This window comes from Aestuariivirga sp., assembly GCF_020252395.1.
Classification (GTDB): domain Bacteria; phylum Pseudomonadota; class Alphaproteobacteria; order Rhizobiales; family Aestuariivirgaceae; genus Aestuariivirga.
The window spans coordinates 171,182-355,926 of record NZ_JADCDB010000002.1; the positions used below are offsets into that span (position 1 = coordinate 171,182).

Annotated in this window: 198 protein-coding genes, 4 tRNA genes and 1 pseudogene (1 of these 203 cut by a window edge); 120 read left to right on the plus strand and 83 right to left on the minus strand. The window is 64.5% G+C overall.

Annotated features, from left to right (window positions below; genetic code table 11):
* The 3 genes from IOC82_RS02075 to IOC82_RS02085 all read left to right on the plus strand — a co-directional run.
* Positions 1–247 carry the 3' portion of a class II histone deacetylase gene (locus tag IOC82_RS02075; protein ID WP_290544511.1) on the plus strand. It extends 863 nt beyond the left edge of the window, so only the last 247 of its 1,110 coding nucleotides appear in the window; the start codon falls outside the window, past its left edge; the stop codon is at positions 245–247.
* Between the two features lie 13 nt (positions 248–260).
* Complete coding sequence (locus IOC82_RS02080; RefSeq protein ID WP_290544512.1) at positions 261–938, plus strand: DUF1028 domain-containing protein; 678 nt, start codon at positions 261–263, stop codon at positions 936–938.
* Between the two features lie 141 nt (positions 939–1,079).
* Positions 1,080–1,442 carry a GFA family protein gene (locus IOC82_RS02085; RefSeq protein WP_290544513.1) on the plus strand — a complete coding sequence of 121 codons (363 nt, stop codon included), beginning with the start codon at positions 1,080–1,082 and terminating at the stop codon, positions 1,440–1,442.
* A 43-nt stretch (positions 1,443–1,485) separates the two neighbouring features.
* On the opposite strand, the gene argE is transcribed toward IOC82_RS02085, so the two are convergent.
* The 3 genes from argE to IOC82_RS02100 all read right to left on the minus strand — a co-directional run bounded on the left by argE (position 1,486) and on the right by IOC82_RS02100 (position 5,005).
* Positions 1,486–2,637, minus strand: a complete 1,152-nt coding sequence (gene argE, locus IOC82_RS02090) for an acetylornithine deacetylase (RefSeq protein WP_290544514.1) — start codon at positions 2,635–2,637, stop codon at positions 1,486–1,488.
* A 228-nt stretch (positions 2,638–2,865) separates the two neighbouring features.
* Complete coding sequence (locus IOC82_RS02095; protein ID WP_290544515.1) at positions 2,866–3,801, minus strand: SMP-30/gluconolactonase/LRE family protein; 936 nt, start codon at positions 3,799–3,801, stop codon at positions 2,866–2,868.
* 4 nt (positions 3,802–3,805) lie between these two features.
* The gene (locus tag IOC82_RS02100) at positions 3,806–5,005 is read right to left on the minus strand and encodes an amidohydrolase family protein (protein ID WP_290544516.1); all 1,200 of its coding nucleotides are present in this window, start codon (positions 5,003–5,005) and stop codon (positions 3,806–3,808) included.
* Positions 5,006–5,096: 91 nt separating this feature from the next.
* Here IOC82_RS02100 and IOC82_RS02105 point away from each other — a divergent pair, with 91 nt between their 5' ends.
* From IOC82_RS02105 to IOC82_RS02120, 4 genes are all read left to right on the plus strand, one after another.
* On the plus strand, positions 5,097–5,645 hold the full coding sequence (locus IOC82_RS02105; protein WP_290544517.1) for a HutD family protein: 549 nt from the start codon (positions 5,097–5,099) through the stop codon (positions 5,643–5,645).
* Positions 5,646–5,702: 57 nt separating this feature from the next.
* Positions 5,703–6,128, plus strand: coding sequence for an OsmC family protein (locus IOC82_RS02110; protein ID WP_290544518.1), 426 nt, complete (start codon positions 5,703–5,705; stop codon positions 6,126–6,128).
* A gap of 385 nt (positions 6,129–6,513) precedes the next feature.
* Positions 6,514–7,092, plus strand: a complete 579-nt coding sequence (locus IOC82_RS02115) for an HdeD family acid-resistance protein (protein WP_290544519.1) — start codon at positions 6,514–6,516, stop codon at positions 7,090–7,092.
* 159 nt (positions 7,093–7,251) lie between these two features.
* Entirely contained in the window at positions 7,252–7,641 is a 390-nt protein-coding gene (locus tag IOC82_RS02120) for an META domain-containing protein (protein ID WP_290544520.1), read from the plus strand.
* 244 nt (positions 7,642–7,885) lie between these two features.
* Here IOC82_RS02120 and ilvD read toward each other — a convergent pair whose 3' ends face one another.
* From ilvD to cysQ, 7 genes are all read right to left on the minus strand, one after another.
* The gene (ilvD, locus tag IOC82_RS02125) at positions 7,886–9,610 is read right to left on the minus strand and encodes a dihydroxy-acid dehydratase (protein WP_290544521.1); all 1,725 of its coding nucleotides are present in this window, start codon (positions 9,608–9,610) and stop codon (positions 7,886–7,888) included.
* A 61-nt stretch (positions 9,611–9,671) separates the two neighbouring features.
* Positions 9,672–10,277, minus strand: a complete 606-nt coding sequence (locus tag IOC82_RS02130) for a hypothetical protein (RefSeq protein ID WP_290544522.1) — start codon at positions 10,275–10,277, stop codon at positions 9,672–9,674.
* Positions 10,267–11,085 (minus strand): hypothetical protein, encoded by an 819-nt coding sequence (locus tag IOC82_RS02135; protein WP_290544523.1) that lies wholly within the window; start codon positions 11,083–11,085, stop codon positions 10,267–10,269. Before IOC82_RS02135 ends, IOC82_RS02130 begins: the two co-directional genes overlap by 11 nt.
* 186 nt (positions 11,086–11,271) lie before the next feature.
* Positions 11,272–12,165: an IS1595 family transposase gene (locus tag IOC82_RS02140; RefSeq protein ID WP_290544524.1), complete on the minus strand. Its 894-nt coding sequence runs from the start codon at positions 12,163–12,165 to the stop codon at positions 11,272–11,274.
* A 433-nt stretch (positions 12,166–12,598) separates the two neighbouring features.
* Positions 12,599–13,384: a hypothetical protein gene (locus IOC82_RS02145; RefSeq protein WP_290544525.1), complete on the minus strand. Its 786-nt coding sequence runs from the start codon at positions 13,382–13,384 to the stop codon at positions 12,599–12,601.
* A 124-nt stretch (positions 13,385–13,508) separates the two neighbouring features.
* Positions 13,509–14,105 (minus strand): DUF1134 domain-containing protein, encoded by a 597-nt coding sequence (locus tag IOC82_RS02150; protein WP_290544526.1) that lies wholly within the window; start codon positions 14,103–14,105, stop codon positions 13,509–13,511.
* 138 nt (positions 14,106–14,243) lie between these two features.
* On the minus strand, positions 14,244–15,023 hold the full coding sequence (gene cysQ, locus IOC82_RS02155) for a 3'(2'),5'-bisphosphate nucleotidase CysQ (RefSeq protein WP_290544527.1): 780 nt from the start codon (positions 15,021–15,023) through the stop codon (positions 14,244–14,246).
* Between the two features lie 125 nt (positions 15,024–15,148).
* On the opposite strand from cysQ, the gene chpT reads away from it, so the two are divergent.
* Together chpT and IOC82_RS02165 are read left to right on the plus strand one after the other, a co-directional pair.
* The gene (chpT, locus tag IOC82_RS02160; RefSeq protein ID WP_290544528.1) at positions 15,149–15,790 is read left to right on the plus strand and encodes a histidine phosphotransferase ChpT; all 642 of its coding nucleotides are present in this window, start codon (positions 15,149–15,151) and stop codon (positions 15,788–15,790) included.
* Between the two features lie 17 nt (positions 15,791–15,807).
* Entirely contained in the window at positions 15,808–16,143 is a 336-nt protein-coding gene (locus IOC82_RS02165) for an SMR family transporter (protein ID WP_290544529.1), read from the plus strand.
* Positions 16,144–16,305: 162 nt separating this feature from the next.
* On the opposite strand, the gene ctrA is transcribed toward IOC82_RS02165, so the two are convergent.
* Complete coding sequence (gene ctrA, locus IOC82_RS02170; RefSeq protein WP_290544530.1) at positions 16,306–17,016, minus strand: response regulator transcription factor CtrA; 711 nt, start codon at positions 17,014–17,016, stop codon at positions 16,306–16,308.
* Positions 17,017–17,410: 394 nt separating this feature from the next.
* Between ctrA and IOC82_RS02175 the strand changes: the two genes are divergently transcribed.
* Positions 17,411–17,791, plus strand: a complete 381-nt coding sequence (locus IOC82_RS02175) for a flagellar export protein FliJ (protein ID WP_290544531.1) — start codon at positions 17,411–17,413, stop codon at positions 17,789–17,791.
* Positions 17,792–18,018: 227 nt separating this feature from the next.
* Here IOC82_RS02175 and IOC82_RS02180 read toward each other — a convergent pair whose 3' ends face one another.
* Positions 18,019–18,735, minus strand: a complete 717-nt coding sequence (locus IOC82_RS02180; RefSeq protein ID WP_290544532.1) for a hypothetical protein — start codon at positions 18,733–18,735, stop codon at positions 18,019–18,021.
* The gene (locus IOC82_RS02185) at positions 18,732–19,679 is read right to left on the minus strand and encodes an aminotransferase class IV (RefSeq protein WP_290544533.1); all 948 of its coding nucleotides are present in this window, start codon (positions 19,677–19,679) and stop codon (positions 18,732–18,734) included. Before IOC82_RS02185 ends, IOC82_RS02180 begins: the two co-directional genes overlap by 4 nt.
* A 246-nt stretch (positions 19,680–19,925) precedes the next feature.
* Here IOC82_RS02185 and IOC82_RS02190 point away from each other — a divergent pair, with 246 nt between their 5' ends.
* Together IOC82_RS02190 and IOC82_RS02195 are read left to right on the plus strand one after the other, a co-directional pair.
* Positions 19,926–20,060 (plus strand): hypothetical protein, encoded by a 135-nt coding sequence (locus tag IOC82_RS02190; protein WP_290544534.1) that lies wholly within the window; start codon positions 19,926–19,928, stop codon positions 20,058–20,060.
* An 82-nt stretch (positions 20,061–20,142) separates the two neighbouring features.
* A complete protein-coding gene (locus IOC82_RS02195) occupies positions 20,143–20,406 on the plus strand; it encodes a hypothetical protein (RefSeq protein ID WP_290544535.1) in 264 nt (87 codons plus the stop codon).
* 148 nt (positions 20,407–20,554) lie between these two features.
* Here IOC82_RS02195 and IOC82_RS02200 read toward each other — a convergent pair whose 3' ends face one another.
* The 3 genes from IOC82_RS02200 to IOC82_RS02210 all read right to left on the minus strand — a co-directional run bounded on the left by IOC82_RS02200 (position 20,555) and on the right by IOC82_RS02210 (position 23,399).
* Positions 20,555–22,420, minus strand: coding sequence for a monovalent cation:proton antiporter-2 (CPA2) family protein (locus IOC82_RS02200; RefSeq protein WP_290544536.1), 1,866 nt, complete (start codon positions 22,418–22,420; stop codon positions 20,555–20,557).
* The gene (locus IOC82_RS02205; protein WP_290544537.1) at positions 22,417–23,019 is read right to left on the minus strand and encodes an NAD(P)H-dependent oxidoreductase; all 603 of its coding nucleotides are present in this window, start codon (positions 23,017–23,019) and stop codon (positions 22,417–22,419) included. Before IOC82_RS02205 ends, IOC82_RS02200 begins: the two co-directional genes overlap by 4 nt.
* Positions 23,020–23,120: 101 nt before the next feature.
* A complete protein-coding gene (locus IOC82_RS02210; RefSeq protein ID WP_290544703.1) occupies positions 23,121–23,399 on the minus strand; it encodes a DUF1153 domain-containing protein in 279 nt (92 codons plus the stop codon).
* A gap of 184 nt (positions 23,400–23,583) precedes the next feature.
* Here IOC82_RS02210 and mnmA point away from each other — a divergent pair, with 184 nt between their 5' ends.
* The 3 genes from mnmA (at position 23,584) to IOC82_RS02225 (ending at position 25,777) form a co-directional block, all read left to right on the plus strand.
* The gene (mnmA, locus tag IOC82_RS02215) at positions 23,584–24,732 is read left to right on the plus strand and encodes a tRNA 2-thiouridine(34) synthase MnmA (protein ID WP_290544538.1); all 1,149 of its coding nucleotides are present in this window, start codon (positions 23,584–23,586) and stop codon (positions 24,730–24,732) included.
* A 120-nt stretch (positions 24,733–24,852) separates the two neighbouring features.
* Complete coding sequence (locus tag IOC82_RS02220; protein ID WP_290544539.1) at positions 24,853–25,662, plus strand: CDP-alcohol phosphatidyltransferase family protein; 810 nt, start codon at positions 24,853–24,855, stop codon at positions 25,660–25,662.
* A gap of 38 nt (positions 25,663–25,700) precedes the next feature.
* A tRNA-Met gene (locus IOC82_RS02225) sits at positions 25,701–25,777 on the plus strand.
* A gap of 141 nt (positions 25,778–25,918) precedes the next feature.
* Here the strand turns inward: IOC82_RS02225 and modA are convergent.
* Together modA and IOC82_RS02235 are read right to left on the minus strand one after the other, a co-directional pair.
* Entirely contained in the window at positions 25,919–26,671 is a 753-nt protein-coding gene (gene modA, locus IOC82_RS02230) for a molybdate ABC transporter substrate-binding protein (RefSeq protein WP_290544704.1), read from the minus strand.
* A gap of 127 nt (positions 26,672–26,798) precedes the next feature.
* Entirely contained in the window at positions 26,799–27,152 is a 354-nt protein-coding gene (locus IOC82_RS02235; RefSeq protein WP_290544540.1) for a hypothetical protein, read from the minus strand.
* A gap of 163 nt (positions 27,153–27,315) precedes the next feature.
* Between IOC82_RS02235 and IOC82_RS17100 the strand changes: the two are divergent.
* Both IOC82_RS17100 and IOC82_RS02245 read left to right on the plus strand, forming a co-directional pair.
* Positions 27,316–27,543, plus strand: a pseudogene (locus IOC82_RS17100) (phosphomannose isomerase type II C-terminal cupin domain); the annotation flags it as partial.
* A 20-nt stretch (positions 27,544–27,563) separates the two neighbouring features.
* The gene (locus tag IOC82_RS02245) at positions 27,564–29,027 is read left to right on the plus strand and encodes a phosphomannomutase (protein WP_290544541.1); all 1,464 of its coding nucleotides are present in this window, start codon (positions 27,564–27,566) and stop codon (positions 29,025–29,027) included.
* Here IOC82_RS02245 and IOC82_RS02250 read toward each other — a convergent pair.
* The 5 genes from IOC82_RS02250 to IOC82_RS02270 form a co-directional block, all read right to left on the minus strand.
* Positions 29,017–30,831 (minus strand): PKD domain-containing protein, encoded by a 1,815-nt coding sequence (locus IOC82_RS02250; RefSeq protein WP_290544542.1) that lies wholly within the window; start codon positions 30,829–30,831, stop codon positions 29,017–29,019. The genes IOC82_RS02245 and IOC82_RS02250 overlap by 11 nt on opposite strands.
* Positions 30,832–31,132: 301 nt before the next feature.
* On the minus strand, positions 31,133–31,489 hold the full coding sequence (locus tag IOC82_RS02255) for a metalloregulator ArsR/SmtB family transcription factor (RefSeq protein WP_290544543.1): 357 nt from the start codon (positions 31,487–31,489) through the stop codon (positions 31,133–31,135).
* A 145-nt stretch (positions 31,490–31,634) separates the two neighbouring features.
* On the minus strand, positions 31,635–32,198 hold the full coding sequence (locus IOC82_RS02260) for a BA14K family protein (RefSeq protein ID WP_290544544.1): 564 nt from the start codon (positions 32,196–32,198) through the stop codon (positions 31,635–31,637).
* A 239-nt stretch (positions 32,199–32,437) separates the two neighbouring features.
* Entirely contained in the window at positions 32,438–35,098 is a 2,661-nt protein-coding gene (locus tag IOC82_RS02265; protein ID WP_290544545.1) for an AAA family ATPase, read from the minus strand.
* A complete protein-coding gene (locus IOC82_RS02270) occupies positions 35,095–36,219 on the minus strand; it encodes a DNA repair exonuclease (RefSeq protein ID WP_290544546.1) in 1,125 nt (374 codons plus the stop codon). Before IOC82_RS02270 ends, IOC82_RS02265 begins: the two co-directional genes overlap by 4 nt.
* Positions 36,220–36,376: 157 nt before the next feature.
* Between IOC82_RS02270 and IOC82_RS02275 the strand changes: the two genes are divergently transcribed.
* Positions 36,377–36,805, plus strand: coding sequence for a YccF domain-containing protein (locus IOC82_RS02275; protein WP_290544547.1), 429 nt, complete (start codon positions 36,377–36,379; stop codon positions 36,803–36,805).
* A 370-nt stretch (positions 36,806–37,175) separates the two neighbouring features.
* Here IOC82_RS02275 and IOC82_RS02280 read toward each other — a convergent pair whose 3' ends face one another.
* From IOC82_RS02280 to IOC82_RS02300, 5 genes are all read right to left on the minus strand, one after another.
* Positions 37,176–38,051 (minus strand): ABC transporter permease, encoded by an 876-nt coding sequence (locus tag IOC82_RS02280; RefSeq protein ID WP_290544548.1) that lies wholly within the window; start codon positions 38,049–38,051, stop codon positions 37,176–37,178.
* Positions 38,052–38,057: 6 nt separating this feature from the next.
* Positions 38,058–39,005 (minus strand): ABC transporter permease, encoded by a 948-nt coding sequence (locus IOC82_RS02285; protein WP_290544549.1) that lies wholly within the window; start codon positions 39,003–39,005, stop codon positions 38,058–38,060.
* Positions 39,002–40,105: an ABC transporter ATP-binding protein gene (locus tag IOC82_RS02290; protein WP_290544550.1), complete on the minus strand. Its 1,104-nt coding sequence runs from the start codon at positions 40,103–40,105 to the stop codon at positions 39,002–39,004. Before IOC82_RS02290 ends, IOC82_RS02285 begins: the two co-directional genes overlap by 4 nt.
* Before the next feature lie 102 nt (positions 40,106–40,207).
* Positions 40,208–41,368 (minus strand): extracellular solute-binding protein, encoded by a 1,161-nt coding sequence (locus IOC82_RS02295; protein ID WP_290544551.1) that lies wholly within the window; start codon positions 41,366–41,368, stop codon positions 40,208–40,210.
* A 314-nt stretch (positions 41,369–41,682) separates the two neighbouring features.
* Positions 41,683–42,690 (minus strand): diguanylate cyclase, encoded by a 1,008-nt coding sequence (locus IOC82_RS02300; RefSeq protein ID WP_290544552.1) that lies wholly within the window; start codon positions 42,688–42,690, stop codon positions 41,683–41,685.
* 152 nt (positions 42,691–42,842) lie between these two features.
* On the opposite strand from IOC82_RS02300, the gene IOC82_RS02305 reads away from it, so the two are divergent.
* The 10 genes from IOC82_RS02305 (at position 42,843) to IOC82_RS02350 (ending at position 52,674) form a co-directional block, all read left to right on the plus strand.
* Positions 42,843–43,778 (plus strand): 3-keto-5-aminohexanoate cleavage protein, encoded by a 936-nt coding sequence (locus IOC82_RS02305; protein ID WP_290544553.1) that lies wholly within the window; start codon positions 42,843–42,845, stop codon positions 43,776–43,778.
* A gap of 2 nt (positions 43,779–43,780) precedes the next feature.
* Positions 43,781–44,854, plus strand: a complete 1,074-nt coding sequence (locus IOC82_RS02310; protein ID WP_366935632.1) for an FAD-binding oxidoreductase — start codon at positions 43,781–43,783, stop codon at positions 44,852–44,854.
* Positions 44,851–45,657 carry an HAD-IIB family hydrolase gene (locus IOC82_RS02315; RefSeq protein ID WP_366935633.1) on the plus strand — a complete coding sequence of 269 codons (807 nt, stop codon included), beginning with the start codon at positions 44,851–44,853 and terminating at the stop codon, positions 45,655–45,657. The genes IOC82_RS02310 and IOC82_RS02315 overlap by 4 nt, the downstream gene beginning before the upstream one ends.
* Positions 45,650–46,693: an AbrB family transcriptional regulator gene (locus IOC82_RS02320; RefSeq protein WP_290544554.1), complete on the plus strand. Its 1,044-nt coding sequence runs from the start codon at positions 45,650–45,652 to the stop codon at positions 46,691–46,693. The genes IOC82_RS02315 and IOC82_RS02320 overlap by 8 nt, the downstream gene beginning before the upstream one ends.
* Positions 46,693–47,457, plus strand: coding sequence for a sterol desaturase family protein (locus tag IOC82_RS02325; protein ID WP_290544555.1), 765 nt, complete (start codon positions 46,693–46,695; stop codon positions 47,455–47,457). The genes IOC82_RS02320 and IOC82_RS02325 overlap by 1 nt, the downstream gene beginning before the upstream one ends.
* Before the next feature lie 270 nt (positions 47,458–47,727).
* Positions 47,728–48,258 (plus strand): hypothetical protein, encoded by a 531-nt coding sequence (locus IOC82_RS02330; RefSeq protein ID WP_290544556.1) that lies wholly within the window; start codon positions 47,728–47,730, stop codon positions 48,256–48,258.
* 168 nt (positions 48,259–48,426) lie between these two features.
* Positions 48,427–50,226, plus strand: a complete 1,800-nt coding sequence (locus IOC82_RS02335) for a fatty acyl-AMP ligase (RefSeq protein WP_290544557.1) — start codon at positions 48,427–48,429, stop codon at positions 50,224–50,226.
* Between the two features lie 28 nt (positions 50,227–50,254).
* Positions 50,255–51,223: an NAD(P)-dependent oxidoreductase gene (locus tag IOC82_RS02340; RefSeq protein ID WP_290544558.1), complete on the plus strand. Its 969-nt coding sequence runs from the start codon at positions 50,255–50,257 to the stop codon at positions 51,221–51,223.
* Positions 51,223–51,462 (plus strand): acyl carrier protein, encoded by a 240-nt coding sequence (locus IOC82_RS02345; RefSeq protein ID WP_290544559.1) that lies wholly within the window; start codon positions 51,223–51,225, stop codon positions 51,460–51,462. The genes IOC82_RS02340 and IOC82_RS02345 overlap by 1 nt, the downstream gene beginning before the upstream one ends.
* Positions 51,463–51,465: 3 nt before the next feature.
* Positions 51,466–52,674 carry an aminotransferase class I/II-fold pyridoxal phosphate-dependent enzyme gene (locus tag IOC82_RS02350; protein ID WP_290544560.1) on the plus strand — a complete coding sequence of 403 codons (1,209 nt, stop codon included), beginning with the start codon at positions 51,466–51,468 and terminating at the stop codon, positions 52,672–52,674.
* Positions 52,675–52,680: 6 nt separating this feature from the next.
* Here the strand turns inward: IOC82_RS02350 and IOC82_RS02355 are convergent, their stop codons facing one another.
* The 5 genes from IOC82_RS02355 to IOC82_RS02375 all read right to left on the minus strand — a co-directional run bounded on the left by IOC82_RS02355 (position 52,681) and on the right by IOC82_RS02375 (position 58,136).
* Positions 52,681–53,649 (minus strand): diacylglycerol kinase family protein, encoded by a 969-nt coding sequence (locus tag IOC82_RS02355; RefSeq protein WP_290544561.1) that lies wholly within the window; start codon positions 53,647–53,649, stop codon positions 52,681–52,683.
* A complete protein-coding gene (locus IOC82_RS02360) occupies positions 53,646–54,722 on the minus strand; it encodes an LptF/LptG family permease (protein WP_290544562.1) in 1,077 nt (358 codons plus the stop codon). The genes IOC82_RS02355 and IOC82_RS02360 overlap by 4 nt, the downstream gene beginning before the upstream one ends.
* Complete coding sequence (locus tag IOC82_RS02365; protein WP_290544563.1) at positions 54,719–55,939, minus strand: LptF/LptG family permease; 1,221 nt, start codon at positions 55,937–55,939, stop codon at positions 54,719–54,721. The genes IOC82_RS02360 and IOC82_RS02365 overlap by 4 nt, the downstream gene beginning before the upstream one ends.
* A gap of 65 nt (positions 55,940–56,004) precedes the next feature.
* On the minus strand, positions 56,005–56,928 hold the full coding sequence (locus tag IOC82_RS02370) for a metallophosphoesterase (protein ID WP_290544564.1): 924 nt from the start codon (positions 56,926–56,928) through the stop codon (positions 56,005–56,007).
* Between the two features lie 65 nt (positions 56,929–56,993).
* Positions 56,994–58,136, minus strand: a complete 1,143-nt coding sequence (locus IOC82_RS02375; RefSeq protein WP_290544565.1) for a dATP pyrophosphohydrolase — start codon at positions 58,134–58,136, stop codon at positions 56,994–56,996.
* Between the two features lie 73 nt (positions 58,137–58,209).
* Here IOC82_RS02375 and IOC82_RS02380 point away from each other — a divergent pair, with 73 nt between their 5' ends.
* Both IOC82_RS02380 and IOC82_RS02385 read left to right on the plus strand, forming a co-directional pair.
* Positions 58,210–58,689, plus strand: coding sequence for an NUDIX domain-containing protein (locus IOC82_RS02380; RefSeq protein ID WP_290544566.1), 480 nt, complete (start codon positions 58,210–58,212; stop codon positions 58,687–58,689).
* Between the two features lie 229 nt (positions 58,690–58,918).
* The gene (locus IOC82_RS02385; RefSeq protein ID WP_290544567.1) at positions 58,919–59,482 is read left to right on the plus strand and encodes a GNAT family N-acetyltransferase; all 564 of its coding nucleotides are present in this window, start codon (positions 58,919–58,921) and stop codon (positions 59,480–59,482) included.
* On the opposite strand, the gene IOC82_RS02390 is transcribed toward IOC82_RS02385, so the two are convergent.
* Genes IOC82_RS02390 through IOC82_RS02405 form a run of 4 tightly spaced genes read right to left on the minus strand, consistent with a single transcriptional unit; the run spans position 59,423 to position 66,147 of the window.
* Complete coding sequence (locus IOC82_RS02390; RefSeq protein WP_290544568.1) at positions 59,423–61,483, minus strand: hypothetical protein; 2,061 nt, start codon at positions 61,481–61,483, stop codon at positions 59,423–59,425. The genes IOC82_RS02385 and IOC82_RS02390 overlap by 60 nt on opposite strands.
* On the minus strand, positions 61,483–64,269 hold the full coding sequence (locus IOC82_RS02395) for a DUF4159 domain-containing protein (RefSeq protein WP_290544569.1): 2,787 nt from the start codon (positions 64,267–64,269) through the stop codon (positions 61,483–61,485). Before IOC82_RS02395 ends, IOC82_RS02390 begins: the two co-directional genes overlap by 1 nt.
* Complete coding sequence (locus IOC82_RS02400; RefSeq protein WP_290544570.1) at positions 64,266–65,144, minus strand: DUF58 domain-containing protein; 879 nt, start codon at positions 65,142–65,144, stop codon at positions 64,266–64,268. The genes IOC82_RS02395 and IOC82_RS02400 overlap by 4 nt, the downstream gene beginning before the upstream one ends.
* 4 nt (positions 65,145–65,148) lie before the next feature.
* Positions 65,149–66,147, minus strand: coding sequence for a MoxR family ATPase (locus IOC82_RS02405; RefSeq protein WP_290544571.1), 999 nt, complete (start codon positions 66,145–66,147; stop codon positions 65,149–65,151).
* Positions 66,148–66,269: 122 nt separating this feature from the next.
* Between IOC82_RS02405 and IOC82_RS02410 the strand changes: the two genes are divergently transcribed.
* From IOC82_RS02410 to IOC82_RS02455, 10 genes are read left to right on the plus strand one after another with little or no spacing between them, the layout of a single operon-like run.
* Complete coding sequence (locus tag IOC82_RS02410) at positions 66,270–66,851, plus strand: DUF1285 domain-containing protein (protein ID WP_366935634.1); 582 nt, start codon at positions 66,270–66,272, stop codon at positions 66,849–66,851.
* Entirely contained in the window at positions 66,848–67,477 is a 630-nt protein-coding gene (locus IOC82_RS02415) for a CoA pyrophosphatase (protein ID WP_290544572.1), read from the plus strand. The genes IOC82_RS02410 and IOC82_RS02415 overlap by 4 nt, the downstream gene beginning before the upstream one ends.
* The gene (locus IOC82_RS02420; RefSeq protein WP_290544573.1) at positions 67,474–68,655 is read left to right on the plus strand and encodes a CCA tRNA nucleotidyltransferase; all 1,182 of its coding nucleotides are present in this window, start codon (positions 67,474–67,476) and stop codon (positions 68,653–68,655) included. The genes IOC82_RS02415 and IOC82_RS02420 overlap by 4 nt, the downstream gene beginning before the upstream one ends.
* An 11-nt stretch (positions 68,656–68,666) precedes the next feature.
* Positions 68,667–69,038, plus strand: coding sequence for a cupin domain-containing protein (locus IOC82_RS02425; RefSeq protein WP_290544574.1), 372 nt, complete (start codon positions 68,667–68,669; stop codon positions 69,036–69,038).
* Positions 69,035–69,790 (plus strand): SDR family oxidoreductase, encoded by a 756-nt coding sequence (locus IOC82_RS02430; protein ID WP_290544575.1) that lies wholly within the window; start codon positions 69,035–69,037, stop codon positions 69,788–69,790. The genes IOC82_RS02425 and IOC82_RS02430 overlap by 4 nt, the downstream gene beginning before the upstream one ends.
* Positions 69,787–70,185, plus strand: a complete 399-nt coding sequence (gene folB / locus IOC82_RS02435) for a dihydroneopterin aldolase (RefSeq protein ID WP_290544576.1) — start codon at positions 69,787–69,789, stop codon at positions 70,183–70,185. Before IOC82_RS02430 ends, folB begins: the two co-directional genes overlap by 4 nt.
* A gap of 43 nt (positions 70,186–70,228) precedes the next feature.
* Positions 70,229–72,139 carry an excinuclease ABC subunit UvrC gene (uvrC, locus tag IOC82_RS02440; protein WP_290544577.1) on the plus strand — a complete coding sequence of 637 codons (1,911 nt, stop codon included), beginning with the start codon at positions 70,229–70,231 and terminating at the stop codon, positions 72,137–72,139.
* An 8-nt stretch (positions 72,140–72,147) separates the two neighbouring features.
* On the plus strand, positions 72,148–72,744 hold the full coding sequence (gene pgsA, locus IOC82_RS02445) for a CDP-diacylglycerol--glycerol-3-phosphate 3-phosphatidyltransferase (RefSeq protein ID WP_290544578.1): 597 nt from the start codon (positions 72,148–72,150) through the stop codon (positions 72,742–72,744).
* Positions 72,744–72,995 carry a molybdopterin converting factor subunit 1 gene (gene moaD, locus IOC82_RS02450; protein WP_290544579.1) on the plus strand — a complete coding sequence of 84 codons (252 nt, stop codon included), beginning with the start codon at positions 72,744–72,746 and terminating at the stop codon, positions 72,993–72,995. The genes pgsA and moaD overlap by 1 nt, the downstream gene beginning before the upstream one ends.
* Positions 72,995–73,753, plus strand: a complete 759-nt coding sequence (locus IOC82_RS02455) for a pseudouridine synthase (protein ID WP_290544580.1) — start codon at positions 72,995–72,997, stop codon at positions 73,751–73,753. Before moaD ends, IOC82_RS02455 begins: the two co-directional genes overlap by 1 nt.
* A gap of 81 nt (positions 73,754–73,834) precedes the next feature.
* Here IOC82_RS02455 and IOC82_RS02460 read toward each other — a convergent pair whose 3' ends face one another.
* Complete coding sequence (locus IOC82_RS02460; RefSeq protein ID WP_290544581.1) at positions 73,835–74,353, minus strand: hypothetical protein; 519 nt, start codon at positions 74,351–74,353, stop codon at positions 73,835–73,837.
* A gap of 156 nt (positions 74,354–74,509) precedes the next feature.
* On the opposite strand from IOC82_RS02460, the gene arsB reads away from it, so the two are divergent.
* On the plus strand, positions 74,510–75,556 hold the full coding sequence (arsB, locus tag IOC82_RS02465) for an ACR3 family arsenite efflux transporter (protein WP_290544582.1): 1,047 nt from the start codon (positions 74,510–74,512) through the stop codon (positions 75,554–75,556).
* Positions 75,553–75,972: an arsenate reductase family protein gene (locus IOC82_RS02470; RefSeq protein WP_290544583.1), complete on the plus strand. Its 420-nt coding sequence runs from the start codon at positions 75,553–75,555 to the stop codon at positions 75,970–75,972. Before arsB ends, IOC82_RS02470 begins: the two co-directional genes overlap by 4 nt.
* A 51-nt stretch (positions 75,973–76,023) precedes the next feature.
* On the opposite strand, the gene IOC82_RS02475 is transcribed toward IOC82_RS02470, so the two are convergent.
* Positions 76,024–76,515: a CreA family protein gene (locus IOC82_RS02475; protein ID WP_290544708.1), complete on the minus strand. Its 492-nt coding sequence runs from the start codon at positions 76,513–76,515 to the stop codon at positions 76,024–76,026.
* Between the two features lie 74 nt (positions 76,516–76,589).
* The gene (metC, locus tag IOC82_RS02480) at positions 76,590–77,768 is read right to left on the minus strand and encodes a cystathionine beta-lyase (protein WP_366935635.1); all 1,179 of its coding nucleotides are present in this window, start codon (positions 77,766–77,768) and stop codon (positions 76,590–76,592) included.
* 75 nt (positions 77,769–77,843) lie between these two features.
* On the opposite strand from metC, the gene IOC82_RS02485 reads away from it, so the two are divergent.
* The 4 genes from IOC82_RS02485 to IOC82_RS02500 all read left to right on the plus strand — a co-directional run bounded on the left by IOC82_RS02485 (position 77,844) and on the right by IOC82_RS02500 (position 81,706).
* Positions 77,844–78,062 (plus strand): hypothetical protein, encoded by a 219-nt coding sequence (locus IOC82_RS02485; RefSeq protein WP_290544584.1) that lies wholly within the window; start codon positions 77,844–77,846, stop codon positions 78,060–78,062.
* A gap of 47 nt (positions 78,063–78,109) precedes the next feature.
* Positions 78,110–79,588: an Asp-tRNA(Asn)/Glu-tRNA(Gln) amidotransferase subunit GatB gene (gene gatB / locus IOC82_RS02490; protein WP_290544585.1), complete on the plus strand. Its 1,479-nt coding sequence runs from the start codon at positions 78,110–78,112 to the stop codon at positions 79,586–79,588.
* 271 nt (positions 79,589–79,859) lie between these two features.
* Positions 79,860–80,681, plus strand: a complete 822-nt coding sequence (locus IOC82_RS02495; protein WP_290544586.1) for a glutathione S-transferase family protein — start codon at positions 79,860–79,862, stop codon at positions 80,679–80,681.
* A 20-nt stretch (positions 80,682–80,701) separates the two neighbouring features.
* On the plus strand, positions 80,702–81,706 hold the full coding sequence (locus tag IOC82_RS02500) for an endonuclease/exonuclease/phosphatase family protein (protein ID WP_290544587.1): 1,005 nt from the start codon (positions 80,702–80,704) through the stop codon (positions 81,704–81,706).
* Between the two features lie 61 nt (positions 81,707–81,767).
* Here IOC82_RS02500 and IOC82_RS02505 read toward each other — a convergent pair whose 3' ends face one another.
* Positions 81,768–82,052, minus strand: a complete 285-nt coding sequence (locus IOC82_RS02505; protein WP_290544588.1) for a hypothetical protein — start codon at positions 82,050–82,052, stop codon at positions 81,768–81,770.
* A gap of 212 nt (positions 82,053–82,264) precedes the next feature.
* Positions 82,265–83,299, minus strand: a complete 1,035-nt coding sequence (locus tag IOC82_RS02510; RefSeq protein ID WP_290544589.1) for a Fe(3+) ABC transporter substrate-binding protein — start codon at positions 83,297–83,299, stop codon at positions 82,265–82,267.
* Between the two features lie 169 nt (positions 83,300–83,468).
* Between IOC82_RS02510 and IOC82_RS02515 the strand changes: the two genes are divergently transcribed.
* The 3 genes from IOC82_RS02515 (at position 83,469) to IOC82_RS02525 (ending at position 85,239) form a co-directional block, all read left to right on the plus strand.
* A complete protein-coding gene (locus IOC82_RS02515; RefSeq protein WP_290544590.1) occupies positions 83,469–83,675 on the plus strand; it encodes a hypothetical protein in 207 nt (68 codons plus the stop codon).
* A gap of 56 nt (positions 83,676–83,731) precedes the next feature.
* Positions 83,732–83,824 (plus strand) — tRNA-Ser (locus tag IOC82_RS02520).
* Positions 83,825–84,771: 947 nt separating this feature from the next.
* A complete protein-coding gene (locus tag IOC82_RS02525) occupies positions 84,772–85,239 on the plus strand; it encodes a copper uptake system-associated protein (RefSeq protein WP_290544591.1) in 468 nt (155 codons plus the stop codon).
* Positions 85,240–85,262: 23 nt separating this feature from the next.
* Here IOC82_RS02525 and IOC82_RS02530 read toward each other — a convergent pair whose 3' ends face one another.
* The 5 genes from IOC82_RS02530 to IOC82_RS02550 form a co-directional block, all read right to left on the minus strand.
* A complete protein-coding gene (locus IOC82_RS02530) occupies positions 85,263–85,508 on the minus strand; it encodes a hypothetical protein (RefSeq protein WP_290544592.1) in 246 nt (81 codons plus the stop codon).
* Between the two features lie 124 nt (positions 85,509–85,632).
* Positions 85,633–87,543 (minus strand): PhoX family phosphatase, encoded by a 1,911-nt coding sequence (locus IOC82_RS02535; protein WP_290544593.1) that lies wholly within the window; start codon positions 87,541–87,543, stop codon positions 85,633–85,635.
* A 131-nt stretch (positions 87,544–87,674) separates the two neighbouring features.
* Positions 87,675–88,076 (minus strand): hypothetical protein, encoded by a 402-nt coding sequence (locus IOC82_RS02540; protein ID WP_290544594.1) that lies wholly within the window; start codon positions 88,074–88,076, stop codon positions 87,675–87,677.
* Complete coding sequence (locus IOC82_RS02545) at positions 88,073–89,392, minus strand: recombinase family protein (protein WP_290544595.1); 1,320 nt, start codon at positions 89,390–89,392, stop codon at positions 88,073–88,075. Before IOC82_RS02545 ends, IOC82_RS02540 begins: the two co-directional genes overlap by 4 nt.
* Complete coding sequence (locus IOC82_RS02550; RefSeq protein ID WP_290544596.1) at positions 89,392–89,898, minus strand: DUF2924 domain-containing protein; 507 nt, start codon at positions 89,896–89,898, stop codon at positions 89,392–89,394. Before IOC82_RS02550 ends, IOC82_RS02545 begins: the two co-directional genes overlap by 1 nt.
* Before the next feature lie 541 nt (positions 89,899–90,439).
* On the opposite strand from IOC82_RS02550, the gene IOC82_RS02555 reads away from it, so the two are divergent.
* The 16 genes from IOC82_RS02555 to IOC82_RS02630 all read left to right on the plus strand — a co-directional run bounded on the left by IOC82_RS02555 (position 90,440) and on the right by IOC82_RS02630 (position 104,330).
* Positions 90,440–91,651, plus strand: a complete 1,212-nt coding sequence (locus IOC82_RS02555; protein ID WP_290544597.1) for a hypothetical protein — start codon at positions 90,440–90,442, stop codon at positions 91,649–91,651.
* The gene (locus IOC82_RS02560) at positions 91,632–92,567 is read left to right on the plus strand and encodes a hypothetical protein (protein ID WP_290544598.1); all 936 of its coding nucleotides are present in this window, start codon (positions 91,632–91,634) and stop codon (positions 92,565–92,567) included. The genes IOC82_RS02555 and IOC82_RS02560 overlap by 20 nt, the downstream gene beginning before the upstream one ends.
* 170 nt (positions 92,568–92,737) lie before the next feature.
* Positions 92,738–92,944: a DNA-binding protein gene (locus tag IOC82_RS02565; RefSeq protein ID WP_290544599.1), complete on the plus strand. Its 207-nt coding sequence runs from the start codon at positions 92,738–92,740 to the stop codon at positions 92,942–92,944.
* A complete protein-coding gene (locus IOC82_RS02570) occupies positions 92,941–93,426 on the plus strand; it encodes a hypothetical protein (protein WP_290544600.1) in 486 nt (161 codons plus the stop codon). Before IOC82_RS02565 ends, IOC82_RS02570 begins: the two co-directional genes overlap by 4 nt.
* A complete protein-coding gene (locus IOC82_RS02575) occupies positions 93,426–94,307 on the plus strand; it encodes an ATP-binding protein (RefSeq protein WP_290544601.1) in 882 nt (293 codons plus the stop codon). Before IOC82_RS02570 ends, IOC82_RS02575 begins: the two co-directional genes overlap by 1 nt.
* A gap of 15 nt (positions 94,308–94,322) precedes the next feature.
* Positions 94,323–94,985, plus strand: coding sequence for a hypothetical protein (locus IOC82_RS02580; RefSeq protein ID WP_290544602.1), 663 nt, complete (start codon positions 94,323–94,325; stop codon positions 94,983–94,985).
* Positions 94,986–94,994: 9 nt separating this feature from the next.
* Complete coding sequence (locus IOC82_RS02585; protein WP_290544603.1) at positions 94,995–96,677, plus strand: DEAD/DEAH box helicase; 1,683 nt, start codon at positions 94,995–94,997, stop codon at positions 96,675–96,677.
* A gap of 213 nt (positions 96,678–96,890) precedes the next feature.
* Positions 96,891–97,085 carry a DUF6511 domain-containing protein gene (locus IOC82_RS02590; RefSeq protein WP_290544604.1) on the plus strand — a complete coding sequence of 65 codons (195 nt, stop codon included), beginning with the start codon at positions 96,891–96,893 and terminating at the stop codon, positions 97,083–97,085.
* A 17-nt stretch (positions 97,086–97,102) separates the two neighbouring features.
* Positions 97,103–97,873 carry a hypothetical protein gene (locus IOC82_RS02595; RefSeq protein ID WP_290544605.1) on the plus strand — a complete coding sequence of 257 codons (771 nt, stop codon included), beginning with the start codon at positions 97,103–97,105 and terminating at the stop codon, positions 97,871–97,873.
* Positions 97,870–100,194, plus strand: coding sequence for an AAA family ATPase (locus IOC82_RS02600; RefSeq protein ID WP_290544606.1), 2,325 nt, complete (start codon positions 97,870–97,872; stop codon positions 100,192–100,194). The genes IOC82_RS02595 and IOC82_RS02600 overlap by 4 nt, the downstream gene beginning before the upstream one ends.
* Positions 100,195–100,600: 406 nt before the next feature.
* A complete protein-coding gene (locus tag IOC82_RS02605; RefSeq protein ID WP_290544607.1) occupies positions 100,601–101,113 on the plus strand; it encodes a hypothetical protein in 513 nt (170 codons plus the stop codon).
* Positions 101,113–101,391, plus strand: a complete 279-nt coding sequence (locus IOC82_RS02610) for a DUF6378 domain-containing protein (RefSeq protein WP_290544608.1) — start codon at positions 101,113–101,115, stop codon at positions 101,389–101,391. Before IOC82_RS02605 ends, IOC82_RS02610 begins: the two co-directional genes overlap by 1 nt.
* 84 nt (positions 101,392–101,475) lie before the next feature.
* Positions 101,476–101,955 carry a hypothetical protein gene (locus IOC82_RS02615; protein WP_290544609.1) on the plus strand — a complete coding sequence of 160 codons (480 nt, stop codon included), beginning with the start codon at positions 101,476–101,478 and terminating at the stop codon, positions 101,953–101,955.
* A gap of 185 nt (positions 101,956–102,140) precedes the next feature.
* Complete coding sequence (locus IOC82_RS02620; RefSeq protein ID WP_290544610.1) at positions 102,141–102,713, plus strand: hypothetical protein; 573 nt, start codon at positions 102,141–102,143, stop codon at positions 102,711–102,713.
* Positions 102,714–102,873: 160 nt separating this feature from the next.
* Positions 102,874–104,115 carry a DNA modification methylase gene (locus IOC82_RS02625; protein WP_290544611.1) on the plus strand — a complete coding sequence of 414 codons (1,242 nt, stop codon included), beginning with the start codon at positions 102,874–102,876 and terminating at the stop codon, positions 104,113–104,115.
* A complete protein-coding gene (locus IOC82_RS02630; RefSeq protein ID WP_290544612.1) occupies positions 104,115–104,330 on the plus strand; it encodes a hypothetical protein in 216 nt (71 codons plus the stop codon). Before IOC82_RS02625 ends, IOC82_RS02630 begins: the two co-directional genes overlap by 1 nt.
* A 45-nt stretch (positions 104,331–104,375) precedes the next feature.
* Here the strand turns inward: IOC82_RS02630 and IOC82_RS02635 are convergent, their stop codons facing one another.
* Entirely contained in the window at positions 104,376–104,849 is a 474-nt protein-coding gene (locus IOC82_RS02635) for a DUF3489 domain-containing protein (RefSeq protein ID WP_290544613.1), read from the minus strand.
* Positions 104,850–104,951: 102 nt separating this feature from the next.
* Entirely contained in the window at positions 104,952–105,179 is a 228-nt protein-coding gene (locus tag IOC82_RS02640) for a hypothetical protein (RefSeq protein WP_290544614.1), read from the minus strand.
* A gap of 105 nt (positions 105,180–105,284) precedes the next feature.
* Between IOC82_RS02640 and IOC82_RS02645 the strand changes: the two genes are divergently transcribed.
* The 31 genes from IOC82_RS02645 (at position 105,285) to IOC82_RS02795 (ending at position 130,704) form a co-directional block, all read left to right on the plus strand.
* Positions 105,285–105,842, plus strand: a complete 558-nt coding sequence (locus tag IOC82_RS02645) for a hypothetical protein (RefSeq protein WP_290544615.1) — start codon at positions 105,285–105,287, stop codon at positions 105,840–105,842.
* Complete coding sequence (locus IOC82_RS02650; protein WP_290544710.1) at positions 105,739–107,706, plus strand: terminase gpA endonuclease subunit; 1,968 nt, start codon at positions 105,739–105,741, stop codon at positions 107,704–107,706. The genes IOC82_RS02645 and IOC82_RS02650 overlap by 104 nt, the downstream gene beginning before the upstream one ends.
* A 9-nt stretch (positions 107,707–107,715) precedes the next feature.
* Positions 107,716–109,311 (plus strand): phage portal protein, encoded by a 1,596-nt coding sequence (locus IOC82_RS02655; protein ID WP_290544616.1) that lies wholly within the window; start codon positions 107,716–107,718, stop codon positions 109,309–109,311.
* Entirely contained in the window at positions 109,308–109,559 is a 252-nt protein-coding gene (locus IOC82_RS02660) for a hypothetical protein (RefSeq protein WP_290544617.1), read from the plus strand. Before IOC82_RS02655 ends, IOC82_RS02660 begins: the two co-directional genes overlap by 4 nt.
* Positions 109,559–110,842 carry a S49 family peptidase gene (locus IOC82_RS02665; protein WP_290544618.1) on the plus strand — a complete coding sequence of 428 codons (1,284 nt, stop codon included), beginning with the start codon at positions 109,559–109,561 and terminating at the stop codon, positions 110,840–110,842. Before IOC82_RS02660 ends, IOC82_RS02665 begins: the two co-directional genes overlap by 1 nt.
* Before the next feature lie 25 nt (positions 110,843–110,867).
* Entirely contained in the window at positions 110,868–111,245 is a 378-nt protein-coding gene (locus tag IOC82_RS02670) for a head decoration protein (RefSeq protein WP_290544619.1), read from the plus strand.
* Between the two features lie 30 nt (positions 111,246–111,275).
* Positions 111,276–112,307 carry a major capsid protein gene (locus IOC82_RS02675; RefSeq protein ID WP_290544620.1) on the plus strand — a complete coding sequence of 344 codons (1,032 nt, stop codon included), beginning with the start codon at positions 111,276–111,278 and terminating at the stop codon, positions 112,305–112,307.
* Positions 112,308–112,321: 14 nt separating this feature from the next.
* Positions 112,322–112,738 (plus strand): hypothetical protein, encoded by a 417-nt coding sequence (locus tag IOC82_RS02680; protein WP_290544621.1) that lies wholly within the window; start codon positions 112,322–112,324, stop codon positions 112,736–112,738.
* Positions 112,735–113,538, plus strand: coding sequence for a hypothetical protein (locus IOC82_RS02685; RefSeq protein WP_290544622.1), 804 nt, complete (start codon positions 112,735–112,737; stop codon positions 113,536–113,538). Before IOC82_RS02680 ends, IOC82_RS02685 begins: the two co-directional genes overlap by 4 nt.
* On the plus strand, positions 113,525–114,109 hold the full coding sequence (locus IOC82_RS02690) for a phage baseplate assembly protein V (RefSeq protein WP_290544623.1): 585 nt from the start codon (positions 113,525–113,527) through the stop codon (positions 114,107–114,109). The genes IOC82_RS02685 and IOC82_RS02690 overlap by 14 nt, the downstream gene beginning before the upstream one ends.
* 11 nt (positions 114,110–114,120) lie before the next feature.
* Entirely contained in the window at positions 114,121–114,369 is a 249-nt protein-coding gene (locus IOC82_RS02695) for a hypothetical protein (protein WP_290544624.1), read from the plus strand.
* 5 nt (positions 114,370–114,374) lie between these two features.
* The gene (locus IOC82_RS02700) at positions 114,375–114,794 is read left to right on the plus strand and encodes a GPW/gp25 family protein (RefSeq protein WP_290544625.1); all 420 of its coding nucleotides are present in this window, start codon (positions 114,375–114,377) and stop codon (positions 114,792–114,794) included.
* Positions 114,791–115,648: a baseplate J/gp47 family protein gene (locus tag IOC82_RS02705; protein ID WP_290544626.1), complete on the plus strand. Its 858-nt coding sequence runs from the start codon at positions 114,791–114,793 to the stop codon at positions 115,646–115,648. The genes IOC82_RS02700 and IOC82_RS02705 overlap by 4 nt, the downstream gene beginning before the upstream one ends.
* A 4-nt stretch (positions 115,649–115,652) precedes the next feature.
* On the plus strand, positions 115,653–116,774 hold the full coding sequence (locus IOC82_RS02710) for a phage tail protein (protein ID WP_290544627.1): 1,122 nt from the start codon (positions 115,653–115,655) through the stop codon (positions 116,772–116,774).
* Positions 116,775–116,782: 8 nt separating this feature from the next.
* Positions 116,783–120,064, plus strand: coding sequence for a DUF4815 domain-containing protein (locus IOC82_RS02715; protein ID WP_290544628.1), 3,282 nt, complete (start codon positions 116,783–116,785; stop codon positions 120,062–120,064).
* Between the two features lie 9 nt (positions 120,065–120,073).
* Positions 120,074–120,997 (plus strand): hypothetical protein, encoded by a 924-nt coding sequence (locus IOC82_RS02720; protein WP_290544629.1) that lies wholly within the window; start codon positions 120,074–120,076, stop codon positions 120,995–120,997.
* Positions 120,998–121,000: 3 nt separating this feature from the next.
* On the plus strand, positions 121,001–121,309 hold the full coding sequence (locus tag IOC82_RS02725; RefSeq protein ID WP_290544630.1) for a hypothetical protein: 309 nt from the start codon (positions 121,001–121,003) through the stop codon (positions 121,307–121,309).
* A 1-nt stretch (position 121,310) separates the two neighbouring features.
* Positions 121,311–121,556: a hypothetical protein gene (locus IOC82_RS02730; RefSeq protein ID WP_290544631.1), complete on the plus strand. Its 246-nt coding sequence runs from the start codon at positions 121,311–121,313 to the stop codon at positions 121,554–121,556.
* Positions 121,553–121,810, plus strand: a complete 258-nt coding sequence (locus IOC82_RS02735; RefSeq protein WP_290544632.1) for a hypothetical protein — start codon at positions 121,553–121,555, stop codon at positions 121,808–121,810. Before IOC82_RS02730 ends, IOC82_RS02735 begins: the two co-directional genes overlap by 4 nt.
* 91 nt (positions 121,811–121,901) lie before the next feature.
* Positions 121,902–123,614, plus strand: coding sequence for a phage tail protein (locus IOC82_RS02740; protein WP_290544633.1), 1,713 nt, complete (start codon positions 121,902–121,904; stop codon positions 123,612–123,614).
* A gap of 26 nt (positions 123,615–123,640) precedes the next feature.
* Positions 123,641–124,171 (plus strand): phage major tail tube protein, encoded by a 531-nt coding sequence (locus IOC82_RS02745; RefSeq protein WP_290544634.1) that lies wholly within the window; start codon positions 123,641–123,643, stop codon positions 124,169–124,171.
* A gap of 22 nt (positions 124,172–124,193) precedes the next feature.
* Positions 124,194–124,463, plus strand: coding sequence for a phage tail assembly protein (locus IOC82_RS02750; protein WP_290544635.1), 270 nt, complete (start codon positions 124,194–124,196; stop codon positions 124,461–124,463).
* Entirely contained in the window at positions 124,460–124,603 is a 144-nt protein-coding gene (locus IOC82_RS02755) for a hypothetical protein (RefSeq protein ID WP_290544636.1), read from the plus strand. Before IOC82_RS02750 ends, IOC82_RS02755 begins: the two co-directional genes overlap by 4 nt.
* A complete protein-coding gene (locus tag IOC82_RS02760; protein ID WP_290544637.1) occupies positions 124,604–126,934 on the plus strand; it encodes a phage tail tape measure protein in 2,331 nt (776 codons plus the stop codon).
* Positions 126,934–127,356, plus strand: coding sequence for a phage tail protein (locus IOC82_RS02765; RefSeq protein ID WP_290544638.1), 423 nt, complete (start codon positions 126,934–126,936; stop codon positions 127,354–127,356). The genes IOC82_RS02760 and IOC82_RS02765 overlap by 1 nt, the downstream gene beginning before the upstream one ends.
* Positions 127,353–127,574 carry a tail protein X gene (locus tag IOC82_RS02770; protein ID WP_290544639.1) on the plus strand — a complete coding sequence of 74 codons (222 nt, stop codon included), beginning with the start codon at positions 127,353–127,355 and terminating at the stop codon, positions 127,572–127,574. The genes IOC82_RS02765 and IOC82_RS02770 overlap by 4 nt, the downstream gene beginning before the upstream one ends.
* Positions 127,575–127,580: 6 nt before the next feature.
* A complete protein-coding gene (locus IOC82_RS02775) occupies positions 127,581–128,588 on the plus strand; it encodes a late control protein (protein WP_290544640.1) in 1,008 nt (335 codons plus the stop codon).
* 34 nt (positions 128,589–128,622) lie between these two features.
* On the plus strand, positions 128,623–128,940 hold the full coding sequence (locus IOC82_RS02780) for a hypothetical protein (RefSeq protein ID WP_290544641.1): 318 nt from the start codon (positions 128,623–128,625) through the stop codon (positions 128,938–128,940).
* 94 nt (positions 128,941–129,034) lie between these two features.
* Positions 129,035–129,970, plus strand: a complete 936-nt coding sequence (locus IOC82_RS02785; protein WP_290544642.1) for a TIGR02594 family protein — start codon at positions 129,035–129,037, stop codon at positions 129,968–129,970.
* A gap of 189 nt (positions 129,971–130,159) precedes the next feature.
* Complete coding sequence (locus IOC82_RS02790; RefSeq protein WP_290544643.1) at positions 130,160–130,360, plus strand: hypothetical protein; 201 nt, start codon at positions 130,160–130,162, stop codon at positions 130,358–130,360.
* Positions 130,357–130,704: a hypothetical protein gene (locus IOC82_RS02795; RefSeq protein WP_290544644.1), complete on the plus strand. Its 348-nt coding sequence runs from the start codon at positions 130,357–130,359 to the stop codon at positions 130,702–130,704. Before IOC82_RS02790 ends, IOC82_RS02795 begins: the two co-directional genes overlap by 4 nt.
* A gap of 361 nt (positions 130,705–131,065) precedes the next feature.
* On the opposite strand, the gene IOC82_RS02800 is transcribed toward IOC82_RS02795, so the two are convergent.
* The 8 genes from IOC82_RS02800 to zigA all read right to left on the minus strand — a co-directional run bounded on the left by IOC82_RS02800 (position 131,066) and on the right by zigA (position 139,979).
* Positions 131,066–132,007, minus strand: coding sequence for a GIY-YIG nuclease family protein (locus IOC82_RS02800; RefSeq protein WP_290544645.1), 942 nt, complete (start codon positions 132,005–132,007; stop codon positions 131,066–131,068).
* A gap of 598 nt (positions 132,008–132,605) precedes the next feature.
* A complete protein-coding gene (locus IOC82_RS02805) occupies positions 132,606–134,033 on the minus strand; it encodes an ATP-binding cassette domain-containing protein (protein WP_290544646.1) in 1,428 nt (475 codons plus the stop codon).
* Complete coding sequence (locus IOC82_RS02810) at positions 134,030–134,854, minus strand: ABC transporter permease (protein WP_290544647.1); 825 nt, start codon at positions 134,852–134,854, stop codon at positions 134,030–134,032. The genes IOC82_RS02805 and IOC82_RS02810 overlap by 4 nt, the downstream gene beginning before the upstream one ends.
* A complete protein-coding gene (locus tag IOC82_RS02815) occupies positions 134,851–135,804 on the minus strand; it encodes an ABC transporter permease (protein ID WP_290544648.1) in 954 nt (317 codons plus the stop codon). Before IOC82_RS02815 ends, IOC82_RS02810 begins: the two co-directional genes overlap by 4 nt.
* A complete protein-coding gene (locus tag IOC82_RS02820) occupies positions 135,801–136,670 on the minus strand; it encodes a DMT family transporter (RefSeq protein WP_290544649.1) in 870 nt (289 codons plus the stop codon). The genes IOC82_RS02815 and IOC82_RS02820 overlap by 4 nt, the downstream gene beginning before the upstream one ends.
* Before the next feature lie 73 nt (positions 136,671–136,743).
* Entirely contained in the window at positions 136,744–138,291 is a 1,548-nt protein-coding gene (locus IOC82_RS02825; RefSeq protein WP_290544650.1) for an ABC transporter substrate-binding protein, read from the minus strand.
* A gap of 30 nt (positions 138,292–138,321) precedes the next feature.
* Positions 138,322–138,759: a DUF1636 domain-containing protein gene (locus tag IOC82_RS02830; RefSeq protein WP_290544651.1), complete on the minus strand. Its 438-nt coding sequence runs from the start codon at positions 138,757–138,759 to the stop codon at positions 138,322–138,324.
* Positions 138,756–139,979, minus strand: a complete 1,224-nt coding sequence (gene zigA / locus IOC82_RS02835) for a zinc metallochaperone GTPase ZigA (RefSeq protein ID WP_290544652.1) — start codon at positions 139,977–139,979, stop codon at positions 138,756–138,758. Before zigA ends, IOC82_RS02830 begins: the two co-directional genes overlap by 4 nt.
* A gap of 82 nt (positions 139,980–140,061) precedes the next feature.
* On the opposite strand from zigA, the gene IOC82_RS02840 reads away from it, so the two are divergent.
* Entirely contained in the window at positions 140,062–140,571 is a 510-nt protein-coding gene (locus IOC82_RS02840; RefSeq protein ID WP_290544653.1) for a transcriptional repressor, read from the plus strand.
* A gap of 500 nt (positions 140,572–141,071) precedes the next feature.
* Here the strand turns inward: IOC82_RS02840 and IOC82_RS02845 are convergent, their stop codons facing one another.
* The 5 genes from IOC82_RS02845 to IOC82_RS02865 all read right to left on the minus strand — a co-directional run bounded on the left by IOC82_RS02845 (position 141,072) and on the right by IOC82_RS02865 (position 146,913).
* Positions 141,072–142,313, minus strand: a complete 1,242-nt coding sequence (locus IOC82_RS02845; protein ID WP_290544654.1) for a three-Cys-motif partner protein TcmP — start codon at positions 142,311–142,313, stop codon at positions 141,072–141,074.
* A 53-nt stretch (positions 142,314–142,366) separates the two neighbouring features.
* Entirely contained in the window at positions 142,367–143,125 is a 759-nt protein-coding gene (locus IOC82_RS02850; protein ID WP_290544655.1) for a DUF5131 family protein, read from the minus strand.
* A gap of 835 nt (positions 143,126–143,960) precedes the next feature.
* Positions 143,961–145,415, minus strand: a complete 1,455-nt coding sequence (locus IOC82_RS02855; RefSeq protein WP_290544656.1) for a GMC oxidoreductase — start codon at positions 145,413–145,415, stop codon at positions 143,961–143,963.
* 63 nt (positions 145,416–145,478) lie between these two features.
* Entirely contained in the window at positions 145,479–145,892 is a 414-nt protein-coding gene (locus IOC82_RS02860; protein WP_290544657.1) for a hypothetical protein, read from the minus strand.
* A gap of 133 nt (positions 145,893–146,025) precedes the next feature.
* The gene (locus IOC82_RS02865; protein ID WP_290544658.1) at positions 146,026–146,913 is read right to left on the minus strand and encodes a branched-chain amino acid aminotransferase; all 888 of its coding nucleotides are present in this window, start codon (positions 146,911–146,913) and stop codon (positions 146,026–146,028) included.
* Between the two features lie 143 nt (positions 146,914–147,056).
* Here IOC82_RS02865 and IOC82_RS02870 point away from each other — a divergent pair, with 143 nt between their 5' ends.
* Genes IOC82_RS02870 through IOC82_RS02885 form a run of 4 tightly spaced genes read left to right on the plus strand, consistent with a single transcriptional unit; the run spans position 147,057 to position 150,067 of the window.
* Entirely contained in the window at positions 147,057–147,560 is a 504-nt protein-coding gene (locus tag IOC82_RS02870; RefSeq protein WP_290544711.1) for a MarR family transcriptional regulator, read from the plus strand.
* Positions 147,550–148,233 (plus strand): response regulator, encoded by a 684-nt coding sequence (locus IOC82_RS02875; RefSeq protein WP_290544712.1) that lies wholly within the window; start codon positions 147,550–147,552, stop codon positions 148,231–148,233. The genes IOC82_RS02870 and IOC82_RS02875 overlap by 11 nt, the downstream gene beginning before the upstream one ends.
* A 15-nt stretch (positions 148,234–148,248) precedes the next feature.
* Positions 148,249–149,589 (plus strand): ATP-binding protein, encoded by a 1,341-nt coding sequence (locus IOC82_RS02880; protein ID WP_290544659.1) that lies wholly within the window; start codon positions 148,249–148,251, stop codon positions 149,587–149,589.
* A gap of 10 nt (positions 149,590–149,599) precedes the next feature.
* On the plus strand, positions 149,600–150,067 hold the full coding sequence (locus tag IOC82_RS02885) for a hypothetical protein (RefSeq protein ID WP_290544660.1): 468 nt from the start codon (positions 149,600–149,602) through the stop codon (positions 150,065–150,067).
* A 302-nt stretch (positions 150,068–150,369) separates the two neighbouring features.
* Here IOC82_RS02885 and IOC82_RS02890 read toward each other — a convergent pair whose 3' ends face one another.
* From IOC82_RS02890 to IOC82_RS02905, 4 genes are all read right to left on the minus strand, one after another.
* Positions 150,370–150,705, minus strand: a complete 336-nt coding sequence (locus tag IOC82_RS02890; protein ID WP_290544661.1) for a tRNA-binding protein — start codon at positions 150,703–150,705, stop codon at positions 150,370–150,372.
* A gap of 8 nt (positions 150,706–150,713) precedes the next feature.
* Positions 150,714–151,535 (minus strand): pyrroline-5-carboxylate reductase, encoded by an 822-nt coding sequence (gene proC, locus IOC82_RS02895; RefSeq protein ID WP_290544662.1) that lies wholly within the window; start codon positions 151,533–151,535, stop codon positions 150,714–150,716.
* Positions 151,535–152,038, minus strand: a complete 504-nt coding sequence (locus IOC82_RS02900) for a YbjN domain-containing protein (protein WP_290544663.1) — start codon at positions 152,036–152,038, stop codon at positions 151,535–151,537. The genes proC and IOC82_RS02900 overlap by 1 nt, the downstream gene beginning before the upstream one ends.
* 189 nt (positions 152,039–152,227) lie before the next feature.
* On the minus strand, positions 152,228–152,506 hold the full coding sequence (locus tag IOC82_RS02905) for an accessory factor UbiK family protein (RefSeq protein WP_290544664.1): 279 nt from the start codon (positions 152,504–152,506) through the stop codon (positions 152,228–152,230).
* 120 nt (positions 152,507–152,626) lie between these two features.
* Between IOC82_RS02905 and lgt the strand changes: the two genes are divergently transcribed.
* The 11 genes from lgt to IOC82_RS02960 all read left to right on the plus strand — a co-directional run bounded on the left by lgt (position 152,627) and on the right by IOC82_RS02960 (position 162,313).
* Positions 152,627–153,460 (plus strand): prolipoprotein diacylglyceryl transferase, encoded by an 834-nt coding sequence (lgt, locus tag IOC82_RS02910; protein ID WP_290544665.1) that lies wholly within the window; start codon positions 152,627–152,629, stop codon positions 153,458–153,460.
* Positions 153,447–154,496 (plus strand): SAM-dependent methyltransferase, encoded by a 1,050-nt coding sequence (locus IOC82_RS02915; RefSeq protein WP_290544666.1) that lies wholly within the window; start codon positions 153,447–153,449, stop codon positions 154,494–154,496. Before lgt ends, IOC82_RS02915 begins: the two co-directional genes overlap by 14 nt.
* 3 nt (positions 154,497–154,499) lie before the next feature.
* Positions 154,500–155,261: a peptidoglycan editing factor PgeF gene (gene pgeF / locus IOC82_RS02920; protein WP_290544667.1), complete on the plus strand. Its 762-nt coding sequence runs from the start codon at positions 154,500–154,502 to the stop codon at positions 155,259–155,261.
* Positions 155,262–155,271: 10 nt separating this feature from the next.
* Entirely contained in the window at positions 155,272–156,423 is a 1,152-nt protein-coding gene (locus IOC82_RS02925) for a Xaa-Pro peptidase family protein (protein WP_290544668.1), read from the plus strand.
* 39 nt (positions 156,424–156,462) lie between these two features.
* Positions 156,463–157,686: a hypothetical protein gene (locus IOC82_RS02930; protein ID WP_290544669.1), complete on the plus strand. Its 1,224-nt coding sequence runs from the start codon at positions 156,463–156,465 to the stop codon at positions 157,684–157,686.
* 119 nt (positions 157,687–157,805) lie between these two features.
* Complete coding sequence (locus tag IOC82_RS02935; protein ID WP_290544713.1) at positions 157,806–158,738, plus strand: ribose-phosphate pyrophosphokinase; 933 nt, start codon at positions 157,806–157,808, stop codon at positions 158,736–158,738.
* Positions 158,739–158,893: 155 nt separating this feature from the next.
* Entirely contained in the window at positions 158,894–159,628 is a 735-nt protein-coding gene (locus IOC82_RS02940) for a 50S ribosomal protein L25/general stress protein Ctc (protein ID WP_290544670.1), read from the plus strand.
* A gap of 21 nt (positions 159,629–159,649) precedes the next feature.
* The gene (gene pth / locus IOC82_RS02945) at positions 159,650–160,252 is read left to right on the plus strand and encodes an aminoacyl-tRNA hydrolase (RefSeq protein ID WP_290544671.1); all 603 of its coding nucleotides are present in this window, start codon (positions 159,650–159,652) and stop codon (positions 160,250–160,252) included.
* Complete coding sequence (gene ychF / locus IOC82_RS02950) at positions 160,252–161,349, plus strand: redox-regulated ATPase YchF (protein WP_290544672.1); 1,098 nt, start codon at positions 160,252–160,254, stop codon at positions 161,347–161,349. Before pth ends, ychF begins: the two co-directional genes overlap by 1 nt.
* A gap of 32 nt (positions 161,350–161,381) precedes the next feature.
* On the plus strand, positions 161,382–161,837 hold the full coding sequence (locus IOC82_RS02955) for a MaoC family dehydratase (protein ID WP_290544673.1): 456 nt from the start codon (positions 161,382–161,384) through the stop codon (positions 161,835–161,837).
* Complete coding sequence (locus IOC82_RS02960; RefSeq protein WP_290544674.1) at positions 161,834–162,313, plus strand: MaoC family dehydratase; 480 nt, start codon at positions 161,834–161,836, stop codon at positions 162,311–162,313. Before IOC82_RS02955 ends, IOC82_RS02960 begins: the two co-directional genes overlap by 4 nt.
* Before the next feature lie 19 nt (positions 162,314–162,332).
* Here IOC82_RS02960 and IOC82_RS02965 read toward each other — a convergent pair whose 3' ends face one another.
* Positions 162,333–162,878 (minus strand): adenine phosphoribosyltransferase, encoded by a 546-nt coding sequence (locus IOC82_RS02965; RefSeq protein WP_290544675.1) that lies wholly within the window; start codon positions 162,876–162,878, stop codon positions 162,333–162,335.
* A 14-nt stretch (positions 162,879–162,892) separates the two neighbouring features.
* Entirely contained in the window at positions 162,893–163,729 is an 837-nt protein-coding gene (gene hemF, locus IOC82_RS02970) for an oxygen-dependent coproporphyrinogen oxidase (RefSeq protein WP_290544676.1), read from the minus strand.
* Positions 163,730–163,914: 185 nt separating this feature from the next.
* On the opposite strand from hemF, the gene IOC82_RS02975 reads away from it, so the two are divergent.
* The 5 genes from IOC82_RS02975 to IOC82_RS02995 all read left to right on the plus strand — a co-directional run bounded on the left by IOC82_RS02975 (position 163,915) and on the right by IOC82_RS02995 (position 169,952).
* Entirely contained in the window at positions 163,915–165,618 is a 1,704-nt protein-coding gene (locus tag IOC82_RS02975; protein ID WP_290544677.1) for a pilus assembly protein, read from the plus strand.
* A 610-nt stretch (positions 165,619–166,228) separates the two neighbouring features.
* Positions 166,229–166,816 (plus strand): ubiquinol-cytochrome c reductase iron-sulfur subunit, encoded by a 588-nt coding sequence (gene petA / locus IOC82_RS02980; RefSeq protein WP_290544678.1) that lies wholly within the window; start codon positions 166,229–166,231, stop codon positions 166,814–166,816.
* Positions 166,817–166,831: 15 nt separating this feature from the next.
* Positions 166,832–168,133: a cytochrome b/b6 gene (locus IOC82_RS02985; protein ID WP_290544679.1), complete on the plus strand. Its 1,302-nt coding sequence runs from the start codon at positions 166,832–166,834 to the stop codon at positions 168,131–168,133.
* 16 nt (positions 168,134–168,149) lie between these two features.
* Positions 168,150–168,980 carry a cytochrome c1 gene (locus tag IOC82_RS02990; RefSeq protein ID WP_290544680.1) on the plus strand — a complete coding sequence of 277 codons (831 nt, stop codon included), beginning with the start codon at positions 168,150–168,152 and terminating at the stop codon, positions 168,978–168,980.
* Positions 168,981–169,076: 96 nt separating this feature from the next.
* On the plus strand, positions 169,077–169,952 hold the full coding sequence (locus tag IOC82_RS02995) for an S-methyl-5'-thioadenosine phosphorylase (RefSeq protein ID WP_290544681.1): 876 nt from the start codon (positions 169,077–169,079) through the stop codon (positions 169,950–169,952).
* 13 nt (positions 169,953–169,965) lie between these two features.
* On the opposite strand, the gene IOC82_RS03000 is transcribed toward IOC82_RS02995, so the two are convergent.
* Entirely contained in the window at positions 169,966–170,559 is a 594-nt protein-coding gene (locus tag IOC82_RS03000) for a DUF922 domain-containing protein (RefSeq protein WP_290544682.1), read from the minus strand.
* 258 nt (positions 170,560–170,817) lie between these two features.
* On the opposite strand from IOC82_RS03000, the gene IOC82_RS03005 reads away from it, so the two are divergent.
* Together IOC82_RS03005 and IOC82_RS03010 are read left to right on the plus strand one after the other, a co-directional pair.
* On the plus strand, positions 170,818–171,030 hold the full coding sequence (locus IOC82_RS03005) for a cold-shock protein (protein WP_111195722.1): 213 nt from the start codon (positions 170,818–170,820) through the stop codon (positions 171,028–171,030).
* A gap of 169 nt (positions 171,031–171,199) precedes the next feature.
* Positions 171,200–171,925 (plus strand): type 1 glutamine amidotransferase, encoded by a 726-nt coding sequence (locus tag IOC82_RS03010; protein ID WP_290544683.1) that lies wholly within the window; start codon positions 171,200–171,202, stop codon positions 171,923–171,925.
* Here the strand turns inward: IOC82_RS03010 and prmB are convergent, their stop codons facing one another.
* From prmB to IOC82_RS03025, 3 genes are all read right to left on the minus strand, one after another.
* Positions 171,926–172,861 (minus strand): 50S ribosomal protein L3 N(5)-glutamine methyltransferase, encoded by a 936-nt coding sequence (gene prmB / locus IOC82_RS03015; RefSeq protein ID WP_290544684.1) that lies wholly within the window; start codon positions 172,859–172,861, stop codon positions 171,926–171,928.
* Between the two features lie 89 nt (positions 172,862–172,950).
* Positions 172,951–174,099, minus strand: a complete 1,149-nt coding sequence (locus tag IOC82_RS03020; RefSeq protein WP_290544685.1) for an MFS transporter — start codon at positions 174,097–174,099, stop codon at positions 172,951–172,953.
* Positions 174,092–175,258, minus strand: coding sequence for an MFS transporter (locus IOC82_RS03025; protein ID WP_290544686.1), 1,167 nt, complete (start codon positions 175,256–175,258; stop codon positions 174,092–174,094). The genes IOC82_RS03020 and IOC82_RS03025 overlap by 8 nt, the downstream gene beginning before the upstream one ends.
* 105 nt (positions 175,259–175,363) lie before the next feature.
* Between IOC82_RS03025 and IOC82_RS03030 the strand changes: the two genes are divergently transcribed.
* A complete protein-coding gene (locus tag IOC82_RS03030) occupies positions 175,364–176,002 on the plus strand; it encodes an MBL fold metallo-hydrolase (RefSeq protein WP_290544687.1) in 639 nt (212 codons plus the stop codon).
* Positions 176,003–176,011: 9 nt separating this feature from the next.
* On the opposite strand, the gene IOC82_RS03035 is transcribed toward IOC82_RS03030, so the two are convergent.
* The 11 genes from IOC82_RS03035 to IOC82_RS03085 all read right to left on the minus strand — a co-directional run bounded on the left by IOC82_RS03035 (position 176,012) and on the right by IOC82_RS03085 (position 184,522).
* Positions 176,012–176,419 (minus strand): hypothetical protein, encoded by a 408-nt coding sequence (locus IOC82_RS03035; protein ID WP_290544688.1) that lies wholly within the window; start codon positions 176,417–176,419, stop codon positions 176,012–176,014.
* Positions 176,420–176,472: 53 nt separating this feature from the next.
* Positions 176,473–177,171, minus strand: a complete 699-nt coding sequence (locus tag IOC82_RS03040) for an HAD family hydrolase (RefSeq protein WP_290544689.1) — start codon at positions 177,169–177,171, stop codon at positions 176,473–176,475.
* Positions 177,172–177,174: 3 nt separating this feature from the next.
* The gene (locus IOC82_RS03045; RefSeq protein ID WP_290544690.1) at positions 177,175–177,867 is read right to left on the minus strand and encodes a L,D-transpeptidase; all 693 of its coding nucleotides are present in this window, start codon (positions 177,865–177,867) and stop codon (positions 177,175–177,177) included.
* Between the two features lie 100 nt (positions 177,868–177,967).
* A complete protein-coding gene (locus IOC82_RS03050; RefSeq protein WP_290544691.1) occupies positions 177,968–178,345 on the minus strand; it encodes a hypothetical protein in 378 nt (125 codons plus the stop codon).
* A 276-nt stretch (positions 178,346–178,621) separates the two neighbouring features.
* Positions 178,622–179,467, minus strand: a complete 846-nt coding sequence (sseA, locus tag IOC82_RS03055) for a 3-mercaptopyruvate sulfurtransferase (RefSeq protein WP_290544692.1) — start codon at positions 179,465–179,467, stop codon at positions 178,622–178,624.
* Complete coding sequence (locus IOC82_RS03060) at positions 179,464–180,183, minus strand: alanyl-tRNA editing protein (protein ID WP_290544693.1); 720 nt, start codon at positions 180,181–180,183, stop codon at positions 179,464–179,466. Before IOC82_RS03060 ends, sseA begins: the two co-directional genes overlap by 4 nt.
* On the minus strand, positions 180,180–181,205 hold the full coding sequence (locus IOC82_RS03065) for a cysteine synthase A (RefSeq protein ID WP_290544694.1): 1,026 nt from the start codon (positions 181,203–181,205) through the stop codon (positions 180,180–180,182). The genes IOC82_RS03060 and IOC82_RS03065 overlap by 4 nt, the downstream gene beginning before the upstream one ends.
* Before the next feature lie 148 nt (positions 181,206–181,353).
* Entirely contained in the window at positions 181,354–182,049 is a 696-nt protein-coding gene (locus IOC82_RS03070; protein ID WP_290544695.1) for a hypothetical protein, read from the minus strand.
* A 317-nt stretch (positions 182,050–182,366) separates the two neighbouring features.
* A tRNA-Asn gene (locus IOC82_RS03075) sits at positions 182,367–182,442 on the minus strand.
* 94 nt (positions 182,443–182,536) lie between these two features.
* Positions 182,537–184,315, minus strand: a complete 1,779-nt coding sequence (locus tag IOC82_RS03080) for a 1-deoxy-D-xylulose-5-phosphate synthase (RefSeq protein WP_290544696.1) — start codon at positions 184,313–184,315, stop codon at positions 182,537–182,539.
* Between the two features lie 133 nt (positions 184,316–184,448).
* Positions 184,449–184,522: transfer RNA gene (locus tag IOC82_RS03085), tRNA-Cys, on the minus strand.
* Between the last annotated feature and the right edge of the window lie 223 nt (positions 184,523–184,745).

Consider the following 184,745-nt stretch of genomic DNA (forward strand, 5'->3'; position numbering starts at 1 on the left):
TTACCTGATGCAGGCGACGCTCGATGCGGCGGCAGACCTGTGCAATGGCCGCGTGGTGGCGATGCATGAGGGTGGCTATTCCGAGGCCTATGTGCCGTTCTGCGGCCAGGCGCTGATGGAGGCGCTCTCGGGCCACCGCACTGACGTCGTCGACCCCAATCTCGAAGCCGCCATCCAGCAGCAGCCGGGCGAGGCCTTCATCCAGCTGCAGCGCCGCCTGCTCGAGGAGCAGGCGCAAGAGTTATGACGGAGTTTCACGCATGACCTTTTCCATCGCCGGCCGCTGCGCCAGGTCGGGCGCCTTCGGTGTGGCCATCGCCACGTCCTCGATCGCGGTGGGCGCGCGCTGCCCGCATGCCCGCGCCAGGGTGGGCGCGGTGGCGACGCAGAACGTGACGGACCCGAACCTGGGCCCCCTGCTGCTCGACCTCATGGAGAAGGGACTGAGCGCGGCCGATGCCATCGCCGCGGTGAAGAAGGACCGGCCCTTCATCGACTATCGCCAGCTCACCGCGGTCGACAACCAGGGCCGCTCCGCCGCCTGGTCCGGCAGGAACATCCTCGGCACGCATGGTGTCTCCGAGCAGCGCGACTGCGTGGCGGCCGGAAATCTGCTGAAGCGCGCGAGCCTGCCGCGGACCATGACGGATGCCTTTGCCGCCAATGCCGGCCAGCACCTCGCCGAACGCCTGTTGCGGTCGCTCGAAGCCGGTCTCGATTCCGGCGGCGAGGAGGGGCCGGTGCATTCCGCGGCCCTGATCGTCTATCACGAGCAGGACTTCCCGCTGGTCTCTCTGCGCGTCGACTGGGACGGCGAGAACCCGATCAGGGTGCTGCGCCGCCTGTGGGAAGACTACAAGCCGCAGATGGGCGCCTATCTCCAGCGCGCCGTGGACCCCACCCAGGCGCCGAGCTACGGCGTGCCGGGAGATCCGTAGGCCGCTCCCCTGTAACGTCACCCAGCTTCCGCTGGGGTGACGGACTGAGAGGGCGACGCGCATGAAGTGATGAAATTCCCGTGAGGCCCTTCACAACCGCGAATTGTTTTCTCATCTTCCCCCCTGCGACGGGAGAACATCATGGCGAGGACCTATACAGGCGGCTGCCTGTGCGGCCACATCCGGTTCGCGGCAGAGGGGCCGCCGCTGAAGCCGCACACCTGCTCCTGCACCATGTGCCAGCGCCACTCCGGCGCGCTGACGCTGCAATGGGTGGAGTTCCCGGCGGAGAAGGTGACCTGGAGCACGAAGCCTTCCGTCTGGCGTTCGTCGGATTATTCGAGCCGCAGCTTCTGCCCGAAGTGCGGGTCGACGCTGGGCGCCATCGACGATAAGCCGGTGGTGGCGCTGGTGCTGGGGAGCTTCGACAGCGCCAACCGCAAGGAGCTGGCGCCGGAGTATCATTCCTATGTGGGCAAACGGCCGGCGTGGATGAAAGCCTGACGGCCACGCGAGCACACAGCGGACTCATGGCGCCCGCGCGCGCTCAGGCGCTGAGCTTCTCCACCAGCCGTTCCAGCATCCGGTCGCACTGGCCCAACTGCGCTTCGCTCACGTGCTCGTCGGGCTTGTGGGCGGCCGCGATGTTGCCGGGGCCGCAGATCACCGCTGGCGTGCCGAGCGCCTGCTGGAACAACCCGCCCTCGGTGCCGAAGGTGATCTTGCCCGTCGAGTTGCCGCCGGTGAGGGAATGCACGAACTTCACCGCCTCGCTGTCGACGGGCGTGTTCATCGCGGGATAGCTCTGCAGGTCCGCGAACTCGAAGCGGGACTTTTCGAAGACGTTCGCGTAACCCTCGGCGATCTTCTCGGCCGCGGCCTTGATGCGGGTGACGATGGCGCGCCTGTCGTCCTCCGGCAGGTAGCGGATCTCGAAGTCGAAGGTGCAGCGGTTGGGCACGATGTTCATCACCTCGCCGCCCTGCATCTTGCCGACATGCAGCGTGGTGTAGGCCACCTCGTAATCGCCGTCGCGCAGACCGGTGTCCGCGATGTCCTTCTGGATGGCGCGAATTGCGCCGATCAGGTCGCTCGCCATGTAGATGGCGTTGGCGCCGGTGGGGGCGAGGCTCGAATGCGCCTCGAGACCATGCGCGGTGACGCGGAAGCCGAGCTTGCCCTTGTGCGCGGTGACGGCCTGCATCAGCGTCGGCTCGCCGACGATGCAGAGTCGCGGTTTCACCGGCGCATCCTTCAAGATCTCGAGCAGGCGCCTGACGCCCACGCAGCCGATCTCCTCGTCATAGGATAAGGCGAGGTTGATCGGCGTGTGCAGCCGGCGCGCCGCGCCGAGCTCGGCGGCGCGCAGGCAGCAGGCGATGAAGCCTTTCATGTCCGCCGTGCCGCGGCCGAAATAATTGCCGTTGCGCTTTTCCAGCTTGAAGGGATCGGATGACCAAGCCTGACCCTCGACCGGCACCACGTCGGTGTGGCCGGAGAGCACAATGCCCGGCACGTGCTTCGGACCGATGGTGGCCCAGAGATTGGCCTTGCGCCCATCCTCATCGTGGACCAGCAGCGATTCAATGCCGAAGCTGCCGAGGAAATCCCGCACATAGGCGATGAGGTCGAGGTTCGAGTCCCGGCTCACGCTCGGGAAGGCGATCAGTTTTTCAAGATGGTCGAGCGAGGTTTTCATCGGGGTCCATGGTCGCGGATGGAATTGCCGTTCCTGCCCCCAAATTTGACGCATGTCAAAGAAGCGGGGCGGAAGCTGGCTTATTGTCGATAACCATGGTGGTGATCGCCACCGTTGGCGGGGTAGGTCTCCTGAGAAAGTCAGCTGTCGCTTCGTTCCCCCCCTTTCCTGGAGTCCCCCCGCCTCCTCCCTTCGCCTGGGTCCTGCGAAAAGCGGGACCCTTTCTTTTTATGGGGCCTGCGCGCCCACCCGCGCGGTTTCTATTGCATAGAGCGATGACGTGGCGGTGATGAACATGCGTGACTTGCCGAAGCCGCCGAAGGTGAGGTTCGCCACCGTCTCCGGCACCAGGATACGGCCGAGGCGCTCACCCTCTTTCGTGTAGCAATGGATGCCGTCACCGGCCGAGATCCACAGCAGGCCCCCGGTGTCGACGCGCAAGCCATCGGGAACCTTCTCGTTGATGACGGCGATGACGCGGCTGTCCTGAAGCCGCTTGCCATCCACCACCGTGAAGCCCCTCACATGGCGCGGGCGGCCTTCCTCGAAGCCGAAGCCATGGCCGCGGGCAAACCCCGAGTCGGCGATGTAGAGTTCGGACTCGTCAGCCGAGAAGGCCAGGCCATTGGGCCGGTCGAAATCATCGGCCACCACGCTCAATTCGCCCGAGGCGGGGTCGAAGCGGTAGACCTGGTTCTTGCCGATGGCGCTCTCGGCCTGGATGCCCTCATGGTCGGAGATGATGCCGTAGGGCGGATCGGTGAACCAGATGGCGCCGTCCGATTTCACGACGACGTCGTTGGGTGAGTTGAAGCGCTTGCCGTTCCAGTGCGTCACTAGCACCTCGTAGCGGCCATCCATGTAAGTGCGGCTCACGCAGCGGCCGCCATGCTCGCAGGAGATCATGTTGCCCTCGCGGTCCCGCGTGTGGCCGTTGGTGCGCTGCGAGGGCTGGCGGAACACCGAGAGGCCGGAAACGGGCGACCAGCGCATCATGCGGTTGTTGGGAATGTCGGAGAAGCGCAGCTCGTTCAGCTCCGAGAACCACACTGGGCCTTCCGCCCAGATGAAGCCGGTGGCGAGCTTGGTGAGTGCCGCGCCCGCCGGGAAGAAGTCGAGGAAGCGGGGCGAATCCGGTGCAAGGCAGGCGGCGTGCGTGCTCATGGTGTCAACCCTTGATGATGGTGGGGATGCGGGTGGCGGGCGGCGTGTTGCGGCTTCTTTGGCACTTCACCTGTCCGTCGATTACCACCATGCCGATGCCGGGCAGGTCGCCGAGCTGGATGGAATGCAGCAGGTTTTCGCCCGCCGAATGCTGCGCGGTATCCATGAAGACGAAATCAGCCGCGCGGCCCAGCTCGATCAGCCCGCAATCGAGCTTCCGCATGCGCGCCGTGTTGCCGGTGGCGAGGCAGATCGCCTGCTCGGCGGGAAGCTCGCCCAGCGAGGAGAGCATCGACACCATGCGCGCGATGCCGAGCGGCTGCACGCCCGAACCCGCCGGCGCATCGGTGCCGAGGATCACGCGGTGCAACTCCTTCATCTCCCTGGCAAGGCGCAGCGTGTAGAGCGCGGCGCGCTCATTGCCATTGTGCACGATCTCGAGGCCGCGCTTGCAGCCCTCGCAGATGCAGCGGATTTGGCTGTCGGGCAGAGCCGTGTGCCCGCCATTGATGTGGCCCACCACGTCGGTGTCGGCATCGAGCACCACGCCGGCGTCGATGAGGCCCGAGCCGGGGATGGACGGGCCGCCGGTGTGGATGGTGCTCTGGATGCCGTATTTGCGCGCCCACGCCACCATGCGTTTCGCGGTTGGACCGTCCTTCACGCCGCCAAGGCCCACTTCGCCCAGCAATGTCACACCCGCATCGGCCAAATCCTTGAAGTCCTGCTCAACCATCTCGGGCTCGATGCAGGGGGCGCCCGCGTGGACCTTCACGCCCGAGGGGCGGAAATTGGCGAATTGCCGCTGGGCGGAAATGGCGAGCGCCTTGAGGCCGATGACATCGCGCGGGCGGCCCGGCGTGTGCACCTCGCCCGCCGAGATCATGGTGGTGACGCCTCCATTGAGATTGCTATCGATCCAGCCGATCTGGTTCTGGCGCGGCGTCCAGTCGCCCGCCACGGGGTGGACGTGGCTGTCGATCAGCCCCGGCGTAAGTGCTGAGCCATTGGCGTCGATGATGAGGGTGGCATGCTCCTGGTCCACGTCCCTGGCGCGGCCGACGCCCGTGATGCGGCCATTCTCCGCCACCACCGTGTCGGCATCGAGGATGGGGTTTTCGAGAGCGCCTGACAGCAGCAGGCCAATGTTGCGGATCACGAGCTTCTGCGGACCCGCGTTCGAGCTCTGGGCGTCATGCGCCATGATGGCCTCCTGGCAAACGCGCTGCTTCTGGGGCAGCGTCGGTGGTGGCATACTGCGACAGGACCGGATGGCTGTCGAGGGCAGGGGAAGCATGCGGATCATTCGCAAATCGGAGTTCATCGAGGGCCGCTGGCGCAATGGCATGGGCGTGTCCTGGGACATTGCCTCCGGGCCTGCGTCTTCGGAGGGCTTCGGCTGGCGCTTCGCCACGGCGCTCATCGAACGGGATGTGCCCTTTTCGCGCTACCCCGGAGCCGACCGCATCTTCACGCTGTTCGAAGGAGAAGGCGTCGACCTCGATCTCACGCCGGAAGCGGGCGCTCCGCTGTCGCTCGCCGTTCCACGCCTGTTTGTGCCTTGCCTCTTCGCCAGCGATGTTCCGGCTTTCTGCCGTCTCCGCCAGGGCGCCTGCCGCGCCCTCAACCTGTTCACCCGGCGGGAGCGATGGTCGGCCGCTGCGGATGTGTTGTCGAGCGGGGCGGAGATCGCGCATCCGGGGCCGATCCTGCTCTTCGCGCTCAAAGGTGCTGCGGATGTGGATGGCCATGCGCTGGTCGAAGGCGATGCGGCGATCGCGGCGGAGCACGTGACTGCCGATACGGAGGGCTTCCTTTTTGCCGCACGGCTCTTCGCGCCGTGATTGGCCTCGTGGCGGTTTCCCGCTAGAAGTCCTGTCAGAAAGAGCGGAGACAGCACCATGAAAGCGCGTGTTCAATGGCTCGACGGCCGGGCCTTCGTCGGGGAATCAGGTTCGGGCCATGCGGTGGTGATGGACGGGGCGCCCGACGCCGGGGGCCGCAACATCGGTGTGCGTCCCATGGAGATGCTGCTTTTGGGGCTGGGCGGATGCACCGCCTTCGACGTCGTCATGATTCTTGAGCGCATGCGCGAGATAGTGACGGGGCTGGACGTCGGCCTTGAGGCCGAGCGTGCGGCGGAGGACCCCAAGGTCTTCACCCATGTGAAGATCGTTTACAAGCTGACGGGCCGCGGCCTGAGGCCCGCCAATGTCGAGCGCGCGATCAATCTGTCGGCCGAGAAATACTGCTCAGCCTCCATCATGTTCGGCAAGACGGCCAGCATCGAGCATGCGTTCGAGATCCACGAGGACGCGGCGGGCTGAAACATCGAAATCATCCGCGAAAGTTGTGCGCCGGAAGTGCGCGCAACCATCACTTTTGCCGCTGGCCCGGGCGGGCCGACCGAGCCGGCTGCAAATTGAATGCGAGGCTTTCGCAAAACGCATGGCTGCCCTGATGGTCTCTGCGAAAACCATTGAAAACGGGGGATGGCGGTTTTTCCGGCCGGCCGGGCGACTCCGGGGGCACTGGCCTCGCTTGGCCAAATCAGCCTATCATTCCTCCACTGCCGGGCCGCCGCTTGGCAGCTTCTTTGCAGAAACTTGCCCGCCCCCGCCGTTTCGGCGCGCCGGCGGGCATTTTTGTTTTCTGGAAGCCGCGGAAATGAACTAATCTCTCCACGGGTTTAATCGGAGAAGGGACGACGACATGACAAATACAAACACCCAAAGCCTGGGGCCGGGCGCCATCCTCGCCCATGCCCTCGCCAAGAACTGGTGGATGCTCGCGTTGCGCGGTCTTGCCGCCATCGTTTTCGGCATCCTGGCTTTTGCCTGGCCGGGCATCACGATCTTGAGCCTCGTCATGCTCTATGGCGCTTATGCGTTCGTGGATGGCGTATTCTCGATTGTCGCCGCCATTGGCGGCGGCACGCCGACGCCGCGCTGGTGGCTGGCCGTCGTCGGCGTGCTCGGCATTCTCGCCGGCATCATCTCTTTTGCCAACCCCGTGCTGGTCGGCCTCTACCTGCTGTGGTTCATCGGCGCCTGGGCGATTGTCAGCGGCGTCATGGAAATCATCGGCGCGGTCCGCCTGCGCAAAGAGATCGACAATGAATGGTGGCTGATCCTGCACGGTGTGCTCTCGGTGCTGTTCGGCATCTTCCTGTTCGCCGAGCCGCTGACCAGCGCGCTCGCCCTGATCTGGGTGATCGGCGCCTACGCCATCGCCGCGGGCGTGATCATGATCGCGCTGGCCTTCCGCCTCAAGGGCCACGCCAAGGGCTGATCGCCAGTATCTGCGCAAACGGCAGGGAGCGGTCCTCTGGGGCCGCTCTTTCATTTGCGGGGTCTGCGCGGCTGACCGCCAGTGCGGAGGCAGCACGCGGACCCGTGGCGCTGGGAGCACATCTGGGCTAGCTTTGCCGGACACTGCGTGGAGGATATCTTGCGCCAGCTTCTTGCCGTTTCCGGACTGATACTCGCCTTGCTCGCGGAGCCTGCCCTGGCGCACCAGGAAAAACTGGCCGGGGCCGACTGGGTGCTGGCCGGCCAGACCGGTCAGCGCGCGCCTTTCCTGCGCTTCGAGGCCGGCCGGGTGGCGGGGCTCGGCGGCTGCAACCGGTTCGGCGCCGGGTATGAACTGAAGGGTGGCAGGCTGAGCTTCTCCCCCATCTCCGCGACGCGGATGGCCTGTGCCGGGAGAATGGAGGCGGAACAGGCGTTCTTCGCCATGCTCGGCAAGGTGAAGGCCATGAAGCTGGATGGCGACACGCTGCAGCTGCTCGATGGCGAGGGCAAGGTGCTGGCGGCATTCGCCCGCCGGGTTGCGGAGTAGGGCGCCTGCAAGGGCAGGGGAAAAGTCCGTCGGAGTTCTGCTCCTAAATATTTGATCTAATCATAGTATATGCCTCATGGCGGGCCCGTGCTCGCCGCTGATTGACATTGTGAAAAATTTTAGAGCATGATCCGCAAAAGTGGAACCGCTTTTGCGATAAGATCATGCTCAAACTATTGATTTGGCGCCGGAGGCGGGCGCCTTCTTGCCCATGGCGTGCCGCAGTGGGACAAGGACCCGTAGCTTAGACATCCGCGTAGCACATGGTCTCCGCGCCGCCGCCGGGGTGGGTGACGGCGCCATTGACGGCGGGGCCGACCTGTTGGGCGTATTTCCAGATGGCGCCGGAATTATAGCCATGGGGATGCGGGGCCCATGATTTGCGGCGTGCGGCGAATTCCGCCTCGCTGACGTTGCAGGAGAGGGTGCCTTCGACGGCATCGATGGTGATGATGTCACCGTCCTTGAGCAACCCGATCGGGCCGCCGAGCTGCGCCTCGGGGCCGACATGGCCGATGCAGAAGCCGCGCGTGGCGCCGGAGAAACGTCCATCTGTGATGAGCGCCACCTTGTCGCCCATGCCCTGGCCATAGAGCGCTGCGGTGGTGGACAGCATTTCGCGCATGCCGGGGCCGCCGCGCGGGCCCTCGTAGCGGATGACCAGCACCTCGCCTTCCTTGTACTGCTTCTTGGAGACGGCCTCGAAACAGGCTTCCTCGTTGTCGAAGCAGCGGGCGGGGCCGGAGAACTTGAGGTTCTTCATGCCCGCCACCTTCACGATGGCGCCTTCGGGGGCGAGGTTGCCTTTGAGGCCCACGACGCCGCCCGTGGCGGTGAAGGGATTGTTGGCAGGGCGGATTACGTCCTGGTCCGGGTTCCACTTCACGCTCGCCATGTTCTCGGCCATGGTGCGGCCTGTGACCGTCAGGCAGTCGCCATGGAGGAAGCCGTGGTCGAGCAGCGTCTTCATGAGGAGCGGGATGCCGCCCACCTCGAAGAGGTCCTTCGCCACGTAGCGGCCGCCGGGCTTCAAGTCGGCGATATAGGGTGTGCGCTTGAATATCTCGGCGACGTCGAAAAGGTCGAACGTGATGCCAGCCTCATGCGCCATGGCGGGAAGATGGAGCGCGGCATTGGTGGAGCCGCCGGAGGCTGCGACGACGGTTGCGGCATTCTCCAGCGCCTTGCGGGTAACGATGTCGCGCGGGCGGATGTTCTTGGCGATCAGCTCCATCACCTTTTCACCCGCGGTGAAGCAGAAGGTGTCGCGGATCTCGTAGGGCGCGGGTGCGCCGCAGGAATAGGGCAATGCGAGGCCGATCGCCTCCGCCACGGTGGCCATGGTGTTCGCCGTGAACTGCGCGCCGCATGAGCCGGCGGAGGGGCAGGCCTTCTGCTCGAGTTCCAGAAGGTCCTCGTCCGACATGGCGCCGACGGAATGCTTGCCCACCGCCTCGAACACGTCCTGCACGGTGACGGGGCGGCCCTTGAAGGTGCCGGGCAGGATGGAGCCGCCATAGATGAAGACCGAGGGCACGTTGAGGCGAAGCATGGCCATCATCATGCCGGGCAGCGACTTGTCGCAGCCGGCGAGGCCGACGAGCGCATCATAGCAATGGCCGCGCATGGTGAGCTCGACCGAATCCGCGATCGCCTCGCGCGAAACGAGCGACGCCTTCATGCCCTGGTGGCCCATGGCGATGCCGTCCGTCACGGTGATGGTGCAGAACTCGCGCGGGGTACCGTGGGCGGCGGAAACGCCCTTCTTCACGGCTTGCGCCTGGCGCATCAGCGCGATGTTGCAGGGGGCGGCCTCGTTCCAGCAGGAGGCGACGCCGATGAAGGGCTGGGCGATCTGCTCCGGCGTCATGCCCATGGCGTAATAATAGGACCGGTGCGGCGCACGCGACGGTCCGACGGAGACGTGGCGGCTGGGCAGTTTGGATTTGTCGAAGGTGGGTTTGTCCAAAGGTCGTTCCTCCCGTAAGCCGCACGATCATAAGGCAAGGGGATTATCCCCTTGACGCAAGTTACACGAAAGACTGTTGAAGCGAAAGAATTGGCTTGATCCGGCGCAGCATGACCGCTGCCCTTACGTCGGCGTTTCCAGCCATTCCGTCTGTGTAATCTTCAAGTCTCAATAGAGACAGCGACTTGCTTTCTGGGTCCAACTCATCACTGTCGGATTTCCCGTCATCAAACGTAAGGAACTCCAAATCCTTTACGCCGACTACTTCCTTTACCCATATGGCCGACGCAATATGAATGGCGTCTCCCAATGTCATTTGCCGAGCCTTTTCGCCAGCCTGAGAATTTGGCCGACACCATTTCAAATCCCGCAGTCTGGCCACTCTCATCATTGTTGCAAAGTCTGGCGTAACAACGGTGGCAACAGAACGAATGTAAGCCCCAAGATCATCGACCGATTCAAACTTCCCAGGCACAAAATTTGATGGGCGCAACTCCGCCAGAAGCACTGAGCTAATCCATATATTGCGCTTCTTGCCAGGGCCGACAGACTCGCGGAGTATCTTGTCTATGTCTTGAGCTTCGTGGCCTGAATCATCGTTGGCGTGCCGCAAGAGGACGTTGGTATCAAAGAAATGATTTAGGCTTGTGGAAAGCTTAGTCGCCAAGGTCAAATCCACCATAACTCTTGCCCGTGAGTGAACCCCGAATATCTCGGAACTCCGCGGCAGCGGTCACCGTCTCAATGTCTACGACTTCGATTCTCTCGGGTAGTTGGCTATCCCCAGTATAGATCGCCCGCCCCGTAACCGAAACTCTCTTATTGCCGTGTTTGTTGATCGCGTCTTCGCCTTTAGATTTGTCGAACACGCATTCAATCTCGATGTTGCTACCATGCAGAACGAGGTGCCCGATCCATGCCGCTCCTCGGTAATCGATATTACCGAGCCGTCCGTCAAAAGCGCCATATGCGCTGCCAGCGAAGTATTCTGGATTGCTCTTGACTTCGCCTTTAGTTTCCATGAGGCGTCGGGTTTGTCCTGAGAAGAAGGTATCGAATGGAACCTCCTCACCGTCCCAGAATTGGACAGTGATGGCATATTTGCCATCGATCTTCTTCCCGATCTCAGCAATCTTCTTCTTCAGATTTGGGTGTTCATCGGCTGCTGCGAACTCGCTGCGATAAACCGACTGGGTCGCCCGCTTGAATATCTCGACAGGCGTAGGACCTGTAAAATGCTGCTGGCATTCAATTAGCCCAAACTCTCCCGATCCCACACGAAGATGAGAGACAAGAAACTCTGTTGCCTTCTTCTTCCCTCGAAGGTCTTTGTCAGCCGCTTTCAGAGCCGCCAGAACCGTGTTAAACATGTCTTTGAAGACGCTGGCGGAAACAGGCTCCCCATCGCTATCCCTAATGGCGGAGGGATGGCGTATGACAATACGAACTTCCTCTGGTTTGATCGGGTTATCCATTGGGCAACTCTTTCGAAGACTTTAACATGTATCCCGTAGCCGTAAAGAGAGGGTTATTGATGACGGATTTGACCCTAAAAAGGGCAAGAGAACTGGGAAGATTGGGCGATTTCGCGTCTGAAGCGGAAGCATCTGGAATTGGACCAATCCATGCCGAAGCGTTCAACGTGGTGGTAAAGCGCGCGGTCACAGCGCCGCAATTACCAGATCAAACATCAGGTTCCCGCGCTCCCGGTGGTTCGACCGGAAAGAAAACTCGTTGAGGTAGCGCTGCATATGCTTGGATGACACATGGATATGTGTTGACCGCACCGACGCCTTAAACAGTTTCCAGAAGCTCTCTACGGAATTGACGTGATGGGTGATGCCGGTACGCTCATCGTGGAACGCATACTCTTTCTGCCCATGCTTCACGGTTCCATGCGTGAAGCCTTCATCGGTGAGTAAGCCATAGCTCATCAGTTCATCGGTTGAGACGATAGAGCCGGGTTCAACATTGGCGGTGACAGCGGCGCGAAGCGTGGGCTTGCGAACGTCGGGGATCACCTCAGTCTGCATCCGGCCACCACGTTCCTTCATACCCATGACAATGGTTTTGCCAGCAGCGCCACGGCCACGTTTGCCCTTGCGAGCGCCGCCCACGTAAGCCTCATCCGCTTCCACATGACCCTTGAGCATCTGGAAGCCATCCGCCTTCGCCATCAGGTCGCGGATTTGCTGGCCGATGCGCCAAGCGGTTTTGTAGGTCACGCCAAGGGTGCGCTGGAGTTCTTTGCCGCTCACGCCGTGGCGCGTGGCAATGAACAGGTAAATGGCATAGTACCAAGTCTGGAGCGGTGTGCGGCTGTCTTGAAAGATCGTTCCGGCTTGCGGATAAACGTGGTGGCCGCAATCGGCACCAGCGAACGCCTTGCGGCCTGCAATCCGATGGAAAGTCGTCTCGACGCCGCAAGATGGGCAGAAGCCCTTGAGCCCGTAGCGCTGTTCCATCAGATGCTCAAGGCAAGCATCGTCATCCGGGAAGCGCTTGAAGAAGTCGCGGACGGAGAAGTCAGGCTTGGATGAAGGGCTCTTGCTCATGCCCTTCTATATCCCACATCATCGTACTTGCGTCAAGGGGATAATCCCCTAAGGCAAAGATCGGCAGCGGCAAGATGGGCGAGGGTGCGGGGGCATTCACACGGATGCCCGGTAAGAGCCGCTTCATTTACCGTCTTGTTCTCGATCGCGTCCAAGGCCTCCGCGAGGCGGATGACCGCGTTGGGGGCGATCCGGCCCATGCGGGCCGCCTGCTTCAGCGCGCCCGCCAGACAGGCGACCCAGGCGGGGGCCAGTTGCCCGCGATTTCAGCGCCGCCGGAGTGGTAATTTGGGTGGAGCAGAAGGATGCGCATGGCCGGTCTCCCCGTATCAGATCTCCGAGAGGCCATACGTCAGAGCACGCTGACACTTCGACCCGGGTCAAACTTCGGCATGTCACCCTCCCGCTGAAGGAGCGGGAGAGGACGTGAAGATCACGATGCCTGGCCGAGGTTTTTCTTGAGCTCGCGGATGCGGTTCGAGAGGGTGATGACGTTGGCGTCCGCCTCGGATTCCGCGATGTTCGCTTCCGCCAGGCGCTGCCGCCACTCGGCATCGAGCCTTTCGAGATCGCGCGTCAGGTCCTCCGTCTGGCGTTCGGCTTCGGCCATCCTGTGGGCCAGTTCCAGGTCGTCCGCCGCGATGGGCTGGGGGGCGTCGAAAACGAAATCCCCAGGCGGCTGCGCTTTAGCGACTTCCGTGAGCCGGCCGATGCGCTGGCGCAGACGGGTTTCGGCATCGGCTACACGCGGCGCGGCGTGATGTGGCGTTCGGGCGCGGACGGCACGGGCCAGCTCCTCGTCCTTTGCGGCGAGGTCGCGGCGCAGCGCCTCTTCCTGGGCGCGGGCCTCGGTCAGGGCGCGTTCCAGCTCATGCATGCGGGCGGCGAGGCGGCGGGTCTCTATGCCGCGGTTCTGTTCCAGCGATTCGAGATGGTGAAGGCGATTGCGATGGCGGCTGACCTCGGCCATCTGCTCGGCCAACTGCAGCTTGGCGGTTTCGAGGCGGGCGCCCAGCCGCTGCGAGAGCATGGCATATTCGGCGCGCAGCCGGTTACGCTCGGTCTGCAGCCCGACGAGGGAGGAGGGGACCTGGCGCTGCATGCGCCTGGCGCCGGCCCTGACGGCCGCCGCCCACAGCCCGCGCGCCATGAACAAGGCAATCAGCGTCGCCACCGAGAAGCCCAGCACGATCAGCAATATCGTCTCTGTCCGAGACATCGCCACCTCCGGCAGTCACACTAAAGTAGCCAATCGCCGGGGCGAATGCCAGCCTGCGGCGAACCCGCGCGCTCTCACTCTGAAATCGTGACGGCAGCATGGCCCGGCGGCAAGCGCCGCTGCGTCAGAAGGGGTTCCAGGTGGGCCGCCCGGAGTACTTCAAATAGCCGACATTGGCGCCGAGCCTCGCGCCCACGCCGGTGCGGATGGGCGCCAGCACGATGTCGCCCTGCTGCTGGAAGTTGACCCCGAAGCCGCCGATGAAATAGGCCGAACCCTCGACGCCGCCGAAGCGGGTGTAAAGGTCCGAAGGGCTGTACGAGTTGTAGACCAGCACCAGGCTGCGCGAACCGTTGCCGCCGAAATCGAAGCCGACCGACGGCCCCTGCCAGTAAATGCGCTGCTTCTCGCCCGTCTTGTAGTAGATGGTGCCCTCGCCATAACGCAGGCCGCCCACAAATGAGCCGGCCATTTCCTCGCCCACGATATAGGCGGTGGGCTGGCCCTGCTTGTCGAACACCGATTCCACCGCGCGGGCGAGACCGCGCGAGGCCTTGCCGAAGAACTGGTGGCCGGCGGTGACGATTTCATCGGGGGTGAAGGTTTCGCTTGAGGTCTGTTGTGCCTTGGAGACCGAGCCCGTGGTCTGGGCCGAGGCGGCAAGCGGGGCAGCGGCCATGAGGCTGAGCGCCAGCGAAATGATCAGGGACTTCTTCAGCATGGGATTCCTCGACGCAAATGACCGGGGTCATCTGCCACCCGCCCGTGGCGGAGCCGTGGCAGAACCCCTCTGGCCGGGAAGATTAACAGCAGCGGCTTGCGCGTTGGTTAACGCTTCCTCAAATTGCGGATGAGCTTCTTACGCGCTGGCGATGAAGCCCGGATTGTCATAGCCGCGCGCGCGCTTGCCATAGGTGAGCGCCGGGCCATCCACGGTGACCACCTTGCCGCCCGCCGCCAGCAGCACGGCGTGGCCCGCCGCCGTGTCCCACTCCATGGTGCGGCCGAAGCGCGGATAGAGGTCGGCCTCGGCGGCGGCCACCAGGCAGAACTTGAGCGAGGAGCCGGCCTGGCGCAGCGACTTTACCTTGACCGTTTTCAGCCAGTCCTCGGTGGCCTGGTCACGGTGGGAGCGGCTCGCCACGACCGTTGCGCCATCGGCCGGAAGTGCCCGCACGGCGAGCGGATGCCAGTGGCCCGCCGCCCCGTTCTCGACCTTGCCGTGCTCCGCCCCCACACCCGCCTCGCCCCAGAAGATGCGCTTCAGGGCCGGGGCATAGACAACGCCCGCCACCGGCACGCCATTCTCCACCAGCGCGATGTTGACGGTGAACTCGCCGTTCCTGGAGATGAATTCCTTGGTGCCGTCCAGCGGATCGACGAGGAAGAACCTCGCCGCAACCTCCGGAATCCTGCCGGCGGACGCCGCTTCCTCGGAGATCACCGGGATGGAGCCGTCGATCCGCGGCAGGCCGGTGAGGATAATCTTTTCCGCCGCCTCGTCAGCCTCGGTCACCGGCGTCAGGTCGCCCTTTTCCCTGGCGGAGAAACCGGTGGCGTAAACAGCCATGATCCCTGACCCGGCGCGGATCGACAAATCGATCAGCTGCTGCATGAGGCGGGAGGGGAGGGCGGTCATTCGGCAGGGGTGCTCCGGCGCGTCGTCCGGGCGCTTCATGATCGCGAAATGGCGGGCCGTCAATGCGGAAAAATTTAAGGTCAGGTGGTACAACAGACTCACGAATCACTGCCCAGGAAACACCCATGTCCGACCTTGCACCCGTGGACGCGAAACTCTCCGACCTCGATCTGGCGGCACTGCTGTGCAGCCGCGTCTGCCATGACGTGATCTCGCCCGTTGGCGCCATCGCCAACGGTCTCGAACTGATCGACGACCCGGAGATGGACGCGGAGACCAAGGGAACCGCACTTGACATGGTGCGGAGTTCCGCCAAGACGGCGTCCGCCAAGCTCAAGTTCTGCCGCATCGCCTTTGGCGCGGCGGGCTCTGCCGGGGCGGTGGTCGACATGGGCGAGGCGGGCGAGATCGCCAGGGCCTTCGTCGGTGACGAGAAAGTGAAGCTCGAATGGAACGCCCCGCGCGAGAACCGGCCGAAGCAGCAGGTGAAGCTGGTGCTGAACATGATGCTGATGGCGATGGCGGGAATCCCGCGCGGCGGGCTCGTCACTGTCACCGTCGAGGGTGACACCCTCACCGCGCGCGCCGCGGGCGACCGCGCCAAGGTGCCGGAGCCGGTGGCCGGCGTGCTGGCCGGCACGGTGGAGATGACGGCGCTCGACGCCCGCTTGGTGCAGCCTTACTACGCCCAGCAGCTGGCGCGCTCGGCTGGCTTCACGCTCAGTATGGACATGGACGGCGCGGACGTCGTGGTGAAGGCGGCCTGAGGCCGCCCCCTACGCCGATGTTCAAATCCTATCTGCTGCTGGCGCTGGCGATCGTCTGCGAGGTGATTGCCACCACCGCGCTGGCGAGGTCCGGCAGCTTCACGCGGCTGGCGCCCAGCATCGTGGTGATCGCCGGTTATGGCGCGGCCTTCTGGCTGCTGTCCTTCCCGATCCGCACCATTCCCGTGGGTATCGTCTATGCCGTCTGGTCCGGCATGGGCATCGTGCTGATCACGCTGGTGTCGTGGCTGTGGTTCCGCCAGGCGCTGGACGCAGCCGCCGTGTTTGGGCTGGCGCTGATCCTTGCGGGCGTGCTGGTGATCAACCTGTTCTCGAGCTCGGTCAGCCACTGACCATCGGACGGGAACCGCCTACCACCGCAGGACCCTTTGGCCCGCAACGGCCCCTCGCGTGCGCCGGCCGTTATTGCCTCCCCTCATCTCCCCGTTGCGCCAGAAGAGAAGAAAGAAAAAAGGCCGCCCGGCGGGCAGCCTTTTGCATCAGGACCGTAATCCTTATGCGCTTTCGCGGATGTCTTCGCCCATCGAGGGAGCGTTCTCGCGCAGCACGTAGCCGCGGCCCCAGACGGTTTCGATGAAGTTCTTGCCGCCCGCCGCGTTGGCGAGCTTCTTCCTGAGCTTGCAGATGAACACGTCGATAATCTTGAGTTCGGGCTCGTCCATGCCGCCATAGAGGTGGTTGAGGAACATTTCCTTCGTCAGCGTGGTGCCCTTCCGGAGCGAAAGCAGCTCCAGCATCTGGTATTCCTTGCCGGTGAGGTGGAGGCGGGCGCCGCCCACTTCGACGGTCTTGGTGTCGAGGTTGACGCACAGATCGCCCGTCACGATCACCGACTGGGCATGGCCCTTGGAGCGGCGCACCACGGCGTGAATTCGCGCCACCAGCTCGTCCTTGTGGAACGGCTTTGTCATATAGTCGTCGGCGCCGAAGCCCAGGCCCCGCACCTTGTCCTCGATGCCGGCGAGACCGGAGAGGATGAGGATCGGCGTGTTGACCTTCGCCACGCGCAGCGTCCTCAGCACTTCATAACCCGACATGTCCGGCAGGTTGAGGTCCAGCAGGATGATGTCGTAGTCGTAGAGCTTGCCGAGGTCGACGCCTTCTTCGCCCAGATCGGTCGTGTAAACGTTGAAGCCTTCAGACTTGAGCATCAGTTCGATGCTCTGGGCCGTCGCGGTGTCATCCTCGATCAGCAATACCCTCATCTCGAATCCCCTATGGTCCCCAGCCCTTCGCAGGGCAATCCGGCTGGAGCAGCGCAGGCCATGGCGCGGAACCAACCGTTAACGATGACGCTTAAGATAGGACGGGAAAGGTTAACAAACCCTAATGCTGCAGCAGATTCCTGTTGACTCGTTAATCGGCATGTTATGACCGATTCCTCCCCGCCCGCTACTACTCGACGCCAACCTTGGCACGACTGCGCAAGAACCCCTGTGGACCGGCGCGACTGGCCGGTAACTGCTCCTTAAGCCTACCCGGCTAATCATGCGAGTTGCGCGGCTGCCGGAATCTCTTGCGTAATTGATTCGGCGAATCGTGGGAAGGGGGCGCCTTAGGCGCCGTCCAAAGTGTTGTGAGTAGAGTAAGGGGTCCACTATGCGTTCACGCGAGACGCTCCTCCGGTTGCACAGATTCCGCACCGAGGAAAAGCGGCGCCAGGTTGCCGACATCGAGTTCATGATCCAGGATTTCACCAGGAAGTTCGACGACCTCGATGCCCAGGTGAAGTTCGAGGAAAGCCGCACCGGCGTCTCCGACCCCGCCCATTTCAACTATTCGCTGACCGCCAAGTCTGCCCGCGCCCGGCGCGACAACTTGATGCGCTCCATCGGCGAATTGAAGGACCAGAGCAACGAGGCGCAGCTGCTGCTGGCGCATGAAGAGCAGGAACTGCGACGCGCCGAAATGCTGGCGGAAAAGGAAGCCACGGGTTTCGGCGGCGCCGCGCCGCTGCAGGCAGCCGCTTCGATGCGGTGAAGGCTGGAGCATGATCTGGCGCAGGTTCTTATCGATAGGGTGATTCCACCTGATCGGAACATGCGCCAAGGGTTCAGTGCTGAGAGACATGATCGCCGGGTTCGCCCCGGCGATTATTCTTTGCACTTCCCAAATCGTCACCCCGGCGAATGCCGGGCCCGGCTTTGGTTCAGCATGCGCGGCGAGGAAACGGGGTCACGTCTTTTGCCGGGATGACGGACTGAAACTCAAAGTTTGTATCGTCTCAACCGCTCATAAAGCGGCCGCGCCTCGTCCGCGATCTTCCGGAGATGCGCCGCCAGTGGCGGCGGTTCCGGCGGTGTGGCGCCGAAGCCTGTCGAGGCCCAGGCGGCATTGTACCAGTGCGGCGCCCAGACTCCGTCGAAGGGCTTGGGTCCCTGGGGCCATGACAGCATTGCCCCGTCGAAGGCAATGCCGCAGGCGTTGCACAGCCGCGTGAGCGTAGCGCGCGGGTCCTTGAGAATATCCTCGGCGTCGACCACGGGCGGGGCGTGGCCCAGGTGATCGGCCACCATGTCGAAGATCTCCGCCTGCTCGGCGAAGCCAATGTCGCGCAGCGCGACGTCCGGCCACTTCTTGGTGTAGCTCGACAGCACGCGCTCCGGTGCGCGGATGAGGAAGGCATTGGAGAGACCCTTGATCCACGCCCTGTCCCAGCCCTTCAGCATGTGGTGCGTCATGTGCTTCTGGTAGAAGACGGGCTTTGCCGCGGGGGCAAGGCACCGGGCCACGAGGCTGTCCCAGCCGGAGCCGTCCGCCGCGATGATCTCGTCGCGCATCGGGTGGCTGTTGCCGTGGTGGACGAGCGAGAAGGCGTAGAAGGGCTCGTCCCAGGCCACGCAGTCCGGCCGGTTGCCGAAAGAATACATCATGGCGGTCGAGATGTTGCGCGGGCCCGACCACATGGCGATGTTGACGCTCATGTCCGGAGGCTCCTCCGCGCGTCCTTCACGCAGAGCTCCTTGTAGGCGGCGGAGAGGCGCTGGGAGATGGGGCCGGCGCCCGGCCAGTCCTCCGTGGACAGAGGATTGCGCACCGGGCGGCCGTCGATGACGCGCACCGGGACGAGGCCCGCGAAAGTGCCGGTGACGAAGGCCTCGTCTGCGCCATAGACGTCATAGAGCGAGAAGGGCTTCTCGAAGACGGGGATACCCAGCTCCTTCGCCAGCCCGATCATGTTGCCGCGCGTGATTCCGGGAATGCAGTATTGCCCGGTCGATGTCCACAGCTCGCCCCTTCGCACGATGAAGAAATGCGTCGAGTTGCAGGTGGCGACGAAGCCGTGCGGATCGAGCATCAGCGCTTCGTCCGCCCCGGCATTGGCGGCCTGGATGCAGGCGGCGATGCAGTTGAGCTTCGAATGCGAGTTGAGCTTCTGGTCCTGCACGTCCGGATAGCCGCGGCGGACGTTGACGGTGTGGAGCGACAGGCCCTTTTCCATTTTTTCCGGATTGGGCGTCTTGTATTCGGGGATGATGACGACGGTGGGCTTGCCGATCGTCACGCGCGGGTCCTGGTAGGGCGTGGACTTGACTCCGCGGGTGACCATGAGGCGGATGTGGACGCCATCTTCCATCCGGTTGGCGTCGAGGCAGTCGAAGAGGCGCTTCACCAACTCGTCCGGTGTGAGCCCGATGTCCATGAAGATGGCTTTGGCGCCTTCGTAGAGCCGCTCGATGTGCGCGAGCAGGAAGGGCACGCCGCCCTTCACCATGCGCAGGCCCTCCCACACGCCGTCACCCAGGATGAAGCCCGAGTCGAAGACGGAGACCATGGCTTCAGCCCGCGGCGTGAGCGTACCGTTGACGGAAACAAGGATATCGAGATTGCGGGGGTCGATCCGGACGTCGTGGATGTTGTCTGCCATCGGGCTCTCACAGGACTTGCGCGAGGCTGTTTAGCGCGCGGGCGGCCCCAATGCATCCCCCTTATCTTCACCCGGCGCGAATTTGCTTGCCGTTCGGCCAGGGCATACCCATATCATTTGCACAGTTCCGACATTCTGATGTTTCTCATGGCCGGCGGGAGCAATCTTGCCGAAGCGCGGGCGGCAACGCGCGTGTCGATCTGCCGGCCATCCGGCCGGCAGCGGTTTCAGACAAGGACAATTTCAATGACCAAGATGACCAATATGATGAGCGCTCCCGAAGTGACCAAGCCGGCCGTTGCCCAGCCGAAGCCGGAGACGCCCGTTCCCAAGACGGACGAGGCGAAGCCCGCCGTGCACGCGCCTTCCACCAAGGCATAGTCACGCCGCAGAGCCGGTCTGTTCTCGCTCTCCGGCTCTGCGACTTTCCGCCTGAATTGCAACGCGAGTGAAGGAGGCACATATGCGCGCAACCCGTGACATGATCACGTTCGAACATCCCTTCACGCTCGGCGGCCTTGATGGGCTGCAACCCCCTGGCACCTATATGGTGATCACCGAGGAGGAGGAGATCACCGGCCTGTCGTTCCTCGCCTGGCGGCGCGTGTCCTCGCAGATCTACCTGCCCGCAATCGGCGCGCAGTCCGGCCGGGAGCAGGTCGCCACCATTGACCCCAAGGACCTCGCCAAGGCGCAGGCCCGCGACTGTGAGGAACAATTCCCATGACCCCGCTTCTGTTCTTCGCGCTGCTCTGCCTGTCCGGGGTGGGCTATCTGTTCTGGCTCCTCACGTCGCCGGATAAGGCCTGAGGCCGCGCTCCCGCCGCCAGCGGGGCTTTCCATGATACGGTATTTCACGCAAGGACCTGGTGGCTTCACCCGGGCCTGCGCGGCGGCGTGTCCGGCGGCTCCCAGCCGTGGTCAGGCGCAAGCGGCGTGCCGCCCGCATCGGTGGCCAGCACGCGTTCGATTTCCTCGCTGCCCTGGCGGGCGAGGTCGATCAGGCGCTGCGTGTCACCCACGTGCTTTGCGGCGCTGCGGATGAGCTTCTCGTCATGCGCTTTGAAGCGTTGTGCCGCGCGGTGGGCCTCGAAGGGGTGGACTCCCAGCCGCACGAGCAGCTGCTCGCCCATGTCGACCGAGGAGGCGAAGACCTCGCGATAGACATCTTCTACGCCAGCGTTGAACAGGCGATAGGCATGCACGCGGTCGAAGGCGCGGGCGAGGATGCGGAGCCTGGGGAAGTGGCGGCGCGCGGTCTCGACGATCTTGAGGGCCTTCTCGCGGTCGTCGATGGCGATGACGAGGGCCAGGGCCTCGGCGGCCCCCGCCGCTTCGAGCAGGTCGGGCCGCGACGCGTCGCCATAATAGACCTTGTAGCCGAATTTGCGCAGCGCATCGATCTGCTCGGCGTCATGGTCGAGCACCACCGCACGTATGCCGCTGGCTTGCAGCAGGCGGCCCACCGTCATGCCATAGCGGCCGTGGCCGGCGATGATGACCCTGGCGCCGGACTCCTCGATCCTGTCATCTTCGCGGCGTTCGCCCCCGCCATCGAAGCGGGGCTGGATGACGCGCGCGTCGAAGATCATCAGCAACGGTGCGGCCGCCATGGACAAGGCGACCACGGCGACGAGCAGGCCTGCCTGTCCGGCGTTGAGCAGCGCAAGGCCCGCGGCGAAGGAGATGAGCACGAAGGCGAATTCGCCGCCCTGGGCCAGCGCGAATGCGAAGCGCGAGGCATCGGGCGTGGCCATGCCGAAGAGGCGGGCGAGCACGAAGAGCACCGAGAGCTTCACCGCGATGAAGCCGAGGACGAGGCCGAGGACCAGGAGCGGCTGGCTCATCAGCAGCGCGAAATTGATGCCGGCGCCCACAGCGATGAAAAACACCGCAAGCAGCAGGCCCTTGAAGGGCTCCAAATCCATCTCGAGTTCGTGGCGGTATTCGCTCTCGGCCAGCACCACGCCGGCGAGGAATGTGCCCAATGCGGCGGATAAGCCGACAAGCTGCATGAGCAGCGCGATGCCCACCACCATGACGAGGGCGAGGCCGACGAAGACCTCGCGGATGCCGGTTTCGGCGACGAGGCGGAAGAGGGGCCGCGTGAGGAAGCGGCCCGCCAGCACGATGATGGCGACCGCGCCCAGCACCGCGACCGTCTGGACCCAGCCGGGAAGGTCGCCGATCAGCGTCGCGCCATGCGCATAATGGGCCTGGGTGGCTGCCAACAGCGGCAGGAAGGCCAGGATGGGGATGACGGAGATGTCCTGAAACAGGAGGACCGAGAAGCAGGACTGGCCGGCCGTGGTCTTGAGAAGGCCGCGCTCGTTGAGGCTCTGCAGCACGATGGCCGTCGAGGACATCGCGAGGATGAGGCCGGTGGCGAGTGCCGCCTTCCCGTCGAAGCCCAACAGCAGCGCGCCGCCGCCGATCGCCGCGGCGGTGACCACCACCTGCAGCCCGCCCAGCCCGATGATGGGGTGGCGCAGCTCCCACAGCTTCGAGGGCTGAAGTTCGAGGCCGACGAGGAAGAGCATGACGACGACGCCGAACTCGGCGAAGTGCATGACATTCTCGCCCTCCTGCCCGATGAGGCCCAGCACCGACGGGCCGACGATCATGCCGGCGATGAGATAACCCAGCACCGAACCCAGCCCGAGCCGGGTGGCCAGCGGGGCCGCGATGACGGCGGCGGCAAGATAGATGAAGGCGCCGTGGAGCAGGTCCTGCGGGTTCATCGGACGATTCCTTCCGCGAAATGCGGCGGCAGCGTGTAGCCAGGCGCCAGCCGCGACAGCGGGTCGATGCTGCCATCGCGCAGGCCGACAATGAGGTCGCGGTAGCTTTCGGTGGCGGCCGACAGCTGCGCCGGAGCCATGGCGCGCCCGGCATGGATCACGAAGGGGCTGAGCCAGGCCATGGAGCAGAGCCAGGCCGTCTGGTTGAAGGGGCTCAAGAGTTCGCCGATCTCGAAGCGGTTGCGGCCGCCATGCTGGTAGGCGGCCTCGGCGCCGCCGGTCGAGATCGCCGACATCAGGAAGCGGCCCGCCAGTTTCGTGCCGCCCGGGCCGTAGGCCCAGCCGTTTTCCAGCACCAGGTCCTGCCATTCCTTGATGATGGCGGGGGAGGAGTACCAATAGAGGGGGTGCTGCAGGATGATGACGTCATGCGCCAGCAGGCGCCGTTGCTCGCGCGCCACGTCGATGTCGAGGGCCGGGTATTCGGCATAGAGGTCCACGAGGCTGACCCCCTCGAGGCCGGAGAGAGCGTGCAGCATGGCGCGCTGGACGACGGAACTGGAGAGGCGCGGATGGGCGTGGAGAACGAGCAGCTTCATGGCCGCACTGTGCCACATTGGCGCACAATAGAAAGGGGCACTCAACAAGAACGGGGCCGGAGATCGCCTCCGGCCCCGCGACTCGACCTTTTTGCAGGGGCTTAGTTCGCCCGGTAATCCTGGATGCGGGTGGTCCGCAGGCCAGCGAGCCCGTGGCGGTCGATCGACCGCTGCCAACTGAGATATTCTTCCACCGTCAGGACGTAGCGGTCGCAAGCTTCTTCCAAACTCAACAAACCACCCCGGACAGCCGCAACAACCTCCGCCTTGCGGCGGATCACCCAGCGCTGATTTCCGGGGGGCGGCAGATCGGCAACCGTCAGCGGGCTGCCATCGGGGCCGATCACGTAATTGACGCGGGAACGCAACTGACCGTTCATGAACGTTTCAACCAACTCGATACGCACCTTACTCACTGCCTCCAAGCCTATGCGCCGCCACTTAAAAAACGCCTAAGTAGGTCTGAAGATTTCCCAAACGCCGGGTCGCCGCCGGTGCCATTTCGCTACAACCTGATGCCCCAGGCCGTTTACTTTCGGCGCGCCGTCCCCCATTTAGGCCGCCATGATCGGACAGTCCCTCATCGATGGTGTGCGCGAAACGGTTGGCCTCCCGGGCGATCCGTCGGGTGTCCGCGTGGTCTGCGCCATGTCGGGGGGTGTCGATTCCACCGTCACGGCGGCCCTTCTGAAGCAGGCCGGGTTCGACGTCGTCGGCATCACGCTGCAGCTTTACGACCATGGCGAGGCGATCAGGCGCAAGGGCGCGTGCTGTGCCGGCCAGGACATTCATGACGCGCGCCGGGCGGCCTCCGCCATCGGCATTCCGCATTACGTGCTCGACTTCGAATCCCGCTTCAAGGAAGCGGTGATCGACGATTTCGTGGAGAGCTATCTGGGGGGCGAGACGCCGATCCCCTGTGTCACCTGCAACCAGACGGTCAAGTTCGCCGATCTGCTGGCGAGGGCCAAGGATCTCGACGCGGCGGCGCTGGCCACCGGGCATTATGTGGAGAGCAGGCCGCGCGGCGATGGCTCGCCCAGGCGCGACATGTTCACACCCGCCGACCTTTCCCGCGATCAGAGCTATTTCCTGTTCGCCACCACGCAGGACCAGCTGGACTATCTGCGCTTTCCGCTGGGCACGCTCACCAAAGCGGAGACGCGGGCGATTGCGGCTGAGCTTGGCCTCGCGGTGGCGGACAAGCCGGACAGCCAGGACATCTGCTTCGTGCCCGACGGCGATTATGCCGCACTCATCCGAAAGCTCAGGCCCGAGGGCGTGGAACCCGGTGACATCGTGGACCTTGCGGGCCGCCTGCTGGGCCGGCACGAGGGCATCATCCATTACACGATCGGCCAGCGCCGGGGACTGGGCCTCGCCGGGGGTGAGCCGCTCTATGTGGTGAAGATCGACGCAAAGGCGAAGCGCGTGGTGGTGGGGCCGCGCGAGGCGCTGCGGCAGGAGAATATTCGCGTGACCGGCCTTAACTGGCTGGGCGAGCCGCTCGACAGCAATCCACGATCGGTCTTCGCCAAGATCCGCTCGGCCCGGCCGCCGGTGCCGGCCGATATCAGGCGCTGCGGGCAGGGGCCTGTCATCACCATCCGCGGCGGGGAATATGGCGTGTCGCCCGGCCAGGCCTGCGTGCTTTACGCGGGCGAGGGGCCCGGCCAGCGTGTGCTGGGCGGCGGTTTCATCGCACGCGCCTGAAGCCCGCCACGCGCGTGGCGCATTGCGCCAGCCGAAGCGCCGATCCACAAGCAAGGCGAGACATTTGCCACCGGCATCCGGCTTTCCTATAGTCGGGCCTCACACGGGAGAATCCGCGCCTTGGCCAAGATCAACCTGCACCCCAACCTCGACCGCGAGGTAAAGAAGGGTGTCGCATGGGCGGTCCATGCCTTCACCACTTGCGGCATCGTGCTTGGTTTCCTCGCCCTCGTTTCGGTGCTGAAGAACGATCCCGTGGCGGCCTTCATGTGGCTGGGCCTCGCCCTCTTCGTCGACGGTGTGGACGGCACGCTGGCGAGGAAGGCGCGCGTGCTCGAATACACCCCCAACGTCGACGGCCGGACGCTCGACAACGTCATCGACTTCTTCACCTACGTGGCGGTGCCGGCGCTGATGGTTTACTGGTTCGACATGACGCCGGTGGACTTCCTCTTTTCCGGCCAGACCTGGAGCCTGATCTCGGCGGCGGCGATCATGGCGGTGTCGTGCTACACCTTCGCCAATGTGGGCATGAAGTCGGACGATTATTATTTCGTCGGCTTCCCGGCGATCTGGAACGTGGTCGTTCTCTATTTCTTCATCCTGCAGACGGGGCCGCTCGCCAACATCATCACCATCGCCTTCCTCTGCGTGCTCACCTTCATCCCCATCAAGTTCGTGCACCCCTTGCGCGTGGCGCACTGGCGCGAAATCACCATTCCGATGACTGTGCTGTGGGCGGCCATGTCGCTCTCACTGATCATCCAGGCCAAGGACCGGGCAAGCTGGGGCAAGGTCGAGACCATCCAGCTCTGGGTGTGGATCGCCGCGAGCCTCTATTTCCTGTTCATATCGCTCTACCGCACCTTCATCCAGAAGGACCGGGGCCAGGATCACGACCACGATCACGAGGGCGAACACACGGCTTGACTTGCCGCCCGCCGCCGCCCTATACCCCGCGCCACCTTGGCGGGGTAGCTCAGTTGGTTAGAGCACGGGAATCATAATCCTGGGGTCGGGGGTTCAACTCCCTCTCCCGCTACCAAGTTCCCAAAGCCGCCTGGCCGAAGGCCGGGCGGCGTTTTCGGTGGCGGCGCACGCTCCTTGGTTCTGCAAAACATCCGCTGAACGGAATGCCTGCTGCACCTTTGCGTCCAGCTGCCTTTGGCCGGAAAAGGGGCCGTCCTCACCTGACGAGGATGATGAAGCCGTGCGCCCTGAAGATGTCGTGCGCCTTGTCCGACTGGAGGAAAGCCAGGAATTCCGCCGCATCCGGAGACTTCGAGGCCGCCACAAGCGCTGCCGGATAGACGATCTCCGGATGCGTGTCCGGGGGGAAGGCGCCGAGCACCTTGACCTTCTTCTCCTCGTTGGCATCGGTCCGGTAGACGATGCCGGCCGGGGCCTCGCCGGCCGATACCAGTTTCAGCGCGGCGCGCACGTTTTCCGCCTGGGCTAGGCTGCCTTCCACCTTGTCCCACACGCCGAGCTTTTCCAGCGCGGCCTTGCCGTATTTGCCGGCCGGCACAGCCTTCACGTCGCAGATGGCGAGCTTGCCGCCCTTCAGCACGCCGGCGAGATCGAAGCCCGGCGCGATGGTGACGGCGGCCCTGGAACCGGCGGGGGCGACGAGGACCAGCGTGTTGCCGAGCAGCTTCACCATGCTGCTCTCGGCGATGAGCTTCTTGCCGGAGAGGTATTTCATCCAGTCGAGATCGGCGGAAATGAAGATGTCGGCCGGCGCGCCAGCCTCAATCTGCCTGGCCAGCGCCGAACTCGCGGCGAAGGTGTTGGCGGTTTCCTTGGACGAAGCGGCCTTCCAGGCGGCGCTCACCTCGTCCAGCGCATTCTTGAGGCTGGCGGCGGCGAAGACGTTCACCTTCCCTGCGGCCGAGACTGGAACAGGCAGAATCGCGGCAGCAGCGGACATAAGCCCCATGACGCATGCGCGGCGTGCGATCACCCCCGTCCTCCTTCCCACATCGTTATATCTGGCCAGATATAACGACTTCGTGCCGGAGTTCAAGCCTCAAGGACGGCCGGCTGGCATCGCCGGAGAAGAGAGGTCAGTCCCGCTTGGCCGCCACCAGCTTCTGGGCTTCGCTGGACATTTTCGCATAGGTGCGGCGGGCAAGCGGGGTGAGCTGAACCTGCTTGGCGCGGCCGTCCCGCGGATCGGGCGCGTACTTGATCCAGCCCGCCTTTTCCAGCACCGACAGACGGGAATAAACCGTGGGCGCCGTGCCGAAGCCCGGTCCCTTCACGACGTCCGAGACATTCAGCGTACGTTGCTCGGCTTCGGCTTCGCCGATGAAACTGAGAATGCTGCGCGCCGAAATGTCGAGCTCGCCAAGCCCCGAGGTTGCCTCGATCGCGCGAACCGCGCGGTTGATGCGAAATATGAGCTGGTTCTTGTCCACGGTGACGTTTTTCCTCCCTTGCGAATCCGGCAGTCTGCCGCCTGGGCCATCGATTACCGGAGGCCCGCGAACAATACCACTTAATATTGCCCGCACAATATAGATAAGGAAATTTGGGTGGAAACTTGTATTCGCTCTGGCGGGGTTGTAAGCTCGTGCGGCGCTCTCCCTGCAGTCGCACCGCTGGCGCGCCGGGCACTGGATCTTGGTGGAGGGGATCTTGGTGGAGGGCACGGCACGGGTCACGCTGGGCGGCAACGTGAACCTTGTGAACGGGAACCAGTCCGTCTACATCCCGATGGGCGAGAAGCACCGGCTGGAGAATCCCGGTCAAAGCAAAGTGGTGCTGACCGAGGCGCAGACCGGCAGTGATTTCGGCGAGGACGACATTGATCCGCTACAAGGACATCCATGCCCGCCGGTAGGCGCCTTGGCGATATTGCCGCCGGGGCGGGGGCTGGCTTCGGCACCAGCGGCGTGCGCGGCCTCGTCACCAGCCTCACGCCCGGCCTGTGCCGGGCCTATACCGGAGCCTTTCTCGCCATGCCCGGCAGTCTGCCGCTGGCGCTGCTGATCGGATACGACCTGCGTCCCAGCAGCCCGGCGATCGCGGCGGCCTGCCATGACGCCGCGCGGCGGCTCGGCATTCCCACGGTCAATGCCGGGGTGCTGCCCACGCCGGCGCTTGCCTTCGCGGCGGAAAAGCTCGGCGTTCCGGCCATCATGGTGACGGGCAGCCACATTCCCTTCGACCGCAACGGCCTGAAGTTCTACCGTGCCGAGGGCGAGATCTCGAAGCAGGACGAGGGGCTGATCCTAGCGGCGGAGGCGCCCTGGCCGCTCGACGACAGTTCACCGGCAGCCTTGCCGCCCGCCGACCCGGCACCACTGTCCCTTTATGCCGCGCGCTACCGGAGCGCCTTCGCGCCCGATGCGCTGTCCGGGATGCGCATCGGCATCTATGAGCATTCCTCGGCGGCGCGCGACCTGCTGCATGAGCTGTTCCGCGCACTCGGCGCCGAGACGCTGCCGCTGGCCCGCAGCGAGGGTTTCGTGGCCATCGATACCGAAGCGGTGCGCGATGAGGACAGGGCACTCGCCCTTGCCTGGGCCGCGGCCCACCGGCTTGACGCCATCGTCACCACCGATGGCGATGCCGACCGGCCGCTGATTGCCGACGAGACGGGGCGATGGCTGCGCGGCGACACCCTTGGCCTGCTCTGCGCCCGCGAGTTGAGGGCCGGAACGGTGGTGACGCCAGTCAACAGCACCACGGCGCTCGAATCCTGCGGGCTGTTTGCGGAGGTCAGGCGCACGCGCATCGGCTCGCCCCATGTGATTGCCGGCATGCAGGGCGCGCGCCACCACCCGGTCGTGGGTTTCGAGGCGAATGGCGGCTTCCTGCTCGCCAGCCCCGCCAGCCTGGGGGCCGGCGTGCTGGATCCGCTGCCGACGCGCGATGCCGTGCTGCCCATGCTGCTGGTGCTGCAGGCCGCGCGCCGCCTGCATGTGCCACTGTCGCAGCTGCTGTCCGGACTGCCGGCCCGCTTCACCTTCAGCGGCCGGCTGCAGGACGTCGACCCCTCCGCCTGCCAGGCGCTGCTGGCCGCCGCCGAGGCCTCGGCTGCCGGCATGGAAAGGCTGTTCGGCGGAACGCCTGCCGCCATCGACCGCAGCGATGGCCTGCGCGCCACCCTCGCCAGCGGCGACATTCTGCATATCAGGCTGTCGGGCAATGCACCCGAGCTGCGCTGCTATGCCGAGGCGGCATCCGCCGAAGCGGCTGAGCGGCTGTGCGGCTCGTGCCTGCAGCGGCTCGCCGGCCTGCTCAGCGGCACGCCGTCATCGCTGGCCTCGCCGCGCCTTACCGGCTGACCGCGTCCACCATGGCCCTGGCGCGCACTGCCCCCGTGGCGCTGACGATCCGCGTCACGCCGTCCAGCCGGACCTGAGGCGTCCTCGAGGCGCTTGCCGCGGTAACCGAGATCTGCTTGGTGACGCCGGACCGGAGGCCGCTGTTGTCCACCACCGTCAGGCGGGCCGTGTAGAGGCCGGGATTCGCATAGGTCTTGGTGGGGGTCTGCAGCGTGCCGGAATTGTCCACCGTGCCGTCGCCGAAGTCCCAGTAGTAGAAGCGGACGGCGCCATCCTTGTCGGTCGATTGTCTGGCGTCGAAGCGGATGGCGGCGGGTGCGATGCCGGCGGTGTCGCTGGCGGCGAGCACCGCAGCCGGCGGCGCGCCGGCCGCGGCGGCATAGCGGGCGGTGAGGCGGAAATTGCCGGCCGACCCATAGTCGGAATAGCCGGTGGCCGCCGGGTCACCCTGGCCCGTGCCGCGCACCGCGATGAAATAGTTGCCTGACGCCGGAAGCTGGAAGCTCAGCGTGGCGCCGAGGGTGTTCTGCGGGCTGGCGGCGGCCAGCACCTCGCCCGCACCGTTGAGCAACGAGAGCGCGAGATCGGCGTTGCCGGAGCGGGTTGCCGGGGCGAGCGTTGCGCTGAACGCGCCGGCTCTGGCCGTGATCGCGAACATGTCCACGTCGCCAGCCCGCTCGATAACGCCATCCTGCAGGCCGCCGCTGAAGGGCGCCGCTGAGTACACGGTGCCGCCAAAGTCATCCGCGCGCAGCGGCAGGCCGAAGCTCTGCGCCACCGCGAAGTCATCTTCCTTGTTATTGGCGCCGGCGTATTCGCCCTTGCTGAACTGGACGAGCGGCTTGTAGTAGCCCACGCCCATGATCGGGGCCCAGGCCGTCAGCGGATCGGCGCCGTGGCCGCTGTAATAGCCCGCGCTGGCAGTGCCGTCGTGGCTCAGGCCCATGTTGTGGCCGGCTTCGTGCGAGATGGCTTCCGCCACCGGCTTCTCGTCGCCCCTGTTCAGCATGTTGTGGAAAACCAGTGCCGGCTTGAACCTTTCGGTCGTGCTGTTGAACACGCCGACATAGGCGATGCCGCCGCAGGTGCAGGTGTAGACTCCAGCGCTGTTGGTGATCAGCACGGTTGTGCCGAACACGGTGTCGGCGCTGTTGCTGCGCGCCAGCCGGTCGGGCGGGGGCGCTTGCGTCGTCACGTCGACGTCGAAGGGCGCATAGTCCTCGGCGACCCGCTGCCAGATGTACTGGATGCGCTGCAGCTCCGCCGCGGAGAAGGCGGTGTTCACCGCGCCATCGATGTCGAAGGGCTTGGCGGTGATGGTCTTGCCGGCGGTGTTCCAGGCCGTTCCGGTCAGGGTGGCGCCGTCGAAGTCGAGGTAGATCGTGCGGTTGGAGCCGGGCTTCGAGTGGAGCCGGAAGGTCTGGGCGAGGGGCGCAAGCTGGCCGTCGCCTGTGCCGCGCTGCGCGCCCGGCGCCGCGGCCTGCAGCGGCGCATCGAGTTCCTCGACGACGAACATGCGGCCTTCCTTGTCGAGGCGGACGCGGCGGTCGGTCAGCAGCAGGTTGCGCAGCTGATCGGCCGACTTGCCGTACCAGCTCGCCACCTCCGGCAGGCGGGCTCCGAGACGGTCGACCGCGGTTCGGCCGGAGACATTATTTTCGGCGAATTTCAGGACTGGGAAGCTGGGGCGCAGCCGCTCGCGCTGGATCTCCTGCGCTTCAACGCCTGGGACGGCGGAAAACAGAGCGCCCGCCGCAAGTGTTGCCGTCAAAAGGCGCGTGGCGCGCCCGATACCCATGAACATGTTCGCACCGGCCTTTCTTCACGAGCAGCTTCGGCGCCCGGAGGGCTGCCGCAATCGGCGTTACGTTACGAATTCCGCACAGAACGAAACGCCGCCGGGTTGCCCGCCCCGCCGCATTCCGGAAGAACTTACTCTGCGAAGTTCCGCGTGCTTACATATGGCACGCATTTCCGCGCCGGACAGCGGAAGCCGGAACCAGGGTTATTGCGGGCCGTTCGGATTCGATAAGAATTGAGCGAGTGCCGATGCCGCGCGAAACGTGTTCCAGCGCCGATGCGCTGAATCCTTGTGCGGCCAGGGTTCAGGGGCGGCGGCGCGGCATGGGGTGGGCCTCGCCTTTCAGCATGTCGTGCAGGGTGGAGATCAGGCGCGAGGCATCTTTGCTGGCGATCGAATAGAAGATGCTGCGGCCCTCGCGCCGCGCGGTCACCAGCCCGTCGAGGCGCAGCCGCGCCAGCTGCTGCGACACGGCGGCCTGCGGCATGTCCATCAATTCCTCGATTTCGGAAACCGACTTCTCGCCGCCGGACAGCATGCACAGGATCAGCAGCCGTCCCTCGTGCGACAGCGATTTGAGGATGCCGGTGGCGCGGCGGGCCTTGGCGAGCAAGAGCTTGCGCTCTTTGCGCGTGACGCTTGGGAAATCGAGGATGCTCATCTATTCTCACTCGCTGGTTGGACACGTCGATCAGCAACGGCAGGGCCGCCCTGCCGGCACAAGCCGGGCGGCAGCATGGTTGCCGCAAAGGCAATTGCGGAGGCTGGGGTTTGGCCAAACAGCCTCTCCGCCCGGTTTTGTCACGTCAATCGTAGGGGCTGTTGCAGCGGTGCTTGCGCCCGTCATAACCCATATAGGTGTTGGTCCGGACGTTGTAGCTGCGGTAGCGGCCTTGGCACCAGGCGACATGGCGCGCACGCGCGCCGCCGCCGGAGTAGCCGCCATAATAACCGTAATTGTCTCCGGCCGCCGGGTTCCAGCCGGTGCTCCACCACGGCCAAGGATACCAGAAGCCGCCATAGAAGTAATTGTAACCGGAATAACGGTAAGCATAACGCGGGCCATACCACCGGCCGTTGCGGTACCAGTTCGGGTTCCAGCCGCCGTTCCAGCGGCCATTGTTCCAGCGGCCGTTGTAGGGTGGCCGTCCATTCCACCCGTGGCCGGGGCCTCCCTGCCAGCCGCCGCCGTGCCAGGCGCCGCCCATGTCGCCGAGGCCGTCGCGCATGCCGCCGCCTCCGATGCTGCCGTCCATCGGCGGAATCCAAATCGTCCCGCCGCCGCTGCGCGCTTGCGCGGGCAGGCTGGTCAGCAAGGTTGCGGCCGCAAGCATGGCCGCTGCCAGCAGGCCAAAGCCGAATTTTTTCATGCCGGTCGATCTCCCAGAAGGCGCCGCATCTGATCCAACAGGTTGCCGGAAACCCAAGCGTGCGGACGGCGGTGACACCGCCTCCCCGTCAAACGCGGACCACGCACGGAACAAGTTTTCCGGACTTCGGTTTCGGGTGAGAACGTGGCAGAATCGTGTTGAGCGAAGAACAATCGTGCCGCATCCGCCGCCCAAAGCGGCGCCACCGGCCGGTGGAGACGCCGGGCCTTCCGCTTACGTCAGAGGATCTGCAGCTGCCTTCCGCCCAGCGAGGCGAAGGAGCGGGCGCGGCAAGTGAGCACAATGACCTGCTGGTTCTTGCCGGCGCGGTTGAGCGCATCGAACATCTGCTCGATGCGGCCGTCATCCGAAAACACCAGCGCATCGTCGAGGATCACCGGCACGTCCGAGCCCCGCTCGCAGATCATGGCGCCCATGGCCAGCCGCACCAGCACCGCGATCTGCTCCTGCGTGCCGAGCGACAGGCGGCCGAAGAGTTCCGCCGCGGGGCCCGACCGGCTGAGGCCCGCGATGGCGAAGTTCTCGCCGAGCGCGATCTCGGCGCGCGGAAAGACGTCGTTGAGGAAAGGCTTGAGGTGGCGGCGCAGCGGCGCGTTCAGCTGCTCGCGGCGCTCGGCGTAGCTTTCGTCCACGGTCTTGCGCAGCAGCTTCAGCACCTCGACGCGCTCGGCGATGCGCGCCTCTTCGGCGAGCGTCATCTCCTGCTGCAGCTTCAGCGTGGCGGCGCGCTCGCCAAGCCCGTCGCCGCCCGCGACCTGCACCTCGCCCTCCAGCCTGGCCATGCGCTCGCGCAGCTGGTCGGCCTTGTCCTGCTGGCCCTTCAGCGCGGACTCGAGGCGTTCGGCGCGTGCCTTCAGGCGTTCGGCCTCGCCCTCCTCCGGCGCCTGCAGCTGCTTCTCCGCCAGCAGTGCGGCCTTGATGCGGTGGGCATCGCGGCGTTGGGCGAGCTCCGCCTCCTGCGCGGCGAGCAGCGCCTCACGCCTGTCGTCGGGAAGAAGCGCCAACTCCGAGGCGAGCTGCGCGTGGATCGCCTCCGTCTGGCCCTGCAGCGTAGCGCGCGACTGGACGAGGCGCGTCTCCGCCTCCTTCTGTGCATTCGCCTGCGCGTCGATGCCGCTGCGTTGGGCGCGCAGCTCGCCGCGGCGGCTGGCGGCCCGCTGCGTGCGAGCCTCGATCTCTGAGACCGCTGGCAGGGGTTGCGCCTCGTGCGCGCCGTGCTTCGCCTCGGCGTCGATCTCGCCTGCCGCCGCCTGCAGGCGCTCGATCTCGGCCGTGACGCTCTCTTTCACCGCAAGTGCGTTGCGCTCCGCCCGCAGTTCGCGGGCCTGCTCCTCCAGCACCACGCGTTCGGCGCGCAGCCGGCGGAGGTCCGCGGCATCCCGAGCACCGCAGGCCGAGAGCAGGGCCTTCAGCTTTTCGCGCTGGCCGGCCAGCGCCTTCTCCGCCGCATCGCGCGTCGCTTGCGGGGGTGTGATGGTAATTGACACGTCGCTGCCGACGGCGATGACCACTGCCTCCGTCACCGAGCGCGCCGAGACGCCGGCGACGCTCTTGCCGTCAATGCGCACATCCGCGCCGGGTCTCGCCTCGACGCTGATGCGCGGCGCGCCTGCCTCGAGGCGGGCGCGGAGCTTCGCTTCCTCCTGCTCCAGGGCTTCGAGGGATTTGAGCGCTGTCTCGTCGGCGCGCGCGGCCTTTAGCGCCGCGTCATTGGCAGCGGTCCGGCTGCGCAACTCGTCCAATTGTTTCAGCCGCGCGGCGAGCGTGGCGCGCTGGGCGAGTTTGGCGCTGAGCCCGGCCAAGCGGGCGAGTTCGCGTTCCTCGGCGTCAAGCGCATCGGCCTCCGCCTCGATCGCCACCTTGCGCAGGCGGAGCTCCTTCAGGGCCGCGGCGACGGCGGCCAACTGCTGGTCGATGGGCGAAAGCCGCGCCAGCAATTCGTCGAGCCGCGCCCGCTGGCCGTCGATGGCCGCCGCGCGGCGCTTCATCTCGTCCCGCTTTTCTTCCTGCGACCGGACGAGCTCGTGGGCCTGGCGCTCATCGTCGCGCAGCCGCTTCAGCTCCTCGCCCGCCTTCTCGGCGGCGGCGAGCTTCTGGCGCGCGCCGTCGAGATCGGCCTTCATCGCCTGCGCGGCGGCGGGGTCGCTGGCCAGGCGATAGTCGGCCCGCAGCCGCGCCAGCTCGTCAAGCTTGACGTCGAGGGCCGCAAGCCGTGCTTCGACGTCGAGGCGCTCTGCGGCGAGCCTGGCGTTGTCCTCGATCGCCGCATGGAGCGGGCCGCCGGTTCTGGCCTTGCCGCTGTCGGTCAAGTAGCGCGAGAGTTCATCCTTCACCGCGCCCAGCAGCTGGCGGGCGCGCTCGCCGCCCACAAGGGCGCCCACCTCCTGCTGGATCACCGCATTGAGCTGGCTCGCCGCCGCTTCCGATGGCTCAGGCAGCGCGAAGGAGTGGCCCTGCTGCACCCAGAGCAGGCCATAGCTCGCCTCGTCCAGCGCGCGCGCCGATTTGGGCGCGATTCCGAGCAGGTCCCACACCTGCTCGTCGGCTTCCGCATTGCGCGCGATCTCCACGCCATCGCGCGTGAGGCTCGCCGACTTGCTTTTGAGGAAGGACTTGGCGATCTCGTAGCGCCTGCCACCATGTTCGAAGCCAACCCTGATTACAACAGGAAGTGACAGGCCGTCGGTGGCCAGGGTCGCTATGTCTTTCGTCACCGAGGAGTGGCGCTCGAACAGGCAGGTACGGATGGCGCGGAACAGGGTGGACTTGCCGGCTTCATTGCGCGCCGCGAGAATGTTCACGCCCGGGCCGAAGCCCTCGATCCTCGCCGATGTGCCGAAGCGGCCGCAGCCTTCGACGGACACATGGAGAAGCTTCATGCCGCCTCTCCCCGCCCGTCCCGCGTGAGGAGATAGAGCTGCACCAGCGCCTCTTCGGCGCGGCGGCGCTCCACCGGACTCGCGGCCTCATTCTCCGCCTGCTGCCGCAGTTTTTCGGCGGCCTCGCGCAGCACGCCGTCGAAATCGATCGTCTCGAGGTCGGCCAGGGTGGGGCGCACATGCAACGCCGCCAGATCGGGCTCGCACCAGAACATGGCGGCCTCAAGCGACGCAAGGCGGCGCGCGAGTCCGGCGCGCGCCGTCAGATCCAGCGTGCCGGCGAGGTGAAGCCGCAACACGAGGCTCGAGAGATCGGGGAGCGCGCGCAACCGCGCCTCGAGGCCGTCCAGACCGGCGGCGTCCGACAGATGCTCCGTCTGAGTGAGCCAGCGATAGACGCCGGTGCGATGCGGCGTTACCTTGGCGGGAGCGCCAGGGCCTGCGATGTCCACCAGCAGGACCTGCCCCATTTCCTGGCTGTTGAAGCGGTCGGCCTCGGGTGTTCCGGCATACCAGGTGGTGGGACTGATCTGCAGCGTGCCGTGCCAGTCGCCCAGTGCGAGGTATTCGAGGCGCGCGCGCTTCGCCCGGTCCGCGGCGATCGGGTTGTTCGCTTCGCCCGGGTCGAAGCCATGGACCGAGCCATGGGCGAGGCCGATGCGGATCTTGCCGGCAGCACTTTCCGCCCGGTCCATCCATTCGGTGAGGTCGTTCACCTCGCTCTTGCGGCGCAAGGGGGCGGGAAGCAGCACGGCATCATCGCCCAGTGGCGCAACCTCCGGCGTGAGGTGAAGCAGGACGTTCTCCGGCAGGCCGAGCGCGCGGGCGCGGTCCCACAGACCGTTGCCGCGGTGATAGTCGTGGTTGCCGGAAATCACGTGCCAGAAAACGGCGGGGAAATTGCGCATGCGCTCCAGGGGTTCCAGCAGGGTCTTCGGCGCCGGAGCCTCGTTGTCATAGAGGTCGCCCGCCACCAGAACATGGGCGGCGCCCTCGGCCAGCGCCAGGCGGCCGATCGTTTCGATAGCGGAAAGCCGCGCCTGGCGCAGCACGCTCTCCTTCTCGCCGAAGTTCCGGAAGGGCTTGCCGATCTGCCAGTCCGCCGTGTGGATGAATCGCATTGGGTCAGCATGGAAGCCCCGGCGCCGGGGGTCAACCGCCACTCTCCGGCGCATGTTCCGGCCAGGTGATTCAACCTGACCGGCACAGGCGCGAGATTCCGCTGGCGAAACGACGCGCAACTCCCCATATCGCTGACCGGGATCTAAGGAGGTTGCCATGTCCCTGCTGTTGAACATCGTCTGGATCCTGCTGGGCGGCGCCTGGATGGCGCTGGGCTGGCTGGTCGCCGCTGTGATCATGACGGTGACGATCGTGGGAATCCCGTGGGCGCGGGCCGCCGTCAACATCGCGCTCTATACGCTGATGCCCTTCGGCTACACCGCCGTGCCGCGAGACCGGCACACGGGGCAGGAAGACATCGGCACCGGCGCGCTTGGCGCCATCGGCAATATCCTGTGGTTGGTTTTCGCCGGATGGTGGCTGGCGCTGATGCACCTGTTCTGGGCTGTGCTCTATGCCGTCACCATCATCGGCATTCCTTTTGCCTGGGCGCACCTGAAGCTCGCCGGCATTGCGTTGTGGCCGATCGGCAAGATGATCGTGCCGAAGGACGAGGCGGGCACGCCACTGCGCCCACGCATCTGATCAGGACACACGCTTCCCGCGGAACGCGTCCACCGCGCGCATCACGCCATGCCGGCTCAAGCCCGCCGGACGTCCTGCCGAAACCCATCGAAGGAAGAAAGTCCTTGACAGCGCGCGCTCGATGTGCTAGAAAGGCGCATACTCCAGAAATAGGCAACGATGTCGAACGCCCGGGGCTTCATTGCCTGACGGGCCGGAGGTTTTGGTGGAGATGGGCGCGCTTTTCCGGATGTTGTGGGCCGCGGTGCTGTTCGCAGGTGTGCGCAGCCGGATGCCAGCTTTCGCCGGCATGACGGCGGAGTGGGTGATGGAAAGGAAAATGCCCGGGACAATTCCGGGCATTTTGCTGTTCGAGAGGTGGCTTTGCCGCCTATTGCGTGGGCGGGAAGGCGGCCTGGGGTTGGTCGCGGCCGGCGGCTTCGGCCTTGGCCACCTGCTCCTTGGTTCCGGCGCGCGCGGCGAGGGCCTTTTCCTTGCGGCGGCGGGCGAACTCGACATAGAGCATGATGACCAGCGTCACCACGATGAGGATCAAAGCGAGCGCGTTGATGGTGGGCGTGATGCCGCTTCTGACCTTCGAGAAGACATAGACCGTCAGCGTGTCATAGGTGCCGCGGGTGAAGAGCGTGGTGTTGAAGTTCTCGATCGACTGGAAGAAGGCAATGGCCGCGCCCGCGCCGAGCGCCGGATAGAGGTGCGGCAGCAGGATGCGGCGGACCACCTGGCTGTAGTTGGCGCCGAGGTCGAGGGCGGCTTCCTCAAGCCCGCGGTCGAAGCTCTGCAGGCGGGCGAGCACCATCAGCATGACGAAGGCCGAGATGTAGGACGCCTGGCCGAGTGCCGAAAGGTGGAGGCCGGCGCTGACGCCGAACTCGTTCCAGAACAGCAGCGTCGAGATGCCAATGACCGCACCCGGCGTAAGGATGGGCGCCACCATGAGGGCGTAGAGCACGGTGCGCGTCTTTCCGGCGAGGCTGTTGATGAGGATCGCCGCCGCGGTGCCGATGGGCACCGAGATGATGACCACCGCAATTGCCACCAGGATGGTGTTGCGGAAAGCTTCCCACATCCGCTTGTCCTGGAACAGTTCGATGAACCAGCGGCCGGTGAGGCCGGCCCACGGGTAGACCGAGGGGAAGGCGGAATCGTTGAGCGCCGCACCACCCATGACCGCCAGCGGCAGCAGCATGTAGAGCAGGAAGATGAAGATGTAGAGGTTGAACAGCCAGTTGGACTTCGCGTTCATGGACCCTTACCTCGCAATGTCCGAGAGCTTGACGCGGAACACCCGCATCATGCCGATGACGAAGACCGTGCAGGTGACGAGCAGCATGAAGGCGTAAGCCGAGCCCGTGTTCCAGTCCTGCGACTCGAACATGGCCTGCTGGATGATTTCCGTGAACCAGCGCGACTGGGTGGAGGCCAGGAGCGTGGGCACCAGGATGGAGCCGGCGGCCAGCATGAACACCATGACGCAGCCCGACGCGATGCCGGGCTTGGAATGCGGGATAATGACGCGCCAGTGGGTGCGCCAGCTCGATGCGCCAAGGTCCTTGGCCGCCTCTATCTGGTTGGTGTCAAGCGACTGGATGGCATTGTAGATCGGCAGCAGCATGAACAGCAGGTAGACGTAGATGAGGCCGAAGGTGACGCTGTTGAAGCCGGTGATCCAGCGGATGGGCGTGTCGATGATGCCCATGTTCACGAGGGCCATGTTCAGCGGGCCCTTGAAGGCGAGAATGATGAACCATGCGAAGGCGCGCAGGATTTCCGACACCCACATCGGCACCAGCAGTCCGACGAAGAGCAGCGGCACGTTGCGGGGGTTGGCCACCTTGGCCAGATAGAAGGCGACCGGATAGCAGAGAATGAGGGTGATGACGGTTGTGACCGTGCTGTAGACCAGGGTGTGGACGAAGACCTGAATGCGGATCGGCGCCTCGAAAGGCAGGATGACCGGCTTCCACGCGAAGGGCAGCCAGAACTTCCATTCGGTGGGCTGCTCGAAGGCGGAACGGTAGTTGGCGAGCGTGTAGACGTCCTTCGGACCGCCGATGTCGGCGAGCGGCAGGTAGAGGCGGAAGCTCTCCTCCAGCAGGTAGAGCTGCGGCAGGATCACCAGCAAGAGCAGCCAGAAGGCGGTGAGGGCCACGAAGGTCCAGGTGAGGGTGTGGCCGTAGCGGCGGAAGAGCTCGCTCATTCGTCGATGCCCGGGTCTTTCATGCCCTGGTCGGCGAGGACGCGGGCCGTGGCGGCCTCGAAGCACAGATATTGCGCGCTGCCGATGGCGGGCAGCGTGACCGAACCGTCGTTGCGGGTCTCGACTGTCAGGTGACGGCCGGTCTTGTCGGCGGCGTGGACGTGGATGAAATTGCCCTCGAAGCTGATGTCGGTCACCGTCACGGGAATGCTGTTGGCCCCTTCGGCGGGCGCCGCCTGCAGCTTCGAATATTCGGGGCGGACATAGAGGCGGGCGATAGTCGAGGCATCGACGGCAGGGCCGAGCGTGGCGGTGAAGGCGCCGGCGTCCGTCTCGAAGCTGCACTTCGATCCGTCGACCTGCTTCACCTTGCCCTTGAAGATGTTGTTCTCGCCCACGAAGGAGGCGACGAAGCCGTTGACCGGCGTGTTGTAAATCTCCTGCGGGGTGGAGATCTGCTGGATCTTGCCTTGGCTCATGACGGCGACGCGGTCCGACATGGCGAGCGCCTCGCCCTGGTCATGGGTGATGTAGATGAAGGTGACGTTGGTGCGCTTCTGGATGGCGCGCAACTCGGCGCGCATGTGCTGGCGGAGCTTGAGATCGAGCGCCGAAAGCGGCTCGTCGAGCAGCATGACAGAAGGTTCGACGGCAAGCGCGCGGGCAATCGCCACGCGCTGCTTCTGGCCGCCCGAGAGCTGCGAGATCGCCTTGTCGGCCGAGTCATGCAGATCGACGAGCTTCAAGAGCTCTTCCGCCTTGGCGCGGCGGACGTCCTTCGAGGCGCCGCGCACCTCGAGGCCGAAGGAAATATTTTCCCACACCGGCATCAAGGGGAAGAGGGCGAGGTTCTGGAAGATCAGCGCGGTGGGGCGCTTGTTGGGGCGGATGCCGGCCATGTCCTGGCCGCCGATCTTGATCTGGCCCTCGGAGGGATCGATGAAGCCGGACACCATGCGAAGGATCGTGGTCTTGCCGCAGCCCGAAGGACCGAGGAAGGAGAAGAACTCGCCGGGCTTAATGGAGACATTGGCCTTGTCGACGGCGCGGAACTTGCCGAAGTCGCAGGACACATTTTGCAAGTCGACGCCAGCACTCATCGGCGCGTTACTCCCCGGGACGGATTTTCTTGGTTAGGCACATCTTAAAGCGAACCGCCGGGTTTATTCAACCCGGCGGCCCAGAGATCGCTGGAAAGTGGCTTATGCCGCCTTCCACTTGTCGGCATATTCGCCGCGCAGCTTGATGAACCAGCCTGCCTGGGCCGGCCACCACCACAGCTTCGACAGCGCGTCGCCCGGATAGGCAGCGTTGTAGAAGGCCTTGACGGCCTCGTCGGCGAGCTCCGGCCCGCCCTTGCCCACGGCGTTTGCCTTGAAGGCCGAGGCCCAGGCAGCCGAGCCCTTGGCCGTCGACACCCACTTGGCGAATTCGGTCGCCTGCTCGGTGTTCTTGGCGTTGGACATGAGCACGAAGCCCTGGTTCCAGGCGAAGGCGCCTTCCTTGGGCGCCACGAAGCCGAAGCCGTCCGGCGCGAGGTTGAAGCCGGTCGAATCCCAGTTCAGGCCGAGGATCGCGCCATTGGTGCGGAAAGCGGCCTGCGCCTCGTTCTCGCCCGACCAGAACTGCACGACATTGGCCTTGTGCTTGATGGCTTCCGCGAGAGCGATGTCCCACAGCTGCTTCATCGTGGCTTCGTCCTTGTAGCTGTCGAGCCAGGGCTTCGGCAGCTTGCCTTCAGAGTCCAGCCAGCGGCCCATGGCGGCGAGCGAGGAGTGGGCGCGGATGCAGATCTTGCCATCGAGGTTGTCACCCCAGAGGTCGCCCAGCGAGGCCTTGCCGTATTCGGTCGGGAAGTCCTTCTTGGAATAGACGATGGCTTCGGTGCCCCAAACGGACGGAACGATCATGCGCTTGCCGTCGACGGTGGCCATTTCCCCGGCCTTGCCGTCGGCGAGACCCGGGAGATAGTTGTCCATGGCGAGCTTGTTGGTATCCCAACCCTGCACGAGGCCGTCAGCGGCCCAGCCGCCGACGCGGTCGCCCGTGGGCTCCACCACGTCATAGGCAGCGGTCTGCAGCGACAGCTTGGCCTGCGCGTACATATCGTCCTGGCTGGCCTGCTCGGTGAAGTTCACCTTGATGCCGGTGTCCGCGGTGAAGGCCGGGAACACCTTGGCGGCGAGATCGGGATAACCGGCCCAGCCCATGAAGTTCACTTCGCCGGACGAGGCGAGCGACGACTTCACATAAAGCGGACCAGCGAGGCCCACCGCGCCCAGGGCGGCGGCGGACTTGAGCAGGGTGCGGCGCGACAGCGCGGCGGCGCGCATGGTTTCCTGCGAGGATATAAACTTCTTCATTCGGTAACGTCCTCCGTGTTCGCACCAGCGCCAGTGCCGGTGCTTGATTGTGTGACCGGTCCGGTTTCAATTCCGGCTTCTAAAGTCTTTTCAAGACAATATGACGATCATGCAACAGCGTGCAACGGGATTGTGGGAACAGCCGATTGAGTTCGTTTTGCAGGTGGTTTTAGTTTGGGCCGGACGCCCGCGGGGGGCAGCCGCCTTTGCCCTAAGGGCAGTTTCCGGCGGCTTCCTTGCAGGGGCGGACTGAGAATAGGAATTGGCCCATGTCACGCGCGCCGCCATGAAAGCGGCCGCATCCGCCTGACGGGCTACGCCGCCACGCGGTTGCGGCCGCCCTGTTTGGCCTCGTAGAGCTTGGCGTCGGCCCTCGAGACCAGCGCCGAGGTGCCTTCGGAGCCCTCAAGCTGGGCGACGCCGAAGCTGGCTGTTACCCGGAGCAAGGTGTTGGGTGCGCCGGGTTTCTGCCAGAACTGCGCCTCAAGCTGGGCCTTGATCTGGGAGGCGATCTTGAAGGCGTTGTCGACGGGCGTCGCCGGCAGCACGATGGCGAACTCCTCGCCGCCGTAGCGCGCCACCGTGTCGCGGCCCTTGACGTTGCTCGACAGGATGCGGCCGAACCATTTCAGAACGTCGTCGCCCGCGGGGTGGCCGTAGCGGTCGTTGATCGCTTTGAAGTGGTCGATGTCGGCGATGATGAGGGAGAGCGGCTGGCCGCCATTCCGGGCGGTGGCGAGATGGGAGGCCAGAACCACGTCGAAGCCTCTCCGGTTCTTGAGGCCGGTCAGAGGATCGCTCAGCCCCTGCGCCTCCGCATTGGCGAGGTTGGTCTTGAGCTTCTCGATCTGGCGCTGCGAGTTTTCGAGGCTTGCCTGCAGGTTGGAGGTGCGGGCCTTCATGTTGTCGTTCTCGATCATCAGGTAGGAGATGATGATGCGCACCTGCTCGGTCTTCAGGCTTTCGTGCAGCTCCTCCTTGGCGCGCTCCAGCACGGTGGAGAAGTTCTCGTTCGCCTCGGCATGCTGGCGCAACAGCGAGAGGAGCTTGGCGACCTCCGTCTGCACGGGGTCGGCGGCGGCGGAGGAGGAGTCCGGAGCGTCAGGCTCCGCCGGCGCGGCGGCCGCCCCGGGCGGGGATTTCTGGGCGCGCAGCGTGTCCCACACGGTGCTGAGCAGCGTTGCGGCGATGAGGACAACAACCGCGCCCAGCTCCCAGGCCTTGGCATTGGGGATGCTGCCGGGACTGCGGATCAGATACAGCGCCAAGAGCCCTGCGGCGGCGGAAACGGCGGCAAGCACGATGCGCGGGATCGAGGTCATGGTGCGTGTCCTCCGCCAGGTTGGTTTGCGTGGAAGGCTAGACCCTGCCGCTTGCGGCAAACTTGCATGGCCCGCCTGCCCAAACTTACGCGTGACGGATAGGGTGAGGCCCGGTAGCCTTGGGCCAAATCCAGCGCCCCAGGGAGGCCCTTTTGCGCAAGAAGAACAAGACTATCATCACCTGTGCCATCACCGGCTCGATCCACACGCCGTCAATGTCGCCGCACCTCCCCGTCACGCCGGACGAAATCGCCACCCAGGCGGTGGAGGCCGCGGAGGCGGGTGCGGCGATCCTGCATCTTCATGCGCGCGACCCGGAGAACGGCAAGCCGTCGGGCGATCCCGGCACCTACAACCAGTTCCTGCCGCGCATCAAGCAGGGTTGCGACGCCATCGTGAACATCACCACCGGCGGCGGCCAGGGTATGAGCATCGACGAGCGCATCAAGGCGGCGGAGGCCTTCTCGCCCGAGATGACGTCCCTCAACATGGGCTCGATGAACTTCGGCCTCTACCCGATGCTCAACCGCTATTCCGCCTTCGAGCATGAGTGGGAGCGGGCACACCTCGAGAATTCCAGGGACTTCATCTTCCGCAATACATTCGGCGACATCGAGAAGATCCTGGAACGCCTGGGCAGGGGCCATGGCGTGAAGTTCGAGTTCGAATGCTACGACGTGGGCCACCTCTATACGCTCGCCCATTTCCTCGACCGCAAGCTGGTGACGCCACCGCTCTTCGTGCAGACGATCTTCGGCATTTTGGGCGGCATCGGGCCGGACCCGCAGAACGTCATGGTCATGCGCGAGACGGCGGAGCGGCTGTTCGGCGAGCAGTATTACTGGTCGGTGCTGGCGGCGGGCCGCTTCCAGCTGCCCTTCACCACCATGGCGGCGACGATGGGGGCGAACGTCCGCGTCGGGCTGGAGGACAATCTCTATCTCGGTAAAGGCCAGCTGGCGCCGTCCAACGCGGCGCTGGTGGCGAAGATCCGGCATATTCTGGAAGAGCTGTCGATTGACATCGCGAGCGCCGATGAAGCGCGCGCCATGCTGGAGACCAAGGGTGCGGCGGGCGTGAAGTTCTGAACATGCCAAAACGGATCATCGTCATCGGGTCGGGAATCATCGGGGCGTCCATCGCCTGGCACCTGGCGAAGGCTGGGGCGGAGGTGACGGTGATCGAGGCGGGCGGCACGGGTGGCCTCGCCACGCGGGCGAGCTGGGCCTGGATCAACGCGAGCTGGGGGAACCCCGAGCCCTATTTCCGCCTGCGCATCCGCTCCATCGAGCACTGGCACAAGATGCAATCCGAGATCCGTGAGCTCGCCATCGACTGGTGTGGCGGGTTGATCTGGGATCTGCCGCCCGCCGAACTCGACGCCTATGCCGCCGAACGGGCGGCGTGGGGTCAGCCGCTGAGGAAGGTGGGGCGGGAGGAAATCCATGCCATCGAGCCGAACCTCAGGCAGCTTCCCGATTACGGCTACTTCGCGCCGGGCGAGGGCATGCTGGAGCCGCTGGCCACCGCCGAGGTTCTGCTCAGCGCCGCCAGGGCGCGGGGGGCGGAGGTTCTGGCCGGGACGCCGGTCAAGTGGCTGGCAGAGGAGCATGGCAGGGTCGTCGGCGTGATGACGGACGAGGGCGTGATCCATGCCGACGAAACGGTGGTGGCGGCGGGCGCCAATACCGCGCAGCTGCTCGACAGTGTGGGGCTCACCCTGAAGATGAATGCGCCGGCCGGCCTCCTTTCCCATTCCAAACCCGCGCCCAAACTGCTGAACGGCCTCGTCATGACTCCTGGCCTCCACCTCCGCCAGACGGCGGAGGGGCGAATCGTGGCGGGCGCCGATTTCGCCGGAGCCGACCCCGAGGGCGATGCGGAAGAACTCGCCGCCGAACTCCAGGCCAAGGTGGAGGCGATGGTCGAGGGGGCGGAGGGGCTGGGCCTCGACTTCTTCACCGCCGGCTACCGGCCTACGCCGGCGGATGGCTTCTCGGCCATCGGCCGGCCGCACAGCAAGAACGGGCTCTATCTCGTCGTCACTCATTCGGGCGTGACGCTGGCCGCGGCCCTCGGACTGTTCGCGGCGCAGGAGCTTGCCACCGGCCAGCGCGACCCGCTGCTTGCCACCTTCTCGCCCGACCGGCCCAGCCTCGCATGACCATGCAGCCCCTCGCACAGGCCCCGCGCGCCCTTCTCGCTGGCGTGAAGGCGGTGCTCACCGACATCGACGACACGCTCACTCTTCATGGCAGACTTCCGGCGGAAGCCTATGACGCGCTGTGGAAATTGCGCCGCGCCGGCATCAAGGCCGTGCCCATCACGGGAAGGCCCGCCGGATGGTGCGACCTGATCGCGCGGCAATGGCCGGTCGATGGCGTGGTGGGCGAAAACGGCGCCTTCTACTTCCGTTATGACGAGGCGGCCAAGAAGATGATCCGCGTCTATGCCCAGACAGCCGAGGTGCGGCGTGCCAATACCGAGAGGCTATGGAAGATCGCGCGTCGGGTGCTGAGGGATTTCCCCGGCACGGCGATCGCCTCCGACCAGGCCTATCGCGAGATCGATGTCGCCATCGACTTCTGCGAAGACGTGCCGCCGCTGCCGCTGGCCACCGCGCAGAAGATTGCCGGGGCGTTCCACGCCGAAGGTGCCGCGGCGAAGGTATCGTCGATCCATGTGAACGCCTGGTTCGGCGATCATGACAAGCTCACGATGAGCAAGAGGTTCCTGGCCGAATCGTTCGATATCAGAATCCAAACGGAATTAGATCGAATCGCCTATTGCGGCGACTCGCCCAATGATGCGCCGATGTTTGCGGTGTTCCCGCTGGGGATCGGTGTCGCCAATATCCGTCCCTATGCGAAACTGATGGCGCATCTGCCGAATTATGTGACGGCGGGCGAGTGCGGCCATGGCTTCGCCGAATTCGTGGACGCGGTGCTGATGGCGCGCCATGCGTGACACCGCCGCCGGTCTGCTGATCGGCGCCGCCGGCGGACTGGCCTTCTGGCTGCTGGGAATCCCCGCGCCGTGGCTGGCGGGCAGCATGATGGCGGCCATCGCCGCGGTCTTCTCGCACGTGAAGATCGGCATGCCGGACTGGCTGCGCGCCGTGGCCTTCATCTTTCTCGGCATCCAGACCGGCACGGCCGTTTCTTGGGAGACGGTCGACCGGGCGATCCACTGGCCGGTCTCCATTGCCTTCCTGTGCCTGACCGTCGTCGCCGTCACCTGGGCCTGCATGGCTTATTACATCCGGCGGCATGACTGGGACGTGCCGACCGCACTCTTCGCCAGCCTGCCGGGCGCGCTGTCGCTCACGCTGCTGCTGGCCAGCAGCACCACGGCCGATATGCGGCGGGTGACCATCGCGCAATGCATCAGGCTGTTCTTCCTCGTGGCGGCGCTGCCCACCGTCATCACTTGGCTGAAGCCGCCGCAGGACCACCTGACGATGACGCTCGCCCAGATCGGCGGGGTGTGGGACATCCTCCTGGTGGTCGCCGTGTCGGCGGCGGCGGGCTATGCGCTGGAATGGCTGAAGGCGCCGGCCGGGCTGATGCTGGGGCCGATGCTGGCGAGCGCGGGGCTGGAGCTTTCGGGCTGGATCGCCGGGGCCGCGCCGATGTCGATCCTGATTCCGGCCAATGTCGTATTGGGCGTCATGATCGGGTGCCGCTTCTCGCATTTCACGTTTGCCGAGTTCCGCGCGGCCCTTGCCGAAGGCTTCTCGGGCTTCATCATCGCGCTGGCGATCGCCATGGCAGGGGCGGCGCTGGCGGCCTGGTTCTCCAAGCTGCCCTTTGCGCTCACCCTGCTGGCCTTCTCGCCGGGAGGCCTCGACGCCATGACCATCATGGCCTTTTCGCTGAACCTCGACCCCGCCTATGTCGGCGCCCACCAGATGGCGCGTTACATCGGGCTTGCCCTGCTGATGCCGGCGGCGACGGCCTATGTGCTGAAGCGCATGGGGGCTTATGGCGGGAGCCGGGCGTGATGGACCAGCTCTCGGCCCTTCTCGCCTACAAGATCCTCGCTGTGCTCGGCTGGCTGGTGCTGTTGCTCGGGCTGGAGCGCCTGTTTCCGCTGGCCAAGGTGGTGGGGGGCTTTAAGCGGGTGGCGAAGAACCTCTCGCTCGCCGGTGTCAATGCGCTGCTGTCGCCCCTGATCGTGGTGCCGGTTTCGGCCTTCGCCGCGTCGCATGCGCTGGGCTGGCGGCCTGACTGGTGGGCCGGCTGGACGGGGCTGGTGCTGGACATTCTGGTGCTCGACCTATGGATCTACTGGTGGCACCGGGCGAACCATGAATGGCCGCTCCTGTGGCGCTTCCACGAGGTGCATCACCTCGACGAGTTCCTCGATGCGAGTTCGGCGCTGCGCTTCCATTTCGGCGAGGTGCTGATCTCCTCGCTGGTGCGGGCCGCAGTGATCCTGCTGCTCGGCGTGCCGCTGCTGAGTGTGGTGGTGTTCGAGACGCTGCTCGCCTTCAACACCATGTTCCACCATTCGGACGTTAAGCTGCCGCCGAGGCTGGAGCGTGCGCTGTCATGGATCATCGTCACGCCGTCGATCCACTGGGTGCACCACCATGCGATCCGGCGCGACACGGATTCGAACTATGCCTCGCTGCTTTCCGTTTGGGACCGGCTCTTCGGCAGCCGCAGCGGAACGGTGCGCACGCCGGGGATGGAGATCGGCGCCGAGGGGCTGAAGGACCGCAGCTTTGCGGAATTGCTCGCAAGACCCTTCGAAGAGCGGTAGCGCAACGGACCTCAGGCGCCCCGCGCTTGAGGGCGGAAAGCTGCGCCAGCTTCGACTCCGGAGCGTCCTTGGCATCGCAAGCGAGTTCACGCGCGCGCGCGATGCTCTGACGGTCCTCTTGCCTCTTGCGTCCGACTGCAGGGCGGGGAATGCTTGGAGTGCGTCCATCAGACACTGGCATGGGGCATGCAAGGGCTGCCCGGATGGGACCAGCCCCGGTTCCGCCGTGCCGCCCTGGCACAGGCGAGGGAAGGTGAGGAGTGTGCTGGCGTGGCGAAGCCCGCGGCGAGACAGGATTGGCATGGCCTTGCGGAAGCCCTCCGCGAGGCACGGCTCGCCGAGGCGGCGCATTTGGAGGCGGCCCTCGACCTGCGCGACTCCAAGACGCTGCGCCTGCAGATACTGAAGGACGCGCTGCTGCCCGCGGTGCAGTCGACGCCGGAAGCACGCGATCTGTTCGACCTCGCGCTGCTACCGGGGGACCCGCCCAGGCTGTGGCTTGACCTGACCGCCTATGTCGTCATGGAGCCGGACCACCGCACCTACCGCGTGCTGCAGGACCGGCAGGACAGCCGCGACATTCTGTTCGAGGGCGCGGGCGCTGAGCAGGCGGCCGCCGCAATCCGCCGTCACATGGCGCACCGCCTGGTGGCGCGCGAACGCCGCGGTGCCCTGTCTGGGCCCGTCCCGCAGCTGGGATATAGCTCGGCCACGCTCATCCTGGCGTGGGTTTCGGGCGTTGCCTTCGGGCCCCTGGCGCTGGTCGCCGCTGCGCTCTATATGGGTCTTCTAAAATATTGATTCGTATCGATTATTTTTGATTATCCACCGGCCGTTACAAACTGAAACAACAATTGATTTCCACGGACTCGTCACCGCTGTTACGAAAAAATTATCTGAAGCTGCCGGTTACTGTGTGGTTTGAACGGCTTCGCGGCAAGAAATTGGGATTTGCAGGGTAGCGATTGCATGCAGAGCGCTTTGAAGCGGAGCACTGAAGCCGGAACGGCCGGATCGGTTACGCCGACCTCAAACCGCAGCCTCGCCCAGAATCTGGGCGGCTTCGGCACGCTCGCCGAAGGCCTGGATTATGCAGCCAAGGGCGTCACCGGTTTCAATTTCTATTCTCCGCGCGGCCAGTTGCAAAGTGTGCTGTCCTATGCCGAGCTGCGCCGGCAGTCGATGTCCACGGCGCGCAAGCTGCTCTCGCTCGGCCTCAAGCGCGGCGACCGTGTTGCCGTGGTCGCCGAGACGGGGCCCGAATTCATGGCAGTGTTCTTCGGCTGCCAGTATGCCGGTCTCATTGCCTGCCCGATGCCCTACACCATGTATATCGGCGGCAAGGATTCCTACATCGGCCGCGTGGCCGGCATGATTGCCGCGGCCAAGGCGCAGACCGTGGTGACGGGCGAAGACCTGCTCGGCCACATCAGCGAGGGTGCGGCCCGTGCGGGCGCCGGCCGCGTTCTGACCCATGCCGAGCTGCAGGCGCTGCCCGAGGCCGCTGCCAAGCTCGAGCCCTTCAGGGCGAATGAAGACGCCTATATCCAGTATTCCTCGGGCTCGACGTCGAGCCCCAAGGGCGTGCTGATCTCGCAGAAGGCGATCATGTCCAACACGCGCGGCATTCTGCGCGACGGCATGCGCATCACCCCCGAGGATCGCGCCTTCTCCTGGCTGCCGCTCTACCATGACATGGGTCTCGTCGGCCTCTGCCTGTCGGCCGCGATGGGGCAGGTGAGCGTCGATTTCCTGGCAACTGCGTCCTTCGCACGCCGCCCGGCCCTGTGGCTGAAGCTGATGTCGGACAACAAGTCAACGATCACCTATTCGCCGAGCTTCGGCTATGACCTCGCCGCCCGCCGCATCAATGGCGAGGCGGTGACGCTCGATCTTTCGCGCCTGCGCATTGCCGGCATCGGCGGTGACATGGTGCGCGCCGACGTGCTGGAAGGCTTCGCGGCGCATCTCTCCGTCGCCGGCTTCCGCTCGGACGCCTTCCTGCCGAGCTATGGCATGGCCGAGACGACACTGGCCATTTCCTTCATCGACCCGGACAAGCCGATCCGCGTCGATACAATCGACCGCCATGCGCTGAAGCATGAGGGCCGCGCCGTTCCCGCGCGGGGGTCCCATGCGCGCAGCTTCGTGGTGTGCGGCCGCCCGATGGAAGGATCGACCGTCGAAATCCGTGACGAGCACGGCGCCGTTCTCGGCCCCCGCGCCGTTGGCCGCATCTTCGTCAACACGCCGAGCCTGATGACCGGCTACTACAACAATGATGAGGCGACCGCCGCCGTCGTCGGCCAGGACGGATTCCTCGATACCGGCGACATGGGCTATTGGCTCGACGGCGAGATCGTGATCACCGGCCGCGCCAAGGACCTGATTCTGCATAATGGCCGCAACATCTGGCCTCAGGACATCGAATGGGCGGCCGAGCAGATCGAGCCGCTGCGCGATGGCGATGTCGCCGCATTCGCCGTCGAGAATGACGCGGGCGAAGACGAGGTGACCGTGCTGGTGCAGTGCCGCGCGCGGGACCTGGCCACGGTCGAGGCGCTGCGGCATGAGGTGTCCGCCGCCGTGCACCGCTCGGCGGGTGTCGAATGCAGGGTTGTCATGGTGCCGCCGAAGAGCCTGCCCTTCACCTCCTCCGGCAAGCTGTCGCGCGCCGCCGCCAAGCAGAAATTCCTGTCGGGCGAGATCGCCGAATTGTCCCTGCTGACGCTGGCCGCCGGTTCGGACAGCCTCGAAGCCGTCCACTGAGGCGGGTGCGCCCGCCGCAGCGGAATTCATGAGCAAGACCATCGCCATCACCGGCGCCTCCGGATTCGCCGGACGGCACGCCGTTGCCGAACTTCTGCCGCGCGGCCACCGCCTGCGCGCGCTGCTGCGCAGCCCGGAAACGGCGGGGCTGCCCTCCGCCGTCGAGACGGTGAAGGGCGATCTTGCCGACGCAGGCGCACTGGCGCGGCTGACGGCGGGGGCGGATGCGGTTGTCCATCTTGCCGGTGCGCTCGCCGCGCTGACCCGCGCGGACTATTTCAAGGTCAACGAACAGGGCACGCGGGCGCTGGCCGATGCGGCTCGGGAGGCGGGCGTGCCCCGCTTCGTGCACATCTCCTCGCTCGCCGCGCGCGAGCCGCAGCTTTCGGGCTATGCCGACAGCAAACGAGCCGGGGAAGAGATCGTGCTTTCCCGCATGGATGTGCTCAACGCCATCCTCATCCGCCCGCCAGCCGTTTATGGCCCTGGCGACAGGGGCACACTGCCGCTGATCAAGGAATTGACCCGGCCCGTGGCCGCCATTCCGGGGCTGGCCGCCGCGCGCTTCTCGCTGATCCACGGGCGCGACCTGGCCCGCCTGATCGCGCAGGCGGTGGAGGGCGATGCGCAGGGCGTGCACGAGGTGAGCGACGGCAAGCAGGGCGGTTATGGCTGGCCGGATTTGATCCGCACGGCGTCCGCCTTCCGTGGCGGCCCGGTGCGGGCCATCTTCCTGCCGCGGGCCGTGCCAGCCGCGGTGGCCACAGTGGCGGAAGGGCTGGCGCGCCTCTCCGGCAGGGCCTCCATGATCAACCGCGGCAAGATCGCCGAACTCTACCACACTGACTGGGTGGCGCGGCTGGGCGGCCTCGCGCTTCCCGATCCCACCCCGTTCGACACAGGATTTGCCGAAACCGTGACTTGGTACCGCAAGGCCGGGTGGTTGCCTCCGGGGCGCGGCGCCGATAGAAGAACCGCTAGTTCAAGGACGCCGTAATGACCGATACCGTCTCCCAGCTGTGCACGCTGCTCGAACCGTTCAACACCAACGGCACGGCGCTGTCAGCCGCGACCGACATCTCGGCCGACCTCAACATCGACTCCGTCACCGTCATGGACTTCGTGATGGAGGTGGAGGATCATTTCGACATCGAGATTCCGCTCAACGTGCTGTCGGAAACGCGGACCGTCGCTGACCTCGCAAAGGTCGTCGAGGCGCGAACCAGGAAGGGTTAAGGCATGGACCTGCTCGCCAAGCTCGAAGCGATTGCCCAACGTCATGCCCGCATGAAGGCGCTGGGCGGCGACGCCGTGGGCGTGGTGAACGAGAAGATCCTCTCGCCCACCCGCGCCATCATCGATGGCCGCGAGACGATCCTCGCCGGCACCAACAACTACATGGGCATCACCTTCGATGCCGAGTGCATCGCGGCGGGGCAGAAGGCGCTGGCCGAGTTCGGCACCGGCACCACCGGCTCGCGCATCGCCAACGGGTCCTATGCGCTGCACACGGAACTGGAGCGGGAATTCGCCCGCTTCCTCGGCCGCAAGCACTGCATCGTCTTCAGCACCGGCTATCAGGCGAATCTCGGCATGATGTCGGGTCTCGCGGGCCCGCGCGACACGATCTACCTCGACGCGGACTCGCACAGCTCGATCTATGACGGCTGCACGCTGTCGGGCGCCAAGCTGGTGCGCTTCCGCCACAATGACGCGGCCGATCTCGACAAGCGTCTGTCGCGGGCCGAGGAGGATGGCGGCGGCAAGCTGGTGGTGCTGGAAGGCATCTATTCGATGATGGGCGACCGCGCCCCGCTGGCCGATTTCATCGCGGTGAAGAAGAAGCACGGCTTCCAGCTGCTCGTCGACGAGGCGCACAGCTTCGGCGTGCTGGGCCCCCACGGCCGCGGCCTGGCGGATGAGGCGGGCCTCGAGGACGACGTCGACTTCGTGGTCGGCACCTTCTCCAAAAGCGTGGGCGCCATCGGCGGTTTCGGCGCGGGCGACCATCCCTATTTCGAATATCTGCGCTTCGCAATGCGGCCATACATGTTCACCGCCTCGTCTTCGCCGGCCTCGATCGCCACCTCGATCGCGGCAATCCGCAAGCTCGCCGCCGAGCCGCAGCGGCGCAGGAAACTGGCGGAGAATTCGGCGCGGCTGTTTGAGGGCTTCAAGGCGCTGGGCCTCGAACTGGGTTGCGCCGAGGCGAGCCCGGTCGTCGCGGTGCGCTGCCCGGACGAGCCCTCGACCATTGCCATGTGGAATGCGCTGCTGAAAGCGGGCGTCTATGTCAACATCGCGCTGCCGCCCGGCACGCCCAACAAGCTCTGCCTGCTGCGCTGCTCGGTGTCCGCCGCGCACTCCGGCGCCGACCTCGACCGCATCATCGAACTTTTCGGCGCCGTAGTGGCGCAGGGCCATGGCAAGAAGGTGGTGAACGGCTGACGCCCGTCAGCCGCGGATGAAGGTGAAGAGCGGACCCTTCTCCAGCCTGAGCGGTTCGCCCGCCGGCGGCGGAAAGAACTCGCCGTCAATGACGAACATCACGTCAGAGGCGACCTCCAGCGCCTCGGCGCAGAAGCTCACCGTGCCCGGAGGCTTGGCGCCGGTTTCCCCGCCATACATCACCGGCAGGATCCAGCGCAGCACCGGGGGCACGGGGTAGGGAATGACCGTTGTCCGGATCGGCCCGGTCTTGCCGCCCCAGAAGGGGCTGCAGTTGAGCAGCAGCGTGTCGAGCGTCGTCGACATCTGGAGCAGTTGGGCGCCTTCCGTCATGCGGCGCCCGCCGGCAGCGACGGCAATCGCATAGGGGCGGTCGAAGCGTTCCGGGTCATCTGCGTCTGGCGCCGCGAAGTGATACTTGCCCACCGCGGTCAGCAGCGTCTTGGCTACTGCCCACTGGCCCTTCACGCCGCGGTCGTTGAGCGCCTGCTGACAGTGCTGCGTGGCCACCGCAATGGCGCCGGTGCCCACGAACATGCCGTGCCGCACCTTGCCGTCTCCGGGATTGGCGCAGCGGATGGTGTGGCGCGTGACCAGCGCGGAGGCATTGAGGCTACGTACAAAATCCGACTGCGCGGCAATTGAGTGGCTGCGGAAGCCCAGGTCGTTGGCGCTGAGGTTGGTGGTGCCATGCGGCAGGAGGCAGATGCGGGGCAGCGCCCGGAATCCGCCGCCCTCGGCGATCAGCGTCAGGATTTCCTGCGCCGTCCCGTCGCCGGAGCTGATGAACAGGTCCGTCACGCCGTCCCGCGCCATGCGCCCGATCACGTCTTCAAGGTGCTCGAAGCGATCGAGCAGGCAGAGCGATACGCCGGCGCAGCCGCGCAGCCTCTCGGCCAGCACCTGGCCTTTCCCGTTGCCCCGGCCGGACAGCGGATTGACGATCACCCCCGCATGGCGCGGACCCGCCGTCACACCGTCTCCGACCGGAGCGTCATGACCACGGCCAGCGAGCCGAAGGCGAGGATCGGCAGCCACGCGGCCAGCCAAGGCTTGACGAAGCCGAGTTCGCCCATGGTGAGCGCTATTCCGTCGACGATGAAATAGACGAAGCCGAGGCCCACCCCCACCGCGAAGAGTGCGCCCAGCCCGCCGCCGCGGCGGAAGCGCGTGGCGAGCGGAATGCACAGCCCCATCATCAGGAGGCTGGAAAAGAACAGCGAAATGCGTTTGTTGGCCCATGTCTGGTAAACCCAAACGGGACGGATGCCGAATCCCTGATTGTCGATGAAGTAGAGGAGCTCCGTCAGCGCCATGTCCTCCGGCGCGCCGGAGCGTGCACCGGCCTGCGCCGGTTTCATGTTGCCGGAATAGACGAGGGCCGCCAGCCGCGACGGCTGAAGATTGTCGCGGTAGTAGACGAGCACGCCGGTCAGCGTCCAGCGGCCGTCCGCGAGTTCGGCGCTCCTGGCGTAGATCTGTTCGTGCAGCAGACCCTGACCGTCGCGCCGGAAAATGATGACGTTGTCGAGTTTGGTCGAGTCGGCATTGGCGCCGGCGGCGCGCAGAATGTCCGGACCGGCGCGCATCCAGATCGGGTCCTTCTCGCCCATCTTCAGTTTCTCCACGCCATAATCGCCGATGCCCCAGTCGCGCAGCTGCGGCGTGGTTGCGGGAATGGCGGAGTCCGACAACACAAAGTTGATGCCGCCCGCCAGGAAGGCCAGCGGCAGCAGCATGGCGATGAGGCGCCCCGGCGACACGCCCGCCGCCCACATTGCCGCCATCTCGTTGCGGTAGCTCAGTTCGGTAAGGCTGAGCAGCATGGCGAGCAGCATGGAAATGCCCATGTAGTTCACCAGCACGCCGGGCGCGCGGTAGAGCATGTACTTCAGCAGGATCGTCATGTCGCCAGGGCGCAGCGCCTGCAGGTCCTTGGCGTTGGTGAGCACGTCCAGCGACAGCACGAAGAACGAGATGCCGAGCAGGATGCCGAAGAAGCGGATCGCCACCATGCGGTTAAGCATCCAGCCGAGGATTTTCATCATGTCGAGGCTCCCCATCCGAGGCGGCGCACCAAGAAATGGCGCAGGCTCCCGAGGAAGTCTCCCGTCCGGTCGATGACGGCGCCCACCGGGTCGTTGCGCAGCGTGAAGCAGGCGTCAAAGTAGCGCCACGCGGCAAACAGCGCCAGCAGCAGGCACGGCAGCCACATGGTGATCAGCGGCGATGCAACGCCTTGGTTGGCGAGCGACGCGCCGTGGTGGATGATCTCGTTGTAGACGACGATCAACACCAGCGCGACGCCGGTGCGGAAGCCGCGCGCGCTGCGCCGGTTGCCCACCGCGAAGGGAATGGCGAGATAGGGCAGGATGAGGATGCTCACAGCCATCACCAGCCGCTCGCTGAGCTCCGATCTGACATTCTCGCGGTTGGCCTTGGGCGGCGGATTGTCGAGCGCGGAGACGAGTTCGGTCAGCGTCAGCTCGCGCTCGTCCTCGCCGCGCGGGCGGAAGATGTCCTTCGAGATGCGGCCGAGCGGCGTGTCGGCGAGCGCGAACTCGGTCGCCTCGCCGATGGCCGGATCGGCCGCGCCGGCATCGGGCGCCGTCTTGAAGGTGAGGCGGTGGCCATCCTCAAGGTGGAGCGTGGGGCGCTGGCCCGCCGGGCTCTCGAGCAGGCGGCCGCGTGAGGCGGTGACAGTGTCGGAGCCGTTGTCGCCCTTGTTCTCGTAGATGAAGACGTGTTCGAAGGAGTTGGCGGCGCGGTCGAGTTTGTCGATGATGAATGTGCGGCCGCCCGCCTGCATGAACACGCCTTCCTCGGCGAGGTAGAAGACCTCGACGTTCTGCACGTCGAAGACCACCGAGCGGTAGGCATAGCGGGCATAGGGCTGGAGCCAGCCCATGACGACGAGCGAAATCAGGCTGATGGCCACGCCCATCAGGATCACCGGCCTTGCCATGCGGTTCAGGCCGATGCCGGAGGCCATGAAGGCGTCGGTCTCGGAATTGGCTGACATCTTGCCGAAGCCCAGCAGCAGGCCGAGGAAAAGCGCGGCGGGCAGTGCGGTGCCGAGATAGTGCGGCACCAGGTAGGCCAGCATCTCGAAAACCACGGAAAAGGAGTTCTTCTTGCCCAGCGTAGTGTCGAGCAGGCGCACCATGCGGTCGGCCAGCAGCATCAGCAAGCCGATCACCAGTGCCCCGGCGAGGGGCAGCGACACTTGCCGCATGACGTGCCTGTCGACGATGGGGAGCAGCAAGATGTTTTCAGCTTCCGGAGGGGAGGTTACGCATCAAAGTCTGCAACTTAGCCACCCCCCGCTCACTAAGAAAGGGCGAATTCGGCGAGCGGCGCCACCTCCCGGCTGGCCGGGTCATAGCCGCGGATCGAGACGTCGATCTGCCATTTTCCCGCCTGGCGCTGGATGCGGTAGAGATTCCAGGCGGCCAGCGGGTGGCGCCGGTTCTGAGCCGCCGAGGCCGAGGGCACGCCCAGCACATGCACCACGCCGAAACGGGAAAGGAAGCTATTTGCCATGTGCTGGTGGTTGTGGCCGTGAAGCACCAGCTCCGCACCTTGGTCCTCCAGCACGGCGCGCAGGAGGCTTGAGTCGATCAGCGCCTTGCGCGGTTGGGCGAGGCCGGGGAGCGGCGGGTGGTGGATCATCACCACCCGGGCATAACCGCGTTCGCGCAGGTCCCGCAGCAGTTGAGAAAGCGAATTCAGCTGCGTGCCGCCAAGCTGGCCCGCAGCGCGGTGCAGCGGCTGCGGCACGCCGGTCGACAGGCCGATCAGCGCCACGTTGCGCCGGAGACGCACATAGGGGAAGGGTGTCAGGATCTGCGGCGTCTCCTGGGTGAGGTTCACCCGCATGTCGCCCTGCATATAGGGCTCGAGGTGCGAGAGACCGTGTTCCCAGGCCATACGCACGTAGCAATCATGGTTGCCCGGCACGAAGCTGATCCAGTCGGCCGCGCCGAAGGTCTTCATCCAGCGCGCCGCGGCGGCGAACTCCGCGCGCGCAGCGACGTTCACGAGATCGCCCGTGACAGCAACGTGGTCGGGCGCACTGCGCACGATGTCGGCGGCGATGGCGAGCGCCACGGCGGGGCTGTGCACGCGGTGGCGCCTGAGCCGCCAGTTCATCACGCCGATGGCGCGCTTGAAGGCAAAATGACGGTGCGCCGCGCCCGCCGGCAGGGGCCCAAGATGCAGGTCGGAGAGATGGGCGAGGGAAAACACGGACACGGCGGACTTCCGGCTGACGGACAAATGTTAAGGCGCAGCGCCCCGCTGCCTGATGCGGGTAGCGCCTAACCGATTAACTTCTCATAAATCCGGTAGGTCTTGTAGGGCCGGCCGCCAAAGCTCTCGATCATGCGGCGCATCGGCATGTTGTCCTCGAGGATCCACGAGGCCTCGCCACGCCTGGTGCCGCGGCCGGCGTGATAGGACCAGACCCGCGCGATCGCCGCCATGCCGAGCACCGCCCCCAGCGCCGTGCCGTGATACTTCCGGCGCAGCCCCATCAGCGGCATGCGAACAGACCGGGGCGGCCTGGCGAACAGCTGCCAGGCCAGCTTGGCCCAGCCGAAGGGCAGCAGCCGGCCATTGAGGCCGGCGATCCAGTCGTTGATGTTGGGCAGCGTGATGGCCATGGCCGCCGGCTCACCCTTGTATTCGGCGATCGCAATGTAGTCGCCCGTCACCAGCATCTTGAGATTGTTGGCGAGCGCCGTCATCTCCTCCCTGGTCCAGGGCACGAAGCCCCAGTTGCCGGACCACGCGTCGTTGGCGATGGAGACGACGATCTCCAGCTCCTTCATGAGCTGCTTCTTGTCGAGCGGGCGCAGCACCACGTCGGGGTCAGCCATCGCCTTGTCATGGGCCGACGCGAGGGCGCGCGGCATGCCGCCCTGGCCGATGAAGTCGTAGGCGATTATGTCCTTCGCCTTGACGAAGCCCGTCTCCTCGAGGCGCGGGCCGTAATAGGGCAGGGCGTGGCTCATCATCACCGAGGGTGGCGTATCGAAGCCTTCGATCAGCAGGCCCGTCTCGTCGTTGATCGAGAAGCTGAACGGGCCCTGGATAGCCGTGGCGCCGCGCTGCTTCAGCCAGGCCTCCGCCGCATCGAATAGCGCGGCGAACACCGCCGGATCGTCCTCCGCTTCGAGAAAGCCGAACTGCCCGACGCCATCCCTGTAGCGTTCGCTGCGCAGGCGGCTCAGCTGCGCCGAGATGCGGCCCACCGGCCTGCCGCCGCGCAGCGCGAGGAAGAGCTCAACCTCGGCATGGCGGAAATAGGGATTCTTCTTTGGGTCGAGATGCTCAAGGCGCTCCAGGTGGAGTGGCGCAACCCAGTTCGGGTCACCGGCGTAGAGCGCGAACGGCAAGCCAAGGAAGGCCTTGAGGTCTTCCTTGCCGCGGGCCGGGCGCACGGTGACGGATGAATCCATGTCACAAGGCTTAACAAGCGCCACCATGGAACTCAAGCTTGGCGGGAGGCGCGCCAGGCGCTAACCACATGCTATGGCCGAGAGACTGAAGCGCGTGGCGTTCCGCGCGTTGAAACCTGTCCTGCGCGCCGTCTACCGCCAGACGCGGGGGATGACGCTGGGAACGCGCGTTGTGGTGCTGAAGGAACAGGCAGGCGAGGTGCTGCTGGTGCGTCACGGCTATGCGCCGGGCTGGCTGCTGCCGGGCGGTGGCGTGGAGCGCGGCGAGGCGCTGGCCCAGTCGGCGGTGCGCGAGGTGCGCGAGGAGGCAGGGATCGTGGCCGAGGAGGAGCCCGTGCTGCATGGCATCTTCCTGAACGATGCCCAGTTCAAGGGCGATCACGTGGCCTGCTACGTGCTCCGCCGGTTCCGGGCGGAGGGCTTCACGCCCAACGGCGAAATCGCCGAGGCGCGCTTTTTTCCGCTCACGGCGCTGCCCGATGGTACGACGCCGGGCACCCGCCGACGCCTGTGCGAGGTGCTGGAGGGGGCGCCGGTTCCGGCCATATGGTGAGGCTAACCCAGCGTGAAACGTTTAGGTCATCTTGACGTACCGTCCGTCACCCGCTATGCCGCAACCTATGACTATACCGCGCATTATCGGACTGCGACGACGGGTCCACGCCGCGCGCGGCAGCGCACGCGCCTGAACGCGTCCGGCCATCCCTTCCACGCGACGCGAGAGTCCAGCGTTCCGGGGGTCCGGGCGCCCTTTGCAGCTCTGATTGCCCGAGAGACCAGCCATGCGTGGCCCCATCGCCCTTCACGACACCACCTCCGCGGACCATGATACGATTGAACTCCTGCTCGACCTCGCTTTCGGCTCCGGCCGGCGCGGCAAAACAACCTATCGCCTGCGCGAGGCGAACAGCCCGGTCCCCGGCCTGTCACTGGTGACGCGGGACAAGGGCGTGGACGTCTCCGGCACCATCAGCTTCTGGCCGCTGGCGATCGGCGACAAGCGGTCGCCCGCCCTGCTGCTGGGGCCGCTTGCCGTGCACCCAGACCGGCAGGGGCTGGGCATCGGACTCAGCCTGATGCAGGAGGGGCTCGCCCGCGCGAGGGCCCAGGGCCATGGCCTCGTGCTGCTGGTGGGTGATGAGCCCTATTATGCCAAGGTGGGCTTCGCAAAGCTGCCGGAGGGGCTGATCAGCCTGCCGGGGCCGGTCGATCCGGCACGATTTCTCTATCTGGAGCTCACGCCCGGTGCGCTTCGGGGCGTCCAGGGCCTGGCGCAGGCGCCGGGCTTAGCGGCCCTCGCGGTACCACATGCCGCCCAGAGCCAGCAGCAGCGCTGCGAGGCTTAGCAGCGTCGCGAAGAGCGGCGTGTCAGACACGGCGAGCACCCGAAAGCTATTATTGGCGCGCAGCCCGATCCAGCCGGAGCCCGCCATCTGGCGGGCCGCCTCCACCTTGACAAGCTGCGGCATGCCGTCCTCAAGCCACGCGGTGCTGCCGCCGGTCGCCTTCGCCACGGGGGCCAGAACCGCAGTGGTTGCAAGCAGGTTCCCCATCTCACGCGCATCGCCGTTGCCGGTGGCGGCCACCGAGACGAGCTCGCCGTCGGTCAAGCGATGGAGCCCCGCTTCGGTCACCGGCAGCGCGCCCTGGAAACGGCCGGGGGACACCTGGTTCAGCGTCACCGTCGCGGTCTTGCCCGAGGGCAGCGTCACCTCGACGGGCTCCGCGCTGTCGGCCATGGTGCGGCGTTCGATCGTCAGGTTGTTGCCCTGCTGCTTCGCCGTCAGTGCCTCTTCCTCGAGGTCGGGCTCCTCCATCAGCCAGTGGGCGAGACGGCGCAGGAGTTCGGTCTGCGGCCCTCCGCCTTCGAAGCCTCGCGCCCACAGCCAGCCCTGGTCGGAGAGGAGCTGCGCCACACGGCCCTTGTCCTGGCGCGAGAGCACGAGCAGCGGCTTGCCCGCCGGACCCGACATCAAGGTCTCGCCCGATTGGGTGGTGATGGTATCGACCAGACGGAACCAGCGGCCCCATGTCGGGCTGCTGCCGGCAGAGTCGGGCAGGTCCTTGGTGACGGGGTGTTTCTGGCCCTGTCCGGTGAGCTCCGGCCTGAAGGGACTCTCCACCACGTTGCCCGTCGGGATCGCCGCCATGATGTCGGAGAGCGGTGTCGAATAGAGCCCGTCATCGGCCGCGAGGTCGGGCCCCGAGGCGATCAGCACCGCGCCGCCGTTCCTCACATATTGCGCGATGTTGAACATATAGGCTTCGGGCAGCACCGACTGGCGGCGATAGCGGTCGAAGATCACGAGATCGAACTGGTCGAGCTTGTCGACGAACAGCTCGCGCGTCGGGAAGGCGATGAGCGCCAGTTCCTTGGTCGGCGTCCCGTCCTGCTTTTCTGGAGGGCGGAGAATGGTGAAGTGCACGAGATCAACAGAGGCATCGGCTTTCAGCAGATTGCGCCAGGTGCGCTCGCCCGGGTGCGGCTCGCCCGAGACAAGCAATACGCGCAGCCGGTCGCGCACGCCCTCGATGACGGCGACGGCGCGGTTGTTCTGGAACGAGATCTCGCCATCGAGCGGGGGTGCTGCGATCTCCACGATGTTCTGTCCGGCATGATCGACATTGACGGGCACATCGATGGTTTCGCCGGGCGAGACGTCGACTGTCACCGGCGCTCCGCCGCCTGCCGAGATGGCAACGGGCACTGGCTGGCCCGGTCCATTCGTTTCGTCGAGGCGGAAGGAGATCGTCTGCTGCTGGCCCACCATGCCGAAGCGCGGCGCCTTTTCGATGACAATTCGGCGGTCCTTCTCGGACTTCGAGCCGGTGATCAGCGCATGAAGCGGTCCGCCGATGCCGCTCTTGGAGGGAACCTGCGGCACGTCATGCACTTCGCCGTCGGTGATCATGATGGCGCCGGCAAAGCGGTTGGGCGCAATGTCGGCGAGCGCGCGGTTCAGCACGTCGAAGGCGCGCGTGCCCTCATCCCCGCTGCTGGCGCTCGACGTCACCTCGACGGTTCGGATCTCGGTGTTTGGCAGCCGCCCGATGGCCTGGTTCAGCGCCGCGAGGGCCTCATCGGTGCGCCTGGTCCGGGCTTCGCTCCCCTGGCTTAATGAGCGGTCGACGACCGCCACGGCGATGTCGGGAAGCGGTTGGCGCTCCTCGCTGCGGATCACCGGGTTGGCGAGCGCCGCCAGCAGCAGCGCGAAGGACAGCGCGCGCAGAAGCGTGCCCCGGGCGCGCGCCGCCGCGAGCGCCGCGATCAGCGCGCAGCCCAGCATGGCGGCGGCCGCGATCACCGCCGAGGGCAGCACGGGTTCTAAGGCGAGGCTCCAGTCCATTACTGCCCAAGCCTTTCGAGAAGGTCGGGCACATGCACCTGGTCGGCCTTGTAGTTGCCGGTCAGCGCATACATCACGATGTTGATGCCGGTGCGGAAAGCGAACTCACGTTGCCGGTCGGTTCCGGGAACCGCAGCGTAGAGCGGGTCGCCGTTCACGTCCATCGCCCAGGCGGCGGCATAGTCGTTGTAGCCGATGATGATGCCGCTCACGCCATCGGTGTTGCCGGTGGCCGCACCCTCACTGTCGGACCTTTCGACCCACAGCTTGCCGCCGTCATAGCGGCCGGGGAAGCGATCCAGCAGGTAGAAGCTCTTGGTCAGCACGTGTGAGGGCGGCACGGGCTCGAGCGGCGGAATGTCGAGCTTGTCGAGGATGCGGCGCAGCGCCTCCGAGGCCGCGGTGGCGCCCCCCGACAGCGCGTCGCTGCTGGCGCCATCATCGCGCAGGTCGAAGAAGATGGTGCCGCCGCCTTTCATGTACGCGTCCATCTTGGCCAGCGCCGCATCGGATGGCACGGTGGCCTCAGCGCGCACCGGCCAATAGAGCAACGGGAAAAAGACGAGTTCATCCTTCTCGATATTGATTCCGGTGGGATCGCCGACATTGACCGAGGTGCGCTCGCGCAGCATTTCGCCCAGGCCCTTTAGGCCTTCCTCGCTGATGCCGTCGATCCCGGCATCGCCGGTCTTCACATAGGCAAGGTGCGTCTCCAGCGCGCCCCGCATGGCGAAATCGTCGCTTGCCTGCGCGCGCAGCGGCTGCCAGCTGGCGGCAAGGGCAAGCGCCATGAGCGCGGCGGTGGCCGCGCGGCGCTGGCGGAGCCGCGCCAGGCCGCCGCCAAGCAACAGTGCGGCACAGCAGTCGGCGAGGAAGGCCAGCATGGCCAGCGCGAAGGCATAAGGCGCAAGCGGCAGGGCGGGCAGCGGTTCCAGCGCGCGCTGCGCGATGCCCGCGGGCAGTGCGGAGATGGCGGCAAGCCCCGTTCCCTCCTGCGTCAGGTTGATGGCGCGTTCCTGTTCGCCGCGGCGGTAAAGGCCGGGCGGTGTTGCCGGCGACGGGTTCAGCTTGTCGATCTGTGCTGCCGGGATCGGCCGGGTGTCGGGCGAGGGGCTGATGAGTTCGCCGAAGCCATCGAGCGCTTGGAAGGGCGCAAAGGCCTGTGCATCGGAACTGGCCTCGGTCTTGATGCCGCTTCCTGCCGCGGGTGCGAGGTCCAGCACCCGGCGCAGCATTTCGACGAAGAGGCCGGAGACCGGCAAGTTCGACCAGTCGGCATTGGCGGTAACGTGGAACAGCACAACAAGCCCCTTGCCATCCCTCCTGGCGGTGACCAGGGGCGTGCCGTCGCCGAGGCTCGCCCACACCCTGCCGGGAAGGTCCGAGTCGGGTTCGGCCAGGACCTGCCGGACCACCTTCACCGAGGGATCGGATGCGAGGCCCGCGAAGGGCCCCTTCCCGGGGAAGGGCTGCATGGGCTGCGGCGTTTCCCAGCTCAGCGCGCTGCCGAGCGAGCGGTCGCCCGCGCGTAGCGTCACCGGCACGAGCGAATCTTGCGCGCCTGCAAAGCGCGGACCGGCGAAGCGAAGGAGCACGCCGCCCTTCCCGACCCAGCGCGCGATCATCTCCTGCTGCTCGCCCGGCAGCACGCCGATGTCGGCGAGCACCAGCATGGACAGGCCCTGATCGAGCAGGCTCTTCAGCGCCGCCGTGTCCTTCGGCTGGCTCAGTTCGGCATAGGGTTCTAGCGCGCGCGAGACATAGTAAAGAGGAGCCAGCAGCGGCTCCGCCCCCTCGGCGGTAGTGCCGGACATGAGGCCCACGGTCTTCCGCCGCCAGCGGTCATCCATGAGGAATGTGGTTGCGGCATTGTGTTCGTCCTTCACGCTGATGCGGCTCACCTCATTGCGCAGTTCGGTCGGCAGTTCGATCATGCCCCCGGCGGAAGTGGCGCCCGCGGCAAAATTCACTGTCACGTCGCCGAAGCTGCGGCCATTGCCGGCGGTTGCGGCGACCGGCACGGACCGGGCGGCCCCACCAGGCGCCCGCAGCACGGTGACCTTGATGCTGCCGCCCTCGAAGCGCGGCGCGGCGAGCGCCATGGGAAGCTGCGCCATTGACGGCATGATCGCCTCAACGGTGGCGGAGCCTTTGGCGAGTTTCTTGAGCCCCGCCGCGAAATCCTGCGCCTTGCCGTCATCGATGCCGTCGGCGATCCACACCACGTGCAGCGCGTCCTGCTGGCCGAAGGCCTGGTCGAGCCGCTGCAGCAGGCCCGTGCGATCGGGGCCGAAGGCACGCGGCTGCAGAGCTGCGGCGCGGCTCTGAAGGTCGGCCGCGGACTTGGGCTCCAGCGCCTGCGGCCGGAGTTCGGGGGTGGAGGTGGCGAGCGTTACCGTGGCGCCGCCCGCGGCGGCATCGTCCAGCACTTCGGCCATCACCGCGAGACGCTGGTCCCAGTCCTTCGCGGCCGCCCAGCTGTCATCGACCACGAGCAGCACCGGCGTCCTGGTGAGCGCGCCTGTGCGGCCTGGCGCATAGAGCGGATGCGACACGCCGATGATAACGAGAGCGGCCAGCGCAAGCCGCAGCAGCAGCAGCCACCACGGCGTCTTGTCCGGCTGTTCCTCGCGGTTCCTGAGGCCCAGCAGCAGGCGGATCGCCGGGAAGCGCACCGTCTCTGGCCTGGGCGGCGTGAAGCGCAAAAGCCACCAGATCACCGGCAGCAGCAGCAGAGCGGCAAGTGCCAGTGGCGTGCCGAAGGTTATGGCGCTGAGCATGCTCATCGGCCGGCCTCGCCGGAGATCAGCGCATGCAGCGCGAGCAGCGTGGCTGTAGGCGGCTCATCCGTGCGGTGGATGACGAAGCTCCAGCCGATGCGCTGGCAGAGTTCCTTCAGCGCCGCGCGATGCCCGGCGAGCTCTTGCATATAGGCCTCGCGCAGCGTCTCGGCCTTGGACGAGAGGAACTTGAGCGGCCCCGTCATCTCGTGGAACTCGACGCGGCCGGCATAGGGCAGCGTTTCTTCCGCGGGGTCCACCACCTGCACGAGATGGCCCCTGACGCCGGTCTCCGCGAGCGGCGTGATGGCGCGTGCAATGTCATCGATCGTCTCGAAGAAGTCGCTGACCAGCACCGCGCCTGAGAAGCGCGGCATGCGGGTGAAGCTCGGAAGCGTGGAGCCCTCCGCCTTCATGAACCACTGCGCGAGCTTGACCAGCTGAGCCCGTGTGTGGTCGGGCGCGTGGGGAGACCCCAGCGCACTCACCCGCTCATTCGCCCGCACCGCGAGCGAGGCGATTGCGAGTGCCAGGAGCTGCGCGCGCTCGCGCTTCGTCACCTGGGCGAGGTGCGACTTAAAGGTCATGGAGATCGACGGCGATGACCAGACCCACAGCGTGTTTGCCGCTTCCCACTCGTTTTCGCGGATATAGACATGGCTCGATCGCGCCGACTTGTGCCAGTCGATGCGCTGGGTCGAGTCTCCGAAGCTGTAATGGCGGTATTGCCAGAAGCTCTCGCCAGGGCCTGCGCGCTTGCGGCCGTGCTCGCCCAGGATCACCGTCGCGGCGATACGCTCCGCTTCGACCAGAAGCGGCGGCAGCGCGCGGGAGACTGCCGCAGCGCGGTCGGCGAGGGTGAGGGCCGGGGCGGTGGACATCAGATCAGGCGATGAGGCCGGAGAGACGCTCGATCGTGCCGTCGATGGTGTGGCCATCGGCGCGCGCCGTGAAGTTCAGCGCCATGCGGTGGCGGAACACCGGGCCCATCAGCGCCTGCACGTCATCGAGCGACGGGGAGAGGCGGCCCTGCAGCATGGCCCGCGCGCGCGCGCCCACCATAAGCGCCTGTGATGCGCGCGGCGAGGGCCCCCAGGCGACGTTGCGGTTCACGTAGTCGTCGGCCTCGGGGCCGGGGCGCGCGGCGCGGACCACGCGGAGGATGACTTCCGCCACCTGTTCGCCCACCGGGATCAGGCGGGTCAAACGCTGGGCATTCAGCAGTTCAGTGGTGGAGAGCACCGTCTCGGCCTCGGCGTCGGTAGCGCCGGTGGTGGCAAACAGCATGCGGCGCTCGGCGTCGAGCGAAGGATAGGGCACGTCGATCTGCACCAGGAAGCGGTCAAGCTGCGCTTCGGGCAGCGGATAGGTGCCTTCCTGCTCGATCGGGTTCTGTGTGGCGAGCACGTGGAAGGGCCGCGGCAGGTCATGGCGTTGGCCGGCCACCGTCACATGGTGCTCCTGCATCGCCTGCAGCAGGGCCGACTGGGTGCGCGGCGAGGCGCGGTTGATCTCGTCCGCCATCATCAGCTGGCAGAAGACGGGGCCCTGCAGGAAACGGAACTGGCGGCGGCCCGTCTCGTCCTCGTCGAGGACCTCGGAGCCCACGATATCCGCCGGCATCAGGTCAGGCGTGAACTGCACGCGCTTTTCGTCGAGGCCGAGAACGCGGCCCAGCGTGGTGGCAAGCTTGGTCTTGGCAAGGCCGGGGGCACCCACCAGCAGGGCATGGCCACCGCCGAGGATGGCGATCAGCACCTGCTCGATCACCTCGTCCTGCCCGAAGATGACCCGGCCTATGGCGGCCCTAGCCTTGCCCAGCCGCTCCGTGGCCCCCTCGATGTCTGAAACGATCTGGCGGTCTGCTTCGTTGATGCTGGCCATGGCACTCACTAGAGTAAGATTCGGCCCCCGGCGGGCCCGTTCAATTGATTTGATCCTTGCCGGGCGAGAATGGCCTAAAAGAGGCGCGAAGGACAGTCCGACTCAACTGTAATGACGCGAAAATGAACACGGATCCGCGCGATGCCAGCAACCCCCTCAAGGGGCTTGGAGAGGTGTCAAAGGCCAAGGGGCCGCCGCCCCTCCACCTGTGGAATCCGCCCTTCTGCGGCGACATCGACATGCGCATCGCCCAGGACGGCACCTGGTTTTACATGAATTCGCCGATCGGGCGGAAACCGCTGGTCCAGCTTTTCGCCTCGGTGCTGCGGCTGGATGCGGACGGGAAGTACTATCTCGTCACCCCTGTGGAAAAGGTGGGGATCCAGGTCGATGACGCACCCTTCACCGCGATCCGCATGCGGGTGGAGGGCGAAGGGAAGAGCCAGATCCTGCATTTCGAGACCAATGTGGATGAGGAGGTCGCGATCGATGACGCACATCCCTTACGCTTTGCCGAGGAGCAGGGCACGGGTGGCCTCAAGCCCTATGTGCTGGTCAGGGTCAATCTCGAGGCGCTGGTGAGCCGCGCCCTGTTCTATGAGCTGGCTTCGGCGGGCGTGGTGGAGGAGGGCTGGTTCGGCGTCTGGTCGTCTGGCCGCTTCTACCCCATGCAGAAGGCCACCGAGATCGGGCTCGCCTCTTGAGCGCTATTGACGAGGCGGCGTTCCGGGTGCTGGCGGCCCGGCGGCTTCATGCCGAAGCACCGCCCCAGCACAGCTTCAGCGACGACGACCTGAACCCCACCGCGCGGATGATCCCCGCCACCGAGCAGCCGAAGCCCGCCGCCGTACTGGTGCCGCTGGTGCAGCGCGAGGACGGCCTCAACCTGCTCCTAACCGAGCGTCAGCCCCACCTGCGCCGCCATGCCGGGCAGATCGCCTTTCCCGGCGGGCGCATTGACGAAAAGGATGCCAATGCCGTCGCCGCAGCACTCCGCGAGACGGAGGAGGAGACGGGTATCGCGCCCAGCTTCGTGGAACCCATCGGCTTCCTCGACGCCTATCTGACCTCAACGAACTACCGCGTCGTGCCAGTGGTGGCCGTGCTGCACCCCGGCTTCACCGTGGCGCCGCAAGAGGCGGAGGTGAAGGACGTCTTCGAGGTGCCGCTCGCCTTCCTCATGGACCCAGCCCATCACGTGCTCCATTCGCGCGACTGGCAGGGCCAGACCCGCTATTACTATGCCATGCCGTGGCAGGAGCGTTATATCTGGGGCGCAACCGCCGGCATGATCCGCAATCTCTACCGCCTGATGTATGAAACGCCATGAGCAAGCTTCCCTCCCTCGCCGCTGAAGCGTGGCTCCAGGAGCCCGCGCTGCAGCGCCTGTTCGCGGTGCTGGCCACGGCAGGCGGCGAGGGCCGCGTGGCGGGAGGCGCCGTGCGCAACGCGCTGCTGGGCGAGCAGGTGACGGAGGTCGACGTCGCCACCAACCTCTCGCCCGAGCAGGTGACGGCGGCCTGCTCGGCTGCCGGTATGGCCGTCCATCCCACCGGCATCGACCACGGCACGGTCACTGCCGTTGTCGACCATCACCCTTACGAAGTGACCACACTGCGCCATGATCTTGAGACCGACGGCCGCCGCGCCAAGGTGAAGTTTACCGGCGACTGGGAGACGGACGCCCAGCGGCGCGACTTCACGATGAACGCGCTCTACTGCGATGCGCAGGGCAGGATCTATGATTACGTCAATGGCTGGGCGGACGTGCAGGCACGCCGCGTCATCTTTGTGGGCGATGCGGAGCAGCGCATCACGGAGGACTATCTCCGCATCCTGCGCTTCTTCCGCTTCCATGCGCGCTATGGCCACGGCGCGCCTGATGCCGCGGGTCTTCAAGCCTGCATGCGCCTCAAGTCAGGCCTCGATAGCCTCTCGGCGGAGCGTATCCGTCAGGAGGTGTTCAAGCTCATGGCCGCCCCCGGCGCCGTCGCCACGCTGCAGCTGATGGCGGCGCAAGGCATTCTCGCCCATCTTCTTCCGTATACGGAAGACTGGTCTGTGCTCGAGCGCTTGCCGCCCGATGCGGTGCTGAGGCTCGCCGCCTTGGCCAGCAATCCGCTGGCCATGACGTCGCGCTGGCGTCTCTCCAACGAGGAGGGCGCGAGGCTCCGCAACATGGTTTCGCATGTGCCGCCTTCGCCCACGCTGCGCCCGGCCGAGCAGCGCATCATTCTCTACCAGTTGGGCGCTGGCGCGTGGCGCGATCTCGTCCTGCTCGCCTGGGCGCGGTCCGCTGCGCCGATGGAGGATGCTGGCTGGCAGGCGCTTCTGGACCTGCCGCTGCGCTGGACCATTCCCGCGCTGCCCGTCACCGGGCACGATCTTCTTGCCGCGGGCATGAAGCCCGGACCGGACATCGGCATCGTGCTGAAGAAGCTTGAAGACTGGTGGGCCGCCTCCGATTTCGAGCCAACGCGCGACGAGCTGCTGAAACGACTGACATAGAGGAACGAGACATGGCCGATATTCTGGTGATGAAGAGCAAGGGCAAGCATGCCCCAGAGCCCGAGAAGGGCAAGCCCGGCGCCGAAAAGCTGGTCAGGGGCAAGTACCGCACCACGACCTGGAACCATTTCACCGGCGAGGATGACCGCCTCTACTGCGGCATCTGGGAATCGACGCCCGGCAAGGTGAAGATCGACTATTCCGAGTGGGAGTTCTGCCATTTCATCGAGGGCAAGGCGATCCTCACCAATGAGGACGGCAAGACCTGGACGCTGAAGAAGGGCGATGCCTTCATCATTCCCGCGGGCTTCAAGGGCACGTGGGAGACGGTGAAGAAGGTGAGGAAGCATTACGTCATCCTGCTGCCGAAGCCATCGGCATGAAGAGGTCGGTTCTTGTCACGGGATCGGCCAGGCGCATCGGGCGCCGGCTGGCGCTCGATCTTGCCCAGGACGGTTGGGATGTGGCCGTCCACTGCAACGCCTCGATCGCCGAAGCCGGGGAGGTGGCGGGCTTGATCCGCGCCATGGGCCGCAACACGGTGATCGTGCGCGGCAACCTGTCGGAGGCCGACGTGCCGGACCGGCTGATCGCCGAAGCCTCCGCGGCGCTGGGCGGCCTCACCTGCCTCATCAACAATGCCTCGCTGTTCGAGCCCGACGAGGTGGGCGCCATCACCAAGGCGAGCTGGGCCGACCATCTCGACACCAACCTGCGGGCACCCGTCTTCCTCTCCCAGGCCTTCGCCCGGCAACTGCCGGAGGGCGAAGAGGGCAACATTATCTCCATCATCGACCAGCGCGTGTGGAAGTTGAACCCGAAGTTCTTCTCCTATACCACCTCTAAGTCGGGCCTGTGGACGGCCACCCGCACGCTGGCCCAGGCGCTGGCGCCCAATATCCGCGTCAATGCCATCGGCCCTGGTCCCGCCCTTCCGTCAGCGCGCATGGACCAGGCGGAGTTCGACAAGCAGGCGAAACTGACGCTTCTGGGCCGCGGCACGTCGCCGGAGGAGATTTCCGCCGCCGTCAAATTCATATTGTCACAACCGTCACTGACGGGGCAGATGATCGCGCTGGACGGTGGCCAGCATCTTGTCTGGCAGACGCCGGACGTCGTCGAGGTCAATGAATGAAGAAGCCGATGATCAGCCATCACGTGGCGAGCGCCACATCGGGCCTCCGCCACGTTTTCGTGCGCGACCTGGACCTGATGGCGCTGATCGGCATCTACGCGCATGAAAAGACCGATCCGCAGCGCATCATCGTCAACATCGACCTTTCGGTTCAGGAAGGCGAGGGCCCGCAGGACGACGACATCGGCCACGTCGTGTCCTACGAGATCGTGGTGAAAAAGGTGGAACAGATCATCGCCGGGGGCCACATCAATCTGGTCGAGACGCTGTGCGAGAAAATCGCCGCCGCCTGTCTGCGCGACAAGCGCGTGGTGGCCGCGCGCGTGCGGGTCGAGAAGCCTGACATTATCAAGAATGCCCGCAGCGTGGGCGTGGAGATCGAGCGCCAGAGATAGCAGGGCGCTTTGCCGCACCGCGCTGCGGATGTAGAAAGCCGTCATGACGTCCGAGCCCGCCCAAGCGCCCGATGAGTCGCCCATCCCTGACGCAAGGGGAACAGACCTCATCCGCGATTTCGTCACCAGGCTGCCGCCCAAGCCCGGTGTCTACCGCATGTATGACGCCAAGGGCGATGTCATCTATGTGGGCAAGGCGCGCAACCTGAAGAACCGCGTCTCGAACTACACCCGCGCCTGGGGCCACACGGCGCGGATTGCCACCATGATCTCGCTCACCGCCAACATGGAGTTCGTGACGACGGCGACCGAGGCGGAGGCGCTACTGCTCGAAGCCAACCTCATCAAGAAGCTGAAGCCGCGCTTCAACGTGATCCTCAGGGACGACAAGTCCTTCCCCTATATCCTCATCGCCAGGGATCATAACGTGGCGCAACTGGTGAAGCACCGTGGTGCGCGCAACCGCAAGGGAAGCTATTTCGGCCCCTTCGCCTCGGCGGGCGCTGTGAACCGCGCCATCAACACGCTGCAAAAGGCGTTTCTTCTGCGCACCTGCACCGACAGCGTCTATGCCAACCGCACCAGGCCGTGCTTGCTCTACCAGATCAAGCGGTGTTCGGCTCCTTGCGTCAACTACATCACGCCCGAGGCCTATGCCGAGCTCGCCAAGGAGGCGGAGGCCTTCCTTAATGGCAAGAGCCAGACGGTGAAGGCCGAGCTCGCCAAGCAGATGGAGGAAGCCGCCGAGAACCTCGATTTCGAGCGCGCCGCCACCTACCGCGACCGCATCCAGGCCATGAGTTTCGTCACCCAGATGCAGGGCATCAACCCGCAGGGCGTGGAGGAGGCGGATGTTTTCGGCTTGAGCCAAGAGGGCGGGCAGACCTGCATCCAGGTGTTCTTCTTCCGCTCCTTCCAGAACTGGGGCAACCGCGCCTATTACCCGAAGGCCGACAAGAGCCACGAAGCGCCGGAGATCATGGCCTCCTTTCTCGCCCAGTTCTATGACGACAAGCCCATTCCCGGCCTCGTGCTGCTGTCGCATGACGTGGAGGAGCGTGAGCTGCTCGAGGAAGCCCTCTCCACCCATGCCGGCCGCAAGATCGAAGTCGCGGCGCCGCAGCGCGGCGAGAAGAAGACCCTCGTCGAGCATGCCGTCACCAATGCCCGCGAGGCGCTGGGCCGCCGCATGGCCGAAACCTCGTCGCAGACGAAGCTGCTCGAAGGCGTGCAGAAGGTGTTTGACCTTCCGGAAGTGCCGCGCCGCATCGAGGTCTATGACAACTCGCATATCCAGGGCGCGAACCCGGTGGGTGGCATGATCGTGGCGGGGCCGGACGGCTTCATCAAGCCGCAGTACCGCAAGTTCAATATCCGGTCCGAGGAGATCGGATCGGACGACTTCGCCATGATGCGTGAGGTGCTGACCCGGCGCTTCAGCCGCCTTCTCAAGGAGGAGGCGGAAACCCGCGGGGAGGAACAGGCGAAAGACGTGCAGGCCTGGCCGGACCTCGTCCTGATCGACGGCGGCCAGGGCCAGCTTTCCGCCGCCAAGGCCGTGCTGGACGAGCTGGGCCTCTCCGACCTGCCCGTGGCGGGCGTCGCCAAAGGGCCGGACCGCGACGCGGGGCGCGAGCATTTCTATGTGCCGGGCCGGGCCTCGTTTATGCTCGAGGCTAGGGACCCGGTGCTTTACTACATCCAGCGCCTGCGGGATGAGGCGCACAGGTTTGCCATCGGCTCGCACCGGGCCCGGCGCTCCCGGGCCATCGGGGTCAACCCGCTGGACGAGGTTCCGGGCATAGGGCCCTTGCGTAAGAAAGCCTTGCTGCAGGCCTTCGGTTCGGCCAAAGCGGTGTCAAGGGCGAGCGTCACCGGCCTTGCCGCGGTGGAAGGGGTGAGCCACGCCCTCGCGCAGGCTATTTACGACCACTTCCACGACAGTGCAGAATGAGCGCCGGAATGAATCAGTCGGAGACAGGCAAGGCAGCGGCTTTTTCGAAGGTGTGGAACCTTCCGAACATCCTCACCTATGGCCGCATCGTGGCGGTGCCCGTGGTGGCAGGGCTGCTGCTGTGGGGCGGCAACGACGCACGCTGGGCCGCACTCGCCATCTATCTGCTGGCCGCCGTCAGCGACTTCCTGGATGGTTATCTCGCCCGGCGCTGGCAGCAGCAGTCATCCCTCGGCCGCATGCTGGACCCGATCGCCGACAAGGTGCTGGTCGCCGTCGTGCTGCTCGTGCTCTGTGCCGATGACATTCTGCGCGGCGGCCACATCTGGGCGGCCATCATCATCCTGTCGCGCGAGGTGCTGGTCTCAGGGCTTCGCGAATATCTGGGCGAGCTGCAGGTTTCGGTGCCGGTCACGAGGATCGCCAAGTGGAAGACCGCGGTGCAGATGATCGCCATTGGCCTCCTCATCGCCGGTCCCGCGGGCGATACGGTAATCCCGCATACGACGGCCGCGGGCATCGCCATGCTGTGGGTTGCCGCGGCACTGACGCTTTACACCGGCTATGATTATTTCCGCGCCGGCATCCGGCACGTTGTCGATTGATGAAGATCCTCTATTTCGCCCGCATCCGGCAGATCGCCGGCAAGAGCGCCGAAGACGTGGAGGTGCCCGCCTCCGTCGCAACAGTCGCTGACCTCATCGATCATCTGAGCGCAGTTGACGAAGCCGTAGCCGCCGCGCTGGCCGAACGCCGCACGCTGCGCGCCGCGGTGGACCAGACCCATGTGGCGCTCGACGCCCCGGTTAGGGGCGCGCGCGAGGTGGCCTTCTTCCCGCCCGTCACGGGCGGCTGATGCGCCTCAACGTCTATCTCCAGAAGGCTGGAGCAGGCTCTCGCCGCGAGGCGGAGCGGCTGGTGGCCGGCGGCCGCGTCTCGGTCAACGGCAGCAAGGCCACGCCGACGACGCCGGTGGAGGAGGGCGACACCGTGCTGATCGACGGCCGCCCCGTGGCGCCGGAGACGAAGCTCTTGCCGCGCCTCTTCCTGCTCAACAAGCCGGTCGACGTGCTGGTCACCCACCGCGACCACAAGGGCCGCAAGACGATCTTCGATTTGCCGGCGCTGAACCCGCCGCAATGGACCGGCCGCCACCCGCGGGTGATGAATGTCGGACGGCTGGACGTCAACAGCGAGGGCCTGCTGGTGCTCTCCTCCGACGGCCCGCTGGCCCAGGCCATGATGAGCCCGGAAATGGCCCTGTCGCGGCTCTACCGCGTGCGGGTGAGGGGCCAGTTGAATCCCGCCGAGATCGAGGCCATCGCCCAAGGCATCGCCATCGACGGCGTCGAATACCGCGGCGCGGAATTCGTCGAGGAATATGGCCAGGGCGAGCGCGCCAACCGCTGGTACCGCTGCGTGCTGACGGAAGGCAAGAACCGCGAGATCCGCAAGCTCTTCGATCACTTCGGCTGCGTGGTGAACCGCCTGGTGCGCCTGCAATATGGTCCCTTCACATTGGGCGGCATGGAGCCCGGCGAAGTCCGCGAGGCGCCGGCTGCCCAGGTGAAGGCGCTGATGGACGAGCTGGCGAAGAAGGGTGCGAAGCTCTGACCCTGTTCTTTCCCCGGCCCCACGCAGTGGGGCAGCGGAGTGCGGACGTGCCCGGTCCGCCGTCCCGGGCAGCCGCGCTTTTCATCGCGGCCTGATCTCGACACGCGCGGCAGACAGGCGATCGAGGAGAGCGATCCGCTTCCTGATTGGCCACCAGTCATAAAGGAAGATCTCGAGCGGCCGCCACAAGGCCACCCATCCAAGGATGAACAGACCCTGTTCGGTCATCTGGGCGAAGGTCGAGCTTCCGCCCGAATGCCCCAGCAGATGGATGATGAGCGTGCAGAGACCGAGAACCGCCAGTCCGATGGCGAGCGACAGGCGGCCGATCCGGAACAGGTCCCTCAGCTGATAGCGCGCCTGCGTTGCGCGGTAGCGGAAGGAATTGCTCAAGGCCGTGGGAAGGTCTTGCGAAAGGCCCCGCTCTGCCTCGCTTCGCGGCAGTTCGATGACCAGCAGCAGCGGGTTTGCCGATCCCACCTCTTCGGCGGATTCGATAATGTATTCGGCTGCCCTGTCATCCAGGTCGCGGATGTGGAACGGAGACGGATCGAACGAGTTCAGAATCTGCTCCGGTGAGTTGATCTTGATTTCGATCACGGGGTCATCCAATCGCGGCGCGTGAAAAATAACATGGGGTCTGCTCCTCCAGTCCCTTGGAGCATGATCCTCCTTTTCCGTCCAGCCCGCCGGGCCTTCATCAATCGGTCACATGTCCGCATTATGAGCGACAGGTCTGCAATTTAGGCGCCCCGCATGCCGTTGTTCGAACGCTATCTCACCGTCTGGGTGTTGCTGTGCATCCTCGCCGGCATTGCGCTGGGGCAGATGATGCCGGGGGTGTTCGAGGCGATCAGCGCCATGGAGGTGGCGAAGGTCAACCTGCCGGTTGCCGTGCTCATCTGGGCGATGATCGTGCCGATGCTGGTGAAGATCGACTTCGCGGCGCTGTCCGAGGTCACCCGCCACTGGCGCGGCATCGGCGTTACGCTGTTCATCAACTGGGCGGTGAAGCCTTTTTCCATGGCGCTGCTGGGCTGGATCTTCATCGGCTGGCTGTTCCGGCCATGGCTCCCCGCGGACCAGATCGACAGCTACATCGCCGGCCTTATCCTGCTCGCCGCCGCGCCCTGCACTGCCATGGTCTTCGTGTGGAGCAACCTCACAAGGGGCGAGCCGCATTTCACGCTCTCGCAGGTGGCCCTCAACGACGCGATCATGATCGTCGCCTTCGCGCCACTGGTCGCCTTTCTGCTCGGAATCTCGGCCATCGCCGTGCCGTGGGAGACGCTGATCCTGTCGGTGGCGCTCTACATCGTCGTTCCGGTCATCGCAGCACAGCTGATCCGCCGCAGGGTGCTGGCGTCGGGCGGCGAGGCGGCCCTGCAAGGCCTGCTGAAGCGGCTTCAGCCCATCTCGCTGGCGGCGCTGCTCGCCACGCTCGTGCTGCTCTTCGCCTTCCAGGGGCCGCAGATCATCGCCCAGCCGATGGTCATCGCCCTTCTTGCCGTGCCTATTCTCATCCAGGTCTATTTCAACGCCGGCCTCGCCTATCTGCTCAACCGCTGGAGCGGCGAACAGCATTGCGTGGCGGGGCCCTCGGCGCTCATCGGCGCTTCGAATTTCTTCGAGCTCGCGGTCGCTGCCGCCATCAGCCTCTTCGGTCTCCACTCGGGTGCGGCACTCGCCACCGTGGTGGGCGTGCTCATCGAGGTGCCGGTCATGCTGTCGGTGGTGAAGATCGTCAATGCCAGCAAGGGCTGGTACGAGGCAGGCCTGCGCCACGGGCGCGCCAGGCCGTGAGCGCCGTCATTCACCACAACCCGGATTGCGGCACCTCGCGCAACGTGCTGGCGATCGTCGAGGCGGCGGGTTACCGCCCCATCATCATCGAATACCTGCAAACCGGCTGGACTCGGGCGCAGCTGCTCGGCCTCTTCGCCGCCGCGGGATTGACGCCGCGCACCGCGCTGCGCACCTCGAAATCGCCCGCCGCTGGACTGGGCCTGCTCGGCGAGGACGTGAGCGGCGAGACGATCCTTGCCGCCATGATCGAGCACCCTGTGCTGGTCAACCGTCCCATCGTCTGCACGGCCAAAGGCGTGCGCCTGTGCCGGCCCAGCGAAACGGTGCTCGACCTTCTGGAGCGCTGGCCGCCCGGCCCCTTCCTCAAGGAAGACGGCAGCCTGCTGATCGACGCCGCCGGAAACCGCGCATGAAAAGCGGCCGGGTTGCCCGGCCGCCCCTTCAGCGGAAGAATCCTTGAGGCCTCACGGATTCACGAAATCCCCGCACTTCGGCGCCTGCTCGTTGCCCCATGGCATCACCGGCACGGTGGAGGTGGAGTTCTGCGGCGAGCCTTCAATCAGCCGGTCGGTGTAGGAGAGATAGACCAGCACGTTGCGCTGGGCGTCGCAGCCCCTCACGATCTGCATCTTCTTCCAGAACAGCGAACGGCGCTCGCGGTAGATTTCCTCGCCCTGGGAGAACTTCGAGGTGATCTTGATCGGCCCCACCTGGCGGCAGGCGATGGAAGTGACGGAGCTCTCGTCGGCGAAGCCCGCCCAACCCTTCCAGCCGCCCACCCGCGGCAGGGTGAAGTAGCAGGCAACGCCCTCGACGAGCGGATCGTCGATCACAAAGGTGTCCAGCGTGGCGTTGGGCGAGAGCATCCGCCACACGGTGGTCTTCTGGAAAATCAGCTGCGGGTCATCCGCCAGCTGCTGGGCAATGGCGGGGGCGGATATCCCCAGAACGGCCATCAAGGCTGCAAGAAACCGAAAAATTCGCGTCATGGAACCCTCCAAACCCCGATATAGGAACGAAATCCGATTTTTCAAGAGGCGGAATTCAGCGCCTTGAAGCCTTCCGCAAGGTCGGCCTTGAGATCGTCCGGATTCTCGAGTCCGATGTGCAGGCGCAGCGACCAGCCCTCCGGCTGCCAGCGCGTGGCTGTGCGGTGCGGCTTGAACGGCACCACAAGGCTCTCATAGCCGCCCCAGCTATAACCCATGCCGAACAGTTGCAGCTTGTCGAGGAAGGCCGCCGTGGCTGTCTCCGAGCAGGGTTTCAGCACCACCGAGAATAACCCGCAGGCGCCGCGGAAATCGCGCTTCCACAGTTCGTGCCCGGGCGCGTTGGACAGGGCAGGGTAGAGCACGGTGTCGACCTCCGCCCGGCCGCGGAGCCACTCGGCCACGTTCATCGCGTTCTTCATGTGGCGCTCGAGGCGCACGTCGAGGGTGTGGATGCCGCGCAGGGTGAGGTACATGTCATCGGGCCCGGCGAACTGGCCCATTTCCTCATAGGCGTGGCGGAAGGTCTCCCACGTCTCCTTCGTGCAGGTGACGGTGCCCATCATCGCATCGGAGTGGCCGACGAGATATTTCGTGGCCGCCTGGATCGAGACATCCGCGCCATGCTCGAAGGCCTTGAAATAGTGGCCAGCCCCCCAGGTATTGTCGATGAAGACGAGGACGCCTGCCTTGTGCGCGGCCTCCGCTATGGCCGGAATGTCCTGCACCTCCATGGTCTGCGAACCGGGGCTCTCGGCATAGACCACGCGGGTGTTGGGCCTGATCAGGCTAGCGATGCCGCGGCCAATCAGCGGATCGTAATAGGTGGTCTCGACACCCAGCCCCTTCAGCAGCCCGTCGCAGAACTGGCGGGCCGGCTGGTAGACGGTGTCGACCATCAGCAGGTGGTCACCGGCCTTCAGGAAGGCGAGGAGGGCGGTGGAGATGGCGGCAAGGCCCGAGGGCAGCATTTTGGCATTGTGCCCACCCTCGACGAGGGCCACGGCTTCCTCCACCGCGCGCGAGGTTGGCGTGCCGCGCCGGCCATAGACATAGGCCTGCGTGCGGTCCTTGAGGGCTGCGGTATCCGGGAACAGCACGGTGGAGCCGTGGTAGACCGCCGGATTGACGAAACCGTGCTCGGCATAGTCGCGGCCCGCCGCCACCAGGCGGGTCTCGGGCGACAGGGCGGACAGATCGGGTTTCGATTTCGACATCATCACACGCCAATGTTAGGCTTGAGGGGCTAGCATGCGGGGCCGCGAGGGGGAACCCCCGGCCATTGAAAGGGTCCCATGTCGCCACTCGCCATCCTCGTCATGAAGGTCCTGCGCTGGGGCGTGCTGGGTGTTTCCGGCTTCCTGTGCCTCGTGCTTTTCATCGAGGCGTGGAAGCACGGTTGGGACCTGAAGGCCGTCAATTGGGGCTTCATGGCCGTGGTTGGGCTGCTCGCCGTGGCCGCCCTGTGGCTGGCCCGTTCCATCGGCCGGGAACTGGCCAAGCACGGGTCTTGAACCCGGGCTCCCGAGTGGCTACCAAGGCGCCAGATTGAGGTGAGAAGATGCTGGATTCCGCGAAACGCGTGGCCGAGAAGAAGGACTGGATCAAGGGAGCGACCGGGGACTGGGAAGTCGTCCTCGGCCTCGAGGTCCATGCCCAGGTGCTTGCCAAGTCCAAGCTGTTCTCCGGCGCCTCGGCCGAATTCGGCGGCGCCCCCAACGACCACGTCTCCCTCGTCGATGCCGCCATGCCGGGCATGCTGCCGGTGATCAATGAATTCTGCGTCGAGCAGGCAGTAAGGACCGGTCTCGGCCTCAAGGCCCGGATCAACAAGCGCTCGGTCTTCGACCGCAAGAACTATTTCTACCCCGATCTGCCGCAGGGCTACCAGATCTCGCAATACAAGCAGCCCGTGGTGGGCGAGGGCTCGGTGCATGTGGACGTCGACGGCCGTGCCGTCAAGGTCGGCATCGAGCGGCTGCACCTGGAGCAGGACGCCGGCAAGTCGCTCCACGACCAGCATCCCAGCATGAGCTTCGTCGATTTGAACCGCTCCGGCTGCGCCCTGATGGAAATCGTGTCCAAGCCCGACATGCGCTCGGCGGAGGAGGCCAAGGCCTATGTGACGAAGCTCCGGCAGATCATGCGCTACTTAGGCACCTGCGACGGCAACATGGAGCAGGGCTCGCTGCGCGCCGACGTCAACGTGTCAGTCCGCCGCCCGGGGGCTGAATTCGGCACCCGCTGCGAGATCAAGAACGTCAATTCAATCCGCTTCATGGGCCAGGCCATCGAATACGAGGCGCGCCGCCAGATTGGCATCCTGGAGGACGGCGGCTCGATCGACCAGGAAACCCGCCTCTTCGACCCGAAGAAGGGCGAGACCCGCTCCATGCGCTCCAAGGAAGAGGCGCATGACTACCGCTACTTCCCCGACCCGGACCTGTTGCCGCTGGAACTTGAGGATGCCTTCATCGGCAAGATCGAGGCCTCGCTCCCCGAACTTCCCGACGGCAAGATCGCCCGCTTCATGACGGACTATGGGCTCACCGCCTATGACGCCCAGGTGCTGACCGCCGAGTGCGCGTCGGCCGACTTTTTCGAGCAGGTGGCGAAGGGCCGCGACGGTAAGTCCGCCGCCAACTGGGTGATCAACGAGCTGTTCGGCCGCCTGAACAAGGAAGGGAAGTCGGTCGACACCACCCCCGTCTCCGCCGCACAGCTGGGTGAGATCGTGGACCTGATTGCCGCCGGGACGATTTCCGGCAAGATCGCCAAGGACGTGTTCGAGATCGTCTGGACCGAGGGCGGTTCGCCCGCCCAGATCGTCGAAACCCGGGGCATGAAGCAGGTGACCGACACCGGCGCCATTGAGAAGGCGGTCGACGAGATCATCGCCGCCAACCCGGACAAGGTGGAACAGGTCAAGGACAAGCCCACCATGCTGAGCTGGTTCGTCGGCCAGGTGATGAAGACCACCGGCGGCAAGGCCAACCCCCAGGCCGTCAGCGGCCTGCTCAAGGCCAAGCTGGGGATATGAGCGGCCCGCCCCAAAGCCGCTTCCCCTTTAGCTGTCACCCCGGCGAAGGCCTTCATGACGGCATTTGTTTTAATTTTTTCAATTACTTGCAAGAATTACCAGACTTCTCTTGTTAGCTCGTCCCGGCGCCTCAAGTTAGTGAAAACACCTCTTTTTGATAACAGATTTTCTTTTTCAGTCAGTGGCTTGGTTTCAGTTGTCCTTTCGCAATCTTCTCCGCTATAGTCCGTACCCGGAGTTTTGTTGTGTCGGGGCCGGGAGGAGTTAAACCATGGCGAAGACAGCCAAGAAGGCTGCGAAAAGACCTGAGTCGAAGAAGTCTGAGTCGAAGAAGCCTGTGGCAAAAAAAGCGGAGCCGAAGAAGACCGCCGCCACAAAGAAGGCGGCAAAGCCGATGCCGGCCAGGAAGCTGGCGGCGAAGAAGCCGGCGGCCGCCGCCGCGCCGGCCTCCGGCCCCGTCAACAAGGAGCGCTTCACGCTTTATGGCATGCTGGGCTCCGGCCCGACCTATACCGTGGGTCTCATGCTCTCGCTGGCGAAGCATCCCTTCTCCTATTTCCACGTGAACCTGCGCGAGGGCCAGCACAAGCAGCCGGACTATCTCGTCAAGAACCGCTACGGCCAGGTGCCGGCATTGCGTGACGGCCACGTCTATTACGTGCAGTCGGCGGCGATCCTGCAGCACCTCGCGGACGAGCTTCACAAGTTCGACGGCAAGACCGGGCTGGAGAAGAACCGCATCCGCGAGTGGCTGTTCTGGCAGTGGGACAAGCTGGCCGTTCCCATCTATCGCTTGCGTGCCCGCGCGCGCGGCCTGCGCCAGTTTGGCGACGAGGTGCGCATCATGTATGACACCGAGGCCAAGGCGGCGCTTGCCGTTCTCGAGAACGAGCTCGCAAGGTCCGAGTGGATCGCCGCCAGGCGCCCGACCATCGCCGACATCGGCGCCTATGGCATGCTGCGCTACACCGCCGAGGCGAACATCGACCTCACCCCATACCCCAATGTCTCCGCGTGGAAGAAACGCTTTGAGGCGCTTCCGGGCTTTGGTACGCCCGAACAGATACTTCCGATGGAGAGCAGGCTGATCTGACCTCTTGTATGGAGTAGCGCTTGGGCCAACCGGCTGACAGTCCATTGCAGACGCCAGAACAGCCGGAGGAAGTGGTGCCGCGCCGCAAGCGCAAGCCTACGGGCGGCTTCGGCTGCCTGCTGGGCCTGCTGCTGGGACTGTGCGGCCTGGCGGCCACGCGTCTCGGGCAGTTGTGGATCGCCTTCGACGTCTTCTCGCATTTCACGCTGCAATTCGCGGTGGTGACGGTTGGATTTCTGGCCGGCCTGGCGATGCCGCGCGCCAGGCTTCTCGCCGCAACCGTGATCATCGTGCTGGGGCTCGTCGGCATCGGCGTCTGGCCGCATGTGGCGAGCCGGGAGCCGCGCAGTGTGGGGCAGGCGGCGGCGGGCGAGCGCGCCCTGAAAGTCGCGGCCTTCAATTCGTTCTGGCACAACGCCAACGCCGATGCGGTGCTCGCTGAGGTCGAACGGCTCGATGCCGACGTGATCGCCCTCGTCGAGCTGGGGCCGGCGCAGCGCCCGATCCTCGATGTGCTCAAAGGCCGTTATCCCTATCAATACCACTGCCTGAAGACCGGCTTCTGCAGCATGGCGCTGCTGTCCAAACTGCCGTTCGCCGAAGCGGCCGGCCGCGGGCGGGATGGCGGTCCGTCTTTCCTGCGCGCAAGGCTTGGCCCGGAAGCCGGGGGGCTCACGGTATTCGCGGTGCACACCAATCGATTTCCCCGCTTCCTGCAGCAGTTCAGCGAAATGAAACAACTTGCCGCTCTCATCGGGAAGGCGCCGGGGCCGCACCTGGTCATGGGAGACTTCAACGCCACGCCGTTCTCGCGAACCCTTTCGGTGCTGCCCGGCGCCGCCAACCTGACCCGGCTCACCAACCTGCCAAGCTGGCCGGCGCAGGCGGGCCTGCCGCAGCTCGCCATTGACCATATCTTCGTCTCGCCCGGCATCCGCCTGCTGGAGGCCGAACGCATCGGCGAGCCGGCCGGCTCCGACCATTATCCCGTGGCGCTCAGCATCGCGGTTCCGCTGCAGCCTTAGGGAAAAATGCAAAAGGGCCGGAAATCCGGCCCTCGCGCGTCATGCGGATTGTCAGCGCGGATCAATAGTCGAGCTGGTCGTTATCGCCCAGATTGTCCGGCGTCTGTTCCTGGGTGAGGTTGAAGATGTTGCTGTCGAACTGCTTCCTGGCGAGGTTCCGGTTATAGACCTCGGACTGGTAGATATCGACCTGGGCGTTGAACTTGCTCTGCTCGCTGTCGAGCGGCGGCGCGGCATCGTTGCCCAAGCCATAGTCCTGCCCCATGGGGATGAAGTTCTGGTCCGCCAGAGCCGGAACGGCCGAAAGGGCAAAAACCGCGGCAGCGGCCATCATCAAATAACGCATGGTCAACTCCAATCCAGATCACGATAGCCGATTATGGTTGAAAAAGCATCCACAATCCGCAACCCGGAACCTTGACTTTTCAGACCCACCCGTCGGTCCTTAGAGCATGATCCGCAAAAGTGAAACCCACTCTTGCCTTAAGATCATGCTCAAGCTTTCGATCTGGCGCATGTTCTTATCGATCAGGCGAGTCCACCTGATCGGGACATGCGCTAGTCGTTGAAGCCCACCTCGTCGACCAGCTTCGAGGCCTGGGGCTCCAGCCTGGCGATCTCGGCCACGTTCAGCGTGTCGGGGGTGAAGCTGCCCCAGGAGGTGACGATGACGTTGGGCGGCACCATGGGATTCACCGGATATTCGAAATTGCCATTGGCATAAAGCGCCTGGGCCTCGTCGCTGGCGAGGAATTCCATCAGCTTCAGGGCGTTGTCCTTGTTGGGCGCGTTGGCGGTGAGCAGCATGCCGGAGATGTTCACATGCGTGCCGAAATCGGGCGAGGTGGGGAACACGATCTTCACCGACTTGGCCCACTGCTGCTGCTCGGGCTCCTTCGTCTCGGTCAGCATCTTGCCCATGTAATAGGTGTTGGCCAGCGCCAGGTCGCATTCCCCGGCATACACACTCTTGGCCTGGCTGCGGTCATTGCCCGACGGCTTGACCGCCAGATTAGCCTTGAGGCCCTGGAGCCAGGTGCGCGCATAATCCTCGCCCTTGTGCGCAATCATCGCGGCGATGAGGCCCAGATTATAGGGGTGATTGCCGGGTCGCATGCAAATCTTGCCTTTCCACTTGGGGTCGGCCAACTCCTCATAGGTGATGGCGGTGATCGGCACCCGCTCGCGCGAGGCATAGACGACGCGGGCGCGCATCGTGAGGCCGAACCATTGGTTGTCTTTGTCGCGCAGGTTGGCCGGCACCTTGTCGAGGATAGCGGGATCATTCACCGGCTGGGCAAGGCCGCGGGCCGCGGCCTCGACCAGGCGCCCGGCATCGGCGGTGAGCAGCAGGTCGGCCGGGCTGTTGCGGCCCTCCTGGGCGAGCCGTTCGACGAGGCCGCTGTCGGCGAAGACCGCCTTCACTTCGATTCCCGTCCTGGCGGTGAAGGCGTCGAAAAGCGGCCTGATGAGCTCGGGCTGGCGGTAGGTATAGACATTCACCACGCCATCGGCCCGCGCCGGCAGGCCAGCCCCGGCGGCAATGGCAAGGCCGAGACCGAGACACAGGAGATGGCGGCGCGAGGCGAACATGGCAAACTCCTTCAAAGCGAATTGCGGGCGGCCTGCTCTATGGCGCGGCAGGGCCGGGTCTGTCAACAAAAACCGACTAAATTAGTCGGATTTTGGAACGGTTCCAAACTGGCAGCGCGCGGCGCAGAGGTCTATGGTGGGGCCAACGCGAACAGGAAAAGTGTGAACCATGGCATTCGAGCAACTGAAGGCGCAGATCGGCATGCTGCTGGGCGAGATGAATGGCCAGCCGGAAGACTTGCATGAGCTCTACTTGCAGGTTCACCAGGAACTGGCCCAGATGCGCGCCACCGGCATGGACGTGCCCGCCGACCTCGTGGAACTCGAGCAGCGCCTCCTTGCCGAGTTCCCGCTGGCCCCGCCGCCCAGGGCGTGAAGCATCCCACGGCAGGCTTGCATCCCCCATCAAATCACGGCAAGAAGCCGCAAGCAGGAGACGTGGCCGAGAGGCTGAAGGCAACGGTTTGCTAAATCGTCATACGCTTTCAAGGCGTATCGAGGGTTCGAATCCCTCCGTCTCCGCCAGTTTCCTGTCGCAAACTCCGACACACCCCCAATAAGCCTCGAAATTCCTTTTGGTTTCAAAAGGGTTTGGCAGGACCGACCGTACTTGTGAGACTGCGCTGGAGCCGGAATCCGGTCTCAGAAGCCCCGCAGTCTCATTCCGACCGAACCTCGGACGAAATTGGTACGCATGAAAATGCATTGCGATTTCAATGTGTTAAAAATACCGCGAAAACGTCTCGTTTGAAACGTTCGTCTCGCCCTCGGTTTCATAGAAACCAGCAGTGGGCGTGGTCGCACGAAGATCTGCGGTGCGTAGAACTCCCCGCTGATTCAGGGACAGAATTGTCCTGCCCCTTGACCAGTTGTGGAGGGGGATACAGAAGCACGGTATGGGACTCATCAGGAACCTCAGGTCGGCAAGACTGCTCGTCCTCGCATTGTATGCGTTGGCGGCAGTATCCGTCGGGTTCGCTCATAAGACCGCAACTATCACTGCAACTTCGATTGAGCTCGCGGCCTACATCCTTCCAGACGGCTCGGTTCCTGTCATTTGCAGTGACGTTGGTAACCACGATGCGGATCATGGTTCTAAGCATACTAGCCCCGTATGCGATGCGTGTCGTCTTGTGGCGGCACCTGGAGTGGTCTCGGCAAGTGAGTGTTGGGTCCCCGTCAGGCGTCCGTTGTCTTCGTTTCACTCGCGGGTCACTTCTGATCGCGATGAAATTCGCAGAAGCTCTCATGTTCCCCATCTGCGAGGACCTCCCGAAATAGGCTAATCGCAATGTGATTGCAGCCTGACCGGATCATCAAGAACTGATCTTCGGGGCAGCCGCCGCTGCTTGGCGCATGTCTGCAGATCACATGTTTGTTTTCTGCACCGTCTCCTGTAGCTCCGACCAGTTGACGAAGTATCGCGCTGTGCTCGCAGGAAGACTCCTCGATACAATGAAGGGATAAACATAATGATGAACACTACGCGTCGCGCGGTTCTTGCTGCCTCTTTGGTGCTTGGGCTGTTGCCGAATGTGGTGCTGGCTCATGACGACCAGCATGAAATCATTCACTTGATGAAGGGCATGTTTGACACGCCCGAAAATCCGCTTTCGGTTGAGCCTGTCGTTGTTATCGGTGACAATGCAATTGCCGGTTGGGTACAGGGCGAACGCGGTGGTCGGGCGCTTCTTTGGCGCGTTGACGGCCAGTGGAAGATTCGGCTTTGTAGTGGTGACAGTCTCAAAGACCCGAAGTTCTTAGAGAGCGCAAATATCTCCGCTGCGGATGCCACGACATTGGCCGCCCAGTTGGCTGCCGCTGAATCAAAACTGGATCCAGCCGTACTCGCTAAGTTCTCGAGCTTCGAAGGAACGATGATGATCGACCCCAAGGCCGGGCACGGAGGTCATAAACACGGCTCGACCACAACGCCGTAATACACTTGGTGACGAGTTGGCCGTCAGCGCGCGCCAATCGGCCGCGCTGGCGGTTTGTATCGCACGCAGTCTCTGCAATCAAATACCTGCCCCATCTGCTCCACCCATGGCAGATAGGTGGCTTCGATGAGCTCGTTCGCCGACACCGACGGCGGGTCGCGCGAAATCACCAACCGCTCGAGCACAACAGGTGACAGGTAGGCCAGCCGCAGCATGCGGCTGACGAAGCGGTCGGTAACTTTCTCGGCCTCGGCAATGTCATGGATCATTGTGGCCTCAACAGACTTGAGCACACGCCGCTTATGCAAGCAAAATGAGCTACGCACGGCTCGAAGAACCGAGTTATTTTTGCGTCATTCGGTTGCCCGCCAATGCGTCACATGCCTTGCCGGATCAGGACGCGACTTCCGCTCTGTCAATCCGCTGGATCGCAACCACCGCGGGACGCGGCACGCCGCCTGCCGCAAAGTCCGGCCACAGGGTCGTTGCCGTGGCCAGCGTGGCGCTGTCTTCAGCGGGATGCTGCACGCTGACAAACAGCGTAGTACCATCGGGAGTAAAACAGGGCCCGGCAGCCTCTGCGCCGGCTGGGCAGGCGAATAGCAACTTCGGCAAACCGCGCGCTGGGCCTTCGGTGTCGATGCCGTAGATGCCATCGGCAATGCCAAAGTCGTTGGCCCCATCGGTCGCCACGAACATCCGGCCCTTGGGGTCAAAGGTCAGATAGTCCGGGTTGATGAACCAGCCATCCGTCGACGTGTCAGGATGGAACTTTGCCCCATGCACCGGGTCGGCGGGGTTGCCTGCCAGCACGAACAGATCCCAGCCGTAGCTGCCAGCGGTGTGGTCGGCGTCCTTGCCAACCCCGCCCGGCGGGATCATCTCGACGATGTGGCCATAGAAATTCTCGGGCCGGGTGTTAACCGCGTTCAACTTTTCTGCAGTGATCTTCTTGTTCTTCGTCATGTTGGCGTAGACGCGGCCCGTGATCGGGTTCGCCTCCATGCCTTCCGGCCGGTCCATCGGGGTGGCGCCAAGGGCATCGGCAGCAAGACGGGTTTTCAGTAGCACCTCGGCCTGATCAGCAAATCCTTTTTCAGCGGTCAGCGGGCCCTGGCCATGAACCAGCGGCAACCAGTTCATTATGCCGTCGGCCGCAAACTGCGCCACAGACAGCGTGCCTGCGTCCAGAATATTTCTGCCCGTGGCCGGATTGGCCGGGTCATAGCTGGCGTCTGAGACAAAACGATAGACATATTCAAAGCTCGAATCATCGCCCATGTAGACGACCACGCGGCCATCCTTGTTAACGACCACGGTCGATCCTTCATGCGCGAATCGTCCTAACGCAGTGCGCTTGATCGGGGTCGAGGTCGGATCATAGGGATCAATCTCGACCACCCAATCAAAGTGGTTCGGCTCGTTCGGTTCCTTCTCAACGTTGAAGCGGTCCTCAGAACGGGCGAAGCCGTAATAGTCATCTCCGGCATATCCATAGCGTTCCAGTACGGCGGAGAAGGGGGTCTTTGCAATGTCGCCTGCAAAGATGTCACCTGCACCTTCTTCGCAGGTCAGCACGGTGCCCCAGGGCGTCACGCCGCCGCCACAGTTGTAGTTGGTGCCGCGTGCCGTCATCCCCTCGGGATCGGCTGCGGTCTTCATCCACGCATGCCCCGCCGCCGGACCAGACAGCGCCATCGCAGTGTCCATGGTGATGCGGCGGTTCATCGGGCTGTCCTGCACGATCTTCCAGACACCGGCCTCACGCTTTACTTCGACGATCGAATGCCCGATCGCGGCCTTGCACAGGGCCACCTGCTCGAGGGTCATCTTGGCGCCGCCTTCGCCATCATCAGGCATCTCGTCAAACATCACGTTGAAGCTGACATATTCGTTGTTCACGCAAAGCAGGCCGTTGTCGGAGTTCTGCGAACCCTTCGGTAGCGGCATGTAGCCAATGAAATCACAGTTGTAGCCAAACCGCGAAGCCTGATCAGCAGCTGTCATGGTGCGCAGATCTGGCGCACCTTGACCCGCCTGCATCGCATCGCCCCAGGCGGCGACTACATCGGCCTTGTAGCCATCGGCCACGTGATGCGTCTTGTCATATATGCGCTTTAGCTCGGTAAAGGTCAGGCTCGATGTCGCAGCCTGCGCATGGGCCGCGCCAGAAAACAGCGAGCCTACAAAGCCACTGGCGGCTACGGCGGTGATCCCAGCACCAGAGCCAAGGAGAAAGCCCCGACGCGTGACGCGGTCAGCAATGATTGTACGAATCGGCTGGCTAGTGTTTTGGGTGCGCATGTGCTTCTCTTTCTATGTTTGACAAAATTTAAGATAAATTTAGCACCGGCTGAGTAACAAATTGATGACGCAGGCTCAAAGCCCAAAACAGTGTCATCAATCATCTGGAAAACGAGTGATGCTGCAGGATTTTAGCGGGCTGAATTCCGATCCTCAAACACCCGCCTCATCTGCTCCGACCAAGGCAGATTGACCGCCTCGATGAGCTCGTTCATCGACACCGACGGCGGGTCGCGCGAGATGACCAACCGCTCCAGCACGTCCGGCGACAGGTAGGCCAGCCGCACCATGCGGCTGACGAAGCGGTCGGTGAATCCTTCGGCCTTCGCGATCTCGTGGATCGTTGCAGCCTCACCGGCTTCGAGCCGCCGCCGCCACGCCCAGGCGCGGCCCAGCGCTTTGAGGATGTGCGGATCCTGACTGCGGGACTGGAAATGCGTCCCCGGCTCCGGTGGCAAGATACGCGGCCGGCCATTCTGCCGCCGCTGCGTCAGCTGGATGAACACGCGGGTGGTGTCGTTCGCTTGCGTCATTCAGCAGCCTCCAGATGTACGATTTCGCCGATTTCTCGAACCAGCGTTGCAATGCCGTTATTTCGAAGATCGACCGCCATGCCGCTCGGCCCGACTGTGACCCTGTCGACCAGCAGCCGCACTATCCGGGTCTGCTCGGCCGGATAGAGCGCGTCCCAAAGGTCATTGAATCGCTGGAGCGCAGCAACGATTGCCCGCTCGTCCATCGGCCCGCCGTCGCGGCGCTGCGACTCGATCACTCGCGCAGCAATCTCCGGTGCACCGATGATCCGTCGCATCTCAGTAATTACCGCGCCATCGACCATGGCGGCTGCAAGTCGCATGGGGCCATCCCCGCCGCGCGCGTCGCGATTTCTGATCAGGTCCATTGATGTGTAGTAATGGTAAAGGCGCTCGCCTTTCCGCGTGTAGGTAGGCGTCATGGCGGCACCGGTGTCGGTGAAGATGATGCCCTTAAGCAGCGCCTCTGAGCTATTGCGGTTCTTGGCGCGCCGCTCGCGCGGACTTTCCTTCAGGATTGCATGAACGCGGTCCCAGAGTTCCTGCGTAATGATGGCGTCGTGCTCGCCGGGATAGGACGTTCCCTTGTGCACCGCCTCGCCCAGATAGACGCGACTGTTGATCAGTTTGTAGATGAAGCCCTTGTCGATCCGCTTGCCACGCTTGTTGCGCACATCCTCTGCTTGCAGTGCGCGCGCCAAAGTCGACGCAGAGCCAAGGGCGGCGAAGCGCTCGAAAATCATCCGCACCGTTACTGCCTCGGCTTCATTGACCACCAGCTTGCGGTCCTTGACGTCGTAACCCATCGGCACGAAGCCCCCCATCCACATGCCACGCTTGCGCGAGGCCGCGAACTTGTCGCGGATGCGCTCGCCGATCACCTCGCGCTCAAACTGCGCGAAGCTCAGAAGGATGTTGAGCGTCAGCCGTCCCATCGATGTGGTGGTGTTGAAGGACTGCGTGACCGACACGAAGGTGACGTTGTTGCGGTCGAACACCTCGACCAGCTTCGCGAAATCCATCAGTGAGCGCGACAGACGGTCGATTTTGTAGACGACGATGACGTCGATGAGCCCCGCCTCGATGTCGGCGATCAACCGTTTCAGTGCGGGGCGTTCCAACGTACCGCCGGAGAAGCCGCCATCATCATAGCGGTCGCGGATGGCGACCCAGCCCTCCGCCTTCTGACTGGCGACATAGGCCTCGCAGGCCTCGCGCTGTGCCTCAAGGGAGTTGAACTCCATGTCGAGGCCTTCCTCGGAAGACTTGCGGGTGTAGATGGCGCAGCGGGAGCGCTTGAGAGTGGTGCCGGCCATCAGCCCTTCCTCCCCGTACCGAGTGCAAAGAACCTGAAGCCGTTCCAACTCGTGCCGGTGATGGCCTTGGCGACGGCTGACAGCGATTTGAATTTCTTGCCCGCGAGGTCGTAGCCGTCGTGAAGGACGGTGACGGTGTGTTCGGTGCCATTCCATTCCCGCACGAGCTTCGTACCCGGCAGCGGGTTGCGGGCGTCATCGGCCATGCCCTTGCGCGTGACCTTGCCTTCGACCTCATCGGCCAACAGGTCCAGCGCGCGGCGGGTGTCGCGGGTGAGCCCCCCATAAGTCAGCTCCTGGATTCGTCCCGCGATCCGTACCTCCAGAAACGCGCGGCTGTTGTTGGGCGCCGCCGTGGCGAAGAGGTCCTCCCACTTCACCTTGAGCTCGTTCACCGACAGGCGCTGCAGGGCCGCCAGCTGGGCCAGCACAGTACCGTCCGTCTTGGGATCTTCCCCGGCGCGCGGGAGCGCCTGGGGTTTGGGTTTCGTCGCGGTCTTCATCATCACCCTCCAACTCGGTTGCGAAGTTTGCGACGGTGAGCACCGCTCTTCAGGGGCGAGAAGTCGACCAAACTGTCTCGGGCTGCCGCAGATAAAGTGCTGGACTGTTCGGGCAGGATGCGTCGCAGGCCGGCGCTCAGAATCTGCACCAGTTCATCGAGGCGCTCGGGCGGCGTCATGCGTTCCGGCGGCGTCCAGTTCGGGGCTATGGGGCTGGTGCTCATCAAGACTGTTCGCGATTGAGGTTGATGAGCAAGAGATGCAGCTCAAAGTCGACAAACACAAGCATTTTCAATAACTTGCGAAAATGAAGCAAGCCTGAGGAAACGCTGGGAAATCCTGCGGTGTGGACAAGTTCAGGTCTGCTGGGGATTTCCACGCGGTTTGACCTCCGAGACTTCCGAATCGGGCTCGTCTGGGACTACACGCACCGCCCCACTGAAAGATGTGGAAGGGGCATTGTTCAGTGTTCCCCATATTGAAAGTTCTTGTTATGTTCCAACAGAAGATTCCCAACCCACCCCCGCCTGAGAAAGGACCTTGAATGGCACCAATCACTTCGTTTTTCTGGAAGACCCCGGTGCCAAGCCTAAAGGCTTATCTTGCCACCAAGCCGTTTACGTTGCCCGCGACGGTCACTTGGACCGGTGCCGACAGCGATGTTGTCGAGACACTGATCGCGGCGTTGGACACCCTGTCCGAGGCGGATCGCGAGACGCTGATCCTTGAGATCGCCCGCATGATGGCGCTTGCTGACGAACCTGGTCAGAACGCGTTGCTGGCTGTTGTCAGCAACCGCGTCATGTTCGACGCGGTTGAAGGTGGACACAATCGCGCGCTTTGGGTCCTCATGAATGAGCACGCGAATTTCCAGCTGGCCGAAGACGTCCGCTATAATGACGAGAAACGCCGCGGTCGGATGTGGCAGGGCTTCGTGGTTGAAAAACACAAACTGGTTCGCAAGGATCGGTTTTCGCGCGATGCGTTCACGGTCGAGATCCAGCGGAAGTTCAGCACCAACCATGTGCATGTCGATGTCTTTGATCGGAATCGCGTGACGTTCGACGGCAAGAGCCACCAGCTTGTTCAAGTCGCCGTCTACCGTGAGGGCCGCCCAGACGATACCCTTGGCTTTGACGGCGCAGGCAAGCTGCAACGGCACCTTGTGAAGCCGGTCTATGAAGCCTCGCTCACTTATGAGCCCAGCGAGGGCGTCATTGAGGTTGTGGCCGGCGACAAGGACGTTCGGGTAGCCATGGCAAGCATGATGGGCCGGACGCTTATGGACATCGAGTTCAAGGGCGAGATTTTGCCTGCGCGGGAATATGACCTCGGTATCCTGATGGAGCCTTTCGACTTCCCGACCGATGCCCGAGCTCCGGCTGATCAGGTGGTCGAAAAGGTCCAAGTTCGCGAGCTTCGCTTCAAGCCACTGGATCGGAATGGCCAGCGCGTCACGCTGGAATGTGATGGATCGGGTGGTGACACCATCTGGGACATGGCCGATAGACACATCGATCCGGCTGCGCAGCGGCGTGCCGACTGGGTGATCACGCGGGCGCGTCTTGTCGTCAAATTTGCGCCTCATGGCAAATCGCGCCGCGCCCGGAGCCTGAACTTGACGATCACTGTACCGCACGGCTGCAATCTGAAAGGCATGACACCGCCCGAACGGCTTGTCGGCGAAAAATATCTCCGGGATTGGGGCATCCTGAAGGGCAAACCGGAGGCGATCGATGGCGCTGAACGCTCATAAGGGAGCCGTCGATCTCCTCCTGAAGATCCTGGAGACGAGGTCAGCCAGGATGACGGGCTCGGTCATGAGGGCCAGTTTCGGTGAAGCATCCACCATTCTGATGGAGTCCGGCCTCCTGCTGAACGTCGGACGAGCGGAAACGGTCGCTTCCATGGACGATTTCGAGGATGAGCCAACGCGCGTGGAATGGTCGGCGGAACAGGGATCTATTGGATACTATGCCAACAACGGCCGTTGGGTTGAAGTGTCTGCCGAGGAACTTGCCATTTACGGTGTGGCCATGCCGACGTTCCTCACTCAGCTTCTGGTCAGGTGCGAGCGCATTGCGGAAGGCGGCAAAGAGCCCCTCGTTCCCGATGTCGTCTGGGACCTTGGTACCGTATGGCTGCACGGCCGCGGCAAGCCGGTTTCCGTGTGGTTCGCTCGCAGGCTTTCTGATACCCGACACCGTGGCGCGCTTGAGAACATGGCGGCCCGACGCCCGCCTGCGGATCTGCGGGTTGTGATGACGCCGACGGCAGACTGCCCGAACCTAGATTTAATAGGTCATGTCCTGGTTTCACTGCGTGACGTTCTAGAGGCGCCCGACCGCATTGTCGTCGAACCGGCCATACTGGCGAAACGGCTGAAGCAGGTCCCAACTTCGTTATTGAAGCCGATCCAGCATTCGCCGGACTACGGCATGATTTACATCGGCGAAGAGAGTTACCCGTTCCGAGGCCCGCAACACCGCGCGATCCTCAAAATCCTCGTCGACGCCTACAACGACAACGACCCCGTCCGGCTGACGGCGGACATCCTCGAGGAGATCAAACCTGGCCCCAAGGTCACGAACCTTGCGCGCGCCTTCAGCGGCAACAGGCACTGGCAAAAGTTCATCAAGGAGGAAGCCGGGCAATGCTGGATTGAGATTTGATGCCCTCCTCAACCTGACCATGAAGCCGCCTCTGGGCGGTTTTCTTTATTGTCGTCGCTCTCCTTCCGTTTCCCCTTCCTTCCACCTTCCCGTCCCCTTCCACCCCCTCCTGCAAGGTCCCCGTCACGGTTGCTCACAAACCGATGGAGACCTGAATGACTACGAGGCATTTGAACCAGACCGAGCTTGCTGCTCGCTGGACGATATCGCCCCGCACTTTGGAGCGGTGGCGGTTCACGGGTGAAGGCCCGCAATTCATCAAGATTGGCGGTCGCGTGGCGTACCGCCTCGGAGACGTCGAAGCCTATGAAGCGGAGCAGATCCGCCAGGTCACGCCTGGCGTGCGCCGCGGCCCCAATAGCGGGGAAGCGGCATGACCATCCTCAATCACATCACTCTAGAGGCGCTCCCGCGTCTGCCGATTGCCGAGATCGTCGCTCTGCCTGCGGGGGAACTCGCCCGCCTGCAGAGGGAAGCGGACGATGCCCTGCGCAAGGCCAAGTTCACCGTCACCTGGCTCGACAGCGCCCTCACCCAGAAATACGCCGACCGCGCCCGGCAGGCACGTGCCGAGGGCGAGAAGGACAATGGCACTGTCCGCTTCGAGGATGATGGCGTCACAGTCGTTGCCGATCTTCCCAAGAAGGTCGAATGGGACCAGCGTGACCTCGCCGATCTGGTCGAACGCATCAAGGCCGAGGGCGAAGACCCGCGCGACTATGTCGAGGTCAGCCTCAAGGTCTCGGAGCGCAAGTACGGCTCCTGGCCCACGCACATCCGCTCGCTTTTCGAGCCGGCACGTACGGTTCGCGCCGGCAAGGAGACGTTCGAGCTGCTCGTCGAGCAGGAGGGCGTGTGATGCCACTCCCCATCATTCTCGCCGATCAGCGCCTGGCTGAACGCCGTGGCATCAAGGCTGCCATCTTCGGCAAATCGGGCATCGGCAAGACCAGCCTGCTCTGGACGCTGCCGCCGGACACGACGCTGTTCTATGACCTCGAAGCGGGCGATCTCGCCATTGAGGGCTGGAGCGGCGACACGATCCGCCCGCGCACCTGGGACGAGTGCCGCGACTTCGCGGTGTTCATCGGCGGCGCCAATCCCGCCATCCCTGATGGCCGTCCCTATAGCCAGCGTCACTTCAACGAGGCCTGCGCCAAGTTCGGTGATCCGCGCGCACTCGACAAGTACGCCACGATCTTCGTCGACTCGATCACAGTCGCGGGCCGCCTCTGCTTCCAGTGGGCCAAGGAGCAGCCGGAGGCTTTCTCCGAGAAGACCGGCAAGCCCGATGTGCGGGGCGCCTACGGCCTGCATGGCCGTGAGATGATCGGCTGGATCACGCATCTTCAGCACACGCGGGCGAAGGACGTTTTCTTCGTCGGCATCCTCGACGAGAAGCTCGACGACTTCAATCGCAAGGTCTTCGTGCCGCAGATCGACGGCGCCAAGACCGGGCTCGAATTGCCGGGCATCGTCGATGAAGTGCTGACGATGACGGAATTGGCTGACGCCGCAAACCAGCTGCACCGGGTCTTTGTCTGCCGGACGCTGAACCCCTGGAACTATCCCGCCAAGGATCGTTCCGGCCGGCTCGACCTCGTCGAGGAAGCCCACCTCGGCCGCCTCATCGCCAAGATCGGCGAGCCCGGCCGCTCCCCTCTCGAACGCCTCACTTTCAGCCGCCCGGCGCCTGTCGTCCCGGAGGCCGACACCGCTCACCCCCAGTCCAAGCTCTGATCCAGGAGAATTCCCATGACGAACGCATGGAACGATTTCAACGACGCCAAGCAGAATGCCAATCTCATCCCCAAGGGAACCATCGCCAAGGTGCGCCTGACGATCCGTCCCGGCGGTTTCGACGACCCGTCGCAGGGCTGGACCGGCGGCTACGCCCGACGCGGCACCACGGGCTCCGTCTATCTCGATGTCGAGTACACGGTCCTCGAGGGTCCTTTCGCCAAGCGCAAGATCTGGTCGCTGATCGGGCTCTACAGCGCGTCCGGCCCGAACTGGGCCAACATGGGCCGCAGCCTGGTGCGCAGCATACTGAACTCGGCGCGGGGTCTGTCCGACAAGGACAATTCGCCCGATGCGCAGAATGCCCGCCGGATCTCCGGTTTTGCGGATCTCGACGGGATCGAGTTCTTGGCCCGCATCGACATCAGCAAGGACAGCAATGGCGAAGATAAGAACGACATTCGCCAGGCGGTGACGCGCGATCACAAGGAGTATGCCGCTGCCACGGGTGGCCATGCCGCGCCCATCGGCTACGCCACGGCTCCGGCCTATGCGGCCCCGGCCCAGCAGTCGGGCTACGTGGCCCCGCAGGCCCAGCAACCTACCTATGCGCCGCAGGCCCCGCAGCAGGCCGCCCCTGCGCCCGCCGCCGGCGTGCGTCCCACCTGGGCGAAGTGAGGTCACGCCATGCTGCTTCGTCCCCGTCAGAAGATCTTTGTTGAGCGCAGCCTGTCTGCGCTCAACACCCGCCGCAACACGCTGGGCGTCGCTCCGACGGCGGCCGGCAAGACGATCATGCTCTCGGCCGTTGCCGGCGAGGTAGTGCGCGGAACCGAGGCCAAGGCCTGTGTCCTCGCCCACCGGGATGAACTGACCGATCAGAACCGGACGAAGTTCGGCCGCGTCAATCCGGGAGTCACCACGTCTGTCGTCGACGCGAATGCAAAGTCCTGGGATGGCCAGGTGACGTTCGCCATGGCACCGACCCTGTCACGCGCCTCGAACCTTGTCGACATGCCGGCGCTTGATCTCCTGGTCATTGATGAGGCGCACCACGCGGTTGCTGACAGCTACCGGCGCATCATCGATCACACCTTGCAGCGGAACCCGTCTGCAAAGATCTTCGGTGTCACCGCCACACCGAACCGGGGCGACAAACAGGGCCTGCGCGAGGTCTTCGACAATGTCGCGGACCAGATCCGCATCGCCGAGCTGATCGCGTCCGGCCACCTCGTGCCCCCGCGCACCTTCGTCATTGATGTCGGTGTGCAGGATGCCCTGAAGAAGGTGCGCCGTGTCGCGGCCGATTTCGACATGGGCGAGGTCGACGCGATCATGAACAAGTCGCCCGTTACCGATGCGGTGATCGCCAACTGGAAGGAGAAGGCCGCCGGCCGCCAGACGGTCGTGTTCTGCTCCACGGTCGATCATGCACGCAACGTGGCGGACGCCTTCAAGGCCGCCGGTGTCTCCGCCGCGCTCGTCCATGGCGAGATGGGCGATGCCGACCGCAAGGCGACGCTCGCTGCCTATGACAAAGGTGAGATCCAGGTCATCGCCAATGTTGCGGTGCTGACCGAGGGCTGGGACCATCCGCCCACCTCCTGCGTTGTGCTACTCCGGCCGTCTTCCTACAAGTCCACCATGATCCAGATGGTCGGGCGGGGCCTGCGGACCGTGAATGCGGAAGAATACCCCGGCGTGATCAAGACCGACTGCGTCATCCTAGACTTTGGCACCTCGAGCCTCATCCACGGTTCGCTTGAGCAGGATGTCGATCTGGACGGGCGGCAGGCGACAGGGGAGGCGCCCACCAAGTGCTGCCCCTCCTGTGAGGCGGAGGTTCCCGCCGCCGTGATGGAATGCCCGCTCTGCGGCCATGTCTGGGAAAGCGAGCGCGATGCAGGCGACCCGGAAGCGCTCGGCCACTTCGTGATGACGGAGATCGACCTTCTGGCGCGCTCCAGCTTCGCCTGGGTCGACATCAACGGGGACGGTTCTGTCATGATGGCTGCCGGCTTCACCGCTTGGGCTGGGGTCTTCCATGAGGACGGACGCTGTTATGCGGTGGGCGGCGCCAGGAACAAGCCCTCCGCCCTGCTGGGAGTGGGCGAAAGCATCGTCTGCCTCGCAGCCGCCGATGACTGGCTCAACAACAATGAGACGGACGAGTCGGCGCACAAGACCAAAGCCTGGCTGCGCCAGCCGCCGACCGAGCGGCAGTTCGCCTTCCTGCCTCCCACCTGTCGGATGGACTACAGCCTGACCCGCTACCAGGCCTCGGCCATGCTGAGCCTCAAGTTCAACCTTGCCGCCATTCGTGCCCGGATCAGCGAGGCCAAGGGCGCCCGGTTCGCGGTGGCCGCGTGATGGAGGAGCTTCATGTCGCCATCACCCAACTCTGCCGGTGCGCGGTTTACCTTCTGGCATCCGCGCTTCGCGCTCTGCGCAGTGTGTCGGCAGCCGACGCGTGGCTTTGGCTGGTCCGAGCCTCAGCGTGTGAGCCGGCCGCGCCCCTCGGTGTGGTTCTGCTCCATGACCTGTCAGGCCTTCTTCTGGCAACGGGCCCGGAGGTCTTCCGCCATGGTTGATCTCACCGAGGAAGAAAAATCCGCCATGCGCCAAGCCATGCAGATAGTGGCCGAGGTCATGGAGGAGATCGGCTGGCAGACCAAGCTGATCGACCTCAGCGAACCGCAGGTCCTCACCCTCATCGAAGTCGCCATCGGCGGCTTCCAGGACGCGATGCGCGAGATCACCGCGGGCAACAAGCAGTAATTTCCAGAGGTGCTATTTTGACACTCGATTACAATCACACGCGCAGTTTCGCGGAAGCCCTCAACGACGCCATCAATACGGCGCTGACCGATGAAAACGACACGCGTCCCTACCGCGAATATCTCGGCGGATCGCGCGTGGGTCACGCCTGCGAGCGCGCCCTGCAGTTCGAGTTTGCCGGCGCCCCGAGAGACGATGGTGCTGACTTTCCCGGCCAGACCCTGCGCATCTTCGCCATCGGTCATGCGCTCGAGGATCTGGCAATCCAGTGGCTGCGCGCGGCTGGGGTCGATCTCTATACCCGCAAGGGCAATGATCCCGATGGTGAGCAGTTCGGCTTCTCGGTGGCGGGTGGTCGTATCCGCGGCCATGTCGACGGCATCATTGCTGCCGCCCCCGAGCCCATGTCACTCGGCGTGCCTGCGCTCTGGGAATGCAAGACCATGAACGCAAAGAACTGGCGCGCCTGCGTCAAGGACGGGGTGGTGGTCTCAAAGCCGGTCTATGCGGCGCAGATCGCGCTCTACCAAGCTTATATGGACGCCTCCGTTCCGGGGCTGGCATCGAACCCGGCGCTGTTTACCGCCATCAACAAGGACACTGCAGAGCTGCATCACGAGCTGGTGCCGTTCAACGCCGAGCTTGCGCAGCGGATGAGCGACCGCGCCGTGCGGATCCTGAGCGCCACCGATGCAGGCGATTTGCTGCCGCGCATTGCGCGCGACCGCGATCACTTCGAGTGCCGGATGTGCGCTTACGCCAACCGCTGCTGGAGGCTGGCCCAATGAGCGATGATCATGACGACAAAACCACTGGCGAAGTGATCCACTTCAATCCATGGCGCGATTTCAACGACGCGGCGCCGCAGGAGGACCCGTTCGGCATCGAGCCCGATGCGGACCAGCTGGCGACGTTTATGGATGTGGTCTTCAGCTATTGCGAAGGCCCGATCCCGGTGCGCGGCTTCGTCGACAAGGGACAAGGCCGGGACGGCAAGCCCAACAATATCTGGATCGAGGCTGACGCCTCGGCCTTCGATAAGCTGAAGACCTTCGCCACCTGGGCGTGGCGCGAGGGTGCGGCCCTCTATGTCATCCCGGGGACCGTGGCGGCCCAGGGCCAGGCGCGTGCCCACGAGGTCCTGCAGATGCAGGCCATCGTCGTGGATCTCGATGCAGGCGACATTCCGGCAAAGCTCGCGCACCTCGTGCGACATCTCGGCACACCCACGCTCACGGTCGAGAGCGGCGGCCGGACGCCGGAGGGCGCCATCAAGCTGCATGTCTGGTGGAAGCTTACCGAGGCCGCCACCGGCGAGGATCTTGCAGCCCTCTGCCGCCTGCGCGGCGACATCGCAATGAAGGTGGGTGGCGACACGCATTTCCGGTCGGCGCACCAGCCGATCCGTGTCGCCGGTTCCGTCTATCACAAGGGCGGCTTCCAGCGGCTCGTCCAGATCCGCGACCATCACCCGGTTGAGGTGGAACTCGCGGAGTTCGCTGAGCAGGTAGCTGCCATGCCGGCATTGCCGGGTGTCGGCATGGAGCCCACGCCAGAGGCAAGCGCCAAACCTTCGCTCGAAACCATTCTCACCACCCCGGTGCATGAAGGCGGCACGGACCACTGGACCCGGTTCGAAGGCGCGAGCGCTGCGATTGGCCACTACGTCCGGCTGGTCCACGACGGCAAGATGACGCCGAATGATGGTTGGGAAGCGATCTGCCAGTACAACGCCGCCATGCTGCGCCCGTCGTGGCCGCCGGAACGCCTGCAGCAGGAGGCCGACCGCCTCTGGGCGCTGCACGTCAGGAAGAACGGCCCGGCACTGCTGCGTGCTGAGGAGAACGCAACCTCCGCCGCCACTGCGATCCCGGTGTTTTCAATGGGGGAGTTGCTTGATGACCGCTCGCCCATGCCGGAGGACATCATTGCCCCACGCGTTCTTACTCCGGGTGGCCTTCTGGTGCTCGGTGGCGCACCGAAGGTGGGCAAGAGCGATTTCCTGATCAGCCTTCTCGCCCACATGGCGGCTGGAGTGCCTTTTCTCGGGTTTACGCCGCCGCGCGCAATGCGGGTGTTCTACCTCCAGGCGGAAATCCAGTACCACTATCTGCGCGAGCGCATGCAGCAGATCCGTCTCGATGCACGCGTCATCACGGGCGCGCGCGACCGGCTGTTCGCTACCCCGAAGCTGCGCATGATCCTCGACGACAAGGGCCTCGCCCTGGTGGTTGAGGCCGTGCGGGTCCGTTTCCCCGACGCGCCGCCTGACATTATCTGCCTCGACCCGATCCGCAACCTGTTCGACGGCGGCGAGGACGGCGGCGGGGAGAATGACAACGCAGCGATGATGTTCTTCCTGACCGAACGGGTGGAGCGGCTGCGTGAGGCAGTGGCGCCCGACTCCGGCATCATTCTCGCCCACCACACCAAGAAGATGAACCGCAAGGCTGTTCTCGAGGATCCGTTCCAGGCGCTGTCGGGCGCCAGCGCGCTGCGTGGCTTTTACACCTCAGGGCTGCTCATGCACCGGCCTGACGAAGAGAGCACCATGCGCCGGCTGGAAATCGAACTCCGCAACGGTCCGGCGCTTCAGCCCAAGCTGATCGACAAGGAGAACGGCCGCTGGGTCGAGATCAACCCCATGAACGAGCGCCTCGTGCGCAAGGACCTGGGCGCCAGGCATGACGCCGAGCGGATGCGCAAGAACGAGGTGATCCTCGGCCTGATCTATGAGGAGGCACGCGACGGCAAGGTCTACACCATGACCAGCTTTGCCGAGGCCTTTGAGAACAAGGCTGGGCTCAGCGGACAGACGGTCATCCGTGACCGACTCGGAGTGCTCACCACCAAGGGCTTTGTGAAGTTTGTCCGCGGCACCGCCGCCACCGAAATTGGTCTCGCCGCCGAGCGCAGCAAGTACGGCTACCTCTGTGTCGAGGGGATGGAACTCGGTACTGGCAAGGACCAGGTCGATCCTGCCACCGGGGAAGTCATGCCCGAGCTCCTTCCGGTCCTGCCGAGCCACTACAAGTGCACCCAGACCGGTGCCGTGCTGCCCGTCGAGAACCCCGCCGTATGGGTCTACCGCGAGGAGGATCTGGCATGATCTGTACCTTGCGGAAGGTTCCGAAATCTGCCCCCCGATTTCCGGAATCTGGACCAGATTTCGCAAAATCTGCTCAGCCCCCGAAATCTGGAATCTGGATTTTCTGTCGCTTTCTCAATGGCTTAGATGGTGCATTCCAGATTTCGGAAACAACTTTCCGCAATCTGCTCCGCAATCTGGAGTTCATTAGTGAAATCAATGACTTTGAGCAGATTTCAGATTACGGATTTCTCCCCCTAAAGGGGAGGTGCCACCCGCTGAAGCTGGGTATGGCACCTTCCCGGGAACCTGTTTGGTGGGACGATGGGTAAGTAGATCCATTCCCCCCAATCCAGACGGACGGCTGCCTTCAGCGCGCCACCCCCTGACCATCCATCACCCCATCACCCTCATGACGGAGACCATCATGGCTTCGAATGCCCAGACTCTGCCTGCCGCCAGACCCAACCCCGCGACAGGCTCCATTCTCGCCCTCGACCTCGGCACCAGCATGGGCTGGGCGCTGCGGCTTGGGAACGAGACCCACAGCGGCACCGTATCCTTCCGCCCCAGCCGCTACGACGGCGGTGGCATGCGCTACGTCCGCTTTCGTCACTGGCTCGATCAGCTGGCCGTGACAACCGGATTGCCCGAGGCCGTTTACTTCGAGGAAGTGCGCCGCCACGCGGCCACCGACGCGGCCCACATTTACGGCGGCTTCCTCGCCTGCCTCACCGCCTGGTGCGAAGAACGCGGTCTTGCCTACCAGGGCGTGCCTGTCGGCACCATCAAGCGGCACGTGACGTCCAAGGGCAATGCCGACAAGCAGGCGGTGATCGAAGCCGTCCGCGCCCGCGGCTTCACGCCTGCCGACGACAACGAAGCCGACGCCATCGCCCTCCTCCTCTGGGCCATTGAGACCAAGGGTGGTGTGCTGTGATGAGCGGCGAAGCAATGCTCATTGAGGCCGCCCGCATCATTGCCAAACGGCGTGTGGCCTATGGCCACCCAGCCTCGTCCATGGCGGCGATCGCGGCCCGCTGGTCGGTGACCCTCGGCACGCCCGTCACCCCCGCAACCGTCGCCCTCTGCCTGATTGATCTGAAGCTTGCGCGTCTCGCGCACGATCCCGCTCACGCCGACTCCATCACCGACATCGCAGGCTACGCGGCCGTGCTCCGCGAAGTCGTCACCCAACATCAGCAGGAAGGAATCTGAACCATGGTTCGTGGAAGAAAACGTAAACCTGGAAAACGCTACCCTTGCGGCAAGCGCATGCGCGAGGAAACAGAGCGCGAGGCCATGTCGACCGTGCTCGATGCGCGTAAGCGCCATTTCGGGGTGTCGGGCAAGGAAGCGCGTGATGAACGCCTTGGCACCGCACTCGGACGGCTCGCCTTCAAGGGGTTGATCAGCGACGTGCAGTACCAGGCCGGTGTCGCTTTTGCCGACCTCTACCTCAGGCACAACGTTACCGTCGGATTGCCAATGCCGAGCCCGAGCTCGGTCACAGGGCTTCTGATCAACGAGGGAATCTTTGGCGCCAGCCCCAGCGAGCCAGTGCTTGAGGTGATCGAAAAGGTCAAGCGGCGTTATGCCGACGCCACCGCAGTCCTCGACGAATGCGACCGCGAGCAGCGGCTGTCACCCGGACGCCGGCCGACCTTCCTCGTCTACCGGGTGATTTGCGCCGACGAGGACGTGCAGCACTGGGACACGGAAGATATCGGAAATCTGCGCGTCGCACTCAACGCTCTGGTGCGCGTGTTCCGCCTGGGGTGAGGTTATCCACACGACAGGACTACGATGCGCTTCGCACCAGTGCGCAGGAGTTATCATGTTGATTTATATTGCGAAAACGTCTTGACGATCAACCGAAACGCGACTAAAAGTTCCGTTATTGGATGCTTAGAAATGTGCCCGGAGATAACCCCTCCGGGCCTTTTCTTTTTCCGGAGGTGTCGAAGATGCGTGTCGTCTTCCTCGAGGCAGACGATGTGCGGATCCGCTTTGAAGCTGCCTGCACCCGTCTGGGCGAAGGCGAAGCTCGCCGTGCCTTCTCGATGGCGCTGAACAAGGAAGGCCGCAAATCCTTCACGGCGATGCGCCGTGCGCTGAGCCTCCAGTCCTCGATCCCTCGCGGTGCCGTGAATGCAGCGATGCGCTTCAAGGGTGCGACACGTGCCACGCTCTCGACCACGACCGCTGGCACCGGCCGGCATCTGCCGCTGTCCTTCTTCGGCGCCAAGCAGTTCTCCTACGGTGTGCGTGCCAAGATCTGGGGACGTGCGCAGACCTTCCGCTCGGCCTTCGTGGTCAACCGTTACGGCAACGGCGCCTTCAAGCGCAAAGGTAAGGCTCGCTTTCCAATCGAGCAACTATGGGGTCCTGCGGTCCCTGTCGAAATGTTGCGTGACGAAGCGTATGCCGCGTGGACCGATCAGCATCCTCGCGTGCTGCGTGAGTGTGAGCGTCTGATCGCACTGGTGCTGACTGGAGCGGGGTTCCGCGGTGCCCAGCGCAATCGTAGTGCTGCGTAGGGGGGCGGGGCTAGGAGCCCCATTGCGGACTTCTGAGTAGCGCTGCCGCCGCCGCCCGATATTCGCGTGTTTTTTCTGGTTTCGTTTTTCCGTTTTGTTTTGATTTCGGGCGCCTGAAAGCCCCGAAAATCCGCCACTTCCATCTTGAACCGGGGGCTCCATGATCGTCACTGAAATCCCGGTCGGCCGGCTCGTCCCCTATGCGCGCAACCCGCGCAACAACACGGCCGCCATCGATGCCGTCAAAGCCTCTATCGCCGAGTTTGGCTTCCGCCAGCCCATCGTTGTTGACGAAAAAATGGTGGTGATCGTCGGGCACACGCGGCTCGAAGCTGCCAAAGCGCTCGGCCTCAAGGTTGTGCCCGTGCATGTGGCCGAAGGTTTGAGCCCCGCCCAGGCGCGCGCCTATCGCCTGATGGACAATCGCTCGCATGAGAATGCCGATTGGGACGATGAGCTGCTGAGGCTCGAATTCGGCGACCTGAAACTCGATGGTTTCGATCTCGGACTCACCGGCTTTGAAGAGGAGGACCTCGACCGCCTTCTGGGCGCCGAACAACTCGATGGATTGACCGATCCGGACGAAGCGCCGGAGCTGCCCGTGGAGCCTTTGAGCAAGCCTGGTGATCTCTGGATACTCGGCGACCACCGGGTGCTCTGCGGCGACTCCACCGTGCTGACAGACGTGGAGAAGCTGATGGGCGGCCAGCTGGCCGACATGTGCTGGCAAGATCCGCCCTACAATGTCGATTATGGCAACAGCGCAAAGGACAAGATGCGCGGCAAGGACCGGCGCATTCTGAACGATGCCCTGGGTGACAGATTTTCCCAGTTTCTCTACGACGCCATGGTCAACACACTGATGGTAACCAAAGGTGCCTGCTACGTCTGCATGAGTTCATCGGAACTCCATACGTTGCAGAAGGCCTTCACCGATGCGGGTGGCAAATGGTCGACCTTCGTCATCTGGGCCAAGAACACCTTCACGCTCGGGCGCGCTGATTATCAGCGCCAGTACGAGCCGATCCTCTATGGCTGGAAGGACGGCAGCCAGCACTACTGGTGCGGCGCCCGCGACCAGGGCGACGTGTGGTTTGTGGACAAGCCGCGGGTCAACGATCTCCATCCCACAATGAAGCCGGTGGAACTCGTGGAGCGGGCGATCACCAATTCCTCAAAAGGCCGGGACATCGTCCTGGACCTCTTCGGTGGCTCCGGCAGCACGCTCATTGCTGCAGAGCGCACAGGCAGGTCGGCCCGGCTGATGGAACTCGATCCGAAATATGTCGATGTCATCGTCCAGCGCTGGCAGGACTACACTGGAAACAAGGCAGTCCTCGATGGCGGGGACCGCCTCTTTGATGATCTCAAATCCCCGCGCCTTGCGAAGGATGCAGCCTGATGCAAACGCGGCTGATGTCACTCGCCGAGTCGGTTGCAAACATCGTCGTGGGTTATGGAGTCGCGGTTATCACGCAACTTCTGGTCTTTCCGCTCTTCGATCTTGGCGCATCGCTCAGCGACACTCTGGCCATCGGTCTAATCTTCACCATCGTTTCGCTGGCGAGGTCTTATGTGCTGCGGCGGCTTTTCAACGCACGGGCATCGAACACATGAAGCCCGCATCTGGTGCGGGCTTCGGTTCCGGTTCGCCGTCTCTGATCAGCTGATGCGATAGACGCGGCCTCTGCTCTCGTCTTTCTCGGACGTGATGGTGAGGCCTAACTTCTTCTTCAACGCTCCGGCCATTGCACCCCTCGCAGTGTGCCGTTGCCATCCAGTGGCGGTGACGATCTCATCGATGGTGGCACCCGCCTTGCGCTTCAGCATCTCGATGAGCAGCTCCTGTTTCGTGCCCTTTCGGACTTTAAGTTCCTTTGGAGCCTCAGACGTATGCGGCGCTTTGTCCTCGGTCTCGGGCTTTGCCAGCACGAGCTTCTGCCCGTCCTTGGCGTAGTCGCCATCACGGGCGGGGCCGCGCGGTTCAAGGATGCCCTTCTTGATGAGGCTGGCAATTGCCGCGCCATAGGCACGGGCATCGGCCTTTGACCTCGCCCGTTCGCGGGTTGGGACGGTGCCGTTGTTCCGGGCGACGGCGGTGAGGATGACCTGTTCGGTGTCGGTGAGTTTCATCATGGATCTGCTCCATCAAGGGTTTCCGGAGCGGCGGGACTGCCGGTTCCTACGACCCCAAGCCCCGCATTTGAGGCGGGGCGGAGCCCTTGGTTGGGCGAGCAGCTATTCGGCGTGTTCGCCTTCCTTGAAGGCGGCGTCGGTGATGCGCCGGAGATTGCGGGCGTGGTCCTCGAGGGTCCCGACATCGCCCCAGTTCACCTTGTCGGGATCCGCGCCGAAGTGGTCCTCGCTCAGCTTCGCGATCCTCGTGAGCATCGTGTCAATTTCCGCCTTCTTCGCGATGAAGGCGTCGATCGCCTTTCTGTTGTCCCATGCCCGTCTGCGCATCATGTGCCTCCCTTGTTGGGGCCATGAATGCTTCATGTTCGGGAGAAGACAAGCGGAATAGCGTTGTAATCCTATTGTTTCTGATCATTCTGCCGGAGGCGGGGGCATATGGCTGAACATGCAGGTCTCATCCCCATCGGCCAGGCAGCACGGCTTTTGATGATCTCCGAAGAGCGCATCCGGCAGCTCGTCAAACAGGGCTTCATACCGAAGCCGGAGAAGCGCGGCGCCGTGCAACTCGTGGGTGCCGTGCAAGGGTATCTCAGATACCTGAAGGACGATGAGCGCCGCTCGACCAAGTCAGCCGCTGACAGCCGGGTGCGCGATGCAAGGGCGCTGGAGATCGAACTTCGGATTGCCGAGCGCTCGCGTGACCTGATCCCGGTCGAGGATGCGCTCACTGACATGGCGGAGTTTGCAGGCCTCGTGCGCTCGGAACTGGCGGGGCTTCCCGCGCGGCTGACCCGCATCATCGACGAGCGTCAGAAAGTTGAAGCGGAAATCGATGGTGTCCTCACGCGCCTTGCCGAGCGAGCCGCTCAAAAGGCTGAAAGCCTGGAGGCTGGCCGAAGCCATTCTGCGGCCGGCGCCCCGGCTGCCGCCCGACGAATGGGCGCGCCTCAACAGGGTCTATCCGGAGACCTCAGGTCTACCGGGCCCGCGTGATCCCTCGATCACGCCCTATGTCATTCCGGTGGTGCGGGCGGTCCATGCCGGCCATCACAAGCGGGTCGTCATGGTCTGCGGCGCCCAGATGGGCAAAACGGACGGGCTTCTCGACATCATCGGAGCCCGGCTTGATCAGCGCCCCGCGCCGATCCTCTATGTGGGTCCAATCCGGGATTTTCTGACCGACCAGTTCGAACCACGGCTGATGAGTCTTCTCGATGAGGCGGAGACCCTGGCGGCGAAGGTGGTGCGCGGGCGGCGCATGAAGAAGACCCTGAAGGTCGTGGCCGGCGTTCCGGTGCGACTTGCGCATGCAGGATCCTCGGCAGGCCTCAAATCAAGCCCGGCGGCTCTGGCCCTGGTCGACGAATACGACGAGATGCTGGCGAACGTAAAAGGCCAAGGCGATCCGCTGGGGCTCGTCGAAGCCCGCGGCGAAACCTATGCCGACTTTGTCACGGCGATTACATCGACACCGTCACGTGGCCTGATCGAAACAGAACTCGATAGGAAGAGCGGGCTCACCTTTTGGAAGCTCGGGGATCCGGAGGCAGTCGAAAGCGCCATCTGGAAGCTCTGGCAGTCCGGCACGCGCCACCACTTCTGCTGGCCCTGCCTTCACTGCGAGAAGTATTTCGTGCCGCGCTTCGAGCAAATGCGCTGGCCGGAGAATGCCACGCCGGCGGAGGCTTCAAAAGCGTCGCAGCTGCAATGCCCGCATTGTAGTGGCCTCCATCACGACGACGACAAGACGGAGATGAACGCCCGGGGGCTCTACGTGGCACCCGGTCAATGGATCGAGGATGGAGAGGTACGGGGCCACCCGCCCGCGAATGCGGTGATAAGTTTCTGGACGAGCGGGCTTGCAAGCCCCTTCGTCACCTGGGGCACAAGGGTCGAACGTTGCGTCCGCGCTCTTGCATCCGGCGATCCCGACCAGCTGCAGACCGCACTCAATGCCGGCTTTGGCGAATGCTACACGCCCGCCTCGGGGCGCGATGCGCTCGATTGGCAGGAGATCTTCCAGCGGCGTGCACCCTATCAGATGAAGGAGGTGCCCGACGGCGTCTTGCGCCTCGGCATGGCGGTCGATGTGCAGAAACTGTCGCTCTACTACACGATCCGCGGCTTTGGCTCGCGCGGCCGGTCCTGGCTCATCGACCGGGGCCAGTTGTTCGGCCCCACCGATGACGACGAGGTCTGGAACGCGCTTGCTGATCTGATGCTGACACCCATTGCGGGGCTGCAGATCGAGCGGGTGTTCATCGATTCCGGGTTTCGCCCGAACAAGCTCGACGGTGGCGATGAGCACAAGGTCTATGAGTTCACGCGGCGCTATCCTTGGCTCGTCTCGCCCACCAAGGGGCGCGCGACCATGTCACCGCCTTACCGGGTGTCGAAGATCGAGGTGACGCCCAAGGGAAAGCAGGCGGCCTATTCGATCAATCTCGTCTGGCTCTCAACAGACTTCTTCAAATCGCTGCTGGTCTCGCGGATCCGCACGCCGCTCGATCAGCCGGGATCCTTCATCGTTCCCGACGACATTGACGAGGATTACGCAAGGCAGCTTGTCTCCGAGGTCAGGGTCGTTGATTCTGCCACGGGCAAGCCGCAATGGGTGCAGCGCTCAAGGCAGAACCACTACCTCGACTGCGAGGCCCTCGCGATGGCGATCGGCTATTCCCTGAACGTCCAGCGCATTCCGGAAGGCATCCTGCGGGAGCAAAGCGAAACAGCGCTTGCCGACGCGCAGGACAACGAAACCAAGAGCAAGTCTGAGACGGTTGCAGCCCTCGCGGTTGCAGCGGCGCCTGATTTGCGCGCCCGCTTTGCCGGGCTCTCCTCAAGATTGAACAGGTGACCTATGAGCATGATGGACATGGTTCGCGACTGGTTTGCGCCAGTTCGCGGCCGCAACGTCATGCCGCCTGCCATCCGGGCCGAATTTATGCGCGGCAATCGCGGCGTGGTGTTTGGCGGTTGGCGGCCGGCGCTGCGTGAAGCTGCCGATGACGTCGGCGCCTCCTGGGATCTGGCAGCGGCGCGCACGATTGATCTAATCCAGAACTCCGGCTGGATGGCTGGCGCCCTTGATCAGGCTGTCGCCAATACGGTCGGCAATGGCCTTCGTTTGAAGGCGATGCCGGAGAACGAGCTCTTCGGCATGACCAATGATCAGGCCGAGGAATGGGCACAGCTTGTTGAGCAGCGCTGGAACCTCTGGGCCGACCGGCCTTACGAGTGTGACATCGAAGGACGCCGCACCTTCGCGCTGATGCAGGCCGCAGCCTTCCGCTCCTGGTTCGCCACCGGCGAAATCTGGGCAGAAATCCCCTGGCGCGAGCGCCCAGGCGGCCGTTACGGCACCAAGGTGCGGATCATTCCGCCGCACCGCGTGGTCCGCCGAGACGACTCCCTGCGCAATATCGCTCAAGGCGTGCGCATGAATGGGGACGGCATGCCCGTCGCCTATCTTGCAACCCGCAAAGATGTCCTGCGCGGTACAACCGAGGAATATGAGGTTCTGGCACGCGATGCCCGAGGGCGGGCCCGTGTCGTCCACGTCTATGACGGCATGCCGGGCCAAATCCGGGGCATCAGCCCGCTGACGCCCGCCTTGCAGGTGGCGCGCCAGTTCGACCAGCTCTCGGATGCAACACTGACCGCAGCAATCCTGCAGACGGTCTTCGCGGCTTCGATCACCTCGGATGAACCGACTGAGGAAGTGCTCGCGGGCCTTCTGACGCCGCAGGAGCAGGCCCGCCTTGCTGCCAGTGGTGTGTCGCCCTGGGACGCCTATGTCCAGGCGCAATCGGGCTGGTACGACAACGCCACCATCGATCTCGGCATCAATGGCCGAATTGCTCATCTCTTTCCGGGCCAGAAGCTGGAGCTTCACCGCGCCCAGCATCCCCATTCCGATTACCGGGACTTTGCAGCCCATTTACTTCGTGAACTCGCCCGCTGCATGGGGCTCACCTATGAAAGCGCCACGGCAGATTACACGAATGCGACCTATTCGAGCGTGCGCATGGCCACGGGCGAGATCTTCCAGATTACGCTCTATCGTCGCGCCCATCTGATCGCGCCGTTCTCCAATGCGGTCTACGAGGCCTGGCTCGAAGAGGAGATCGCCCGCGGTGGCATCCCCTTCCCGGGCGGCCTCGACGGGTTTCTGGCCAATCGCTCGGCTGCATCACGGGCCATCTGGCGCGGCGCCCCCAAACCACAGGCCGATGATCTCAAGACCGCCAAGGCTCATGAGATCTGGAGCCGTCTCGGCGTCATGACCGACGCCGCGATTGCCGAGGAACTCGGCCACGATATCGAGGATGTCTACGCGCAGCGCGCCCGCGAATTGGCGATGCGCGAGACCTATGGTCTCCCAGAAGCACAACACCAGGGCATCACCGGCAACGGCGATCCGAACGCCGCCGACCCTGCCGGAGACAGCACAAACCCATGACCATTCTGACCGATTACGCCGACCCTTGCGCTGTGCTGCCAAGGATCCGCGAAGCCTATTACGCGCTCCTCGAAGGACGCCGCGCCGAAGTTGTTGAATTCGATGCCGGCAACGGCGTCAGGCGGCGGGTTCAGTATGGGAAGAGCGACATCGGTGCGCTGCGGGCTGAACTCTCGCGCCTTGAGGCGCTTTGCAAAGGCCAATCCGGCCATCGCCGCCGCTTTGGCCTCCGCTCAGGGGGATACTGATGCCGGGACAGTTGCTTCACCTTGCAGATCGCCTCCTCAACACGCCGCTTCTGCTCCATCCGGCCAAGGCCGAGATCATCCTCGGCGTGCTCAGCGGCCGCATAGGTATCGATGCCAGTCTTGTCGACGGCAAGGCCCCGGATGCCAGCCGTTTTGTGGGCTCTCAGCGCCGCGAAAGCGGTGGCCGGGCCTTGACCCGTGCCAGCGGGGGCGTTGCCATGGTCCCCGTGCTCGACACTCTCGTCAATCGCGGGGCCTGGCTCGACAGCCGGTCCGGAATGACGAGCTATGAGGGGATTGCGGCGCAAATCCGCGATGCAGCATCAGACCCGGATGTACGGTCGATCCTGCTCGATATCTCCTCCCCCGGGGGTGAAGCCTCCGGCATGGCGGGTCTGGCGGATCTGATCCGTTCGGTGCGCCAGACCAAGCATGTGACGGCGCTTGTCAACGACATGGCGGCCTCCGCCGCCTACGGGATTGCCAGTGCCGCCAATGAAATCGTGATCTCGCCCACCTCCATGGTGGGGTCGATCGGTGTCGTCATGTTGCATGCCGACCGCTCGGGCGAACTCGCGGCACAAGGCGTGAAGCCCACCCTGATCTTTGCAGGCTCCCACAAGGTCGATGGCAATCCGTTCGAGCCCTTATCGGATGCAGTGCGGGCCGATCTGCAGTCGAGTGTCGATGCTCATTACCAGCAGTTTTTGGAGGTGGTGGGCGCCGGCCGCGGCAACAAACTCCCAGCCTCCATGGCGCGCGCCACCGAAGCCCGCACCTTCATCGGCCAAGAAGCCATTGCCCTTGGTCTTGCCGACCGGATTGCCAGCTTCGACGAAGTTCTTTCCACACTTAGCCAACAACCCCGCCCATCCGGGCGTAACGCTCGCACAGGAGGGATCAAGATGAGCACGAATGAGGGCGCGCCGGCCACCGATAATGCCGGAATTTCCGTTCAAGAACATAGCGCGGCTGTTGCAGCTGCGCGCCAAGAGGAACGTGCCCGCATCCGGGCAATCGTTTCCGGTGAAGAAGCCAAGGGCCGTGGCGCCCAGGCCCTGATCCTGGCCACCGAAACGGCGCTGTCGGTCAATGAGGCCGAAAAGCTTCTTGCCGCCTCTCCCAAGGAAACCGCCGTCGATGCGCTCGCGTCACGCGCGATGAGCGGCCCCGAGATTGGGGCCAGCACCGAGCCCCGAGAACCAGATGCACGCGAGCGCGCCAGCCGCGGATGGCAACACGCCATCGCCGCCGCAAACCGCTCGATCGGCGTGAAGCGCTGATCAACCCTCACAAGGAGACCTTCCCATGCCCACTGTTTTCAACGAAGGCCGCCATCCCGGCGAGTTCCTGCTGTCCGAAGGAGCAGGCCAGATTTCCCGGGAGGCCGGCATCGTGGCTTCCGGATCCGGCATCATTGCGCCCGGCACCGTCCTCGGAAGGCTCACCATCAGCGGAAAGCTGGTGCCTTCGCCCGCAACCGGCGCCGACGGTTCGCAGACGGCCGTGGCCGTAGCCCTCTATGGCTGCGACGCGACGAGTGCTGATCAGATCATCGCCATCATCGCCCGCGACGCGGAGGTGAGGGTGGACGCTCTCGTTTATCACGCCACCGTCAATGACGCGGCCAAGCGCGCGGCGAAGGCCACGCAGCTCGCCGCGTTTGGCATCATCGTCCGCGCCTGATCGCCGGACTTCAGAAAGGAATAACGGGTCATGCCTGTGCTCGATATCTTCAACGCGGACGCCTTCTCGGTCACCACCATGACCGAGGCCATGCGCGAAATCAGCTACGTTCCCGGCCGCATCGGCGAGCTTGACCTGTTTCAGGTCGAGAGCATCGATACGCTCGATGTGGCCATCGAAAAGCAGTCGGCGGAGAGTCTTCTGCTGATTCCATCGTCGCCGCGCGGCGGCCCCGGCGATACGCGTGATATCGGCCGCCGGTCGCTCCGCAAGCTGACCGTTCCTCATTTTCAGAGGAACGATGCCATCTACGCGGACGAGGTGATGGGGGTTCGCGCCTTCGGATCGGAGATCGCTGTCGAAACCCTGCAGGGCAAGATCGCGCGCAAGGCCGCGGTCCACTCGCAGGACTTCGCGCTGACCGAGGAGTATCATCGTCTCTCGGTCATCAAGAGCGGCATCCTCTTCGACAGCGACGGCACGACCCAGATCTACAACTACGCAACGGAGTTCGGCGAAAGCCTCCCCGCCGAGGTCGACTTCGATCTTGACAACACAAGCCCCGCCGCTGGCGTGCTCCGCAGGAGGTGTGCCGTGCTGTTGCGCGCCATGGCCGACAGCCTTGGCGGCCTGCCTTTCCGCGGCGTGATGGTCATCATGGGCAAGGCCTTTGCTGACGACTTCTATGCCCACAAGGAGGTCCGCGAGACCTACCTCAACTATTCAGCGGCGGCCGATCTCCGGGCGGGCTACGTCTCGACCACGGGCAAGACCTATGGCGGGTTCGAGTTCGGCGGCATCGTGTGGGAGGAATACCGCGGCGGCGGCAGCGTGTCGGTTGGCGATGACAAGGCCCATGCGTTCCCCATCGGCGTGCCGGGTCTCTTCAAGACCCTCTATGCGCCGGCGGACTACATCGAGACCGTCAACCGGCCGGGCCAGCGCCTCTATGCGAAACAGTGGCAGAAGCCCAACGACAAGGGCGTGAATGTGGAGTTCCAGATGAATGCACTCCACTACTGCACGCGTCCGCGCGTCCTGATGCCGCTGCGCCGCACGTAAGGAGGTCTGACGCCATGGTCTCGCCGTTCGATGCTCTCGACGGGCTGATGTCCTCCGCCGTCGAGACAGCTTACGGCGAGGCCGCAATCCTGACGCCGCGCGTGTCCTCTCAATATGTGCAGCGCTCAGCTGACGACAATCGCCCCGCGGCCAATGTCTGGGGCGTCTTCTCGGCGGGCCCGGGCGAGTCCCAGATCAAGGGCCAGGCCAGTGGCGGCGAGTTCTCGGGCTCCACCCGCATGCAGGTCATGCGGGCCGAGTTCTGGATGACCGCTGCCCAGGTCTCGGCGCTCGGCTTCGCTCCCGCCAGGGGCGACAGGATCGCATTCCCCGGCAGGGCTGGATCGCCCTTCTACGCTGTCTCAGGCGTCCAGCACACAGACATGGGTGACACCGCCCTCATACTCGTCCGCGAGGATCAACCCGCATGAGCCTGTCCCGCCTCGCCATGCGCATCGCCGCGGCGCGCGCCGTCAAAGGCGCGACACTGGCCGAGGACCGGGTCTTCGACAGCGCCATCGATCCCATCGACCTCACCATCGCCGAGAACCGGCAGCCGATCCTGGTGGTGATGACCGACGAGCATGAGGCGATCCCCACGGGCCGTGACCTGTTCCACGCCGATGTCGCCTGCGATCTCGTCATCGAGGCGGCGATCGCCGCGCGGGTGGAGATCGAGGGCGAGGTGACGATCACCATTCCGCACACCGATGAGGGCATGGAGCTGGTGCTCGACATGATGGAGCACCAGGTGATGGCGGCGCTGACCCGCGAGCGCAACAGCTGGTCCCGGGTCTGGATGAAGCTGGTGCCGCGTGTGAAGCGGCGCCTGTCGCGGCGCGGTGCTTCCGCCGAGGGCGGGGTCCGCTTCGCTGCGAGGCAGATCGTCCTTACCTGTGACCTGATCGAGGCCCCGGCTGACGGCGCAGTCCTCGCGGCTGGCTCGGCCTGGGCGGATGTTCTCGCCGTCATGGAGGAGGATGAGGCCTTGCAGCCGATCGCCGATCTGCTGCGCCTGACCATCGAGGGGGCCGAGGTCGCCCAATGGAAACGGGCGGCCAACATGCTGGGGATACACAAGGCGACGGCCAGTGCCATCGGGCTGGGTCCGGTCCTCGGCGAGGGCGGCGATCCTGCCGTGGTCGAGGGCATGGCCGTGACTGGCGGCATCAGCGCAACCCTCGATGACGGGGCGTTGGCAGAGCAAGGGGTCCCGCATGGCGGTCCGTGAACTGGTCGAGCTCGCCTCCCGCATTGCCGAGCTCGAGCGGCGTTTCTCCGGCGTCATGCGGCACGGTACGGTCGAGGAGGTCGATGCGGCGAGGCAGCGGGTCAGGCTCAACTTCGGCAAGGATGTGGATGGCAAGCCGTTCCTCTCGCCCTGGGTGCCTTACGCCCAGATCGCCGGGGCGCTCAAGGTCCACACGCCGCCGTCGAAGGGCCAGCAGTTCACGCTGTTGTCGCCTGGCGGCGACTGGCAGCAGGCGGTGGTGCTCCCGATGACCTGGAGCGACAAGAACCAGTCACCCTCATCAAAGGGTGACGAGAACGTCCTGACTTATGGGAACGTCAAGGCAGCGATCAGGGATGATCTGACGCAGCTCAAGGTGGGCGGCACGGAGTTCGAGATCACGAGCGGGCGCGTTCTCATCAAGGTGGGCGGCGTCGCGGTCGAGATCACCCGCAGCGGTGTGGCCATCACCGGCGGCAAGGTCACGCATGATGGCAGGAACATCGGCTCAACCCACATCCACGGTGGCGTGGCGCCCGGCGGCGGGCTTACCGACGTCCCGGCAAACTGAGGAACAGACCAATGACACGATACATCATCACCGAGAAGGCCGGCCGCTTCGTGGCCGGGCGCAACAATACGGGCGTTGGCACCGTTCTGGAGCTGACCCCGGCGGAGGCCCAATACGAACTGACACTCGGCACGCTGGCCCTGGAGGAGGCTCCGGTGGAGACCGCCGCCGGGGCCCCGGAGGCCGAAACGGATGAAGGCGGTGACGCCACCGATGAAGGCGCGCCGAAGCCCAAGTCCAGGACGAAAAGCGCCGGGTGATGGCGATGGCCGCCGATCTCAACAGCCCGTCGGCAGGCCTCGACGCCGCGACGGGCGGGATCATCACCGGCTGGGACCATGTCGTGCAGTCGCTGGCCGACATCTTCGCCACGCAGTTCGGCACCCGCATCATGCGCGAATGGTACGGGTCCTTCGTTCCGAATCTGCTGGGCAGGCTGATCACACCCGACGAGGTGGTCCCATATTTTGCGGCGGTCACGTCAGCGATCGAGCAGTGGGAGCCCCGCTTCCGGATCACGCAGATCCAGGTGGTCGAGGTGACCAGAGACGGCCAGCTGCATGTGTTTCTCGACGGCGAATACCGTCCGCGCGCTGTCTATGGGGATTTCACGGTCGATGGCGCGCGCCGTCTCGATGCTTATGCCAACCCGGACGGCATCAGGTTTCAGGAGCGAGCGGCATGAGCCACGACACCGCGCTTGATCTCTCCGTGCTGCCGCCGCCCGAGGTGATCGAGACGGTCAGCTACGAACCGATCGTCACCCTCATGCGGGACGATCTGGTGGCGCGGTTTCCCGCGATCGCCGGGGTCATCGACCTCGAGAGCGAGCCCGCCCGGAAGCTGATCGAGGTGTTCGCCTATCGCGAAATCCTCCTCCGCGCCCGCGCCAATGACGTGGCCCGCGCCAATCTCCTGGCCTTTGCCGCCGGCGCCGACCTCGATCATCTGGCGGCCTGGTATGACGTGACGCGACTCGCAAATGAAAGCGATGCGCGGCTGCGCAGCAGGATCATTCTGGCGATCCGCGGGAGGTCGACGGGCGGCACCGAGCCGCGCTATCGCTTTGTCGCACTGAGCGCCAGTCCGCGCGTTGCCGATGCCGTGGTGTGGCGCGACGGGCTGACGCCGGTCGTGCGCTGCGCGATCTACGCTACCGACAATAATGGCGTCCCGGACGCGGACCTGATCGCCACGGTGACCGGGCATCTGACCGCGGCGGACGTGCGCATGGTGAACGACACCATCGCCGTTTCGGCGGCCGTCCAGAAACCGCAGAACATCACAGCACAGCTCACCTTGCTGCCCAATACGAGCGAGAGCATTCTCGCTGACGTCGAGGCGGCGCTCAGGGCCGACTGGCTCGCTGAACGCCGTTTGGGCTTCGACATGACGCTGTCCTGGATCACGTCGCGGCTGATGCGCGCCGGCATCTACAAGGCGGCGATCACGCTTCCCGCCACCGATGTGATCGCCCAGCCCAGCGAGGCGATCTCGGTCGGGACGGTCACGCTGACGGTCGCCGGACGGGACTTCTGATCGCATGACAGACCTTCTGCCATGGCATGCCACGCCGTTCGAAAAGGCGTTTTCGCGCGCCAGCGATCCGGCGGTGAGGCTCGATACGCCGATCACCATATCGCGCGGCATCAAATATATCGGAACGCCGCCGTCGTGGCTGCCGTTCCTGATCTACGAGTATGGGCTGGGCGAGCTGTCGCCCTATGTCCCGAACCTCTATCAGCTCATCGACGACGGTATTCGCTGGCAGCGCGTCAGAGGGACGCCAGCCGCCATAGCCAGGGGGCTGGGCTGGCTCGGATACTCAGGCGCTATCGAGGAAGCAGAAATTCGCCGCACCCGCTGGCACCTGTTCCAATTGCATCTGGGCAGGGTCCGCGACAGCGAGGAACGGGACCTCAACCGGATCGAGGGCGTTACGCAGCTGTCAGTCCCGGTGCGTTCGCATTTCTGGCGCGGCTTCCGGACCCATGACCTGCGGGCCATGGAGTATTCGTGGAAGCGGCGCTCAAACGCCATGTATTCAACCCACTCCGGCGCGTGCATCCGGACGGGCGGGGCAAAGTGGAGCTTCGGGCGGCTCTATGAACGCGACCACACCATGACGCAGGCAGAGCTCACCGCGCTCGGCGTCTGGGTGGCCAGCGTGCCGCCTCCTACTGTTTCGACGTGGTCAGCCACGCCATGGCCCGCGGCGCCGTGGTCGGATGTCGGCCAGCAGATTCGCCGCGACACGATCATCGGCAATCTTGCGGCGATGAGCGCCTGGATCACGTTCCTGACCGCCGGTGGCGCGGTGATCGGGCATCGCCGCGCGCGGGTATGGCGGCGCGTGACCAGCGGCAGCGCGGCCTCGCCCTATCAGGTGGGCGGGTCGCAATTCGATCCGCTGTCCGCCGGCGTGACCGGCGCTTCGGCGCTTTATGTCGAGGCCCAGACGGATTTCGGCGATGGCTACGGGCAGACCGCCGCCAGATGGCAGGTCCGGCTCGGCGCAACGCTGGCCGATCCGGCGCGGCCCGGACTGCTCTGGGCCGATGCCCCGGCGCTGAGGGGTGGCGCCGGGGCCGTCGAAAAGACCGAGACCATCGAGTTTGGTCGCACGGTTCGCGAGCGCTGCCGCGCCGTGCTGCGTGTCGTCTAGGAGAGACAATGCCCGCACCCTTCAACCATTCCTCCGGCCTCGCGGGCGTTTACGACCGGACGCCGGACAAGCCGCATGTGGCGCGCGTCCTGTTCCGCGAGGAAAAGCTGGCGCAGGCCGCCGAGCACATGGAGGCACAGAGCATCGCGGAAGCGCGGAACCGCCGGGTGGGCGATCTCATCGCCAAGGACGGCGACCGCGTGACCGGCGCCGAAATCCTCGTCGATCCGCAGACCGGCACCGTGGTGCTGGGGGCCGGCACGATCTATGTGCAGGGCGACGTCCGCCCGGTCGCAGCTCAGACCCTGAACGGCGTGCCGATGACCGGCGCTGTGTCAGTCGGCGTTCGCCTCATCCGCACCGTGGTGACCGAGGTCCAGGACCCTGATCTTCTGGGCCTCCACCCTGGCTCCGAGGCAGAGGGCGAGCCAGGTGCCGGCCGCGAGACGGAAACCATCGCCTGGGGCCGCTCGGGCGACGGCCAGACCGGCAACCTGTTCTCGGTCTATCTCATCAAGGACGGGGCGGTCGTCGACCAGACCCCGCCGCCCCAGCTATCCGGCGTGACGGCGGCGCTTGCAACCTATGACCGCGACGCCCATGGCAGCTACATCGTCGAGGGCTGCCGGGTGACGGCGCTGGGCAAGACCGGAACCAGGCAGCGCTTCTCCATTGAAGAGGGTATCGCCAATATCTACGGTTTCAAGCGCAGCCGGGACGCGGCGATCATCCACGAGGAAACCGAGGCGTGGGATACCGAGACCATCGCTGCCGAGCCTTCGACCTTCGCGGATGGTGGCACCGGCACCGCCGTCATCACCGTGCTCTATCCGCCCATCGCCACGCTGACGTCGGCGATCGTCACCAAGGAAGTGACCCGGACCATCATCAAGGGCACGACGAACAGCGCTGACGCGCTGCCCGATCCTTCGGTCACCTCGATCATCGAGGTCAGGCAGGGCGGCACGACCTACGTGGCCGGGACCAGCTACAATCTGGTGAACGATACGGTGTCGTGGGCGCCGGCCGGCGCCGAGCCCGCCACGGGATCGAGCTACACCGTCAAATACCGCTATCTCTCCGCCGTGACGCCGGTCACCCAGACCGACAGGACCGTGACCCTCACGGGAGGTGTCACCGGAACCACGGTGCTGCTGAGCTACAGCTGGAAGCTGCCGCGCTTCGATCTCCTTTGCCTCGATGCCAGCGGTCTCCCTGCCTATGTGAAGGGTGTTTCCATGCGGCGCGCGCCGCAGCCGCCCATTGCACCCGTCACGCTGTTGCCGCTCGCCGTGGTCGAGAACAACTGGATGGGCACTCCCACCATTCGCAACATCGGTGTCCGGGCCTATCACTTCACCCGCATCCACCGCATGTATGAGAAGCTGGTCGATGCCTTCAACCTTCTCGGTCTGGAGCGGCTGAAGCGCGAAATCGACAGCCGCGAGCCTGTGGCGAAAAAGGGTGTGTTTGTCGATCCGCTCATCAATGATTTCTATCGCGATCTCGGCACGGCCCAGACCGCGGCGGTGTTTCAGGGGGCGATGCAGCTTCCGATCACGCCAAGCTTCTTCTATCCTACGCTCGCCGCGCCGGCACTGCTGAATTACACCGAGGAGGTGATCGCCTCGCAGCCGCTGGTGACCGGCCAGATCAGGATCAATCCCTATAACAGCTACGAAAATCTGCCCGCCGAGATGAAGCTGGAGCCGCCGGTCGATTTCTGGGTCGATCAGCCACAGGACACGCTGCAGCAATCCTTCGTCACCCAGCAGGTCGTGCAGACTGTTCAGCGCAATGTGACTGGCAATAATCCGGGCCGTCGCGTCACCGAGACTGTGCGCGAACAGGTCTCGGTCGACGAAAACCTCGTTTCAGATGCTGTGGCGCTGTCACCGTTCATGCGGCAGATCACGGTCACCGTCACGATCTCCGGTTTCGGCGCGGGCGAGAACCTGTCGAAGCTGGAGATGGCCGGTGTCAGCGTCAAGCCACCCGGCTCGCAGACCGCCAATGCGCTGGGTACGATCGCGCTCACCTTTACCATTCCGGCGAACATGCCCGCCGGCCGGGCGATGATCTACGCCGAGGGTGCCGGCGGAAGCTGGGCGCAGGCCCTGTTCGTGTCGAACGGCTACTATGACGCCGACACGATCCAGCGCACCACGACCGTGACGCGCTTCATCACGCGCACCGTAACCACGACAAGGGCACCACGGCCGCAACCACAGAACCCAGGCGTTCCGGTCGATGGCGTCAGGGAGCCTTCGCGTTCGCCCGATCCCGTGGCCCAGACCTTCATCATCGAGGAAGACCGCTTCATCGCCGGGTTCGACGTCAAGTTCGCGGCATTCGGCGACAAGTCCAAAGGCATCATGGTCGAGCTCGTCCGGACTGAGCACGGCTTCCCGACCGGCGAAAGCATCGCCCAGACATTCACGGGCATCGCGAACGCGGTGGCCGGTCAGTGGGTGCAGGTTCGGTTCCCGGTCCCGGTTCACGTCACGGGTGGCCTCGAATATGGCTTCATCGTCCGGACCAATGACGATGATCATGCGCTGGCGCTCGCCAGCATCGGCGGCTTCGACCCTGTGGCCCAGCAGTTCGTGGGCGCCCAGCCCTATGTGGTGGGCATGCTGCTGTCATCGGCGACCGCCACGGCATGGACCGCGCACCAGAAGGACGATTTATCATTCCAGATCGTCGCGGCCAGGTTCTCAGCAGTCTCCAGGACCATCTCCTTCGGCACGTTCCCGCTCACCAATGCCTCCGACCTCATGGCGCGCGCCTCGGTTCTGATCCCGTCGGGTGACACCAATGTGGTCTTCGAGATCGTGCGGGCGGGTGGTGAGGTCAAGAAGCTCTCGCCCAATACGAACTGGGAGCTCGACGCCTTCGTGACGGAAACGGTGACGCTGCGCGCCGTTCTGAGCGGCAGCGCGAAGATGAGCCCGATCCTGTTCCCCGGCATCATTCTTGTGGCGGGGACCATAGCCACGTCGGCTACCTACGTCTCCAGGGCGATGGCCATGGGAACGGCGGTGCGGCTGTCCGCTTACATGAAGCTGTGGCTGCCGGCGGGAGCAGCGGTCGATGTGGCCTTCGACAAGTCGGACGGCGTCTGGCTCGCGACGGCCATCCAGCAGACCGACGTGCTCGACGACGGCTGGCTGGAGCGCGAGTACCGCTACCCGTCGATCACCGCGGTCACCGGCCGCATGAAGGTCACGCTGACGGGGTCTCCCGCCGCGCGCCCGGCGGTGCAGGACCTCCGCGCCGTGTCGATTTGAGGGTGAACCATGCCAGTTAACAACACCACTTCGAACCGGGGCTATCAACTCCCCCACGCCACGAACTTCCTCGACGAGGACGTGGCCCGCCTCATCGCCGCCCTTGGCGCGATTGACACCGACATGGCGGCGGTGATGGCGGGGCTTCTCTCCAGGGCTGCCGCCACCCACGGCCATGTCATCAACGACGTGGCGGGCCTGCAGGCAGCCCTCGACGCCAAGATGAGCGCCAGTGTCCAGCTGGCGCTGGCAGCACTTTCCGACGTCGATCTGACGGGGGCTGCCGCCGGCATGTTCCTCAGGCTCATCGGCAACAAGTGGTCGCCCATCGCCTTCGACGCCAGCATGATCGCCAGTGGCACGGTGCCGGAGGCGCGGCTTCCGGCCGGTCTCGCGGCGACAGCACTGGCGGCCGCCTTTGCGCCCCTCAGCCACACCCATCCGCCTTCGCAGATATCCGGACTCCCCGCGCCGTCCGGCACCCGCATGCTGTTCCAGCAGACCACTGCGCCGACCGGATGGACCAAGGACGCCAATCCCGGCTACAATCATTCACTGCGCGTCACCGGTGGAGCGGCGGGTTATGGAGGCAGTCTTGCATTCACGGCCGTCTTCGCTGACCGTGGCATTGCCGGCGTCACCAATGGGGTGGCTGCGGGCGGTTCGGTCGGGGATACGACACTGTCAACGGCCCAGATGCCGTGGCACCAGCATGCCTTCGTCGAAATCGGCGGAAACGGCGGCAGCGGCTCGGGTGAAGCCTACGATGACGGGCCCTATCGGCTAAGAACCTATAGCCGCGTGACCGATGGCGCCGGCCTCTCCCTCGCTCACGGTCATTCGTTCACCGGTTCCGCTCACAGCCATTCCGTGTCGGCCAGCCTGAACATGAGCGTGGCCTATGTCGACGTCATCATCGCGCAGAAGGATTGAGGCATGTTCGGACGCAAGGACGAGGCCGAGCCGCTGTGCCGTTACATCGGCAAACCCTGCATCGGGCACAGATGCAAACAGTACATCCCGGTGCGCGGCGTCAATCCGCAGACGGGCGAGCACGTTGACAAATGGGACTGCGTCGATGTCTGGATTCCGCTGCTGCTCATCGAGAACAGCCAGCAGCAGCGCCAGACGGGAGCGGCCGTCGAAAGCTTCCGGAACGAAATGACGAAGGCCAACGAGGCAAGCCAGCAGGTGCTGCTGGCGAGTGTCGTCTCAAGGCTCGATCCGAAACTCATTGGAGGTTGAGATGAGACTTACGATGATTCGCCACGACGCAGTGTGCTGCATTGACGGCGTGTGCCGCGCCGGGATCGACGTCAGCAGTCTGCCTGCCGATGTCCATGCCCTGCAATGGTACGGGGACCATGGCATTGTTGAGCGGGTCGACCCGGACACCCGGCACTACGAGAATGAACGCATAACATCGCTCGATCCCTATCGGGCCGTGATCGCCTCGTGGGAGGCGAAGAGCATTATGCCGGAGGCCACATGAACTGCCCGCTCCCCCGCTATTACCTCTGCCACGCGGTCGTCGCGTTGCTCATCGCCGGCGCCGTCTGGCTGATCCTCGGCCTCCATGCCGGGCTCGCCGCGGGCGCGTTCTTCTACGTGGGCCGCGAGTTCACGCAGTGGGAGCAGGGTGGCGGACCCGGCCTGCCGTTCGACTGGAAGGGACTCGCCGTTCCCGTCCTTGTCTGCGCCCTTGCCCTCGCCGCTATCGACATCGCGACCGGCTGGCCTGGCTGATCGATTCACCCCTTCACCCCTTCACACCTTCCCGCCGTCCCCATCCCCGTCAACCCGGCGCAAAAATCGCGCCTTCTGAAAGGAAACTGGAATGTCCGACCCGGCATTTGGCATCTCGATTACGCGTGTCGACAAGGAGCCGCGCCCCGCGGTCTTCAGCGACATGAGCGTCGCCGGCATCATCGGCACCGCGCCGGCCGCCAACGCAACGTCGTTTCCGCTGAACACGCCGGTGTTCATGTACAGTGACGACGCCACGCTTTACGCCGCGCTCGGCACGGGCGGCACGATCAGTGACGCAATTGACCTGATCAACGCCCAGCTCGGCGAGTTCCAGGTTGCCGCGAAGCTTGTCGTGGTCCGCATCACCGATGGCGTGAACGCTGCCGCCACCATCCAGAACATCATCGGCAGCTCGGCGCTCAAGACTGGCATTCACGCCTTTGTCGAGGCCGGGCCGGTGCTTGGCGTCATCCCGCGCCTGATCTGTGCTCCGGGATTTACGTCGCAGCAGGAAAACGGCGTTTCCGCCATCTCGGTGACAAACCTCGGCAACAACTATACCTCGGCGCCCACCGTCTCGTTCTCCGGCGGTGGCGGTTCCGGGGCAGCCGCAACGGCAGTGCTGACCAATGGCGTCGGATCGATCTCCGTCACGACGGGCGGCACAGGGTATTCCAGCGCGCCCACCGTCACGCTGTCCGCGCCGCAAACCGCTGGTGGCATCCAGGCCACTGCGACCGCGACGGTTGCGGCAGGCGTGATCACGGGCTTCACGGTCACCAACCCCGGGTCGGGCTACAGTTCGCCCCCAGCCGTGGCCATCGCCGGGGCGGGCACCGGTGGGGCGGGTACGGCCGTTCCGGCCGGCCGCGTTGGTTCCGTGACCATCACCAATCCGGGCTCCGGCTACAGCTCGGCCCCCACGATCGCGTTCTCCGGCGGCGGCGGCTTGGCGGCGGCAGCCACGGCCACCTTAGCCCTTCTCGCCAATGCCGTGTGTGCAGCACTTCCGGAGGTGCTGAACAAGCTCCTCGCCCATGCCGTCGTGGACGGGCCCGCCACCACCGAAGCGGCGGCTATCGCCTGGCGCGCTACGATCAGCAACAGCAGGATCATTCCTGTCGATCCGGCGGTGAAGGTTCTGGCCAATGGCGTCTCGGTCAACAGGCCAATGTCGCCCGCCGTGGTGGGGATCGGGGTCCGGCGCGATCACGAGAAGCAGGGGCGGCCGTTTCATTCCTGGGCGAACCAGCCAGTGGCGGGTATCCTCGGGCCGTCCCGGCCCATCAACTTCTCGCTCACCGACGGGGCGACCGAGGGCCAGCGCCTGCTCGCCGAAAACATCGGCGTGCTGTTGCGCGGCGAACTCGGCGTCGAGACGTCCATCGCCGCCGGCGGGTTTGTCTATGTCGGCACCGACAATGCCGGAACCGACGATCTCTGGCGTTTCTATAACGTGACGCGGGGCAGGGATTACATCCACCTGATGTTCCTGCGCACGCTGCGCTTCTACCTCGGTCGCTTCAACCTCACCGGCCAGACCATCCAGGCGGTGCTCAACACCATGAGCTTCGCCATGCGCGACCTCAAGGCGGATGGCGACATCCTCGGCTACGAGGTGAAGTTCACCCGCGACCAGAACTCGCCCGAGCAGCTGCGCCAGGGCCGGTTCACCATCAACTTCGCCGCCGAGGAGGCCCCGGTGCTGCGTTACCTCGGGATCCAGTCCGCCCGCTACCGTCCCGCACTCGATGCGCTGCTGGATGACCTGCTCGCGCAGGTCGATGCGGTCACCGGCTGAGCGCCAAACAGAAAGGATATCAAGCCATGAGCACCATCTACATCATGGAGGCGTGTAACCTGTTTTGTGGCGATCATGATCCCGCCGCATCGAAGCACCTCACGCTGGCCGAGCTCAAACTGCCACCGCTCCAGGAAATCTACCAGGACCACCACGCCGGTGGATCCCGGGTGCAGATCGAAGTGGCGGTCGGCATCCAGAAGCTGGAGCCCACTTTCAAGCTGAACGGCTGGGACCCTGATCTGCTGACCCAGTTCGGTCTCGGCTCCTCGCGCCAGAAAGTGTTCACCGCCTATGGCGTGATCCGCGACAAACGGGTGGGGCTGGCCATAGAGGCCAAGGCCATCATCGAAGGCCGCCTCGGCAAGATCGAGTCCGACGCCTTCCAGCGTGGCGAGTTGCAGGGCCACGAATACGCCATCAACGAGGTCATGCACTACGAGCTCTGGTTCAATGAGAAGGAGAAGCTGTTCTGGGACTTCTTCGCGGCCGAGTGGCGGCTGGACGGTGTTTCGCAGAACGATGACGAGCGCCGCATCCTGCGCGTCCAACGTTAACTGACCAGCCTGGGAGATAATGATGACTGATACCGCTCGCGTGAAACTCTCCCACCCGATCGAGGTGGGAAACAGGACCATCGCCGAAGTGACCATCCGCCGCCCAAAGGTCCGTGACCTCCGGGCAATGGAAAAGGCACGGGAGCCCGGGGCGAGCGAGATCGACCAGGGCGTCGCGATGGCCGCCACGCTCTGCGATCTGCCGCTGGAGGCCATGGACGAGATGGATGCCGCGGACTTTGCGTCGATCTCGGAGGTGCTCGGCGGTTTTTTACCCAGGGGCCCGGCATGAAAGGCTGGCGTGGCGTCGTGGCGGATGTCGCGCATGTCCTGTCGACGCCCATCACCGCCTTCGATGACATGGACTGGACCGAACTGCTGCTCTGGCACGCCGAGGCGCGCCGCATCGCCGGCGCCAGGGGTACACATTAGATGGCCAGCATCACGTCACAACTGATCGTCAGCCTGCTCGACCAGGTGACCGGCCCGGCGCGCCGCGTCGCCAACAGCCTTCGCGGCATCACCCGCACGGTGAAGGAGGCGGCCTCCGGCACGATCGGGATGTCGGACCGGCTCGATGCCGCGATCACCCGGAACAACCGCGCCATGGATGCCGCGCGCGGGCGGATGCTCGATGCCGTGGGTACGCTCTATATCCTGAGGAGTGCGCTTGGCGCGCCAGTGCGGGCCGCCCAGGAGTTCGACCGGGCGCTCGCTGAGATCGGCGCCAAGGGCAATCTCACCGCGGAGCAGATGACGGCCATAGGCGAGGCGGCGAAGCAGACATCTTCGCACATGAACCAGTTCGCGACGGACATCGTTCGGGCGCAGGATTTCCTGGTCGGCATGGGCCTCGATGTGGAGCGCGCCACCAGGGCCATGCCATCGATCGCACGGGCCGCAACCGCCACGGGGGCTAGCCTCGAGGACCTCTCGAAGGCGGGCTTCGCCGCGATGGCGAACCTCGGTCTGGCAGCCGAGGACCTGGGCAAGTCCTTCGACGTCATGGCCGCCGCCGGCAAGGCGGGCGGCTTCGAGCTCCGCGACATGGCACAATATCTGCCATCGATCACGGCGCTCGCCAATTCCAAGGGGATCACGGGCGGGAGTGGCCTTGCGCAGATCGCCGGCGCCCTGCAGATCGTGCGCCGCGGCGCAGGCGACGCCTCGGAGGCCGCCACGAATTTCAGCAACATCCTGCAGAAGATCAATTCCAACGATGCCATCGGAAACTTCAAGGATCTCGGCATCGATATCCAGAAGGTGCTGAAGGACGCCAGGGCCAATGGTACCGATCCCCTCGAGGCCTCGCTCCGCGCCATCAACACGGCACTCGGCGGCGACATGTCGAGGCTGGGTGAACTCTTCGCCGACGCCCAGGTCCAGAAGGGCCTCATACCGCTCCTCACCGGCCTCGAGGACTACATCAGGCTCCGAGACGAGGCGGCGAAGGCCGATGGCGTGATCAGCGCCGACTTCGCCCGCATGATGCAGACGAGCGTCGAGCAGGTGAAGCAGTTCCAGATCGCGCTGCAGAACTTCCAGACCAGCATCGGCGCTGCCCTGGTCCCGGTCCTGGGCGGCATCGCGGGCGCGCTGAAGCCCGTACTCGAACTGCTGACGGCCATCGTTAATCAGTATCCCGGCGTGTCGGGCGCCCTGGTTGCCATCACGGCGGGATTCGTGGCGCTCAGGGCGGCTCTGGCGGGCCTCACCTTCATCGGGCTCATGGGCAAGGGCGGCCTGCTGGCGTCCCTGGCCTTCGGGCTGAGGGGGCTTACGGCGGCCCTGGCGGCCCTCCGGGCCGTCGTCATCACAGCGCCACTCGGCATGCTTGCGAGCGGCCTGACAAGCCTCCGGGGATCGCGCCTCGGTCTGACCATGCTTGGGTCCGCCGGCGGCCTCAAGGCGGTGGCCGGCACCCTTGGCTCCAGCCTTCTGGGCTTGCTCAACCCTCTGCGGCTGGTGACGGCTGCTGCTGTCGCCCTCCGCGGCGCGCTGATGCTGACTGGCGTGGGTGCGATCCTGATCGGCATCGCCGTTGCCGGCAAGTTCATCTACGACAACTGGCAGGGCATCAAGGAGATGTTCGCTGCCTTCGGCGAGGCGTTCATGGCCGCGCTGGGCCCAGTCAGGCCGATGCTGGATCCGGTGATCTCGGGGGTCAGTTCGCTCTTCGGCTGGATGTCCAGGCTCAGCCTAGAAATCGCGCCGGGCACCTGGCGTCAGTGGGGCGCCGCGGCGGGCACTGCCATAGGTAATGTCGTGAGGTGGTTCGCGGAGCTCCCGGGCAGGATCGCCGCGGCGGTCGGGAGCCTCTACGAGCTCGGCCGGCAGATGATGCAGTCCTTCTTCGACGGCATCGTCTCCGTCGCCAATGATCTCCTCAACTACGTCTCCGGCATTGGAAGCCGGATCAGGTCAGCGCTCTCCTTCGGCGGCGCCGAAGGGGTGTCCAGCGATCCGATGGGAACGGGTGTCATCGATGGCCAGCGGGCGAAGGGCGGCCCCATCTCCCGAGGTTCGACCTATCTGGTCGGCGAGCGCGGTCCGGAACTGATCACCGCCGGGCGCTCCGGCTATGTCAACAGGGCAGGCTCATTCCCCGCCGGCGGCATCACCGTCGCGCCGGTCTTCCACATGACCTTCAACGGCACGACCGACTCCGAGGACGTGGTCCAGCAGATCCGGCGCGTGCTGCGTGACGAGGTCCGCGAAACGTTCCGTGGCGTCTTCGCCGACACCTCCATGAGGTTCGCCTGATGCTGATGTCACTGGGCCCCATCAAATTCGAGGTCTACCCGTTCAATGCGACGGAGTACGGCCATGACCATGAGGCGGCCTTCGTCGAGAAGCCTGTCCTCGGCGCCCGGCCGGCGCTCGAGTGGGTGGGCGAGGGTTCCGAAAGCTGGTCGATCAGGGCGCGGATCTTCCCGCACAGGTTTGGCGGCCTGGGCGACTTGAAGAAGCTCTACCAGGCCCGCGCCGCTGGACGCCCGCTCTACCTGATGCGGGGTGACGGCGCGCAGATGGGCTGGGTGGTGATCGACAAGGTCTCCGAGCGCTCCAGCTACCTCGATGCCCGGGGCATCGGCAAGATGATCGATGTGGACATCTCGGTGCGCCGCTCCGCCAAGCCTTCCAACGGCAGCTTCTTTTCGGTCTTCTCAGGCGTGTTCTCATGATCGTCGAACCAGTCACGGTCCAGGGTGATTTCGTCACCGTCTCGCTCATTGTCTGGCGGCGCTTCAAGCGGCCGATGCCGGGCCTCGTGGAGCAGATCCACGACATGAACCCGGGGCTGGCCGATCTTGGAGCCTTCCTGCCGGCCGGCGCCACCTTCAACATGCCTGTTCCGGCGCCGCGCGGGCCGGCCATCCTCGATCCCGTCAAGCTGTGGTGATCCTCCATGTCGAAGCGCGCGGTGTTCATGGTCACGGTCGCCGGGACCAACATCACGGCCACGCTCTCGCCGGTTCTCATCTCGCTCTCGGTCTCCGACAAGGTTGGAACCCACTCCGATACAGCGAATCTTGAGATCGATGACACCGATGGCCGGATCGTCCTGCCGCTGATCGGCGCGCCCGTCATCGTGGCGCTGGGATGGGAGGGCCAGGGAGTGCGCGTGGTGTTCACCGGTACGGTCGACGAGGTCAGGTCATCGGGCTCGCGCGGGAGCGGGCGGACGCTGCAGATCGCCGCCAAGGGCATGGACACCACCAGGAAGCCGAAGGAAGGCCAGCAACGGCATTTCGACGGCACGACGGTCGAGGATATCCTGAAGGCGGCGGGGCAGACCGCCGGGGTGACGGAGATCGAGATCGACCCGTCGCTGGCCGCCATCAGGCGCGAATACTTCGAGATGCGCGACGAGAGCTTCATCCACATGGGCGAGCGTCTGGCGCGCGAGATCGGCGGTAACTTCCGGATGGCCGGCCAGAAGGCCATCATGTCGAAGCGCGGCGGGACCTACACCGCGGCTGTCCTGGCCGTCTGGGGCCGCAACCTCCATGGCTGGGACATTTCGCCGGCACTCGGGCGGGCGCAGTATTCGCAGGTCCGTGCGCGCTGGTACGATCCGAACAAGGCCGAATGGCGGGAGACGGAAGAGCGCACCTCTCTCGCCGTCGATGCCCGGCACGATCACCGCTACGCGAAGCCCGATGAAGGCGAGGCGCGGCAGCAGACCGCCTCCGACAGGGCCACCTCGGAGCGCGATGCGGGCGAGGGGTCAGTGACCATCGAGGGCGATACAGCCGCCATCCCGGACGGGCTCTGCATCATCACGGGCGCAAGGCCAGGAATAGACGGCCCGTACCGCATCGAGAGCGTCACCCACAGCTATTCCCGCGGCGGCGGGTTCGTCACCCAACTGAGCCTGAAGCAGCCGGGGTCCGGCGGCGCGGGCGGCATCTGACAGCATCTGACAGCATCTGACAGGAGATATCCTGATGACCCATGACTGGACCGGGGACATCCCGGCGGCGGTGTATTTCGTGGTGGGGCTCGGCGGCCTCGCCGGCGCTCTCCTCGCCATGCTGAAGCTGAAGGAGGCGCTCGTCCCCGACGCCGGTCAGCAGATCAAGAAGGACATCGCCACCATCAGGGCCGACATCCACGACATCCGCGCCCGCGTCGGCACGCTGGAACTCGATGTCGCCCGCATCGACCAGCCGTCGATCACCCGGCGCTTCGACGCCATCGAGGGCAAGATCGACAAGCTCTACGCCTTCCTGCTCGAGCGCCTGACCAAGCTGCCGCCGCTCTGAGCGGCGCACCGGCACACCCACCCCAGCCATCCATTCAACCCGCAACCGAAGCCGAAGGCCGCGAGCGCCTCCGGCCATGAGAAGGAATTTGCCAATGACCCACATGACCATCGCCCGGAGCCTCCTCGGCACGAAGGAGCTGAAGGGCTCCGCCGACAACCCGAAGATCATGGAGATGTACCGTACCGTCGGCCACCATTGGGTGGAGCATGACGAGGTCGCCTGGTGCGCCGCCTTCGCCGGCTACTGCCTCGAGAAGGCAGGCATCGCATCGACGCGCAAATTGAATGCGCGGTCCTACCTCACCTGGGGCGAGAAGGTGGCCGGCCCCGAGCAGGCGAGGGAGGGAGATATCGTCATCTTCACGCGCGGCGCGAACACGGCGCAAGGCCATGTCGCCTTCTTTCTCAAGGCAACGGGCAGCCAGATCGAGGTGCTGGGCGGCAACCAGTCCGATGCCGTCACAGTGACGCGCTACCCGAAGTCCCGGTTGCTCGGCATCCGCCGCCCCATAGCTGCCGGCGGGCCACAGCGCCCTGAGCTGAAGGTCGTCCAGCAGCAGCTGAAGGACCTCGGATACTTCGAGGTCGGCATCGTGGACGGGCGCTACGGTCCGCGCACCAGGGCTGCCGTGCTGGCCTTCCGGGCCGACAACGAGCTGGGCCTCAGCCCGGATGTCGATACCGTCCTCGTGGAGGCCCTGCAGCGGGCCAGGCCGCGCGCTGTGTCGCGGGAGCGGGCGGAGGGCAGGCCGGAAGGATCCCGCATAGTGAAGGCTGCCGACGCCCAGATCGCCACGGGCATCGTGGGCATGGCCGGGGCCGCCGCCTCGGTCGTGGTGCCCGCTGTGGAGACCGCCGAGCGGGCGAAGGATGTGACCGAGCGAACCGTGGGTCTCCTCAATCTCACCGACTGGCTGCTGCCGGTGCTGCCGTGGGCCGGGGCGGCGATCTTCCTGATCGTCATCCTGCTGGCCTGGAAGGCGAAGGCTGCCCGCATCGAGGATCACCGCACGGGGAAGACGCCGTGATGGGGGTGCTCGTCTCGATACTGGCCGCCGCCTGGTCCCGTCTGTCGGGCTGGGCGGCGCTCCTCGCCGCACTCATCGCGGCGCTGGGCATTGCCTGGCTCAGGGGCCGCGCCGCGGGACAAGCGGCTTGGGAGGCCAAACGGGAGGCAGCACGAAACAAGTCTATTCGGCAATCAGGGGAGACAAGACATGACGTTCAGAACAGCAGCGATCCTGCTCTCGATCGCCGTCTCGGCCGCTGGATGCGCGACTGACCCGCGGCTTAAGAACGACTGCGACTGGGCGCAGCCCATCCGGCCCTCCCGGCAGGATGTGCTGACCCGCCAGACGAAGGAGCAGATCCTCGCCCACAACGAGACGGGCCAGAAAATCTGCGGGTGGCGGCGATGAGCGTCCCGGTCTCGGACGGTCCGGCCATCGTCGTGGACTATGAATGTCGCCTGCAGCTCGAGGCCGAGAGCGACCTGTTTCCGGCCGGGGCGACATTCACCGAGCAGCTCCGCGCAAAGGTGAGCGCCGCGATGCCGGTCACGACTCTGAATAGCGGGAATGGCGGTGTCACGCGAGTGACGGACCGGATCGTGGAACTGGTAGTGCCCGCAACCGAAACTGCCAGCCTCTCGCCTGGGAGCGCGGTGCTGGATCCTATTCGCACCGATCTCACGCTGCCCAGGCATCTCGTCTTCATGCTGGAAATTCCTGTGGTGCAGCCCGTGACGCGGGGGCTCGGATGACAGGGGCTTGGATGACAGGAGCTGTCTCCTGCCGGTCGGTCACAGGGCCGATCCGCCTGAAAACCCAATCCGATGTGCCCATCACGGCGCGCGTTCTCGCGAGTCCTGTGGCGGTCGGTGTTCTTGGAACCACCGGGCCAACAGGGGAGCAGGGGCAAACGGGATCCGCAGGACCCCAAGGCCCACCCGGCAATCTCGACACCGGCCTCGTCCTCGATGGCGGCAACTTCTGACAACAAGGGAAACTCTCATCCATGGCAAACGTCATCGCCATCTCGGGCGGTAGCGTCGATGGTGTCACGCTGGATGGCGGGACGTTCTGAGCGGTTGGGGAATTCTGAGAAGTTTATTCACTGAACGGTCAAGTCGCAGTTTGCTGAGGACCTTCTTGTCCCGCCTCCCATTCCGAATAGGTATGGCCATCCGGCAGTTTCCATAGAATGCGCCCATTCGCGCTAGCACCAATGACAGCTGAAGCGGCGGATGAAGGAGAAGAAAAACTGTAGCTACTGGTGAATACCAGGAAGTCGCCATCGCGACGGAGGACACCCCTTTCGAGCAATGTCTCCCGAAGTGCTAACGTCCCTCGAGGCACGGTTCGGGTTGTGCGAGCCCGGGCCTTTGACCCTTCTGTCACGACGAATTCCCCAGACGAACCCACCATCATTTTCGCAGCGTAGCCTTCACCAATGAAGGTGAACATCGCAGGCCTATCGGTAGCTGGCTCAGAAACATTCGCAGTCTGACCTGGTATCTCTGGCGGCCGCCCTTTCATCTCACGGAATAGATCCCATCCTAGCGCCCCAACCAGAGTCTTTGTCTGGTCGACAAACTCGTCCATGTCGACGCGATCTTGGAGGGGCAGCTTACCCGCATCATCAGACGGTCGCTTGGAGTTCGGCATTGACCATCGAATACTGCCGCCGATATTTCGTATGAGAGACGATTCCACATATCGAGCATGGCTCTTCGTCAGGTTTTCATCCTTGCTGATCAGAACGACAGTATCCGTCCAGAAGCCCTTAGCGTCTCGGCCGGATTCATTCGAATTATGGTAAGACAGTCTTGCGCCAACACCCTCAGATTCGCCGATATAAGCGAGTTGCCTGTCTTGGTGGTTTTCGTCTGAACCAATCAGGATATAGACGCCAGGTCGCTCGATCTCGGGAAACGTTTCCCTCACACGACGTAGTTGATTGCGCCGAAAGGCAATCGCCTGGATCGTCGACATTGAAATTTGAGCGACCCTGATGCCGCTTGGGTCGCCATCAAGCAGGAATATGTTGATCGAGCGCGGCTTCAATTTGGTGATACTGTCCGTCAGGAGAATATTTCAGAGTTTGAAGCGTCTGATCGAATAGGGGATCTGACCTATCTGTCTGCGTGAAACATATATGCCCTTCCTTCGTCATTGCAAGCGTCGAGCATTTGCCGTGTCGCGTTTGACCGCCAGGTGCCAGAGATATTCCCATCCTCGATCCAACCGTCTCTTCTCAGAGCAGTAGTGCCGAAAGGACCGAACAACTCCTCTGGGAGGCAAAGCCAAGGTGTGGACTGGATCGAAGTGGGTGGGGAAGCCCGTCAAGTACGGGTACACTTATCTCATGATTACCTGTAGCTTCGACTTCATTCTGAAAGTCGCTGTTAAACAGCAACATGAGCAATAACATATCCCAGATAGTGCCGCTAGCTCCTCGTGATCGCGACGCTCTCGCTGACCGCCTGCGCGACGGCACCTTCTAGGCCGTCCGTCGTCTGCCCGCCGGTCGCGGCTTACGATCGCGCCTTCCAAGCCCGGCTTGCCGACGAAATCCTGCGCCTGCCACCCGGCGCGGCGCTGGAACGAGCAATGCTGGACTACGCTCGGCTGCGCGATCAGGCGCGGGCTTGCCTAGCTTAGCTCAAGCTCGCGGACCAAGTGCAAGATGCTCGTCCGCGATGGCGGCGAGCAGCGGTTGGTCGTGACTGATCAGGACAAGGCCGAGCCCCTGTTGATCGACGGTTGCCCGCAGCAGCTGCATCGTCTCACGTTGAACGACCGGGTCGAGCCGCGAGGTCGGCTCATCGGCGACAATCGCTACTGGATCGAGAAGGAGGATGCGTGCCAGTGCGAGCCGCTGGGCCTCGCCGCCGGAAACCTCGCAGGGGCGACGGTTCATCAGCCGATGATTGACCTTCAGCCTTTCCAGCAGCGGCGGCAGATCGCGTGCGGCCGAGAGGCCGGACTTGACGTCTTCGAGCGCAAGGAACTGGCGTGCGAAGGTCAGGTGCGGCACGAAGGCCGTGATCGGATCCTGATGCAGCTTTTGATAGCGCTGCCTGAGCGGCGGTATCGCCGACGGCATCGCCACGATATCCAGCCCACCCCATTCGACGCTGCCGGCCATCGGACGACGCAGACCCAGCAGAATGTCGCCGAGCGTGCTCTTGCCGCTGCCGCTCGGCCCGGAGATCGCCAGCACGCCGCCTTTCGGGAGATGCAGGTCAAGGTCCTCGAACAGCATTCCCCCTTTTGGCCAGCCAAAGGAGAGACCGTGCGCAGATAGCGCAAGGCTCGTCATGTCGCAGCAGCGGTGGCAGCGTGGCCAGTGGCGCGGATCGGCCGCTAGCCATGTTCGGGCGTAGTCGCTTTGAGGCGCAGACAGGAGTCCTGCACTCGGGCCATGTTCTACGACTCGGCCATTCCTGATGATCGCCAGTTCTCCAGGAAGCTCCTCTGCGAGCCTGCGATCATGGGTGATGACGAGCAGGCTGCGTCCAGCGGCCGAAAGGCGCTTGAGTGCGGCGATCGCCTGAGTGACGCGGTCGGAGTCCAGACCCTTGGTCGGCTCATCAGCAACAATGATCGGCGCGCCGACGCCCAGCGCCGAGGCCACCAGCACCCGTTGAGCCATGCCGCCGGACAGCGTGAATGGGTAGGCGTCTGCCGTCGAACCAGGCAAATCGAAAGCCGCGAGTGCGGGCTTGATGGCCTCCTCTTGGAGGCCTGCCAGCGCCATCTGCCGCTTTACGCGCATGGTCGGATCGAGCGCAGCGGATGGCTCCTGCGGGATCAGCATGATCTGCTCGCGCCAAAGCGCGGCAAGACGTTTCGGTTCGCTCGCAGGAATCGACTCGTGGCCGCCAATCGTGATGGTTCCCGAGACGGACAAGCCGGCCGGCAGGAGGCCGAACACGGCCTGCGCGATCAAACTCTTGCCGCTGCCGGTTTCGCCGATGAGCGTCAGAACGCCCCCGCGCGGCACTGACAGCGACACGTCATCAACAAGAGCAGCGCCGCTTCTGTCGTGGATCGAAAGATGGGAGATTGTGAGGGCCGCTTCGGTCATTGCGCACGACCCGTTGAATTCGAAGCAAGCGCTTGGCCTGCCAAAGTCAGTGTCAGCACCGACACAAAGATCATCAGACAGGGCGCCGCCATCTGGACGAAGCCCTCGGCGAGGAAGGGCAGCAGCTCGTTGATCATCGCGCCCCATTCGGGTGTGGGAGGCTTCAGACCAAGCCCGAGGAAACCAAGTGCCGAGATCGACATGATGGCCTGCCCGACGCCGAGCGTCGCCAATGGCATCACCGCGCGCAGCACGGACGGCAGGACATGGCGCTTCAGGATTGTTAGCTCCGGGAAACCCGCGAGGCGCGCGGCCTCGACATGGCCTTCCCGGAGAACGCTCGTGGCCACCGCCTCAGCCATGCGGGCGTACTGCGGCCAAAGCGCCAGCTTGAGCCCGATAAGCATGGGCCAGATACCGCCACCGAGGAACCCGGCAAACAGGAGAGCCAGCAACAGTCCGGGGAAGGCGAGCATCAGGTCGGCAAGACGCATGATCAGCGCCCTGACAAGCGCGCCGCTATTGGCCGCGATCAATCCGAGCGCGACGCCCACGCTAGACGCCAGCGCCACGCAGAGCACGGCAAGGCCCAGCGAGTGCGGAGCGCCAGCCAGGACACGCGAGAGAATGTCGCGTCCAACATGATCGGTGCCGAGCAGGTGAGCGATGCTTGGCGCTTCCATGACCCGCATCAGATCCTGCGCATTGGGGTCCTGCGGCGCAAGGAATGGGCCGGTCAGCGCAAGGCCAGCCAGCGCCGCCAGCGGCCAGACGGAAGGCGGCAGGCTCCGCGCACGAACAGGCTCGAGAACGAGGCTCATGCGCGCGCCTCCTCAAGCCCGCGTGGGTCGAGCCACAGGCGCGTAAGGTCAGCCAGCAGGCTAACAACTGCGAAGGCAAAACCGATGACGAGGCCCGCCCCCATAATGACCGGTACATCGCGCGCGATCAGCGCCTTGACGAGCAGTTCGCCGAGGCCCGGATAGTTGAACAGGGTCTCGATGACCACGAAGCCATCGATGACGAAAGCGAATTGCAGCGCGGCATAGGTCACCACTGGAATCGCAGCGTTGCGCACCCCATGGTGCCGGAAAGCAGCAGCAGGGGTCAGCCCCTTCACCCGTGCATAGGTCATGAAGAACGCCGAGCGCACCTCCACCACGGCGTTGCGGATCACGGGGATTGAGAAGGCCACGAGCGAGAGTGCCAGCGTAAAGGCCGGCAGCACCATGTGCGCGCCCGTCCTGAAGCCGGCCGGCGGCAGCCAGCGCAGGGTCAGCGCAAACAGAGTGATGAGCCCGATGCCGACAAGGAAGCTGGGCAGCGAGGCGAGCGTCACGGCCAGCGCGTCGGTTATCCGGTCGACAACGCCGCCGGGCCTGAACCCAGCCATGATGCCGAGCGGCAAGGCGATCAGATAGGACAGGAGCCAGCCGATCAGGCCGAGTTGCAGGGTGAAGGAGGCGTGATAGGCGAGTTCCTGTTTGACCGGCTTGCCCGAGAGCAGCGAACGGCCGAGATCGCCCTGGGCGAGGTTGCCCATCCACTGACCATACTGAACGATGAGCGGCCTATCGAGGCCCTCCTCGCGTCGGATGCGATCGGCGGTCTCTGGCGTGACGCGTTCGTCACCGACACGGGCGGCTGCCACGCGCAAGGCGAGATCGCCCGGCAGCGCATGCACGAAAACGAAGCAGAGCGAGGCGAGCACCGCGGCCGTCGCGAGCGCCTGACCGATCCGAAGCATGATGACGCGCAGGACCGTGTTCATGCCGGCGAAGCTTTCAGCCGCGCGCCGATCCTGTCGGCGAAGGCGACACAGGCCGCGGCGATCACGATGAGCAGTGCACCGATGAGGCTGACCGGCTCCGGCCAGAGCGCGAAGACGGCGAGGTCGAACAGGATGGCCCAGATCATCGCCGTGTACTCGAACGGCGCCAGCGTTGACACCGGCGCGCGTGCCACAGCTTCGGTCATGGCGATATGCGCGAGACCACCGAACAGGCCCGACGCGATCAGCGCGAGGAGCGCCGTCTGGCCAACATCGGCCCAGCCGAGCGGCATGGTCGCCAAACCGCACGCCGCGCAGACCACAGCGAAGTAGAAGGCGATCGCCGCCGGCGCTTCTGTCGCGGTCAATCGTTTGATCTCGGTCTTGGCTAGCGCGGTGGTTGCGGCGCAGGCGAGCCCAGCGCCCACGCCGATCAGCGTGCTGACCGCGAGTTCTGGCCCCACCATGGCCGGCCAGAGCATCAGCCCGACGCCGAGGAAGCCGAGAAGTGTCGCAGCCACCACAACGATTCCAGGCCGCTCGCCGAGCAGCGCCACCGCGATTGGCACCACGATCAGGGGCGCGAGGAAAGAGAGCGCCGTTGCCAGAGCCAACGGCAGATGGGCGATCGACAGGAAGGAGAAGAACATCGCCGCGCAGCCATAGAGGCTGCGTTTGACGTGCCCGAGCGGCCGTTCGGTCTTGAGACCGTGGCGCAGTTGCCCGCGCCAGGCGAGATAGACGAGGATCGGCACGAGTGCGACCGCGCTGCGCCAGAACACGATCTGGCCGACCGGAGCCTCCACCGATGCGATCTGTACAGCAAGGCTCATCAGCGAGAAGAACAGGGTAGCGAGCAGGCGCAAGGCAATCCCAGCGCCTGTTGCACCAACAATCCCGCCCATCTCGGTCGACGCGCTGCTCACCAGTCTCAAACCCTCAACCCAAGCTTACCTTGTGCAGCATGTAGCGGGTCTCGAACGGATCGATCACGAGGCCTTTCACGCGCCTGTTGACCGCGACCGTGTGCTCGAACCACGCAACGGCCGCGACGGGGACCTCATCCTGAATGATCTTCAGGATCTCCCGCCGTAGCGTTGCCTTCCGCGCCTCGTCGAAGCTCTGGACGTATTCGTCCGTCAGCGCCTTGATGCGGTCACGGCCCGGCCAGTTCAGCGTGCCCCAGGTCGAGCGTTCGCGCGTGAAGTCCGGGATAATGGTGGCGATCACCTCGGGCACGTTGACGTAAGTGCGCGCGAACATCGTCATCTGCATCGTGCCGGCCTGGATGGCGGCGGGAATGGCGGCGGACGGGCCCGGCTCGACAGTGAGCTCCATGCCGATCGCTTTCAGCTGCGCCTGCATGGCCGTCCCCATCACGGTGAGCTCGGGGCGGTTGGCGATGGTGAGCATTTTGGCGGCCAAGCGCACGCCGTCCTTCGCGCGCACGCCATCGGTCCCGCGCACCCAGCCCGCCTGATCGAGCAGTGCGTTTGCGCCGGCTACGTCGAAGGGATAGGCGGGGAGAGCCGCATCATGCCAGGCGGGCACGGCCGAAGGCAGCAACTGTGTCGCGGCCGATCCGGGATGGCGCAGGATGGCGCTGGCGATGCCCCTGCGATCGATGGCCATGTTGATCGCGCGGCGCACGCGCACATCAGCGAACTGCGGCAGGCCGGAATTGAACGCCATGGCCCTCACGCGCGGGATGGTGAGGCTCTCAACCTTCATCTGTCCGGCCGCATCGATGCGCGGCGTCGCCGCCGGCACCGTCGTGAAGATGATGTCCTGATCGCCAGCGATGGCGACATTGGTGCGCGTATCGCCATTTGCGATGGCGGTGTACCGGGCGCGGGCGACCTTGGGCTTTTCGCCCCAGTAGCGGTCGAAGCGTTCAAGCTCGATCACGGTCTTCCCGTCGATCGATGTGATGCGGAACGGGCCGGTGGCGATGACGCGGGAGACCTTGCCGTCCGCGCCCCATGAGGCCGGTGCGAGAATAACGGAGGCATAATCCACCAGCACCGCCGGCAGATGGCTGAACGGGGTCTTTGTCTTGAGCACCAGCGTGTCGCCTTCGGTCGAGAGGCTGTCGACCGGGATCTGCTGCATGCTTTCGCCGGCGAGGGAGCGCCTGAGGCTCGCCGCCGCTGCTTCCGCCGTCACCGGCGAGCCATCATGGAAGACGACGCCCGCGCGGACCTTGAACCGCCACGTGAGTCTGTCATCGCTTACCGTCCAGCTCTCGGCGATGCCGCCGACCAGCTTACCGTCCGGCTCGACCATCACCAGCGTCTCGGCGATCTGCATCCGGGCCATGATGTAGCCGGTGTCGGTCGGCTCGTTGGAGGTCCATTCCCAGGGCGAGGCGACCCGAAGGACGCCCGCTTCTTGAGCGAAGGACTGCGATGGCAAGGCTGCGGCAGCAACAGCCGATGCTGAAAGTGCGAGCGCCGAGCGGCGCGTGATCGAGAGTTTTTCGGTCATGAGAGTCCCCGGACTGTTTGGCTGTGGTGATCAGGTGGCTTGGACAGCTGCGGGCCGGTGCTCGACCTGTCGCGCTCCAGCAGTCAGCGGCGGCACCCGGCCGAGAATACCGGCTTGCAGGACTTCAGGTCGCTCGAAGCGCTCCATGAAACCGTCCGGCCTTGTGCGATAAAGGGCGAAGGCATCCAGCACAGCCGCAGCATCGCGCGCTGGGTCAAGGTCACCGAAGAGATAGGTGAACCGACCTTCGCCGGAGAACGCCACGACGCAGGGCCGCTTGCACTGGCTCATGCAGCGGACATCGCGAAGCACCTCCAGATCGATGCCACGCCGTGTCGCTTCCGCCCCGATCGCATCGGCGAGATCAGCGCCGGGGCGACGCGCATCTGCGATCCCGGGCCAGCCCTCGGGCTTGCAGCGGAAGCAGATGGAGAGGCAAGCGACTTGAGCGGGATCTTTGACGCTCATGCCGCCTGCCGCTCCCAGTTCGGGAAAGGATCGTGCAGATGCCTCCACGCGTCTGGCGTGAAGCGGTCGACCATGCCCGTGAGCGCCGCATCCAGTTCGGCACGGATGGCGGCTTCGTCCATTTGATCGGCAAGGCCGATAAAGACGATCTCCTGCCGGCGGTCGCCGAAGGTTTTGTCGAAGTAGGGCTTCATGCTCTCGCGCCACTCGGCGCTGTCGGGCCAGCGCTCGCGCGGCACGGCGGACCACCAGAGGCCACGTTTCGACGTGCGCACCAGCGCTCCGGCCTGGGCCAGTTCGCCCACGAAGTTTGGCCGGGTCGCGAGCCAGAAAAAGCCCTTGGCGCGGATCACGCCCGGCCAGGGCTTGTTGACGAAGGCATTGAAAGCCATCGGCGCGAAAGGACGCCGGGCGCGATAGACGAAGGATCGGATGCCGTATTCCTCGGTCTCCGGCATGTGGTCCTTGAAGCCGTTCAACTCCTTGAACCAGAGAGGATGCGTCTGCGCGCGCTCGAAATCGAACAGCCCTGTATCGAGCACCGCGGCGAGGGGCACGCGCCCATAGTCCGCTTCGATGATGCGCGCCTCGCTGTTGAGCGCGGCGATGATCTTTCGGGCGAGGTCCCGTTGTTCCGGCGTCGCCGTGCCGGCCTTGTTGAGCACAACGACATCGGCGAACTCGATCTGCTCCACGAGGAGATCGACAAGCGCGCGGTCATCCTCCTCCCCCGCCGTCTCGCCGCGATCGCGCAGAAAATCCTGGCTCGAATAGTCCTTGAGAAGGTTCACCGCGTCGACGACTGTGACCATCGTGTCGAGCCGGGCGACGTCCGAGAGAGACTGTCCGTCCTCGTCGCGGAAATCGAAGGTGGTCGCAACGGGCAGCGGTTCCGCGATGCCGGTGGACTCGATCACGAGGTAGTCGAAGCGCTTGTCCTCGGCGAGCCGGCGCACTTCCTTGAGGAGATCGTCGCGAAGCGTGCAGCAGATGCAGCCATTGGACATCTCGACGAGCTTCTCGTCGGTGCGTGACAGGCCGCCATCCTGCTTCACGAGCTCGGCATCGATGTTCACCTCGCTCATGTCATTGACGATGACCGCGACCTTCATCCCCTCGCGGTTGTTGAGGATGTGGTTGAGCAGCGTGGTCTTGCCCGCGCCGAGGAAGCCGGACAGCACCGTCACGGGCAGGCGATTGTCCGATTGGGTCTTGGCCATGATCCCCCAAGGGTGTAATGTTGTGACACTCAGGGAAGTGTAATAGTATTACACCCTTGCGATTGTCAAGGAGGTCTCGGCCATGGCCGGCGAAAAAGCTCATCACGAGCGATGCGAGGGGCACGGCCATGCGCACTCGCCCCACTCCGACGTGGCAGCCATGATTGAATGCGCCCGCGCGTTCGCTGCGGCACGGAAACTCCCGTTTACGGAGATGCGCGCGCGTGTTCTGACCGTGCTGGCCCGCGAGGAGAAACCGCTCACGGCTTATGAGATCACGGATCGCTTGAGCGTATCGAAGAAAGTCCAGGCAGTTCAGGTCTACCGCGCGCTCGACTTCCTGCAGGAGGCCGGCTGCGTCCACCGGCTCGCCTCAAAGGCGTCGTACTTCGCATGCGATCATGAGCATCACCCCGGTGAAGCCGTGGTGTTCATGGTGTGCAGCCAATGCGGCACGGTGCAGGAAGCGCCATCGGATCTGGTGGCCCAAGGGCTCCAGGGTGCCGCTGAACATGCAGGCTTCAAGCCTGCTTATCCCATCGTAGAACTGGAAGGCGAATGCGCGCGGTGCTCGGAGACGAAGGCGGCATGATGCGCAGGAATTCGGTCAGTTTTCCCTGATTGCGCACGAACCAGAGCAGAATGCCCGCATCCGGTTTCCAATCCTCCGCCACATATCATTCGCGAACCCGAGACCAAGTCCCTGACGGGGCCTTTTTTCTTTTTGTTTCAAAGGGGTTTAGCGAGGCTATCCGACTTTCGGAGATTGGCACCTAGCCCGAAGTTGGTCTCTGAACGCCCCGCGTCTCTTTCCACCCGCCCTTCACCCAAATCGAGACGGTTTCAAAAAGTGGTTCATTTTCAACACGTTGAAGAAATCGTACTGCGCCCCATTTGAAGCGGGTTCGTTTGCTCTCGGTGCGAACAGAGACACCCGAGGGCGGCGTGGTTGTGCGGGGTGGCGCGGGCTGCCTCAAGATCAATTCGATCCGCCCCCGACATGACCCTTGCCAACATGGTCGCTGAACGGCCGTGTATTGACGAGGTCGGAGCGTGACGAACCGGTCGCACGCATCAAGAGCTGTGCTACCGTTACGGCTTCCGCCACAATGATGGGAACGACATCTGGCGCTTCAGCCGCAGTACATCATCGCCCGATATCGTGTGGGCCTTGCGGCGCTCTCCTCCATTTGAAGTTAGAACTTCAAGGTCGGGGTTCTCAAAAATTGCGCGATTAATGTCCTTCGAATGTGCGGGTGTGGCATTGTAAACACCGAGGAAGAAGTCTTCGACGCGTAGCACATCACCGTGCTCAGCCACATACCGGGGGATATCATAGACTAGCGCTTCGAAGGCCTTTTCTCGACCGCTGACGTCGAATAGGTAGAGGCCACCCTCTTCCTTCGGGTTGTACGAGAGCATGTTTAAACCCGATTTTCCAAAATGCGCTTGGGCGCTTGCATTCTGATGCAAGATATCGTTGTAGACCTGTCTTGCTCGAACAGAGTTGGAGAAGTGCATGAGCCAATATCGCCAGCCTTCTGGATTCTGTATGGAGAAGGGACTTACAAAAGAAGCGGTAGACTGAAATGCTTGAAAAACAATCCGCTCAGCCGCACCTAGCCATTCCCTTCGGCTCACTAGTTGATTATCAAGTTGGTCAATAGCTTGAGGTGAAATATCGTAAATGCGCAGGCTATTCTCCAATGCGATGCGGTCATCTTTATTCAAAAAATTAATCAGACTTCCAATCATCGCTGTAAAGAATACCTCAGCACTTCGGAAGCTCGACATAATATCTGAGATCGTCCGGCGTTCCACTGAGCTGTTTCCGCAAGGATCCAGGTTGAAAAGTACATTCTGATGATGCTTGGTGCGAAGAAGAGCCTTTATGTCTGGATAGGCTCTCTCGAACTCAGCACTTATAAACGTCGGCCGAATCGACAGCAGATCGTTTGGCAGTGTAAGTCCGTTAATTGCTGCATTAACGTGGTTCTTGGCGAGTTCTGCCGTATCTGGGTTGGCGTCATTTAGAATCAGATCGCAACTGATTGCTAGTGATTTTAAGCCGCCTGCTTGCCGCTTGACATTAAGCTCTGCAGTAACTTCTTGCAGTACTTCGATGAATACCAAGGGTGATCCGCTTTCGCCGGCCGCATACTTGCCTCCGCCACAGAAACCATCAACAACTGCAAGCCGAAAATGAGACTGCTGGGGGCGAGGGCATCTTACCCTCAAATACTCTGAGAAGTACTCCCGTAGGACATCGAGCTTCTTTGCAGTGTGCGGGAGAAGGACCGCCCCTTCAGACCAAGCGTAGGATTTCTTGACCATGCATCATTTCCAAATCCACAAACCAGAGCGTAGAGATTGCGAAACTGAGATTCTCAAGCTGTAAGGGCATCGAGTATCACCTTCGGCACAATTTTTGTTGGAAAGCCATTCCACTCCTCCCCATCAAGAAGGCGGCCCCCAGACTTAGGGCGTGCGCCACCCCATTGCTTGAAAAAGAAAGCCACATCGTCCCTGAGGCACACGTCTCGTAAATCGGTAGCCCATTCAGCTTTCATTTCACGAGCCCCGGGACCGCTCTCACCCCCGACAATGGCCCAAGCCACACCCCTAAGGTCGATCTCGCCAATGGCTCCCAGAAGAGGCTCAAATGAAATGAATCTGGCGTCTGAGTTGATTTGCTTTAGGTGTTCGACACGGCTCTTGTGCTCCGAGTCTTCGACGGAAACCCCCAACCAGATATGGTGAGGGACCTTCCCTCCATCATATCGAGCTCGGACGTAATTTCTCATCAGGGAGCTGCGCTTGGTCAGGACCTGATATACATGCCAATTAGCCTCTTCCATAGCTGAAAAGACTTGATCGACATAATCGCGAGGGATCTCTTTGTGGAAGAGATCGCTCATTGAATTGACGAATATCATTCGCGACTTTTTCCAGAGCCTCGGCTGCTTCAGGCGTTCGGGCCAAAGACGAAGCTCAAAGCCGAACTCATAAGGGTGCCCGGGCACACCGCGCCAGCGCTCAGCAAATCGTTCAGCATAACAATTGTCGCACCCGGGTCCGACCTTTGTGCAGCCAGCAACCGGATTCCAAGTTGCGTCGGTCCATTCTATTGCAGTCTTTTGTGCCATGTCTGGCTCCCAGAAATTGTTGCAAGAATCGTCGCATAGGCAGGCAAGGCGGTCAACGTGTAAGCTGCCAAGTGTAATCGGCGGCTTCATTTTTTCAGATTTTCAGCATGATCAACCGACGGCACGTGTTACTTGCGAGCCCCAAGCCTCACCGGCCAGGAAGCACAAATCATAGAGGCTGACCCTCGAGGTCTGCCGTCCCGCCTCCGGGCAGCCAGCACCTGCGTGACGACATCCGGCGTTTGCAGGATGCGCCGGACTTCGGTGACGACGGCGTCCTCAACCATTCCGGCGGCGAGCCGCATTGGTGCTGTTTCCTCGCCTGTCTCGCGGTTCCGGATCACATCCATCGATACGTAGTAGCGGTAATCCGCGACGTCGATCTCTTCCAAAGGATGAGGAGCACAGCAGCGCACTGACACCAAAAAAACCCGCCGGCTCACGCGGGCGGGTTTTTGTTAAGCTATTGATCCAGAGTGAGGATTTTGGTTGCGGGAGCCAGATTTGAACTGACGACCTTCAGGTTGTGAGCCTGACGAACGCCGCTTCATTAAGCCTCTGCTCGGCGGGAAGGAGCGCAGTCCTGCGTGCACGCTCCTAATTGCCAATTTCCGCAATTGTACCAGGGGTTTCGCTTCTGTCCGCCGAGAGAGTTCGCCGCCAGCATCCCTCCCTCCGCCATTTTATTCAGACGAAGCATGTCCCGGCACTGAGGGGACGCTGGCGCAAATGGCCATTGCTTTGCATCCGCCCGTGAGGGCGGAGCGTTTCGCCATTTTCTTGGTACGGAGCATCTTCCGCCCCGCAAGCGGCGCCACGTTTTGCGCCTTGCGCCTCACGAACCCAGAATGCAGTCCGCGGCTTTTTCCGCCACCATCATCACCGCTGCGTTGATGTTGACGGTGACGAGCGAGGCGAAGACGGAGGCGTCCGCGATGAACAGCCCATCGACCCCCATCACCTTCAGTTCCGGCGTCACCACGCGCCCGATCGCCGCCGTGCAGCAGGGGTGATAGACCGTTTCGCAGACGCTGCGGATATAGGCGCGCCAGTCGTCGTCCGTCTGCACGGAAGGGCCGGGATGCACCTCCGCGCGGCACAGCGCCTGCATGGCCTTCGTCTGCCCGAGCCTGCGGGTGAACTTCAGTGCCTCGGCCAGCAGGCCGAGGTCTGATGGGTCATCGAAATAATTGAGCGCGATCTCCGGCTTGTCCGTCATCGCGGGGCCCGAGAGCCGCACCGATCCCTCGCTCTTGGCCCGCGTCACGTTGGGCGAGGCTTTCACCGCTGGACCCTTGGTCGCCAGCCGCGCGTCATCATATTTTTCCCGCACGCGCAGTCCGAAGTGGAACAGGATGTCGGGTGCGGGCGCGCGCCTCTCCAGCTGAAGCATCATCGTCGCCTCGAAGGGGCAAATCTCCCACCCCGAAACCTGCTCGTGCGTTTCCCACACCACGGGTGCGGCCACGTGGTCGCGCAGGTGACGTCCGAGATGCGGCATGTCGCGGATCACCGCGATGCCATGATCCTTGAGTTGCGCCGCAGGCCCCAGCCCCGACAGCATCATCAGTTGCGGCGTCTGGATCGATCCCGCCGCCAGCACCACGGCGCGCGCCGCGCGGATCTCGCCGCGCGATGTTTCGGCGCCGGCCGCGCGGCCATTCTCGATGATGAGGCGGTTCGCCATGCACCGCGTCCGCACTTCCAAATGCTTCGGCAGGGCCGCGATGGGGTGGAGATAGGCCACCGAGGATGATTGCCGCAGACGCCCCTTTGCATTCAGCGGAAACAGCCCCACGCCCGGCCGCACCTCGCGGCCGAAATCGACCTCCTCGAGCCCGAGCTCCAGTCCGGCTTCGATGAAGCGGCGGCTCGCCGGGTGGCAGGGCGCGGTCTCGATGGCGATGGTCTCTGTGATGCGCTGCCAGTATTGCGCCATCGCAGCGGCATTCCAGCCTGTCGCGCCGAGCCTTTCCCATTCGTCGAAATCCGAATCGGGCGGGCGGATGAAGGCGCAGTCATTGTGGTTGGCGCAGCCGCCCAGCAATTTGGCGCGCGCATAGTTGAGAACCGGCGGAGAGCCCGCAAGTGGCGCGGCGCGGAAGCCCCAGTCATAGTCCGCCGTCTGCTCGTCCAGCCGCGTTAGATCGACTGCCGCTGGGTCACCCTCGTCGCTCTTGCCGGCTTCGACAAGGATGATTCGGCCCGAGGTCCTCTCAGCCAGCCGCCGCGCGACGACGGCTCCGGAGGAGCCGCCGCCAATGATGAGGTAGTCGCAGTGTGTTGCCATGGCTGGAGAGCGTAAGGCCCGAGACCTTGCCCGCGCCAGTGCCGAACAGCGTGAGGGGGCAAGTCAATTCCCGAAAACGCGCGCTGTCCACCTGTTGGCGATCGAGCCATTGCTGTCATTGTAGCAGAGGCCGCGGTCCGGATAGCAGACCACGCCGCCGGTCGGGCTGAAAGGCCTGGCATAGGCGGGGCGATAGACCGGCTGCGGATAATAGGCCGGATAGGGTTGCGCATAGAGATAGGGCTGCGGCGGCGGATAGGCGTGGTAGCGCGGCGGATAATATGGACGATTGCGGTTGGCGCTGTCGGCGATGGCGGCGCCGATGGCAAGCCCCGCGATGCCGCCGATGATGGCCGCTCCCGTGCTGTTGATGTGCTTGTCGGCGCGCGCGCCCGGAGCCGAGGCGGCCAGCAGGATCACGGCTGCTGCGGCAGCAACAAGGCGGGAGGGGAGGGCGGGGATAAGCTGATGAAACAAGTTAGCCTCCTGAGCTAATCGCGTAGATAGCGTGCCGTTGCGGCGTCGCCGCGACGGTAATGTGGCAGCAGCATGGAACAGGCTGCTTCGGGTCTTGTTCTACCGGATCGCCGATGAACGGCGGCTGAACGGCTCAGGCCGCCTTGGACTTTGGCCGCACCGCGTTGGTGTAGCTGTCCATCATGGCGCGGCTGATATTGCCGGGCTTGAAGCTGTAGGGGCCTATCCCGGCGACCGGCGTCACCTCGGCCGCCGAGCCCACGATGAAGCATTCGTTGAAGCTGGGAAGTTCTTCCGGCATGATCCGGCGCTCGATCACCTCGAGGCCCTGTTCCCTGGCGAGATGAATCACAGTCTGGCGGGTGATGCCGTTGAGGAAGCAGTCGGCGATCGGTGTATGGATGGCGCCGTCACGGGTGAAGAAGATGTTGGCGCCGGTGCATTCGGCAACGCGGCCCTGCCAGTCCAGCATCATGGCGTCGGCATAGCCCTTCTTCTCCGCCTTGTGCTTGGAGATGGTGCAGATCATGTAGAGGCCGGCGGCCTTGGCGTGGACTGGCGCGCAAGCGGGGTCAGGCCGGCGATAATCCGCGATGTCGAGTTTGATGCCCTTCATCTTGGTTTCGGGATCGAACATCGAGGGCCACGCCCATGTGGCGATCGCCACGTGAATCTTGTTGTGCTGGGCGGAGACCGCCATCATCTCCGAGCCGCGCCAGGCCACGGGGCGGACATACTGGTCGCCGCCGCCATTGAGCGCCACGACCTTGTCCTTGGCCGCGTTCAGTTCCTCGACCGAATAGGGGATCTCGAAATCCATGATTTCGGCCGACTTCTTGAAGCGGATCGAATGCTCCGCCGACTTGAAGATCACGCTGTCATAGGCGCGCTCGCCCTCGAACACGGAGGAGCCGTAATGCAGGCCGTGGGTCAGCACATGCACCTTGGCCTCTTTCCAGGGCACGATTTCGCCATTGAACCAGATCCAACCGTCGCGCTGGTCGAAGGGAATGGTTGCCATGGTGTGCTGCTCCTGTCCGGGGTGTAAGGGCGCCAAGGGGCTGATTTTTCAGCTTTTCGCGCCTTTTTTGCATTTTCGGCTGGCCAAGCGTAGCCAGCCTGGGTAAATATGTCAATATGGCTGACGTAATTTCTGCCCAGGGAATGGGCGATCACCACTTGAGCGAGCAGGAGACGGTGGCGCTCGTCGAGCTGATGTTTTTTGCCTACCGCGATTTCGTGTCGGATCCGGACGAGATTCTGGGCACATACGGCTTCGGCCGGGCTCACCACCGGGTGCTGCATTTCGTCGGGCGCGACCCCGGAATGACCGTTCAGCAACTCCTCGACATTCTGCAGATCACCAAGCAGAGCCTCGGCCGCGTGTTGAAGGAGCTGATCGACAAGGGCTATGTCTTCCAGAAGGAGGGCGAGGCCGACCGCCGCCAGCGCCTGCTTTATCTCACCGAAGCGGGCGAGGAATTGCGCCAGCGCCTGATGGGCCCGCAGATCAGCCGCATCCGCCGCGCCGTGGCGCTGCCGGAGGGCAATGCCGCGCATCTTTACCGCAAGGTGCTGTATCAAATGGTCTCGCCCGCCAACCGCGATGCGGTTCTCGACTGGATCGGCCGCGCGAGCCTGCCCGGTGACACGCAAGATGGTGGATGACCTGCCGCACATCCTGGTGGTCGACGACGACCGCCGCATCCGTAACCTGCTCCAGGCCTATCTCACGGAGAACGGCTTCCGCATTTCCGTGGCGGCCAGTGCGGCGGAAGCGCGCGAGCGCATGCGCATCGTCGCCTTCGACCTCGTGGTGCTCGACATCATGATGCCGGGCGAGACAGGGCTCTCCCTCACCGGGTGGCTCCGCGCCGAGGGCAATGCCGTGCCGGTGCTCATGCTCTCCGCATTGGCCGAAGCCTCCGACCGTATCGCCGGCCTCGAGACGGGGAGCGACGACTATCTCGCCAAGCCCTTCGAGCCGCGCGAGCTCTTGCTGCGCATCCGCGGCCTCCTGAAGCGGCAGGAGCAGACGGCCCGCGCCCAGCCGGAGGTGGCTTTCGGCCCTTTCATCTTCCATGTCCAGCGCGGCGAATTGCGCAAGGGGGCAGAGCTGATCCGCCTCACCACGCGCGAGCGCGAATTCCTGAGGACACTCGCCGCCAATGCCAACACCACGGTGACGCGCGGCGACTTGGCGCCCGAGGGCTTGGAGGAGGGGGCGCGCAGCGTCGACGTCCAGATCAACCGGCTGCGCCAGAAGATCGAGGACGATCCCTCGAACCCCGTCTATCTCCAGACGGTGCGCGGTGCGGGCTATGTGCTGCACGCCGGCTGAGCTAGGCTGAGCGCCATGGCACAGAACTGGCTCTACAGCCGTTTCAACGCTTTCCTCGAGCGCCACATGCCCGAGGGCCTGTTCCCGCGCGCCCTCATCATCCTCGTGGCGCCCGTGGTGCTGCTGCAGACCATCATGACCGGCCTCATCCTGGAGCGCCACTTCGAGAACGTGACGCGGCTTCTCGCCCGATCCTACGCGCGCGACGTGGCCTTGCTGGTGCAGCTCTATGACGGGTCCGACAAGAGCGCGGCAGCCAGGGAGCGCATCGAAAAGCTGGCGAACGGAACCCTGGGCCTCGGCCTCACCATCGTGCGCGGCGAATTGCCGGAGCCGCCGCCCACGCCCTTCTTCTCGCGCGCCGACACGCGGCTGACGCGCGAGTTCACGGTGCAGCTGAACCGCCCGTTCTGGCTCGACATCAGCCAGCAGCCGGATTTCGTCGAGGTCAAGGTGCTGGCCGCACCCGGCGTGATCTTCGACTTCCGCACCCGGGGCGAGCGTACTTTCGCCACTTCCACCGGCTTCCTGCTCGCGCTCATGCTGCTGTCCTCCGTGCTCCTTCTCGGCATCGCGACGATCTTCCTGCGCAACCAGATCCGCCCCATCACCGATCTCGCCCGCGCCGCGCAAAGCTTCGGCACGGGGCGCGATCTCGGGGCCTTCCGTCCGCGCGGCGCGCGCGAGGTGAAGGCGGCGGGCGAGGCCTTCCTCGACATGCGGGACCGTATCGCCAAACAGGTGGAGCAGCGCACCGCCATGCTCGCCGGCGTCAGCCACGACCTCCGCACCATTCTCACCCGCTTCAAGCTGGAACTCGCCGTGCTGGGCGATGGTCCCAAGGTGCAGCCGCTGAAAGAGGACGTGGACGAGATGCAGCGCATGCTCGAGGCCTACATGGCCTTCGTCAAGGGCGATGCCGGCGAGAGCCCGCAGGAGACCGATCTCGCTGCCCTCGTCCAGAATGCCGCGCGCGCCTGCCGCGACGGGACTTGCGAGATCGATGTGCCGGCGGGCCAGATGGTGCGGGTCAAGCCCAATGCCTTCGGCCGGCTCCTCGCCAACCTCATCGGCAATGCCGTGCGCTATGCCCGGACCGTGAAGGTGACCGCCACGGTGGCCAATCACATGCTGACGCTGCTGGTCGACGACGATGGCCCGGGCATCCCGCCGGACAAGCGGGCGGATGCCTTCCGGCCCTTCGTGCGCCTCGACAATGCCCGCAATCTCGACGAGACGGGAACGGGCCTGGGCCTGGCCATCGCGCTCGACATTGCCCGCGCCCATGGCGGCGAACTGTCCTTGGCGGATAGTCCGAAAGGCGGACTTCGCGCCGTCGTCCAAATCCCTGTATAAGCCGCCGGTCATGGATTATCGCCTCGACCCGCTCTGGCTCAAGCTCAACCTGATGAACGCTGATGGCCTTCAGGCCTTCGCGCCGCTCATGGAGATGATGCGGAAGCAGATGGGCCAGAACGCCGAAACGGCGCAGCGCGTCATCGAGGAATACCGCAAGTTCCTGTTCCTCGCCATGCGCGCCGGCCACCATGTGATCCCGCCCGGCCCCGTCAACGACGTCTGGATGCTTCATCTCCAGAACGCCCAGAACTACTGGGAGAACTTGGGGTCGATGATCGCCGAGCGACCGGAGGCCCAGAGCGTCGAGGTGAAGCAGTTCGCCTCCATGGCCGATGCCTGGAAGGCAACGCTCGAATCCTATGAGAAGATCTTCGGTATGAAGCCCCCCATGGACATCTGGGGTCAGGGCCCCGCCGCCGAGAATCCCTGGATGCAGGCCATCAACGGCTGGAAAAAGATGTTCGGGCTGGGCTGAGGCCCGGTCTTCCGGCATTCCAACATTGGCGTCATTCCGGCGAAGGATGGAATCCCGCTTTGCCTGCCGGAATGGGAAGACGGCGAACGAAACAAGCATCGCCACCAACAGCCGCCACAAAGCGCCGAGCATCATCCGTCCTCACCTTTCCACGGACCCCCGGCGAACCCCATCCCTCATGCCGTCATCCCAGCTTTCGCTGGGATGACGGCAATTAGCGGATTTCGGGAGAATGCCCTTTCATAGCACAACGAGCGCGCGCTGTCAAGGACTAAATTCCGCAAAGCTTGAATTCCTATCCCCTAATAAAGCCTTCCGCCATTCGGCACCGGGCGCTCCACCGCCACCAGCACCACGTCGCCCTCGCCGTCGGGGAAGCCCAGGGTGAGCACTTCCGACATGAACTTGCCGATCTGGCGCGGCGGGAAGTTCACCACCGCCGCCACCTGGCGGCCCACCAGCGTCTCCGGTGTGTAATATTTCGTGACCTGGGCGGAGGATTTCTTCACCCCGATCTCCGGCCCGAAGTCGATCTTCAGCTTGAACGCCGGTTTCCGCGCCTCCGGAAAGGGCTCGACCCCGATGATGGTGCCGACCCGAACATCAATCTTCAGGAAATCGTCGAAAGTCGCCGTCATGGCAATCCTCAACTGGCCAGTTCGCGCGAGCGGCGCAGGGCGGCGGCCACCGCCTTCTCGAACAGCGGCCCCATGCCGGAGCCCGGGTCCATCAGCACCTGGAGGGCTTCATAGGTCGTGCCCTTGGGCGAGGTCACGTTCTGGCGCAGCACGCCCGCGTCGGCGCCGGACTGGCGCATCAGCTCGCCCGATCCCGCCACCGTGGCGCGGGCCAGTTGCACGGCGAGCTCTTTCGGAAGCCCCACCTTCTCGCCCGCCGCCGCGAGGCATTCGGTCAGATAGAACACGTAAGCCGGGCCCGAGCCCGAGACCGCCGTCACCGCATCGATCATCGACTCGTGCTCGACGGTGACGACCTCGCCCACCGCTTCGAGCAGGCTGCGGGCCAGCGCCAGCTGGACTGGCGTGACATGGGGGTTCGCCGCCATGGCGGTGATGCCGCGGCCCACGGCAGCCGGCGTATTGGGAATGGTGCGGACCACCGCGGCATCCGACCCGAAGTGCCGTTCATAGGAGGCGATGGTCTTGCCCGCCGCGACCGAGAGGACCAGCGGCTTCGAGGACTTGAGCGGGGCGACCTTGGGGAGGACCTCCTCCATCAGCTGCGGCTTGACCGCAATCACCACCACCTCGGCATCCGTGATCGTCGCGATCTCCGGATTGAGCCTTATGCCATGGCGTTCGATCAGCTCTTTCATCTCGGGCGGCGGGGCAGGGTCCAGCGCCACGATCTTCATAGGGTCGGCGCCGCCGGCGAGCCAGCCTTCAAGCATCGCGCCGCCCATCTTGCCGGCCCCCACCAGCACCAGCGTTCCGGCAAGCGTCACCATTACGCCTCACCCCAGGTGTCGATCATCGCGGACTCCAGTGCCTCATTCGCCGTTTGGCCGGCCCAGACGACAAACTGTACGGCGGGAAAATAGCGCTCGCAGGTGCCGACCGCAAAGCGGATCAGCGCCTCGCACTGGGCATCGTTCGCCTCGGCATTGCCGGCGAGCAGCAGGCTGTTGCGGAAAACGAGGCTGCCGTCCAGGCGCCACAGGTCGAAGTGCCCGACGAGAAGCTGCTCGTTGATGCGCGCCAGCAGCCTTGCCACCTCGTCGCGGCGGCCGGGCGGCACCTTCGTCTCCAGGCTCACCGCCACGTGCAGGATCTCGAAATCGTCGCGCCAGTTGAACGAGATCGACATGCCGCTCCAGCCGCCGGACACTTCCATCGTCACTTCACGGGCATCGGTGCGCGAGACGGCCCAGTCATGGGCCGCGGCGATGCGTTCCACCCGGTCGAGCGGATTGCCGGGCTTTTCGTCGCGTTCAAGGGCCTCGAGGGCCATCGTCATTCCTCCGCTGGCTGACGAATCATCCGCCGGGCCACGGAACGGAAACTGCCCAACCCACCGAGTCGCATCAAGTGAGGGGCGCCGGCTGGAGGCGATTCCTCCACAGGGGAATGATTTTTTTCCGCAGCGCTTGCAAAAACGATTGCGCCACCCGCCGATGGCGGAGAGCGCCCGGGCGGAGGCTCAGTCGGCGCGCGAGTCGGAGGCCCCGCCTGCGCCCAGCTTCGCTTCCAGCGCCGCGATCCGGGCATGGAGCGCCTCGTTTTCCTCCCGGGCCTTTGCGGCCATGGCCTTCACGGCCTCGAATTCCTCGCGCTTCACCAGTTCCATGTTGTTGAGCACGCGCTCCATTTGGGACTGCACGAGAGTGTCCACCTCGCGGCGCAAGCCCTGGGCCGCCCCGGCGGCATTGGTCATCAGCTTGGCCAGTTCGTCGAAGAAGCGGGTCTGCGTCGTGGTCATGGCGATATCCCTCGTTATCGAGTTTAGCTATGAGGTCTGGCTGGAGAGTTCAAGATGCCGCGTCGCCGCGCCTCCGGGCCGCCTTGACGGGGCAGAGGCCAGCCCCCAGTGTCCGCCGCCATGAGTGTTCCGGGTCCTTTCGCCGTCCTCCCCTACCCGCATGTCGATCCGGTGATCGTCCAGTTCGGCCCCTTCGCTGTGCGCTGGTATGCGGTAGCCTATATCTTCGGTCTGGTCTTCGCCTCCTGGTACATGAAGCGGCTGGTCTCCACCCCCCGGTTGTGGGGCGATCGCAAGCCTTCCATGACGGCGCCGCAGGTCGACGATTTCTTCATCTGGTCCATCCTTGGCGTGGTGCTGGGCGGCCGTCTCGGCTACGTCCTGTTCTACAAGCCCCTGTTCTATGCCACACACCCGCTTGAGATCGTGAAGATGTGGGATGGCGGCATGTCCTTCCACGGCGGCTTCCTCGGCGTGGTGGTGGCCTGCCTCCTCTACGGGCGCTCGATCGGCTGCAGCCTCGACCGCATGCTGGACTTAGGCGCCGCCTCGGTGCCGGTGGGCCTCGGACTCGGGAGGCTGGCCAATTTCGTCAACGGCGAGCTCTGGGGCCGGCCGACGGACCTGCCCTGGGGCATCGTGTTCCCGCATGACGAACTGCAGGTTCCCCGCCACCCCAGCCAGTTGTACGAAGCCACGCTGGAGGGGTTCGTCCTGTTCCTCGCCGTGCGGATCGCCACCCACCGGTATGGCGCGCTGCAGCATCCGGGCCGGGCGTCGGGCATCTTCGCGCTGGTCTATGGCTTGTCGCGCATATTCGCCGAGTGCTTCCGTGAGCCTGATCAATTCCTCGGTTATTTCGGCGGCTTCCTCACCATGGGCATGATCCTGTCGCTGCCGCTCTGCGCCGTCGGCATCTGGCTGCTCCTCAGGTCGCGCCATGACCCCGCTTGAAAGCGTCCTCACTGACCTGATCGCGGCCGAGGGCCCGCTCCGGATCGACCGCTACATGGCCCTCTGCCTCGGCCACCCCCGCCACGGCTATTACATCACCCGCGATCCGCTGGGCGACCGGGGCGATTTCATCACCGCACCCGAGGTCTCCCAGGTCTTCGGCGAGCTGATCGGCATCTGGGCCGCCGGCGCCTGGGGTGCCATGGGCCCGCCCGAGGCCTTCAACCTCGTCGAGCTCGGCCCCGGCCGCGGCACCCTGATGGCCGACGTGCTGCGCACGGTGCGGAAGGCCGCGCCCGGCTTTGCCGCCGCGGCACGGGTCCATCTCGTCGAGACCAGCCCGGTCCTGCGCGCCAGGCAGCGTGAGCTGCTGGGCGAGGGCATCGCATGGCATGACCGGCTGGAGGACGTGCCCGAGGGCCCGATGATCCTCCTCGCCAACGAGTTCTTCGACGCGATCCCGATCCGCCAGTTCGAGCGCCGCGAGGGTGTTTGGCGCGAGCGGGTGATCGGCCTCACGGACGGCAAGCTCTCGCCCGGCGTGGGCGGCATCGTGCCGGGCACCATGGGCAAGGACGGCGACGTGATGGAATTCGCTCCCGCGCGCGACGAGATCGCGCGGCACATCGGCGAGCGGCTCGCGGCCCATGCGGGCGCCGCACTCGTCATCGACTATGGCCATCTCCACACTGCACCCGGGGATACGCTGCAGGCGATGCGCGCGCATCGCTTTGTGCCGGTGACCGAAGCGCCGGGCGAGGCGGACCTCACGTCCCATGTGGATTTCGAGAAGCTCGCTGCCGCGCTGCGCGATGGAGGCGCCGTGGCGCATCACGCAATGACCCAGCGCGGCTTCCTCATGGCCATGGGCCTCGGGCAGCGCATTGCGCAGCTTGCGCTCCGGGCGGACGAGGAAACCCGCGCAACGCTCGCCCGCCAAATGGCGCGGCTTGCGGATGAGGCGCAAATGGGTAACCTGTTCAAGCTGCTCTGCGCCACCTCGCCGGGCATGAGCACGCCTTACCCGTTCGGATGACCCATGATCGCAGCTGACGCACTCGCCCTCGACGGCATCAGGCACGGTTTCTTCACCCGGGAGGGCGGCCATTCCACGGGCCTGTTCTCGTCGCTGAACTGCGGCATGGGCTCCGGAGACAACAAGGAGACCGTCGCGAAAAATCGCGCCGTGGCGGCGGAGAGGCTCGGCGTTGCGCCCGATTGTCTGCTCTCCGCCTGGCAGATCCACAGCCCGGACGCGGTGGTGGTTTCGGCCCCGTGGGACGGCGAGGAGCGCCCGCGCGCCGATGCGCTGGTGACGAAGACAGCGGGGGTGGGCCTTGGCGTGCTCACCGCCGATTGCGGCCCCGTGCTCTTCGCCGATCCGAAGGCCAAGGTCATTGGCGCGGCGCATGCGGGCTGGAAGGGCGCCCTCGCCGGCGTCACCGCGCGCACGCTCGAGGTCATGGAAGGGCAGGGCGCCCGCCGCGCCGGCATTATCGCCGTGATCGGCCCGATGATTTCAAGGGCCGCCTATGAAGTCGGCCCCGACTTCCCCGGCCGTTTCATCGAGGCCGATGCGGACAACGCGCGCTACTTCACCGCTTCGCCACGCGCCGGGCATTACATGTTCGATTTGCCGGCCTATCTCGAGAACCGGCTGCGCGCGGAAGGTGTGGGCGCCGTCGTCAATCTGTCGCTCTGCACCTTCAGTGACGAGCAGCGCTTCTTCAGCTACCGCCGCGCCACGCACCGCAACGAGAAAGATTATGGCCGGCTCATCTCGGCCATCGCACTCACTTGAGGAACAGAGAATGGCACTGCATTTCGACCGCGCCGAATACGCCCGCCGCATCGAGGCGGCCATCGCCCAGATGGAGAGAGAGGGCCTCGACGGACTCCTCATGTTCCAGCAGGAGTCGATGTACTATCTCACGGGTTACGACACCTTCGGCTTCTGCTTCTTCCAGTGCCTTTATCTCGGGGCGGACGGCAAGCTCGCTCTCCTCACCCGCTCCGCCGATCTCAGGCAGGCGCAGCACACCTCGATCATCGACGACATCCGCATCTGGACCGACGCGGCAGGCGCAAATCCCGCGACCCAGCTGCGCGACATGCTCGAAAGCCTCGGCGCAAGGGGCAAGCGGCTGGGCGTCGAGAACCAGTCCTATGGCCTGACTCATGCTAACGGCAAGCAGCTCGATGCTGTGCTCGAGGGTTTCGCAAAGCTCTCCGACGCGAGTGAACTCGTGAACATGATCCGCGTGGTCAAGTCGCCCGCGGAACTCAAGTATGTGCGCAAGGCGGGCGAGCTCGGTGACGCGGCGCTGAAGGCCGCGGTAAGGAAGACCAAGGCCGGAGCGGACGAGGGCGAGATCCTCGCCGCGCAGCAGGGTGCCGTCTTCGCCGGTGGCGGCGATTACCCCGCCAACGAGTTCATCATCGGCTCGGGAAAGGACGCTCTGCTCTGCCGCTATAAGTCCGGCCGCCGCAAGCTGTCGAAGACGGACCAGCTCACCCTCGAATGGGCCGGTGTCTACCGTCACTATCATGCCGCTTTCATGCGCACCCTCATCATCGGCAAGCCGGCGAAGCAGCATTTCGCCATGGATGCGGCGGCCCGCGAAGCGCTCGCCGCGGTGGAGGAGCAGCTGGCGCCCGGCCGCACTGCGGGCGAGGTCTTCGCGGCGCACGCCCGCGTCATGGACGATCACGGCATGAAGGATCACCGTCTCAATGCCTGTGGCTATTCGCTGGGCGCCAAGTTCACGCCCTCGTGGATGGACAGCCCGATGTTCTACAAGGACAATCCCACGGTGATCGGTCCCGGCATGGTGTTCTTTGCCCACATGATCCTGATGAATTCTGAGGCAGGTGCTGCCTATTGCCTCGGGCGCACCTACATCATTGGGGAAAAGCGGTTGGAGCCCGTTTCAAAAGCCCCGTTGAAGATGATAATCCGATAGGCCATGGGTGCGTTGCGTGCGATCCGCGGGGGGAACGGGGTGCGGGGCTGGCTGGCCGCGATGCTCGCGTCTGTGTTCGCGGTTCTGCTCACCGCCTGCTCGGCGGGCTCGATCCTCACCGGCTCGGGGCCGCCGCCCAATGCCAATCCCAAGGGAAAGACGGTGCCGCCCGTCGCCTACCAGCAGATTGCCGGCATCCCGCCTGACAAGCTCACCGTGTTCAAGCAGTCGCTGGCAACCGCCGGCGGCCGGCATGATATCGGCTTCGTCGAAGGCAATCTCGGCGCGGGCATGTTCAGCCTTGGCGGCTCGATCCGCGCGATTCCGGGCAATGCCGGGGTGCGCGTCGTCTATGAATGGCAGTTCCGCGATGCCGACGGCGTGCTGATCGACACACTGACCGGCGAAGACAATGCCGGCGTCTATTCCGGCCCCGACCCGTGGGGCGCGGTGACGCCCGACGTGCTCGACCGCGTGGCGCGGCGCACGGCGGACCTGATGGCGCAGAGGCTGTCTTCCATGGGTTATGCCGCGCGGCTCGCCAGCCTGACGTCGCCGCCGCCGGAGCTGTTTGCGAGGGCGGGCCCGACGGCGGGCCGCCAGATCGACTTCGAGACCGTGCACGGCCCCGGCCTGGCCGAGATCGGCGCCACCCAGTTCGCCAATGCCGGCCAGGTGGTGGAGCACGAGGACATCGCGCCCTGGGTGGCCGCCGTGTCGCCCATCCCCGGCGAGGAGCTGATGCCGAAGGTCACCGTCTCGGATGACGGACGCGCGGCGGAGCCGCCTGTCGCCGAAGGTATGGGTGAGACGGCGCTCGCCGCGGCCGAGCCGGCGAAGACGCCGGAGGCAGAGCCCGCGAAGGAAGCAACGGCGGTTCCCGCCACGGCGAAGCCCGGCCAGCAGGCGATCCGCGCCGTGGCGGTTGTGCCGGTCAGGGGCTCGCCCGGCGGCGGCGACGCGGAACTGACCACCGCCATGCGCAAGGCCCTTTCCGAGGCGGGCTGGCCGGTGGTCAGCGAACCGCAGCCCGATGCGCTGACCATCGAGGGTCATGTGAAGCTCGTGGCGAAGGACGGCAAGACCCAGTCGGTGGCGCTGCGCTGGCTGGTGAAATCGCCCGCCGGCAAGGTGCTGGGCGATGTGAAGCAAGCCAATGACGTGCCGGCAGGCTCGCTCGACGCGGGCTGGGGCGGAGCCGCCGCGGCGGTGGCCGGGGCCGCCGCGACGGGCATCTTCGACGTGGTCAAGCGCTATCGCTGAAGCGAGGCTTTTCCCATAAGCGGGCGCTATGGCCGCATCAGCGAAATGCCCCTTTGCATCGTGTCATGCGGTTGTTATAGACCCCTGCATCCGGGGCGGATCAAGGGACTTGGGGCATGATGAAGATCGTGGCAGGCAACAGCAACCGGCCACTGGCTGAGGGCATTTGTTCCTATTTGAACACGCCGATCACACAGGCGGTGGTGAAGCGCTTCAACGACATGGAAATCTTCGTCGAGATCCAGGAGAATGTCCGCGGCCAGGACATGTTCGTGGTGCAGTCGACCTCGTTTCCGGCCAACGACCACCTGATGGAACTCCTGATCATCATCGACGCGCTGAAGCGGGCGTCCGCCAAGCGCGTGACCGCGGTGATCCCCTATTTCGGCTATGCCCGGCAGGACCGCAAGACCGGATCGCGCACGCCGATCTCCGCCAAGCTCGTCGCCAACCTCATCACCCGCGCGGGGGCGGACCGCGTGCTGACCATGGACCTCCACGCCAATCAGATCCAGGGCTTCTTCGACATCCCGACCGACAATCTCTTCGCCGGCCCCGTGATGGTGCGCGACATCAAGAACCACCTCGACGTCGCCAACACCGTCACCGTCTCGCCGGACGTCGGCGGCGTGGTGCGCGCCCGGGCGCTGGCCAAGCGCCTCGACACGCCCTTGGCCATCGTCGACAAGCGCCGCGAGCGTGCGGGTGAATCGGAAGTAATGAACATCATCGGCGACGTGAAAGCCAAGTCCTGCATCCTGATCGACGACATCGTCGACTCCGGCGGCACGCTGGTGAACGCCGCGGAAGCGCTTCTGGCCCAGGGCGCGAAGGACGTGACCGCTTATATCACCCACGGCGTGCTCTCGGGCGGAGCGGTTTCGCGCATCACCAATTCGAAGTTGAAGGAGCTGGTGATCACCGACTCGATCCAGCCCACCGAAGCCGTGAAGGTCGCCCGCAACATCCGCTGCATCCCCATCGCCCCGCTGATCGGCGAGGCCATCGGCCGCACCAACCGCGAAGAGAGCGTGTCAAGCCTGTTCGAGTAACGTTCCATGGCTGGCAGCCCTCATCCGGCCCCGTTCCGCAGGCCCCGCGGCCCCCTTGCCCGCACCTTCCCCTTCCGTTATAGCCCCCGCCGTCCGACCGGCTCGTTCACCCCTGGAGGAAGTCCGGGCGGATCAATCATACTCAGGAGACTAACATGTCCAAGATCGTGCAGCTCAAGGCCGCCACGCGCGCCCGGGCAGGCAAGGGGGCCTCTCGCGCAGTCCGCCGTACCGGCCTCATTCCCGGTGTCGTCTATGGCGACCGCCAAGAACCCCAGCTTATCTCGCTCACCTACGGCGACGTGCTCCCCCATATCGAGACCGGCCGTTTCCTCTCGACGCTGATCGACCTCGAGGTTGACGGCCAGACCGTGCGCGCCATTCCGCGCGACGTGCAGTTCGAGCCGGTGCGCGACTTCATCGTCCACGTCGACTTCCTCCGCCTTGGCAAGGATGCCCGCGTGCGCGTCAACGTGCCCGTGCATTTCAAGGGCCAGGACGTGTCCCCCGGCATCAAGCAGGGCGGCGCGCTCAACATCGTGTCGCACACGGTGGCGCTGTCGTGCACGGCGAACCTCATCCCGGACGAGATCGCCGTCGATGTCTCGGCGATGCAGATCGGCCAGTCGATCCATCTTTCCGACATCAAGCTGCCCGAGGGCGTGAAGTCTGCCGTGACGGAGGACGTGACGCTCTGCGCCGTCACCGCCCAGGCCAAGGAAGAGGAAGCCCCGGCGGAGGCCGCCGCGGCTGAAGTGCCGGCGACCAACCAGAAGGCTCCGGCTGCTGCCGCGGCTGCCGCTCCGGCCAAGGGTGCGGCTCCGGCCAAGGGTGCTGCCCCTGCCAAGGGCGCAGCGCCTGCCGCTGCCGCTCCGGCCAAGAAGAAGTAATCTTCTCAGCAAGAGGGCCAGATGCACCTCATCGTGGGGCTCGGCAATCCGGGCTCCAAATATCAGGGCAACCGGCACAATATCGGCTTCATGGCGGTGGACGAGATCGTCCGCCGCCATGGCTTTTCGCCGTGGAGGAAGCGCTTCCAGGGCGAAACCTCGGAAGGGCTGATGGGAGCTGATAAAGTGCTGCTCCTCAAGCCCCAGACCTACATGAACGAAAGTGGCCGGTCGGTGGGCGAGGCGATGCGCTTCTTCGACATCGATCCGTCACGGGTTATCGTGCTCTATGACGAGTTGGACCTTGAGCCCGGCAAGGTGAGGGTCAAGCTCGGCGGCGGGGCGGCGGGCCACAACGGCATCCGCTCGATGATCGCGCATTGCGGCCCGCATTTCGTCCGTGTGCGGATGGGCATCGGCCACCCGGGCCACAAGGAACTTGTGCACGGCTATGTGCTGAGCGACTTCGCCAAGGCCGACCGCGCCTGGTTGGAGCCGCTCCTGACGGCCACCGCCGGCAACATGCCGCTTCTCGTCAGGGGCGGGGAAGGCTCATTCCAGAACAAGGTGCATCTGGCGCTCAATCCAGCTCCAGAGAAGCCCGCAAAGAAGGCAGAGAACTGATGGGTTTCAAGTGCGGCATCGTGGGCCTCCCCAACGTCGGCAAGTCCACGCTCTTCAACGCGCTGACGCAGACCGCGGCGGCCCAGGCGGCGAATTATCCCTTCTGCACCATCGAGCCCAATGTGGGCGACGTGGCGGTGCCCGACCCGCGGCTTGACGTGCTGGCGAAGATCGCAGGGAGCGCCCAGATCATCCCCACGCGCCTCACCTTCGTCGATATCGCGGGCCTGGTGCGCGGCGCGTCCCAGGGTGAGGGGCTGGGCAACCAGTTCCTTGCCAATATCCGCGAGACGGACGCCATCGCGCATGTCGTGCGCTGCTTCGAGGATGGCGACATCACGCATGTCGAAGGCAAGATCGACCCCATCGCCGACATCGAGACCATCGAGACCGAGCTGATGCTGGCCGACCTCGACTCGCTCGAAAAGCGCATCGTCAACATCGAGAAGAAGGCCAAGCAGGGCGACAAGGAAGCGAGGGAACTCGCCGGCCTGATGGGCCGCGCCCTCACCCTGCTGCGCGACGGCAAGCCCGCCCGCCTCGTCGAGCGCTCGGCGGAAGAGGAAAAGGCCTTCCGTGGCCTCGGCCTGCTCTCCTCCAAGCCCGTGCTCTATGTCTGCAACGTGGAAGAATCCTCGGCTGACAAGGGCAATGAGTTCTCGGCCCGCGTGTTCAAGCGCGCGGCGGAAGAGAATTCGGTGGCCGTCGTCGTCTCCGCCCAGATCGAATCCGAGATCGCCGTCATGGCGCCGCAGGACCAGAAGGATTTCCTCGATGCCGTGGGCCTCGCGGAGCCGGGCCTCAACCGCGTGATCCGCGCGGGCTATGATCTTCTCCACCTCGTCACCTATTTCACCGTGGGTCCGAAAGAGGCGCGCGCCTGGACGATCACCAAGGGCACCAAGGGCCCGGCGGCGGCGGGCGTGATCCATACCGATTTCGAAAAGGGCTATATCCGCGCCGAGACCATTGCATATGAGGACTATGTGTCCGGCAATGGCGAAGCGGGCGCGCGCGAGGCGGGCAAGTTCCGGCTGGAAGGCAAGGACTATGTCGTCAAGGACGGCGACGTCATGCATTTCCGGTTCAATACGTAATTGGGGCCGGCGTCGGCCAGAGGGAGGCGCAATTGACGTCCGGCCTGCTGCATTATGAAGACTTCCCCGAAGGGCATGTCATTACCTTCGGCACCTATCACCTGTCGAAGGACGAGGTGATCGCCTTTGCGCAGGAATGGGACCCGCAACCCTTCCATGTCGACGAGGCGGAGGCCGAACGTTCCGTGCTCGGAGGATTGGCCGCTTCCGGCTGGCAGTCCTTCGCCATTCTGATCCGCCTGTCGGTCGAGGGCTATGCCAATCGCTCTGCCGCCATGGCGTCGAACTCCATGGAGGAAGGCCGCTGGCTGAAGCCCGTTCTGGCCGGCGAGACGCTCACCGGCCGTGCCACGGTTCTCTCGCGCCGCGTCTCCGCCAAGCGGCCGGAGATGGGAATCCTCAAGATGAAATTCGAATTGTTCAATACCGAAGGCGAGCTTAAGGGCGACATCATCGGCATCCAGTTCATGAAGGTCAGGCATCCATGATCGGGCTGTGGCTGGAAGAGATCGAGATCGGCCAGGTGGTCGACCTCGGCACGCACCACTTCACCAGGGAGGCGATCATCGCCTTCGCGACGCAATATGACCCGCAGCCCTTCCACCTGAGCGATGAGGGCGGCCGCAATGGCCCCTTCGGCGTGCTCTCGGCCAGCGGCTGGCACACGGGTGCTGCCTGGATGAAGTGTTATGTGGCAACCAACCAGAGAGCCGAGGCTGAGATTCGCGCGCAGGGCCGGGAGCCTGCGGTGCTGGGGCCGTCGCCCGGCTTCAACAACCTGCGCTGGCTGAAGCCGGTGACGCCGGGCGACACGATTTCGTGCCGCACCACGGTGACGGGCAAGCGCGAACTCAACTCGCGCCCCGGCTGGGGCTTGGTGTTTGCGATGAACGAGGGCTTCAACCAGAAGGGCGAACTGGTGTTTTCCTTCGAAGGCAAGGTGCTGACGCCGGGAAGGCCCTGATGTCTTCTCCCGCCTGACATCAATGCCCCTCGAAGCTCACCAGCGTGTGAACCTTTACGCCCTTGGCCTTCAGCTTCGCCGCACCGCCGAGCTCGGGCAGGTCGATCACGAAGGCGGCGGACACCACTTCGCCGCCGGATTTGCGGATCAGGTCGATCGCGGCGCCCGCCGTGCCGCCGGTGGCGATCAGGTCGTCGACCAGCAGCACGCGGTCGCCCTTCGAGATTGCATCGGCATGCATCTCGATGGTGTCGACGCCGTATTCCAGAGCATAGTCCTGCCCGATGACGCGCGAGGGCAGCTTGCCCTTCTTGCGGATGGGGATGAAGCCGCGGCCCAGATTGTGCGCCACCGCGCCGCCGAGGATGAAGCCGCGCGCCTCGATCCCCGCAACATAGTCGATCTCGCCCCTAAGGAAAGGCCAGGCCAGCTCGTCCACCGCGGCGCGGAAGCCATGCAGGTTGGAGAGCAGCGTGGTGATGTCGCGGAACATCACCCCGGGCTTGGGATAGTCCGGAATGGTGCGGATGTAGCGCTTGATGTCGAAACCGTTGCGCAGGTCCATGGGGCTGTTCTTCCTCAGGGCCACTTCACGACAGGCGGCATGGAGGAGAGGATCGACTCGACGTTTCCTCCCGTCTTCAGCCCGAAGATCGTGCCGCGGTCATAGAGCAGGTTGTATTCCACATAACGGCCGCGGCGGACGAGCTGCTCCTCGCGGTCATCCTCCGTATACGGCATATTCATGTTCCGGCGAACCAGCTCCGGATAGACCTTTAGAAAGGCCAGCCCGACATCCTTGGTGAAGGCGAAATCCTTCTCCCAGCCGCCCGAGTTAAAGTGGTCATAGAAGATGCCGCCGATGCCGCGCGGCTCATTCCGGTGCGGCAGGAAGAAATACTCGTCGCACCACTTTCTAAACTTGGCGTAATCCGCCACCTCGTGCGCGTCGCAGGCGGCCTTCATGGCGGCGTGGAAATCGGTCGAATCCGGATGGTCCTGCACCCGGCGGCGGTCCAGCACCGGGGTGAGGTCAGCCCCGCCGCCGAACCAGGTTTTGGTCGTCACGATGAAGCGGGTGTTCATGTGGACGGCCGGGACGAAGGGGTTCCGGGGGTGGACGATCAGCGAGATGCCGGAGGCCCAGAAGCGCGGGTCCTCCTCGGCGCCGGGGATCTGCTTGCGGAACTCGGGCGAGAATTCCCCGTGCACGGTTGACGTATGGACACCCGCCTTTTCGAGCACCTTGCCGTGCAGCATGGACATCACGCCGCCGCCGCCGTCCGGCCGTTCCCAGGCCTTACGTTCGAACAAGGGGCCCCCCTCGATCTCCTCCAACGCCCGGCAAATGCGGTCCCGGAGGGTTTCGAACCAGCGGCGGGCGGCGTCCTGGCGGGCGGAGAGGGTGTCGGTCATCTTCGATTCCTGCATTTGCCCCGCAAGCTTAGCACCTGCAGCGGCGGGCTGAACAGCGCAGGCGAGGAACCGGTGGAAGGAGCGTATTGATAACTTTTAGGTGAATGTTGTTGCGTTCAGCTTGGTGGCTATGTTATCCTAAGGAGAATGTAATGATGAGATAATCATTGTTGGGGGATAGTTTGATGAAGCGGAACAGTCAGAAAAAGCGGAACAGGCAGAGCGAGAAAGGAGCAGTCGCAGTTTTGACCGCGGCATTGCTCATGGGCGCTGTGATGGCGACTGCCGCGGCGGTGGACATCGGCAAGGCCATGTATGTGCGCAGCAACCTGCAGAAGGCGGTGGATTCCGCGGTAAAGGCCGCGGCTGTCGATTCCATCGTCGAGACAACCGGCGTAACCGATGAACAGATTACCGAACAGCTGCGAAAGACAGCGAAAGCCTATATCAGCGCCAACGCCCTTTCCCCATCGACCAGCGGTTACGGACTGGTGGATTACGACCTGAATAAGGCCAGTGATTTCTCCGCCGTTTACACCCCGGCCGATCCGAACAATGCGAATGTAGGTGACGAGGATACCGTCTCCGTCACCCTCAAGGGCTCGGTGCCGGTGACGTTTTACAAGATGTTCGCCTCCGCAATTCCAGTTACTGTCACCAGCACCGCCAAGCGCCCGCGCCCGTCGCCGGTCGAACTTGTGATCGCATTGGACGCGACTTCGTCCATGGGCGACCCGCTCACTACAAATCCACCCGTCACCAAGTTGGCCGCTCTGAAGACTGCCGCCAAGAATTTGGTTGACCAGTTGATGAAGTGGGATAACGTCAAGATTGGTCTTGTCCCTTTCTCCGGCTTCATCAGGATCAACAGTTCGACATCCTCCTATTTCAACGCCACGAGCCAGACTTCTCTTCAGAAGTGGCTGACCTTCACCCCAAGGACCCCATACTCCCAAAAAACCATAACCGTAACGGAAAATCAATGTCAAGGTTGGACGGCAACTAACTGCAAGACCGTCACAACCACCACTTGGTGCTATAAGGACGGCATCCCTTATTCTTGCACCCACACTTCTACCCAGTGCACCAATGTCTGCACGGGGGGGTGGAAGCAAGTGACCTACACCAAGGTGATTACCACCAATCCAGAAACTTGGTATGGTTGTTTGTGGTACCGCCAGCCGCCGGAGAGCACCACGATCGTCAACACCGTGGCGAAGCCGTATTATGGCATGTGGAACAACAATAATTGCGGAACGGCCGTTACCGATCTCGTTTCCTCGACGGACACCTTCACCGTTAACAATCAACAGGTGAAAGCGCCAGATTGGCTGAAGGCGAGGATCGACGCGCTGGCGTTGCATACGTCCGGGTTGACCTACATTCCCGCCGGCTTGGTCTGGGCTTGGAACATGCTCACCACGGAAACCACGACGCCCGGTGGCACTGTGATCGATAACGACTATCCGCTGAACTCGGGTTTTACGTCCGCGCAGGTCAAACTCAGAGATGTTCGAAAATCGCTGGTGCTGATTACCGATGGCGAGAACACCGGCTTTCCCGTAAAGGCTAACAACCTTTTCGACAGCATGGATATGATATGGAAAATGTCCTACACGCCTGCCCAGCGGCAAGCTAATCTCAAACGGTCCGAAGATGACACGAAGGCGGTTTGCGCAAACGTCAAAAACAGCAAGATCGCAATCTATGTGGTCGCTCTGCAGGTGGATCCGACCAGCAGTTACTACGCCTTGTTGCGGGATAATTGCGCCAGCGGCTCAGTGGCAAACAAGTCTGACTTCTTTTTCGACGTGACGACTGCCGCAGACTTGAATAACGCTTTCAAGAAGATCGGGGCCGCCCAGGCTTACAATACCATCACGAAGTAGCAACTAACGGCGCCTCGCCCGTGCTGATGGCATAGGCGGGCGCAGCGTTGAGCGAGCGCAGTCCTCACCGCATGGGGACGATCACCCGGGCCTCAACACCCGGGTGATTATGTTTACCAATACTAGGCTCTCGCGTCCTGTCGGGATAAGATCGTGCGTTCTGAATGCGAAGCCGCAGACGGGAAAGCTTGCCGTGGTGGTCATCAGAAAGCTTCGCCGTCGCGCGCTGGCGCGACGGCAGTCCCCTGAAGACGCATCCGTCACCAGGGCCGCCTTGTCGAGGTATTCCATGCCGGCCCGGCGGAACCGTGGATCGCTCAGCACGACGCCGGCGGACCCGATGATGCGGCAGGTTAGGCCGAAATCGGCGCACATCCCTCAGGATGGTTGCGGCATTGAGGCGATGTCCGGCTGTTGGAGCGCGATTTCGGGCGTTTTACGTCCAGTTCCGGGGCCTTGCGTGCGCCCTGCATTGCCTGCCGACTGCGACACTTGATGGCTAGACTTATTTTTGGCGCAATGCCAAAAGGTCGCGGGTTTGAGCGCCGGGGAATGCCGTGCCGTATATCTCTCTGTACGGTCCGGCGCGGCAACAAAAGGAAGAAGAGACGTGTCCACAGCGGAACATGCGGAAACCAACCGGCGCGATTTTCTTTATATCGCCACCGGATCGGTGGCGGCCGTCGGCGCAGCGCTGGCGGTTTGGCCATTCATCAACCAGATGAACCCCGACGCCTCGGTGCTGGCGCTGGCATCGGTCGAGGTCGATCTCGCCCCCATCGCCGAAGGCCAGGAAATCACCATCAAATGGCGCGGCAACCCGGTGTTCATCCGCCACCGGCTGCCCGCCGAAATCGAGGCCGCCGGCAAGGTGGCCGTGAGCGACCTCAAGGACCCGCTGGCCCGCAACGCCAACCTTCCCGATGGCGACCCCGCGACCGGCGCCAACCGCGTGGTGGGCGGCAAGGAACAGTATCTCGTGATGATGGGCGTGTGCACCCACCTGGGCTGCGTGCCGATCGGCAACGAGGGCGAGTATGCGGTGGTGGAGGGCAATGTGAAGCACGGCGGCTGGTTCTGCCCCTGCCACGGCTCCAATTATGACACCGCCGGCCGCATCCGCAAAGGCCCGGCGCCCGAGAACCTGCACATTCCGCAATATGCCTATCTCTCCGACACCAAGATCCGCATCGGCTAAGAAGGACCAACCTCAATGAGCGGACACGCATCGAATTACCAGCCCAAGTCGGCCTTCGGCAAGTGGTTCCACGAGCGCCTTCCCATCATGGACATGGTGCAGGGCCAGGCGCTGGATTTCCCCACCCCGAAGAACCTGAACTACTTCTGGACCTTCGGCGGCATTCTGGCCGTCATGCTGGTCATCCAGATCGTCACCGGCGTGGTGCTCGTCATGCACTACACGCCGCATGTCGACATGGCCTTCAACTCCGTCGAGCACATCATGCGGGACGTGAACTCGGGCTGGCTCTTGCGTTACATGCACGCCAATGGCGCGTCGATGTTCTTCATCGCCGTGTACATCCATATGTTCCGCGGCATGTATTACGGCTCCTACAAGGCGCCGCGCGAAGTACTGTGGATGATCGGCGTGCTGATCTATCTCGTGATGATGGCCACCGCCTTCATGGGCTATGTGCTGCCCTGGGGCCAGATGTCGTTCTGGGGCGCCAAGGTCATCACCAATTTGTTCTCGGCAATTCCCTTCGTCGGCGACTCGCTCACCACCATGCTGTGGGGCGGCTACTCGGTGGACAATCCGACGCTGAACCGCTTCTTCTCGCTGCACTACCTGCTGCCCTTCGTGATCGCCGGTCTCGTTGTCCTGCACATCTGGGCGCTGCATGTGGTCGGCAACAACAATCCGACCGGCGTGTCGGTGAAGAGCCCGCAGGATACGGTCCCCTTCAGCCCCTATTACACGGTGAAGGACGCCTTCGCGATCGTCATCTTCCTGATGTTCTACGCGGCCTGGGTCTTCTTCGCGCCGAACTACCTCGGCCACGCCATAAACTACCAGGAAGCGAACCCGCTGGTGACGCCCGCGCATATCGTGCCGGAGTGGTATTATCTGCCGTTCTACGCGATCCTGCGCGCCATCCCCGACAAGCTCGGCGGAGTCATCGCCATGTTCGGCTCGATCCTCATCCTGTTCGCGCTTCCGTGGCTCGACACCTCGAAGGTGCGCTCGGGCAATTACCGGCCGATCTTCAAGCAGTTCTTCTGGCTGTTCGTGCTCAACTGCATCATCCTGGGCTTCGCCGGCTCGGGCGCGCCGGACAATTACTTCCTGAGCCACGAGGCGGCCCCGCCGGATCAGTGGGCGCTGACCTACAAGCTGGTGGGCCAGATATCCACGGCCTACTACTTTGCGCACTTCCTCGTGATCCTGCCGCTGCTCGGCCTGCTCGAGACGCCCAAACCGCTGCCCGCGTCAATCTCCGACGCGGTGCTCGCGAAGAACCATCCGTCCACGGTTGCCGTGCCTGCCGAGTGATCTGGGGGAAATGACAATGACCTTACTCAAGACACTCGCCATTGCGGCGGCGGGCCTCGTGCTGTCGCTGGGCGCGGCACAGGCCGCCGAAGGCCAGAAGACCGCCAAGGACATCAGCTTCAGCTTCGAATGGCCCTTTGGCCACTTCGACCGCGCGCAGCTGCAGCGGGGCTACAAGGTTTACAAGGAAGTCTGCGCCAATTGCCACGCCATGCACCAGATGAGCTTCCGCAACCTGTCCCAGCCGGGCGGGCCAGAGTTCTCGGATGAGCAGGTGAAGGCGCTCGCTGCCAGCTTCCAGGTGCAGGATGGCCCGAACAATGACGGCGAGATGTTCGAGCGCCCGGGCCTGCCGTCCGACCGCTTCCCCTCGCCCTTCCCCAACGAACAGGCGGCGCGCGCGGCCAATGGCGGCGCCTATCCGCCGGACCTGTCGCTCATCACCAAGTCGCGCCCCGGCTGGTACGGCACCATCAACCAGCTGATCAACGGCATCGGCGGCCCGCAGTATGTCTATTCGGTGCTCACCGGCTACACGCCGGATGACCAGCTGACGGAGGAGCTCAAGAAGGAGCAGCCCGAGGGCAAGTATCACAACCCTTACTTTGCCAATGGCCCATGGATCGGCATGGCGCCGCCCCTGTCGGACGACCAGGTGACCTTCGACGACGGCACACCCAGCACGGTCGACCAGATGTCGCGCGACGTATCCGCCTTCCTTGCCTGGGCGGCGGAACCGAAGATGGAGGAGAGGAAGCGCACCGGATTCATGGTCCTGATCTTCCTTGGCGTGCTCGCTCTGCTGCTGTATCTCAGCATGAAGAAGGTGTGGGCGAAGGTCCACTGATCTTCCGGACGAATGGTGAAAGGCCCGGGCGCGCGTCCCGGGCCTTTTCGTTTTGGCCGGTCTGGGGCATCCTCTGCCAGTCAGGAGGAGCGGTTCATGGCGGCATCGGTTCTGGGCATCATCGGCGGTTCGGGCATCTATGACCTCCCCATGGACGACGCCCGCTGGGAGACAATCGCCTCGCCCTGGGGCGAGCCGTCGGACGCTGTGCGCCGTGGCGAGATCGACGGATTGCCCGTGGTCTTCCTGCCGCGCCATGGCCGGGGGCACGTCTATTCGCCGTCCTCCATTAACTACCGCGCCAACATCGACATCATGAAGCGGGCAGGGGTGACGGACCTCTATTCGCTCTCTGCCGTGGGCTCGCTCGACATCGGCCTGCCGCCGGGCACCTTCGTGCTTGTCGACCAGTTCATCGACCGCACCTTTGCGCGCGAGAAGAGCTTCTTCGGCACCGGCTGCGTGGGCCACGTGCCCTTCTCGCACCCGGTTTCGCCGGTGCTGCAGGACATTGCCGAGGCGGCTCTGAAGGCCGAGGGCATCGCTCATGCGCGCGGCGGCGTCTACATCGTGATGGAGGGGCCACAGTTCTCTACGCTGGCCGAGTCGCAGCTCTACCGCAACTGGGGCGCCAGCGTGATCGGCATGACCAACATGCCGGAGGCGAAGCTCGCGCGCGAGGCGGAAATCAGCTACTGCACCGTCGCCATGGTCACCGATTACGACTGCTGGCACGAGGAGCACGGCGCGGTGGATGTCGCCAAGGTGATCGAGGTGCTGAAGGCCAATTCCGGCAATGCCACGCGCCTGATGGCGCGCATTGCGAAGGAGTTCCCGCGCCAGCATCCGCCATGCCCGGCAGGCTCCGACCGCGCGCTGGACTTCGCCGTCATGACGGCGCCCGGGAAGCGCGATCCGCGGCTCCTCGCGAAGCTCGATGCCGTTGCCGGCCGCGTGCTGAAAGGCGCTTAAGGGCGCCGGGCGGTCAGTCGCCGCGCATGACGCGTTGCATGAAGGGCTGCGCCAGGAGCTCGCCGCGCTGCTCCCGGTCGAAATTCGTTTGCAGCCTGTCGCACTTTGCCTGCATGTTGCGCCACAGCTTCTCTGTCTTGCGGGCCGTGGACTTGCAGTTGGGCGCCTTGATGGACATCACCGCGTGGTCCAGTTCCGCCGCGCAACCAAGCCACAGATCGATATGCTGCAATTCATGGGCCTTGAGGAAGACGGAGAACTGCTGCCACAAGGCGCGGTCCTTCGGACGCAGGGCCTGCAGCTTCGAGGGCCGCGGGAGCTGCACCACGAAACGGAAACTGAGGCGATGCTCGGTGACCCGGCAGGTGGACCCATCCTGGAGCATGCTGTAGCTCTGCACGCCGCGCACCGACGTGGCGGCGATCGCCTTCACGGCCGCGACCGTCGGCCCCCGGGCCAGGATAGAGCGGTAGATTTCGGCGGGTGTGCGGCCGTTCACGGCATAGGTGGTGAATTCCGTGCTGTGCCGGGTGCCGGCAGCCGCAGGAGAAGGGGCGGCTGCCAGAACGCCCGCAGCCGCGGCACAAAGGGCAAGAGAACGAATCATTTCCACGTCTTAGACCATAAGTGGTAGCCCCGCCTGCCGCGAGGGGCCCTCTTGCGGATAACGCATAGGTGGCTCATAATCAAATCTGTCCGGGCGGCAAGTCCGGATGTCGGCTATGCGGTTCAACTGATCAAGACCCGTATCCCCGTTCCGGGGAAAGTGCCTTTCCGTTGTTGCGCGGCTGAGGCCAGTCCGGCGCCGCCTCGCAGGCGGCGGCGGCCGGCGTCAAGAAAAGACTGGATGAGGGACGCTGTTTCGATGCGCCAGAACGGCACTGTCAAGTTTTTCAACCAAGCGAAGGGCTACGGGTTTATTTCGCCGGAGGGCGGCGGCAAGGATGTGTTCGTGCATATCACGGCCGTGCAGCGCTCCGGCATCCCCGAACTCTCGGAAAACATGAAGATCAGCTTCGAGGTTCAGCCGGACAAGAAGGGCCGCGGCCCCCAGGCCGTGAACCTGCAGATCGACTGATGTTCGGCCGGGCCCCGGCAGGGCCTGGCAGCACGGCTGCGCCGCCGCCCCGGCGCGTGCCAGCAATGCGATCGGGTCTCATGTCCGAGTCTCGACATTGGGGCGATTTTCCGTCAATCCGCTTCATCGCCCGGGTCCGAGGACGCCCCCGGGGCAACGGGGTTCTGCAATGATGCGCGCACTCGTCTTCCAGCACATGGATCATGATCATCCGGGCCGTTTCGTCGATTTCTTCGCGGCCGACGGCATTGTGCCGGAGCCGGTGCGCCTGTTCGAGGGCCAGGAGATTCCGCCGCTCGCGCCCTATGACGTCCTCTTCGTGCTCGGCGGCGCGCAGGATACCTGGCAGGAGGACCAGTTCCCCTGGCTCGCCGCCGAAAAGCAGGCGATCCGCGAATGGGTGGCCGAACGCGCGAAGCCTTACTTCGGTGTCTGCCTCGGCCACCAGCTGCTGGCGGCAGCGCTCGGCGGCGAGGTGGCGCTGGCGGAGGAGGGCGAGGTTGGCGTTTTCGATGTGACGCTCACCGCGGAAGCGGCGTCACACCGGCTCATGCAGGGGCTGGAGCCGAGCCATAAGGTCATGCAGTGGCATATGGCGGAGGTGAAGCGCGTGCCGGAGCAGGCGCGCGTGCTGGCCTCCTCGGCCCGCACACGCGTGCAGGCGCTGGCCGTTGGCGAGCATGCCATGAGCACGCAGTTCCATTGCGAATTCTCGCCCCAGACCGTGGCCTCGTGGTCGTCGCTGCCAAGCTATGTCGCCAATCTCGAAAAGCACCGCGGCGCCGGCGCCTATCCCCGGCTGGTGCGCGAGGCCTTTCCGCTCATGCCCCAGATGGAGCGCATGACCAGGCGCATGTACGATAATCTCGCGCTCGCCTCGGGCCTGCGGAAGTAATCAGAGCGCAGCTTCCAGCAGTTGCTCGCGGGTGATCCAGAATACCTCGCCCTCGGACTCCTCGGTGTCGAGCCACAGGAAGTCGAGCTGCGGATAGTTGTCCACCAGCCGCTCGCGCCCGGTGCCGATCTCGCACAGCAAACCGCCGCCCGGGTTCAGATGATCCGCGGCCTCGCCAAGGATGCGGCGCACGATGTCAAGCCCGTCCTCGCCACCCAGATGCGCCATCACCGGCTCATGCCCATATTCCGGCGGAAAGGCCGCAACCTCGCCCCCCGCCACGTAGGGCGGATTGGCGATGATGATGTCATAGCTGCGGCCCTCGACCGCGTCGAACAGGTCCCCTTGCAGCAGGCTGACGCGGTCCGCAACGTCATGCTCGTCGATATTGATGCGCGCCACCTCCAGCGCATCGGCAGAGAGGTCAGCCGCATCCACCTCCGCATCGCGGAAGATGCCCGCGGCGAGGATGGCGAGGCAGCCGGAGCCCGTGCACAGGTCAAGAACGCTGGTGACGGCCGCGGCGTCCTCGATCAGAGACGCCTCGCCGCCGCCGAAGACACCGGAGAACATCAGCTCGCCGATATAGGAACGCGGCACGATCACCCTTTCGTCCACATAAAAGGGCACGCCCTGAATATAGGCGCGCTTCACGAGATAGGCCGCGGGCAAGCGCGTATCGATCCGTGCACGGATGAGGGCGGCCAGCTTCTGCTTCTCGGCCTCCAGCAGGCGCGCGTCGAGCCAAGGGTTGATGTCGTCGACAGGCAGGTGCAACGCCTCAAGGATCAGGAAGGCCGCTTCATTGGTAGCGGAAGTGGTGCCATGGCCATGCACCAGCTTGGCCGCGCGGAATTCGGACAGCGCCCAGCGCAGGAAGTCACGGACGGTCGAAAGCTGGCTGGCCGCGGCGCCGGCGGTTTGCTGTTCGGGCATGGCTTAGGTCCCCGTAGCGAAGAGGGCTTGAATCACGGAAGGCCAACAATCGACGCCCCGCCACGGAAAGTCCAGACCGGCGGCTGCGCTCAGCGGGCAGGACGCCGCTCCCCCGTGGCGCCGACGGTCGCCGAGATGACAAACACCATGAACACCGCCGCCATGGTGAAGGGCAGCCCGTCCGGTCCGAAGCCCGCAATGGACCAGCCGGCCACCAGCGAGCCTGCCAGCGCGCCAAGACCCCACATCGTCGAGAAGGAGGCCGTGCCGGTGACCAGTTCATGGCCGGAGAAGCGCTCGCCCAGTTCCGCCAGCGCCACCGTGTAGATGCCAGCCGCCGCCGCCCCCATCACGGTCAGCACCGGCCACAGCATCCATGTGCCGAAGACGAAAGGCACCAGGAAGGAGCTCGTCCCACTCAACACGCCGCAGCCCACCATCACCCAGCGTTTGTTGAAGTGATCGGCGCACCAGCCGATGGGAAATTGCAGCACGGTGTTGCCCAGCACGAAGGCGGTGAGGGCCAAGGCAGCCATGTCCTGGTCGAAACCCTTCTTGACCGCATAGACCGGCAGGAAGCTGAGGTTGGCGGCATCGAGGATGGCGAACATGCCGACCGCGAAGAGCAGGATCGGCGCCTTCCTGGCGAAGGCGATGACGGAGAGGGGCGTCTCGTCCTCGCTGTCCACCTCTTCGTCCTTGACGAAGAAGATGGGGATGATGGCGAAAAGCAGCACCGCCGCGCCTACGAGAAAGGGCAGCGCCCCTTCCGTTCCGGTGAGGCCGATGATCGCCGGGCCGCCGCCGAAGCTCAAGGCGAGAATCGAGGTGTAAAGCGCGAGGATGCGCGAGCGCCACGCACCCTCCGAGAACTTGACGATCCAGGCTTCGCTGATGGCGAAGAGGATCGACACGAAGAAGCCCTGAAGGACGCGGAAACCGAACCACCACCAGAATATGGGGAAGAAGGGATAGGAGACGATCACCGCCGCCGTCAGCAGCCCCGCGCCGATCACGGCTTTTTTGGCCCCGAAGCGCTTCACCACATAGGGAATGACGAAGACCGAGAGCACAATGCCGGCGGGGTGCATGGCGGCGTTGTAGCCGATCCATTGCGAAGGGATGCCGCGGCTCTCCATGATGAGCGAGAGCAGCGGGAACATCAGCCCGAAGGTGAAGCCAAACACGGTGATGGCGGCTATGGCTGCCAGCAGGTTGATAAAACGCTGCCTATCCACGTGGCGCTCTCCGCACCAGCTTGCCGCCCGTTACGACGAGACCCGCCAGCAGCAGCACATAGAAGAAGGCAAGGGTCAGCGGCATGGCGTGGATGCCGAAGAGGTCGATGGCAGCACCCGCCACCGGCGGTCCGATGAGGCCCCCCACGCCCCACATGGTGGCGACCGCCGCGGTCCCCGCCATCAGGTCCGGACCCTTGAATGTGTCGCCCATGGTTGCGAGGCCCACGACGTAAGTCGCGAAGGCCATGGGGGCGAGCACCATCATGACCGGCCACACCGACCAGTGCCCGATGACGGCGAGCAGGCTCAGCGACAGGACCACGGTCAGCATCGCGGAGAGATACATCACCGCCTTGCGCGACCAGTGGTCGGCAAGCCAGCCCAGCGGATAGGATAGCAGCACGTTACCGATGATGCCGATGCCCAGAACACGGCTGGCCACCGCAAGGTCGAGTCCGTTCCGGATACCATAAATGGTGAAGAAGGCGATGAGCACATTGTCGAACAGCGTTGCCGCGCCAATCGCATAGAGCAGCATGGGCGCGCGGCGCACGAAGCCAAAGAAGCTGCTGCTGCCCGCGTGCCTCTGGAACTGCTCGTCCGACACCTTGACGAAGGCGAGCGGCAGGATGGCGAGGAGGATGCAGACGATGCCAATGCCCCAGGGCAGGAAGCCTTGAATGCCTGTCCACGGCAGGATCAGCGGCCCGGTGGCGAAGGTGACGGAGAGCAGCGAGGTGTAGATGCCCATGACCCGCCCTCGATTTTCGCTGGTCGCGGCTGAGAGGATCCACGCCTCGCTCACCACGAAGAGGGCACCCGTCGACAGCCCGAAGAAGAAGCGCAGCGGGAACCACATCCAGACAGGAAGCGAACTGATGGCCGCAAGGCTGACGACCAGCACGCCGATGATGACCAGCACGCTGCGCTTGGTGCCGGCACGGGCGATGATGCGCGGCAGGAAGGGCCCGGCCATCAGGATGCCGATCGGACCCATGGCGGAGTTGAGGCCGATGGCCCATGCGGGCCAGCCGCGTTCGTTCATCAGCAGCGGGATCAGCTGCAGTGTCAGGCCGAAGGCAATGTCGCACGCGCCCACCGTTGCCAGGGCGGCTATGATGATCCCGGTGCGCGATGAGCTCTCGGCTGTTGGCATGGTCTCTGGGGTTATTTGAACTATTGTTCAACAAGCTCTAGAGGGCCGCTCCTCGCCGGGCAAGGCGGTTGCGCGGCGATTGAGGCGCAGCTATGCACTGCCGCCATGACACAGTTGAAAGCCTTCGTCATCCCGGTCACTCCGTTCCAGCAGAACTGCTCGCTCGTTTATGACGAGGCGAAGAAGGTGGGCGCCATCGTCGATCCTGGCGGCGACGTTCCGGTGATCCTCGATGCCATCAGTCAGTCGGGCGTCAGGATAGAGAAGATTCTGCTCACCCATGGCCACATCGACCATGCGGGCGGCGCGGCGGAGTTGGCGGAGACGCTCGGAGTTCCCATCGAGGGCCCGCACGAGGAGGATACGTTCCTGCTCGACGACCTCGCCGCGACAGGCGCGAAGTATGGGTTCGAAGCCCGCCCGGTCAAGCCGGACCGCTGGCTGAAGGACGGTGACACCGTCACCGTGGGCGACCTTGAATTCAAGATTTACGAAGCACCAGGGCACACGCCGGGGTCTGTCGTGTTCTTCAACGACGCGAACCGCTTCGCGCTGGTGGGCGACGTGCTGTTCCAGGGCTCCGTGGGCCGTACCGATTTTCCGCGGGGCGACCATGCGACTCTGATCCGCTCGATCAAGGACAAGCTCTATCCGCTGGGCGATGACGTGGTCTGCCTGCCGGGCCATGGCCAGCTCTGCCAGATCGGGCAGGAGCGCGAGACCAACCCGTTCCTGAACGAGTAGGAAAGACCCTTACGTCTTCATCTCGACGAGGCGCGAGTTGGAGGCGAAGAAGGCGTCACCGGTGTTCTTGAACATGCCGCACTCCTGAGCACCCTTGCCCCAGGTCTCGCAAAACTGCGTGCCGTTGGCTGTCCACTTGCCCACACCGCCGCCCTTCGCGTCATCCTGGAAGCTGAAGGTGCCGTCGGCGTTGTAGGTGACGAAGCCGTTACCGTCCGGCCGCGTGTACTGGAATGTCTTGCCGGTGATGGCCGTCTTGATCTGGTCCGCCGTGAAGTTGGTGATCGGAACCGGGGTTTTCGCCGTGGTGGCGGACTGGCCGTCATTGGTGATGCGCACGCCCTTGGGGCCGGCGCAGGCGGCGAGCGGCAGGGCCAGCGCGGCGGCGGCGAGGATGTGGAGCAGGTGTCTCTTCAAGATCGGTCAGTCCTTGGACGGTTGGCCGCATGTGCCACAGGCGGCAGGAGCCATCAAGTCATTTGGGCGATGAGGCCGGGAAGTGCATCCAGTGCGGCGATGCGGCGGTAGCGCGGCTCATGCTCCGGGGCCTCCTCGTGCTCCAGCACCCAGGTCAGGTCATGCGGCACGTAGACGCCCCAGCTTCCGGCGCGGATCGCGGGCACGACATCGGATTTGAGCGAATTGCCCACCATCATGGCGCGCTGCGGCCCGTCGCCATGGCGGGTGAAGATGCGCTCATAGGTCTCCGCCGTCTTTTCGCTGACGATCTCGACGGCGGAGAAATAGTCGCCGAGCCCCGACTGCGCCAGCTTGCGCTCCTGGTCGAACAGGTCGCCCTTGGTGATGAGCAGGATGCGGTACTGCCCCGCCAGCTCATCGAGTGTGTCCTTGACGTGGGGAAGCGTCTCCACCGGGTTCTGCAGCATCTGGCGGCCGAAGCTCAGGATCTCGGCGATGACGGAGGCGGAGACCTGGCCATTGGTCACCTCCACCGCCGTCTCGATCATCGAGAGCGTGAAGCCCTTCACGCCGAAGCCATAGAAGCGCAGGTTGCGGCGCTCGGCCTCCAGGAGCTTCGCCGCGATCACCTCATGCGCGCCATGTCCGGAGAGGAGTTCGGCGAAGCGCTGCTCGGTCAAGCGGAAAAAAGTCTCATTCTGCCACAGCGTGTCGTCGGCATCGAAGGCGATGGTGCTGAGGCCCGCCATGGCTCAGGCCCCCCGCGACGGGCGCACGGTGACCGGCGTGCCGACGATCACCTGGTCGTAGAGCTCTGCGATATCCTGGTTCAGCATGCGGATGCAGCCCGATGACATGGCCTTGCCGATCGACTGCGGCTCGTTGGTGCCATGGATGCGGTAAAGCGTATCCTGTCCGCCGGCATAAAGGTAGAGGGCGCGGGCGCCCAGCGGATTGTCCGGGCCGCCGGGCTGACCGTTAACCCATTCGCGCGCACGCGGATCGCGTTCCACCATCTCGCGCGGCGGCACCCAGCGCGGCCAGCGCCGCTTCATGCCGATCTGGGCATAGCCTTCCCAGGCGAAGCCGGCGCGGCCCACGCCCACGCCATAACGCATTGCGGAGCCATAAGCGAGCACGTGGTAGAGGAAGCGGTTGTCGGGGTCGACGACCAGCGTTCCCGGCTCCTCCGGTCCGTCGAACGCGACCATCTGGCGGCGGAACTTCTTCTTGATGCGGCGGTCGGGGATGATGGGAACGGGAAAGTCAATGGGGCTTTCGGCGGGCGGCAGCAGGTCGGGGTCGAACAGCTCGCCGCCCGCATCCGGCCCCGCCTCCATGCCGCCGAAGGGGTCCGTTTCATTGCCATAGAACTGTGCGAAAGCAGTGCGGCCGCCAAAGCCAAGGGCAAGGCCGGAAATCAGCAGCAGGCGCCGCGAAACCATCAAATCAACCCCAAACATCAATCCGCTGTCGGCAAAGCCTATCGGGCCTGCGCGGGGCATCATCTTGGACAGGCTGTGGCCCAAATGTGGCGGCAGAGGCCTAGGAGGCGGGCGAGAAAACCGCCTTGCCGGCCTGATAGGTGTTGGGTGCCGTGCCGCGGGCGAAGGGATAGCAGCTCATCGGCACGCCGCCCGGCAGCCAAGGCGGAGAGGGATCGAAGCTCTCGCAGAGCTGGCCGTCCTTGGTCATCCATTTGCCCTTGGTTTTGCCCTTGCCGTCGACCTCGACCAGCGAAGAGCCGTCCTCGGCATAAAGCGTGGTGCCGGTGTTGTTGGGGCCCTGGAAGCGCCAGCTTCGGCCGGCCAGGGTGGTGCGGATTTCGGCTGCGGTCATCACGGAAGGAACGTCCGTGGCGCTGGGCTTGCCCATGCCGGGAAAGCCCGCGCAGCCCGCCAGCGCCAGGGCCAGCAGCGCCAATGCCGCCACTCCGCGTCGATCATTCACCCACAAGCGCATCCGATGATCCCCACAATGGCCCCATTGGGTCTTAAATACACAATAACCACGCGCAAGCATAGGCACCGGCGCACTTGTTGCTACACCTTGAAAACGCGGCAGGATTTGGGCGGCAGGAGGTGGCTTCCGGCATGGGGGCTACCGGTGGATCCACCGGGAGTGCGGCGCGCGTCGCCCGCCACCCGCAGGCCTGCCCTCCACCCCTGTCCGGCTTGCAGGCTCGCGTGTAAACCCGTGTCACGCGCCCGTCGCGGCCGCCGCATCCGGATCCCCGCCCCATTCGGTCCACGATCCGTCATAAAGAGCATGCTCGCGCGCACCCGTGAGGGTGAGGCCCAGTGAGAGGATGGCGGCGGTGATGCCTGAGCCGCAGGACGTGATGACGGGCCTGGCAAGGTCGATGCCGGCGGCCTTGAAGGTGGCGGCGATGTCCTCGCGGGACTTCAGCGTGCCGTCGGGGTTGAGGAGGCTCGCATAATGGACGTTCTTCGCGCCGGGCATGTGACCGGCGCGGACATGCGCGCGCGGCTCCACCTCCTCGCCGCGGAAGCGGGTGGCGGAGCGGGCATCGGCAACTTGCGCGGTGCCCGATTTCAGCGCCGCGGCGACGTCCCTCATGTCTTTCACCATGGAGCCCTTGAAGCGGGCGGTGAAGTGGCGCTCCTGGCAGGGAAGGGCCGGGCCGTCCTCGGTGGCGCGTTCCTCCGCCAGCCATTTCTTGAGGCCGCCGTCGAGGATGGCAACGTCGTCATGGCCGAAGACCTTGAACATCCACCAGGCGCGCGCGGCGGAGAAGAGACCCACCGAGTCATAAGCGATGACGCGCTTGCCGTCGCCGATCCCCATCTTGCGCATGCGCGAGGAGAATTTCTCCGGGCTCGGCAGCATGTGGGGGAGGCTCGACGTGGTGTCGGAGAGTTCGTCGATGTCGAAGAACTGGGCGCCGGGGATATGCGCGTCGCGAAATTCCTTCCTGGCATCGCGGTTGGCCGTGGGCAGGTGCCAGGAGGCATCGATGATGGCGATGTCGGGGGAGCCGAGGTGATCCTCAAGCCACTGGGTTGAGACGATGTCGTTGCTCATTGGAAGGCCACCCTGATGCGGCGGTTGATCTTGCCCTTGTTCTCGATCTTGGCGACCACCACGGGGCCAATCGCGGCGGTGGAGGAGAGATGCGTGCCGCCGCAGGGCTGGAGGTCCACCTTGCCGTCGGTGCCGATCATGACGAGGCGGACAGACCCCGTGCCCATCGGCGGCTTCACCGACATGGTGCGGATCAGATGCTGGTTCGCTGCCATCTCCTCATCCGTGATCCAGCGGAAGGAGACGGGATGGTCTTCGGTGATCAGGCGGTTGAGCGTGGCGGTGAGTTCGGCCTTGCCGGGGATCTGGCCTTCTGGGATGTCGAAGTCGATGCGACCGCCATCCTCGCCGATCGATCCGCCCGTCACGGGGAAGGGCACCGAGGCGCAGAGCAGGTGCATCAACGTGTGGGCGCGCATGTTGCGGTAGCGGTTGGCCCAGTCGAGGATGAGCGTCACCCTGGAGCCGACGCCGGGGAGCGTCGTGCCTTCGGCGGGGACGTGGACGACGTCCTTCGCCTCGTCATAGACGGTGGTGGCGATGGTGACGGTGCCGCCGTCCCAGCGAAGCGTGCCCTTGTCGCCCGGCTGGCCGCCGGCGGTGGCGTAAAACACCGTGCGGTCCAGCAGGATGCCGCCCTTGCCGTTGATGCCGGTGACTGTCGCCTCGCAGTCCTTCAGATAGGCGTCGTCACGGAACAGCAGGGCCGCGGTCAAGCCGGGACCTCTTGCGCGACGTTCGGCACGTCCGGCGTCTTCTCGAGCCAGGCCGGCACGGGCAGGTTCTTCCCGCGCAGGAAGGCGGGGTTGAAGAGCTTGGACGCATAGCGCGTGCCATAGTCGCAAAGGATGGTCACGATGGTGTGGCCGGGGCCCATCTGCTTCGCCATGCGGATGGCACCCGCCACGTTGACGCCGGTCGAGCCGCCCATGCACAGGCCCTCGTGTTCGAGGAGGTCGAAGGCGATCGGGATCGCTTCCGCATCGGGGATCTGGAAGGCGTCGTCGACGATGGCGCCCTCGAGGTTCGCGGTGATGCGGCCCTGACCGATGCCTTCGGTGATGGAGGAGCCCTCGGCCTTCAACTCGCCGTGCTTGTAGTAGTTATAGAGCGCCGCTCCCATTGGGTCGGCCAGCGCGATCTTGATGTTCGGATTGAAGGACTTGAGGCCCATGGAGACGCCCGCCAGCGTGCCGCCGGAGCCGACGGCGCAAACGAAGCCATCGACCTTGCCATCGGTCTGGCGCCAGATCTCGGGCGCGGTGCCCTCGATATGGGCCATGCGGTTTGCCGTGTTGTCGAACTGGTTGGCCCAGACCGCACCCATGGCCTTCGCAAGCCGGCCCGAATACTTCACGTAGTTGTTGGGGTTCTTGTAGGGAACGGCCGGCACCTCAACGAGCTCGGCGCCCAGTTGGCGCAGCGCGTCCTTCTTCTCCTGGGCCTGGGTGTTGGGGATGACGATCACCGTACGGAAGCCCATGGCATTGGCGACCACCGTGAGGCCGATCCCGGTATTGCCCGCCGTGCCCTCGACGATGGTGCCGCCGGGCTTCAATTCGCCCCGCGCAATGGCGTCGCGGATGATGAACAGGGCCGCACGGTCCTTCACCGACTGGCCGGGATTCATGAACTCGGCCTTGCCCAGAATGGTGCAGCCGGTGAGCCCGGAAGCCTTGCGGAGCCTGATAAGCGGCGTGTTGCCGATGGCGGCGATGACGTCTTGCTTGATATCCATGGGGATAGTGATGCCCCAGCGGGCGGATTCCGTCAAATCGCCAACCGGCGGGGCGGCGCTTCATCGCGTCGCTGAGGCAGGAGGCCATGCCTGCAAAACAGCAGGGCGCCGGATAGACGGGCGCCCTGCGTCAATCGGTTCGCGATGCTCAGTAGCAGGGAGGATAGGGATAATAGCCGCAAGCCGGGGGAGCGTAGTAGCCGTAGGGGTGCGCGACAGCTGCACCGACGGCCGCACCGGCGACCGCGCCGGCCGCAATCCCGGCCGCAACCGGAGCGCCGTACCAGGCGTGGTAGCCGCCGTGCCAGCCGGCACCGCCAACGGCAAAGCCGCGCGGACCCGCCGCGAACCAGTCGATGAACACCGCCGCCGGGCCCTTGAGACCCTTCAGGTCGCCTTCGAGCACGTCAACGTCGAAGGTCAGCGTGGCGCCGTCAAGCTTGGGGTTCTTAAGGACTACAACCGCATCGGTCACGCCGTCCTTGTCGCCGCCCAGCACGGAGACGGTGGCGTTGGGCGGGTCCTTCTTGAAGCTGTCCTTGCCGTCACCCCAGCGTGAGATGAAAAGCTCCGTGGTTTCGTGTCCGGCGGCGCGCACCGGGCGGTCGGCGAAGATGATGACGCTCCGGGTGACGCCGGTGAGGGTGAGCGTGTTGCCCTCCAGCGTGGCGCCGTCGGAATTGATCACGCCGAGCGAGGGCACCGGGGCCTGAGCCTGCGGCTGTCCAATGGTCTTCTGCAGCGGAATATGCGGATTGGCGGGTTCGGCGGCGCCGGCCACCGATGCCGCGAGCGCAAGACCCGCCGCCATGGCTGCGGCGCGGGTAAGGAACTTGAGGTTCATTCTGTGGTCTCCTTCGAGCTTTCTGTTCTGCCGTGATCCCGATGCGACCGCAGAAGGCGGCGGAATGTCCAAGCGGTGCGGAAATGCATAGCAGGCACAATGCCCGTTCGCCACCCAATTGCGGCCAAACTGCGGGCGCGTTTTGCTGCAGCATGATCTGGCGCATGTTCTTGCCGATGAGATGATTCCGCCCGATCGGAACATGCGCCGGGCGGCTTCACGCCGTCCCGCCGCAACATGCTGAAGAACGTGGATCTGTCCAAGCGCTGCCCGAAGGCGGCCTCCGAGGCCTGATCTTTCGCGCTGCGGAGGAAGGTTGGCTCCCCGACCTGGACTCGAACCAGGGACCATTCGATTAACAGTCGAATGCTCTACCAACTGAGCTATCGGGGAATTTCAGATCGGCGCTATAGCAGAGGGGATCAGCCGGGAAAAGCACTTTCTGCGCGGGCGGGACATCCCTCTGCCACGGTGGAAAAGCGCTGTGTCAGGTCGCAAGTGCGGCCCGGATTCCCGCTGCGATGGCGCGGCTGTCGAGGCCTGCGTCGGCATATTGCTCGGCGGGCGCGCCATGGGCCACGAAGCGGTCCGGCAGGGTAACGGCGCGCAGGCGCGTGCGGCCCAGCAGGTCCTTCGCTGCGAGGTGCTGCAGCACGTGGGATGAAAAGCCGCCGATGGCGCCGTCCTCCACCGTCACCAGCAGCGGGTGGTGGCGGGCCAGGCCTTCGACCAACTCGGTGTCCAGCGGTTTGCAGAAGCGGGCATCCGCCACGCTGGCCGCGATGCCCAGCGCCGCCAGTTCTTGCGCCGCCGCGAGGGCCGCCTCCAGCCTGGCGCCCAGCGACAGAATGGCAACATCGGTGCCTTCGCGCAGCAGTCTGCCGCGGCCGATGGCAAGGGGGCGGCGTTCCAGCGCATCGTCGGTTCCGGCCGCCTCGCCGCGCGGGTAGCGGAAGGCGATGGGGCCCTCGTCATAGGCGACGGCCGTGGCCACCATGCGGCGCAATTCTGAAGCGTCCGCCGGCGCCATCACCACCATGCCGGGCAGCATCGCCATATAGGCCAGGTCGAAGGAACCGGCATGGGTGGCCCCGTCCTGGCCCACGAGGCCCGCGCGGTCGATAGCGAAGCGCACGGGAAGCCGCTGCAGCGCCACGTCGTGCACCACCTGGTCGAAGCCGCGCTGCAGGAAGGTGGAATAGATGGCGCAGACCGGCGTCATGCCTTCGCTGGCGAGGCCCGCGGCCAGCGTCACGGCATGCTGTTCGGCAATGCCCACGTCGACGGTGCGGTTAGGAAACCGTTCCGCAAAGATGTCGAGCCCGGTGCCCGACGGCATGGCCGCGGTGATAGCGACCAGCTTCGGGTCGCGTTCGGCGGCGGCGATCAGACTTGCCGCGAAGACCTGGGTGAAGGTTGGCGCATTGGCCTTGGCCGTCTTGAAGGCGAAGGTGACGGGATCGAACTTGCCGACGGCGTGATATTTCTCCTTGTCCGGCGCTTTGAAGGGATGGCCACGGCCCTTCTCGGTGACAACATGGATGAGGATGGGGCCGGATTCCTCCGTGTCGCGCGCCCGGCGCAGGCTGGCGAGCAGGGCCTTCATGTCATGCCCATCGACCGGACCCTCGTGGCGGAAGCCAAGGCCCTCGAAGACGCTGGGAAGCTTGCCCCTGCGCAGTGCTGCGAGGTGGCCGTTGAGCGCGCCCACGGCTGGCGCGATCGACATGCCATTGTCGTTGAGAATGACGATGAGGCGGCTCGGCAGGCTGCCGGCATGGTTCATCGCCTCCCAGGCCATGCCGCCGGTGATGGCGCCATCGCCGATCACCGCGATCACATGGTTGCCGCCGCCGGTAAGATCACGCGCCAGCGCCATGCCGAGGGCGGCGGAGATCGAGGTCGAACTGTGAGCGGCGCCGAAGGGGTCGTATTCGCTCTCCTCGCGCTTGGTGAAGCCATAGAGCCCGCCACGCTGCCGGATGGAGCGGATGCGCTCGCGCCGTCCCGTAAGGATCTTATGGGGATAGGCCTGATGGCTCACATCCCAGATCAGCTTGTCGCGCGGCGTGTCGAACACATAGTGCAGCGCCACGGTGAGTTCCACAACGCCCAGCCCGCCGCCGAAATGGCCGCCCGTCTCCGCCGCCGCCGAGATCACCTCGGCGCGGAGTTCATTCGCCAGCCGCGGCAAGTCTTTCGGCGAAAGCAGCCGGATGGCCTCCGGTGTGGGCGCGCGGTCAAGGAGAGGTGTCAACTTGTCCATACAGAGAAGTGTAACACTTCATTGACGCTTCGCCAAGCGGCCCGGAAGCCCGCGGCTGCGCAGCCAGCCTGATCACCCGGGCCGGCCACCACGGCTGAGCGGCTCTCCCCGGTCCTCGCCAGTGTGGAAGATGTGGAGGCCTCGCCCGGAATCGAACCGGGGTGCAAGGATTTGCAGTCCTCTGCGTAACCACTCCGCCACGAGGCCTTCTTGTTTTTCAATGACTTACGTCTTGAGTGGCAGTCTTGTATGGCACGCTGGGCGAAGCCTGACAAGGGCCAATGTCACTGCCTGTCGGTAGCACACGATATGACCGGTTTAAGTAGCACACGATCTGTCCGGTAGGCTGGCCCTTTTTTGGGGGTCAGCATGAGCCGGACGGAAGCCCGAAGGGTTGTGCGAATGATGAAGTTCATGAGCGTTTTTGGCC

Coding starts and splice junctions, on each gene's coding strand:
- IOC82_RS02280 (WP_290544548.1), bottom strand. CDS start 38,051: ATGAACGCGAAGTCCAACTGGCTGTTCAACCTCTACATCTTCATCTTC.
- IOC82_RS02645 (WP_290544615.1), top strand. CDS start 105,285: ATGGCTGAACATGCAGGTCTCATCCCCATCGGCCAGGCAGCACGGCTT.
- IOC82_RS02430 (WP_290544575.1), top strand. CDS start 69,035: ATGAAGAGGTCGGTTCTTGTCACGGGATCGGCCAGGCGCATCGGGCGC.
- IOC82_RS02315 (WP_366935633.1), top strand. CDS start 44,851: ATGACCATGCAGCCCCTCGCACAGGCCCCGCGCGCCCTTCTCGCTGGC.
- IOC82_RS03070 (WP_290544695.1), bottom strand. CDS start 182,049: ATGAACCTCAAGTTCCTTACCCGCGCCGCAGCCATGGCGGCGGGTCTT.
- IOC82_RS02250 (WP_290544542.1), bottom strand. CDS start 30,831: ATGTTCATGGGTATCGGGCGCGCCACGCGCCTTTTGACGGCAACACTT.
- IOC82_RS03080 (WP_290544696.1), bottom strand. CDS start 184,315: ATGGACAAGTTGACACCTCTCCTTGACCGCGCGCCCACACCGGAGGCC.
- IOC82_RS02670 (WP_290544619.1), top strand. CDS start 110,868: ATGCCCACTGTTTTCAACGAAGGCCGCCATCCCGGCGAGTTCCTGCTG.
- IOC82_RS02680 (WP_290544621.1), top strand. CDS start 112,322: ATGGTCTCGCCGTTCGATGCTCTCGACGGGCTGATGTCCTCCGCCGTC.
- IOC82_RS02925 (WP_290544668.1), top strand. CDS start 155,272: ATGGCACTGCATTTCGACCGCGCCGAATACGCCCGCCGCATCGAGGCG.
- IOC82_RS02290 (WP_290544550.1), bottom strand. CDS start 40,105: ATGAGTGCTGGCGTCGACTTGCAAAATGTGTCCTGCGACTTCGGCAAG.
- mnmA (WP_290544538.1), top strand. CDS start 23,584: ATGATCGGACAGTCCCTCATCGATGGTGTGCGCGAAACGGTTGGCCTC.
- IOC82_RS02710 (WP_290544627.1), top strand. CDS start 115,653: ATGACAGACCTTCTGCCATGGCATGCCACGCCGTTCGAAAAGGCGTTT.
- proC (WP_290544662.1), bottom strand. CDS start 151,535: ATGGTGACGCTTGCCGGAACGCTGGTGCTGGTGGGGGCCGGCAAGATG.
- ychF (WP_290544672.1), top strand. CDS start 160,252: ATGGGTTTCAAGTGCGGCATCGTGGGCCTCCCCAACGTCGGCAAGTCC.
- IOC82_RS02705 (WP_290544626.1), top strand. CDS start 114,791: ATGAGCCACGACACCGCGCTTGATCTCTCCGTGCTGCCGCCGCCCGAG.
- IOC82_RS02095 (WP_290544515.1), bottom strand. CDS start 3,801: ATGAGCACGCACGCCGCCTGCCTTGCACCGGATTCGCCCCGCTTCCTC.
- IOC82_RS02625 (WP_290544611.1), top strand. CDS start 102,874: ATGATCGTCACTGAAATCCCGGTCGGCCGGCTCGTCCCCTATGCGCGC.
- IOC82_RS02850 (WP_290544655.1), bottom strand. CDS start 143,125: ATGGCACAAAAGACTGCAATAGAATGGACCGACGCAACTTGGAATCCG.
- IOC82_RS02080 (WP_290544512.1), top strand. CDS start 261: ATGACCTTTTCCATCGCCGGCCGCTGCGCCAGGTCGGGCGCCTTCGGT.
- sseA (WP_290544692.1), bottom strand. CDS start 179,467: ATGAGCAACGACATCGTCTCAACCCAGTGGCTTGAGGATCACCTCGGC.
- hemF (WP_290544676.1), bottom strand. CDS start 163,729: ATGACCGACACCCTCTCCGCCCGCCAGGACGCCGCCCGCCGCTGGTTC.
- IOC82_RS02255 (WP_290544543.1), bottom strand. CDS start 31,489: ATGAGCATCCTCGATTTCCCAAGCGTCACGCGCAAAGAGCGCAAGCTC.
- IOC82_RS02855 (WP_290544656.1), bottom strand. CDS start 145,415: ATGGCAACACACTGCGACTACCTCATCATTGGCGGCGGCTCCTCCGGA.
- IOC82_RS02200 (WP_290544536.1), bottom strand. CDS start 22,420: ATGAACCCGCAGGACCTGCTCCACGGCGCCTTCATCTATCTTGCCGCC.
- IOC82_RS02655 (WP_290544616.1), top strand. CDS start 107,716: ATGATGGACATGGTTCGCGACTGGTTTGCGCCAGTTCGCGGCCGCAAC.
- IOC82_RS02695 (WP_290544624.1), top strand. CDS start 114,121: ATGACACGATACATCATCACCGAGAAGGCCGGCCGCTTCGTGGCCGGG.
- IOC82_RS02270 (WP_290544546.1), bottom strand. CDS start 36,219: ATGCGATTCATCCACACGGCGGACTGGCAGATCGGCAAGCCCTTCCGG.
- ctrA (WP_290544530.1), bottom strand. CDS start 17,016: ATGAGGGTATTGCTGATCGAGGATGACACCGCGACGGCCCAGAGCATC.
- IOC82_RS02990 (WP_290544680.1), top strand. CDS start 168,150: ATGACCTTACTCAAGACACTCGCCATTGCGGCGGCGGGCCTCGTGCTG.
- IOC82_RS02295 (WP_290544551.1), bottom strand. CDS start 41,368: ATGAAGAAGTTTATATCCTCGCAGGAAACCATGCGCGCCGCCGCGCTG.
- IOC82_RS02750 (WP_290544635.1), top strand. CDS start 124,194: ATGACTGATACCGCTCGCGTGAAACTCTCCCACCCGATCGAGGTGGGA.
- IOC82_RS02375 (WP_290544565.1), bottom strand. CDS start 58,136: ATGGATTCATCCGTCACCGTGCGCCCGGCCCGCGGCAAGGAAGACCTC.
- IOC82_RS02830 (WP_290544651.1), bottom strand. CDS start 138,759: ATGAGCGTCAAAGATCCCGCTCAAGTCGCTTGCCTCTCCATCTGCTTC.
- IOC82_RS02715 (WP_290544628.1), top strand. CDS start 116,783: ATGCCCGCACCCTTCAACCATTCCTCCGGCCTCGCGGGCGTTTACGAC.
- IOC82_RS02610 (WP_290544608.1), top strand. CDS start 101,113: ATGAGCGGCGAAGCAATGCTCATTGAGGCCGCCCGCATCATTGCCAAA.
- IOC82_RS02245 (WP_290544541.1), top strand. CDS start 27,564: ATGCCCGCCGGTAGGCGCCTTGGCGATATTGCCGCCGGGGCGGGGGCT.
- IOC82_RS02875 (WP_290544712.1), top strand. CDS start 147,550: ATGGTGGATGACCTGCCGCACATCCTGGTGGTCGACGACGACCGCCGC.
- IOC82_RS02795 (WP_290544644.1), top strand. CDS start 130,357: ATGAGCGTCCCGGTCTCGGACGGTCCGGCCATCGTCGTGGACTATGAA.
- IOC82_RS03025 (WP_290544686.1), bottom strand. CDS start 175,258: ATGCCAACAGCCGAGAGCTCATCGCGCACCGGGATCATCATAGCCGCC.
- IOC82_RS02810 (WP_290544647.1), bottom strand. CDS start 134,854: ATGAGCCTCGTTCTCGAGCCTGTTCGTGCGCGGAGCCTGCCGCCTTCC.
- IOC82_RS02665 (WP_290544618.1), top strand. CDS start 109,559: ATGCCGGGACAGTTGCTTCACCTTGCAGATCGCCTCCTCAACACGCCG.
- IOC82_RS02165 (WP_290544529.1), top strand. CDS start 15,808: ATGTTCAAATCCTATCTGCTGCTGGCGCTGGCGATCGTCTGCGAGGTG.
- argE (WP_290544514.1), bottom strand. CDS start 2,637: ATGAAAACCTCGCTCGACCATCTTGAAAAACTGATCGCCTTCCCGAGC.
- moaD (WP_290544579.1), top strand. CDS start 72,744: ATGAAGATCCTCTATTTCGCCCGCATCCGGCAGATCGCCGGCAAGAGC.
- IOC82_RS02760 (WP_290544637.1), top strand. CDS start 124,604: ATGGCCAGCATCACGTCACAACTGATCGTCAGCCTGCTCGACCAGGTG.
- IOC82_RS02845 (WP_290544654.1), bottom strand. CDS start 142,313: ATGGTCAAGAAATCCTACGCTTGGTCTGAAGGGGCGGTCCTTCTCCCG.
- IOC82_RS02285 (WP_290544549.1), bottom strand. CDS start 39,005: ATGAGCGAGCTCTTCCGCCGCTACGGCCACACCCTCACCTGGACCTTC.
- IOC82_RS02880 (WP_290544659.1), top strand. CDS start 148,249: ATGGCACAGAACTGGCTCTACAGCCGTTTCAACGCTTTCCTCGAGCGC.
- IOC82_RS02685 (WP_290544622.1), top strand. CDS start 112,735: ATGAGCCTGTCCCGCCTCGCCATGCGCATCGCCGCGGCGCGCGCCGTC.
- IOC82_RS02560 (WP_290544598.1), top strand. CDS start 91,632: ATGGCGCTGAACGCTCATAAGGGAGCCGTCGATCTCCTCCTGAAGATC.
- IOC82_RS02700 (WP_290544625.1), top strand. CDS start 114,375: ATGGCCGCCGATCTCAACAGCCCGTCGGCAGGCCTCGACGCCGCGACG.
- IOC82_RS02725 (WP_290544630.1), top strand. CDS start 121,001: ATGTTCGGACGCAAGGACGAGGCCGAGCCGCTGTGCCGTTACATCGGC.
- IOC82_RS02405 (WP_290544571.1), bottom strand. CDS start 66,147: ATGGCCAGCATCAACGAAGCAGACCGCCAGATCGTTTCAGACATCGAG.
- IOC82_RS02890 (WP_290544661.1), bottom strand. CDS start 150,705: ATGACGGCGACTTTCGACGATTTCCTGAAGATTGATGTTCGGGTCGGC.
- IOC82_RS03030 (WP_290544687.1), top strand. CDS start 175,364: ATGACACAGTTGAAAGCCTTCGTCATCCCGGTCACTCCGTTCCAGCAG.
- IOC82_RS02190 (WP_290544534.1), top strand. CDS start 19,926: ATGACCAAGATGACCAATATGATGAGCGCTCCCGAAGTGACCAAGCCG.
- IOC82_RS02815 (WP_290544648.1), bottom strand. CDS start 135,804: ATGAACACGGTCCTGCGCGTCATCATGCTTCGGATCGGTCAGGCGCTC.
- IOC82_RS02745 (WP_290544634.1), top strand. CDS start 123,641: ATGAGCACCATCTACATCATGGAGGCGTGTAACCTGTTTTGTGGCGAT.
- IOC82_RS02940 (WP_290544670.1), top strand. CDS start 158,894: ATGTCCAAGATCGTGCAGCTCAAGGCCGCCACGCGCGCCCGGGCAGGC.
- IOC82_RS02620 (WP_290544610.1), top strand. CDS start 102,141: ATGCGTGTCGTCTTCCTCGAGGCAGACGATGTGCGGATCCGCTTTGAA.
- IOC82_RS02590 (WP_290544604.1), top strand. CDS start 96,891: ATGGTTGATCTCACCGAGGAAGAAAAATCCGCCATGCGCCAAGCCATG.
- IOC82_RS02140 (WP_290544524.1), bottom strand. CDS start 12,165: ATGAGCAAGAGCCCTTCATCCAAGCCTGACTTCTCCGTCCGCGACTTC.
- IOC82_RS02275 (WP_290544547.1), top strand. CDS start 36,377: ATGTCCCTGCTGTTGAACATCGTCTGGATCCTGCTGGGCGGCGCCTGG.
- folB (WP_290544576.1), top strand. CDS start 69,787: ATGAAGAAGCCGATGATCAGCCATCACGTGGCGAGCGCCACATCGGGC.
- IOC82_RS02615 (WP_290544609.1), top strand. CDS start 101,476: ATGTCGACCGTGCTCGATGCGCGTAAGCGCCATTTCGGGGTGTCGGGC.
- arsB (WP_290544582.1), top strand. CDS start 74,510: ATGCCGTTGTTCGAACGCTATCTCACCGTCTGGGTGTTGCTGTGCATC.
- IOC82_RS02350 (WP_290544560.1), top strand. CDS start 51,466: ATGGACCTGCTCGCCAAGCTCGAAGCGATTGCCCAACGTCATGCCCGC.
- IOC82_RS02145 (WP_290544525.1), bottom strand. CDS start 13,384: ATGTCTCGGACAGAGACGATATTGCTGATCGTGCTGGGCTTCTCGGTG.
- IOC82_RS02580 (WP_290544602.1), top strand. CDS start 94,323: ATGACGAACGCATGGAACGATTTCAACGACGCCAAGCAGAATGCCAAT.
- chpT (WP_290544528.1), top strand. CDS start 15,149: ATGTCCGACCTTGCACCCGTGGACGCGAAACTCTCCGACCTCGATCTG.
- IOC82_RS02605 (WP_290544607.1), top strand. CDS start 100,601: ATGGCTTCGAATGCCCAGACTCTGCCTGCCGCCAGACCCAACCCCGCG.
- pgeF (WP_290544667.1), top strand. CDS start 154,500: ATGATCGCAGCTGACGCACTCGCCCTCGACGGCATCAGGCACGGTTTC.
- IOC82_RS02585 (WP_290544603.1), top strand. CDS start 94,995: ATGCTGCTTCGTCCCCGTCAGAAGATCTTTGTTGAGCGCAGCCTGTCT.
- IOC82_RS02935 (WP_290544713.1), top strand. CDS start 157,806: ATGAAGATCGTGGCAGGCAACAGCAACCGGCCACTGGCTGAGGGCATT.
- IOC82_RS02260 (WP_290544544.1), bottom strand. CDS start 32,198: ATGAAAAAATTCGGCTTTGGCCTGCTGGCAGCGGCCATGCTTGCGGCC.
- IOC82_RS02100 (WP_290544516.1), bottom strand. CDS start 5,005: ATGGCGCATGACGCCCAGAGCTCGAACGCGGGTCCGCAGAAGCTCGTG.
- IOC82_RS02530 (WP_290544592.1), bottom strand. CDS start 85,508: ATGATCCATGACATTGCCGAGGCCGAGAAAGTTACCGACCGCTTCGTC.
- IOC82_RS02840 (WP_290544653.1), top strand. CDS start 140,062: ATGGCCGGCGAAAAAGCTCATCACGAGCGATGCGAGGGGCACGGCCAT.
- IOC82_RS02510 (WP_290544589.1), bottom strand. CDS start 83,299: ATGTTCGCCTCGCGCCGCCATCTCCTGTGTCTCGGTCTCGGCCTTGCC.
- IOC82_RS02540 (WP_290544594.1), bottom strand. CDS start 88,076: ATGACGCAAGCGAACGACACCACCCGCGTGTTCATCCAGCTGACGCAG.
- IOC82_RS02960 (WP_290544674.1), top strand. CDS start 161,834: ATGATCGGGCTGTGGCTGGAAGAGATCGAGATCGGCCAGGTGGTCGAC.
- IOC82_RS02985 (WP_290544679.1), top strand. CDS start 166,832: ATGAGCGGACACGCATCGAATTACCAGCCCAAGTCGGCCTTCGGCAAG.
- IOC82_RS02885 (WP_290544660.1), top strand. CDS start 149,600: ATGGATTATCGCCTCGACCCGCTCTGGCTCAAGCTCAACCTGATGAAC.
- IOC82_RS03045 (WP_290544690.1), bottom strand. CDS start 177,867: ATGGTTTCGCGGCGCCTGCTGCTGATTTCCGGCCTTGCCCTTGGCTTT.
- IOC82_RS02770 (WP_290544639.1), top strand. CDS start 127,353: ATGATCGTCGAACCAGTCACGGTCCAGGGTGATTTCGTCACCGTCTCG.
- IOC82_RS02135 (WP_290544523.1), bottom strand. CDS start 11,085: ATGGATAACCCGATCAAACCAGAGGAAGTTCGTATTGTCATACGCCAT.
- IOC82_RS02690 (WP_290544623.1), top strand. CDS start 113,525: ATGGCGGTCCGTGAACTGGTCGAGCTCGCCTCCCGCATTGCCGAGCTC.
- zigA (WP_290544652.1), bottom strand. CDS start 139,979: ATGGCCAAGACCCAATCGGACAATCGCCTGCCCGTGACGGTGCTGTCC.
- IOC82_RS02300 (WP_290544552.1), bottom strand. CDS start 42,690: ATGACCTCGATCCCGCGCATCGTGCTTGCCGCCGTTTCCGCCGCCGCA.
- gatB (WP_290544585.1), top strand. CDS start 78,110: ATGCTGGATTCCGCGAAACGCGTGGCCGAGAAGAAGGACTGGATCAAG.
- IOC82_RS02630 (WP_290544612.1), top strand. CDS start 104,115: ATGCAAACGCGGCTGATGTCACTCGCCGAGTCGGTTGCAAACATCGTC.
- IOC82_RS03065 (WP_290544694.1), bottom strand. CDS start 181,205: ATGGATATCAAGCAAGACGTCATCGCCGCCATCGGCAACACGCCGCTT.
- IOC82_RS02550 (WP_290544596.1), bottom strand. CDS start 89,898: ATGATGAAGACCGCGACGAAACCCAAACCCCAGGCGCTCCCGCGCGCC.
- uvrC (WP_290544577.1), top strand. CDS start 70,229: ATGACGTCCGAGCCCGCCCAAGCGCCCGATGAGTCGCCCATCCCTGAC.
- IOC82_RS02515 (WP_290544590.1), top strand. CDS start 83,469: ATGGCATTCGAGCAACTGAAGGCGCAGATCGGCATGCTGCTGGGCGAG.
- IOC82_RS02900 (WP_290544663.1), bottom strand. CDS start 152,038: ATGGCCCTCGAGGCCCTTGAACGCGACGAAAAGCCCGGCAATCCGCTC.
- IOC82_RS02420 (WP_290544573.1), top strand. CDS start 67,474: ATGAGCAAGCTTCCCTCCCTCGCCGCTGAAGCGTGGCTCCAGGAGCCC.
- IOC82_RS02380 (WP_290544566.1), top strand. CDS start 58,210: ATGGCCGAGAGACTGAAGCGCGTGGCGTTCCGCGCGTTGAAACCTGTC.
- IOC82_RS02410 (WP_366935634.1), top strand. CDS start 66,270: ATGAACACGGATCCGCGCGATGCCAGCAACCCCCTCAAGGGGCTTGGA.
- IOC82_RS03040 (WP_290544689.1), bottom strand. CDS start 177,171: ATGGCGGGCCTCAGCACCATCGCCTTCGATGCCGACGACACGCTGTGG.
- IOC82_RS02505 (WP_290544588.1), bottom strand. CDS start 82,052: ATGCGTTATTTGATGATGGCCGCTGCCGCGGTTTTTGCCCTTTCGGCC.
- IOC82_RS02675 (WP_290544620.1), top strand. CDS start 111,276: ATGCCTGTGCTCGATATCTTCAACGCGGACGCCTTCTCGGTCACCACC.
- IOC82_RS02660 (WP_290544617.1), top strand. CDS start 109,308: ATGACCATTCTGACCGATTACGCCGACCCTTGCGCTGTGCTGCCAAGG.
- IOC82_RS02360 (WP_290544562.1), bottom strand. CDS start 54,722: ATGATGAAAATCCTCGGCTGGATGCTTAACCGCATGGTGGCGATCCGC.
- IOC82_RS02210 (WP_290544703.1), bottom strand. CDS start 23,399: ATGAACGGTCAGTTGCGTTCCCGCGTCAATTACGTGATCGGCCCCGAT.
- IOC82_RS02185 (WP_290544533.1), bottom strand. CDS start 19,679: ATGGCAGACAACATCCACGACGTCCGGATCGACCCCCGCAATCTCGAT.
- IOC82_RS02555 (WP_290544597.1), top strand. CDS start 90,440: ATGGCACCAATCACTTCGTTTTTCTGGAAGACCCCGGTGCCAAGCCTA.
- IOC82_RS02995 (WP_290544681.1), top strand. CDS start 169,077: ATGGCGGCATCGGTTCTGGGCATCATCGGCGGTTCGGGCATCTATGAC.
- IOC82_RS02740 (WP_290544633.1), top strand. CDS start 121,902: ATGTCCGACCCGGCATTTGGCATCTCGATTACGCGTGTCGACAAGGAG.
- IOC82_RS02785 (WP_290544642.1), top strand. CDS start 129,035: ATGACCCACATGACCATCGCCCGGAGCCTCCTCGGCACGAAGGAGCTG.
- IOC82_RS02805 (WP_290544646.1), bottom strand. CDS start 134,033: ATGACCGAAGCGGCCCTCACAATCTCCCATCTTTCGATCCACGACAGA.
- IOC82_RS02105 (WP_290544517.1), top strand. CDS start 5,097: ATGCGGATCATTCGCAAATCGGAGTTCATCGAGGGCCGCTGGCGCAAT.
- IOC82_RS02390 (WP_290544568.1), bottom strand. CDS start 61,483: ATGGACTGGAGCCTCGCCTTAGAACCCGTGCTGCCCTCGGCGGTGATC.
- IOC82_RS02495 (WP_290544586.1), top strand. CDS start 79,860: ATGGCGAAGACAGCCAAGAAGGCTGCGAAAAGACCTGAGTCGAAGAAG.
- IOC82_RS02825 (WP_290544650.1), bottom strand. CDS start 138,291: ATGACCGAAAAACTCTCGATCACGCGCCGCTCGGCGCTCGCACTTTCA.
- IOC82_RS02195 (WP_290544535.1), top strand. CDS start 20,143: ATGCGCGCAACCCGTGACATGATCACGTTCGAACATCCCTTCACGCTC.
- IOC82_RS02905 (WP_290544664.1), bottom strand. CDS start 152,506: ATGACCACGACGCAGACCCGCTTCTTCGACGAACTGGCCAAGCTGATG.
- IOC82_RS02600 (WP_290544606.1), top strand. CDS start 97,870: ATGAGCGATGATCATGACGACAAAACCACTGGCGAAGTGATCCACTTC.
- IOC82_RS02150 (WP_290544526.1), bottom strand. CDS start 14,105: ATGCTGAAGAAGTCCCTGATCATTTCGCTGGCGCTCAGCCTCATGGCC.
- IOC82_RS02775 (WP_290544640.1), top strand. CDS start 127,581: ATGTCGAAGCGCGCGGTGTTCATGGTCACGGTCGCCGGGACCAACATC.
- IOC82_RS02340 (WP_290544558.1), top strand. CDS start 50,255: ATGAGCAAGACCATCGCCATCACCGGCGCCTCCGGATTCGCCGGACGG.
- IOC82_RS02425 (WP_290544574.1), top strand. CDS start 68,667: ATGGCCGATATTCTGGTGATGAAGAGCAAGGGCAAGCATGCCCCAGAG.
- IOC82_RS02915 (WP_290544666.1), top strand. CDS start 153,447: ATGACCCCGCTTGAAAGCGTCCTCACTGACCTGATCGCGGCCGAGGGC.
- IOC82_RS02385 (WP_290544567.1), top strand. CDS start 58,919: ATGCGTGGCCCCATCGCCCTTCACGACACCACCTCCGCGGACCATGAT.
- IOC82_RS02635 (WP_290544613.1), bottom strand. CDS start 104,849: ATGATGAAACTCACCGACACCGAACAGGTCATCCTCACCGCCGTCGCC.
- IOC82_RS02175 (WP_290544531.1), top strand. CDS start 17,411: ATGCGTTCACGCGAGACGCTCCTCCGGTTGCACAGATTCCGCACCGAG.
- modA (WP_290544704.1), bottom strand. CDS start 26,671: ATGGGGCTTATGTCCGCTGCTGCCGCGATTCTGCCTGTTCCAGTCTCG.
- IOC82_RS02320 (WP_290544554.1), top strand. CDS start 45,650: ATGCGTGACACCGCCGCCGGTCTGCTGATCGGCGCCGCCGGCGGACTG.
- IOC82_RS03005 (WP_111195722.1), top strand. CDS start 170,818: ATGCGCCAGAACGGCACTGTCAAGTTTTTCAACCAAGCGAAGGGCTAC.
- IOC82_RS02755 (WP_290544636.1), top strand. CDS start 124,460: ATGAAAGGCTGGCGTGGCGTCGTGGCGGATGTCGCGCATGTCCTGTCG.
- IOC82_RS02780 (WP_290544641.1), top strand. CDS start 128,623: ATGACCCATGACTGGACCGGGGACATCCCGGCGGCGGTGTATTTCGTG.
- IOC82_RS02975 (WP_290544677.1), top strand. CDS start 163,915: ATGAAGCGGAACAGTCAGAAAAAGCGGAACAGGCAGAGCGAGAAAGGA.
- metC (WP_366935635.1), bottom strand. CDS start 77,768: ATGATGTCGAAATCGAAACCCGATCTGTCCGCCCTGTCGCCCGAGACC.
- IOC82_RS02475 (WP_290544708.1), bottom strand. CDS start 76,515: ATGGCCGTTCTGGGGATATCCGCCCCCGCCATTGCCCAGCAGCTGGCG.
- IOC82_RS02205 (WP_290544537.1), bottom strand. CDS start 23,019: ATGAAGCTGCTCGTTCTCCACGCCCATCCGCGCCTCTCCAGTTCCGTC.
- pgsA (WP_290544578.1), top strand. CDS start 72,148: ATGAATCAGTCGGAGACAGGCAAGGCAGCGGCTTTTTCGAAGGTGTGG.
- IOC82_RS02310 (WP_366935632.1), top strand. CDS start 43,781: ATGCCAAAACGGATCATCGTCATCGGGTCGGGAATCATCGGGGCGTCC.
- cysQ (WP_290544527.1), bottom strand. CDS start 15,023: ATGACCGCCCTCCCCTCCCGCCTCATGCAGCAGCTGATCGATTTGTCG.
- IOC82_RS03000 (WP_290544682.1), bottom strand. CDS start 170,559: ATGATTCGTTCTCTTGCCCTTTGTGCCGCGGCTGCGGGCGTTCTGGCA.
- IOC82_RS02575 (WP_290544601.1), top strand. CDS start 93,426: ATGCCACTCCCCATCATTCTCGCCGATCAGCGCCTGGCTGAACGCCGT.
- IOC82_RS02730 (WP_290544631.1), top strand. CDS start 121,311: ATGAGACTTACGATGATTCGCCACGACGCAGTGTGCTGCATTGACGGC.
- IOC82_RS02735 (WP_290544632.1), top strand. CDS start 121,553: ATGAACTGCCCGCTCCCCCGCTATTACCTCTGCCACGCGGTCGTCGCG.
- IOC82_RS02525 (WP_290544591.1), top strand. CDS start 84,772: ATGATGAACACTACGCGTCGCGCGGTTCTTGCTGCCTCTTTGGTGCTT.
- IOC82_RS02535 (WP_290544593.1), bottom strand. CDS start 87,543: ATGCGCACCCAAAACACTAGCCAGCCGATTCGTACAATCATTGCTGAC.
- IOC82_RS02265 (WP_290544545.1), bottom strand. CDS start 35,098: ATGAAGCTTCTCCATGTGTCCGTCGAAGGCTGCGGCCGCTTCGGCACA.
- IOC82_RS02965 (WP_290544675.1), bottom strand. CDS start 162,878: ATGGACCTGCGCAACGGTTTCGACATCAAGCGCTACATCCGCACCATT.
- IOC82_RS02400 (WP_290544570.1), bottom strand. CDS start 65,144: ATGTCCACCGCCCCGGCCCTCACCCTCGCCGACCGCGCTGCGGCAGTC.
- IOC82_RS02720 (WP_290544629.1), top strand. CDS start 120,074: ATGCCAGTTAACAACACCACTTCGAACCGGGGCTATCAACTCCCCCAC.
- IOC82_RS02570 (WP_290544600.1), top strand. CDS start 92,941: ATGACCATCCTCAATCACATCACTCTAGAGGCGCTCCCGCGTCTGCCG.
- IOC82_RS02765 (WP_290544638.1), top strand. CDS start 126,934: ATGCTGATGTCACTGGGCCCCATCAAATTCGAGGTCTACCCGTTCAAT.
- IOC82_RS02455 (WP_290544580.1), top strand. CDS start 72,995: ATGCGCCTCAACGTCTATCTCCAGAAGGCTGGAGCAGGCTCTCGCCGC.
- IOC82_RS02865 (WP_290544658.1), bottom strand. CDS start 146,913: ATGGCAACCATTCCCTTCGACCAGCGCGACGGTTGGATCTGGTTCAAT.
- IOC82_RS02115 (WP_290544519.1), top strand. CDS start 6,514: ATGACAAATACAAACACCCAAAGCCTGGGGCCGGGCGCCATCCTCGCC.
- IOC82_RS02345 (WP_290544559.1), top strand. CDS start 51,223: ATGACCGATACCGTCTCCCAGCTGTGCACGCTGCTCGAACCGTTCAAC.
- IOC82_RS02870 (WP_290544711.1), top strand. CDS start 147,057: ATGGGCGATCACCACTTGAGCGAGCAGGAGACGGTGGCGCTCGTCGAG.
- IOC82_RS02085 (WP_290544513.1), top strand. CDS start 1,080: ATGGCGAGGACCTATACAGGCGGCTGCCTGTGCGGCCACATCCGGTTC.
- IOC82_RS02325 (WP_290544555.1), top strand. CDS start 46,693: ATGGACCAGCTCTCGGCCCTTCTCGCCTACAAGATCCTCGCTGTGCTC.
- lgt (WP_290544665.1), top strand. CDS start 152,627: ATGAGTGTTCCGGGTCCTTTCGCCGTCCTCCCCTACCCGCATGTCGAT.
- prmB (WP_290544684.1), bottom strand. CDS start 172,861: ATGCCCGAACAGCAAACCGCCGGCGCCGCGGCCAGCCAGCTTTCGACC.
- pth (WP_290544671.1), top strand. CDS start 159,650: ATGCACCTCATCGTGGGGCTCGGCAATCCGGGCTCCAAATATCAGGGC.
- IOC82_RS02180 (WP_290544532.1), bottom strand. CDS start 18,735: ATGAGCGTCAACATCGCCATGTGGTCGGGCCCGCGCAACATCTCGACC.
- IOC82_RS02545 (WP_290544595.1), bottom strand. CDS start 89,392: ATGGCCGGCACCACTCTCAAGCGCTCCCGCTGCGCCATCTACACCCGC.
- IOC82_RS02395 (WP_290544569.1), bottom strand. CDS start 64,269: ATGAGCATGCTCAGCGCCATAACCTTCGGCACGCCACTGGCACTTGCC.
- IOC82_RS02790 (WP_290544643.1), top strand. CDS start 130,160: ATGACGTTCAGAACAGCAGCGATCCTGCTCTCGATCGCCGTCTCGGCC.
- IOC82_RS02640 (WP_290544614.1), bottom strand. CDS start 105,179: ATGATGCGCAGACGGGCATGGGACAACAGAAAGGCGATCGACGCCTTC.
- IOC82_RS02335 (WP_290544557.1), top strand. CDS start 48,427: ATGCAGAGCGCTTTGAAGCGGAGCACTGAAGCCGGAACGGCCGGATCG.
- IOC82_RS03010 (WP_290544683.1), top strand. CDS start 171,200: ATGATGCGCGCACTCGTCTTCCAGCACATGGATCATGATCATCCGGGC.
- IOC82_RS02110 (WP_290544518.1), top strand. CDS start 5,703: ATGAAAGCGCGTGTTCAATGGCTCGACGGCCGGGCCTTCGTCGGGGAA.
- IOC82_RS02485 (WP_290544584.1), top strand. CDS start 77,844: ATGTCGCCACTCGCCATCCTCGTCATGAAGGTCCTGCGCTGGGGCGTG.